The 203708-nt window shown below is 65.6% G+C and carries 189 protein-coding genes and 3 tRNA genes (1 of these 192 cut by a window edge); 94 read left to right on the top strand and 98 right to left on the bottom strand.

The window, feature by feature from the left end:
* The 3 genes in view from AQZ52_RS08820 to AQZ52_RS08830 are tightly spaced (at most 24 nt apart) and all read left to right on the top strand, a layout consistent with a single transcriptional unit that may run on beyond the window.
* Window positions 1–328 carry the 3' portion of a geranylgeranyl diphosphate reductase gene (locus AQZ52_RS08820; protein WP_205626424.1) on the top strand. Its footprint begins 869 nt before the window's first position, so the window shows 328 of its 1197 coding nt (coding positions 870–1197); its start codon lies off the left edge, out of view; it ends in the stop codon at window positions 326–328.
* Between the two features lie 24 nt (window positions 329–352).
* Entirely contained in the window at window positions 353–841 is a 489-nt protein-coding gene (locus AQZ52_RS08825; protein WP_067908610.1) for a TspO/MBR family protein, read from the top strand.
* Window position 842: 1 nt separating this feature from the next.
* Complete coding sequence (locus AQZ52_RS08830) at window positions 843–1103, top strand: hypothetical protein (protein WP_205626425.1); 261 nt, start codon at window positions 843–845, stop codon at window positions 1101–1103.
* Between the two features lie 304 nt (window positions 1104–1407).
* Here the strand turns inward: AQZ52_RS08830 and AQZ52_RS08840 are convergent, their stop codons facing one another.
* The 12 genes from AQZ52_RS08840 to AQZ52_RS08890 all read right to left on the bottom strand — a co-directional run bounded on the left by AQZ52_RS08840 (window position 1408) and on the right by AQZ52_RS08890 (window position 11927).
* On the bottom strand, window positions 1408–1662 hold the full coding sequence (locus tag AQZ52_RS08840; RefSeq protein WP_067908618.1) for a hypothetical protein: 255 nt from the start codon (window positions 1660–1662) through the stop codon (window positions 1408–1410).
* Between the two features lie 179 nt (window positions 1663–1841).
* Entirely contained in the window at window positions 1842–2933 is a 1092-nt protein-coding gene (pufC, locus tag AQZ52_RS08845) for a photosynthetic reaction center cytochrome PufC (protein ID WP_156424828.1), read from the bottom strand.
* 2 nt (window positions 2934–2935) lie between these two features.
* Complete coding sequence (gene pufM, locus AQZ52_RS08850; protein ID WP_067908619.1) at window positions 2936–3901, bottom strand: photosynthetic reaction center subunit M; 966 nt, start codon at window positions 3899–3901, stop codon at window positions 2936–2938.
* A gap of 14 nt (window positions 3902–3915) precedes the next feature.
* On the bottom strand, window positions 3916–4740 hold the full coding sequence (pufL, locus tag AQZ52_RS08855; RefSeq protein ID WP_067908621.1) for a photosynthetic reaction center subunit L: 825 nt from the start codon (window positions 4738–4740) through the stop codon (window positions 3916–3918).
* A 126-nt stretch (window positions 4741–4866) separates the two neighbouring features.
* Complete coding sequence (gene pufA / locus AQZ52_RS08860) at window positions 4867–5046, bottom strand: light-harvesting antenna LH1, alpha subunit (protein WP_067908623.1); 180 nt, start codon at window positions 5044–5046, stop codon at window positions 4867–4869.
* Window positions 5047–5153: 107 nt separating this feature from the next.
* Complete coding sequence (gene pufB, locus AQZ52_RS18140; RefSeq protein ID WP_072383985.1) at window positions 5154–5306, bottom strand: light-harvesting antenna LH1, beta subunit; 153 nt, start codon at window positions 5304–5306, stop codon at window positions 5154–5156.
* Between the two features lie 124 nt (window positions 5307–5430).
* Window positions 5431–6876 (bottom strand): chlorophyllide a reductase subunit Z, encoded by a 1446-nt coding sequence (bchZ, locus tag AQZ52_RS08865; protein WP_067908626.1) that lies wholly within the window; start codon window positions 6874–6876, stop codon window positions 5431–5433.
* Window positions 6873–7076: a hypothetical protein gene (locus AQZ52_RS08870; protein ID WP_067908629.1), complete on the bottom strand. Its 204-nt coding sequence runs from the start codon at window positions 7074–7076 to the stop codon at window positions 6873–6875. Before AQZ52_RS08870 ends, bchZ begins: the two co-directional genes overlap by 4 nt.
* The gene (bchY, locus tag AQZ52_RS08875; RefSeq protein WP_082697641.1) at window positions 7073–8626 is read right to left on the bottom strand and encodes a chlorophyllide a reductase subunit Y; all 1554 of its coding nucleotides are present in this window, start codon (window positions 8624–8626) and stop codon (window positions 7073–7075) included. Before bchY ends, AQZ52_RS08870 begins: the two co-directional genes overlap by 4 nt.
* On the bottom strand, window positions 8616–9626 hold the full coding sequence (locus tag AQZ52_RS08880) for a chlorophyllide a reductase iron protein subunit X (RefSeq protein ID WP_067908634.1): 1011 nt from the start codon (window positions 9624–9626) through the stop codon (window positions 8616–8618). Before AQZ52_RS08880 ends, bchY begins: the two co-directional genes overlap by 11 nt.
* Window positions 9623–10558: a chlorophyll synthesis pathway protein BchC gene (bchC, locus tag AQZ52_RS08885; protein ID WP_067908638.1), complete on the bottom strand. Its 936-nt coding sequence runs from the start codon at window positions 10556–10558 to the stop codon at window positions 9623–9625. Before bchC ends, AQZ52_RS08880 begins: the two co-directional genes overlap by 4 nt.
* 196 nt (window positions 10559–10754) lie before the next feature.
* Window positions 10755–11927, bottom strand: a complete 1173-nt coding sequence (locus AQZ52_RS08890) for a methyltransferase (RefSeq protein WP_067909753.1) — start codon at window positions 11925–11927, stop codon at window positions 10755–10757.
* An 88-nt stretch (window positions 11928–12015) separates the two neighbouring features.
* Here AQZ52_RS08890 and AQZ52_RS19085 point away from each other — a divergent pair, with 88 nt between their 5' ends.
* On the top strand, window positions 12016–13152 hold the full coding sequence (locus tag AQZ52_RS19085) for a hypothetical protein (RefSeq protein WP_240481490.1): 1137 nt from the start codon (window positions 12016–12018) through the stop codon (window positions 13150–13152).
* A 4-nt stretch (window positions 13153–13156) separates the two neighbouring features.
* Here AQZ52_RS19085 and AQZ52_RS18475 read toward each other — a convergent pair whose 3' ends face one another.
* Genes AQZ52_RS18475 through bchI form a run of 4 tightly spaced genes read right to left on the bottom strand, consistent with a single transcriptional unit; the run spans window position 13157 to window position 16871 of the window.
* Complete coding sequence (locus tag AQZ52_RS18475; protein WP_156424829.1) at window positions 13157–13294, bottom strand: hypothetical protein; 138 nt, start codon at window positions 13292–13294, stop codon at window positions 13157–13159.
* A 15-nt stretch (window positions 13295–13309) separates the two neighbouring features.
* Window positions 13310–14185: an alpha/beta fold hydrolase BchO gene (bchO, locus tag AQZ52_RS08900; protein ID WP_067908641.1), complete on the bottom strand. Its 876-nt coding sequence runs from the start codon at window positions 14183–14185 to the stop codon at window positions 13310–13312.
* Complete coding sequence (locus AQZ52_RS08905; protein ID WP_067908643.1) at window positions 14182–15873, bottom strand: magnesium chelatase subunit D; 1692 nt, start codon at window positions 15871–15873, stop codon at window positions 14182–14184. The genes bchO and AQZ52_RS08905 overlap by 4 nt, the downstream gene beginning before the upstream one ends.
* Window positions 15870–16871 carry a magnesium chelatase ATPase subunit I gene (gene bchI, locus AQZ52_RS08910; protein WP_067908646.1) on the bottom strand — a complete coding sequence of 334 codons (1002 nt, stop codon included), beginning with the start codon at window positions 16869–16871 and terminating at the stop codon, window positions 15870–15872. Before bchI ends, AQZ52_RS08905 begins: the two co-directional genes overlap by 4 nt.
* A gap of 101 nt (window positions 16872–16972) precedes the next feature.
* Here bchI and AQZ52_RS08915 point away from each other — a divergent pair, with 101 nt between their 5' ends.
* The 3 genes from AQZ52_RS08915 to AQZ52_RS08925 all read left to right on the top strand — a co-directional run bounded on the left by AQZ52_RS08915 (window position 16973) and on the right by AQZ52_RS08925 (window position 19973).
* Window positions 16973–18193: a DUF3422 domain-containing protein gene (locus AQZ52_RS08915; protein ID WP_067908647.1), complete on the top strand. Its 1221-nt coding sequence runs from the start codon at window positions 16973–16975 to the stop codon at window positions 18191–18193.
* An 86-nt stretch (window positions 18194–18279) separates the two neighbouring features.
* The gene (locus AQZ52_RS08920) at window positions 18280–19437 is read left to right on the top strand and encodes an acyl-CoA dehydrogenase family protein (RefSeq protein WP_067908649.1); all 1158 of its coding nucleotides are present in this window, start codon (window positions 18280–18282) and stop codon (window positions 19435–19437) included.
* Window positions 19438–19547: 110 nt separating this feature from the next.
* Window positions 19548–19973, top strand: coding sequence for a CHRD domain-containing protein (locus tag AQZ52_RS08925; protein ID WP_067908651.1), 426 nt, complete (start codon window positions 19548–19550; stop codon window positions 19971–19973).
* A gap of 1371 nt (window positions 19974–21344) precedes the next feature.
* Here AQZ52_RS08925 and AQZ52_RS08930 read toward each other — a convergent pair.
* From AQZ52_RS08930 to AQZ52_RS08945, 4 genes are all read right to left on the bottom strand, one after another.
* On the bottom strand, window positions 21345–22574 hold the full coding sequence (locus AQZ52_RS08930; RefSeq protein ID WP_067908657.1) for an argininosuccinate synthase: 1230 nt from the start codon (window positions 22572–22574) through the stop codon (window positions 21345–21347).
* Window positions 22575–22672: 98 nt separating this feature from the next.
* A complete protein-coding gene (locus tag AQZ52_RS08935) occupies window positions 22673–23542 on the bottom strand; it encodes a calcium-binding protein (RefSeq protein WP_067908661.1) in 870 nt (289 codons plus the stop codon).
* A 193-nt stretch (window positions 23543–23735) separates the two neighbouring features.
* A complete protein-coding gene (locus AQZ52_RS08940) occupies window positions 23736–24980 on the bottom strand; it encodes an SAM-dependent methyltransferase (RefSeq protein ID WP_067909759.1) in 1245 nt (414 codons plus the stop codon).
* A gap of 99 nt (window positions 24981–25079) precedes the next feature.
* The gene (locus tag AQZ52_RS08945; RefSeq protein ID WP_067909762.1) at window positions 25080–25451 is read right to left on the bottom strand and encodes a glycine zipper 2TM domain-containing protein; all 372 of its coding nucleotides are present in this window, start codon (window positions 25449–25451) and stop codon (window positions 25080–25082) included.
* A gap of 296 nt (window positions 25452–25747) precedes the next feature.
* On the opposite strand from AQZ52_RS08945, the gene AQZ52_RS08950 reads away from it, so the two are divergent.
* Window positions 25748–27013 (top strand): hypothetical protein, encoded by a 1266-nt coding sequence (locus AQZ52_RS08950; protein WP_156424830.1) that lies wholly within the window; start codon window positions 25748–25750, stop codon window positions 27011–27013.
* Between the two features lie 615 nt (window positions 27014–27628).
* Here AQZ52_RS08950 and rlmN read toward each other — a convergent pair.
* From rlmN to AQZ52_RS08980, 5 genes are read right to left on the bottom strand one after another with little or no spacing between them, the layout of a single operon-like run.
* On the bottom strand, window positions 27629–28918 hold the full coding sequence (rlmN, locus tag AQZ52_RS08960; protein ID WP_156424831.1) for a 23S rRNA (adenine(2503)-C(2))-methyltransferase RlmN: 1290 nt from the start codon (window positions 28916–28918) through the stop codon (window positions 27629–27631).
* A gap of 33 nt (window positions 28919–28951) precedes the next feature.
* The gene (locus AQZ52_RS08965; protein WP_067908670.1) at window positions 28952–29440 is read right to left on the bottom strand and encodes an invasion associated locus B family protein; all 489 of its coding nucleotides are present in this window, start codon (window positions 29438–29440) and stop codon (window positions 28952–28954) included.
* Window positions 29437–29640 (bottom strand): hypothetical protein, encoded by a 204-nt coding sequence (locus AQZ52_RS08970; RefSeq protein WP_067908673.1) that lies wholly within the window; start codon window positions 29638–29640, stop codon window positions 29437–29439. Before AQZ52_RS08970 ends, AQZ52_RS08965 begins: the two co-directional genes overlap by 4 nt.
* A complete protein-coding gene (locus AQZ52_RS08975) occupies window positions 29640–29822 on the bottom strand; it encodes a DUF4169 family protein (RefSeq protein ID WP_067908675.1) in 183 nt (60 codons plus the stop codon). Before AQZ52_RS08975 ends, AQZ52_RS08970 begins: the two co-directional genes overlap by 1 nt.
* Entirely contained in the window at window positions 29822–30451 is a 630-nt protein-coding gene (locus tag AQZ52_RS08980) for a phosphoglycerate mutase family protein (RefSeq protein WP_067908677.1), read from the bottom strand. The genes AQZ52_RS08975 and AQZ52_RS08980 overlap by 1 nt, the downstream gene beginning before the upstream one ends.
* 518 nt (window positions 30452–30969) lie before the next feature.
* On the opposite strand from AQZ52_RS08980, the gene AQZ52_RS08985 reads away from it, so the two are divergent.
* Together AQZ52_RS08985 and AQZ52_RS08990 are read left to right on the top strand one after the other, a co-directional pair.
* Entirely contained in the window at window positions 30970–31848 is an 879-nt protein-coding gene (locus tag AQZ52_RS08985; RefSeq protein ID WP_067908679.1) for a 2OG-Fe(II) oxygenase, read from the top strand.
* 97 nt (window positions 31849–31945) lie between these two features.
* Window positions 31946–32410 (top strand): TspO/MBR family protein, encoded by a 465-nt coding sequence (locus AQZ52_RS08990; protein ID WP_067909768.1) that lies wholly within the window; start codon window positions 31946–31948, stop codon window positions 32408–32410.
* A 69-nt stretch (window positions 32411–32479) separates the two neighbouring features.
* Here AQZ52_RS08990 and AQZ52_RS08995 read toward each other — a convergent pair whose 3' ends face one another.
* Entirely contained in the window at window positions 32480–32965 is a 486-nt protein-coding gene (locus tag AQZ52_RS08995) for a GreA/GreB family elongation factor (RefSeq protein WP_067908681.1), read from the bottom strand.
* A 94-nt stretch (window positions 32966–33059) separates the two neighbouring features.
* On the opposite strand from AQZ52_RS08995, the gene AQZ52_RS09000 reads away from it, so the two are divergent.
* Window positions 33060–33263, top strand: coding sequence for a hypothetical protein (locus tag AQZ52_RS09000; RefSeq protein ID WP_067908683.1), 204 nt, complete (start codon window positions 33060–33062; stop codon window positions 33261–33263).
* A gap of 3 nt (window positions 33264–33266) precedes the next feature.
* On the opposite strand, the gene AQZ52_RS09005 is transcribed toward AQZ52_RS09000, so the two are convergent.
* Window positions 33267–35273, bottom strand: coding sequence for a lytic transglycosylase domain-containing protein (locus AQZ52_RS09005; protein ID WP_240481491.1), 2007 nt, complete (start codon window positions 35271–35273; stop codon window positions 33267–33269).
* Window positions 35274–35381: 108 nt separating this feature from the next.
* Here AQZ52_RS09005 and dapA point away from each other — a divergent pair, with 108 nt between their 5' ends.
* Both dapA and AQZ52_RS09015 read left to right on the top strand, forming a co-directional pair.
* Complete coding sequence (gene dapA / locus AQZ52_RS09010; RefSeq protein WP_067908686.1) at window positions 35382–36263, top strand: 4-hydroxy-tetrahydrodipicolinate synthase; 882 nt, start codon at window positions 35382–35384, stop codon at window positions 36261–36263.
* A 335-nt stretch (window positions 36264–36598) separates the two neighbouring features.
* A complete protein-coding gene (locus tag AQZ52_RS09015; protein ID WP_156424832.1) occupies window positions 36599–37021 on the top strand; it encodes a hypothetical protein in 423 nt (140 codons plus the stop codon).
* Between the two features lie 10 nt (window positions 37022–37031).
* On the opposite strand, the gene AQZ52_RS09020 is transcribed toward AQZ52_RS09015, so the two are convergent.
* From AQZ52_RS09020 to AQZ52_RS09030, 3 genes are all read right to left on the bottom strand, one after another.
* The gene (locus AQZ52_RS09020) at window positions 37032–38363 is read right to left on the bottom strand and encodes an aldehyde dehydrogenase family protein (RefSeq protein WP_067908690.1); all 1332 of its coding nucleotides are present in this window, start codon (window positions 38361–38363) and stop codon (window positions 37032–37034) included.
* 136 nt (window positions 38364–38499) lie between these two features.
* On the bottom strand, window positions 38500–39282 hold the full coding sequence (locus tag AQZ52_RS09025; protein WP_067908692.1) for a 3-hydroxybutyrate dehydrogenase: 783 nt from the start codon (window positions 39280–39282) through the stop codon (window positions 38500–38502).
* Window positions 39283–39307: 25 nt separating this feature from the next.
* Window positions 39308–40447, bottom strand: coding sequence for a patatin-like phospholipase family protein (locus AQZ52_RS09030; protein WP_082697643.1), 1140 nt, complete (start codon window positions 40445–40447; stop codon window positions 39308–39310).
* Window positions 40448–40642: 195 nt separating this feature from the next.
* On the opposite strand from AQZ52_RS09030, the gene smpB reads away from it, so the two are divergent.
* Complete coding sequence (smpB, locus tag AQZ52_RS09035; RefSeq protein ID WP_067909775.1) at window positions 40643–41125, top strand: SsrA-binding protein SmpB; 483 nt, start codon at window positions 40643–40645, stop codon at window positions 41123–41125.
* An 18-nt stretch (window positions 41126–41143) separates the two neighbouring features.
* Complete coding sequence (locus AQZ52_RS09040; protein ID WP_082697644.1) at window positions 41144–43672, top strand: ATP-binding protein; 2529 nt, start codon at window positions 41144–41146, stop codon at window positions 43670–43672.
* A 7-nt stretch (window positions 43673–43679) separates the two neighbouring features.
* On the opposite strand, the gene AQZ52_RS09045 is transcribed toward AQZ52_RS09040, so the two are convergent.
* Window positions 43680–44669: an MBL fold metallo-hydrolase gene (locus AQZ52_RS09045; RefSeq protein ID WP_067908696.1), complete on the bottom strand. Its 990-nt coding sequence runs from the start codon at window positions 44667–44669 to the stop codon at window positions 43680–43682.
* A gap of 393 nt (window positions 44670–45062) precedes the next feature.
* On the opposite strand from AQZ52_RS09045, the gene recA reads away from it, so the two are divergent.
* From recA to AQZ52_RS09070, 5 genes are all read left to right on the top strand, one after another.
* Window positions 45063–46133 (top strand): recombinase RecA, encoded by a 1071-nt coding sequence (recA, locus tag AQZ52_RS09050; protein ID WP_067909781.1) that lies wholly within the window; start codon window positions 45063–45065, stop codon window positions 46131–46133.
* A gap of 282 nt (window positions 46134–46415) precedes the next feature.
* Complete coding sequence (locus tag AQZ52_RS09055; protein WP_067908698.1) at window positions 46416–47042, top strand: glutathione S-transferase family protein; 627 nt, start codon at window positions 46416–46418, stop codon at window positions 47040–47042.
* 57 nt (window positions 47043–47099) lie between these two features.
* Window positions 47100–47924, top strand: a complete 825-nt coding sequence (locus AQZ52_RS09060) for a class I SAM-dependent methyltransferase (RefSeq protein WP_067908700.1) — start codon at window positions 47100–47102, stop codon at window positions 47922–47924.
* Between the two features lie 95 nt (window positions 47925–48019).
* On the top strand, window positions 48020–50686 hold the full coding sequence (gene alaS, locus AQZ52_RS09065) for an alanine--tRNA ligase (protein WP_067908703.1): 2667 nt from the start codon (window positions 48020–48022) through the stop codon (window positions 50684–50686).
* Window positions 50686–51666, top strand: coding sequence for an energy transducer TonB (locus AQZ52_RS09070; RefSeq protein ID WP_067908706.1), 981 nt, complete (start codon window positions 50686–50688; stop codon window positions 51664–51666). Before alaS ends, AQZ52_RS09070 begins: the two co-directional genes overlap by 1 nt.
* Before the next feature lie 15 nt (window positions 51667–51681).
* Here AQZ52_RS09070 and AQZ52_RS09075 read toward each other — a convergent pair whose 3' ends face one another.
* Window positions 51682–53451 (bottom strand): cation:proton antiporter domain-containing protein, encoded by a 1770-nt coding sequence (locus AQZ52_RS09075; RefSeq protein ID WP_067908709.1) that lies wholly within the window; start codon window positions 53449–53451, stop codon window positions 51682–51684.
* Window positions 53452–53562: 111 nt separating this feature from the next.
* Here AQZ52_RS09075 and AQZ52_RS09080 point away from each other — a divergent pair, with 111 nt between their 5' ends.
* Entirely contained in the window at window positions 53563–55596 is a 2034-nt protein-coding gene (locus AQZ52_RS09080; protein ID WP_082697646.1) for a S9 family peptidase, read from the top strand.
* An 89-nt stretch (window positions 55597–55685) separates the two neighbouring features.
* On the opposite strand, the gene AQZ52_RS09085 is transcribed toward AQZ52_RS09080, so the two are convergent.
* Entirely contained in the window at window positions 55686–56426 is a 741-nt protein-coding gene (locus tag AQZ52_RS09085) for a hypothetical protein (protein WP_067908715.1), read from the bottom strand.
* A 185-nt stretch (window positions 56427–56611) separates the two neighbouring features.
* On the opposite strand from AQZ52_RS09085, the gene trxB reads away from it, so the two are divergent.
* Window positions 56612–57580 (top strand): thioredoxin-disulfide reductase, encoded by a 969-nt coding sequence (gene trxB, locus AQZ52_RS09090; RefSeq protein ID WP_067908718.1) that lies wholly within the window; start codon window positions 56612–56614, stop codon window positions 57578–57580.
* Between the two features lie 4 nt (window positions 57581–57584).
* On the opposite strand, the gene AQZ52_RS09095 is transcribed toward trxB, so the two are convergent.
* From AQZ52_RS09095 to AQZ52_RS09110, 4 genes are read right to left on the bottom strand one after another with little or no spacing between them, the layout of a single operon-like run.
* Window positions 57585–58361, bottom strand: a complete 777-nt coding sequence (locus AQZ52_RS09095; protein ID WP_156424833.1) for a hydrolase 1, exosortase A system-associated — start codon at window positions 58359–58361, stop codon at window positions 57585–57587.
* The gene (locus AQZ52_RS09100) at window positions 58361–58996 is read right to left on the bottom strand and encodes an alpha/beta hydrolase family protein (RefSeq protein WP_240481495.1); all 636 of its coding nucleotides are present in this window, start codon (window positions 58994–58996) and stop codon (window positions 58361–58363) included. Before AQZ52_RS09100 ends, AQZ52_RS09095 begins: the two co-directional genes overlap by 1 nt.
* A 44-nt stretch (window positions 58997–59040) precedes the next feature.
* Window positions 59041–59310 carry a phosphopantetheine-binding protein gene (locus AQZ52_RS09105; protein WP_067908737.1) on the bottom strand — a complete coding sequence of 90 codons (270 nt, stop codon included), beginning with the start codon at window positions 59308–59310 and terminating at the stop codon, window positions 59041–59043.
* Window positions 59311–59346: 36 nt separating this feature from the next.
* Window positions 59347–60402 (bottom strand): GNAT family N-acetyltransferase, encoded by a 1056-nt coding sequence (locus AQZ52_RS09110; protein WP_240481496.1) that lies wholly within the window; start codon window positions 60400–60402, stop codon window positions 59347–59349.
* Between the two features lie 35 nt (window positions 60403–60437).
* On the opposite strand from AQZ52_RS09110, the gene AQZ52_RS09115 reads away from it, so the two are divergent.
* From AQZ52_RS09115 to AQZ52_RS18480, 13 genes are all read left to right on the top strand, one after another.
* Window positions 60438–61985, top strand: coding sequence for an acyl-CoA ligase (AMP-forming), exosortase A system-associated (locus AQZ52_RS09115; protein WP_067908740.1), 1548 nt, complete (start codon window positions 60438–60440; stop codon window positions 61983–61985).
* A gap of 3 nt (window positions 61986–61988) precedes the next feature.
* Window positions 61989–63227 carry a pyridoxal-dependent decarboxylase, exosortase A system-associated gene (locus AQZ52_RS09120; RefSeq protein WP_067908743.1) on the top strand — a complete coding sequence of 413 codons (1239 nt, stop codon included), beginning with the start codon at window positions 61989–61991 and terminating at the stop codon, window positions 63225–63227.
* 202 nt (window positions 63228–63429) lie between these two features.
* Window positions 63430–64086 carry an XrtA/PEP-CTERM system exopolysaccharide export protein gene (locus AQZ52_RS09125; protein WP_082697647.1) on the top strand — a complete coding sequence of 219 codons (657 nt, stop codon included), beginning with the start codon at window positions 63430–63432 and terminating at the stop codon, window positions 64084–64086.
* 13 nt (window positions 64087–64099) lie between these two features.
* On the top strand, window positions 64100–65617 hold the full coding sequence (locus tag AQZ52_RS09130) for an XrtA system polysaccharide chain length determinant (protein WP_067908746.1): 1518 nt from the start codon (window positions 64100–64102) through the stop codon (window positions 65615–65617).
* 18 nt (window positions 65618–65635) lie between these two features.
* Complete coding sequence (locus AQZ52_RS09135; protein WP_067908749.1) at window positions 65636–66628, top strand: P-loop NTPase family protein; 993 nt, start codon at window positions 65636–65638, stop codon at window positions 66626–66628.
* 2 nt (window positions 66629–66630) lie between these two features.
* A complete protein-coding gene (locus AQZ52_RS09140) occupies window positions 66631–68382 on the top strand; it encodes a hypothetical protein (protein WP_067908752.1) in 1752 nt (583 codons plus the stop codon).
* Between the two features lie 21 nt (window positions 68383–68403).
* Window positions 68404–69615 (top strand): XrtA/PEP-CTERM system-associated ATPase, encoded by a 1212-nt coding sequence (locus AQZ52_RS09145; RefSeq protein WP_067908755.1) that lies wholly within the window; start codon window positions 68404–68406, stop codon window positions 69613–69615.
* A 30-nt stretch (window positions 69616–69645) separates the two neighbouring features.
* On the top strand, window positions 69646–70563 hold the full coding sequence (locus AQZ52_RS09150; RefSeq protein WP_205626426.1) for an XrtA system polysaccharide deacetylase: 918 nt from the start codon (window positions 69646–69648) through the stop codon (window positions 70561–70563).
* Window positions 70560–71621, top strand: a complete 1062-nt coding sequence (locus AQZ52_RS09155; RefSeq protein ID WP_067908758.1) for a FemAB family XrtA/PEP-CTERM system-associated protein — start codon at window positions 70560–70562, stop codon at window positions 71619–71621. Before AQZ52_RS09150 ends, AQZ52_RS09155 begins: the two co-directional genes overlap by 4 nt.
* A complete protein-coding gene (locus AQZ52_RS09160) occupies window positions 71618–72835 on the top strand; it encodes a TIGR03087 family PEP-CTERM/XrtA system glycosyltransferase (RefSeq protein WP_067908761.1) in 1218 nt (405 codons plus the stop codon). Before AQZ52_RS09155 ends, AQZ52_RS09160 begins: the two co-directional genes overlap by 4 nt.
* Complete coding sequence (gene xrtA / locus AQZ52_RS09165; RefSeq protein ID WP_082697648.1) at window positions 72825–74399, top strand: exosortase A; 1575 nt, start codon at window positions 72825–72827, stop codon at window positions 74397–74399. The genes AQZ52_RS09160 and xrtA overlap by 11 nt, the downstream gene beginning before the upstream one ends.
* A gap of 10 nt (window positions 74400–74409) precedes the next feature.
* A complete protein-coding gene (locus AQZ52_RS09170; RefSeq protein WP_067908764.1) occupies window positions 74410–76299 on the top strand; it encodes an XrtA/PEP-CTERM system amidotransferase in 1890 nt (629 codons plus the stop codon).
* A 92-nt stretch (window positions 76300–76391) separates the two neighbouring features.
* A complete protein-coding gene (locus AQZ52_RS18480; RefSeq protein ID WP_156424834.1) occupies window positions 76392–78647 on the top strand; it encodes an EAL domain-containing protein in 2256 nt (751 codons plus the stop codon).
* A gap of 388 nt (window positions 78648–79035) precedes the next feature.
* On the opposite strand, the gene zapE is transcribed toward AQZ52_RS18480, so the two are convergent.
* From zapE to AQZ52_RS09195, 4 genes are all read right to left on the bottom strand, one after another.
* Window positions 79036–80154, bottom strand: a complete 1119-nt coding sequence (gene zapE / locus AQZ52_RS09180) for a cell division protein ZapE (RefSeq protein WP_067908767.1) — start codon at window positions 80152–80154, stop codon at window positions 79036–79038.
* Window positions 80151–80621 (bottom strand): PaaI family thioesterase, encoded by a 471-nt coding sequence (locus AQZ52_RS09185; protein ID WP_067908769.1) that lies wholly within the window; start codon window positions 80619–80621, stop codon window positions 80151–80153. The genes zapE and AQZ52_RS09185 overlap by 4 nt, the downstream gene beginning before the upstream one ends.
* A 25-nt stretch (window positions 80622–80646) precedes the next feature.
* Entirely contained in the window at window positions 80647–81429 is a 783-nt protein-coding gene (locus tag AQZ52_RS09190; protein WP_067908772.1) for a succinate dehydrogenase iron-sulfur subunit, read from the bottom strand.
* A gap of 200 nt (window positions 81430–81629) precedes the next feature.
* Window positions 81630–81812: a Flp family type IVb pilin gene (locus AQZ52_RS09195; protein ID WP_054120896.1), complete on the bottom strand. Its 183-nt coding sequence runs from the start codon at window positions 81810–81812 to the stop codon at window positions 81630–81632.
* 305 nt (window positions 81813–82117) lie between these two features.
* Here AQZ52_RS09195 and AQZ52_RS09200 point away from each other — a divergent pair, with 305 nt between their 5' ends.
* Complete coding sequence (locus AQZ52_RS09200) at window positions 82118–82750, top strand: class I SAM-dependent methyltransferase (protein WP_067908775.1); 633 nt, start codon at window positions 82118–82120, stop codon at window positions 82748–82750.
* Between the two features lie 85 nt (window positions 82751–82835).
* Here the strand turns inward: AQZ52_RS09200 and AQZ52_RS09205 are convergent, their stop codons facing one another.
* Window positions 82836–85664, bottom strand: coding sequence for an Rne/Rng family ribonuclease (locus AQZ52_RS09205; protein WP_067908776.1), 2829 nt, complete (start codon window positions 85662–85664; stop codon window positions 82836–82838).
* A 647-nt stretch (window positions 85665–86311) separates the two neighbouring features.
* Between AQZ52_RS09205 and AQZ52_RS09210 the strand changes: the two genes are divergently transcribed.
* The 7 genes from AQZ52_RS09210 to AQZ52_RS09240 all read left to right on the top strand — a co-directional run bounded on the left by AQZ52_RS09210 (window position 86312) and on the right by AQZ52_RS09240 (window position 94582).
* On the top strand, window positions 86312–87196 hold the full coding sequence (locus tag AQZ52_RS09210; RefSeq protein WP_067908780.1) for an N-acetylmuramoyl-L-alanine amidase family protein: 885 nt from the start codon (window positions 86312–86314) through the stop codon (window positions 87194–87196).
* A gap of 107 nt (window positions 87197–87303) precedes the next feature.
* Complete coding sequence (locus AQZ52_RS09215) at window positions 87304–89835, top strand: penicillin-binding protein 1A (protein ID WP_067908782.1); 2532 nt, start codon at window positions 87304–87306, stop codon at window positions 89833–89835.
* A 66-nt stretch (window positions 89836–89901) separates the two neighbouring features.
* Complete coding sequence (locus AQZ52_RS09220) at window positions 89902–90441, top strand: peroxiredoxin (RefSeq protein WP_067908784.1); 540 nt, start codon at window positions 89902–89904, stop codon at window positions 90439–90441.
* 136 nt (window positions 90442–90577) lie between these two features.
* The gene (gene prfB / locus AQZ52_RS09225; protein WP_067908786.1) at window positions 90578–91705 is read left to right on the top strand and encodes a peptide chain release factor 2; all 1128 of its coding nucleotides are present in this window, start codon (window positions 90578–90580) and stop codon (window positions 91703–91705) included.
* Entirely contained in the window at window positions 91702–92451 is a 750-nt protein-coding gene (locus AQZ52_RS09230; RefSeq protein WP_067908791.1) for a class I SAM-dependent methyltransferase, read from the top strand. The genes prfB and AQZ52_RS09230 overlap by 4 nt, the downstream gene beginning before the upstream one ends.
* 9 nt (window positions 92452–92460) lie before the next feature.
* Window positions 92461–93870: an NAD(P)H-dependent flavin oxidoreductase gene (locus AQZ52_RS09235; RefSeq protein WP_067909798.1), complete on the top strand. Its 1410-nt coding sequence runs from the start codon at window positions 92461–92463 to the stop codon at window positions 93868–93870.
* Window positions 93863–94582 (top strand): esterase/lipase family protein, encoded by a 720-nt coding sequence (locus AQZ52_RS09240; protein ID WP_240481498.1) that lies wholly within the window; start codon window positions 93863–93865, stop codon window positions 94580–94582. Before AQZ52_RS09235 ends, AQZ52_RS09240 begins: the two co-directional genes overlap by 8 nt.
* A 217-nt stretch (window positions 94583–94799) precedes the next feature.
* On the opposite strand, the gene AQZ52_RS09245 is transcribed toward AQZ52_RS09240, so the two are convergent.
* Both AQZ52_RS09245 and AQZ52_RS09250 read right to left on the bottom strand, forming a co-directional pair.
* The gene (locus AQZ52_RS09245) at window positions 94800–96107 is read right to left on the bottom strand and encodes an ammonium transporter (RefSeq protein ID WP_067908799.1); all 1308 of its coding nucleotides are present in this window, start codon (window positions 96105–96107) and stop codon (window positions 94800–94802) included.
* A gap of 45 nt (window positions 96108–96152) precedes the next feature.
* Entirely contained in the window at window positions 96153–97181 is a 1029-nt protein-coding gene (locus tag AQZ52_RS09250; protein ID WP_067908800.1) for a 2-hydroxyacid dehydrogenase, read from the bottom strand.
* A gap of 61 nt (window positions 97182–97242) precedes the next feature.
* Between AQZ52_RS09250 and AQZ52_RS09255 the strand changes: the two genes are divergently transcribed.
* Window positions 97243–97758: an SH3 domain-containing protein gene (locus tag AQZ52_RS09255; protein ID WP_082697649.1), complete on the top strand. Its 516-nt coding sequence runs from the start codon at window positions 97243–97245 to the stop codon at window positions 97756–97758.
* Window positions 97759–97799: 41 nt separating this feature from the next.
* Here the strand turns inward: AQZ52_RS09255 and AQZ52_RS09260 are convergent, their stop codons facing one another.
* Window positions 97800–98996, bottom strand: a complete 1197-nt coding sequence (locus AQZ52_RS09260; RefSeq protein ID WP_067908804.1) for an acetyl-CoA C-acyltransferase — start codon at window positions 98994–98996, stop codon at window positions 97800–97802.
* 117 nt (window positions 98997–99113) lie between these two features.
* Here AQZ52_RS09260 and AQZ52_RS09265 point away from each other — a divergent pair, with 117 nt between their 5' ends.
* The 21 genes from AQZ52_RS09265 (at window position 99114) to AQZ52_RS09360 (ending at window position 118712) form a co-directional block, all read left to right on the top strand.
* Window positions 99114–99863, top strand: coding sequence for a prepilin peptidase (locus AQZ52_RS09265; protein WP_067908806.1), 750 nt, complete (start codon window positions 99114–99116; stop codon window positions 99861–99863).
* A 255-nt stretch (window positions 99864–100118) separates the two neighbouring features.
* The gene (locus AQZ52_RS09270; protein ID WP_067909801.1) at window positions 100119–100493 is read left to right on the top strand and encodes an NADH-quinone oxidoreductase subunit A; all 375 of its coding nucleotides are present in this window, start codon (window positions 100119–100121) and stop codon (window positions 100491–100493) included.
* Complete coding sequence (locus AQZ52_RS09275; RefSeq protein WP_067908808.1) at window positions 100490–101047, top strand: NuoB/complex I 20 kDa subunit family protein; 558 nt, start codon at window positions 100490–100492, stop codon at window positions 101045–101047. Before AQZ52_RS09270 ends, AQZ52_RS09275 begins: the two co-directional genes overlap by 4 nt.
* Window positions 101048–101060: 13 nt before the next feature.
* Window positions 101061–101939, top strand: coding sequence for an NADH-quinone oxidoreductase subunit C (locus AQZ52_RS09280; protein WP_067908810.1), 879 nt, complete (start codon window positions 101061–101063; stop codon window positions 101937–101939).
* On the top strand, window positions 101936–103147 hold the full coding sequence (locus AQZ52_RS09285) for an NADH-quinone oxidoreductase subunit D (protein WP_067908813.1): 1212 nt from the start codon (window positions 101936–101938) through the stop codon (window positions 103145–103147). The genes AQZ52_RS09280 and AQZ52_RS09285 overlap by 4 nt, the downstream gene beginning before the upstream one ends.
* Before the next feature lie 23 nt (window positions 103148–103170).
* Window positions 103171–103476 carry a nuclear transport factor 2 family protein gene (locus tag AQZ52_RS09290; protein ID WP_082697742.1) on the top strand — a complete coding sequence of 102 codons (306 nt, stop codon included), beginning with the start codon at window positions 103171–103173 and terminating at the stop codon, window positions 103474–103476.
* The gene (locus AQZ52_RS09295; RefSeq protein WP_067908817.1) at window positions 103476–104144 is read left to right on the top strand and encodes a complex I 24 kDa subunit family protein; all 669 of its coding nucleotides are present in this window, start codon (window positions 103476–103478) and stop codon (window positions 104142–104144) included. The genes AQZ52_RS09290 and AQZ52_RS09295 overlap by 1 nt, the downstream gene beginning before the upstream one ends.
* Window positions 104144–104320, top strand: a complete 177-nt coding sequence (locus AQZ52_RS18485) for a hypothetical protein (RefSeq protein ID WP_156424835.1) — start codon at window positions 104144–104146, stop codon at window positions 104318–104320. The genes AQZ52_RS09295 and AQZ52_RS18485 overlap by 1 nt, the downstream gene beginning before the upstream one ends.
* A complete protein-coding gene (gene nuoF / locus AQZ52_RS09300; RefSeq protein ID WP_067908819.1) occupies window positions 104310–105599 on the top strand; it encodes an NADH-quinone oxidoreductase subunit NuoF in 1290 nt (429 codons plus the stop codon). Before AQZ52_RS18485 ends, nuoF begins: the two co-directional genes overlap by 11 nt.
* Window positions 105599–107608 (top strand): NADH-quinone oxidoreductase subunit NuoG, encoded by a 2010-nt coding sequence (gene nuoG / locus AQZ52_RS09305; protein WP_067908822.1) that lies wholly within the window; start codon window positions 105599–105601, stop codon window positions 107606–107608. The genes nuoF and nuoG overlap by 1 nt, the downstream gene beginning before the upstream one ends.
* Window positions 107605–108648 (top strand): NADH-quinone oxidoreductase subunit NuoH, encoded by a 1044-nt coding sequence (gene nuoH, locus AQZ52_RS09310; RefSeq protein ID WP_067908825.1) that lies wholly within the window; start codon window positions 107605–107607, stop codon window positions 108646–108648. Before nuoG ends, nuoH begins: the two co-directional genes overlap by 4 nt.
* Complete coding sequence (nuoI, locus tag AQZ52_RS09315) at window positions 108645–109130, top strand: NADH-quinone oxidoreductase subunit NuoI (protein WP_067908828.1); 486 nt, start codon at window positions 108645–108647, stop codon at window positions 109128–109130. The genes nuoH and nuoI overlap by 4 nt, the downstream gene beginning before the upstream one ends.
* 12 nt (window positions 109131–109142) lie before the next feature.
* On the top strand, window positions 109143–109760 hold the full coding sequence (locus AQZ52_RS09320) for an NADH-quinone oxidoreductase subunit J (protein WP_067908831.1): 618 nt from the start codon (window positions 109143–109145) through the stop codon (window positions 109758–109760).
* Window positions 109757–110062: an NADH-quinone oxidoreductase subunit NuoK gene (nuoK, locus tag AQZ52_RS09325; protein ID WP_067908834.1), complete on the top strand. Its 306-nt coding sequence runs from the start codon at window positions 109757–109759 to the stop codon at window positions 110060–110062. The genes AQZ52_RS09320 and nuoK overlap by 4 nt, the downstream gene beginning before the upstream one ends.
* 7 nt (window positions 110063–110069) lie before the next feature.
* Window positions 110070–112124: an NADH-quinone oxidoreductase subunit L gene (gene nuoL, locus AQZ52_RS09330; RefSeq protein WP_067908837.1), complete on the top strand. Its 2055-nt coding sequence runs from the start codon at window positions 110070–110072 to the stop codon at window positions 112122–112124.
* Window positions 112121–113704: an NADH-quinone oxidoreductase subunit M gene (locus AQZ52_RS09335; RefSeq protein WP_067908839.1), complete on the top strand. Its 1584-nt coding sequence runs from the start codon at window positions 112121–112123 to the stop codon at window positions 113702–113704. Before nuoL ends, AQZ52_RS09335 begins: the two co-directional genes overlap by 4 nt.
* Entirely contained in the window at window positions 113704–115167 is a 1464-nt protein-coding gene (gene nuoN / locus AQZ52_RS09340) for an NADH-quinone oxidoreductase subunit NuoN (RefSeq protein ID WP_067908842.1), read from the top strand. The genes AQZ52_RS09335 and nuoN overlap by 1 nt, the downstream gene beginning before the upstream one ends.
* 15 nt (window positions 115168–115182) lie before the next feature.
* The gene (locus AQZ52_RS09345; protein WP_240481502.1) at window positions 115183–115956 is read left to right on the top strand and encodes a biotin--[acetyl-CoA-carboxylase] ligase; all 774 of its coding nucleotides are present in this window, start codon (window positions 115183–115185) and stop codon (window positions 115954–115956) included.
* A complete protein-coding gene (locus AQZ52_RS09350) occupies window positions 115940–116725 on the top strand; it encodes a type III pantothenate kinase (protein ID WP_067908845.1) in 786 nt (261 codons plus the stop codon). Before AQZ52_RS09345 ends, AQZ52_RS09350 begins: the two co-directional genes overlap by 17 nt.
* A 56-nt stretch (window positions 116726–116781) precedes the next feature.
* Window positions 116782–118434 (top strand): ribonuclease J, encoded by a 1653-nt coding sequence (locus AQZ52_RS09355; protein ID WP_067908847.1) that lies wholly within the window; start codon window positions 116782–116784, stop codon window positions 118432–118434.
* A 5-nt stretch (window positions 118435–118439) separates the two neighbouring features.
* Complete coding sequence (locus AQZ52_RS09360) at window positions 118440–118712, top strand: DUF1467 family protein (protein ID WP_067908849.1); 273 nt, start codon at window positions 118440–118442, stop codon at window positions 118710–118712.
* Here AQZ52_RS09360 and phoB read toward each other — a convergent pair.
* The 11 genes from phoB to recJ all read right to left on the bottom strand — a co-directional run bounded on the left by phoB (window position 118709) and on the right by recJ (window position 128568).
* A complete protein-coding gene (gene phoB / locus AQZ52_RS09365) occupies window positions 118709–119398 on the bottom strand; it encodes a phosphate regulon transcriptional regulator PhoB (protein ID WP_067908852.1) in 690 nt (229 codons plus the stop codon). The two genes, AQZ52_RS09360 and phoB, sit on opposite strands and share 4 nt — an antisense overlap.
* A gap of 83 nt (window positions 119399–119481) precedes the next feature.
* Window positions 119482–120168 (bottom strand): phosphate signaling complex protein PhoU, encoded by a 687-nt coding sequence (phoU, locus tag AQZ52_RS09370; RefSeq protein ID WP_067908853.1) that lies wholly within the window; start codon window positions 120166–120168, stop codon window positions 119482–119484.
* Between the two features lie 13 nt (window positions 120169–120181).
* Window positions 120182–121009 carry a phosphate ABC transporter ATP-binding protein PstB gene (gene pstB, locus AQZ52_RS09375; protein WP_067908855.1) on the bottom strand — a complete coding sequence of 276 codons (828 nt, stop codon included), beginning with the start codon at window positions 121007–121009 and terminating at the stop codon, window positions 120182–120184.
* 1 nt (window position 121010) lies between these two features.
* On the bottom strand, window positions 121011–122285 hold the full coding sequence (gene pstA / locus AQZ52_RS09380; RefSeq protein WP_067908857.1) for a phosphate ABC transporter permease PstA: 1275 nt from the start codon (window positions 122283–122285) through the stop codon (window positions 121011–121013).
* Window positions 122286–122291: 6 nt separating this feature from the next.
* Entirely contained in the window at window positions 122292–123674 is a 1383-nt protein-coding gene (gene pstC, locus AQZ52_RS09385; protein ID WP_067908859.1) for a phosphate ABC transporter permease subunit PstC, read from the bottom strand.
* A 16-nt stretch (window positions 123675–123690) separates the two neighbouring features.
* Entirely contained in the window at window positions 123691–124737 is a 1047-nt protein-coding gene (locus tag AQZ52_RS09390) for a substrate-binding domain-containing protein (protein WP_067908860.1), read from the bottom strand.
* Between the two features lie 56 nt (window positions 124738–124793).
* Window positions 124794–125978, bottom strand: coding sequence for a sensor histidine kinase (locus tag AQZ52_RS09395; protein WP_067908872.1), 1185 nt, complete (start codon window positions 125976–125978; stop codon window positions 124794–124796).
* 187 nt (window positions 125979–126165) lie between these two features.
* Window positions 126166–126390, bottom strand: coding sequence for a hypothetical protein (locus AQZ52_RS09400; RefSeq protein WP_067908875.1), 225 nt, complete (start codon window positions 126388–126390; stop codon window positions 126166–126168).
* A 77-nt stretch (window positions 126391–126467) separates the two neighbouring features.
* A tRNA-Glu gene (locus AQZ52_RS09405) sits at window positions 126468–126542 on the bottom strand.
* 74 nt (window positions 126543–126616) lie between these two features.
* Window positions 126617–126691 (bottom strand) — tRNA-Glu (locus AQZ52_RS09410).
* Between the two features lie 101 nt (window positions 126692–126792).
* Window positions 126793–128568 carry a single-stranded-DNA-specific exonuclease RecJ gene (gene recJ, locus AQZ52_RS09415; RefSeq protein ID WP_067908878.1) on the bottom strand — a complete coding sequence of 592 codons (1776 nt, stop codon included), beginning with the start codon at window positions 128566–128568 and terminating at the stop codon, window positions 126793–126795.
* Between the two features lie 207 nt (window positions 128569–128775).
* Here recJ and AQZ52_RS09420 point away from each other — a divergent pair, with 207 nt between their 5' ends.
* The 4 genes from AQZ52_RS09420 (at window position 128776) to AQZ52_RS09435 (ending at window position 132010) form a co-directional block, all read left to right on the top strand.
* On the top strand, window positions 128776–130065 hold the full coding sequence (locus AQZ52_RS09420; RefSeq protein WP_067908880.1) for a hypothetical protein: 1290 nt from the start codon (window positions 128776–128778) through the stop codon (window positions 130063–130065).
* Window positions 130066–130084: 19 nt separating this feature from the next.
* Complete coding sequence (locus AQZ52_RS09425; protein WP_067908883.1) at window positions 130085–130564, top strand: flavodoxin family protein; 480 nt, start codon at window positions 130085–130087, stop codon at window positions 130562–130564.
* 113 nt (window positions 130565–130677) lie between these two features.
* Window positions 130678–131412 carry a hypothetical protein gene (locus AQZ52_RS09430; RefSeq protein ID WP_156424836.1) on the top strand — a complete coding sequence of 245 codons (735 nt, stop codon included), beginning with the start codon at window positions 130678–130680 and terminating at the stop codon, window positions 131410–131412.
* A gap of 64 nt (window positions 131413–131476) precedes the next feature.
* Window positions 131477–132010, top strand: coding sequence for an AHH domain-containing protein (locus tag AQZ52_RS09435; protein ID WP_082697744.1), 534 nt, complete (start codon window positions 131477–131479; stop codon window positions 132008–132010).
* Here the strand turns inward: AQZ52_RS09435 and AQZ52_RS09440 are convergent.
* From AQZ52_RS09440 to leuA, 3 genes are all read right to left on the bottom strand, one after another.
* Window positions 132007–132984 carry an NAD(P)H-dependent flavin oxidoreductase gene (locus AQZ52_RS09440; protein ID WP_067908889.1) on the bottom strand — a complete coding sequence of 326 codons (978 nt, stop codon included), beginning with the start codon at window positions 132982–132984 and terminating at the stop codon, window positions 132007–132009. The two genes, AQZ52_RS09435 and AQZ52_RS09440, sit on opposite strands and share 4 nt — an antisense overlap.
* Before the next feature lie 87 nt (window positions 132985–133071).
* Window positions 133072–134130, bottom strand: a complete 1059-nt coding sequence (locus tag AQZ52_RS09445) for an amidohydrolase family protein (protein ID WP_067908893.1) — start codon at window positions 134128–134130, stop codon at window positions 133072–133074.
* 512 nt (window positions 134131–134642) lie between these two features.
* Window positions 134643–136313, bottom strand: a complete 1671-nt coding sequence (gene leuA / locus AQZ52_RS09450; protein ID WP_067908895.1) for a 2-isopropylmalate synthase — start codon at window positions 136311–136313, stop codon at window positions 134643–134645.
* A gap of 196 nt (window positions 136314–136509) precedes the next feature.
* Between leuA and AQZ52_RS09455 the strand changes: the two genes are divergently transcribed.
* The gene (locus AQZ52_RS09455; protein WP_067908897.1) at window positions 136510–137649 is read left to right on the top strand and encodes an epoxide hydrolase family protein; all 1140 of its coding nucleotides are present in this window, start codon (window positions 136510–136512) and stop codon (window positions 137647–137649) included.
* A 45-nt stretch (window positions 137650–137694) separates the two neighbouring features.
* Here the strand turns inward: AQZ52_RS09455 and AQZ52_RS09460 are convergent, their stop codons facing one another.
* From AQZ52_RS09460 to miaA, 6 genes are all read right to left on the bottom strand, one after another.
* Window positions 137695–138348, bottom strand: a complete 654-nt coding sequence (locus AQZ52_RS09460) for a YceI family protein (RefSeq protein WP_067908898.1) — start codon at window positions 138346–138348, stop codon at window positions 137695–137697.
* 71 nt (window positions 138349–138419) lie between these two features.
* Entirely contained in the window at window positions 138420–138698 is a 279-nt protein-coding gene (locus AQZ52_RS09465; RefSeq protein WP_067908901.1) for an I78 family peptidase inhibitor, read from the bottom strand.
* A 133-nt stretch (window positions 138699–138831) separates the two neighbouring features.
* A complete protein-coding gene (ilvC, locus tag AQZ52_RS09470; protein WP_067908904.1) occupies window positions 138832–139851 on the bottom strand; it encodes a ketol-acid reductoisomerase in 1020 nt (339 codons plus the stop codon).
* A gap of 41 nt (window positions 139852–139892) precedes the next feature.
* Complete coding sequence (ilvN, locus tag AQZ52_RS09475) at window positions 139893–140420, bottom strand: acetolactate synthase small subunit (RefSeq protein ID WP_067908907.1); 528 nt, start codon at window positions 140418–140420, stop codon at window positions 139893–139895.
* A 175-nt stretch (window positions 140421–140595) separates the two neighbouring features.
* A complete protein-coding gene (ilvB, locus tag AQZ52_RS09485) occupies window positions 140596–142344 on the bottom strand; it encodes a biosynthetic-type acetolactate synthase large subunit (RefSeq protein ID WP_067908913.1) in 1749 nt (582 codons plus the stop codon).
* Between the two features lie 256 nt (window positions 142345–142600).
* Window positions 142601–143551, bottom strand: a complete 951-nt coding sequence (gene miaA, locus AQZ52_RS09490) for a tRNA (adenosine(37)-N6)-dimethylallyltransferase MiaA (protein WP_067909810.1) — start codon at window positions 143549–143551, stop codon at window positions 142601–142603.
* On the opposite strand from miaA, the gene serB reads away from it, so the two are divergent.
* Together serB and AQZ52_RS09500 are read left to right on the top strand one after the other, a co-directional pair.
* On the top strand, window positions 143544–144440 hold the full coding sequence (gene serB, locus AQZ52_RS09495; protein WP_067908915.1) for a phosphoserine phosphatase SerB: 897 nt from the start codon (window positions 143544–143546) through the stop codon (window positions 144438–144440). The two genes, miaA and serB, sit on opposite strands and share 8 nt — an antisense overlap.
* 58 nt (window positions 144441–144498) lie before the next feature.
* Window positions 144499–145323 (top strand): Coq4 family protein, encoded by an 825-nt coding sequence (locus AQZ52_RS09500; RefSeq protein WP_082697651.1) that lies wholly within the window; start codon window positions 144499–144501, stop codon window positions 145321–145323.
* Between the two features lie 93 nt (window positions 145324–145416).
* On the opposite strand, the gene purL is transcribed toward AQZ52_RS09500, so the two are convergent.
* The 3 genes from purL to AQZ52_RS09515 are packed head-to-tail and all read right to left on the bottom strand — an operon-like array spanning window position 145417 to window position 148731.
* Entirely contained in the window at window positions 145417–147615 is a 2199-nt protein-coding gene (gene purL / locus AQZ52_RS09505) for a phosphoribosylformylglycinamidine synthase subunit PurL (protein WP_067908918.1), read from the bottom strand.
* 39 nt (window positions 147616–147654) lie between these two features.
* On the bottom strand, window positions 147655–148329 hold the full coding sequence (locus tag AQZ52_RS09510; protein WP_205626427.1) for a hypothetical protein: 675 nt from the start codon (window positions 148327–148329) through the stop codon (window positions 147655–147657).
* Between the two features lie 3 nt (window positions 148330–148332).
* Window positions 148333–148731: a DUF2177 family protein gene (locus AQZ52_RS09515; protein WP_067908921.1), complete on the bottom strand. Its 399-nt coding sequence runs from the start codon at window positions 148729–148731 to the stop codon at window positions 148333–148335.
* Window positions 148732–148793: 62 nt separating this feature from the next.
* Between AQZ52_RS09515 and AQZ52_RS09520 the strand changes: the two genes are divergently transcribed.
* The 5 genes from AQZ52_RS09520 (at window position 148794) to queA (ending at window position 152432) form a co-directional block, all read left to right on the top strand.
* The gene (locus AQZ52_RS09520) at window positions 148794–149051 is read left to right on the top strand and encodes an exodeoxyribonuclease VII small subunit (RefSeq protein WP_067908923.1); all 258 of its coding nucleotides are present in this window, start codon (window positions 148794–148796) and stop codon (window positions 149049–149051) included.
* A complete protein-coding gene (locus tag AQZ52_RS09525) occupies window positions 149048–149965 on the top strand; it encodes a polyprenyl synthetase family protein (protein ID WP_067908926.1) in 918 nt (305 codons plus the stop codon). The genes AQZ52_RS09520 and AQZ52_RS09525 overlap by 4 nt, the downstream gene beginning before the upstream one ends.
* Before the next feature lies 1 nt (window position 149966).
* A complete protein-coding gene (coaD, locus tag AQZ52_RS09530) occupies window positions 149967–150488 on the top strand; it encodes a pantetheine-phosphate adenylyltransferase (protein ID WP_067908929.1) in 522 nt (173 codons plus the stop codon).
* Between the two features lie 96 nt (window positions 150489–150584).
* The gene (locus AQZ52_RS09535; protein WP_067908933.1) at window positions 150585–151307 is read left to right on the top strand and encodes a peptidylprolyl isomerase; all 723 of its coding nucleotides are present in this window, start codon (window positions 150585–150587) and stop codon (window positions 151305–151307) included.
* A 96-nt stretch (window positions 151308–151403) separates the two neighbouring features.
* The gene (gene queA, locus AQZ52_RS09540; RefSeq protein WP_067908936.1) at window positions 151404–152432 is read left to right on the top strand and encodes a tRNA preQ1(34) S-adenosylmethionine ribosyltransferase-isomerase QueA; all 1029 of its coding nucleotides are present in this window, start codon (window positions 151404–151406) and stop codon (window positions 152430–152432) included.
* Here the strand turns inward: queA and AQZ52_RS09545 are convergent.
* Together AQZ52_RS09545 and AQZ52_RS09550 are read right to left on the bottom strand one after the other, a co-directional pair.
* Window positions 152429–152665 (bottom strand): HP1242/YdcH family protein, encoded by a 237-nt coding sequence (locus AQZ52_RS09545; protein WP_067908939.1) that lies wholly within the window; start codon window positions 152663–152665, stop codon window positions 152429–152431. The genes queA and AQZ52_RS09545 overlap by 4 nt on opposite strands.
* A gap of 67 nt (window positions 152666–152732) precedes the next feature.
* The gene (locus AQZ52_RS09550; protein ID WP_067908942.1) at window positions 152733–153503 is read right to left on the bottom strand and encodes a TSUP family transporter; all 771 of its coding nucleotides are present in this window, start codon (window positions 153501–153503) and stop codon (window positions 152733–152735) included.
* Window positions 153504–153563: 60 nt separating this feature from the next.
* Between AQZ52_RS09550 and tgt the strand changes: the two genes are divergently transcribed.
* Window positions 153564–154691: a tRNA guanosine(34) transglycosylase Tgt gene (tgt, locus tag AQZ52_RS09555; RefSeq protein WP_067909816.1), complete on the top strand. Its 1128-nt coding sequence runs from the start codon at window positions 153564–153566 to the stop codon at window positions 154689–154691.
* Window positions 154692–154800: 109 nt separating this feature from the next.
* Here the strand turns inward: tgt and AQZ52_RS09560 are convergent, their stop codons facing one another.
* The 9 genes from AQZ52_RS09560 to AQZ52_RS09600 form a co-directional block, all read right to left on the bottom strand.
* Window positions 154801–157416, bottom strand: a complete 2616-nt coding sequence (locus AQZ52_RS09560; RefSeq protein ID WP_169793727.1) for a TonB-dependent receptor — start codon at window positions 157414–157416, stop codon at window positions 154801–154803.
* A gap of 450 nt (window positions 157417–157866) precedes the next feature.
* Window positions 157867–158478 carry a 30S ribosomal protein S4 gene (rpsD, locus tag AQZ52_RS09565; RefSeq protein WP_067908948.1) on the bottom strand — a complete coding sequence of 204 codons (612 nt, stop codon included), beginning with the start codon at window positions 158476–158478 and terminating at the stop codon, window positions 157867–157869.
* A gap of 213 nt (window positions 158479–158691) precedes the next feature.
* Window positions 158692–159423: an RNA methyltransferase gene (locus AQZ52_RS09570; protein WP_067908952.1), complete on the bottom strand. Its 732-nt coding sequence runs from the start codon at window positions 159421–159423 to the stop codon at window positions 158692–158694.
* Entirely contained in the window at window positions 159420–159896 is a 477-nt protein-coding gene (gene nrdR / locus AQZ52_RS09575) for a transcriptional regulator NrdR (protein ID WP_067908955.1), read from the bottom strand. Before nrdR ends, AQZ52_RS09570 begins: the two co-directional genes overlap by 4 nt.
* Before the next feature lie 12 nt (window positions 159897–159908).
* The gene (locus tag AQZ52_RS09580) at window positions 159909–160112 is read right to left on the bottom strand and encodes a hypothetical protein (protein ID WP_067908958.1); all 204 of its coding nucleotides are present in this window, start codon (window positions 160110–160112) and stop codon (window positions 159909–159911) included.
* Between the two features lie 3 nt (window positions 160113–160115).
* Window positions 160116–161426, bottom strand: a complete 1311-nt coding sequence (gene glyA, locus AQZ52_RS09585) for a serine hydroxymethyltransferase (protein ID WP_067908961.1) — start codon at window positions 161424–161426, stop codon at window positions 160116–160118.
* Window positions 161427–161440: 14 nt separating this feature from the next.
* Complete coding sequence (gene rpiB, locus AQZ52_RS09590; RefSeq protein WP_067908966.1) at window positions 161441–161878, bottom strand: ribose 5-phosphate isomerase B; 438 nt, start codon at window positions 161876–161878, stop codon at window positions 161441–161443.
* Between the two features lie 186 nt (window positions 161879–162064).
* On the bottom strand, window positions 162065–163042 hold the full coding sequence (locus AQZ52_RS09595; RefSeq protein ID WP_205626428.1) for a class I SAM-dependent methyltransferase: 978 nt from the start codon (window positions 163040–163042) through the stop codon (window positions 162065–162067).
* A 10-nt stretch (window positions 163043–163052) separates the two neighbouring features.
* A complete protein-coding gene (locus AQZ52_RS09600; RefSeq protein ID WP_156424837.1) occupies window positions 163053–164066 on the bottom strand; it encodes a fatty acid desaturase in 1014 nt (337 codons plus the stop codon).
* Window positions 164067–164172: 106 nt separating this feature from the next.
* Here AQZ52_RS09600 and AQZ52_RS09605 point away from each other — a divergent pair, with 106 nt between their 5' ends.
* The 3 genes from AQZ52_RS09605 to AQZ52_RS09615 all read left to right on the top strand — a co-directional run bounded on the left by AQZ52_RS09605 (window position 164173) and on the right by AQZ52_RS09615 (window position 167665).
* A complete protein-coding gene (locus tag AQZ52_RS09605) occupies window positions 164173–165864 on the top strand; it encodes a M20/M25/M40 family metallo-hydrolase (RefSeq protein ID WP_067909825.1) in 1692 nt (563 codons plus the stop codon).
* A gap of 65 nt (window positions 165865–165929) precedes the next feature.
* The gene (locus AQZ52_RS09610; protein WP_067908969.1) at window positions 165930–167213 is read left to right on the top strand and encodes a flavin-dependent oxidoreductase; all 1284 of its coding nucleotides are present in this window, start codon (window positions 165930–165932) and stop codon (window positions 167211–167213) included.
* Window positions 167210–167665, top strand: a complete 456-nt coding sequence (locus AQZ52_RS09615) for a DUF3237 domain-containing protein (protein WP_067908972.1) — start codon at window positions 167210–167212, stop codon at window positions 167663–167665. The genes AQZ52_RS09610 and AQZ52_RS09615 overlap by 4 nt, the downstream gene beginning before the upstream one ends.
* A 13-nt stretch (window positions 167666–167678) precedes the next feature.
* On the opposite strand, the gene AQZ52_RS09620 is transcribed toward AQZ52_RS09615, so the two are convergent.
* The 4 genes from AQZ52_RS09620 to AQZ52_RS09635 form a co-directional block, all read right to left on the bottom strand.
* Complete coding sequence (locus AQZ52_RS09620) at window positions 167679–168086, bottom strand: hypothetical protein (RefSeq protein WP_067908975.1); 408 nt, start codon at window positions 168084–168086, stop codon at window positions 167679–167681.
* Window positions 168087–168222: 136 nt separating this feature from the next.
* Window positions 168223–170235, bottom strand: a complete 2013-nt coding sequence (gene rpoD / locus AQZ52_RS09625) for an RNA polymerase sigma factor RpoD (RefSeq protein ID WP_067908978.1) — start codon at window positions 170233–170235, stop codon at window positions 168223–168225.
* Between the two features lie 46 nt (window positions 170236–170281).
* Window positions 170282–172156, bottom strand: a complete 1875-nt coding sequence (dnaG, locus tag AQZ52_RS09630; protein WP_067908981.1) for a DNA primase — start codon at window positions 172154–172156, stop codon at window positions 170282–170284.
* A gap of 7 nt (window positions 172157–172163) precedes the next feature.
* Window positions 172164–172616, bottom strand: coding sequence for a GatB/YqeY domain-containing protein (locus tag AQZ52_RS09635; RefSeq protein WP_067908984.1), 453 nt, complete (start codon window positions 172614–172616; stop codon window positions 172164–172166).
* A gap of 161 nt (window positions 172617–172777) precedes the next feature.
* Here AQZ52_RS09635 and carA point away from each other — a divergent pair, with 161 nt between their 5' ends.
* The 4 genes from carA to greA all read left to right on the top strand — a co-directional run bounded on the left by carA (window position 172778) and on the right by greA (window position 178254).
* The gene (gene carA, locus AQZ52_RS09640) at window positions 172778–173947 is read left to right on the top strand and encodes a glutamine-hydrolyzing carbamoyl-phosphate synthase small subunit (RefSeq protein ID WP_067908987.1); all 1170 of its coding nucleotides are present in this window, start codon (window positions 172778–172780) and stop codon (window positions 173945–173947) included.
* Window positions 173944–174306 (top strand): hypothetical protein, encoded by a 363-nt coding sequence (locus tag AQZ52_RS09645; protein WP_067908990.1) that lies wholly within the window; start codon window positions 173944–173946, stop codon window positions 174304–174306. Before carA ends, AQZ52_RS09645 begins: the two co-directional genes overlap by 4 nt.
* Window positions 174306–177665 (top strand): carbamoyl-phosphate synthase large subunit, encoded by a 3360-nt coding sequence (gene carB / locus AQZ52_RS09650; RefSeq protein ID WP_067908993.1) that lies wholly within the window; start codon window positions 174306–174308, stop codon window positions 177663–177665. The genes AQZ52_RS09645 and carB overlap by 1 nt, the downstream gene beginning before the upstream one ends.
* 112 nt (window positions 177666–177777) lie before the next feature.
* Window positions 177778–178254: a transcription elongation factor GreA gene (gene greA / locus AQZ52_RS09655; protein ID WP_067908996.1), complete on the top strand. Its 477-nt coding sequence runs from the start codon at window positions 177778–177780 to the stop codon at window positions 178252–178254.
* A gap of 74 nt (window positions 178255–178328) precedes the next feature.
* Here greA and AQZ52_RS09660 read toward each other — a convergent pair whose 3' ends face one another.
* The 5 genes from AQZ52_RS09660 to AQZ52_RS09680 all read right to left on the bottom strand — a co-directional run bounded on the left by AQZ52_RS09660 (window position 178329) and on the right by AQZ52_RS09680 (window position 180473).
* Window positions 178329–178553 (bottom strand): DUF4170 domain-containing protein, encoded by a 225-nt coding sequence (locus AQZ52_RS09660; protein WP_067909001.1) that lies wholly within the window; start codon window positions 178551–178553, stop codon window positions 178329–178331.
* A gap of 89 nt (window positions 178554–178642) precedes the next feature.
* A complete protein-coding gene (locus AQZ52_RS09665) occupies window positions 178643–179110 on the bottom strand; it encodes a hypothetical protein (RefSeq protein ID WP_067909004.1) in 468 nt (155 codons plus the stop codon).
* On the bottom strand, window positions 179107–179412 hold the full coding sequence (locus tag AQZ52_RS09670; RefSeq protein WP_067909007.1) for a hypothetical protein: 306 nt from the start codon (window positions 179410–179412) through the stop codon (window positions 179107–179109). Before AQZ52_RS09670 ends, AQZ52_RS09665 begins: the two co-directional genes overlap by 4 nt.
* Window positions 179409–179792, bottom strand: coding sequence for a phage holin family protein (locus AQZ52_RS09675; protein ID WP_067909009.1), 384 nt, complete (start codon window positions 179790–179792; stop codon window positions 179409–179411). Before AQZ52_RS09675 ends, AQZ52_RS09670 begins: the two co-directional genes overlap by 4 nt.
* A gap of 9 nt (window positions 179793–179801) precedes the next feature.
* Window positions 179802–180473, bottom strand: a complete 672-nt coding sequence (locus AQZ52_RS09680; RefSeq protein WP_067909012.1) for a hypothetical protein — start codon at window positions 180471–180473, stop codon at window positions 179802–179804.
* A gap of 224 nt (window positions 180474–180697) precedes the next feature.
* Between AQZ52_RS09680 and eno the strand changes: the two genes are divergently transcribed.
* Entirely contained in the window at window positions 180698–181981 is a 1284-nt protein-coding gene (eno, locus tag AQZ52_RS09685; RefSeq protein WP_067909015.1) for a phosphopyruvate hydratase, read from the top strand.
* 3 nt (window positions 181982–181984) lie between these two features.
* Here the strand turns inward: eno and AQZ52_RS09690 are convergent, their stop codons facing one another.
* Window positions 181985–182449 carry a GNAT family N-acetyltransferase gene (locus tag AQZ52_RS09690; protein WP_067909018.1) on the bottom strand — a complete coding sequence of 155 codons (465 nt, stop codon included), beginning with the start codon at window positions 182447–182449 and terminating at the stop codon, window positions 181985–181987.
* A gap of 118 nt (window positions 182450–182567) precedes the next feature.
* On the opposite strand from AQZ52_RS09690, the gene AQZ52_RS09695 reads away from it, so the two are divergent.
* Window positions 182568–183677, top strand: a complete 1110-nt coding sequence (locus tag AQZ52_RS09695; protein ID WP_067909019.1) for a phosphotransferase family protein — start codon at window positions 182568–182570, stop codon at window positions 183675–183677.
* Window positions 183671–184735 (top strand): Rv3169 family protein, encoded by a 1065-nt coding sequence (locus tag AQZ52_RS09700; RefSeq protein ID WP_067909022.1) that lies wholly within the window; start codon window positions 183671–183673, stop codon window positions 184733–184735. Before AQZ52_RS09695 ends, AQZ52_RS09700 begins: the two co-directional genes overlap by 7 nt.
* Window positions 184736–184774: 39 nt before the next feature.
* On the opposite strand, the gene AQZ52_RS09705 is transcribed toward AQZ52_RS09700, so the two are convergent.
* Window positions 184775–185794, bottom strand: coding sequence for a peptidylprolyl isomerase (locus tag AQZ52_RS09705; protein WP_067909828.1), 1020 nt, complete (start codon window positions 185792–185794; stop codon window positions 184775–184777).
* A 79-nt stretch (window positions 185795–185873) separates the two neighbouring features.
* Between AQZ52_RS09705 and AQZ52_RS09710 the strand changes: the two genes are divergently transcribed.
* The 5 genes from AQZ52_RS09710 to AQZ52_RS09730 all read left to right on the top strand — a co-directional run bounded on the left by AQZ52_RS09710 (window position 185874) and on the right by AQZ52_RS09730 (window position 190706).
* Window positions 185874–185964, top strand: a tRNA-Ser gene (locus AQZ52_RS09710).
* Between the two features lie 150 nt (window positions 185965–186114).
* Entirely contained in the window at window positions 186115–187308 is a 1194-nt protein-coding gene (locus AQZ52_RS09715) for a tyrosine-type recombinase/integrase (RefSeq protein ID WP_067909025.1), read from the top strand.
* 147 nt (window positions 187309–187455) lie between these two features.
* Entirely contained in the window at window positions 187456–187656 is a 201-nt protein-coding gene (locus AQZ52_RS09720) for a helix-turn-helix transcriptional regulator (protein WP_156424839.1), read from the top strand.
* A complete protein-coding gene (locus AQZ52_RS09725) occupies window positions 187653–190091 on the top strand; it encodes a hypothetical protein (protein WP_067909031.1) in 2439 nt (812 codons plus the stop codon). The genes AQZ52_RS09720 and AQZ52_RS09725 overlap by 4 nt, the downstream gene beginning before the upstream one ends.
* Before the next feature lie 432 nt (window positions 190092–190523).
* Window positions 190524–190706, top strand: coding sequence for a hypothetical protein (locus tag AQZ52_RS09730; RefSeq protein WP_067909033.1), 183 nt, complete (start codon window positions 190524–190526; stop codon window positions 190704–190706).
* A 34-nt stretch (window positions 190707–190740) separates the two neighbouring features.
* Here AQZ52_RS09730 and AQZ52_RS09735 read toward each other — a convergent pair whose 3' ends face one another.
* From AQZ52_RS09735 to AQZ52_RS09750, 4 genes are read right to left on the bottom strand one after another with little or no spacing between them, the layout of a single operon-like run.
* A complete protein-coding gene (locus AQZ52_RS09735) occupies window positions 190741–191925 on the bottom strand; it encodes a GIY-YIG nuclease family protein (protein ID WP_067909036.1) in 1185 nt (394 codons plus the stop codon).
* A complete protein-coding gene (locus AQZ52_RS09740) occupies window positions 191918–193990 on the bottom strand; it encodes a pseudomurein-binding repeat-containing protein (RefSeq protein WP_067909039.1) in 2073 nt (690 codons plus the stop codon). The genes AQZ52_RS09735 and AQZ52_RS09740 overlap by 8 nt, the downstream gene beginning before the upstream one ends.
* Window positions 193987–194184, bottom strand: coding sequence for a hypothetical protein (locus AQZ52_RS09745; protein ID WP_067909042.1), 198 nt, complete (start codon window positions 194182–194184; stop codon window positions 193987–193989). Before AQZ52_RS09745 ends, AQZ52_RS09740 begins: the two co-directional genes overlap by 4 nt.
* The gene (locus AQZ52_RS09750) at window positions 194181–196934 is read right to left on the bottom strand and encodes a class I SAM-dependent DNA methyltransferase (protein WP_067909045.1); all 2754 of its coding nucleotides are present in this window, start codon (window positions 196932–196934) and stop codon (window positions 194181–194183) included. Before AQZ52_RS09750 ends, AQZ52_RS09745 begins: the two co-directional genes overlap by 4 nt.
* A gap of 499 nt (window positions 196935–197433) precedes the next feature.
* Between AQZ52_RS09750 and AQZ52_RS18145 the strand changes: the two genes are divergently transcribed.
* Window positions 197434–200031: a cadherin domain-containing protein gene (locus tag AQZ52_RS18145; RefSeq protein WP_156424840.1), complete on the top strand. Its 2598-nt coding sequence runs from the start codon at window positions 197434–197436 to the stop codon at window positions 200029–200031.
* A 315-nt stretch (window positions 200032–200346) separates the two neighbouring features.
* Here AQZ52_RS18145 and AQZ52_RS09765 read toward each other — a convergent pair whose 3' ends face one another.
* The 4 genes from AQZ52_RS09765 to AQZ52_RS09780 all read right to left on the bottom strand — a co-directional run bounded on the left by AQZ52_RS09765 (window position 200347) and on the right by AQZ52_RS09780 (window position 203273).
* Window positions 200347–201072, bottom strand: coding sequence for a spermidine synthase (locus AQZ52_RS09765; RefSeq protein WP_240481504.1), 726 nt, complete (start codon window positions 201070–201072; stop codon window positions 200347–200349).
* Window positions 201073–201075: 3 nt separating this feature from the next.
* Window positions 201076–201384, bottom strand: a complete 309-nt coding sequence (locus tag AQZ52_RS09770) for a DUF6481 family protein (protein ID WP_067909055.1) — start codon at window positions 201382–201384, stop codon at window positions 201076–201078.
* Window positions 201385–201652: 268 nt separating this feature from the next.
* On the bottom strand, window positions 201653–202507 hold the full coding sequence (locus tag AQZ52_RS09775; protein ID WP_067909058.1) for an enoyl-CoA hydratase/isomerase family protein: 855 nt from the start codon (window positions 202505–202507) through the stop codon (window positions 201653–201655).
* 19 nt (window positions 202508–202526) lie between these two features.
* Window positions 202527–203273: an SDR family NAD(P)-dependent oxidoreductase gene (locus tag AQZ52_RS09780; RefSeq protein ID WP_205626429.1), complete on the bottom strand. Its 747-nt coding sequence runs from the start codon at window positions 203271–203273 to the stop codon at window positions 202527–202529.
* Window positions 203274–203708 lie beyond the last annotated feature (435 nt).

The raw sequence follows: 203708 nt of genomic DNA on the forward strand, positions 1-203708 counted from the left end.
TGCGATGGTCTGCGGGCGCCATGTGGCCAATGCCGCCCACCAGTTCCTCCTCAGCGGCAAGCCCGCCGCGCTCAGGGCCGCGCGCAGCTCGTTCCTCAAGGAACATGGCCGGGTGTTCTGGATCCTCGGCATCATGCAGTATTTCTGGTATTCCAGCGATAAGCGCCGCGAACGCTTTGTGGCGATGTGCGCGGATCCCGATGTGCAGCGGCTGACCTGGCAGGCCTATATGAACAAGAAGCTGGTCCGCGCCGATCCGATGGCGCACTTGCGCATCTTCCTCAAAGATACCGCGCATCTCCTCGGTCTCAGGGCCGCGCACTCTTGAAGGAAGCCGCGAGGGAACAGGCCGATGGGTAACCGGCCCTGGGGACTGCCGATTGCCATTGCCGCGATCGCGGCGATCGTGGTCGCCGGCGTCGGCGGCACGATGACCGATACGACCGGCTGGTACCAGACCTTGCGCCTGCCGAGCTGGAACCCGCCGCCGCCCGCGTTCGGCATGATCTGGACGGTCGTGTTCACCCTCATCGCCGCTTCGGGCGTCAACGCCTGGCGCGCCGCGCCCGACAGCCGCTCCGCCGATACGCTGATCGGCCTCTTCGCCCTCAACGGCGCGCTCAACGTGATGTGGACGGTGCTGTTCTTCCAGCTGCGCCGGCCGGACTGGGCCTTTGTCGAGCTGGCGATGCTGTGGTTCTCGATTCTGGTGCTGATCGTCGCCTGCGGACGCTTCTCGCGCAGCGCGGCGCTGCTCCTCCTGCCCTATCTCGCGTGGGTCTCGGTGGCCGGCGCGCTCAACTGGCAGGTGATCCAGCTCAACGGGCCGTTTGCGGGCTGACATGCCTGATCTCGCCGCCCTGTTCGCCAGCGGCCACGCCGCCGATCTCGTGCTCGCCGTGCTGGCGATCGAGGCGCTGATCCTGCTGCGCGCAGGCCGCCCGGCCATAGACGTCGCGCTCCTCCTGCTCCCCGGCGCCTGCATGATGCTTGCCCTGCGCGCCGCGCTGGTAGGCGCCAGCTGGCCATGGATCGCCATGCCGCTGGCGGCGTCGTTTCCGGTTCATCTGGCGGATCTGTTGAGGCGGGGGAAGAGGCACTAGGCAGCGTAAGCGGCTTCATTTCGCTTGGGGCGCATCTCAGCGTTCGACCTTCGGCCAGTGATTTGTGGATGCCCGCAACGCCTCATGGCGACCAGACGACGACCCTGTATGCGCCCCAATAGTCCTTGAATTCGGGCTGGTCTGAATAGTCACCACCAGGCTCAAATCGAACATCGATGCGTGTGCCATCTTTCCAGCTGGCCGAGAGGCGCGAAATCTTCTTTCGCTTCCGGATGCCTGTGTACTGGTCAACGAGGACGAGCTGCACCGCGATATGCTGGCTCTTCAGGCAGTCATGCACTTCTCAGGGGAATGCGTGGGTGAACTCGATGCCAACGGCTCCCAAGGCAGCAGAGCAAAAATCAGCCTGAGCCGCAGTCTTGTTGGTCTTTCCGCATGCAAACGTCATCTCTTCCATCTTCACCACGGCAACGCGCTGCGGGGTTCGGCTCGCGATTGCTTCGGCTCTCAGCCCTTCCAACCCTGCGCACAAGGCCGCGTCAGCCGCGTTTGCCGGTGAGGCAAGAGTTAGAGCCGCAATGACGATCAGACTGCGCATCGAAGGCCTATGAGCTGCCCGATCACCGTCTGCAACGACGGCGGATCCCGATATGCTGATCTGATCCTTGCGAGGCTGCAGTTGGCTCAAAAGAAAACCCCCGCGATCCGAGGGGATCGCAGGGGCGAGGTATTCCGCGCCGGTTGCGTGCGCGGGGGTGTTGGTTTGCCTGACCGGGGTCAGGGCATCTTGGTCGGCGCGGCGGCCGGGGCCGCTGCCGGAGCAGCGGCCGCGGTGACCATCGGAGCCGTCGGGCGCAGGGCCGGGTAGTCCTTGACCATCGAGACGCCGCCCAGGGGCTTGTTGATGCCGCGGTGGCAGGTCGTGCAGTTGACCTTCAGCGGATCACCCTGCGGGCCAAGGCGGTGCTTGGGGAACACGCTGGCGAGCGAGCCGATGTATTCGCCGTTGATGTCACGCACCATGCGATAGCCGTACCAGGCGTTCACACGCTTGGGGGTGCTCATGTTCCAGGCCTGGAACGATCCGGCGTTGTGGCAGAACGTGCAGTTCACGCCGAGCGCCGTCGAGGTGTGCATCATCAGGCTGTAGGTGCCCTCGGCGCCCATCGTGGTGACCTTGTTCTTGGTCGCCGGATACTGCGAAGGGTGGCTGTAAGTCGTCTGCACCCGGATCGGCGAGGAATTGCTGTCGAGCAGATACTTCGCAAACGCCGTGTTGGGCAGCGACGAATAGGCCGTGGCGATCATCGGCTTGTTCTGGCCGTGGAGGTTGCCGAGGATCGAATCCGGGTTGCCCTTGGCCGGCAGCGCCCAGTTCTCGGTCGGAACCGCCTGGCCGCGGTGGCAGGTGTAGCAGGTGACCCCGGTCTGGTGGACGTGGTTTGTCCAGCCCGTGTTGATCTTCCGGGTCATCTGCAGCATCCGGCGCGCCACCTTCTTGGTGTAGAGCTCGTCGGAGGCCATGTTGGCCGGGTTGTGGCAATAGTTGCAGCCCTGCTCCGGTGCGATCCACTGCGTGATCGCGGCCATCGTGTAGCTGAACTCGTCTTCCGAGATGTCGCCCAGAACCTGCACGTTCTGGTAGGCTTCCTTGGCGGGACGGCCACCCGGCTTGGGCGGGTCATAGGGCGGCGGCGGCACGACATTGATCGGATCGATCTTCTTGCTCGCCGCAGCGAGCGTGATCTGATCCATGCCGGTGCCGCGATAGCCGTATTGCTTGGCGGATTTGGTCCCGACCTGGCAGGCGCTGAGCAGCGCCGCGCCGATGAGGACCGCGCCGAGGCGCAGCATCAGGTTCGGTTTCATGGTCACTTGCTCCCCAATGCCGGGTCAACGACCCCCGTGGAGGGGTAAGCCGGCGCGTAGTGGTGCTGCTGAGCCCACAGGTACCAGTTGTCGACAACGGTGCCGGTGAGGAGGATGCCGATGCCGCCCGTCAGTGTGGTCAGCACGGCGAACCACCACGCCCAGCGGTGAATCGATTCCATCGTGGCGTTGAAGCCCATGGTCCAGCGCCAGAAGAGTGCCGCGCGCTCCGATGCGGTACCGCGATCGGTGATCTGCTCGATTTCACGCTCGCCGCCATAGCGACCGACAGCCAGGATGGTTGCGCCGTGCATCGCGAAGAGCAGGGTCGAGCCATAGAGGAAGGCGATCGAGAGGGCATGGAACGGGTTGTAGAACAGGTTGCCATAGCGGATCGAAAATGCGGCGGTCCAATCGAGATGCGGGAAGATGCCGAAGGGCACCGCTTCGGACCAGCTGCCCATGAAGGCGGGCCGGATGAAGCCGAGCACGAGGAACAGCCAGATCGCCGACATGAACGCCCAGAACACGTGGGTGCCCATGCCGAGTGCGCGGGCCCGGCGGTAGGTCCGGATCGCCCACAGCAGCACCGAGAGGGTCAGGAACATGCCGGCGAGGATCCACCAGCCGCCCTTGGCCAGCGGCACGATCGGCGAGAAGCCGTATTCCGGCCCCGGCGGCTCAAGGCTGAGCCAGGGCAGCAGGCGCACGAACTGGATCGGGTTCCAGTTGACGGAGGCCATCATGTTGAGACCGATGATCTCGAATGCCGTGAACCCGCACAGCAGCGAGAGCAGGCCTGTCCAGCCAAGGTAGACCGGGCCGATCTGGGCCTGGCCGAAGCGGCCGAAAAGATGGACGAGGGTGGCATTGGTGCCGCGCGGATCACTGCCGGGCTTCATCTCGATGCCCATTTCCGGGGCATGGGTGAGTTGAACCTGGGTGAAGATATTCTGGTAGGTAGCCATGGCTTAGTCCTCCTTCACGACCAGATCGGCAGGTTGAGCCACCAATTCCACCATTCAGGCCAGCCCTTGGTCCACAAGGGGCCGCTGATGATGATGCAGATCGCGCTCCAGAAGCCGGCGTTGAGCGCCAGCAGCAGGCCCAGGCGGTGGATGCCCAGGGTGCCGATCGAGTAACCGATCAGATCGCGGAAGAAGGTGTCTTCATATTCCGGGGTCTTCACGGTCTCGCCCTCTTTCGGGTTGACCGCGGACAGCACCAGCGCACCATGCAATGCGAGCGCAAGTGTGGTGGTGAAGAAGAAGCTCACCGCCAGCATGTGCGCCGGATTGTAGTGGAAGTGCAGATACTGGTAGCCGGTGTTCGACACCCAGTCGAGGTGGCTGAAAATGCCGTAGGGGAAGCCGAAGTGCCAGGCACCCAGCAACACCGGGCGGATCACCACCAGCGAAACGTAGGCGAAGATCGCGAAGCCGAAGGCGATGGGCACATGATAGCCCATGCCGAGTTTGCGGCAGATCTCGACCTCGCGCAGCGCCCACGATGTGAACGATACAATCGCGCAGACTGTGATGACCTGCCAGAAGCCGCCCTCACGCAAGGGCGCAAGGCCCAGGCCATATTTGAGGTCGGGCGGCGCGATCGAGATCAGCCAAGGGTTCCACGTGCCGCCTTGCGAGGCGCAGTAGAAGATGAGAGCCGTTCCGAGTGAGGCGAAAATCGCCGTGATCACTCCGAAAAAGCCAACGTAGAACGGGCCGACCCAAAAATCGAAAAGGTCCCCGCCGATCAACGTGCCTCCGCGCACGCGATACTTTCGCTCGAAACTGAGGAGCGCCATGGCTCTATCCTCCCCCGCCCAAGCCTGGCGGGCACATGTACATGGAAAATCAACCGGTTCCCCCCGGCAGTGCCGGAGGCGGCATGTCCACGCGTGGTGGGATGCCGCCTCTTGCCTTGCAGGTGGTCAGGGCGTCGCCGCGGCAGCGGCTGCGGCTGCCGGGGCCGCAGTGTGCGGGCCGTCGAGCCAGTTGAAGCGAGGCGTGCTGAGCAGGATGAAGTGAATCACGATTGCCAGCACAAACAGGAACGCGGCAAGTGCCACGAGGGCCCTGCGCGGATCGAAAATAAGCCAGACTCTCCACATGGTATCTGTCCTTGTGAATGCGCCTATTGGGCGCGGTCGTTCAGGTTCGGCCAAAAAAAGGCCGGGTGGCCGTTATGGCCAAACGCGTAGTTGTGACGTTGGATTTCTTACGAAATCCAGGGACGCCACGACCACACGAGCGCGTGGGCAACCACGGCCACGGCGGTGAAGCCGAGGAAGCTGCTCATGAACAGCTTGTGGAATTCCTTGGCTTCTTCGGGGGTCAGGTAGGTCCTGAGCCCAAGGCGATCATCGCTCATTTCTGCATCTCCAGTATTGACGTGCAAAGCGAGAGGCGGCGATCGCCCCCCGGCGATATTCCAACGGCCGAAACCGAGGGAATGGTGGTGCCCGCTGGGATGCGGGGCATTTCGTGCGCGCCGGTCATGGCGCGGCGCTGCCAAGCAGCGCGTCGGCCAGCCGGTCAGCGCTGACCAGGCTCTCGCCCTCGCGGCGCGCGGCGGCTTCGGCCGCGTCGCGAAGGCGCCTGGCAAATGAGATGCGGATCAGGACCGGCTGGGCCTCGACCAGTTCGTCGAGCCGGGCCTTGGCCTCGTCGCTCCACGGCAGTTCGCGGTGCGCGCGCGCCGGGGTGGCCGGCACGGCATCGAGCTGGGTTGCCAGCGGAAGAATGTGGAACAGCGCATCGAACAGCGCGTTGCACACTTCCTGGATGAGGTAGGTCGCGCCCGAATAGCCCATGAACGGCGTGCCGGTGTGGCGGCGGATTGCCGCACCCGGGAAGCTGGCCGGGATGTAGATGCTGCGCGCGCCGCATTCGGCGAGGTACATCCGCTCGTTGTAGCTGCCGAACACGACCATCGGTGCGCCGGCCTGGATGGCATCGCGCACGTCCTCGTTCTTCGGCTTCACGCCGGCGCTGCGCGAGAAGGCGAAGGCGCAGGGGAGGCCCATGTCCTCTTCAAGGAAGTGGCGGATCCCCCGGGTATAGGTCTCGTTCGCCACGATGCCGAAGCTCGCGGTGCCGAAGAAGTCCTGCGTCACCGAACGCCACAGGTCCCACAGCGGCTTGATCGTGGTGTGCTTCTCGCGCGTGATGAACGGCTCGGGATCAAGGCCGAGCGAAGCGCCGAGCGCCTCAAGGAAGCGGGTGGTGGAGGTGAGACCGACCGGTGCCTGGAAATAGGGCCGCTCGAGCACTTCGCACAGGTTCCGCCCGAACTCGCGGTAGAGGCAGACGTTGGCGTCGGCATCCGCCAGCCTGCGGATATCGGCGAGGTGGCACCCCAGCGGGAACACCATGTTCACCTCGGCGCCGATGCCTTCGATCAGGCGGCGCACTTCGGCAAGGTCCGAGGCCATGTTGAACATGCCGTAAGCCGGGCCGATGATGTTGACGCGGGGCTTTTCGCCGTCCTTGCGCGCCTTGGGGGCGGGCATCGCCTTGGGGCCGAATTCGGTCCACAGCCAGGTAAGGGCGCGGTCCGCCGATTGCCACTGATCCTCGTCGATCGTGCGCGGCAGGAAGCGCTTGATGTTGGTGCCGCCGGGGGTGACCCCGCCGCCGATCATCTCCGCGATCGAGCCCGTGACGACGACTGCCGGAAGCTCCGGATCGAGCGTCTTCCACGCGCGCCGCATGGCGGCTTCGGTGCCGGTCTTGCCGAGCTCCTCCTCGCCAAGGCCGGTGACGACGATCGGCAGCTCGTGCGGCGGCAGGCCGTCGGTGTAATGGAGCACCGAGGTGACGGGCAGGTTCTCGCAGCCCACCGGGCCGTCGATGATCACCTGCAGGCCCTTGACCGCCGTAAAGACGTAGACCGCGCCCCAATAGCCGCCGGCCCGATCATGATCGATGATCAGGGTCATGCGCGCGCTCCGAAGGTCTGGCTCAGGGCCTTGCCCAGACTATGGCCGAAGAGCAGCGCCGACAGTTGGTCGGGCGCCTGATCGGGCGCCTGATCGAGCGTCTGTTCGCGCTGGTGGCTTGCCGGCTGGCCGGACGGCCGGCGCGATGGCTGAACGGTGACCGCGAGGCGCTGGTTGCCGTAGGAGAGGAGCATGATCATGACCCCACTGCCTCGGCCGCTTTGCGGGCAGCCTCGTTGAGCGCGGCGTACTTCTTCTTGAAGTTCGGGCGGTCCTGCGGGGTATCTTCCCACACGCCGGTGGTGTGTCCGGTCCCGACCCCGTCGAAGAAGGCGGACATCCGGTCGAAGCGTGCCTTGCCGGCGATGGCGGTGTTGACCACCATGGCAAGGCTGCCGGCACCGGCCGGGCCCATCAGCGGGCGAGCCGAGATGAGGTTGGTGAAATAGAGCGCCGGGATTGCCATCTGCTTGGCGTGCTGCACCACCGGTGTCGTGCCGATGGCGAGATCCGGGCGGAATTCCTCGACGGCTGCGATGTCCTGCTCGAGGCTGGCGCGGTACTGCACTTTCACACCGCGGGCCTGGAGCCATTCGCGGTCGGGATCGGACCACACCGTGCGCGGGCAGGCGGTGCCGACATAGCGCACGTCCGCGCCGCTTTCGACGAGGAGGCGCGCGACGAGGAGTTCGGAGCCTTCGTAGCCCGAGACCGTGATGCGGCCCTTGATCGGGCGGGCGGCAAGCGCCCCGCTGATCGCGGGCAGGATGCGGTTCTGCGCGGCGGCGACGAGATCGGCCTTGATCCCGCAGGCATCGCCGATGGCAGCGAGCCAGGCGGCGGTGCCATCGCGGCCCACCGGTGCCGAGCCGACGACGGTGCGGCCGGCGGCTTCGAATTCGCGCACGCTTGCCGTGTAGAAGGGGTGAATCGCAGCGACCACGGCGCAATCGAGCGCGGCGTAAAGTTCGCGCCATTCGCGGGTCGGCACCACCGGCCCGGCGGCGAGGCCCATCGGCTCGAGCATTTGGGCTATGCCCATCGGATCGACCGGGAACATCTCGCCAAGCAGGGTGACGGTCGGCTTGTCGGGCCGCGTCTGGGGGGCGCTTACCGGGCCAGCTTCAGCCTCGCTGCGGGCATAGGCGAGCATGGCACCGGCAAGCACGTCCTTGGCTTCGGCATGGGTCGGAATGCCGAACCCGGGGACATCGATGCCGATGATCCGGACGCCGTTCACTTCCTTGCCCAGGAGCCGCAGCGGCACGCCGCTGGCCGTGGGCACGCACAGGTTGGTCACCACGATCGCGTCGTAATGCGCCGGGTCTGCCAGCTGCTCGACCGCTTCCTTGATGTCCTCGAACAGCTTGCCGGTGACGAGCGTTTCCGAGCTGAACGGCACGTAGCCGACACTGCGCCGCGCACCGTAGAAGTGCGAGGTGAAGGTGAGGCCATAGACGCAGCAGGCCGAACCCGAGAGCACGCTGGCGGTGCGCCGCATGCGCAGACCCACGCGCAGCGAGCCGAAGGCCGGGCACATCGATTGCGGCTGATCGTGGGGGCCGACCGGGTAGTCGGCGGCATAGCGATCGAGCACTTCGCTCTTGCCGGCGGCGCGGGCCGCCTCGCGCATCCGGTCGGTGCCGCCATGGCAGCCGCCCGCGTCGCCCGCCGGGACAAGCGCGTCCGGCGTAGGTCCACCCAGTTGGGCGTCGATGCGGTCTGGTGCAGGACGGGCGTCAGATGTCATCGTAGATGACCTCCAGCGATGCCTTGGCCTCGAAACTGCCGCCGCGCATGTCGGCCTGGGTGGCCGGCACCAGCGTCACGCTGCCGCCAGTGTCCTCGGGCGAGAACAGGCCGAGCAGGCCATCCTGGTCGAGCGGCTTGGGGCGGCGCGGCGGGGCCGTGGCGACATTGACCGCCAGCTCCTCGAACAGGCTGCCCCACTGCGTGTCGGGCCGGCCGATGATCTGGTAATTGGCGGACTTGCGGCGGATATCCTCGTCGGCCGGGATCGCGCAGAGTACGGGGATGTCGACCGCCTCGGCAAAGGCCTTGGCCTCGCCCGTGCCGTCGTCCTTGTTGACGATCATGCCGGCGACGCCGACATTGCCGCCCATCGAGCGGAAGTATTCGACCGCCTTGCAGACGTTGTTGGCGACATAGAGCGACTGGAGGTCGTTCGAGCCGACGACGATGACCTTCTGGCACATGTCGCGCGCGATCGGCAGGCCGAAGCCGCCGCAGACCACGTCGCCGAGGAAATCGAGCAGCACGTAGTCGAAGCCCCACTCGTGGAAGCCCAGCTTTTCCAGCAGTTCGAAGCCGTGAATAATGCCGCGTCCGCCGCAGCCGCGGCCGACTTCGGGCCCGCCGAGTTCCATCGCGAACACGCCATCGCGCTGGAAGCACACGTCCTCGATCCGCACGTCCTCGCCGGCCAGCTTCTTGGCCGAGGAGGTCTCGATGATCGTCGGGCAGCTCTTGCCGCCGAAGAGCAGCGAAGTGGTGTCGGACTTGGGATCGCAGCCGATCAGCAGCACGCGCTTGCCCTGCTGCGCCATCATGTAGCTGAGGTTGGAGAGCGCAAAGCTCTTGCCCGAGCCACCCTTGCCGTAGATCGCGATGATCTGCGTTTCCTTGGTCACTTCGGTGGGCACAATCACATCGGGTTCGATCGCGGCTTCGTCGCGCAGCGCCTGGACGCGCCCGGAGACTTTCTGAGCCGATGCTTCAAGAGTCGTCATGCGCAGTTGCTCCAATCGAGAACCATTTTCAGGCAGTTGCGGTCGGTAAAGGCCGCAGGATAGGCCTCCGCCGCCTCGCTCGCGGGCCGTACGTCGGTGACGAGGCCGCCAAGATCGAGTCGGCCATCGCGAATGAGATCGCGGGTCCGGTCAAGATCGCCGGGGCTCCATTCAGCCGCGACGCGGATGCGGGCTTCGGCGCGGAACGCGACCGGGAATGCGAAGTTCAGCCGGTCCGAATAGAACCCGGCGAGGTTGATCTCGCCGCCGCGGGCAAGGCGCGAGAGCAGCGTGTCGAGAATGTTCGAATCGCCGCTGGCATCGCAGATCGAATGGTAATCGCGGCGCGAATCCTCGTCCGGCGAGACGACCGTGTAGCCGACCGCACCGGCCCTGCGCAGCGGATCGGTTTCCCATACGGTCGGCGCCTGCGCGCCGAGCGCCACGGTCATGCGGGCGAGCAGGCGGCCGAGCACGCCGTGGCCCACAATCAGATCGGGCAGGGTGCCGCCATCCAGCGCGTGAAGCGCCGTCGCGGCGAGGGCAAACAGCACGCCGTCCGCCTGCAGCGACTCGTCGATAGTTAATGCGCGGATGGAGGGCAGGACGAGCCGGCGGGCCGACCCGCCGAACAGGCCGCGCGCATCGCGGAAGCAGCTGGCGCCGGGCACGAAGACCCAGTCACCGATTCGCGCCCAGGCATCGCGGCCGGCATCGATCACGCGTCCTACGGATTCGTAACCCGGGACCAGCGGATATCCCATGCCCGGAAACATGGGCATTTTGCCGGTCCAGAGGAGCTTTTCAGTGCCGGTGCTGATGCCGCTCCAGCGGACCTCGACGACCACATCGGAGCCGGTCGGCGCATCAAGCGCGAGGGGCCTGAGAGCCAATTGCTCCGGTGCCTCCATGATGAGCGCCAATGCTTCCACGACCTGTTTTCCCCTCAGCCCGGGCCGGACGGCGTGCCGTACGGTCTAGGGGGCTTTCCGAGTGTCAGCTTACATTGTCATTAGAAAGTGTCAACTCGGCACTACACTTTTGTGCAAAGTGCCCCTGCGACAAGCTGTGCAGCATCGCCGACAATCCGTTCTGGTGGGACAGGTGCCGGAGACCGGCGCGCCAGGCTCAGACGCGGGCGACAATCGCCCCGCAGACCAGCGGCAAGTGGGTGGGGATTTCTTTCCAGCTGGCAAAGCCGGCGCTGCGCAGCATTGCGCCCAGCTCTGCAGGTCGGCGCGGGCGGCCTGATCCCATCGCCCAAAGGTATAGCCCGAAATAGGCATCGCCCATGGCCGCCCCTCCGGCCGCGCCCGCCATCGGCTCGCCGATCAGCAGCGTCCCGCCCGGCGGCAGCGCCGCGCGCACGGCGCGCAGCAGGCGCAGCGCCGGCTCGTCGTCGTGATCGTGGAGAATGCGCACCAGCGTAACGAGGTCGAAGCCGGTGGGCAGCGCATCGTGCAGGAAACTGCCGTTGTGCAGCGAAAGGCGCGGCGCGATCAGGGCGTCGCGGCCCAGGGTGGTCTCCGCGCCCGCCACCACATCTGGCAGATCGAACAGGCCGAGTCGCAGCTCGGGCGCTGCCGTGCCGACGGCCCGGACGAACGCGCCTGTGCCTCCGCCCACGTCCAGCATCGCCTTGTGCCGATTGAATTTGTAGGCCGCGATCAGCTGTTCGCTGACCATCGCCTGCGAGGCCGCCATGAGCGCCGAATAGGCGGTCGCCGCCGGCGCATTGTCCGCATCGCCCCGCCGCCCCGGCGGCACCATGCCGGTCGCGCTGGCACGGGCATAGGTCCAGAAATCCGAAAGCGCGGTGGGTTCCTTGCGGTCAGCGCGCAGCAGAGCGAGGGGATCGGCGAGATCGGCATAGAGCAGCGCGTGGTGCCGGATCATCGCCCGCGCCCCCGGATTGCACTGCAGCGCCGCGCCGTCCATCCCCAGGGTCCAGCGCTCGCCGGGCAGCGTCTCGGCAATGCCCAGCGATGCGGCGGCGCGCAGCAGCCGTTCGGTCGCGGCCAGTCCAAGCCCCGCGCGGTTCGCGGCTGCTGCGGTATCGCACGGACCTTCCGCCAGCAGGTCGAGCAGCCCGCCCTCGACACAGGCCGCCAGCACCTGAGCATAGGCGAACCCGGCCACGAGATCGAACGCCCGGCGCGCCCGCGCCCGCACGATCGGCCGCGTCAGCGGGAATGCCGCGCTCCACTGCTGGAACCGCGGGCTCATCAACAGGCGGTTGCGCCAGCCGATCCAGCGTTCCTTGAGCCCGGCCCTTTGGGGCAAATCCAGACGGTTGGACATATTCATATGTCAATTACATTGGACATTTAGGAGCAATGCGTCAATCATCCCTCGCAAGCCCCGCCAATGGGGCAAGGGAGATTGAACCATGTGGCGAGGCGAGACCCCCGCAGATGGTGCGCTGCGGTTCAAGGAAGGCGGCCCCGAAACGGCTGAGCAATGGCCTGCGCTGTGGAAGGGGATCGCGCGCATGCACGGCGCTCTGCCGCCGGCACCGGCCGCGCCCGATCCCTGGGCGCTCCTGCGCAAGGGCGAGGATGATCGCCTCGTCCGCGCGCCGGGCAGCCGCGATAGCGATGCCCATCCGCGCTTCGATACCCCGGTTCCTGCTGGTGGCTACAGCTGGTGGTATGTCGACGCGCTGAGCGACGACGGCCGCCACGGCCTCACCGTTATCGCCTTCATCGGCAGCGTCTTCTCGCCCTATTTCAAGCGGTCCGGGCGCGGCAATCCGCTCGATCACTGCGCGCTCAATGTCGCGCTCTATGGCCCGAACGGCCGCTGGACGATGACCGAACGGCCAAGCCACGCCGTGCATGCCGAGGCGGACCAGTTCGCCATCGGGCCGAGCAGCGTGCGCTGGGCCGGTGATTGCCTCGTCATCGATATCGAGGAACTCGACAAGCGGATCCTCAACCCATTCCGCCGCCGTGTTGCCGGGCGTATCCGGGTCTGGCCCGAAATGCTCAACACCGAAGCCTTCGCGCTCGATCCTGCGGGCAAGCACGTGTGGCACTGCCTGGCCCCGCGCGCGCGGATTGCGGTGGAGATGGAATCGCCCGGGCTCAGCTGGCAGGGCAGCGCCTACATCGATTCCAATCGCGGTTCGGAATCGCTCGAGGAAGGCTTTCGCGTGTGGCACTGGTCGCGCGCGCACCTCGGCAAGGACGTGGCGGTGTTCTACGAAGGCAAGCGCCGTGATGGCTCGACCTTCGCCAGCGCCTTGCGGTTCGATTCAGCGGGCGTGCCGCACGAGGCGGAGCTGCCTCCCATCGCACCGCTGCCGAACACCGGGTGGCAGATGGAACGCGTGACCCGTGCCGACCGCGGTCTCGCCCGCGTGCGCCGGACCTGGGAGGATTCGCCCTTCTACACCCGCTCCACGCTCCATGCGCGGCTCTATGGCGAACCTGTGGTCGCGATGCAGGAAACGCTCTCGCTCGACCGGTTCTGCAATCCGGTCGTGCAGCAATTGATCCCGCACCGGATGCCCCGCGCGCGCTGAGCATTCACTCCTTCGGAGCAGCGTCCTTCTTCGCCTTGTCCTTTGCGATCTCGCGGTTGACCGAGACGAGCTGCCACACGCCCAGCGAGAGCGCGATTCCGCCGAAGACGACCATTTCGATCCATCCGAAGTTCTGAGCCACGCGCTTTCCTCCCTCTCAGGCCTGCACCGCCGCATCGGCCAGCACGGCCTCGGCGGTACGATCCGCGTCCTCTTCGTGCGCCAGGTGGCCCAGTCCTGCAAGCACGCTGAGCCGGGCCCCGGGGATCAGCTTCACCGCCTGCTCGATCGAACTCGTCGGCACCGCGGCATCCCTGGCGCCGTGGATCAGACGCACCCGCGCGGCGACCTTGGGCAGATCGCGCTGCAATCCGGCCAGATCCCATCCCGCCATCATCTCCAGCGCCCCTCGGCAATGCAGCGCATTGCCCAGCAGCAGGGCATAGCAGCGTACGCCCTCGGCATCGATGTGCGAACCGGTTGATCGGACCAGCAGCCGCCCGGTATCGCCCGAAGTGCGCGCGCTTGCGGCAAACAGGCGCGGCACGAGCGGATTGAGTACCAGCGCGCGCGCCAGCCCCTGAAACAGCGGCGCGAAGAAGCCCGGAAACGGCGTGAGCGCAGCATTGAGGCCGATGACTTCGGGCACGTCCAGCCCATCGCGGACCATGCGCAGCGCAATCGCCGCCCCGGCAGAATGGCCGATCAGCCGCACGGGCCGCACGTCCATGGCCGCGAGCAGCGCGGTGACGGCGGCGGCCATGCCCGGCAGGGTCAGCCCGCCCGCCGGCCGGCCCCGGGTGAAGCCGTGGCCGGGCAGATCCATCGTGATCACGCGGGCATCTTTCGCCAGCAGAGGCATCAGGTGCCGCCAGCTGTGCGTGGCCGCGCCCGTGCCATGGAGCAGGACCACGGCGGGGCCTTCGCCCATCTCCTGCACGTGCCATGCCAGCGGTCCGGCCTGTACGAACCGGCTGACCGCGCGATGGGGCCAGTCGCGCCCGTCCGTTTCCCACGCGAGCGGCTTGCTCATGCAAGGGCTCCGATGACTTTGCTCAAGACCGTCGCATTGGCCTGCGGCAGCGGCACATAGCGCGCGCGCATGGCCGCCGCGACGGCCGCCGCTTCGGGGCGGGGGCGGGGGGAAATGTCGATCACCACCCCGGCAAGCCCGGCCGCCGCAATCGCGCGTCCGGCCTTCAGCGCATCCTCTGTCGCCGCCGCGCGATTGGTGCTGCCGTCCAGCGCGATATTGCCGCGCCCGTCGGTCAATAGAACCAGAAGCGGCGTATAGCCCCGCCGCGCAAGGCCCGTGCCGAGCGTGCAGACCATCGAAAGCCCTGCCGCCAGCGGGGTTCCACCGCCGCCCGGCAGTTCGGTCAACGCGCGCCGGGCGCGGGTGAGCGAGCGCGTCGGCGGGAGCAGAAGTTGCGCGTCCTGCCCCCGGAACGCGACGAGTGCGACTTCGGTGCGCTTCACATAGGCTTGCGCCAGAAGCAGCTCGACCGCGCCCTTGGCTTCGGCAAGGCGAGTGAACGCCGCCGAGCCCGAGGCATCGACGGCAAAGATCGTGACCGATGCACTGCGCGCCTCGAACCGGCGCACGCGCACATCGTCCTTCATGATCCTGAGGCCGCTGTGCGTTTCGCCTTCCGTGCGCCGCAGCGCCTGCCACGGCACCGCAGCCCGCAGCGTATCGATCAGCGCCAGCCGCGCGCCACCACGCGGCAAGCCCTGCCGCGCCGCCAGTGGGCGGCCCCGCAGCGGCGAAAGGTGCCGCGCGCCGCCGCCGCTGCCCGCGCCGCGCCGCGTGCGGCCGTCCGCCAGGGCTTCGAGCAGGCCCGGCGGGATCGCAGCGGCTGCCGCTTCGATCAGTTGATCGGGATCGGGTGTGCCATTGTCCTCCTGCTCCTCGTCGCCGGGGGTATCGGCATCGCTTTCGGGTGGTGGTGGGGGAGGTGGCGGGGGCTCGGCGTCCGCGTCGTCTTGCGGCGGCGGGGGCAGGCGGGTGGCGCGCGGGGCGAGCACCAGCCGGGCCGCCGCCGCAAGATCGCTTTCCTGCACGAAATCGCGCCCATCGAGCCGCGCGCTGGCGCCTGCGGTGAGTGCGGCAAAGCGCAAGGCCCGCCCGGAATCAACGCCCAGCGCCAGGGAAACCGCCGCCAGCGCTTCCAGCCCCGCCGCGCTGCACGCCGGTATCTCGGCGGGAGAGGCGAGGGGGGCGGGAAGCGCGGTGCTCGCCAGATCGCCGGGCGCGGCGCTACCCAGATCGCAGGCGAAGGCCACCCGCTCGGTCAGGCTCAGCGGCGGCATTTCGTCGCGCTCCGCCCCGTCATCCAGCAGCACCAGGCCGAAGCGCTCCGCCGGCTCGGCATGGTCCAGCGCCTGCGCCACGCTGCCTGCCAGCGCCGGCGTGATCCGCTCGGCCAGCGGGGCGATCACCACGCCGCCGCGTGCTTCCTCGAGGAACCCGGAGCGCGAAACGCTGCGTCCTGCCGCAAGGCTCGCGGCCAGATCGATCCCGCCATGCAGCCGCTCGCCGTCGATATGCGCGGGCATGCGCCTGAGCCGCACCGCGCTCCCCAGCCGCTCGACCAGCGCATCGCGCGCCGGGCCGGGGCCGCGCAGCCAGAGCCCGCCGAAGCCCGCCGGCCAGAGCGCAAAGGCGCGCAGCGCCAGCGCCGCATCCGCTGCGGCGGGCGGCGCATCAGGCGATGTCATCCAAACACCTCGGCCACCGCGCGTTCGATGCGGGTGGTCGAGCCGGTCTCGTCCAGCACATCGCGGCGCAGGCGGTGGCGCAGCGCCATGGGGGCGACCGCGATCACATGCTTGCGCTTGACCGTATCGGCGCCTTCCAGCGCCGCTTGCGCCCGCGCCGCGCGCATCAGGGTCAGCTCGCCGCGCAAGCCGTCCGCCCGGCAGGCCATGCACAGGCGCGAGGCATCGTAGAGCACTTCGTCCGGCGTCTCGACCGAGGGCAGGCGCGTGCGGCCCTTTGCGATCTTGCGCACGATCTTCGCGTCCGCCGGCGCCCATTCCGCACAGAACGCCGCCGGATCGCGCTCGTGCGCGGCGCAGCGGCGCATGATCTCTACGCGCGCGTCCAGCGTCTGCGGCGTGCGCACTTCCACCGAAAGCCCGAACCGGTCGAGCAGCTGCGGCCTCAGTTCGCCTTCCTCCGGATTGCCGCTGCCGATCAGCACGAACTTCGCCTTGTGCCGCACCGAAAGCCCCTCGCGCTCGACGAGGTTCTCGCCCGAGGCCGCGACATCGAGCAGCAGATCGACGAGGTGATCCTCCAGCAGGTTGATCTCGTCGATATAGAGAAAGCCCCGGTGCGCCTTGGCCAGCAGCCCCGGCTCGAAGCGCTTTTCGCCCGAACGCAGCGCCCGCTCCAGATCGAGTGCGCCGATCACGCGGTCCTCGGTCGCGCCCAGCGGCAGGTCTACAAACGGGACCGCGCGCTTCGCCGTCTTCTTCGATGTACAGGGATCTGGACAGGTGCCCGCATCGGGCGGTGCGCAGCCGAAGCGGCAGCCTTCCACCGCGGTGATCGGCGGCAGGATCGCGGCAAGTGCCCGCGCTGCCGTCGATTTTCCGGTCCCGCGATCGCCGAAGACCATCACGCCCCCGATTGCGGGATCGACAGCGGCCAGCAGCAGGGCCTGCTTCATTTCGTCTTGCGCGACGATGGCGGAGAAGGGGAAGCGGTTCATAGTGTCAACCAATCTGGACTATACGGGTTGTAACGGCAAGTGTGCTGTGAAAGACTATGGCCGAGGCGCGAAGCAGCGCCGGACGGGGAGTGCCTGAGGCCATGCTGAACGAACACCGGCTTCGGCGCGAGATTGTCGGCGAGATGCATCTGCGGCGCTGGCCGCCCATCACGCCGCCGATGACGATCGTCCAGATCCTGCGAATCGGTCCGTCCGAAGGTCTGCCCCCCTTTCGCGGAGGTCCCGCCTTCGCCGCCGAACCGGGCCAGCGCCATATGCAGGGCATCCTTGCCGAGGGTCTTCTCTTCACATGGGAACGCCACAGCGAGGCCACCACGCTCACCGTCTTCGCGCGGCCCGACGCGCCCTTGCTCGATGAAGCCCGCGCCTGGGCCGAAAGCGCCCCGGGCGAAGTGCTGCGCGCCACGCTCATCGATATCGAGGCCGATGCCGCCGCAGCCGCCGCCCGCATGGCTGCGTTCGAGATCGATCCCGCCGAACTGGTCTGCTGCGATTTTGGCGGCGGCGCCCGGCTCTCGTCCGATTTCCGCATCAAGGAAGAAGGCTACGGCCGCCTCGTCGTCGCCGCCGGCCAATTGGGCCCGGTTGATCTCGCCCGCGCCGTCCAGTCGCTGCAGGAACTCGGCAACTACCGCAACATGGCGCTCCTTGGCCTCCCCGTCGCCCGCGCCGTCTGGGGCAAGCTCGATGCCGCCGAGGAGGAACTGCGCGCCTTCGGCCGCCGCCTTGAATCCGATGCCATCTCCGACAACGAGCTGCTCGATTCGCTCTGCGCCATGAGCCTTGAGCTTGGCACCATCGCCAGCGACACGCGCTACCGCCTCAGCGCCACCGCAGCCTATGCCCGGCTGGTGGACGAACGCCTGGCCACACTGGCTCCTGTCGCCATCCCCGGTTTTGCCAGCCTCGCCGATTTCACCCAGCGGCGCTTCCATCCCGCGATCCGCACCTGCGAGACCGTGGTGCGCCGCCAGCAGGAACTCGCCGAACGCTCGGCCCAGCTCACCTCGCTGCTGCGCACCCGGATCGAGACGCGGATCGAGGACCAGAACGGCCAGCTCCTCAAATCCCTGGAAAGCGCGACCCGCACGCAGCTGCGCCTCCAGCACCTCGTCGAAGGGTTCTCCACAGTCGCCATCACCTACTATGCCGTTTCGCTCCTCGCCTATCTCAGCGGCGGCCTCGCGCTCTTCGGCGTCCACGTGGAGCACGATATCTTCGCCGCGCTGGTGATCATTCCCGTCTTCATCATGCTCTACGTCTATCTGCGCCGCGAACGCCACCGCCTCGCCGCAGACTAGCAAATTTGCACCACAAGCCCCGCTTTACGGCGGCGAAAAGGCAGGCAATAGCCTTCCGCAACAATCGTTTCGGGGAGAGCGGAACCATGGCCGAAGAAGAAACCTTTGCAGACCTGCGCGAAGGCGTACGCAAGCTCTGTGCGCGCTTCCCCGGCAGCTACTGGCAGGCGCTCGACCGCGACCGGAAATATCCCACCGAATTCGTGACCACCCTTGCGCAAGAAGGCTGGCTCTCGGTGCTCATCCCCGAAGCCTACGGCGGCTCCGGCCTCGGCCTCGCGGCGGCGACGGCCGTGCTCGAGGAAGTCCACCGTTCGGGGTGCAACGGCGGCGCCGCCCACGCGCAGATGTACACGATGGGCACGCTCCTGCGCCACGGCTCCGAGGAACAGAAGGACCGCTACCTCCCCGCAATCGCGCGCGGAGACCTGCGGCTCCAGGCCTTCGGCGTCACCGAACCCACCAGCGGCACCGATACCACGCGCCTTACCACGTTTGCCCGCAGGGATGGCGACCGCTACGTCGTCAACGGCCAGAAGATCTGGATCAGCCGCGCCGAGCATTCCGATCTCATGGTCCTCCTCGTGCGCACCACTGCGCGCGATGACTGCGCCAAGTCTACCGATGGCATGAGCGTCCTTCTCGTCGACATGCGCGAGGCGGTCGGCAACGGCCTCACTATCCGCCCGATCCGCACCATGCTCAACCACGCAACGACCGAGCTGTTCTTCGACGATCTCTCGGTTCCGGCCGAAAACCTCATCGGCAAGGAAGGCGATGGATTCCGCTACATCCTCTCCGGCATGAATGCCGAACGCATCCTCATTGCGTCGGAATGCATCGGCGATGCGCGCTTCTTCATCGACCGCGCCAGCGCCTACGCCCGGGAGCGCTCCGTGTTCGGGCGGCCCATCGGCCAGAACCAGGGCGTGCAGTTCCCCATCGCCCGCGCCTATATCCAGACCACCGCCGCCGCGCAGATGGTGGCCGATGCCGCCGCGAAGTTCGATGCGGGCGAGGGTGCCGGCACCGAAGCCAACATGGCCAAGCTGCTCGCGTCCGAAGCCTCGTGGTTCGCGGCGGACATGTGCGTGCAGACCCATGGCGGCTTCGGCTTTGCCGAGGAATACGACATCGAGCGCAAGTTCCGCGAAACCCGCCTCTATCAGGTTGCACCGATCTCCTCGAACCTCATCCTCAGCCATGTGGCGACGCACGTCCTGGGCCTGCCGAAGAGCTTCTAGGTACAAGCCTTTTGCGCACAGGGACGGGGAGGCGTAGGATCAGCGCGCAAGCGCAGGCCCGGCGCCGAGTCCCATGGCGCGCAGAGCGGGCCACCGCAGGAGACGATGCAATGAAACGGTTCCTCATCCTCGCTGGCACCGCTGCCGCATTCGCGCTGGCCCCTGTCGCCGCCGCCGCGGAAACGGTGGTGCTCACGGCCAACCTCTCCGGTGCAAACGAAGTGGGCGGCGGCGCGCCTGACGGCAACGGTGCCTTCCGCGCCGAGATCAACACTGAAACCGGCGACTTCTGCTACACGCTCTACGGCGAGAAGATCTCGGCCCCCACGATGGCTCACGTCCACACCGGCGCGGCGGGCGTCAACGGCGGCCCCGTCATCACGATGGACGTCACCGGCAAGGGCAGCGACATGTGTATCGCGGTCGAGCCCGACAAGTTGAAGCCTATCGTTGCCAACCCGTCGGGCTTCTATGTCAACATCCACACGGCGGGCTTCCCCGCCGGCGCCGTGCGCGGACAACTGACCAAGGGCTAAGCTCTCAGCCCCACCTCTTCTGAGGAGGGAGGCGGCGGGTGGCGGCCCCAGCCATGCTCGGCCTACAGGACAAAAAATCGGGACGGCCCCAAAGAAGCCGTCCCGATCAGTAAAAGGCGCTGCGCAAGCAAATCGCCTTCGGGTCGCAAGCCCCGATTAGCCGGTTTGCATGGCAGTCCTGTGGCACGGATCACAGGCGCGCGAGAAAATGGCGGAAAAAATGATGTCTCCGGCAGGTAAGGGCCACCACCTCGGCAGTCCGATTGTCGTCTCGGGCTTCATGAACAGCAGACACGCCCGGCATTGATAAAGCGCTGTCCTACACGGATCGCTCTGCAGCATGATGCCCACATGCTCTATGAAACCCTCTCGAACCGCCAATTTGCGCGCTGCGCGGGCACGGCCGCTTGGATTGCTGCGGAGGCTGACAGTTTCCGCTCAGGACTGTGTCAACCGTGTCAACCTGATCCCGATCCGGGACACGGGGCCGGTCTTCTGAAGGCTGGCGACCGCAGCCGAAGCCTGCGACTCGAATGCCTGAACAGCAAATGCCCGAAGAGCAAATGGGGGCCGGCATCGCTGCCGGCCCCCACTGTCGCTGCTGCTGGCACTCTGGCTTTCCAGCGCCTGAGCTCACCGCGTCCATCCGCCGTTCCCTGCCCTTCGGTTCCCGTCCTTTCGAACGGCCCGCTCCTTCGAGCAGCACACCTCCGGTCCGCTTCACCGTCCGGTCGTTCCCGCGTGGCGGGCTCTTCCCGTTCGGCGCTGCCTTCAGTCCTGCGGCGTCCGCAGTTCCTGACCGCATGGGCCTGGCAGTCGCTGGCGCCCGTGCCGCATTCGCCGCGTTACCGCGCCTCCTGCCGCTGCAAGCGTGTTTCCTTCGCTCTTCCTCGGGCGACGCTCCCGCCGGTCCGGCCTGGCGGCCTCGCCATTGGACGATACCCCCCGTGGGGAGAGAAGGGCCCGTCTGCACAGTCTGGCGTGCTGCCCCTCGCGTTGCATCTGCTGGGTGCTGCCCCCGGCCTTTCGACCATCGGCCCTGCCGCATCTGCCTTGCTTCGGGACGCCATTCCGGCTTCCGGAGCCGGTCTTTCCGGTCTGCGCCTCCACCGCTTCCAGCCGCGCCTCAGCACGTTGGAACTGGTTTCAACGCATACTTTCCGGACCTGCCCGATCAGGAAATTTTCACCTTCTGATCAGTGCCTTGCGGCTCTTTTCAGGAGGCTGACTTCCCTCTCGACACGACAGATGCTGCGCTCCGGATCTGAGTCGCACAAGCAGCAAAAAGCAAAGTTATCCACAGGCAGCCCAAAGGCTGGTGGACAACTTCGCAAGCTGCGGAAACGTCTCAGGTTTTGATTCGGGCGGGTCTCAGTGGCCGCGCTGGGCCAGCAGACGAAGCCGCAGCGCGTTGAGCTTGATGAAGCCCGCTGCGTCCTTCTGGTCGTAGGCACCGGCATCGTCTTCGAACGTCACGTGGCGTTCCGAATAGAGGCTGTCCGGAGACCTGCGGCCAACGACCGAGGCATTGCCCTTGTAGAGCTTGAGGCGGACAGTGCCGTTCACCCGCGCCTGGCTGTGATCGATCGCGGCTTGCAGCATCTCGCGCTCCGGGCTGAACCAGAAGCCGTTGTAGATGAGCTCGGCGTACTTTGGCATCAGCTCGTCCTTGAGGTGCGCGGCGCCCCGGTCGAGCGTGATGCTCTCGATGCCGCGGTGCGCGCGGGCATAGATCTCGCCGCCCGGGGTCTCGTACATGCCGCGGCTCTTCATGCCGACGAAGCGGTTCTCGACGAGATCGAGGCGGCCGATGCCGTGCTTGCGGCCAAGCTCATTGAGCGCAGCAAGCAGAGTGGCTGGCGACATCACCTCGCCGTTGAGAGCAACGCCGTCGCCCTTGGCAAAATCGATGGTGATGTATTCAGGCGTGTCCGGCGCGTCCTCGGGGTTCACGGTGCGGCTGTAGACGTAGTCCGGCGTCTCCTGCCACGGATCTTCCAGCACCTTGCCTTCCGAGGAGGTGTGCAGGAGGTTCGCGTCGGTCGAGAACGGGCTTTCCCCGCGCTTGTCCTTGGGCACCGGGATCTGATGCGCCTCGGCCCAGGCGATCAGCGCGGTGCGGCTGGTGAGATCCCATTCGCGCCACGGAGCAATGACCTTGATGCCCGGCTCCAGCGCATAGGCAGACAGTTCAAAGCGCACCTGATCGTTGCCCTTGCCGGTGGCACCGTGTGCGACCGCGTCGGCGCCAGTTTCCCGCGCGATCTCGATCAGGCGCTTGGAAATGAGCGGGCGGGCGATCGAGGTGCCGAGCAGGTAATCACCTTCATAGCGGGCATTGGCGCGCATCATCGGGAAGACGAAATCGCGCACGAATTCCTCGCGCAGGTCGTCGATGTAGATGTGCTCGGCCTTGACGCCCATCAGTTCGGCCTTGGCGCGGGCCGGGGCGAGTTCCTCGCCCTGGCCGAGATCGGCGGTGAACGTCACCACCTCGCAGCCGTACGTCACCTGCAGCCACTTGAGGATGACGCTGGTATCGAGACCGCCCGAATAGGCGAGGACGACGCGCTTGATATCGGAGCGCTTTGGTTCAGACATGGCAGCCAGCTTCCCGTGGACAGGTAGTGAATGGCGCGGCGGCTAGCAGGGCCGCCGCGCGCGTGCAACCACCGTGCTGTCTGCGCATGGCCTGCAGGTCAGAGGATCAGGTTCTCGAGGCCGATGATGGTGGGGAGGCGGATTTCCAGATCGGCCGCGCCGTCGCCGTTCACATCACCCCTGATCCAGCTGAACTGGTAGCCGTCCTCACCCGCGCCGATTGCGCCGCGCAGCAGCCAGAGCTCGCCCGCATGGCCTGTGGGAGCATCGACGAGCGTGAAGTGCTGGTTGCCGGCCTGCGTCGTATCGGCATCGACTGCGGACAGATCGATCAGGTCGTGTCCGCGCGGATTGGCCGAATTGAAGGCGCGGAAGTTGTTGAAGATATCGACCGCTCCCGGCGTCGAATCCGTGGCCGAGGTGTAGATGAAGCGCCAGCCGCCGGCAGTTCCGTTCTGGAAATGATCGATGCCGCTGCCGCCAGTGACGTGCGCGGGCCCGTCCGAGGAGAAATCATCGTTGCCAGCGCCTCCGATCAGACGATTGCGCCCTGCGCCACCGGCCAGCACATCGTTGCCGTCGCCGCCGCTCAGAACGTCGTTGCCGCCTCCGCCGACGAGCACGTCGTTGCCTTCGCCGCCGGCAAGGCGGTCCGCCGCGTCGCCGCCGACGAGGGTGTCGTTGCCTCGGCCGCCGAGCAGGGTATCCCGTCCGCCGCCGCCGACAATCGTGTCATTGCCGGCAAGGCCGCGGATCGTCTCGTCTGCGAGGCTGCCGGTGATCGTGTTGTCGAGCGTGTTGCCGGTGAGCACGGCGCGGCGACCGCCAGCATCCCCGGCCGTCACGACCAGATCGGTAGCGTCGCGGTCAAGCCGGTAGTCGACGCCCGGCGCGACTTCGACGGGCCTCGCCGGGCTTGGGGCGGCGGGAATACCGTGCGGGAACGAGGCGGACGACAAACGGCGCATCGGACAGGACCTTCGTTACGTTGCAATGCGCCAGAACGTTGGCGTTCGCGGGGCCAATTGCAACAGTCGCGGTGCGCAAGCCGCGCTGCTCCTGTCTCACCTTGCGACAGGGGTAACCATGTGCGGCAATGTGCGGTCCGCAGGTGTCCCACGCGGGGACACTGGCGGCTGTGGAGCTTGAGCGCAGGCCTGCTCAGGCCGGACGGTGGCGATCGCCGCGGTAGGCCAGCTCGGCGTCGCGGATATAATTGCGCGTGAGCGGCAAGGCATCGCGGTTGCGCACGATCTGGAGCTGGAAATTGACCAGATCGGCGTGCTCGAAGCCCGTAGCCGCACCAGCGAGGTAAAACTGCCACATGCGGAAGAAGCGCCCGTCGTAGATGCGGGTGATCGTTTCTTCCTGCTCGGCGCAGCGCCTGTACCACTCGCGCAATGTCAGCGCGTAGTGGCGGCGCAGGATCTCGCAATCGGTGAGCATGAGCTTGCACGGCTCGATCGCCTTCACCGTCTCGCTCAGCGACGGGATGTAGCCGCCGGGGAAGATGTACTTGCGCGTGAAATCGTCGGTGATGTTGGGCGGTCCGGACCGGCCGATGGTGTGCAGCAGCATGACACCATCGACCGCGAGCAGATCGTGGGACTTGCGGAAGAAGGTCTCGTAATTGGGCACGCCGACATGCTCGAACATGCCGACCGAGACGATGCGGTCGAACGGCCCCTGCTGGTCGCGGTAGTCGGTGAGGCTGAAGGTCACCTTGTCCGCCACGCCTTCGCGCTCCGCCCAGGCCTTGGCATAGCCGATCTGTTCGACGCTGAGGGAGATGCCGTGTATCGAGGCACCGGAGATCTTGTGGAGATGCAGCGCCAGCCCGCCCCAGCCGCAGCCGATATCGAGCACGCGCATGCCGGGCTGCAGGTTCAGTTTGGCCGCAATGTGGTCCATCTTGGCTATCTGGGCTTCCTCGAGCGTGGTGACGCCTTCGTCCCAATAGGCGCAGGAATACTGGCGTGCGGGATCAAGGAACAGGTCGTAGAGGCGGTCGTCGAGATCGTAATGATGCGCGACGTTGCGCTTTGAGGAGCGGCGCTGGTTGATCTGGTCGAGACGGCCGGTGATGGCCACACGCGCCTTGTCGAACAGGTTCAGGTTGTCGAGATCGCCGCCCTTGTCCCACGGATTGTTGCGGCGGATGAAGCCGACGAAATCCATGATGTCGCCGTTCTCGATGGTGACGCGCCCGTCCATGAAGCATTCCGCCATGCCGAGGCTTGGATTGCGGGCAATCGCAGCGGGCACGCGCGCATCGTGGAGCCTGAGGCCAAGGTCCGGCCAGCCTGTCGTCGCCTTGCCATAAAGGCGCTGGCGCCCGGAAGCCTCTGTCAGCGTCAGCGTGCCGCTTTTTACCAATCGGCGCAGCGCGGCATCGAGCAAAATCATGGACATGGGGCGCGACCTCGTTGACCGGTTAACCGGTGCACATGGCTATGACGCGCAAACGCCGCGCGGGCAAGCGGCGCGGCGGAAATGTGCTATGCATCAGCGGCATCGCGAGCCGCTGCGGTCGATCTCGCGGCCCAGCAAAGCGCCGCCTGCTGCGCCGAGGAGCGTGCCGAGCGTGCGGTCTCCGCGCGTGTCGATCGTGCGGCCCACGAGTGCGCCGCCGACTGCGCCGATCACCAGGCCGGTCGTACCATTGCTGCGCTTGCAGTAGTAGCGCCCATCGCGTCCGCGCCAGACCTGGTCATGGCTGGAGAGGGGACGCGGCTCAGCATAACGGCCATAGCGATCGTATTCGCTGTGGTGGGCACGGCGACCATGGGCGGGTGCCCAGTAAGGCGGGTCAGCGAGTGCGGGGACTGCGCCTAACCCGGCGCCAGCGAGCGTGGCAGCGATGATGAACCTGTTCATGGTGCGCATCCTTTCGGTGTTGCTGCGGGTGTGACGGATCATGTCCCGGAACCGTGGAACTGCGATGCCCAACCGCCGATGAACGCCCGCGCAAAGGCGACGAACTGGGTGCAAGGCACGCTGAAATACTCTTTTGGATCAAAAAACTTTCCTACAAAAACCATATAGGTTAGTTTTGGCGCGCTTCCCCCGCTCTCCGGAGAGATTTCATGCCCAACCCACCCGTTACCTTTCCCGCTCTGTTCACACCCGCCAACGCAGTCGCTTTCACGAATGTTGATGGAACGGCCCAGAATGTGAGTGCAGCTGCGCCGCTGCCGGTCGCAATCTCCGGGAGCGTGGGGACGCAGCCGGTGAGTGCCGTCAGCCTGCCGCTGCCTGCGGGTGCGGCGACAGCGGCAAACCAGACGGCAACAAACCTCTCGCTGGCTGGGATTTCGGGGCAGCTTCCCGCGACACTGGGCCAGAAGACGATGGCGCAGAGCTTGCCGGTCGCGCTTGCAAGCGATACCGCAACGCTTGGTGTCACAGTGGGCAACTTCCCGGCAACACAGGCGGTCAGCGCTTCAAGCCTGCCACTGCCTGCGGGCGCGGCGACGGCTGCGAACCAGACGGCGACCAATACATCGCTGACGGCCATTTCGGGGCAGCTCCCGGCGAGCCTGGGGGCGAAGACAGCGGCAGCAAGCCTCTCGATCGGAATGGCCAGCGATCTTGCCAATCTTGAACCTGCCGCTGCGGCCATCACCGGCACGACCATGCCGACGGGCGGCACCGGCCTGACCGGTTGGCTTTCGGCGATCTACCGCTCGTGCAGCGAAGGTGCGACCGTCTCGGGCAGCGTGACGTCAGCCACCACCGTCGTTGCCGCCAGCAACAACCTTTACATGGGTGGCTCGTTCCATGTCACGAATGCGGGCACGACCTGCACGATTACCTATGAGCAATCGAACGACAACACCAACTGGGTCACGCTTCCGGTCATTTCGGCGGCGGCGCCGACGGCAGCGCCTGCCACGACCTCGACGGCTGCGGGGGTCTTTACATACGTTTCTTCGGCGGCCTTCGTGCGGGCCCGTGTCTCGACCTATACCAGCGGCACCGTCGCGGTGGTGCTCAGCCAGAAGCAGCAGGTGGCACCGTCCAGCGGAGTTTCGCTCGCGGCGGGCACATCGGGCATCGGCAGCGTTTCGGTGACCGGCACGGCGACCATTTCCGGCACCGTCAATGCCGGCACGGGTTTCACCGACAGCACTGCTGCGCTTGCCGCCTCGGCCACGTTCACCGGCACGGGCCGGGCCAACAGCGCAGGCCAGCTGGCCTTCTTCAACGCCACCGCCTTTGCCGATCAGGCGGGAACGCTGTTCATCGACCAGTCGCTCGATACCGGTGCGACCTATCAGGCCATCGCCAGCCAGGCCGTGGCCGCGGGTGGCGCAAGCAACCTCTCCGTGCGCCTCTGCGGGGCGGTGGGCACGGCGACGCTGTACCGGGTCCGCTACGTCAACGGTGCGACGCTGCAGACGACCTTCAGGCTTTCGAGCAGTTTCTCGGCAAGTTGACGGGATATTCCACCCGATTCTGCCCCGCCGGCACTTCGCTTGGACCAGCGCTGGTCGGGATTTAAATGGCCCTGCCACTCCTCGGGGAGCGGCGGGGCTGTTCTCGATGATAACACGAGCACGCGGCGCGTTCCGTTCCCCGTTGTGGCTATAGACAAAGCGCTCGCACAGCCTGAGCCCGAACACCGTCGTTTCGCGGATAAGCGTGAGTTCCTGCGCGCTCCAGGTGCCTCATTGGGATGCTGCGGATATCCTGTTCGGGTGTGTCGCAGCGTACTTCAAGGACAAACGTACCGGCTGCGATGCTTGGCGGCGGCGGCTTACATCTGCGGCCGGCCAACTTGACGATGAACTTTTCGAAGCGATCCCTGTCCGCGAGGTTCAGATACTCCACGCGGCTCGCCTGCCAGCCCTTCGGGTCAGTGACGACCTCGCTGTAGATGCCCTGCCGGGGAAATGGCAGTGCCTGTTCTGCCTGTGGTATCGGCTGGGCCTTGCAGCTGCAGGCGCAGCAGGCTGCCAGGACCAGGTTTCTGCGCACCATTGTTCTCCCTTGCCGGCAAGGTGCCCTCGGGCGCTGTCGGCGGAGACTATGCTGACCAGGAAAAAGTGCGGTTATCCCAGCGCGGCCTGTTTCTCTTCCAGGAGCCGATCGAGCTCGGCGCGTGTCTTGCGCTCGGCTGCGGTCTTGAGCTGTCCGCAGGCAGCATCGATATCGCGCCCGCGCGGCGTGCGCACGGGAGCTGAGATGCCGGCGTTGAACACGATCTCGGCAAACCGCCTGATGCGCTCGGGCGCCGAGCATTCATAGGGGGCGCCCGGCCAGGGGTTGAAGGGAATGAGGTTCACCTTGGCAGGCAGGCCGTACTGCTTGATCAGGCGGACAAGCTCGTGCGCATCGCTATCGCGGTCGTTCTTGTCCTTGAGCATCACATATTCGAACGTGATGCGGCGTGCGTTGGAAGCGCCGGGATAGTCGGCGCAGGCCTGCAGCAATTCCTCGATGCCGTATTTGCGGTTGATCGGAACAATCTCGTCGCGCACCTCCTTGGTCACCGCATGGAGCGAGACTGCAAGGTTGACGCCGATTTCCTCGCCCGCGCGGGCCATCATCGGCACGACCCCACTGGTCGAGAGCGTGATGCGGCGCTTGGAGAGGGCGAGCCCGTCGCCGTCCATCACCACCTTCAGGGCATCGCGGACATGGTCGAAATTGTAGAGCGGTTCGCCCATGCCCATCATCACGATGTTGGTCAGGAGGCGGCCGTCCGGCGTGTAGTCGGTCGCTGCTTCGTCGTCGCCATCGTCGAAATCGTCATCGCTGTCCGGCACGGCCATCGAGCCGCGCGGCCATTCGCCCAGCACGTCGCGGGCGAGCATGACCTGGCCAACGATCTCGCCCGGCGTGAGATTGCGCACGAGCCGCATCGTGCCGGTGTGGCAGAAGCGGCAATTGAGCGTGCAGCCGACCTGGCTCGAGACGCAGAGCGTGCCGCGCGTGGCATCGGGGATGAACACCATCTCGAAATCGTGGTTATCGGCCGTGCGCAGCAGCCACTTGCGCGTGCCATCGTTCGACACCTGTGCTTCGACCACATCGGGCCGGCCGATCACGAAGCGCGCTGCCAGCCAGGGGCGCATCGCCTTGGCAATGTCCGTCATCGCCTCGAAGTCGGTCACGCCGCGATGATAAAGCCAATGGAACACCTGCTTCGCGCGCAGTTTGGCGGCCTTGGCATCGAGCCCGGCTTCGCCCAACAGCGCCGCAATCTGCGGCCGGCTCAGGCCGATCAGGTCGACCCGGCCATCTTCACGCGGGGTCACCTCGCGGGGAACGGGAACGGGATCGATATGTCCCGGGATCGGCATGGTCAGGCTTTGTGGGGCAATCTGCATCGCGCGCATATAGGGGCAAGCGGGCGCAGGCGCAAACGGGCGTCAGTTCTGTGCGCAGCCCAGCATCGCGGCGTCCATCGCCGAGGCGGCCCCTGCCAAGGTGTAGCTATCGGTGAAGACCTTGCCGCCAGCGCTGCGGGCAGTGACGCTCAAAGTCGCGGCGGAGCGCATCGCGGCGACAATGGCCGCATCCATGCGCCGGTCTGCCGACCAAGCATCCGCCACGCCGGCGACGAGGGCGAAACGCTGGCCGCCGACAGCAAGCGTGACCGTGCTGGAAGGCCCGATCTTGCGCGAGAGCCGCACGTGAATTTCGCCGCGCACCCCGCGTCGGGGCCAGGTGCCGACCGTGAAGTAGGGCTGCAACTCATTGCTGCGCCCCGCGACGGTATCGGCCATGGCAATGGCGTAGCAGCGAGGCACCCCCGCATCGGAAAAGGCACCCCAGCTGTTCCAGATGCCGAGGCTGTCACGCGCCATCGCGGGCGCGGCGGCGAGCAGCGATACGGCGGCCAGCGCCCATCGTTTCATGGGTCGATCAGATCGAGATAGGCGACGACGTCGTTGTCGGTCGCGATGAAGAGGTCGGCCTGGATCTCCTCCGGCTGCTGCGCGGCAAGGTGCAAGGCTTCGGCGAGGGTGCCGTAGAGCAGCGTCTGCGCCGCGCCGCCTTCGGGGCCGTCGGCGAGGTGGTAGAGGCGCACGCTGGTGCTGTCGCTGGTCGAGCGCATCAGTCGCTACCTTCCCGCTTCACCCCATCGAGCAGCCGCGCGGCGCGATCCGCTTCGGCGCGGCTCGCGGTCCGTTCGGCGCGGGTGCGGCCGTGGGCGGCGCGGTTGGCCTGCGCTTCGGCTTCCTTCGTGCGGCGTGCTGCCGCCTTGCGGGCGAGGCGCAAGTTGACGACTTCGCCCATCAGGCGTGCTCGCTGCCCCGCTGCGAGCCGAACAGCACGCGCTCGCGGCCATCCTGAACCAGCGAGATCGAGCCCTGGACAAGCGAGGGCGCGATGGGAGCGCCGAGATCGGGGTGGACGGGATAGCCCGCCATCATCCCGCGCAGAACGCGGCTGGAAATTCCGTGCATGACCACGATGTGGTCCCCGTCGATCCCGGCGGTCTCTTCGAGCCAGTTCGCCAGCCGCGCGGCAATCATCGTATAGTCCTCGCCATCAGGTGCGGGGCGCAGGAGGTGATCGGCGATGACGATGGGGCCGACCTCGGCCTCGACATCGTCGTAAAGGCGGCCGCACCATGAGCCCATGTCGATCTCCTTGAGATCATGGGTGCGCCGTGCGGCGAACCAGTCCAGCTCCAGTTCGTGCGCGATCATCGCTGCGGTCTGCAGCGCGCGGCCGGTTTCGGAGACGTGGAGCGTGACGGCGGGCGAGGGCCCGAGCACCTCGCGCAGCGCCGCGCCCATGGCGTGGGCCTGCTGCACACCAAGCGCGGTGAGCGGGGTGTGGATGTGGTTCGCCTGAAGGCGGCGGGCGGCGTTGTAGACGGTTTCGCCGTGGCGCATGATGAAGAAGCGGGAGCTGGGCATGACGCCTCTGATAGCGGGAAGGACGGCGGAAGGCGAGGGGCAGGGGGCGGTTTAGGGCCGGGAGGTTGACACGGTTGACACAGTCCAGAGCGAAATAGAGAGCTCCGGGAGTCCGGCTCTCAAGCGCATGAAAAACAAGAATAATAGCGCAAATCTCCGCCAACCCGCCCCAGGGCTGGCTGACACGCGTGTTGGAAACGGCCCACCGGACAAATGCAGCCATCCGCCAACCCCCGTGTGGGCAGGACGAGCGGGCCGCTTGCAGCTTGCACGACCATGACGGTTCAAAGAGCGACCCGCACCATGCCACTGGCGGGGGTGTGTAGGAAACCGATTTGCGTGATCTCCACTTTGGTTCGCCGCGCTTTGCGGACGGCCCTTTGCGGACGGCCCTTTGCGGACGGCCCTGTGCGGACAATCGCAGCACGGACGCTCCACCCTGCGCAACGATCCCTAGTTGGCGCCCTAGTTGGCAAGGGCGGGCGCGGGGCGCATCTTCGTTACGCGACGGACGCGAGGTGCACACCATCAATCTGCAGGGTTCCTGGACGCGGCGCGAAGCGGCCGAGCTTCCCGATCTGGGGGACGCGGGGCTGCGTGCGCGGTTCCGGGCCGCGTTTGCCGGGGCGCAGCCGTTTCCGCATCTGGTGGTGGGCGGGTTGTTCGATCCCGCATTCCTGCTGCGGGTGGCGGGGGAGTTCGACGGCGGCCTGACGGGCGGGCGCGCGATTGCCAATGCGCGCGAGCGGACGCATCGTTCGGGCCGGCCATCGGCTTTCGGGCCGGCCACGCAGCGCTATTTCGATCTGATGCACCGGCATGCGATGGTGGATTTCCTGCAGGACATAACAGGCCTCGCCCCGCTGATCGTCGACCCCATGCTGATGAACGGCGGGCTCCACGAGAGCCGCGATGGCGGGCGCTTTGCGATCCACCGCGATTTCAACCGGCACCGGCAGACCATGCTCGACAATGCCCTCGTCGTGATCACCTATCTCAATGCCGATTGGCAGCCGGAATGGGGCGGCCAGCTGGAACTGTGGTGCGCGCGGCGCAAGCGGGTGGTGCGCTCCATCGCGCCGGAACTGGGGCGGACGGTGATCATGGCGCACGGGGCGCACAGCTGGCATGGCCACACCGTGCCAATCGACACGGGCGGAACCACGCCGCGCCGTTCGGTCGCGACGTATTACTACACCCGCCGGATCGGCCTGCGCGAGCGGCTGGGCTATCACAGCACGGTGTTTGCACTCGACGGCAAGGGCCGGTTTGCCCCTTCGGATGTGGTGCCCGCCGGCGCGGGTGCGAGCCTGCGCCAGCGCGCGGGCGAAGCGGCGCGGCAGGTGGTGCCTCCGGTGTTTTGGAACCTGGGACGGCATCTGGCCGGCAAGCTCTGAGCGCTTGCCTCTTGAAACCGCTGTCGCTGCGCGGTGGAGTGTGGCAAGCGCTGGTCTCTCATCGGCTAACCTGATCGGCTTTTTGCTTGTGCTGTCCATGCCTGTTGTTGTTGCCGCTGGTGGTGCGATCCTGCTCGGTGTCGTCGGCGGGCTGATGACGCCGATCGGCTCCTGGTACGCGAACCTGAGAAAGCCGCGGCTGCAGCCGCCGAACTGGCTGTTCGGCCCGGCTTGGACGGTGATCCTGGGCCTTGCGGCGTGGTCCGCGGCGGCGGCGTGGGAGGCCGCCACCAGCGATGCCGCGCGCATGAGCGTGGTGATCCTGTTTGCCACCAATGCGCTTTTCCATCTCCTGTGGAGCCCGCTGTTCTTCAAGCTGCGGCGGCCGGACTGGGCGCTGATCGAGGTCGTGTTCCTGTGGGCCTCGCTGGTGGCGCTGGTGGTGGGGCTGTGGCCGATCTCGCCCTTCGCGGCCAAGCTGATCCTGCCCTATCTGGCGTGGGTGAGCTTTGCGGCGTGGCTCAACTGGGCGATCGTGCGGCTTAACGCGCCGTTTCGCTGAGAAAGACCCCTCCGACCCGCCTGCGGCCGGCCACCTCTCCATTTGTGCTGCGCAAAAATGGAGAGGAGCTCAGGCGGCGGGATAGGTGATCGCGATCACTTCCCATTCCTTTTCGCCGCCGGGAAGCCTGACCTTGCGCAGATCGCCCACCCGCGCGCCGCGCAGGGCGCGGGCAATCGGGGCGCTCCAGCCGATGCGGCGGGCGGTGGCATCCTGCTCGTCATCGCCGACAAGGGTGAGGACCAGCCTCGCATCGTCCTCGTCGGCGATCTCGACCGTGGCGCCGAAGAGGACGCGGGTCTGGTCCGGCTGGCCGGCGGGATCGATCACGCGGGCGGCCTTCATCCGCTTGGCGAGAAAGTTCAGCTCGCGGTCGATCTCGCGCATGCGCTTGCGGCCATAGAGATAATCGCCGTTTTCGGAGCGGTCGCCGTTGCCCGCCGCCCAGCTCACGATCTCGACAATCGCGGGGCGCTCGGTGCCGAGCAGATGATCATAGCGGGCGCGCAGCGCGGCCATGCCGGCGGGGGTGATCGGGTTGCCATCAGGTTGCATTGTTTGCGGTGTAGCCGGGGATGGCCCTGCTTGAAAGGTTGCCCCGGTCGAGGCTCGGCCCTAGGGCGGGGGCATTGCTTTCGACGAGGATATCATGGCCAAGACCATCGCGCTGACGCTGACCGAAGACGAACTCGAGATCCTGGTGGACGCGCTCGAGGCGGACCTCGAAGGCTATGCCGAAGCGGCCGAGGAAGCCAAGGCCGACAACAACAAGGAAGACGTCGAGACGTTCAAGCTGGCGGCGCTGAACATCCAGAAGCTGCTGGCCCGGCTGCAGGACATGCTGCCCGACTGAGCCTTATCCCGGTTGCGGCTTGCCGAGGAAATGGCTGAGCGGATTGGGGCCGGTGTAGCTGGCCTTGTCCGGATACATCGCTTCGTAGACGACGGCGTTTTCCATCACGCGCTGGACGTAGTTGCGCGTCTCTGACAGCGGGATGCGCTCGATCCAGTCTATCCAGTCGGGATTGCCGCTGCGCGGATCGCCATTGGCGCGCAGCCACTTGTTCACATTGCCCGCGCCCGCGTTGTAGGCCGCGACGGCGAGGGGATAGCTGCCGTTGAAATAGGTGAGCAGGCGCTGGAAATAGGCGCCGCCGACCTGGAGGTTGAAGCCGGCATCATCGATCAGCGCCGACGCCGAGAACGAGAGGCCAAGTTTGCCGGCCTGCTCGCCCGCCGTGGCGGGCATGAGCTGCATGAGGCCGCGCGCGCCGGCATGGCTCACGGCGTTCTGGGCAAACTGGCTTTCCTGCCGGGCGATGGCGTGGATCATCGTCCAGGCGTGCTCGTAGCCCTGCGGCACCGGGATCACCGGGAAAGCGACATGCTGGAAATCGAGGTAGCCTCGTGCGGCAGCGGCCTGGCCCACGATCACGCCAAGATCGCGGCGGCCGATTTCGCGCGCGAGCTGGGCGACGAGGACGTGCTGGCCCTTGGTCTGCTGCTGGTCGCTGATCTCGCGGAAGAAGCGGACGGTGGTGCGCCAGTCCGCGTCGCGGGCGGTTTCGCGCACGGCCTCGGTGAGGAGCGAGGCGTTGAAGCGGGCGCGCTCCTCGGGCGTAGGCTGGACATCGGCATCGGCCGCAAAGCGCGGGACCTGGCGGCCGAGGCGCTCAAGCGCGAGGAGGCCGTAGAACTGGTCGGCATACGTGGCGGCCATTTCGAAATAGCGCAGCGACACGGCTTGCTGCCCGCCCTGCGCGGCGGCAAGGCCGGCCCAGTAGAAGCCCTTGGCCCGCGTGCCCGGTGTGCGCGCGGCCGCGCCATAGCGCCAGAACAGCGGCGCGGCATCGGCGCCGCTTCCCAGCTGGCGCAGTGCCTGCTGGCCGCCGAGCCACATCAGCGAGGTGTAGTCGTCGCGCAGATCATAGGGCATCTGGCTGACATCTTCGCTCCGCGCGAAGGCATCGTCGATCCCGGCGGCGATGCGCCAGGCGGTGCGCGCATCGCCCGCCGCCGCCGCCCCGCGCGCATTGGCGAGGAGTTCATCCACCCACTTGTCGCGGCTCAGCGGAGGCCGGGCGAGCAGCGGGCGGTTGGCCAGCAGGGCTTGCGCTGCGGGTCCATTCCCCTGGCGGCGCAGCTGCCGCGCGCGCGACCAGATGAAGCCGGGATCGGCATTGAGCACCTCGCCGCTGAGGCCATCGGCTGCGGCATAGGGATCGAGACCGATGAGCGTGGCCAGCCGCGCTGCAAACAGGCCGCGCCGGGCCTGGCTGACGCGCGCGGTCTGGCGCGCGGCGGGGGAGGGGTTTCCGGCCCAGAGCAGCGCGTCCATCCGCGCGTCTTCGTCATCGGGCGTGAAAGTGCCGCCCCACCCGGCGAGGATCGCGGCTTCCGATGCCTCGCTCATCGAACCGCCGCGCCAGGCCGCGCGCGCCACGCTGTCCGCTTCGGGGCGGCCGAGCGCCTTGAGCGCAAGGGCATATTGCGCGCGAGCGGGGTTTGTCAGCGGGGGCACGCGGTCGAAGAAGGCCGTGACGGCGGCCGGATCGGCACCTTGCCGTTCGAGCGCGACTTCGGCGGCGCGGCGCAGCTTCTCCTCCTCGGGAAAGCCGCGATAGCTGAGGATGAAGCCCGAATAGTCCGAAAAGGCATAGGCATTCGAGGCGGTGAGCATCTGCCAGCGGCTGATTGCCTGGGCCATCGGGCCCTGACCCTGCGCGACGAGCCTGGCGCGCGCGGCATCCCACGCCGTGGCGCCGGCATCGACATCGCTGGCGTGGCACGCCGCCGAGGCGGCCAGCACGGGGAGCAATGCGCCGCCCAGCAGCAGCTTTCGCAAGCTCGCACTCATCTCCATGCTGGACATTCCGGCTTTCGTCTTCCTATCAGGCGCCTATCACGGCGGCGTTTGGGCTGCGAACGCCGCGGCAGAAGGCCATTTGGCGCAAATCGAAGGGCAAAGTCCATGTTTTCCGGCTCCATTCCGGCTTTGGTGACACCTTTTCGCGGTGGGGTGTTCGACGAGAAGGCGTTCCGCCGGCTGGTCGACTGGCAGATCGAGAATGGTTCATCGGCGCTGGTGCCCTGCGGCACGACGGGCGAGGCGAGTACGCTTTCGAACGCCGAACACCACCGGGTGATCGAGGTCTGCGTGGAGCAGGCCGCGGGCCGCGTGCCGGTCATCGCGGGCTGCGGTAGCAACGACACGATGAACGCGCACCTCCACATGACCTTCTCGCGCAAGAGCGGCGCGAAGGCCGCGCTGTGCGTCGCGCCCTATTACAACCGCCCGAGCCAGGCGGGCTTGCTCGCGCATTTCGGCTACCTCGCCGAAAACAGCGACCTGCCGATCATTCTCTACAACGTGCCGGGGCGCACGGTGACCGACATCCTGCCCGAGACGGTGTGTGAGCTTGCGCGCCGCTATCCGGACAAGATCGTCGGCATCAAGGACGCGAGCGGCGATCTTTCGCGGGTGACCGACCACCGCATGGGCATCGGCAAGCATTTCTGCCAGCTATCGGGCGATGATGAACTTGCGCTCCCGGCCAATGCTGCGGGCGCGGTGGGCTGTATCTCGGTGACGGCGAATGTCGCCCCGCGTCTCTGCGCCGATTTCCAGGCGGCCTGCGCGGCGGGCGATTTCGAGAAGGCGCGCGAGATCAACGACCTGCTTTATCCGCTGCATTACGCGATGTTCGAGGACGCCTCGCCGGGTCCGGTGAAGTATGCCCTCAGCCGCGTGCACGACGACATCACCGAAGAACTGCGCCTGCCGCTGGTTCCGTGCAGCGATGCGGCGCGCGCCGCTGTCGATGCGGCGTTGGCGCATGCGGGGCTGGTTTAGGTTTCCTCGGCGGTATGCCGTAATTCCAGCTGACACACGCTGTTTGGCCTGAATGCAGAAACTCTGTTAGCATCCCGATCTGGATCCGCCGAAAGGGATCCGGACGGATGAGGATGCGGGCCATGAAAGGATTTGCGCCAGTCTTTGCCATGCTTGCGGCGGCCTGTGCGGTCGGTTGCGGGGAGTCATCCTATGGCGCGGGGCATCGGAACCCGATCATCGGCGCATGGCACCTGAACAGCGGTCCGCCGGGAACCTGCGGCACAGACGTCAGCTTCACCGCCACATCCCAGACCGATGTCAACCCGGATCCCGGCTATAGCGGGACCCACAAGGTGACCTACAACGTCAGCCCGAAAGTGGTTTATGTCATTGGCAACAATGCCAATCCGACGCGATATGAAATGCTTGGCCCCAATGCGATGCAATGGCGAGGCGAGCGCAGCACCTGTGTGTTCCAGCGGACCGGAACGACCGGGCGGCCAGCGCCGACAACGGCTCCCGCAGGAAATCCGTTGTTCGGCCAATGGACCCTGCAGCAACCCGCGCCAAAGGGCTGCTATGTGAAGTTCACGGTCAGTGCCGACAAAATCGTCGGCACTGACTATGCCAATGAAGAATGGCCGATGGAGGTCACATCTTACGCGATTGCAGGTTCCGCCGTCACGGCCAACGGCAGTTCGGGGGCCATCGTCTACAGGGTCGCAGGCGGTGCGATGGAAACCGGGAACCCTGCTTGCCGCTATACGCGCGGCTGACGGCCGCCCCTCACATATGCCGGTAGATCGCGCGTTCGTGGCTGAAGGCCTTGAACCCGAAATAGCCGTGATAGCTGCCCGAGCCGCTGGCGTTGACGCCGCCGAAGGGCAGGTGGTTTTCAAGATAGTGCGAGAACACGCCGTTGATCGTCATGCCGCCCGATGAGGTGCGGCTGATCACCTTCTCGATATTCGCCTCGTCGTCCGAGTAGACATAGAGCGCCAGCGGCTTGTCGCGCGCTGCGATGTAGTCGATCGCCTGATCGATGGTCTCGTAATTCATCACCGGCAGGACGGGGGCGAAGATTTCCTCCTGCAGGATCTTCATCTGCGGGGTGACGCCCGTCAGCAGCGTGGGGTGGATGGTGAGATCGCTCTCGTCCATCGTGCCGCCCACGGCGACGGTCGCGCCTTGGGCCACGGCATCGTCGAACAGCGCCTTCACGCGGTTGAAGTTCGCCTGGTTGACGATCTGGGCGATGCTTTCCTTCTTGATCGCCCCGGTCTCGTCATAGAGGTTCTTCGCGACATTGGTCTTGAAGCCTTCGACCAGCTGGGCCTGCTGTTCCTCGCGCACGAAGACATAATCCGGGCTGATGCAGGCCTGTCCGCCGTTGAACTGCTTGGCACCCGCAAGCTGCGCCGCGACCTTGTCGATATCTGCGCCCGAATCGAGGATGACGGGCGACTTGCCGCCGAGTTCGAGCGTGACGCTGGCGAGGTGCCTGGCGGCGGCGGCCATGACGATCTTGCCGACGCGGGTGCTGCCGGTGAAGAAGATGTGGTTGAACGGCAGTTCGAGCAGCGCGGTGGCGACGCTGACATCGCCCTCGACGAGCGCGACTTCGCTTTCATCGAAGGCTTCGGCGATGATCTTGGCGGCGACCTTGGCGGTGGCGGGGCAGAGGTCTGTGAGCTTGACCACGGCGGTGTTGCCCGCCGCGACGGCCGCAGCCAGCGGCCCGAGCGCGAGGCCCAATGGGAAGTTCCACGGCCCGAGGATCAGGCAGACCCCGCGCGCTTCATAGCGGATCTGCGCGCGGTCAGCGGGGTTCAGGGAGGTGGCGACTTCGGTGGGGGCCATCCACGCATCGAGATTGTCGATATTGCGCTGGATATTGGCGGTAACGTTCAGCACCTCGGTGACGCGGATCTCGCCCTCGGGCTTGCGCGTGTCTTCGAGCACGGCAGCGACGATGGCATCGGCATGGGCCTCGACCGCGGCCTTGAGGCCAGCGAGCTTGGCCTTGCGCACGTCGGCGCTGGAGGCCTTCACATTCCACTGGTTCGCCTGCTGGAGTTCGAAGATGCGGTGGAGTTCGGCTGCGGTCGGGTTGGTCATGGTTTTGCCTGCACTTGCTGGGGGCCGGAGCGGCCCGGGTCTGGAGTCCCGGATGCTTTAGCCCAAGCGCAAGGTCAATGTAAGGCGACCTAACGGATCGCTGGGTGCAACGCAGACGGATGCGCGGGTGCCCGACCTACCCCATCGACCACCCATGGCTCGCCACCAGCGACTGGCCCGTCAGCGCGTTGCTGGGGAAGGCGGCGAAGAACAGCGCGAGTTCGGCGATGTCGTCCACCGTGGTGAACTCGCCGTCGACTGTCTGGCCGAGCATGACCTTCTTGACGACCTCGTCCTCGCTGATCCCGAGTTCCTTGGCCTGTTCGGGGATCTGCTTGTCCACCAGCGGCGTGCGCACGAAGCCGGGGCAGATCACGTTGGTGCGCACGCCCTTGGGGCCGGCTTCCTTGGCGACCGTGCGGCACAGGCCAAGGAGGCCGTGCTTGGCGGTGACATAGGCGCTCTTGAGGGGGCTGGCTTCCTTGGAGTGGACCGAGCCCATGTAGAGGATCGCGCCGGAGCCCTGCTTGTACATATGCGGGATCACCGCCTTGGTGGTGAGGAACGCGCCGTCGAGGTGGATGGCGAGCATCTTCTTCCAATCGGCAAAGGCGAAGGATTCGATGGGGTTCACGATCTGGATGCCGGCGTTGGAAACCAGAACGTCGACCGTGCCCCAGGCCGCGACGACGGCAGCGACGCCGGCGTTCACCTGATCCTCGTCGGTCACGTCCATGGCGACGGCCATCGCCGCGCCCGCATGCTCTGCGTTGATCGCATCGGCGGCGGCCTGTGCGGCTTCCAGCTTCAGATCGGCAATGGCGACCTTGGCCCCGGCGGCCGCATAGCGGTGCGCGATGGCGAGGCCGATGCCGCTGGCCGCGCCAGTGACCAGGGTGATCTTGTTTTCAAGGTTCATGGGGGGAGGCTCCATCTGGAATGGGTCAGGCAAGATCGAGGGTAACGATGCCGCAATCGGGTCGGTTCCGGTTTTTCCAGCGCGGGCTGGCAAGCGAGCGTTCGACATCGCTGCGCCCGGCGGTCCAGTGGCCCTCGATCGTCATGCGCGAGAACTCATAGTCCTTGCCCTGCGATTCGAAATCCTCGCCGCGATTGATGAGGTGGAGGATCGTGACCGGATCATCGACCGCCTGTCCGATCAGCGCGGCCAGATCGGGGTCGTCCTTCAGGGCGTCCGGCAGGCGCGCGGCGAGGCGCGAGGCGGCGGCGGCCATGGCTTCGAACCGCACTTGCAGATCGGTGCCGAGGCGGGTGCGGCTGGAAAAGCGGATGTCCTTCTCGCGCTGCATGGCCTCGGGCAGCGTGCGCGGCATCATCCCGCGCGCGCTGAACAGATCGACCTGGAAGACCAGCAGCGGCGAGGCGCCGCCGCGCGTATCGAGCACATATTGCAGCGGCGTGTTCGAGACGATTCCGCCGTCCCAGTAAGGCTCGCCATCGATCATCACGGCGGAAAAGCCGGGGGGCAGGGCGCCGCTTGCCATGATGTGTTCGGGCCCGATCAGGCGCTCGCGGTTGTCGAAATAGGTGAAGTTGCCCGAGAGCACGTTCACCGCGCCGACGCTGAAGCGCATCGGGCCGTTGTTGAGCAGATCGAAATCGACGAGTTCGAGCAAGGTCTCGCGCAAAGGGGCGGTGTCGTAGAGGCTGGTGGCTTCGGGCGAGCCGGGCAGGGCCAGCCACGGCGGCGTGAGGCGCGGGGTGAAGAAGCCGGGAATGCCGCTCATCGCGACGACGCCGGCTGCTGCTTCGTTGAACAGGCGGCGGCCCCAGCCATCGGCAAACGGCGAGGGGAAGGGCACCCGCGAGGAGGCGTGGTCCCAGAAGGCACGCAAGGCCGCGAGGCGGCGTTCGGGCGGGTTGCCGGCGATCAGCGCGGCGTTGACCGCCCCGATCGAGATGCCCGCAACCCACGAGGGTTCATGCCCCGCAGCGGCCAGCGCCTCGAACACGCCGGCCTGATAGGCACCCAGCGCGCCGCCGCCCTGGAGTACGAGCACGTTGGATTCGGGTGGGGCTTCGGGTGGGGCTTCAGGTGGAAGGGGTTTCGCTGTGCCGGCCATGTCGCGTGATCCTTGTCGCGCCGATGTTGCGCCCTGATTGCGTCGTGCCTGCCCCCGCCGCCTTTTGTGCGCTGCAGCGCGGGCTTGGCAAGCTCCGATTGCACCCGCGTTCGCGCTGCAATGGCAAAAGGTTGGGGCGTGGCGGGGGATGCCTCCCTTTTCTTTCAGGCATGAGGGGCCTACATGGCCATGACCATGGTCCGTCCCACCCCGCCCGCCTTCGACAAGAAGAAGATCGTCGCCGAAAACCGCCGCGCGCGCTTCGAGTATTTCATCGAGGACGTCTACGAGGCGGGGATCGCGCTGACCGGCACCGAAGTGAAGTCGCTGCGCTTTGGCGAGGGCTCGATCGCCGAAAGCTACGCCGAGGTGAAGGACGGCGAGGTCTGGCTGGTCAATTCGAACGTCCCCGAATTCAGCCACGGCAACCGCTACAATCACGAACCCAAGCGGCCGCGCAAGCTGCTGCTGAAGGAGCGCGAGATCGCCCGCTTTACCGGTGCGGTGGAGCGCAAGGGCATGACGCTGGTGCCGCTCTCGGTCTATTTCAACGGGCGGGGCCGGGCCAAGGTCGAACTTGCGCTCGCCAAGGGGAAGAACAACGCCGACAAGCGTGCAACGATCAAGGACCGCGACTGGCAGCGTGACAAGGCCAGAATCATGCGCGAACATGGGTGAGCGCATCAAAGGCGCATCATGCGCGATAATGGCTGGTCTGCCGGGGATGACAGCAGCGTGAGCGTCAATACTCTGACCGCGGATGCCGCCGCGCCCGGGGCTCCACGCTGGCGCGAGCGGCTCCTCGTGGCGCTGGCCGTGCTGACGAGCGCCCTGCTGCTGTGGCTTGCGACCGGCCAGCCGGTCATGGCGCTGGCCTATGCCGGCGGCGTGGGCTGCCTTGCTATCGCGCTGGACCTGGCTTTGCGCCAGCGCGAGCCGGTGGAAACGGCTGATTTCGCGCCGCCGGACTGGTCCGTGACTCACGCCGCGATCGAGCGGGGCGAGGACGCGACCGCGATCATCGACCGCGCCGGCCGCCTGACCTGCGCCAATGCGCACTTTGCCGAATGCTTCGGGATCGGCGCTGCACCGCCACGGCTGGCCCTCGATTCCGCGCAGAACGAAGCGCTGGAAGATGCCGCACGCGCGGCCTGGCGCGACGGGCAGGCGGTGATCGAACAGATCCATGCCGGAAGCCGCGAATGGCGGCTTGAGATAAGCCGGGCAGGGCGCGGACAGGACTTCCTGATCTGGCGCTTTGCCCCTGTTATGCGGCGCGATGCGCTGGACGAGGTTGTCGCGCATGTGTGCGGCAAGGTCGGCAAGGCGCTGGGCCGTGAAGGCATTCAGGTTGTCGCCGTGGCGCCGGACGGCCGGATCCATGCGGCCAATGCCCTGTTCGCGGCGCGTGCACTCGGCGATGCCGACGCCGATGTCGCAGGCAGCGATTTCGTCGGCTATTTCAGCGCCGACGAGCAGGAGCGCATTTTCTATGCGCGTGAGGGCAACCGGGGCGCCTCGGTGCGCATGCTTCATGTGCCGATCGCCGATCCGGACGCCGTGGCGACGGGAACAGCGGCGGCGGACCCTGCACAGACGGCTTCGCTCTTCCTGCTGATCGACAACGAGGGCGGGGTGGGTGACACCCGCACCGGCATTCCGCAGATCGAGGCGCTGCTCTCGCGCCTGCCGCTCGGCCTTGCCATGACCGACCGCGACGGGCGGTTCCTGTTTGCCAACAAGGCCTTCCTGCGCGCGGCGGGGCACGACGAGAGCGGCCCGCCGCCGTACCCGTCCGATCTCGTGATTCGCGAGGACAAGGGCGCGCTGGCCGATGCGGTGCGCCGCTTTGCCCAGGGGTCCGGCGGCGCGGGCGATGTGGCGGTGCGGCTGCGGGCGGCGCCCGAGGATCCGGTGTCGCTCAGCCTTGCCGGCGTGCGCGGCCTCGGCGAAGGGGCAGTGATCCTCAGCCTCAAGGATTCGTCCGAGGAAACGCGCCTGAAGCGCGAGATCGCACAGGCGACCAAGATGCAGGCGGTGGGCCAGCTGGCCGGCGGCGTCGCGCACGATTTCAACAACGTGCTGACGGCGATCATCGGCTACTGCGACCTCATGCTGATGCGCCACACGCCGGGCGACAGCGACTATGACGATATCCAGCAGATCCGCGCGAATTCCAACCGTGCGGCCAGCCTGACACGCCAGCTGCTCGCCTTCTCGCGCCAGCAGACGCTGCGACCCGAGGTGCTGCAGCTGCCCGATGTGGTCGCGGAAATCTCCACTCTGCTCAAGCGCCTGCTGGGCGAGAAGATCCAGCTGGACGTGACGCATGACCGCGGCCTCGGCCTCGTCCGCGCAGACCCGGTGCAGCTTGAGCAGGTTCTCCTCAACCTGGCGGTCAATGCGCGCGATGCGATGACAGGGACCGGAAACGGCGCCTCGGGCGGCATCCCCGCGACCAAGGGTGGCGGCGTGCTGCGTCTCAAGACGAAAAAGGTCACCGCAGCCGACGTCCGCGCGATGAAGAGTGAGATCCTGCCGATCGGCGATTATACGGCGCTGATCGTGGAGGACACCGGGCACGGCATCCCTCCGGCGCAGATCGGCAAGATCTTCGAGCCGTTTTTCACCACCAAGGAAAAGGGCAAGGGCACCGGGCTCGGGCTCTCGACCGTGTATGGCATCGTCAAGCAATCGGGCGGGTTCATCTTTGCCGAAAGCGAAGTGGGCAAGGGAACGCGTTTCTCGATCTATTTCCCGGTGCACGTGCCCGATGCTGCCGACGTGGCGGAAGCCGCAGCGGCCGCCTCCGCTGCGAAGCTGCCGGCGCGGCGCAAGCAATGGTCGGGCGGGGGGCGTTTGCTGCTGGTGGAGGACGAGGACACCGTGCGCGCCGTGGCTGAGCGGGCGCTGGTGCGGCAGGGCTATGAAGTGACCACCGCCAGTGATGGCGAGGACGGCCTTGAAGCGCTTGGCCGCGCCATCTCGGCTGGCGAGGAATTCGATCTCGTGGTTTCGGATGTCGTCATGCCCAGCATGGACGGCCCCGCCATGGCGCGCGAAATCCGCAACCTGAGGCCCGACCTTCCGGTGCTGTTCATGTCGGGTTATGCCGAAGAACAGCTGCGGCGCGAGATCGACATTCCGGGCATGTATTTCCTCGCCAAGCCGTTCAGCGTGACGCAGATCTGCACGGCCGTGGAGGACGTGCTGAAGGCGCGGTGACGCCGTTTCAGGGGGCGCTGTCGAACGCCGGAACCGGCTTGTCCTTCCAGGCCTTGGCAACAACCGCGAGATTGTTGGCATGGGCATCGCGATAGGGCCACCACAGGCTGACATCGCCGCGCTTCACCGCGTCGCCGACGAAGCCGGCAAGCGGTTGCTTCTGGAAATCGGCGTCGTGCGAGTGCTCGACCAGCGCGCGGATGTAGGCGCGCGTCGCATCGATCAGGCCAAGGCCGTAGCCCCCGGAGGCGATGACGGCGGGGTTGCCGTGGTTGGGCAGGATCCGCGTGAAGCCCCAGCCGCGCATGCGGCCGAGCGCGGCATATTGCTGCGGGATCGATTCCGGCTCGGCCACGAATGTCGCGGTGTCCTCGAGCGTGTCGCCTGCCAGCAGGAGCTTGTCGTCCGGCAGTTCGATGACGAGGCCGTCGGCCGAATGGATGGCGACGGGGTGGAGCTTCGCGGTGACAGTGCCGATCGTCAGCGTGACCACGCTGTCCGGCGCGATGCCGACGTTGGGCAGGAGAAGCGGGCGGATTGCCGGCGGGCCCTCCTCGGTGCCGCCCTCGATGGCGGCGCGCTTGCCCGCGAGCTTGATCCGGGTCGCCTCGGTCGCGAAGCGCAGGGAATCGGCGTAGACCGCGTTGCCGCCGATATGATCCAGATGCCAGTGGCTGGTCACGAGGATGAAGCGGCGCACGCCGGCCTTGGTCAGCCAGTCGCGCACCCACTGCGCGGAAGCGGTGTCGGTAAAGGTGTCGTAGACGAGCGCGGTGTCGCCATCGTGGATCGCATAGGTTGCGACGCCGACGAAGATCGCGCCAAGATCGGGCCACTGGCGCGGGCCGGGCGGCACCGAGGCCTCGTCCGGGCGGCCCTGATAGAAGGCAACGAGATGATCGTTGATCGGCATGGCGCGCACCGCGTGGGCGGTGTCTTGCGCGGCGGCGGGAGCGCTGACTGCAAAGATTGATGCGGCAAGCGCGAAGGATACCATGGATCTCATTGCATTTACCCCGCCAGGCGGACATCTGCCGCGAATTGTGCGATGCGGCAGAGCTTAGGACAGGGAAGCCTGCTGTCAATCTTGCGGCAGGCAGGGCGCCGGTGATCCGGAAACGAGGGCTTGCCGTGCGGCGTAGGGCGGGAATCGGAGCGGGATCACGCCCGAATCGGTCATCCCCGGAAAAAATTTGCTCCGTTTAGGCAGGATTTGCTCCGGCCAATCGGATTGCACTGTGGAAATTCCTCAGGAATATCCGCATTGTGTCGTGGGATTTCGCCAATTCTCCACGAAAGAACGTTCCCCTCTTGTTCTGCAGGAACAAACTGGGTACAAGGCTGGTGTTGACGGTTCATGTCGGCCATCACTAGCAAGGGGAAGCAAGCCATGGCGGCGCAGTTGAAGCTTATCCAGGAAGGCAAAGACAAGGACATGGATCGTCAGAAAGCGCTCGATGCAGCGCTCGCGCAGATCGACAAGGCCTTCGGCAAGGGTTCGGCCATGCGGCTGGGCTCGAAGGAAACGATGCAGGTCGAGGCGATTTCGACCGGCTCGCTCGGTCTCGACATCGCGCTGGGTGTCGGCGGCTTGCCGCGCGGCCGCGTGATCGAAGTCTACGGGCCGGAAAGCTCGGGGAAGACGACCCTCGCGCTCCACGTGATCGCCGAGGCGCAGAAGGGTGGCGGCACCGCGGCCTTCGTGGATGCCGAGCACGCGCTCGATCCGGTCTATGCCAAGAAGCTCGGCGTCAATATCGACGAACTGATCGTCTCGCAGCCCGATACCGGCGAGCAGGCGCTGGAGATCGTCGACACGCTGGTGCGTTCGAACGCGATCGACGTGCTGGTGGTCGATTCGGTCGCCGCGCTGGTTCCCCGCGCTGAAATCGAGGGCGAGATGGGCGACAGCCACGTCGGCCTTCAGGCGCGCCTTATGTCGCAGTCGCTGCGCAAGCTGACCGGTTCGATCAGCCGCTCGCGCTGCATGGTGATCTTCATCAACCAGCTGCGCATGAAGATCGGCGTGATGTACGGCAATCCGGAGACGACGACGGGCGGCAACGCGCTCAAGTTCTACGCCTCGGTTCGGCTTGACATCCGCCGCACCGGCCAGATCAAGGACCGCGACGATATCGTCGGCAACGCGACCCGCGTGAAGGTCGTGAAGAACAAGGTGGCGCCGCCGTTCAAGCAGGTCGAGTTCGACATCATGTACGGCGAGGGCATCTCGAAGATCGGCGAGATCCTCGACCTTGGCGTCAAGGCCGGGCTGGTCGAGAAGTCGGGCGCCTGGTTCAGCTACGATTCCATCCGCATCGGGCAGGGCCGCGAGAACGCCAAGAACTACCTACGCGAGAATCGTGAACTTTGCGACAAGTTGGAAGCCGCGATCCGCGGCCAGACCGACAAGGTCGCCGAAGGTCTGATGGTGGGTCCGGACGCGGACGACGACATCTGATCCTTCAGGCGGCGGGGGCATCCCCATCCCCCCGCTCCCCGCCGCCAGTCCAAAGGCCGGCGCGTTCCCCGGAAGGAACGCGCCGGTTCTTTTATGGGGTTTGGGCGTTCCCCGGAAGGAACGCGCCGGTTCTTTTATGGGGTCGTGGACGTTCCCGGCAGGGCGTCAGGGGGCGGATGTGTCTTCCGCAAAAAGACGGGGCCGCACTCGCACGGGAATGCTTTCCCGCTCGTTCGAATGCTTATAGCCTGCCACCCAGCGCAAGTCCCGGGAAGAAGCCTCATGTCGATCGTTCTGCACCACCTCAACAACAGTCGCTCGCAGCGCATTCTCTGGTTGCTCGAGGAACTCGGCGTTCCCTACGAACTCAAGATCTACCAGCGTGATGCGGTGACCAACCTCGCGCCGCCGGAGCTCAAGGCCGTGCATCCGCTCGGCAAGTCGCCGCTGCTCGAGGTCGACGGCCGCGTGATCGAGGAATCCGGAGCAATCGTCCAGTACTTGTGCGATGTCCATGGCGGCGGCAGGTGGCAGCCGGCGGCGGGGACCGACGAAGCCCTACGCCACACCGAACTGATGCATTTCGCCGAGGGCTCGGCGATGACGCCCATCCTGCTCAACCTCTACGTCTCGCGACTGGGGGAGGCGGGGGCGCCGCTGCGGGAGCGGATCGACGAGCAGCTTGCCGCGCACTTTGCCTACCTTGAGCAGATTCTGCGTCCTTCCGGTCATTTCATCGGCGATGACTGGACGGGTGCCGACGTGATGCTGAGCTTCCCGGCCGAAGTAGCGGTCATGCAGGGCATGGGGGCTGCCTACCCCAGGCTCGCCGCATTTGTCGCAGCGGTCCATGCCCGGCCCGCATGGCAGGCGGCGCGTGCCAAGGGCGGCCCCTATTTCACGACCTGACGATCCTTCCCGCATTTGCGCTTGCCGGGTGGGGCGGGGCCGCATAGCCTTCCCCACATGACAGGTGCGCAAGAATGGCAAGGCCGGGTCGGCCAGAACTGGGCGGCGGAGTGGGAGCGCACGGACCGCAGTTTTGCGACCCTCACGCCGCTTCTGCTCGACGCGATCGCGGCGGAGCCCGGTACGCGGGTTGTCGATATCGGCTGCGGTGCCGGAGAGCTCTCGATCGCGGTTGCCATGGCCCGGCCGGACGCGCGGGTGACGGGTGTCGATATCTCGCAGGATCTGCTCGGGGCTGCCCGCGTGCGGGCGGGGGATATCACCAACCTGGCCTTCACGGCTGCCGATGCTTCCGAATGGGTGGCCGACGGGGCATCGCCCGATCTTTATGTCTCGCGCCACGGGGTGATGTTCTTCACGGATCCGCCAGCGGCGTTCGCGCACCTTTCAGCCGTTGCGGCACCAGGGGCGCGCCTGGTGTTCACGTGCTTCCGGGCGGCGTCCGAAAACAACTGGGCGGCCGAAATCGCGCACCTGCTGCCGCCTTCGCGGCCCGCTCCCGCGGCCGAGTTTCCGCCGGGGCCCTTTGCCTTTGCCGATCCGGATCATGTGCGGCGGTGCCTCAAGGGCTGGCGCGACGTGTCCTTCCGGCCGCTCGATTTTGCCTATGTGGCGGGTTCTGGCAGCAATCCGGTGGCCGACGCGCTCTCGTTCTTCAGCCGTATCGGGCCTGCGGCCGCGGCGATCCGCACCCTGCCCGATCAGGCTCGCGCAGCCTTCGAGCGGGGCCTGCTCGAACTTGTCCAGTCGCGCAGCGTCGGCGGGCGGGTGTGCTTCCCGGCGGCGGCGTGGCTGGTGACGGCGACTGCCGACAACGGCTGAACAGCCCCGCCTGACCCCTTCATGATGGGGACAAGCGCGCGGCAAGCGGCGAAACGTGCTTGTTCCGCGCCGAGCCCTCGCCTAATCGGCATGGCATGACTTCGACCAACGAAATCCGCCGGTCCTTCCTCGACTACTTCGGCGCCGCCGGGCACGAGATCGTGCCCTCCGCGCCGCTGGTGCCGTTCAACGACCCGACGCTCATGTTCACCAACGCGGGCATGGTCCCGTTCAAGAACGTGTTCACCGGACTCGAGACGCGGGCCACCAAGCGGGCGACGTCCTCGCAGAAGTGCGTGCGCGCCGGCGGCAAGCACAACGACCTCGACAACGTGGGCTACACCGCGCGCCACCACACGTTCTTCGAGATGCTCGGCAATTTCTCGTTCGGGGATTACTTCAAGGAACAGGCGATCACCCACGCCTGGACCCTGCTGACGCGCGAGTGGGGCCTGCCCAAGGACAAGCTGCTCGTCACAGTCTATCACACCGACGACGAGGCGTTCGGCCTGTGGCAGAAGATCGCAGGCCTTTCGGATGACCGCATCATCCGCATTCCGACCTCGGACAATTTCTGGTCGATGGGCGATACCGGTCCCTGCGGGCCGTGCTCCGAAATCTTCTACGACCACGGCGACCACATCTTCGGCGGCCCCCCGGGATCGCCGGACGAGGATGGTGACCGGTTCATCGAGATCTGGAACCTGGTGTTCATGCAGTTCGAGCAGGCGGCCGATGGCACCCGCACGAACCTGCCGAGCCCGAGCATCGATACCGGCATGGGCATCGAGCGCGTGGCGGCGGTGCTGCAGGGCCAGCACGACAACTATGACACCGACACGTTCCGCGCGCTGATCGCGGCCTCGGAAAGCCTGACCGGCACCAAGGCCGAAGGCGAGAGCCGGGCAAGCCATCGCGTGATCGCCGACCATCTGCGCTCGTCCAGCTTCCTGCTGGCGGACGGCGTGCTGCCGAGCAACGAGGGCCGCGGCTATGTGCTGCGCCGGATCATGCGCCGCGCGATGCGCCATGCGCACCTGCTCGGCGCGAAGGAGCCGCTGATGCACCGGCTGGTGGGCTCGCTCGTGACCGAGATGGGCCAGGCGTTTCCCGAACTGGGCCGCGCCCAGCCGCTCGTGGAAGAGACGCTGCTGCGCGAGGAAGTGCAGTTCCGCCGCACGCTCGCGAACGGTCTCAAGCTGCTCGACGAGGAAGCCGGCCATCTGGGCGAAGGCGACAGCCTGCCCGGTGCGACGGCGTTCCGGCTCTATGACACCTTCGGCTTCCCCTATGACCTTACCGAAGACGCGCTGCGTGCGCGCGGGGTGAGTGTGGACCGCGCAGGGTTTGAAGCGGCGATGGCGCAGCAGAAGGCGGCGGCGCGCGCGGCGTGGAAGGGCAGCGGCCAGACCGCCGACAGCGAAGTGTGGTTCGACATTGCCGAGCGCGAGGGCGCGACCGAGTTCACCGGCTATACCGCCAACATCGGCGAGGGCGTGGTGGTCGCGCTGGTGAAGGACGGCAAGGAAGTGGCCGAGGCGAGGGCCGGTGAAACGGTCACCGTGATCACCAACCAGACCCCGTTCTATGCCGAAAGCGGCGGCCAGATGGGCGATGCCGGCACGATCAGCACGACCGAGGGCCTGCGCATCGCCGTGACCGACACGGCCAAGCCGCTTGGCCGGCTGCATGCGCATCAGAGCACGATCGAGGCGGGTTCGGTCAAGGTGGGCGACGCTGTGCAGCTTGCGATCGACGTCGCCCGGCGGGATGCGACGCGCGCGAACCATTCGGCGACGCACCTGCTGCACGAGGCCCTGCGCCGCCGGCTTGGCGCGCATGTGACGCAGAAGGGCTCGATGGTTTCGGCCGAGCGGCTGCGCTTCGACTTCTCGCACCCGGCGGCGCTCACCGCCGAGGATATCGCGGCAGTCGAGGATGAAGTGAACGCCGAGATCCTCGCCAACGCGCCGGTGACGACGCGTCTGATGAGCCCCGAAGATGCCATTGCCGCCGGGGCCATGGCGCTGTTCGGCGAGAAATACGGCGATGAGGTGCGCGTGCTGAGCATGGGCCGCCCTGATTCCGTGGGGGGCGCGCAGCCCTATTCGGTCGAACTGTGCGGCGGCACGCATGTGCGTGCGCTGGGCGATATCGGCCTGCTGCGGGTGGTGAGCGAGAGCGCGGTGTCTTCCGGCGTGCGGCGCATCGAGGCGCTGACCGGGGCAGGTGCGCGCAGCTATCTCGTGGGCCGCGAGGAATCGCTGCGCCGCACGGCGGGGCTGCTGCGCGCTTCGCCCGACGAAGTGGAGGCACGCGTGGCGGCATTGGTCGACGAGCGTCGCAAGCTGGAGCGCGAACTGGCCGAGGCGAAGAAGGCGCTGGCGCTGGCCGGCGCATCGGGCGGCGGCGCGGCGGCGGCTCCGGCGGACGAGACGGTAGGGGACGTGACCTTCTCCGGCCAGGTGCTGGAGGGCATGGACCCCAAGGAATTGCGCGGGCTGCTTGATCAGGCCAAGGCCCGCATGGGTTCGGGCGTGGCGGTGATCGTCGCGGTGAACGAGGGCAAGGCGAGCATTGCCGCGGCGGTGACCGAGGACCTCGTCGGCAAGGTCAGCGCGGTCGATCTGGTGCGCGCAGGCGTAGAGGCACTGGGCGGCAAGGGCGGCGGCGGGCGGCCCGACATGGCGCAGGGCGGTGGACCCGACGGAGCCAGGGCAGCCGAGGCGATTGCCGCTGCCAAGGCAGTGCTGGCGGGGTGATGGCGCGCCGCATCCTGGCGGCGACCGCACTTCTGGCGCTCCCATGGGCGAGCGCATCGGCCCAGACCAGTCCCGTGCCAAACCCGCCACCCTTGCCGTGGGGCCTGGATGGTGCTGGCAAGATCACCGTTGCCGATGAGGGGCCGCTCTTGCCCTCGTTCGGGTTTGCACTCGAGCGCTACGCGCCCAAAGTTGATCTGATCATCGCTGATGCGGGCCGCATTGACCAATGCGGGGCCGCCGATCAGCTGGTGCCTGGTGCCGTTGTCGAGCAGCTGTGCGAGGTCTTGAAACGGGCTGGCCGGGTTGAATTTCCCGCAGGTGTCGAGCTTCCGGCCAATGGCCGCCTCAGGATCCAGGCATCAGCGAGGCCGCTTTACACGCCTAAACAGCCGATCAGAGTTGTTGCGAATGCATCGGACAAGCATGCCGTCCAAGCCGAAATCCGCGAGGGGCCCGACGGGTCTTGCGGCCTGCTTTCGCGCAATCTGGCAGACGGATTCGAGGACGCAATCTGCAAGGCCTGGATTGCCAAGGGCAGGCCCGGGCGGCCCAATCCTGCCGGAACGGGCGGCAGCGCGATTGGCGTGGTTGTCGATGATCAGGCGCCGCCGGTGTTCACGCGGTCGTTCGAGTGGGTGTTCTCCGAGGGCGGGCCAACGGCCAGCAGTCTGGGCGACCCTGAAGCACGCGTGACCCTGGCGGCGGCCGATGGCCGGCTGGTGATCACCATGACGGACTACCCGTCACGCGCGCTGCGTGCGCGCATGGAGGCAAGGGTCAAGGTGTGGATCGGGTTCGATCGGACCGGCAAGGCGCTTTCTTGCCGCCCGGTGGAATCGAGCAATGGGGCCTATCTTGCCAACGTCACGTGCCTCGCGATGCTGCGGCGCGCCCGCTTTGAATTTGCGGCGGACGCAGCGTCGTTCAGCGGCATCCGCTATGTCTCCAAGGCGGTGAGGTGGGCCGTGCCGGAATAGGCGGCCCGCTCGCGGTCAGGTGCGATCGCGCAGGCCCGCTGCCTTGAGCCTCGACTTCTGTTCCAGCCCGCCGCCCCGCATGATCGCCTCGCGCAGTTCGTCGCGCATTTCATGGATGGAGGCGATCACCGGGCCCATGGGAACGCCCATGTCGACCAGCACGGCCTCGGAGAGCTGGAGCGAGCTTTCGAGCGTTTCCGGCACGGCGTCGCTGGCGCCGGCGCGGTAGAGTTCGGCGGCATGATCGGCATCGCGGGCACGCACGATGATCGCAAGATCGGGATGTGCGGCGCGGATGCGGCGGACGGTGCGGCTGACGAGCACGGGTTCGTCCATCGTCACGATGACCGAGCGGGCGGATTCCAGGTGGAGCTTTTCGAGCAAGGCGGCATTGGCGACATTGCCGTAGATGACCGGATCGCCGGCGGCACGGGCCTGGGCGACGAGCGCGGGATCGGCATCGAGCGCGAGCCAGGGGATTTCATGCCGCGCCAGCATCGCACCGACGAGGCGGCCGACGCGGCCATAACCGAACACGAGCGCCTGCCCGCTGGCATCGCGGGGAGCGCCGGCGCTGCGGGTCTCGTCTGGGCTGTCCACGGCGCTGGCGAGGCGGCGGCCGATCATGGCGAGCAGCGGCGTGAGCGTAAGGCCAAGCGCGGTGACGATCTGCCAGAACTGCGCATTCTCTGGGCTGACGAGCCCTGCTGCGGCGGCGGCGGTGAGCACGATCAAGGTGGTTTCGGACGGGGAGGCGAGGAGCAGGCCGACCTCGGCGGCGACGCCCCGGCTTGCCCCGCCCAAGCGGAGGAGCAGCGCGGTGACGATGGCCTTGGCGGCGAGCACGGCGGCGACGCCGAGCGCGATCTGGCCGAGCTGGCGCCAGATCTCGCCCACATCGATGCTCATGCCGACGGTGATCAGGAACACGCCGAGTGCGAGGCCCTTGAACGGAGCCGTCAGCGCCTCGACTTCGCGCGAATAGTCGGTCTCGGCAATGAGGAGCCCGGCAAGGAGCGCGCCCATGATGGGCGAGAGGCCGGCACCGGCGGTGGCGAGCGCGGCGGCGATGACCACGAGGAGGCTGAAGGCGAGGAACAGCTCCGGGCTCTTGGTGCGCGCGGCACTTGCGAAGAGGCGCGGCAGCTGGAACCGGCCCAGCGTGAGCATCACCAGCACGATGACGCCGCCGCGCCAGAGCGTCGCGAACAGCGCGGCACCGCTTGTCCCGCCCGGCCCGAACGCGCCGAGCACGAAGATGATCGGGACAAGCGCGATATCCTCGAGCAGCAGCATGGCGAGCGCGCGGCGTCCCACCGGGCTCTGCGTGCCGGCAATGGGCAGGACCAGCGCCGTGGAGGAAAGCGCGAGCGCGATGCCGAGACCGGCGGCCGCCGGCACATCGTGGTGCATGGTGACCAGCACGAGCGTGAGCAGGGCGGCAGAGACCAGCAGCTTGGCTGCGCCCAGGCCGAAGACCTGCGCACGCATGTCCCACAACCGGCCGAAGGAAAGCTCGAGGCCGATCTCGAACAGCAGGAGAATCACGCCCAGTTCGGCAAACGGCGCAATCGCTTCGGGGCGGGTGATCGTGACATAATAGAGCGCGGGGAACTGTCCGACGAGCCGTCCAAGGCCGAACGGGCCGACCAGAACGCCGACAAGGATGAAACCGATGACCGGCGTGATGCGCGCGCGGGCGAAGGCCGGAATGACGATCCCCGCCGCACCGAGCACGACGAGCACATCGCTCATCGAGGTGTTGAATTCGAGATGGCCTGCCATCGCGTCATCCTAGCCGGATTGCCCGTAATGTCATGGGAATAGGGCGCTGATTGCCTATGGCGCGAGGGTGTGGTTATCCTTGACGCCTGTTTGGTTTTCCGGGGGGTATCGATGGCGAAAACGATGTGGCGCAAGGGGCTTGGCTGGAGCATCGCGACCTGCGTATTGGCTGCGGCGCTGCCTGCGATGGGCGAAACGCCGGCGGCACCGGTCCGTCATCCGGTTACCATCGATGATATTCTGGCGCTGCGCTCGCTCTCGGGGCTCGATTGCGCGCACGACGGCAAGCAGGCGGTCTATGTGGTGGGTGAGGCCGATCTCAAGGCCGACAAGCGGCGCAGCGCGCTGTGGCTGGTGGATCTGGCCTCGGGGGCTCCGCTGCAACTGACAAGCGGTGAGGAAAAGGCCGGTGCGCCGTCCTTCAGCCCGGACGGCAAGTCCATCGCGTTTCTGTCGAAGCGGGGCAAGGACAAGCTGGCGCAAATCTGGCTGCTCGACCGGCGGGGCGGCGAGGCGCGCAAGCTGACCGATGTGAAAGGCGATATCGCCGGCTTCCGCTGGTCACCCGATTCAAAGACGCTGCTGCTGATGATCAGCGATCCCGCACCCGAACCGCCGAAGGACGATCCGGAACGGCCGCTGCCGGTGGTGGTCGACGACGTGAAGATCAAGCAAGACGGCGTGGGCTTCCTTACGGCGGACACGCATACGCATCTTGCCCTGTTTGATGTGTCAACGCGGACGGAGACGCGCCTCACTGCTTCGGATTCGTTTGACGTGACGACGGCCGAGTGGGCACCGGATGGCAAGTCCATCGCCTATATTGCTGATCATGCAACGGATTTGTCTGACCTTGGCGGACACTGGCTGACCGTGGTCGAAGCCCGCACCGGTGCGGTGCCCAAGGTTGTGGCAAAGCTGCATGGCGCGCCGGGGCAGACCTTGCTGTGGTCGGCGGACGGCACGAAGATCACGCACCTGGTGGGGCCGGGCGGCAAGGTGGACCAGTATGGCCAGCCGCACCTCGCCGAAACCGTGCTGGCGACCGGCGCGACGCGAATCCTGCCCGCAACGGCCGGACTGTTCGTCAGCGCGCCGGTGGACATCGGCGCCGGGCAGATCGGTGTAGTGTTGGCGCAGGACCGGCACGAGGTGCCTGCAGTGGTCGATGCCAAGGGCGCGCTGCGGCGGCTGAATGACGGGACGCTCTCGGTCCTCGCTCAGTGCGGCGCGGCGGTGCCTGGCGCGGTGCGCGCCGTGGTCGCGAGCGGGGACGGCAAGCCGGCGGAACTCTATGCCCTCGATGCCAAGGGCGGGCTCAAGGTGCTGACAACGCACAACAAGGCTGTCGCGGACGGCGTCGCGTGGGGCAAGGTGGAGGACTATGCGGCAAGGGCCAAGGATGGCAATGAAGTCCACGGCCTGTTGCTGCGCCCGGCCGGTGTCGCTGCGGGGACCAAGGTGCCGACCTTGCTGTGGATCCACGGCGGGCCCAATGCGCAGGATATCCATGCGGTCGATGGCTACAGCATGATCGCCGATCTGCTGGCGGCGCAGGGCTATGCGGTGCTGATGCCCAACTATCGCGGCTCCTCGGGCCGGGGCGATGCCTATTCGGCGGCGATTGCGGCGGACTGGGGCCAGAAGGACGTGGCCGATCTGCACGCCTCGCTCGATTGGGCGGTGGCGCAGGGCTTTGCCGATCCGGCGCGGCTCGGCGCGGGCGGGTGGAGCTATGGCGGCATCCTCACCGACTTCCTCATCGTGCGCGACAACCGCCTCAAGGCGGCGTTCAGCGGGGCGGGCGAGGGCAATATCTTCGCGCTGTTCGGGGTGGACCAGTATGTCCAGCAGTACACGCAGGAACTGGGCACGCCGTGGAAGGAGCCCGAACTGTGGACGCGCCTGTCCGAGCCGCTGCTTCATGCCGACCGCATCAAGACGCCGACCTTGTTCATGGGCGGGATGGCCGATGACAACGTGCCGTTGATCGGCGGGCAGCAGCTTTATCAGGCGCTCAAGATCACCGGTGTGCCGACGCGGCTGGTGGGCTATCCGGACGAGAACCACGGTATCGCGCGGCCAAGCTTCCAGCGTGACCGCCTTGAGCGCATCGTCGACTGGTTCAAGCGGCATCTCAACTGACACCAGCAAGGTACTGGCGTACGTCGCCGATCTTTGAGGGTGCGCGCGGGATGACTGAGCGATGGCTTGTGCCAGCGCGAACGGGAAGTCTAGAATTCGACGCTGACGATCAGGCGGAACTGGCCGCGCATGTTGTCGCGCGCCTGGGCGAGGGCGAAGAGATACCCGGCCTCGATTTCCAGTTCAGGGCCAAAGGCTTCGACTTCACCTTTGAGGACTGGTCCAAGGAAATGCTCGGCGCGCGGGGCAAAGCGATGGACGGTGCCGAGATCGCCGAAGGCGGCGGCGCCGGCGCGCAGATCGCCGGCGATGGCAACATCGGCAGAGGCGGCGTAGGACAGTTCGGTGCGTTCGCCATGGGCCAGCGGACGCTCGGCGACGAGATTGAGCCGTGCATCGAAGGGGCCTGCGCGCTTCTCGAGGATAAGTTTGGCTTCGAGTGCATCGGGTTCGCCGCGAAAGCCCTTGGCATATTCTCCGTAGACCGCGACATCGATGCCGGCAGCCTGCCCCAGCGTGTAGACCGCCTCGACCGAGGCCTGGGTGACATGGCGGCCCCCGCCGGGCTCTCGCTCTACCTCCATCTGGGCGGCAACGCGCAGGTTTTTGAGCGGGACATGGGCGGCTTCGAGCTTCAGCGCGTCCTCGCCGCGGGTTCGGCCGCCGTTGACCGCGCCGTAGCGGGCCTCGAACTCGGACGTGCCTTTCCGGTAGGTCGCGCCGTAGACTTCATCGCCGAGACCGGGTGCGGCGAAGGCCGGGCCGGCCCACGCGAACAGGGGCCCTGCAAGCAGGAGCGCGCGGAGCGGGGCGGGAAAGGGCCGTGACATGGATTGAAGCTCCGTTCGCGGCTGTCGCTAATGAGAGCGCGTTGCAATAGCAAGCGGCAATCTTTTGCAACAGTGATAGGGGCGCGAACTTTCAGCGCCCATCAAAACCGGGGAATAGCCCGCCCTGCCACTCGTTTTCCGGTAAGGGGCATCCTATTTAGCTGGCGCAACGGAGATACAGGCGCATGACCATCCACAAGACCCGCATGCTGATCATCGGTTCCGGCCCGGCCGGGCTGTCTGCCGCCATCTATGGCGCCCGTGCGGGGATGGAGCCGATCGTGGTGCAAGGGCTTCAGCCTGGCGGGCAGCTGACGATCACCACCGATGTCGAGAACTACCCGGGCTTTCGCGATGTGATCCAGGGGCCCTGGCTGATGCAGGAAATGCAGGCGCAGGCCGAGCACGTTGGCACGCGGATGCTGTGGGACACCATCACCGAGGTCAACCTCGATGGCCCTCCGTTCCGGGCGCAGGGTGACAGCGGCGATGTCTATGAAGGCGATGTGCTGGTGATCGCGACCGGCGCCCAGGCGCGCTGGCTGGGCGTGCCGGGCGAGCAGGAATTCGGCGGCAAGGGCGTTTCGGCCTGCGCGACCTGTGACGGGTTCTTCTATCGCGGCAAGAAGGTGGTGGTGATCGGCGGCGGCAATACGGCCGTCGAAGAGGCGCTCTATCTCACCAACCATTCGCCGGAGGTCACGCTGATCCACCGGCGCGACAGCCTGCGCGCCGAAAAGATCCTGCAGGACCGCCTGATGACCAACCCGCGCATCAAGGTGCTGTGGAACAAGGCGGTGACGCGCTTTGCCGGTGCGGCGGGCGGCGTGCTCGAAGCGGTCGAGCTGGTCGATACGGTGACGGGCGAAGCCTCGTCGCTGGCAACCGACGGGGCGTTCGTGGCGATCGGCCATGCCCCGGCAACCGAGCTGTTCAAGGGCAAGCTGGAGCTCGACGAGAGCGGCTATATCGTGGTGCAGCCAGGCACGCCCAAGACCGCGATTCCCGGCGTGTTTGCTTGCGGCGACGTGATGGACCACACCTATCGTCAGGCCGTGACGGCGGCAGGGACCGGCTGCATGGCAGCGCTTGATGCCGAGCGGTTCCTTGCCGAACATGCCTTTGCCGCAGCGCAGGCGGTGGCGGCGGAGTAGGCGCCTAGCGCGCTGCTTCGACAAGCCGCTCGAACAGCCATCCTTGCGCGTCCTTGCCGGCGAAGCTGTGGCCGCTGCTGGCGTGGCGCTGGATGCGCGGATCGTCTGCGGGCCAGACGGCTTCGAACATCTGGGCGGTACGGTCGCCGGTCGCGAGAAGGATCGTGACCGGACCCGCGAAGTGCGCGAGGCCTGCGGCCATGCTCTCGACCAGCGTTGACCGGACCGGCGCTGCCGCCGCCTGGCGCAGTCCGCGCGCCAGCTTGGCGAGGTTTACGCCGCCGGTGAGCAGGCGCAGCACCTCGCGGGGGTTTGCCAGCTTGGCAAGGTAGCGCCGGCGCAGCGCAGCGGGCGGCGCCGCATCGGCCTCGTCGGTTTCAAGGGTCCACGGATTGGCGAGGACGAGGCCGTCAAGGCCGATCGCGCCGGCGTGTAGCATCAGCGCTGCGGCAGCATCGCAGTTGCCGAAGGCGATCACGCGGCGCAGCGTGGGCATGGCCGTGCGGAAGGCAGCAAGAGCGGCGGCGATGTCGTCGCGCGTGTGCTGAAAGCCGGGATCGGTGCCTTCGCTTTCGCCGACGCCGCGGCGGTCGTAGCGGAAAACGGGGATGCCGGCGGCGGCAAGGCGGGCGGCGATCTGCGCCTGTCCGCCCCAGCTGCCGGCGCGCACCTCGCGTCCGCCCGAGACGAGCAGCATACCCGTGGGGCCGGTGGCGGCGTCCCGGTCAAGCGTGCCGACCAGCGTATCAGGGCCGCAGGCAAAGGTCAGGTGGCGGCGCATCAGACGCTTGCCTCGGCAGCGACGAGGCGGGCCAGAGCAGCCGACTGGGCCGCGTCCTCGCCGGGTTCGCTGCGCAGCCAGAGCGGGCTGCCGCCAAGGTCGGACTGGCGGATCACGCGCTGGCCTTCGTCCTGCGGAATGGCCGCATCGAGCCCGGCGACAAGCGCCGCAGACAGGCGATAGCCGGCCAGTTCAAGGCCATGGTTGCGGCCTTCCTCGAGCAGATCGGCGCTGCTTTCCGCAGCACCGGCCTCCTTCGCGGCGAGCACCCGTGCGCGCAGCAACTGGCGCAGGATCGCGGCGCCCTTGACGGGTTCGAGCACCCAGCCGGGAAGGCTGGTCGGGAACACCAGCACACCGCCGCGCACGGCCAGAACGTGGGTCGCGGCAAAGTGGCTGGCGGCCGCAGCCATCGCATCGCGCCAACTGCGAAGGCTCTGCGCCGAGAAGGCCTGCAGGCTCTCGTTGCAGCCGGGAAGGTCTGGCAGCATCGAATCGATGCCGAGCCCATCAAGCACGCGCTGGGTTTCGACGAGGAAGCGCCGCGTGCGGTTCATTTCCTCGAACAGCGGCGGCACGACGAGCAGGCGGACCTGCCGGCCCCGGTCGAACACAACCGCGTGTTCGTCCGCCATGCCGGCAGGTCCGGGGCAGGGCCAGGTTGCCGGCATGCGGGGGATCAGGCCTCGCCGCGCTTGGCGCGGATGAAGGCGAGGAGACCGCCGAAGGTGTCGAGCATGTCTCCGTCGACTTCGTCGTCGTCTATCACCACGTCGAACCGGTCCTCGATTTCGGTGAGGAGGCTGGCGACGGCCATCGAATCGAGCTCGGGCAGCGCACCGAACAGGCCGCTGTCCGCCGTCAGCGCTTCGGCACGCGCGGCGCCGAGGCCGAGCACATCGTTCAGCAGGCTGCGCAGGGCGGTATCGAAATCGGCGGTCTGTGTCACGGATAAGGCCTTGTGATGAAAGGGGTGGCGCGCGGTTTAACCAGCGGATTGCGGTGAAACAAGCGCGTCACCGGCGCGCGGGCGCAGGATGCGGCGCTTGACGTCTCTGGTCGCGAGGCGGGCCAGTGCAGGCCAGTGGCGGACGGCGGCAGGACGATAGAACCGGAGCGTGTAGCGCGGGCGCTGCGCCTCCATCCAGTCGCGCTTGTAGGCATCGTTGCCGGTGCCGAAATCGACAGTGTGGACGTGGTCCCGGTCAATCACATGCTCGAACAGCGCCGCTGTCAGCAAGGTGCCGGGGGAATGCGCGCGGTGCGCTTCGTCATGGGCCAGCTTGTGGATCCACGCGGTGCCGCCTTCGACCGTCCAGAACTGCGCGGCGACGGGCTCGCCGCCGATCTCGGCGATCCCCAGGCGCAGGGCACCGGCCTCGGCCTCTGCCCGGGCGAAGGCGCGCAGAAAGGCGGGGCTGCCCTCGCCGGGCTTCCAGCTTTTTGCGTAGATCGCTTCGTAGGCGGCCCAGTCGGCCTCATCGAAGGTGGTTTCGATACGCAGGGCGACCTTGCCGCGCGCCGTCTTGCGCCGGACCGTTTCACGCAAAGCCCCGGGCCGCGCGCCCCAGTACTGCGCGAAAGTGCGGCCCTCGAGCGCAAGGAAATGGTTCGTGTCGCCGGGCTCGGCGACGCCGACCCAGCCGGCGGCGCGAAACGCGGCGGCCAGCGCCAGTGCTTCGGCTTCGGGCATGGGGGCAAGGTGCGCGGTGCCGGCCGGGGCAAGACTGCGGGCAATCGCGGCGAGCAGATCGCCCGCACGCTCCGGCGCGTTCGTCAGCGGGCGGACGAAGAAGCTGTACCAGGTGCCGAGCGCCGCCGCGCCTTCCCGCGTGCGGCAAAACGCCAGCGCGGCGAGGGCATCGCCGTCGCGCGCGATGGCGATGCGGCATTCTGCGGCCGGCAGGCAATGGTCGGCCAGCAGGGTGAGCCAATCAAGCCGGTCGAACGGCGCGCTGAAGGACGAGCGGCCGAGGAGCGCCAAGAGCGCCGGGTCGGCCCTCGCTTCCCGCAAATCCGCGTGATAGACCGTCAGCCCCACGTCCTCGTTCCTGCCTTCGTACCCGAGAGAGCCGCTTGTCCGCAGCGCCCGACCCGACAGTCCTACCGCTCGACCACCTCGCGCTGAGGGGGGCTGGCGATGCACCGGCACTGGTCTTCAAGGACCGCACCCTTAGCTACGAGGCGTTAAATCACCGTTTAGGACAATTGGCGGCGTGGCTGGCGCGCGTGGTGCCAGAGGCGGGTGCAAGACCCGGGGCACGTGTGGCGACCTGGCTGCCCAAAAGCGAGCTGGCGTGCCTGATGCCCCTGGCGGCGGTGCGCGCGGGGCTCGTCCATGTGCCGGTGAACCCGCTGCTGAAGCGCGCGCAGGTGGCCCATATTCTGAGCGACAGCGGGGCGCGGCTGCTGATCTCGAACGCGGCGCGCCTGGCCACGCTGGAAACCGGCGATCTGGCGGCGGCAGAAGTGCGGGAGGAAAGCGCGGTCTGGGCCGAGGCGGAGGGGCTGGAACCGCTAGGGCCTTCGGCAGCCGAGCCGGATGCGCTGGCGGCGATCCTCTACACCAGCGGATCGACCGGGCGGCCCAAGGGCGTGATGCTGAGCCATGCGAATTTGTGGCTGGGGGCCGTGAGCGTGGCGCACTATCTGGGCGTGGGGCAGGCGGACCGCGTGCTGGCGGTGCTGCCGCTGGCGTTCGATTACGGGCAGAACCAGCTGCTTTCGACGTGGTTTGCGGGCGGAGCGGTGGTGCCGCTGGATTATCTGATGGCGCGCGATGTGGCAAAGGCGGTGGAGCGCCATGACGTCACCACGCTGGCCGCCGTGCCGCCCCTGTGGGTACAGCTTGTGGAGCTGGACTGGCCCGCAAGCGCAGCTGGCAAGCTCCGCCGGCTGACCAACAGCGGGGGCGCTCTGACCGAGCCGCTGGTCCGCGCGCTGCGGGCGCGCTTCCCGGCAGCGCGATTGTTCCCGATGTATGGGCTGACCGAGGCCTTTCGCTCGACCTATCTCGATCCCGCGCTGGTCGACGCGCATCCGACCTCCATGGGCAAGGCGATCCCCTTTGCCGAAGTGATGGTGGTAGCGGACGACGGGCGCGAGGCCGCGGCGGGCGAGGAAGGCGAACTGGTCCATGCAGGGCCGCTCGTGGCGCAAGGCTACTGGCAGGATCCGGTGCGGACGGCGGAGCGGTTCAAGCCGGCGCCGGCGTTTTCGCGGATGGGCGGAATGGCGGTGTGGTCGGGCGACCGGGTGCGGCGTGACGCCGCGGGCCTGCTCCATTTTGCCGGGCGGCGCGATGCCATGATCAAGACCAGCGGCAACCGGGTCAGCCCGCAAGAGGTTGAGGATGCCGCGATCGCGACGGGGCTGGTGGCCGAAGCGGTGGCGCTCGGGCTGCCCGATCCGGCGCTGGGGCAGGCGATCCATCTGGTGGTCCGTGCAAAAGGCGATCCCGAGGCGGGCAGCGCCGCGTTCCAGGCGGCGCTGGCGCGCGACTTGCCCGGCTTCATGGTGCCACGCGTGATCCACTGGCGCTCGCAAATGCCGCTCGGCCCCAACGGCAAGATCGACCGTGCGGGTCTTTACCAGGAATTATCGGCCGCTGTGCAACAGGCCTGAATCATGAAGCCGCTTGGCCCCATTCCTGCCGGATTCCGTGCGATCGATGGCGAGCTTGCCATCGGCGGGCGCAAGGCGTCCGATCTGGTAGCCGAGGCCGGCGGCACACCGCTGTTCGTCTATGACGGTGCCCTGATGGCGGCGCGTGTCGCCAGCCTGCGGTCGGCGCTGCCGGCGCGGCTGGGGCTCCACTATGCGATGAAGGCGAACCCTTTCGCGCCGGTGCTGCGGCACATGGCCCGGCTGGTCGACGGGTTCGACATTGCTTCGGGCGGGGAATTGCTGCTGGCCGAGGCAGCCGGGGTGGAGCCGGCCCGGATCAGCTTTGCCGGGCCGGGCAAGCGCGACGCGGACCTTGCGGCGGCCATCGGCCGGGGCGTGACACTGAACCTTGAATCCGCACGGGAGGCGGAGCGCGCGCTGGCGATCGGCGAGCGGCTGGGGCAGGCCCCGCGCCTGGCCATCCGGGTCAATCCCGATTTCGATCTCAAGGGATCGGGCATGAAGATGGGCGGCGGTGCCAAGCCCTTCGGTGTCGATGCGGCGTCTGTGCCCGCGCTGGCCAAGCGCATCATCGCCGCGGGCGCCGAGTGGCGGGGCTTTCACATCTACGCCGGCAGCCAGACCCTCGATGCCGCCGCGATTGCCGCGATGCAGGCCGCGACGATTGCACTGGCGGCGCGCCTTGCGGAGGAAAGCGGTGCGGTGCTGCCCGCCTGCAATCTCGGCGGCGGCTTTGGCATTCCCTATTTCCCCGGCGATCTTCCGCTTGATCTGGACATCGTCGGAGCGGCACTGGGGGAGCAGCTCGCGGCGCTTCCCGGCGTGCTGGAAAACACCGCTTTCTGCATCGAGCTCGGGCGCTATCTCGTTGGCGAGGCAGGCGTTTATCTCACGCGGATCATCGATCGCAAGGAAAGCCACGGCGAGGTGTTCCTCGTCACGGACGGGGGGCTGCACCATCAGCTGGCGGCCAGCGGCAATTTCGGCACCGTGGTGCGGCGCAATTATCCGAGCGCGATTGCCACGAAGTTTGGTGCGGAGCCGGAAGAAGTGGTCAGCGTGGTCGGCTGCCTGTGCACGCCGCTGGACCGGCTGGCCGACAAGGGCGGCTTTCCGCGGGCCGAGGAAGGCGATCTCGTCGCGGTGTTCTGTGCCGGCGCCTATGGTGCCAGCGCCAGCCCGGTGAACTTCCTCGGCCACGGACCGGCGGCTGAATGGATGGTTAACGCAAGCGCCTGATTTCTAGGTATTAACTTCTAGCCGTTGAGCCGTCCCGTTACGAGACTTTGGCGGAAATCCGCTTGTCGACGCGCCCCCAAGCGGATCAGGGCTAACGGTATCTTCACCCTTTTTGGCGATAGCCGACACGTCATGGGAGGTCCCCGTGGTCCCTCTGCGGGACGCATGGGACAGCCATCCCTGAGCGCGCAAAGGACGGTCAATGCCCAAGAATACGCGTAGTTCCCGCCCTCTGGCCAGCCTGCTGGCCTCTGCGGCCACGCTGAGCCTGCTGCTCGGCGGCTGCGCGGGTGGGGGCGGCGCGCAATTGCCGCCCGCCTCGTTCGTGGCGCTGCAGGAAGGGCCGGGCGAGGAATACGTGATCGGCCCGCTCGACGATCTGACCATTTTCGTGTGGCGCAATCCCGAACTCGGCGCATCGGTGCAGGTGCGTCCCGACGGGCGCATCACCACGCCGCTGATCACCGACATGCCGGCCGTGGGCAAGACCCCCTCGATGCTGGCCGAGGACATCAAGCTCCAGCTTTCGCAGTACATTCAAGAACCGATCGTCTCGGTGATCGTGAACAAGTTCTCCGGCACGTTCAGCCAGCAGGTGCGCATCGTCGGCGCGACGAGCAAGCCGGCTTCGATCCCCTACCGCGCCAACATGACTCTGCTCGATGCGATGATCGCGGTGGGCGGACTTTCGGAATATGCGGCGGGCAACAAGGCGCGGCTGGTGCGCTTCGACAAGCAGACCGGCAAGCAGAAGGAATACGGCGTGCGTATCGCCGATCTGCTGCGCAAGGGCGATACGCGCGCCAATGTCATGCTGATGCCGGGGGATGTGATCATCATCCCCGAAAGCACGTTCTGAGGGCGCGCCGGGCATGACAAGCATCTACGAGGAAGTGCGCATCGCGCTCTACGGCATCTGGAACCGGCGCTGGCTGGCGCTGGGCGCGGCATGGCTGGTCTGCCTGCTGGGCTGGCTGGTGGTGGCGACGGTGCCGAACACCTACGAATCGAAGGCGCGCATCTTCGTTCAGATCGACGACGTGCTTTCGGACCAGATCGGCATCGGCGGCGACCGCAAGCGCGATATCGAACGCGTGCGCCAGACGCTGACGAGTTCAGTCAACCTCTCGAAGGTCGTCCGCGCCACGCGGCTGGGCGACAAGGTGACATCCGACAAGCAGATGGAAGCGGCGGTCGCGGCGCTTGCCAAGAATATCAAGGTGGTGAGCCAGCAGGACAACCTGTTCGAGATCACCGCCTATTCGGGCAGCAAGGCCTTCTCCGACGTCCAGAACGCCAAGCTGGCGCAGGACATCGTGCAGAAGATGATCGACATCTTCCGCGAGGAGAACCTCGCCGGCGGGCGCGGCGAGATGAGCGACACGCTGGCCTTCATGGACCAGCAGCTCGCCGACCGGCAGAAGGACCTCGAGGCGGCGGAACAGAAGCGCCAGGCATTCGAGGCCAAGAACGCCGAGATGATGCCGGGCAATGGCTCGCTCACCAGCAAGATCGAGGGCGCGCGCGCCGAAATGCGCGGTGTGGAATCGGATCTGCTGGCCGCACAAAGCGCGCTGGCTTCGATCCGGGGCCAGCTTTCGGGCACGCCGCCGACAATCATGATGCCGGGCGTGAGCGGCGGTGCGAAGGGCGCGCTGGCCCAGGCGCAGGCCGATCTCGGCTCACTGCGCGCGCGCGGCCTGACCGACAGCCACCCCGACGTGATCGCCCTGAAGGCGCAGGTTGCCTCGCTGCAGCGCGCGGCTTCGGGTGAGGCCGGCCCCGGCGGGATGCCGAACCCCGCCTATTCCTCGCTCCAGTCGATCAAGGCCGACCGCGAGGCGAGCATCGTCGCGCTGCAATCGCGCCGCGCTTCGCTTTCGCAGGAAATCGCCCAGCTGACCGGCCGTCAGTACAGCGAGCCCGGCCTTGCCGCCGAGGCGGCGCGGATCAACCGCGACTATGACGTGCTCAAGGAGCAGTACGACAAGCTGCTGCGCGACCGCGAACAGCTGCGCCTGCGCGGACAGGTCGAGACCGAGCGCAATGCTGTGAAGTTCGAAGTGATCGATCCGCCGACGACGCCGCGCGCGCCGTCCGCGCCGGACCGGCCGATGCTGCTGTTCCTCGTGCTGATCGTCGGCGTGGCGGCCGGCTGCGGCAGCGCCTTCGCAGTGGGCCAGCTGCGTTCGACCTATGCGACCACGGGCCAGCTTGAACGGGCCACCGGGATGCAGGTCGTCGGGTCCGTCACGCTGACGCTGACGCGCCGCGCACGGGCCCAATATTGGCGGCATCTCAAATACTTCGCTGGCGGTGTTGCCACCCTCGGTTTCGTCCTGGTGGTGTTGCTCGCGGTGGAATTCATGAAGCGCGGCATGGTTGCCTGAGGGAAGCGGAAGCAGATCATGACCGAACAGAGCAAGATCCCCATTCCCAAGGATACGCCGGGCACGCGATCGCTCATCGAGCGCGCGGCGGGCACATTCGACTTGCGCGCGTTCCAGGCACCGGCAGCGCCAAGGCTGCCCGAGCCGCGCGAACCGGCGCCGTTCACGTCCGAAGCTCTGGAACCGGCCGAGCCGGTGCAGCGGGTGGCTCTGCCCACAGGCGGGGCGCAAGTGCCGCCCGCATTCGACGGCATCGCGGCGCGGCAGGCGTTCCGCGGCGCGTTCCATCCGGTCGACCGCAAGCACCTGCGCGAACAGTGCCTGATCGAGCCCGAGGGTCCGGTCACGGGGCTGCTCGAGGAGTTCCGCATCGTGAAGCGCCAGCTTCTGATGACCGCGGCGGATTCGCGCGCGGGCCGCGGCGCGCCGCATGCCGAGCGCATCCTTGTGTGTTCGGCGCACCCGGGCGAGGGCAAGACCTTCTGCGCCGTGAACCTCGCGCTTTCGATGGCGGCGGAGAAGGACACCGAAGTCCTGCTCGTCGATGCCGATTTCGCCAAGCCCAGCGTGCTCTCCACGCTTGGCCTGCCGGGCGGGCGCGGGCTGATGGACGCGCTGGCCGACCCCGAGCTGGCGGTCGAGGATTGCATCATCGGCACCGACATCGCCGGATTGTTCGTGCTGCCGGCGGGCAATTCGACCGGACATGACACCGAACATCTCGCCTCGGCCTATACGTCGCAGGTGCTGGATCGCCTGACCTGGCAGGCCCCGAACCGCATCGTGATCTTCGACAGTCCGCCGGTGCTGGCAGCATCGCCGGCATCGGAGCTGGCGCACCATGTCGGCCAGACGCTGATGGTCGTGCGCGCCGATCAGACCGGCGAGGCCGCGCTGCGCGATGCGGTGAGCATCCTGGCGGGCTGCGAGGACATCAAGCTGCTGCTCAACTGCACCCGTTTCTCGCCCACCGGGCGCCGCTTCGGCTCCTACTACGGCTACAAGGAATGACCATGGCGCGCATCTCGACCCATGTGTTCATCGCCACCGTGCTTGCGGCCGGCCTGCTGGCCGGCGAGGCGCGGGCGCAGACGCTACCTTATGGCGATCCCGGTGACAGCGAAGGCGTTTCCGGCGGCAGCAGCGCCGCGCCCGGCATTTCCGACGCGCGAGGCGAGCGAAGCAGCGGCAGTGCCAGCGGCACCGGGCGGGTCAAGATCCAGCCCTACATCGAGCTTAGCCAGAGCGTGCTCGCACGGCTCGAGCCGGTGCATGAGGTGCTGACGTATTCGAGCATCGCGGCAGGGGTCGACATGTCGCTTGCCGGGCGCCGCACCGAGGGTGCGGTCTCTGTCCGCTACGAGCGGCGCTTTGCCGAAAGTGGCAACATCCGCAGCAACGACACGATTTCGGGCCTCGCCCGCGTGCGCCACGACCTGATTCCCCGCCGGCTGACGATCGAGGCGGGCGGGCTTGCCACGCGGACCCGGTTCGATGCGAACGGAGCAGCCAACATCGGCTCCTCGGTGGAAACCGGCGACCAGGTGGCGCAGGTCTACTCGGTCTATGCCGGGCCTGCCTTCTCGACCCAGACGGGCGATGTCGCGGTCAAGGGCTCGTACCTTGTCGGCTATACCAAGGTGAACACGCCGCGCCTCGCTGTGACGGGCTTGCCGGCGGGCCAGCCCCAAAGCCAGCCGCAACCGCAGGGTGATATCTTCAACCATTCGGTGGCGCAGGCCGCGCAGCTTTCCGCCGGGATCGCGCCGGGCACCGTGCTGCCGATCGGGCTGACCGCGAGCGCAGGCTTCAATCAGGAAGACATCCAGAACCTCGACCAGCGCGTGCGCGAATTGCGCGCGGGCGTGCAGGCGACGCTGCCGCTCAATTCCGAGCTGGCGCTGATCGGTGATGTGGGCTGGCAGGACGTCAAGGTTTCCTCGCGCGATGCCGTGCGCGGGCCGGGCGGCGTGCCGGTGGTGGGCAGCGACGGCCGCTATGTGACCGACAAGTCGAAGCCGCGCCAGATTGCCTATGACGTGACCGGAATGACCTGGGATGTCGGCGTGATGTGGCGGCCGAGCCGGCGCACCTCTCTCAGCGCCTTTGTGGGTCGCCGCTACGACAGCATGACCTACTATGGCTCGCTCTCCTACACGCCCAATGCCCGCAACGCCCTGAAGGTCGACGTGTTCGATGCGGTCAGCGGGTTCGGTTCGACCGTGGGCAACGCCGTTCGCGGATTGCCGACCGACTTCAGCACCGATCGCAATCCGTTCAGCGGCGATATCTCGGGCTGCGCGGCAGGGGCGCAGGGCGGCGGCTGTGTCAACGGGGCGCTCGGCTCGATCGCTTCGGCGGCCTTCCGCACCCGGGGCGTTTCGGCATCGTGGAGCCACGTGGCCGGCCGCATCACCATGGGGCTGGGGGCGGGCTATCTGCGCCGCAAGTTCATCGGCGCGCGGGGCACCGTGCTGGCCGCCGCCAATGGCCGGACCGACGAGACGATCTACGTGAACGGCCAGATCTCGGGCCCGATCGACCGGCTCACGGCCTTCACCATCGGCGTCTACGACAGCTGGTACAAGTCGGGCGTCTCGGACCTTGGCGATGTCAATGCGGCCGGCGTCAACGCGGGGCTCTCGCGCCAGATCACGCGCCGCCTGGTCGGCAGCGCGGCGGTCGGGCTCGATGCCCTCAACCGCAAGGTCCTTGCCGACGAGCTGGTCGCAACCGGGCAGGTCGCCCTGCGCTACAATTTCTGAACAGAAGGGCTTACCCCCACAATGTACGATACCTTCTACAAGCTGACCGGGCGGCCCTTCCAGCTTACCCCCGATCCGGAGTTCTATTTCGAGAGCGGAACGCACCGCAAAGCCTTGTCGTATCTGGGTTATGGCCTCGCGCAGGGCGAAGGCTTCATCGTCATCACCGGCGCGGTCGGCGCGGGCAAGTCGACCCTCGCCGCGCATCTCCTCGCCACCATCGACCGTCAGCGGCTGACCGCGGCGCAGATCGTCACCAGCCGGCTGGACGGCGGGGAAATGGTCCACATGGCGGCGCGCGCCTTCGGGCTGGCCGCCGCGGGGCATGACAAGGCCAGCGCGCTCGCCCTGATCGAGGCTTTCCTCCACGAGGAAGCCCGTGCCGGGCGCCGCTGCCTGCTGGTGGTGGACGAGACGCAGAACCTCTCGATCGAGGCGCTGGAAGAACTGCGGATGCTCTCCAACTTCCAGCTGGGTGCGCACCCGCTGCTGCAGATCCTGCTGCTGGGCCAGCCCGAATTCCGCGACCTTCTGCAGAACTCGCCGCGGCTGGAGCAGCTGCGCCAGCGCGTGATCGCGACGCATCATCTCGATGCGATGCAGCCTGAAGAAGTCGGCCCCTATGTGCTGCACCGCCTGGCCTGTGTCGGCTGGAACGGAAACCCGGCGTTCGATGCCCGGGTCTTTGCCGACCTGGCCAAGGCCACCGGCTGCCTGCCGCGCCGGATCAACCAGGTTGTCGGCCGCCTCATGCTGATGGGTGCGGTCGAGCAGAAGTCGCGCATCGAGCCCGCCATGCTGGCCGAGGTGATCGCCGATCTGGAGCGCGACGGCACGCTGGCCGATCCCGACGCTCCGGCACCGGCCCCTGCGCCCTTGATCGCAGCGGAAGCGCCCGCCGCTCCCGCCCCGTCGTCTGCAGCGCCGCAGGCGTCTCCTTCTGCTGCGGCCATCGCGGACCTTGCGGGGCTCCAGAAGGCCCTTGCCGCCCATGCCGACCAGATCGTCGAGCTGCAGCGCGCGGTGCTCGAGCTGGCCGACATGCCCGCACCGCCCGCAGGGGCATCGGAGACCGAGTCCCGGTTCGAAGCGCTCGAAGCGGCGCAGGGCGCCCTGCAGCAGCGCATCGTCATGCTCGAGGCGCGCGGTGCCGAGCAGGAGCAGGCGATCCGCCACGTGCTCACGATGCTGATCGAATGGCTTGAGAACGAAACGCCCCGGCGGGCGGCTTGATCCGCCCGGACTGAAAGGACCGCTGCCGCCATGTCCGGCCCTGATCTTGCTCGTCCGCCGGCTTCCGGTGCCTCGGCTGGTGCCGTGCTCAACGGCATGTCGGTCGATGTCGAAGACTGGTTCCAGGTCGGCGCCTTCGAACAGGTGATCGCACGCGGCGCGTGGGACGGGCTTGACCGGCGGGTCGAGGCAAACTGCGACCGCGTGCTGGCCCTGTTTGACGAAGCGGGTGTGAAGGCGACATTCTTCACGCTGGGCTGGGTGGCCGAGCGGCACCCGGCAATGATGCGCAGGATCGCCGCTGAGGGCCACGAGATCGCCAGCCACGGCTGGGATCACAAACGCGTGTTTACCCTGGGCGAGGCGGCGTTTGCCGAAGACATCGCGCGGGCGCGCGCCGTGCTTGAAGACAGCAGCGGCAGCGCGGTGACGGGGTACCGCGCGCCGAGCTTCTCGATCGATGCGCGCACGCCCTGGGCGCACGAAGTGCTGGCGCAGCATGGCTATGCCTACTCATCCAGCGTCGCGCCGATCGTTCACGATCACTACGGCTGGCGCGAGGCACCGCGCTTTGCGTTTCGCCCGGTCGCCGGATCATCGCTGGTCGAAGTGCCGGTGACGACGGTGGAATGGGCTGGGCGCCGGATGGCAGCGGGCGGGGGCGGGTTCTTCCGTCTGCTGCCCTATGCCGTCTCCCGCTGGGCGATACAGCGTGTGAACCGCCGCGACGGCCGACCTGCCGCATTCTATTTCCATCCGTGGGAAATCGATCCTGGCCAGCCGCGCCGCAGCGATGCGCCGCTGCGCTCGCGTTTGCGGCACTACACCAATCTGGGCACCATGGCGGGCAAGTTGCAGCGCCTGCTCGGGGCCTTCCAGTGGGGCCGCATGGATGCGGTGGTCGCCGCCGAGGCGGCCCGCCTCGATGCCGAGCAGGTGGCGGCATGAACGCGCCGTTCCGGCCCGCGCTGATCAGGGTTCGCCTTGCCGATCCGGGTGATCGCGGGGCGGTTGCGCGCTTTGTCGGGGAAGCGGACGGGACCACGCCGTTCCATCGGCCGGAGTGGCTGGAGGCGGTGACACGCGCGGCGCGGCACCCGGCGCATGTCCTGCTGGCCGAACGTGAAGGTACGATTGCCGCGCTGCTGCCGCTCCATGCCGTCCATTCGCCGCTGTTCGGTCGTGCGCTGGTTTCAACGGGATTTGCCGTGGGCGGCGGTATCGTCGGCGATGCGGCGGCTGCGGGCGAACTCTTTGCTGCCGCCACCGAACTGGCGCGGCGCCTGACATGCCCGACGCTCGAAGTGCGCGGCGGGCCGATGCCGGAGGACCCCGCCTGGCATATCAAGCGCGACAGCCACGCCGGCTTCGTCGCGCCGCTGGCTGCCGATGACGAGGCGCAGCTCACCTGGATCCCGCGCAAGCAGCGCGCCGAAGTGCGCAAGGGGCTGGCGAACACCCTCGATGTGCGCGTGGGCCGCGACCGGCAGGACCGCGACTGGCACTACGGGGTCTACGCCGAGTCCGTCCGCAATCTGGGCACACCGGTCTTCCCGCGCGCGCTGTTCGAGGCGGTGATGGATGCGTTCGGCGAGGATGCCGATATCCTGACCGTGCTGCAGGACGGCCGCGCGGTCGCCTCGGTGCTCAGTCTCTACCACCGCGGCGCGGTGATGCCGTATTGGGGCGGCGGTGTGCACGCGGCCCGCGCGCTGCGGGCCAACGACGTGATGTACTATGCGCTGATGTGCTATGCGCGCAGCCGCGGCTGCGACAGGTTCGACTTCGGCCGGTCCAAGACTGACACCGGCGCCTATCATTTCAAGCGCAACTGGGGTTTCGAGCCGCAGCCGCTGAGCTATGCGGTGTGGAGCGCCGATGGCGCGGCGCCGCGCGACGTCAACCCGCTCAGCCCGCGTTACAAGGCCAAGATCGCGCTGTGGCAGAAGCTGCCGCTGGGCATCGCCAACCGGCTTGGCCCGATCATCGCACAGGGTCTGGCGTGAGCGAGATCCTCTTCCTCGCGCACCGCGTGCCGTTCCCGCCCGACCGGGGGGACAAGATCCGCTCCAACCACCTGCTGCGGCGCATCGCCGAGCTTGCGCCGGTGCACGTGGGCGCGCTGGCCGACGATGATGCGGACCTCGCGCAGGAAGGGGCGGTTGCAGCCGTGGCGGCGAGCCATTGCGTGGTGCGCCGCAGTGCTCCGCTGCCGCTGGCCGCGCTTGCGGCGCTGGGGCAGGGGCTGCCGGTAAGCCTTGCCGCGTTCTCCTCGGCCAGGCTGCGGCGCTGGGTGGCAGAGGTGCTGGAAAGCCGCCCGATCTCGGCGATATTCGTATTCTCCGGGCAGATGGCGCAATATGTCCCGCCCGAGTTCCGCGGCCGGGTGGTGATGGACTTCGTCGACGTCGATTCGGCAAAGTTCGAGGCCTATGCCCGGACCGGCGCCCTGCCGCGCCGCCTGCTCTATGCCCGCGAGGCGCGGCTTTTGCGCCGCTTCGAGGAAAGGGTGGCGCGCCGCGCGACGACCAGCCTGTTCATTACGGCGCAGGAGCGGGCGCTGTTCGAAAGCCGGCTGTCATTCGGGGTGCGGCCCGATGTGCGCACGCTGGGCAACGGGATCGATACGGCCCTGTTCGACCCGGCCGCGGTCAGCCCCGCGCCGGAGCTCTCCGATGCGGGGCCGACCATCGTGTTCACCGGGCAGATGGATTATCCGCCCAATGTCACCGCCGTGGAGCTGTTTGCCCATGAGGTGATGCCGCGCATCCGCTCGGTGCATGGCGACGCACGCTTTGCCGTGGTCGGCCGCGCGCCGACGGCTTCGGTGCGGGCGCTGGAGGGGGTGAACGGCACTGTCGTGGCCGGAGCGGTACCCGATGTGCGGCCGTGGCTGGCAGGCGCGGATATCGTGACCGCGCCGCTGCTGATCGCCCGCGGCGTGCAGAACAAGGTGCTCGAGGCGATGGCCATGGCGCGCCCGGTGTTGCTGACCCCGGCAGCGGCCACCGGTATCGACGGGCGCGACGGTGAGCATTTCGCATTGGCCGAAGCCCCTGCTGCCATGGCCGAACGGGCGCTGGCGCTGCTGGCGGATCGCGCCGAGGCGGCGGTAATGGGCGCAGCGGCGCGATGCTTCGTGGTGGCGGAATGCGGCTGGGATCGGGTTCTGGCCCCGCTGCGCATGCTGATTTCCGGACTTGAGGCCGATGCTGCCTGACCTTGCGCTGCCGCCCCGGCCACTTGGCCCGCTGGCCCGCGTGCCGGCGCATTGGCGCATGCCGCTGATCCAGCTGGCGGCGGCATGGCTGGTCCTGATCGTGCTGTTCCTGGGCGATTGGCGCGACATGGCATGGCAGTGGTGGGACAGCTCGACCTACAACCATATCCTGCTCATCCCGCCGATTCTGGTCTGGCTCGCGCTGCAACGCGCGAACGAGACCGCGCAGCTGGTGCCCCGCGCCTGGTGGCCAGGGCTGCTGGTGACCGGCGGCGCGGTGTTCCTGTGGGTGCTGGGGGAGTTCTCCGGGCTCAACCTGGCCCGCCAGCTTGCCGTGGTGGTGATGCTGCAGGGCGCGGCGCTGGCGCTTCTTGGCCCGCGCGTGGCGGCGGCGCAGCTCTTTCCGCTGGGCTACATGCTTACGCTCGTGCCGTTTGGCGATGAACTCATTCCGTTCCTGCAGACGATCACGGCAAAGCTGACGATGGTGCTGCTGGCCCTGAGCCAGATCCCCGCGACGGTCGACGGGGTCTTCATCACCACACGCTTCGGGTATTTCGAAGTGGCGGAGGCCTGTTCCGGGGTGAAGTTCCTCATCGCCATGATCGCCTATGGCGCACTGGTTTCCAACGTGTGTTTTGCAAGCTGGGGCAGGCGAGCCGGATTCATGGCGCTTTCACTGGTGGTGCCGGTGCTGGCGAACGGCGTGCGGGCCTGGGGGACGATTTTCATCGCGCGATCACGCGGTATCGCGTTTGCCGCCAGTTTCGACCACATCTTCTACGGCTGGGTGTTCTTCGCGGTGGTCATGGGCCTCGTCATGGCCGCCGGCTGGCGCTTCTTCGACCGCGAGGTTGACGCGCCGCTGGTCGATGGCGCGGCGATCGAAGCCTCGCCCCTGCTCGCCCGGCTGGAGCGCATGGCGCTGCCGGTGCCGATGGTGCTGGGCGGACTGGCGGCGCTCGCGCTCGCCGGCCTTGCCTGGAGCGCCGCGGCAAGCCGCATTGCGGCACCGATGCCGGACTACATCGCCCTGCCGGATGTGCCGGGCTGGCACCTCGATGACAGCGCCGCCAAGGCCGAATGGCACCCGCTGCACAGCGGTGCCGATCACCGGCTGGTCGCGCGCTATGCCGATGGCAAGGGCCACACGGTGGACCTGTCCTTCGCGCTTTATGCCGCGCAGGGGGATGGCAAGGAAGCGGGCGGGTTCGGCGAAGGCGCGCTGCCGCTGGGCAGCCGCTGGGCGTGGGAAGAGCCGGGGCCGGCGTTCGCCGATGCGAAGAGCGATGTGATCCAGGCCCCGGGGCCCGTGCACCGCCTTGCCGTGACGTGGCTGCGCACGGGTGATCTCCTGACCGGGAGCAACACGCGGCTCAAGCTGGCCAACATGGAAGACCGTCTGCTGCTGCGTCCGCGCGCGACGATGGCGCTGATCCTCTCGGCTGAAGCTGGCACCGGGACGGGCGAGGGCGCGCCGCCGCCCGAGGCGGCGATCCGCAGTTTTCTTGCCGCCACCGGCCCCATCGTGCCGTGGATGGACCGCATGGCGCGCGTCCGGTAAGCGCTGGCCCATGTGCGGCATCACCGGAATTTTCCACACCGAGGGCTTGAAGCCGGTCGACCCCGACCGGGTGTCGCGCATGTGTGCGGTGGCCGCCCATCGCGGACCGGACGGGCAGGGGGTGTGGACTGCGCCGGGCGTAGGGCTCGGACACTTGCGCCTCGCCATCATCGATCTGGCCGGTTCGCCGCAGCCGATGGCCTCGGCCGATGGTGCCGCGATGCTGGTGTTCAACGGCGAGATCTACAACTTCCGCGAACTGCGCCGCGAATTGCAGGCCGAAGGCGCGACCTTCCGCACCGATGGCGACAGCGAGGTGATCCTTGCCGCGTGGCAGCGCTGGGGCGTGGATTGTCTGCAGCGCCTCAACGGGATGTTCGCCTTCGCGCTCTATGACCTTAGGCAGCGGACGCTGCTGCTGGCGCGCGACCGGCTCGGCGTGAAGCCGCTGCACATGGCAACCCTGTCTGACGGCAGCGTGATCTTCGGCTCGGAACTCAAGCAGCTTCTCGCGCATCCCTCGCTGCGGCGTGAGATCGATCCGCTGGCGGTAGAGGATTACCTCGCCTGGGGGTTCGTGCCCGATACCCGCTCGATCCTGAAGGGCGTGGAAAAACTGCCGGCCGGCCATTACCGCCTGCTGCGCCATGATGCCCCGCCGCCGCCGTCGGTGCAGTGGTGGGACGTCTCGTTCGAACGGCGCGAGCGCGGGAGCGAGGCCGATCTCGGTGCGCATCTGCTGCACCATCTGCGCGAGGCGGTGACATCGCGCATGGTGGCGGACGTGCCGCTCGGCGCCTTCCTTTCGGGCGGGGTGGACAGCTCCAGCGTGGTGGCCCTGATGGCCGAAGCGAGCCCTGAGCCGGTCAAGACCTGCACCATCGGTTTCGATGTCAGGACGCTTGACGAGACCGAGTATGCGGGGCGGATCGCGGCGCAGTATGGCACCGAGCACCACCAGCGGATCGTAGGCGCAGACGATTTCGCGCTGGTCGATACGCTGGCCGCGATGTTCGACGAGCCCTTTGCCGACGCTTCGGCGCTGCCGACATACCGTGTCTCGCAACTGGCGCGCGAACACGTGACCGTCGCGCTTTCCGGTGACGGCGCGGACGAAGCCTTTGCCGGCTATCGCCGCCAGACCTTCCAGCACCGCGAGGAGCAGGTGCGCGGCCTGTTCCCGGCTGCGCTGCGCCGGCCGCTGCTTGGCACCCTTGGTGCGGTCTATCCCAAGCTCGACTGGGCGCCGCGGCCGCTCCGCGCCAAGACGACCCTGCTGAGCCTCGCGGCGAGCGGAGAGGAAGGCTACGCGCGGGCGCTTGCGGTGACCGGGCCGGAATTGCGCGCCTCGCTTTATTCGGACGAGTTCCGGCGGCTGCGCGGCGCGTACCGCGCCGAACAGCCGTTTGTCGCGCTGATGCAGGGCGCCCCGGCGCAGAGCGGGCTCGACAAGGCGCAATATGCCGATCTCAAGTTCTACCTGCCGGGCGACATCCTGACCAAGGTCGACCGGACCAGCATGGCTGTGAGCCTCGAGGCGCGTGAGCCGCTCCTCGATCACCGCCTCATCGAATTCGGTGCTGCGCTGCCGGAGCGGATGCGGGTGCGCGGAGCGACAGGCAAATGGCTGATGAAGCAGGCCATGCGGCGCTATCTGCCCGAGGATATCCTGTTCCGCCCGAAAATGGGTTTTGTCACCCCGATTGCCGCATGGCTGCGCGGACCGTTGGCGGGCGAGGCGCGCCGCGTGGTCTCCGGTGGCACGCTGGCGCGGACGGGCTGGTTCGACACCGCGCACCTTGCCGCGCTGACCGAGGCACATATCGCGGGAACCAGCGATCACAGCCGCCTCATCTGGCAACTGCTGATGCTCGAGCGGAGCCTTGCGCTGCTCGGCTGACTTGCCCTTTTCGGTCAGTATATATTAACCAGAGTAAGGGGATCGAAAGGATTGGCCGTTAGGCATCGATCACCACAGCTGGGCGGTGACGCATGCGCATGTTCTTCCGATCGACGATCGGAATCCTGTTTCTGGTTGCACTGGCGTCGTGGCCGACGGGCTTCGTCGAGCCCATTGATCATATCTATTGGAACAACCTCTACAAGTTCGTCAGCCATCCGGCTCGACAGGACATCGTGATCGTTTCGCTCGACGCCGAAAAGGGCGTCGGCAGCGCTGAAGAAGCAAAAGTCATCGAACACCTGCGCGCGATGATGCCGCGGGAGCTCTTTTTTGACGCCAAGGTCCAGACCGGTGCCGACCCGCTCGGCGATGCGGCACTCGCAAAGGCCATCGCCTCCTTCAATCACGACCTGAGTTTCGTTGTTCGCCAGCAGAATCTGGACAGTTTCTCCGAGGCGGCCTTTCTCTTTCCGCCACATAGCATCGTCGGTGATGCACCGATTGTGGTCTCGGCCTGGAACAGCAATTTCATATACAACATCGTTTCCGGGCCTGTTTCGGTTGTCTTGAACGGAAAGACCTATCCGACGCTCAGTGTCCGGCTCGCACATCTGCAGAACGTGCAGGCAACGACGTACTATCCCGACTACGCGCTGGAGCCTGCGACAATTCCGAAGGTCTCGGCCCAGGACTTGCTGGAGGGAAAGGTTGCAGCTGCTGCGATAACCGGGCGCACGGTCATTGTCACTTCGCCGGGCCAAGCGCCTCTGGCCGGCTATTTCGGCCACGAAATGGTGCCGACGCTGGTGCACGACATTGCCGGCGCCTCGGCGCTGCGCAAGCCGTTCTCTCTCGATCTGACCCCGTTGCCGCTCCTCGCCCTGACGATCCTCGGTCTGCTGATGGCGAATCGCATCGCGCGCTACCGGTTCCGAATTCCGGCTTATGCCATCCTTGTCGCAGCGATTATCGTATTGCCGGCGATGGCTCGCACAGCGGGAATCGTGCTGGGTCCGGCACCGGCGATCTTCGCGCTGATGTGCTACGGGGCGCTGCGCATCTGGCAGAAGCGGACGCGCCGCATCCAGCAGACCAACGCGTCAGGTCTCCCCAACCTTCTTGCGCTCTCGAACAATGAGCTTGAGGTCGGCCGTGATGTCGTTGTCGCCGTCATCGCCCGCTTCGAGGAGATCCTCGCCACATTGCCTGCCTCGCTTCACGGCGAATATGCGCGGCAGATTGCACGGCGCATCTCGATCGGCGCGGGTGCCGAGACAATCTATCAGGGTGACGGGGGGCATTTCGCCTGGACCGAGGAAGCGCGGCCGCTGGAAATGCAGATTGGCCATCTCGAGGGCCTGCGGGCGCTTTTCTCCGCGCCTCTGCAGATTGGTCATCACACGTTTGACACCACTATTCATTTCGGGCTGGACCGCAACGAAGGCCTCGACACGCTCACGCGTGTCAATTCGGCACTGGCCAGTGCCAATGAAGCGCTTGGCAATGGCCGGGCGATTGAACTCTTCGAGGCGAATCGCCTTGCCGAAGCGCCTTGGGAGCTGTCGCTTCACGCGCGCATCGACGAAGGCCTGCGCAATGGGGATATCTGGCTGGCATTCCAGCCTCAATGGAGCCTGGCCGATCAGAGGATCTATGGTGCCGAGGCCCTGATTCGCTGGAACCATCCAACCCGCGGTGCCATAAGTCCGGATGCGTTCATCCTGCAGGCCGAGCGTGCCGGCCGGATCGATGCCCTGACGTACTGGGTGCTCGAGGAGGCGATCACGGCAGCGCTCAAGCTGAATGCCTATGGCCACCGCTTCCTCATGAGCATCAACCTTTCGGCCCAGATGGTCGACAAGCCTGATCTTGTGCCGAATATTGCGGAGATCGTCGCTCGTCGCGGCATCGACCCGTCGCTCCTGACGGTGGAGATCACGGAAACGTCGGGTGTCCGAAATCGACCGGCGGCTTGCCACAACCTCAGCCAGCTGCGCAGTATGGGCTTCCGGCTTTCCATTGACGATTTTGGAACGGGCGAGGCGAGCCTTGCCTATCTGGCGGACTTGCCGAGCGATGAACTCAAGCTCGACAGGCGCTTCGTTTCGCGCGTCACCACGAGCCCGCGGGACCATGCAATTGTGAGCAGCACAATTGCGCTAGCCCATGCCCTCAACCAGCAGGTCGTCGCCGAGGGCGTGGAAGATCAGGCGACGCTGCTGGCACTGCGCGATCTCGGCTGTGACTTCGCGCAGGGCTTCCACCTTGGCCGTCCCCAGGCTTTTCCGGCATTTTGCGCGATGTTTGAGCAATCGCAGAAGAGCAACCAAACTCGCAGCATTTAGAACTTGTTAACCATGAATGGGAATGGTAAACGAATCTCCAGAAACGTTCTGGGGAGCCATCCAATGTGGTACATTCTTTTCCGCCGCTTCCTGTAATCACTGGAAGTGTCCAGCTTTAAAAAGGGCTTGAAACCTTTGTTTCAGGCCCTTTTTTGCGTCTGGATGCGGGGGTGAGCGAGATGGCAAGACGCGGAACCATGCGGTCCTCCACACCGGCAAGCGCAGCCATGGCGGGCGTCGATCATTAAGGTTTGACGGTGTCTGGCAGGCACCCCGAGATAGTGTTTCAGCCAAGAGCACTCGAGAGGGCGGCTACTCTGGCGACGGCTCGAAACCTGGTATCAGTTTCTCTCACCTCGGTCCGCAGCGTTCCGGCAGTCGCGCCAGATCAAGTCTCGCCATGCCCCAGCGCGAGATAGTCCAGGCTCTGCATCTCGATCAGTCTGCTGACCGTGCGCTCGAACTCGAAGCGGCCGTCGCCGGCCGGATAGAGGTCCGCCGGCTCCGCATCGGCTGTCGCGATCAGGTTCACCTTGTGCTCGTATAGCGCATCGATGAGCGTGACGAAGCGCGCGGCCTCGTTGCGTTGGTCCGGGCCGAGGCGCGGAATGCCGACAAGGATCACGGTGTGATAGTTCCGCGCAATGGCGAGGTAGTCCGCCGCGCCGCGCGCCTCGCCGCACAGGCGCTTGAAGCTGAATACGGCGACGCCCTTGAGGCTCTTGGGCACGTGCAAGGTCCGCCCGCCGCCGAGATCGAGCGAGCCGGTCGGCACGTGGACACTGTCCTCTGGCGGGTAGTCCGTCATGCGGAAGAAGGCTTCGCGCACGGCCGCGGTCGCCGCGGGACCATTGGGGACGTGCCAGGTGTTCACGCCCTGCATACGCACCATGCGATAGTCGGTCGGGCCGTTGAGCGCGACGACGTCCAGCCGGTTTTCGATCAAGGCGATGAAGGGGAGGAAGTGCTCGCGGTTGAGCCCGTCCTTGTAGAGTTCCTGCGGCGCGCGGTTCGAGGTGGTGACGACGGTAACGCCCAGATCGGCAATCAGCGCGGTGAACAGGCGGCCCATGATCATCGCATCGGCGCTGTTGTTCACGACCATCTCGTCAAAGGCGAGCACCTGCGCTTCGGCGGCTATGGCCGCAGCGACGGGGGGAATGGGGTCGCCGCGTTCCTTCTGCCGCTCCACGCGCAGGCGGGCATGGACGTCGAGCATGAACTCGTGGAAGTGCGCGCGGCGCTTGGGACCTGCCTCCAGCGTATCGTGGAACAGGTCCATGAGCATCGACTTCCCGCGCCCGACGCCGCCCCACATATAGAGCCCGCGGGGGCTGGCGGGCGGCTTGCTGCCGAGCAGGCGGCCGACAAGGCCGGGCTTGGGGGCAGGGCGCTCCAGTTCGTGTTGCAGGGCTTCCAGTCGGGCGGCGGCGGCGGCCTGTTCGGGATCGGGCTTCAGTTCGCCAGCCGCGACCAGTGCGGCGTAGCGGTCCGCCAGACCGCTCATCGTGACGAGGGCTTGCGCACGGTTCCGTTGAAGGCCGCGACGAGGTGGTCTTCCTGCACCACCGTGCCGCGCAGGAACAGCAGGCGGCGGGTTTCGCGCAGGACCTCCACCACGGCATCGAGCGGCTGGCCGACGATGCCAGCGCCGATGAACTGGGTGGAGAGATCGAGCGTGACCGAGCCGGCGGCATCGCCATCGATCGCGTGGCGCATGCAGGCGAACAACGATACGTCGATCAGCGAGAGCGTGATCCCGCCGTGAACGGCATCGAGCAGGTTGCTGTGGCGGCGCTCAGGGAACATGCGCAGGCGCACCGCAGGGCCGCCGCCCGGGAGGTCTTCCCGCCGGACCAGCAATTTGCCCATGACAAAGGCATTGAACCGGTCCTGATCCTTCAGGTCCCAGGTATACCAGCCGGGATGGTCCGCCGAGGGACCATAGGTGAAGGCGGCGTTGTCGACGGACATGGCAGGTGGCGGCTGAGCACCCGCCTCAGAGCGAGCGCTCGACCTGCATCTTCTTGATTTCAGCGATCGCACGCGCCGGCGAAAGGCCCTTCGGGCAGACGTTGGCGCAGTTCATGATCGTGTGGCAGCGATAGAGACGGAAGGGATCTTCCAACTCGTCGAGGCGTTCGCCGGTCATCTCGTCGCGGCTGTCGGCCAGCCAGCGATAGGCCTGGAGCAGAATGGCGGGGCCGAGGAACTTGTCGGAATTCCACCAGTAGCTGGGGCACGAGGTGCTGCAGCAGGCGCACAGGATGCACTCGTACAGGCCATCGAGCTTTTCGCGCTGCTCCGGGCTCTGCAGGCGTTCCTTGCCCGAAGGCGTGGGCGAGACTGTCTGCAGCCAGGGGCGAATCGAGGCGTACTGCGCATAGAAGTGGGTGAAATCGGGAACGAGATCCTTGATCACTTCCATGTGGGGCAGCGGCGTGATCTTGATCTCGCCCTTGAGGTCCGCGATCGCGGTGGTGCAGGCAAGGCCGTTGCGACCGTTGAGATTCATCGCGCACGAGCCGCAGATGCCTTCGCGGCACGACCGGCGGAAGGTCAGCGTCGGATCCTGCTCGCCCTTCATCTTGATGAGCGCATCCAGCACCATCGGGCCGCACTGGTCGAGATCGATCTCGAAGGTATCGTAGCGGGGATTCTCCCCGCTATCGGGATCGTAGCGATAGACCTTGAACTTCTGGATCCGGCCCTGGGTGGCGGCAGGGAAATGCCGTGACTTGCCATTGACCTTGGAATTCTTCGGAAGCGTGAAGGTCGCCATCGCGCCGTCTCTCTCTGATCTGGTTCGAAAAATCGGTTCGACAGTCCTTAGCGAAACCGTGGCGGCGGGCAAGAGGGGAGGGTGGCAAACCGGCCTACCCAAGGTGACAGGTCGGGGTGAAAGCCAATCTTCCATTCCCAAACGAAAGGGGCGGGGAACCGAAGTTCCCCGCCCCCGAACGTTGCGCTTGCGCGAAGCTCTTAGAGCTTGCCGTCCGAAGCGTTGTTCATCTGGGTCGAAACCAGGTTGAACGTGTTCGACAGCGAGTTGCCGAGCGCGCCCATGGCGGTGATGGCGGCAACAGCGATCAGAGCGGCGATCAGACCGTATTCGATGGCGGTCGCGCCTTCTTCGTTAGCGAGCAGGTTCTTGAAAAGCGTCATGTTCGATCTCCTGAGTTGGCGCCCCACGCGCCACTCACCCCTCGTGTCTTCCGTGGTGAGCAAGGACTTATCTACGCACAACCTGCTAAAAAACCCCTAACGCGCTGTACCCTTCCGAAACGGGTTTCGTGAAAAAATCTGTCTATTAAACAGATATATAGAAGGCTTGCTAACGGCCAATTTGGCCTGCAACGATCTGCCGCGGCAAAATATTCGTTTCCAGAAATCCCTGTTTTCCTGTGCTTGTCGGCCTGCGTCGGGGCGTGCAAGATCAGCGCCGAACGGGCGAGGAAAGGGCATCGGCAATGGGCTTCAAAGCGTTCTGGGATCGGCACATGGTCCCGCGCCTGATCCGCACCTGCTGCGGTGCCGAGGCGATTATGGAACTGCGCGGGCAGGTGGTGCCCCAGGCGCGCGGCGCGGTGTTCGAGATCGGCTGCGGCGGCGGCTATAACCAGCAGTTCTACGACACGCAGGCGGTGAGCAGTTTCGCCGGCATCGATCCATCCGACAAGCTGCTCGATTTTGCACGGGCCGAAGCGGCGAAAAAGGGCTGGGCGGCAGACATCCGCCATGGCGTGGGCGAGGCGATTCCCTTCGCCAGCGAGAGCTTCGATACGGTGGTGTGCACCTACACGCTGTGTTCGGTGGAAGACCCGCAGCGCGTGCTTTCGGAGCTGCGCCGAATCCTGAAGCCGGGCGGGCAACTCCTGTTCCTCGAACACGGCAGCGCGCCCGATCTGGACGTGCAGCGCTGGCAGCAGCGGATCGAGCCCTTCTGGAAGCCGATTGCCGGCGGTTGCCACCTGACCCGGCCTGTCACCGCCGCTGTGCGCCATGCCGGGTTCGACGTGGCGCCGATCGGGAAGGGCTATCTGCCCGGCAATCCGCGCTGGGCCGCGTGGATGGAATGGGGCTCCGCAACGCGTCTCGCCTGAAACGACGCAGCGCCCCAAACGAAAGGCCCTCCCCGGCGTGGATGCCGGGGAGGGCCTTTCTGTTACCGGCTCTGAACGTTCCCGATCAGGCGCCGAAGGTGCGCTGCCACCAACCGCGACGCGGCTCGCCCGGCTTGTCGCTGGCCGGAGCATCGGCGGCTGCCGGGGCTGCGGCAGGGGCTTCCGGTGCGGCTTCCGGCGCGGCCTCTGCGACAGGGGCGTCCTCTGCGGTTTCGGGTGCAGGTGCCGCAGGTGCTTCCGGCTCGGATGCGTCGCTCTTCTTGCGGCGCACGCGCTTTGGCTTGGCGGGAGCTTCCGCTGCCGCTTCTTCCGCGGGGGCAGGCACAGGTGCCTGCGCTGCAGCCTCGACTGCCGGCGCTTCCGCTTCGGTGGCATCGGCTTTCTTGCGGCGCGTGCGCTTGGGTTTGGCGGGGGCTTCAGCCTCGGCTTCGACCACAACTGCTTCCTGCTCCGGCGCTGCTTCGGCCGCAGGCGCTTCAGCCTCGGCTTCTACCGGCTCGGCATCCGCCTTGCGGCGGCGCGAACGACGCGGCTTGGCGGGGGCTTCCTCGGCAGCTTCAACGGGTGCCGGTGCTTCGACAGCCTCGGCAGCGCTGTCTGCAGGGCCATCGCTGCTGTCTGCGTCGTCGCTTTGGCCGTCATCACCCTGGGCATCGCCGCTCTGGGCTTCGCCGTCACCGCGGCCACCGCGCCGACGACGACCACGACGGCGGCGCTTGCGCGGCCCTCGTTCGTCGTTGCGATCTTCGTTGCGGTCGTCCGCGCGCTCGCCGCTTTCGCCGCGTTCGCCGTCATCGTCGCCTTCGTCGTCACCATCGGCTTCGGCGGTCTCGCCTTCATGCCCGGCTGACTGGGCGATCTCGTTGCCATCGCGGTCGCGGCCACGGCCCCGGCGACGCTTGCGGCGCTTGCGGCGGCCGCCTTCGCCGTCACCGTCCTCGCGCTCGCGGCGCTCACCACGCGGCTCGTCCTGCTCTTCGGCTTCTTCCTCGTCGGCGTAATCGTCTTCGACGTCGGTGTCGTCTTCAGGCTCGATGATCGGCTCGAAGCGTGGCACGAACGAGGGCTTGGGCCCGCGCGAGGCGACGCGCATCTTGGCGCCCTCGTTCTCGCCTTCGGGAATGACTTCTACAGTCACGCCATAGCGATGCTCGATCTCGGCCAGATCGGCACGCTTGGCATTCAGCACGTAGATCGCCGCTTCCTGGCTGGCATAGAGCGTGATGATCGTGCCCTTGCCCTTGGCGGCTTCGTCCTCGATCATGCGCAGCGCCGAAAGGCCGGCCGACGAAGCCGTGCGCACCAGGCCCGAACCATCGCAGTGCGGGCAGGCGCGGGTGGTGGCTTCGAGCACGCCGGTGCGCAGGCGCTGGCGGCTCATTTCCATCAGGCCGAAGCCCGAGATGCGGCCGACCTGGATGCGGGCACGGTCGTTCTTGAGCGCGTCCTTCATGGCCTTTTCGACCTTGCGGACGTTCGAGCCGTATTCCATGTCGATGAAGTCGATCACGACAAGGCCGGCCATGTCGCGCAGGCGCAGCTGGCGGGCGATTTCGCGCGCGGCTTCAAGGTTGGTGGCAACCGCGGTCTGCTCGATGCCATGCTCCTTGGTGGAGCGGCCCGAGTTGATATCGATCGAGACAAGCGCTTCGGTCGGGTTGATCACGAGGTAGCCGCCGCTCTTCAGCTGAACGACCGGATCGTACATCGCGGTGAGTTGATCCTCTGCCCCATAGCGCTGGAACAGCGGCACCGGATCGACATACTGCCGCACGCGCTTGGCGTGGCTGGGCATCAGGAGCTTCATGAAGTCCTTGGCGGCACGGTAGCCGTGCTCGCCCTCGACCACCACTTCCTCGATGTCGCGGTTGTAGATGTCGCGGATCGCCCGCTTGATGAGGTCGCTGTCCGAATGGATCAGCGCCGGTGCGGAGGACTTGAGCGTCCGTTCGCGGATCTCGTCCCACAGGCGGGCGAGATAGTCGAAGTCGCGCTTGATCTCGGGCTTGGTGCGCTGGAGGCCGGCGGTGCGCACGATGCAGCTCATCGTGCGGGGGAGTTCGAGCTCCGCCATGATCGACTTGAGGCGCTTGCGGTCGGCTGCCGAGCTGATCTTGCGGCTGATGCCGCCGCCGTGGCTCGAATTGGGCATGAGCACGCAGTAGCGGCCGGCAAGGCTGAGGTAGGTGGTGAGGGCAGCGCCCTTGTTGCCGCGCTCTTCCTTGACGACCTGAACGAGCAGCACCTGGCGGCGCTGGATCACGTCCTGGATCTTGTAGCGGCGGCGCAGCGCCATGCGGCGGGCGCGCAGATCATCGGCCTCGCGCGCCTGGGCGCGAGGGGCACGCTGGCGGCGCGGACGGCGCGAGCGGCCATCATCTTCGCCCTGCTCTTCACCCGCTTGCTCGCCGCTTTCGTCAGAGCCCTCGTCCTCGAAGCTGCTTTCGACGACGCCACCTTCGATCGTGGCGACATCATCCTTCTCGGAGGTATCGACTTCGGTGACGCCTTCGTAGTCGTACCGGTCGTCGCCGCCGTCCTCATCGTCGAGATCGTCGCCGTGCTCGGCTTCGTCGGCCGCACGCAGGGCGGCTTCTTCCTCGGCGTGGGCGGCTTCCTCGGCAAGGAGCGCCTCGCGGTCTTCCTTGGGAATCTGGTAATAGTCGGGATGGATTTCGCTGAAGGCGAGGAACCCGTGGCGATTGCCGCCGAAATCGACGAAGGCCGCCTGCAGCGACGGTTCGACCCGGGTTACCTTGGCAAGATAGATGTTGCCCTTGATCTGCTTGTGATCAGCAGATTCAAAATCGAACTCTTCAATCCGGTTGCCATTGAGCACCGCCACCCGGGTTTCTTCCTGGTGGCGCGCATCGATCAGCATGCGCGTTGTCATTATAAAGTCTCCAGCCGCGCGGCCACGGGGGTGAACCCGGGAACTGGGCGCGGTTCAATGTGAAAGCGCGATAGCCTTGCCCGCCGGTGCCGGCAGATGCCGGAGCCGGTGCGGGGCATTTCGCGAATGCGGATGTGCCGGTTTGCAGCGCTGGAAGGGCCGCTGTTGCGTGCCCGGTGCGCTCGCCGCCCGGCGGCGGTTGGTGCGTGTCTGCCCAGATGATGGTCCGTGGCGACTGGCACGGACCGATGCACGCCAAGCCCGCACGGGCCCCCATGGGGCTCCTCGGCTCGAACAGTGCACGGATTTGCATCAAGACATCAACCTCTGGTGCGAGTGAGACCGGAAAACATCCGGAATGCCCACTCGCCTCTTCATCTGGTCGGAGCCCAAAAACCGTTCCAGGGCAACGCCTTGTCCCGATTGACTGCGATGCGCTCTAAGGCCTTGCAGCAACTTGACGGGGGCGGGGCCGAGGCTTTTCCGGGCTCGTTCCAAGATGACACTGCTAGCACCGGATTTGCGAACCAGCAATTAAAACCATGACAGTGAGGCTGCGGGTACGTTGCAGGCGCGGGGCAAGCTGCCACGATCCGGCGCAATTCGCTCTGGACCGGCTGGCGGTCGGCATTGCATAGCCGCAGCCGATGACAAGAAGGGTCCTGATCGCGGTGGTGCTGGCGGCGCCCTTGGCCGTTGCGACGGCGCTCGCGATTCTGTTTGCCGTTGCTCTGTCCGTCCCCGTCCGTGTTCCCGACTATGTCGTGCGGATCAAGCTGCCCACGGGCGAGGCGCAGATTGGCCTGCCCAAGGTGGAGGGACCTGCCGATGCGAGCCGGGCACTGGTGGTGATCGATGCCGGGCATGGCGGCCACGATCCCGGTGCAAGCGGACAGGGCGGTGAGAGGGAGAAGATGGTCACCCTGTCGCTCGCGCTGGCGCTGCGCGATGCCTTGCTGGCCGATGGCCGCGTGCGCGTGGCGTTGACCCGCGATGGGGACCGTTTCCTCGCGCTGGAGGAACGGTCGGGCATTGCGCGGCGGTTGAAGGCGGATCTCTTTGTCTCGATCCATGCCGACGCCTCGGAATCGCCCGAGGCGACGGGGGCGACGGTCTACACCCTTTCAGACCGGGGTTCGGACGCCGTGGCCGATGCCGTGGCGCGGCGGGAAAACAAGGCCGACACGGTCAATGGCGTGGATCTCGGCGGCAAATCGGATGCGGTGACCGCGATCCTCGTCAGCCTGTCGCAGCGCGAGATGCGCGAGCGGTCCAAGGCCTTCGGCGGCCTGGTGCGGCGCGAGGGCGAGGGCAGGATACGGTTCCACACCGATCCGGAGCGCGAAGCGGCTTTCGTTGTGCTGAAATCGCTGGATCTGCCCTCGGCCCTGATCGAGGCGGGCTACATCAGCAGCCCGGACGATGCGCGCGCGCTGGCGAATGCGGGTTGGCGCAAGGGGTTTGCCGCGTCGGTAGCCTCGGCGATCGAGATCTACCTTGCGCGGACCACGGTGGCGACGGCGCTTCCCTGATCGAGGGCACTCGACGGAAACCCTCGGAAAGGCCGGGCTGCGGGAGAAAGCCGATTTATCCTAGCCACTGGCATTTCCGCGAAGGGCCATGCTAAGGCGCCGCGCAGATGGTGAACGATCCTGGCCTTCCCGGTTCCGATGGCACGTCGGTAAAATGGCGCATCCAGCGCGGTGCAGTGGGCCTTTTCGGCCGGGCGCGCGAACTGTGGCGCGATCAGGTCTGGGTGCGGCGCGCGGGCTATGTTCTGGGCGTGCTGGCCGTGCTCTACCTGCTGGTGTGGGTCACCGTGATCCGCACGCTGCCATCGGCCGACAAGCTGCTGACTTATCAGCCGCCGCTGCCGACCATGGTGCGCGGAAATGACGGCGAGATCGTCTCCAGCTATGCGCGCGAGCGCCGCGTCCAGCTGCGCTACGTCGATTTTCCCGAGCCGATGATCCACGCGTTTCTCTCCGCGGAGGACAAGTCGTTCTTCAGCCATGGCGGTGTCGATATCACCGGCCTGATCGGCGCGATGATCGACTACACGGTGAAGTTCGGATCGGGCGAGCGCGCCCGCGGCGGCTCCACGATCACCCAGCAGGTCGCCAAAAACATCCTGATCGGGAACGAATATTCCGTCACGCGCAAGCTCAAGGAAATGATCCTCGCGCGGCGCATCGAGAGCGTGCTCAACAAGCAGCAGATCCTCGAGCTCTATCTCAACGAAATCCCGCTGGGCCGGCAGAGCTTCGGCGTGCAGGCAGCCTCGCGCGCCTATTTCGACAAGGATGTCGGCGAACTCAAGCTGCACGAAGCCGCGTTCCTCGCGATCCTGCCCAAGGCGCCGGAAACCTATGGCCGTGCCAAGTTTGCGGACAAGGCGATGGCGCGGCGCAACTGGGTTCTCGACCAGATGGTCAAGAACGGCTGGACGAGCCCGGCCGAAGCCGCCGAGGCCAAGGCACAGCCGCTGGGCCTCGTGCAGCGCCGGGCGGAGAACTATACCGCCGATGCAGGATACTTCCTCGAGGAAGTGCGCCGCCAGCTGATCGACAAGTTTGGCGAGAATGCCGACAACGGCCCCAACAGCGTCTATGCGGGCGGCCTGTGGGTGCGCACCTCGCTCGATACCGAATTGCAGACGGCAGCCCAGACCGCGCTCAGGGCAGGGCTGCTGCGCTATGGCGGCGGGCGGGCGTGGAGCGGGCCGATCGCGCGGCTTGACGTTTCTGGTAACTGGCAGACCGAACTGATCACCAGCAATCTCTCGATCAATTATCAGGACTGGCGCATCGGCGTGGTGCTGGAGCGGCGCGGGACGAACGGGAAGATCGGGTTTGCTGATGGCAGCTCGGGGCCGCTCTGGGGCATGCCGCAGGCGATGAAGGCCGGCGACGTGATCGCGGCCGCGCCATCCGGCGGTGGCTGGGCGGTCCGCGTGGTGCCCGAAGTTTCGGGCGGCATGGTGGTCGAGGACCCGCAGAGCGGCCGGGTTCTGGCCATGCAGGGCGGGTTCGACGCGCGCCTCGGCTCTTTCAACCGGGCGACGCAGGCGGCGCGCCAGCCGGGCTCGACGATCAAGCCGTTCGTCTATGCGACCGCGCTCGACAACGGGATGACGCCGGCCTCGATGGTGCTCGACGGGACGTTCTGCGTCTACCAGGGCGCGGCGCTGGGGCAGAAGTGCTTCCGCAACTTCGGCGGCGAAGGCGGCTCGGGCTTGCACACCATGCGCTGGGGGCTTGAGCAATCGCGCAACCTGATGACCGTGCGCATTGCCAATGATACGGGCATGGACAAGGTCGTCCGCACGATCAAGGGCGTGGGGATCGGCGATTATCAGCCCTATCTCTCGATGGCGCTGGGTGCTGGCGATACGACCGTGGCAAAGATGACCAATGCCTATGCCGCTCTGGCGAACCACGGGCGTCAGCACGAGCAGACGCTTGTCGATTACGTGCAGAACCGCGACGGCAAGGTGATCTGGAAGGCCGACAAGCGTGATTGCGGCGGCTGCAACATGGCGCAGTGGGATGGCCGGCCGATGCCGCGCTTCAACCTTACCGGCAAGCAGGTGATGGACCCGCGCACCGCCTATCAGGTGGTCCACATGCTGGAAGGCGTAGTGGTGCGCGGCACGGCGCTGACACTGGCCGATCTCAAGCTGCCGCTGTTCGGCAAGACCGGCACCACTTCCGGCCCGACCAATGTGTGGTTTGCCGGCGGTTCGCCCGATATCGTGGGCGCGCTCTACCTCGGTTATGACCAGCCGCGCAGCCTTGGCGGCTATGCGCAGGGCGGCGTGATCGCGGCGCCGATCTTCAAGCAGTTCGTGCAACTTACCCGCAAGCGCTGGAGCGACACCCCCTTCACGGTGCCCGAGGGCATCCGCATGGTGAAGATCGACCGCGTGACCGGGCGGCAGGTGTTCGGTGGCTCGACGCAGGATACCGAGCGGCGCGCCTCGGTCATCTGGGAAGCGTTCAAGCCCAACAGCGAGCCGACGCGCACTTTCCGGCCGGAGGACCAGACGCTGAAGGATGCCGTGCTCGAGGCCATCCGCAAGGCGCGCGCAGCCAAGAGCGGTGATGCGGCCGGCGAGGACGTGCCGGTCGAGGAAGGCGATTTCGTCGAGGACAAGGGCGGGATCTACTGACGGGCCGCTGACCCATGCACCATTTGCCGGTTCCTGCTCGGCAAACTTGCTGATAGACTGCATGGCATGATCAAGCATGTTCTGGCCGCTGGTGCGGCGCTCGCCCTTCTCCTCCCCGCCGCTGCCAACGCGGAACTCGCGCAAGGGGCCGTTGCGCCCGACTTCACCACGATGGGGGCGCTGGCCGGCAAGCCGATGCAGGTAAACCTCAAGGCCCTGTTGAAGAAGGGGCCAGTCGTGCTGTATTTCTATCCCAAGGCCTTCACGCAAGGCTGCACGCTGGAAGCGCATGCGTTCGCCGAAGCGACGCCGGATTTCGCCAAGGCAGGCGCGACCGTGATCGGCATGTCCAACGACGACCTGCCGACGCTGCAGAAATTCTCGACCGCCGAATGCCGCGACAAGTTCACGGTGGCGGCGGCATCGAAGGATGTGGTCAAGGCCTACGACGTCGCGCTGAAGGTGGCGGGCGTGCCCAGTGGCCTGACCAAGCGCACGAGCTATGTCATCGCGAAGGACGGGAAGATCGTTCTGGTGCACTCCGACATGGATTACCGCGATCACGTGAAGCTGACGCTGGAAGCGGTCCAGAAGCTGAAGGGCTGAGCGCCAGCGCCCGCAGACTGGGGCACGGAGCCCTTACGCCCTTTACAAGGCGCGCCGCTTCGTTAAGCGGCACGGTTCATAAGCCGTGCCGCTATGCTCAGCGGCCCGGCTCCCGCAATCTGGAGTGAAAAGCGTCATGCGTGCCGAAGGGCAGGCCCATATCGACCGCATCGAGGCTGCGCTGCGGCTGGTGCGCAAGTTCCTCGACTGGGACCGTGCGGTGCGCCGGTTCGACGAACTCAATGCGCGGGTCGAGGATCCCAAGCTGTGGGATGATCCCAAGCAGGCCGAGGCGGTGATGCGCGAGCGGAGGCGGCTCGAAGCCTCGATCGGTGCGGTGAACGAAATCGGCCGTGAGATGGCCGATGCGATCGAATTCATCGAGCTGGGCGAGATGGAAGGCGACGAGGCGACCGTGGCCGAAGGACTTGCGACGCTGGCCGCCCTTGCCGAACGCGCCGATGCGGACAAGGTGCAGGCGCTGCTGGCGGGCGAGGCGGACGGCTACAACGCATTCCTCGAAGTCCACGCAGGGGCAGGCGGCACGGAAAGCCAGGACTGGGCCGAAATGCTGCAGCGCATGTACACGCGCTGGGCGGAGCGGCACGGGTTCAAGGTCGATCTGCTCGACTATCACGCGGGCGAAGCGGCCGGCATCAAGAGCGCGACCCTGCTGATCAAGGGCGAGAACGCCTACGGCTATGCCAAGACCGAGAGCGGGGTCCATCGCCTTGTTCGCATAAGCCCCTATGACAGCTCGGCGCGGCGGCACACCTCGTTCAGCTCGGTCTGGGTCTATCCCGAAATCGACGACAACATCGAGATCGAGATCAATCCGGCCGACCTCAAGATCGATACCTATCGCGCATCGGGCGCGGGCGGGCAGCACGTGAACACAACCGATTCGGCGGTCCGCATCACGCACGTGCCTTCGGGTATCATCGTGGCGAGCCAGATCGACCGCAGCCAGCACAAGAACCGCGCCACCGCGATGGGGATGCTGAAGGCGCGGCTCTACGAAGCGGAACTCGCCAAGCGCGAGGCCGCCGCAAGTGGCGAATATGCGGCCAAGACCGAAATCGGCTGGGGGCACCAGATCCGCTCCTACGTGCTGCAGCCCTATCAGCAGGTGAAGGACCTGCGCACGGGCGTGGTCAGCACCAACCCGACCGATGTGCTCGACGGTGCGCTCGATCCCTTCATGGCCGCCGCCCTGGCGCAGCGGGTGACGGGCGAGAAGGTGACTGTGGAAGACGACGATTGAAGCCGAAGGCCGCCTTGCTGGCGGGCATCCTCGCACTCTCGGCCTGCCACGCCGAAGCCGTAGACAGTGACCGCGCACCGCAGGACCGCGCTTTCCCGCGTGCTGACCGGCCTGTCGCCAAGGTTGTCTCGACCCAATGGGCGCCCGAGGAAGTGCGCGATTCCAACGGCGAGGCGCAGAGCGTCATGGACGAGGCCGCCGTCGCGCCCGGCATGACGGTGGCCGATATCGGTGCGGGCGAGGGATACTATACGGTCCGGCTGGCCGCGCGGGTCGGCGAAAAGGGGCGCGTGCTGGCGCAGGACATCGATGCTGGCGCCCTCGGTCGGCTCGGCGGGCGGATCGAGCGCGAGCAGCTTTCAAACGTGTCGATCAAGCAGGGCGCACCCGATGATCCGCGTTTGCCACCGAAAAGTTTTGACCGTGTGTTCATGATCCACATGTATCACGAGATTGCCGAACCCTATCCGTTCCTGTGGCGGCTTTGGCCGGCGCTGAAGGCGGGCGGGTCGGTGATCGTGGTCGATGCGGACCGTCCGACGGACAAGCATGGAACGCCATCCACATTGCTTTTTTGCGAATTCGAGACGGCGGGCTTTCGCTTGGTCGCATTTCGCCGTAAGCCGGACGTATCAGGCTATTATGCTCAGTTCGTACCCGCTGGCAGCGGGCCACCGGAGCCGAGCCAGATGCGATCGTGCCATGTTGGCGGCAATGCCGATGGTGGCAAGGTTGGGGGTCTCTAAGGGAAGATGATGTCTGCGTTCAAGGGTTTGAAGCCGATCCTCTATGGCGGCCGCGAAGTGTGGCCACTCATCGAGGGCGGCAAGGGTGTCGCTGCGACGAACCATGCGAGTTCGGGCGCATGGGCTGCGGCGGGCGGCATCGGCACCGTCAGCGCGGTGAATGCCGACAGCTATGACGCGACCGGCAAGATCATCCCGCAGATCTATGAGCAGCTGACCCGCAAGGAACGCCATGAGCAACTGATCCGCTACGCCATCGATGGCGCGGTGGAGCAGGTGCGCCGCGCCTATGATCTGGCCAGCGGCAAGGGCGCGATCAACATTAACGTGCTGTGGGAAATGGGCGGAGCGCAGCCCATCCTCGAGGCCGTGCTGGAGAAGACCCGGGGCCTTGTCGCCGGGGTCACCTGCGGAGCCGGCATGCCCTACAAGCTCTCCGAGATCGCCGCGCGCTACGGCGTGAACTATCTCCCTATCGTGTCTTCGGGCCGCGCGTTTCGCGCGCTGTGGAAGCGTGCCTATCACAAGGTGCCCGAGTTGCTGGGCGCGGTGGTCTATGAAGATCCGTGGCTTGCGGGCGGACATAATGGCCTGTCCAATGCCGAGGACCCGAAGAAGCCTGAAGACCCCTATCCGCGCGTGAAGGGCCTGCGCGATGTGATGCGCGCCGAGGGCGTTGCCGACACCGTGCCCATCGTGATGGCGGGCGGGGTATGGTATCTGCGCGAATGGGAAAACTGGATCGACAACCCCGAGCTGGGCTCGATCGCGTTCCAGTTCGGCACGCGGCCGCTGCTGACCGAGGAAAGCCCGATCCCGCAGGCGTGGAAGGACCACTTGCGCACGCTGGACCCGGGCGACGTGCTGCTCCACCGCTTCTCGCCGACCGGCTTCTACTCCTCGGCAGTGCGCAATCCGTTCCTGCGCTCGCTTGAGGAGCGCAGCGAGCGTCAGATTCCCTACTCCAAGGTCATGGCGGGCGAGCACACGGTGCAGCTCGACGTGGGCGTGAAGGGCAAGAACTTCTGGGTGACGCCCGCGGACCGCGACCGCGCGCGCACGTGGTTCGGCGCGGGTTTCACCCATGCTCTCCGCACGCCCGATGATACCGTGGTCTTCGTGACGACGGCCGAGCGCGAGGAAATCCAGCAGGACCAGAAAGACTGCATGGGCTGCCTTTCGCACTGCGGGTTCTCTTCGTGGAAGGACCACGACGACTACACCACCGGGCGCCTCGCCGATCCGCGCAGCTTCTGCATCCAGAAAACCCTGCAGGACATCGCGCATGGCGGGCCGATCGACGAGAACCTGATGTTTGCGGGGCATTCCGCCTATCGCTTCAAGCAGGACCCGTTCTATTCGAACAACTTCACGCCCACCGTGAAGCAGTTGGTGGACCGCATCCTCACAGGTGACTGAGCCGGTGGCGGCCGATCCGGGTAAGACCGGTTCCGGGGCGCCGCCGCGCTGGCGCTGGGCGCTGGAATTCCTTGCCCTGCCGAAGATCCATGTCGCACCTTTGCGGGCGCCGGTAAGAGTGCCGGCGTTCGGGCGTGGGCGTCCGGTGATCGTGATCCCCGGCATGATGTCGTCCGACCGCGCGACGGCGCTGCTGCGCCATTCGCTGACAGCGGCCGGCTTCGACGTTCACGGCTGGGGGCAGGGGATGAACACCGGCGCGCGGACGGCACAGATTGCGCGGCTGGAGGAGCGGCTGATGGCCCTGGCCTCGCGTTCGGGCGAGCCGGTCGTGCTGATCGGATGGAGCCTTGGCGGCCTGTTTGCGCGGGTGCTGGCGCAGCGGCATCCTGCGGCCTGCGCCCTTGTGGTGACGCTGGGATCACCGTTCTCGGGCGACCGGCGGGCCAACAATGCCTGGCGGCTCTACGAGGCGCTCAACGATCACAAAGTGGACGCACCGCCCTATGCCGAAGACCCGGGGGTGAAGCCGCCGGTGCGCACGATCGCCGTGTGGTCCCCGCGCGACGGGATCGTGGCACCGCACTGCGCGGCGGGCGAGGCAGCGCAATCAGATCGGGTGATCGAGGTGCCCTACAAGCACTTCGAGCTTGCCGCTGCGCGCGGGGCGGTGGTGGCGGTGCTTGACATCCTGCGCGAGGAATTGGGGTAGACCGCGCCGGCCCATGGCACGGACGGCGTAACTGCATCCGGTGCGTTTGGCCGGAACAGCTCTGCGGTGTCCGGTGCAAGAACCGGTGGCCCCAGGGGCGCGTCCGCGCGCGTTTTATTCTCGGTGATCTCCGCGCTCTCGATTTCGCCTCTGAGCCTCTCCCCGGTTCCACACAGCCTCGATGAAGCCGGCGAGGCGGGCCTTGCGGCTGGTCACGTCATTCGAACTCCCATGCGCGTTCGCCGTGGCTGGTGAGGTCGAGGCCTTCGCGTTCCTCGTCCTCGGTCACGCGCATCGGGATCACCATGGCGACGGCGAGGGCACAGATCACGGTGCCGATCGCGCTCCACCCCGCGACGATACCGACACCGGCCCCCTGCGCGATGAGCTGGCGGACGAGCCCCATGCCCTCGTTGTAGCCGACACCGCCGAGCGAGGGTTCGAGGAACACGGCAAGGAGCAGCGAGCCGACAATCCCGCCCATCCCGTGGACCGCGAAGACATCGAGCGAATCGTCGATTTCGAGGCGGCGCTTGACGAGGAGGATCATCGGATAGCAGACGAGCGCGGCAGCAATACCGAACAGGATCGCGGCACCGGGGGCGATGAAGCCGGCGGCGGGGGTCACCGTTGCCAGGCCCGCGATCGCCCCGGTGGCAAAGCCCACCGAGGTCGGCTTGCCAATGCTGAACTTCTCGATTGCCAGCCAGGCGAGGGCAGCGGCGCAGGCCGCGGCGTGGGTGTTGATGATGGCGGAAGCCGCATCATCGGTCGCGGCGAGCGACGAACCGCCGTTGAAGCCGAACCAGCCGACCCACAGCATGGCGGCGCCTGCCAAGGTCAGCGCGGGCGAGTGCGGCAGCATCTGCGTGCGCGGGAAACCCGTGCGCTTGCCCAGCAGCAGCGCGGCAACGAGGGCCGAGACCCCCGCCGTGGTGTGGACGACAATGCCGCCGGCGAAATCCATGGTGCCGAGGCGCGAGGCCAGCCAGCCGCCGCCCCAGATCCAGTGCGCGACGGGGGCGTAGACGATCACGCTCCACAGCGCGCAGAAGCCGACAACCCAGCCGAAGCGGGCGCGATCGACCCAGGCACCGACCATGAGGCCGGGGGTGATCAGCGCGAACATCATCTGGAACAGGGCGAAGGCGCTTTCGGGCACGAGCGTGCCTTCGCGCACATTGCCGAGTTGCAGCAGCATCCATGCCGAGCCACCGCCCAGCCAGCCGTTCGAGACCGGACCGAAGGCCAGCGTATAGCCTACCGCGATCCACAGGAGTGAGGTGACCGAGGCAATCGCCCCCAGCTGGATCGCAACGGCAAGGAAGCCCTTGGCGCGCACGAGGCCGCCGTAGAAGAGCGAGAGGCCCGGGAGCGCCATCAGGAGGACGAGCGCCGAAGAGACGAGCAGCCATGCGGTGTCGCCGCTGTCAGCCGCGTCAAGCGCTTCGAGGGGCTGCGCATGGCCCAGCGCAGGCAGCGCAAGGGCGCTGGCCGCAAGGGCCATCGCGATGAATTTTCTCATTATCTTGTCTCCCCCGCTCACGACCGGCGCGACCCGTTCTTCTTCTTACGCCCAACCTTCCAGTACCTGATCGGGCGGACGGTGCCCATCAGCCCAAAAGCGGATATTGGCAATGATCTTGTCGCCCGAGGCAAGGCGGCCTTCGAAGGTTGCGCTGCCCATGTGCGGCAGGAGCGATACATTGCCGAGCGCGAGAAGCCGTGGATCGATCCTGGGTTCGTGCGCGAAGACATCGAGACCGGCACCGCCGATGCGGTTTTCCTGCAGCGCCTCGATCAGCGCGTTCTCGTCGACCACGTCGCCGCGCGCGGTGTTCACCAGATAGGCCTCGGGCTTCATCAGCGCGATGCGGCGCGCATCCATCAGGAAATGCGTTTCGGGCGTGGACGGGCAGTGCAGCGTGACGATGTCCGCCTCTCGCACGAGCGTGTCGACATCCGCCTCGTAGCGTGCGCCGACCATGCGTTCGAAGGCTTCGGGCAAGCGATGGCGGTTGTGGTAGACAATATCGAGCCCGAACGCGCGGGCGCGGTGCGCGACGGCCTGTCCGATGCGGCCCATGCCGATGATGCCGAGCCGCTTGCCGCTGATGCGGTGTCCGAGGAGAGTTGACGGCGCCCAGCCTGCCCAGTCGCCCGAACGGATGACGCGGCCGCCTTCGGCCAGGCGGCGCGAGACGGCGATGATCAGCGACATCGTCATGTCCGCCGTATCATCGGTGAAGACGCCCGGCGTATTGGTGACGATGATCTTGCGCGCGCGCGCGGCAGCAAGGTCGATGTGGTCGGTCCCCGCGCCGAAGCTGGCGATCAGGCCCAGCTGCGGGCCGGCCGCCGCCAGCAGATCGGCATCGATCCGGTCGGTTACGGTGGGGACAAGCACGTGGGCTTCGCTGACCGCTGCCTTGAGTTCCTCGGCGCTGAGCGGCTGGTCGTCCGTGCTCAGCGTGACGTCGAACAGTTCGGTCATCCGCGCCTCGGTCTCGGGCAGGAGACGGCGGGTCACGACGACGCGCGGGCGGCCTTCGATCCGGCGGGTGGTCCGATAATCTGTGCTGGGTTGAGCGGCCGACATGACTTTACCGCTATGCCGCCTCGCTACCTGTGGTCAAGCACCCGGTTGCCGTGCGCGGCGAATGCTGTATCGCAACACGTATCGCGATGATGGAGGACAGGACTTCGTGCGGACTGGCAAACTCCGATTGGCAATCCTTGCGACGCTGTGCCTGGCCCTTGCCGGCGAGGCACGTGCGGCCGAGGACGATACCTTGCCGTATTGGGCATCGTTGAAAGGCCAGCCGGCAAACCTGAGGGTTGGGCCGGGGCGTGAGTATCGGATCAGCTGGGTCTATGTGCGCGCGCCGTTGCCGGTGAAAGTTTTGCGCATGATTGGCGGGTGGCGCCTGATCGAAGACATCGACGGGACGCGCGGATGGATGCTTGCGCAATTCCTGACGCGAGGACGGGCCGCAACGGTGAAGGGCGGCATTGCCGAAATCCGCGAAAACGCTGACGGCACCGGCCGCATCCTGTGGCGGGCCGAGCCGGGCGTGACGGGCAAGCTGGGCGATTGCGGCCCCGCCTGGTGCAAGTTCGACGTCGAGGGTCGGCGCGGCTTTGTGGCCAAGGCCGCGGTGTGGGGCGCGGACTGAGGGGGCCTGCCGCGCAGACCCCCTCGCTTACGGATTCAGACCTAGACGAGCTCGATCGCGACGGCGGTCGCCTCACCACCGCCGATGCACAGGCTGGCGACGCCGCGCTTCTTGCCGTGGCGCTGCAGCGCACCGATCAGCGTGGTGACGATGCGCGCGCCCGAGGCGCCGATGGGGTGGCCGAGCGCAGTGGCGCCGCCGTGGACGTTGATCTTCTCATGCGGGATGCCGAGATCGTGCATCGCGAACATGGCGACGCAGGCGAAGGCTTCGTTGACTTCGAACAGATCGACATCGGCAATCGACCAGCCGGCCTTGCCGAGCAGCTTGGTGATCGCGCCGACCGGGGCCGTGGTGAAGTCCTTGGGCGCCTGCGCATGCGCGGCCAATGCAACAACGCGCGCGACGGGTTTCAGACCATCGGCAGCGGCGACGCTCTCGCGCGTGAGCACCATGGCGGCGGCACCGTCCGAGATCGAGGACGAGGTTGCAGCGGTGATCGTGCCGTCCTTGGCGAAGGCGGGCTTGAGCGCAGGGATCTTGTCCGGCTTGCCCTTGCCGGGGGCCTCGTCGGTATCGACAATGGTCTCGCCAGCACGGCTGGCGACTGTCACAGGCGTGATCTCCGCCGCGAAGGCACCTTCGGCAATCGCGGTCTGCGCGCGGCGCAGGGATTCGATGGCATAGGCATCCTGCTGCTCGCGCGTGAGCTGATAGGCGTTCGCGGTATCCTGCGCGAACGTGCCCATGGCGCGGCCGGGCTCGTAGGCGTCCTCGAGGCCATCGAGGAACATGTGATCGTAGGCGGTATCGTGGCCGATGCGCGCGCCCGAGCGGTGCTTTTTGAGGAGGTAGGGCGCGTTGGTCATGCTTTCCATGCCGCCTGCCACGACCATGTCGATGCTGCCGGAGGCGAGCGCTTCGGCGCCCATGATCATCGCCTGCATGCCCGAACCGCAAACCTTGCCCACCGTCGTCGCCTCGACCGAGGCGGGAAGGCCAGCGTAAATCGCCGCCTGCCGTGCCGGGGCCTGGCCGAGACCGGCCGGGAGCACGCAGCCCATGTAGATGCGCTCGACCTTTTCGCCGGCGATGCCGGCGCGCTCGACCGCGGCCTTCACCGCCGTTGCGCCGAGCTGGGTGGCGGACACATCGGCGAGGGAACCCTGCATGGCGCCCATCGGCGTGCGGGCGAACGAGAGAATGACAACCGGATCGGCTGCGGAGAACTGGGCCATGGGAGTGGTTCCTGTGCTAGGGGCGCGTTAAGGCCGCTTCGGCTATGGCAGATGTAGCCGCCGGGTCGGGCAATTTCAATTCACAGGGGGACGCAGAGCTATGCGGGAAGGGGCAGCATGACGATTGTGCTGGTCCTTGGCGCGATGGTGCTTGGCGCGGTCGTCGGCAGTTTCATGGGGCTGGTGCTGGTGCGCCTGCCCGATGGACGTCCGCTCGTGATGGACCGGTCTGCCTGCGATACCTGCGACAAGGAGCTGGAGCCGGTCGAACTGATCCCTGTCGTGTCGTGGGTGATCCAGGGCGGGAAATGCCGCGAGTGCGGCTCTGCTATCGACCGCTGGCAGCTGGCGGCGGAAGTGGGCGGGGCTCTGATCGGCGCGATCGCCGTGCTGCTCAGCTATTTCCCGGTCTGGGCGATGCTGCTGGGCTGGCAGCTGCTGCTGCTTGCCATGCTGGACCTCAGGCATATGTGGCTGCCGCGCCAGCTTTCGGCGCTGCTGGGCGCCAGCGGCGCGCTGTTTGCGCTCGTGATGGGCTATTGGGCCGAGGACGTGATGATCCTCGTCCAGTCGATCGTGGGCGGGGTGTTCGGGTTCGCGGTGCTGTGGCTGCTGGGGCAGGGCTATCTCGCATGGCGCGGGCAGGAAGGCATGGGCGGGGGTGACCCGCCGCTGATGGGGGCGATCGGGCTGTGGCTCGGGCCGCTGGGCGTGATCCACACACTGCTGTTGGCAAGCCTGGGCGGACTGGCGGTTGCGGCGGTGCTGTGGCGCGCCGGCCGCGACGTCAGACCCGATACCATGCTGCCGCTGGGTACCCTGCTGGCGGTGGCAGCCTGGCCGGTGTTCCTGTGGCAGGGCTTCTAGCCTGCGGTATCGCGCTGCCACCTGCAAACGACCGTCTGATTTGATAGTGAAAATCGTTATCACATTTTGGGCAATCCCATGCACTGCCGCTGGGCGTGGAAAACTGCCGGATTGACCGTCTTCCACAGACAAAAGCGAGTTATTTGAGCCGCATCGTGCCATGCCGCACTTGCGCAGGAGCCCTGCCGGGACTAGGGCGCGGGCGACATAGAAACAGGCGAGTCAGGCCCCGTGACGCAATCACTGCCCCAATCACTGCCCTATCTCGCGCAATATCTGCCGATCCTCATCTTCCTCGGCATCGCGCTCGCGCTTTCGTGCGTGTTCGTGTTCCTGCCGATGGGTGTGGCGCGGCTGACCGGCGCGCACAATCCGAACGCCGAGAAGCTCAGCGAGTACGAGTGCGGCTTCCCGGCGTTCGAGGACCCGCGCAGCCAGTTCGACGTACGCTTCTATCTGGTCGCGATCCTGTTCATCATCTTCGACCTTGAAGCGGCGTTCCTGTTTCCCTGGGCGGTGAGCCTGAAGGAAAGCGGCTGGGCCGGCTGGGGCACGATGATGGTGTTCCTGTTCGAGCTGATCATCGGCTTCATCTACGCCTGGAAGAAAGGCGCGCTGGATTGGGAATGAGCAATATGACGTCCTCATCGATCATCCCGGCGACGGCGGCTGACATGCCGTCCGCGCCCGACGCCGCCTTTTTCGACAGCCTGAATGCCGAGGTTTCGGACAAGGGCTTCCTCGTCACCTCGACGGAAGAACTGTTTCAGTGGGCCCGCACCGGCTCGCTGTGGTGGATGACCTTTGGCCTTGCCTGCTGCGCGGTCGAGATGATCCACGTCAACATGCCGCGCTATGACATGGAGCGCTTCGGCGTCGCCCCGCGCGCCTCGCCGCGCCAGTCTGACGTGATGATCGTGGCCGGCACGCTGTGCAACAAGATGGCCCCGGCGCTGCGCAAGGTCTACGACCAGATGTCGGACCCCAAGTACGTCATCTCGATGGGCAGCTGCGCGAATGGCGGCGGCTACTACCACTACAGCTATTCGGTGGTGCGCGGCTGCGATCGCATCGTGCCGGTCGATATCTATGTCCCGGGCTGCCCGCCGACTGCGGAGGCCCTGCTTTACGGCGTGATGCAGCTGCAGCGTAAGATCCGCCGCGCGGGCACGCTGGAGCGTTGAGGGGTTTGCTGAGATGACCGTGCTTCATTCCGCCCCCCGCTACGCACCGTTCGATGGTGTGCTGGAAACGCTGAGCGGCGCGCTGGGCGCTGATGTGATCTCCGCGCGCGAGCAGCATGGCGAGATCGTCATCCATGTCGTACGCGAGCGGATCGTCGAGGTGCTGCGCGCGCTTCGCGATACCCACGAGTACCAGCAGCTGATGGACATCGCGGGTGCCGACTACCCTTCGCGGCCCGAGCGGTTCGAGGTGGTCTACTGCCTGCTCTCGCTCACCAGGAACCACCGCCTGATCGTCAAGGTCGCGACCGACGAGGCGACTCCGGTGCCGACGGCGACGGTGCTCTGGCCCAATGCCGGCTGGTACGAGCGCGAGGTCTACGACATGTACGGCGTGCTGTTCGCCGGACACCCGGATCTGCGCCGCATCCTGACCGACTATGGCTTCCAGGGCCATCCGTTCCGCAAGGACTTCCCGCTGACCGGCTATGTCGAGCTGCGCTATTCGGAAGAGGACAAGCGCGTCGTCTACGAGAAGGTGGAACTCGCCCAGGATCTGCGCCAGTTCGACTTCATGAGCCCGTGGGAAGGCGCAGATTACGTGCTGCCGGGTGACGAGAAGGCGGCAACGCCACCTCCGCCTCCGCCGCCACCTCCCCCTCCGGCGCCACCTCCCCCTCCGCCGCCACCTCCCCCTCCGCCGCCACCTCCCCCTCCGCCGCCACCTCCTCCGCCTCCGCCGCCCGCACCCGAGCCGGTGAAGGACGAGGCGCCGGCGCCGGCGCCGGCAAAGAAGCCGCGCGCCAAGAAGGCCGCGCCTGCCGAAGGTGAGGCTGCTGCCGAGAAGCCCAAGCGCACGCGCAAAAAGAAGACCGAAGGAGAAGGCGCATGAGCCTCAGCCTTGAACAGTCGCCCACCACCGGCGACGAGGTCATTTCGAACTACACGATCAACTTCGGCCCCCAGCACCCGGCAGCGCACGGCGTGCTGCGCATGGTGATGGAGCTCGACGGTGAGATCATCGAGCGCATCGATCCGCATGTCGGCCTGCTCCACCGCGGCACCGAGAAGCTGATCGAGCACAAGACCTATCTGCAGGCGCTCCCCTATTTCGACCGGCTGGACTATTGCTCGCCGCTTGCGATGGAGCACTCCTATGTGCTGGCGGTCGAGAAGCTGCTCAACATCGAGGTGCCGTTGCGTGCCCAGTATTTGCGCGTGCTGTTTGCCGAGCTGACGCGCATCTGCAATCACATGCTGAACCTGGGCTCGCATGTCATGGACGTCGGCGCGATGACGCCGAACCTGTGGCTGTTCGAGATCCGCGAGGATTGCCTCAACTTCTTCGAACGCGCTTCGGGCGCGCGCATGCATGCGGCGTGGTTCCGCCCCGGCGGCGTGCATCAGGACGTGCCGCTGAAGCTCCTGACGGACATTGCGGACTGGCTCGACACGCGCCTGCCGGAGTTGTTCGAGGACGCGATGAGCCTCGTCGTCGACAACCGCATCTTCAAGCAGCGCAATGTCGATATCGCGATTGTCAGCCGCGAGGACGCGATTGCCTGGGGCTTTTCGGGCCCGATGATCCGCGCGGCGGGCATTCCGTGGGACTTGCGTAAGAGCCAGCCCTACGACGTCTATGACCGCATGGACTTCGAGATCCCGGTCGGCACGCGCTCGGATTGCTATGACCGGTTCATGGTCCGTGTGGAAGAAGTGCGCCAGTCCGCCCGCATCATGAAGCAGTGCCTTGCCGAAATGCCGGAAGGCCCGATTTCGAGCAGCGACCGCAAGGTGGTGCCGCCCAAGCGCGGCGAGATGAAGCAATCGATGGAAGCGCTGATCCATCACTTCAAGCTCTACACCGAAGGCTTCCATGTGCCGGCGGGCGAAGTCTACGTCGCGACCGAAAGCCCCAAGGGCGAGTTTGGCGTCTATCTGGTCTCGGACGGCTCGAACAAACCGTACCGCTGCAAGATCCGCCCGACCGCGTTTAGCCACCTGCAGGCGATGGACTTCATGTCGAAGGGCCACATGCTGCCCGACGCGACCGCCATTCTGGGCGCGATCGACGTGGTGTTCGGGGAGTGCGACCGGTGAGCAAGCTCGCCACCGCCACGGCCATGATCGAGGCCTATAACGCGCAGGATGCGGACCTTTACGTATCCTACATGACCGACGATGCCTGCGAGGCGGGCTATCGCGGCACGGTTGTGCGCGAAGGCAAGGAAGGCACGCGCGAGGGTCTCAAGAAGATGTTCGCCGAGTTCCCCGAGAACCGCGCCGAGATCGTCAAGGCTTACGAGCTGGGCGAATACGTCGTGCTGCACGAACTGGTGCGGCGTTCGGCGGCGGCGGAGCCGTTCGAGGTGCTCACGATCTACAGTTTCGAGGGCGACAAGTGCGCCCGCGTGGAGTTCATTCGCTGATGGCTGACCGTCATATCGAACCCGATACCCCCGAGCTCAGGGCGCGTTGGGGCAGCTTTGCCTGGACGGCGGAAAACGCTGAAAAGGCGAAGGAAATCATCGCGCGCTATCCGGCAGGGCGGCAGCGCTCGGCGGTGATGCCGCTGCTCGATCTGGCGCAGCGTCAGGTCGGCGCGGAAGAGAACACACAAGGCTGGCTGCCGATTCCGGTGATGGAGTACGTGGCGGAGCAGCTCGACATGCCGATCATCCGCGTGGTCGAGGTCGCGACGTTCTACACGATGTACAACATCGCACCGATTGGCCGCTTCCACGTGCAGGTCTGCGGGACGACGCCGTGCATGTTGCGCGGATCTGACGATATCATGGCCGCGTGCAAGGCAAAGGGTCTCCACAAGGGCCACACCACCGAGGACGGCGTGTTCACGCTGACCGAAGTGGAATGCATGGGCAACTGCGCCTCCGCGCCGATGGTCCAGATCAATGACGACAACTACGAGGATCTGACCGCGGCGGACATGACGCGCATCCTCGACGAGCTGGCGGCGGGCAAGCAGCCCAAGGCAGGCACACAGGCGCCGGGTCGCCACACCGTCGAGCCGCTGGGCGGGCCGACGAGCCTGACCGCGATGGTTTCCGCCAATCACGATTACCGGGGGGAATGGTGATGACCCGCGCGAAAGGGATTTTGGCAGTTGGCATCGCGTTCTTTGTGATCGGCATGGCCGATCTGGCCCGCGATGGTTCGATCGGCTCGACCTTCATCGCGCTCGGCGCGGTGTTCATTGCGCTGAGCACGCGCGGCGATGCGCCGAAGAACAACGGAGCGAACGATGCTCGCTGACAAAGACCGGATTTTCACCAACCTCTACGGCTATCAGCCGTGGAACCTGAAAGCGGCGCAGGCGCGCGGGGATTGGGACAATACCAAGGCCCTTTTGGCGCGCGGGCAGGACGCGATCATTCAGGAAATCAAGGATTCCGGCCTGCGCGGGCGCGGTGGGGCGGGCTTCCCGACCGGCATGAAGTGGTCGTTCATGCCCAAGGAGAGCAAGGACGGCCGTCCGAGCTTCCTCGTGATCAATGCCGACGAATCCGAACCGGGTTCGTGCAAGGACCGCGAGATCATCCGCCACGATCCGCACAAGCTGATCGAAGGCGCGCTGGTCGCGGGCTATGCGATGCGCGCGCGGGCGGCCTATATCTACATTCGCGGCGAATATATCCGCGAGGCCGAGACGCTGTTTGCCGCCGTGGCCGAAGCCTATGAGGCGGGGCTGCTGGGCAAGAACGCCTGCGGTTCGGGCTATGATTTCGATGTCTTCGTGCACCGCGGCGCGGGCGCCTACATCTGCGGCGAAGAGACTGCGATGATCGAGAGTCTCGAGGGCAAGAAGGGCCAGCCGCGCCTCAAGCCGCCGTTCCCGGCTGGCGCGGGCCTCTATGGCTGCCCGACGACGGTGAACAATGTCGAGAGCATCGCGGTTGCGCCGACGATCCTGCGGCGCGGCGCGGCGTGGTTTTCGAGCTTCGGGCGCGACAACAACAAGGGCACCAAGCTGTTCCAGATCAGCGGGCATGTCGAAAAGCCCTGCGTGGTCGAGGAAGCGATGTCGATCCCGTTCAGCGAGCTGATCGAGAAGCACTGCGGCGGCATTCGCGGCGGGCGCGACAATCTGCTCGCGGTGATCCCCGGCGGTTCCTCGGTGCCGCTGGTGCCGGCGGCGGAAATCTGGGACGCGCCGATGGACTTCGACGGCCTGCGCGCGGTCGGCTCCGGTCTCGGCACGGCGGCAGTGATCGTGATGGACAAGTCGACCGATATCGTCCGCGCGATCAGCCGCCTGTCCTACTTCTACAAGCACGAGAGCTGCGGCCAGTGCACCCCGTGCCGCGAAGGCACCGGCTGGATGTGGCGCGTGATGGAGCGCCTGCGCACCGGCGACGCGGCGGTCGAGGAAATCGACATGCTCCAGCAAGTGACCAAGCAGGTCGAAGGCCACACGATCTGCGCGCTCGGCGATGCGGCGGCCTGGCCGATCCAGGGCCTGATCCGGCATTTCCGGCCGGAGATCGAGCGCCGGATTGCGGAAAACAGCGCGATGAAAGAGGCGGCGGAATAATGCCCAAGCTCAAAGTCGACGGCGTAGAGCTCGATGTCCCGGCAGGCGCGACGGTCCTGCAGGCGTGCGAGCTGGCCGGCAAGGAAATCCCCCGCTTCTGCTATCACGAGCGGCTCAGCATTGCGGGCAATTGCCGCATGTGTCTGGTGGAGGTGAAGCCCGGGCCGCCCAAGCCGCAGGCATCGTGCGCGCTCCCGGCTGCCGAGGGGCAGGAAATCCGCACCGACAGCGAGATGGTCAAGAAGGCGCGCGAAGGGGTGATGGAGTTTCTCCTCATCAACCACCCGCTCGATTGCCCGATCTGCGATCAGGGCGGCGAATGCGATCTGCAGGACCAGTCGGTCGCCTATGGCCGAGGCGCCTCGCGCTATGACGAGAACAAGCGCGCGGTGACCGACAAGTACATGGGCCCGCTGATCAAGACGACGATGACGCGGTGCATCCACTGCACCCGGTGCGTCCGCTTCTCGGAAGAGATCGCGGGCGTGGACGAGATCGGCGCGCTCTATCGCGGCGAGGGGATGCAGATTTCGACGTACCTTGAGGGCGCGGCGAAGCATGAACTCTCCGCGAACGTGATCGACCTGTGCCCGGTCGGTGCGCTGACCTCGAAGCCCTATGCGTTCGAGGCGCGGCCGTGGGAGCTCAAGAAGACGCTGGGCATCGATGTGTCCGACGCGGTCGGCTCCAACATCCGCATCGACAGCCGGGGCCGCGAAGTTCTGCGCATCCTTCCGCGCGTGAACGATGATGTGAACGAGGAATGGCTGTCTGACCGCGCGCGCTATGTCGTGGACGGACTGACGCGCCGCCGCTTGGACAAGCCCTGGCTGCGCCGGGATGGCAAGCTCGTCGCGGCGAGCTGGGCCGAGGCGTTTGACGCTGTCGCCAAGATCAATCCGGGTTCGTCGGTCGCGGTGATCGCGGGCGATCAGGTCGATTGCGAGACGCTGTTTGCGGCCAAGGCGCTGGCCCGTGCGCTTGGCTCCAGCCTGCTCGAAGGGCGGCAGACGGGGCTTGCCTATACCGCGAGCAACATGGCGGCCGTGGCCTTCAACTCGACGCTGAACGGCATCGAAGAGGCCGACGCGGTGCTGATCGTGGGCAGCCACGTGCGCGACGAAGCGCCGCTGGTGAACACGCGGCTGCGCAAGGCCGCCAAGAAGGGCGCAAAGGTCTTCGCGATCGGCGCGACTTGGGAGCCGACTTATCCGGCAACGTTCCTTGGCGAAGATGCGGCCATTCTCAATGATGTGCCGGCCGAAGTTGTCGCTGCGTTCGAAGGTGCGAAGAAGCCGGCGATCGTGATCGGCGGGGCAGGGCTGGCCAAGGGCGCGCTGGAGGCCGGGCTGGCCTTTGCCGAGCGCTTCAACCTCGTTCGTGATGGCTGGAACGGCTTCAACGTGCTGCACATGGCGGCGAGCCGCATGGGCGGGCTGATGCTGGGCTATGCGCAGCCGGGCGGGCTCGCTGATCTGGTGGCCGCCAAGCCGAAGATGGTGATTTCGCTGGGTGCGGACGAGGTGGATTACACGAAGTTTGCCGGCTCGATGATCGTGCATATCGGCCATCATGGCGACAAGGCGGCGCATGCGGCGGACGTGATCCTGCCGGCGGCGGCCTTCACCGAGAAGGACGGCACTTACGTCAACACCGAAGGCCGCGTGCAGTATTCGGAACGTGCGGTCTATGCACCGGGCGATGCCCGCGAGGACTGGACGATCCTGCGCGCGATGGCCGATGCCTTAAGCGTTTCGGTCGGGTTCGACAGCTTCGAGCAGCTACGCGCCGCGATGATCGCCGAAGTGCCGGCGCTGGGCGTGGAAGGGCTGGCCGATTATGGCGCGCTGCCGGCGGCTCCGAAGGGGGCCAAGGCGGAAGGGCTGATCGCTGGCTACCCGATCAAGGACCACTACCTGACGAATGCCATCGCGCGTTCGAGCCCGACGCTGCAGCGCTGCTCGGCAGAACTGCTGCATGGTGAGAGCTTTGCGGAGGCCGCGGAATGATCCCGTTCTTTGAAGCGCGCGGCCTCTCGTTCGAGACGGCGTGGACCGTCTCGACCATTGCCGAAATCCTGCTGATCGCGCTGCCGGTCATGCTGGCCGTGGCGCTGGTGATCTATGCCGACCGCAAGATCTGGGCCTCGATGGCGCTGCGGCGCGGACCGAATGTGGTGGGGCCGTTCGGCATCCTCCAGTCGTTTGCGGACGGCCTCAAGGTCTTCCTGCAGGAAACCATCATCCCTTCGGCGGCGAACAAAGGCCTGTTCCTGATCGCGCCGATCATCACTTTTACCGTGGCGCTGATGGCCTGGGCGGTGATTCCGTTCAATTCGGGCGCGGTCTTGGCGGATATCAATGTCGGCTTGCTCTACGTCCTCGCGATCTCGTCGCTGGGCGTTTACGGGGTGGTGATCGCGGGTTGGTCGTCGAACTCGAAATACCCGTTTTTCAGCGCGATGCGCGCGTCCGCTCAGATGATTTCTTACGAAGTCTCGATCGGCTTTATCCTCATCTGCGTGGTGCTCTGGGCGGGTTCGTTCAACCTCAACGACATCGTCAAGGCGCAGAAGGATCACGTCTGGATCATCAACGGCTTCGTCGCGAACCCGCTGCTGTTCCCGGTCTGGGTGATGTTCCTGATCTCCGGTATGGCCGAAACCGCGCGCGCGCCGTTCGATCTGACCGAGGCGGAAAGCGAGCTCGTGGCGGGCTATCAGACCGAATATTCCTCGATGGCCTTCGCGCTCTACTGGCTGGGCGAATATGCCAACGTGCTCTTGATGTGCGCGCTCAATGCCACGCTGTTCTGGGGCGGCTGGCTGCCGCCGCTCGACATTCCGGTGCTTTACTATGTACCGGGGCTGGTGTGGCTGATCATCAAGATCTGCGGTTTCTTCTTCATCTTCAGCTGGGTCAAGGCAACGGTGCCGCGCTACCGCTATGACCAGCTGATGCGGCTGGGCTGGAAGATCTTCCTGCCGCTCTCGCTGTTCTTCGTGTTCGCGATCAGCGGATACCTCATGGCCACCGGACATTTCGCATGACCGTCTCGCAGATCATCAAGAGCTTCACGTTGTGGGAGTTCGTCAAGGCACATTGGCTGACCTTGAAGTACCTCTTCAAGCCCAAGGCGACGATCAACTACCCGTTCGAGAAGAACCCGCTCTCTCCGCGCTTTCGCGGCGAGCATGCGCTGCGCCGCTATCCCAATGGCGAAGAGCGCTGCATCGCGTGCAAGCTGTGCGAGGCGGTGTGCCCGGCGCAGGCGATCACCATCGAGGCGGAACCGCGCGAGGACGGCAGCCGCCGCACCACGCGCTATGATATCGACATGACCAAGTGCATCTTCTGTGGCTTCTGCCAGGAAGCCTGCCCGGTCGATGCCATCGTCGAGGGGCCGAACTTCGAATACGCGACCGAAACGCGCGAGGAACTGCTCTACGACAAGACCAAGCTGCTCGCGAACGGGGACAAGTGGGAGCGGGCGCTGGCCGCGAACCTTGAAGCCGATGCACCGTACCGTTAGGGGCCACGCCACATGATCCAGGCCTTTGCCTTCTATCTGTTCACGGCGATCATGCTGTTCAGCGCGGTTTCCGTGATCTTCGCCCGCAATCCGGTCCATTCGGTGCTTTGGCTCATTCTCGCGTTCTTCAACGCGGCGGGGCTGATGGTGCTGGTGGGCGCGGAATTCATCGCGATGCTGCTGGTGATCGTCTACGTCGGCGCGGTCGCGGTGCTGTTCCTGTTCGTCGTGATGATGCTCGACATCGACTTCTCGGAGATGCGCGCAGGCTTCATCAAGAATGCGCCGCTCGGGCTGCTGATTGCAGTGGTGCTGCTGGTCGAACTCGGCATGGGTCTTGGCGTATGGCACGCCGGCGCGCTGCAGCTTGGCGTGGCGAACGGCGCATCGGCGACGCCCGAGAGCCTGTCCAACACCGCCGCGATCGGCGCGCTGCTCTACACGCGCTACCTGTTCCTGTTCGAGGCGGCGGGGATCATCCTGCTCGTCGCCATGATCGGCGCCATCGTGCTCACGCACCGCCAGCGCAGCGACACGCGCGGCCAGAATGTGGGCCGGCAGGTTGCACGCCGGCCGGATGAGGCGACGGTCAACGTCAAGCCCGCCGTAGGCCAGGGGGTCACGCTGTGATTGGAATTGAACACTACGTCGCGGTGAGCGCGATCCTGTTCGTGCTCGGCGTGCTGGGGATCTTCCTCAACCGCAAGAACGTCATCGTCATCCTCATGGCGATCGAGCTGATCCTGCTGTCGGTGAACCTCAACTTCGTCGCGTTCAGCGCATTCCTGCATGACCTCGTCGGCCAGATCTTCGCGATGTTCGTGCTGACGGTGGCGGCGGGCGAGGCGGCCATCGGGCTTGCCATTCTTGTCATCTACTTCCGCGGCCGCGGCACGATTGCGGTCGATGACGTCAACCGGATGAAGGGGTAAACGAACCGTGCATCCTATCCAGTTGATCGTATTTCTGCCGCTTCTGGCAGCGTTGGTCGCAGGGCTTGGCGCCCGGCTGATCGGCAAGGTGCCGGCCAAGCTCGTGACAACGGGGGCGCTGTTCGCATCCTGCGCGCTGTCGTGGCCGATCTTCCTTTCGTTCCTTTCGGGCAGCGCCGAAGCCTCGGTCGTGCCGGTGCTGCAGTGGGTGCGCTCGGGCAATCTCGACTTCCAGTGGGCCCTCAGGGTCGATACGCTGACCGCGATCATGCTGGTGGTTATCACCAGCGTCTCGGCGCTCGTCCACCTGTACTCATGGGGCTACATGGACGAGGACCCGGATCAGCCGCGGTTCTTCGCCTATCTCTCGCTGTTCACCTTCGCGATGCTGATGCTGGTGACGGCGGACAACCTCGTTCAGATGTTCTTCGGCTGGGAAGGGGTGGGCCTTGCCTCGTACCTCCTGATCGGGTTCTGGTTCAGGAAGCCCAGCGCAAACGCTGCCGCGATGAAGGCCTTCGTGGTCAACCGCGTGGGTGACCTTGGCTTCATGCTGGGCATCTTCGGCACGTTCCTGGTGTTCGGCACGGTCTCGATCCCGGCGATCCTGGCGGCAGCGCCGGGCATGGCGGGCAGCACGATCGGGTTTCTGGGCCACCGCTTCGATACGATGACGGTGCTGTGCATCCTCCTGTTCATCGGCGCGATGGGCAAGTCGGCACAGCTTGGTCTGCACACCTGGCTTCCGGACGCGATGGAAGGCCCGACCCCGGTTTCGGCGCTGATCCACGCGGCGACCATGGTGACCGCGGGCGTGTTCATGGTCTGCCGTCTCTCGCCGGTGTTCCAGACCAGCGAAACCGCGATGACCGTGGTGACCTACGTGGGCGCCGCGACCTGCTTCTTTGCCGCGACCATCGGCACGACGCAGTGGGACATCAAGCGGGTGATCGCTTATTCGACCTGCTCGCAGCTCGGCTACATGTTCGTGGCGGCGGGCGTGGGCGCGCCGGGTGCGGCGATGTTCCACCTTTTCACACACGCTTTCTTCAAGGCCCTGCTGTTCCTCGGCGCAGGCTCGGTCATCCATGCGATGCACCACGAGCAGGACATGCGTTTCTACGGCGGCCTCCGGAAGCACATCCCGCTCACATTCTGGGCGATGATGATGGGGACGCTGGCGATCACCGGTGTCGGCATTGTCGACGTGTTCGGCTTTGCGGGCTTCTATTCGAAGGATTCGATCCTCGAAGCAGCTTATGCCAGCGGAACGAGCGCGGGGCACTTCGGCTTCTGGTGCGGGATCACGGCCGCGCTGATGACGAGCTTCTATTCGTGGCGCCTGATGTTCTTGACCTTCTGGGGCAAGCCGCGCTGGGACCAGTCCGAGCATATCCAGCACGCGGTGCATGATGCCCATGGGCATGATGACCACGCGCATGGGCATGACGATCATGGCCACGACCATGGGCATGGGCATGGGCACAGCCATGACGGCACGGCGGGCTATCACCCGCACGAGAGTCCGCTTCCGATGCTGCTGCCGCTGGCGCTGCTGTCGGTTGGCGCGGTGCTTGCGGGCTATGTGTTCCACCACGCCTTCATCAGCGAAGGCGGCGGCGAGTTCTGGAAGAGCAGCGTGGCCTTCAGCGAGCACCTGATCCACGCCATGCACGGCGTGCCGGAGTGGGTGAAGTGGGCGCCGTTCGGCGTGATGATCACCGGTCTGGCGGTCGCCTATATCGCCTATATCGCGAACCCGGGCCTGCCGGCGGTGTTCTCGGGTGCCATCGGGCCGCTCTACCGGTTCGTGCTGAACAAGTGGTACTTCGACGAGCTCTACAATGCGCTCTTCGTGAAGCCTGCGATGGCGCTCGGCCGCGTGTTCTGGAAACAGGGTGATATCGGTATCATCGATCGCTTCGGGCCCAATGGCGCGGCGGCGCTGGTCGCCCGCAGCAGCCGGATCGCGGTGCGGCTGCAGTCCGGTTATCTCAACAGCTATGCGCTGGTCATGCTCGTCGGCCTTGTCGGCGCGGTCAGCTGGGTGATTGCGAAATGAACGGGGTTCCCATTCTCTCCCTCATGCTGCTGGTGCCGCTGGTCGGCGCGGTGGCCTGCCTCATGGCCGGGCGCGAGCAGGCGCGGGTGATCGCGCTGGCCGCTACGCTGGTCGATCTCGTGCTCGGCGCTTTCCTCTGGTCACACTACCAGATCGGCGGGCCGCAGTGGCAGTTCCAGGAGCATGCCGCGATCTTCGCCGGCTTCGAGTGGAAACTCGGCATCGACGGCATTGCCCTGCTGCTCATCGCGCTCACCGTGTTCCTGATGCCGATCTGCATCGGCGCGAGCTGGAACGCGATCGAGAAGCGCGCAGGCGAGTATTACGCCAACTTCCTCATCATGGAGACGCTGATGATCGGCGTCTTCACCGCGCAGGACCTGTTCCTGTTCTACATCATGTTCGAGGCCGGCCTGATCCCGATGTACCTGATCATCGGCATCTGGGGCGGTGCGGATCGCATCTACGCCAGCTACAAGTTCTTCCTCTACACGCTGCTCGGATCGGTGTTGATGCTGATCGCGATGATGTGGATGGTGAACGAGGCGGGCACGAGCGATATCCCGACCCTGATGGCCTACAGCTTCCCGGTGAAGGCGCAGACCTGGCTTTGGCTGGCCTTCTTCGCGAGCTTTGCGGTGAAGATGCCGATGTGGCCGACGCACACCTGGCTGCCTGACGCGCACGTGCAGGCGCCAACGGCAGGGTCGGTGATCCTCGCGGGCGTGCTGCTCAAGATGGGTGGTTACGGCTTCATCCGCTTCTCGCTGCCGATGTTTCCCGAGGCCAGCGCGCAGTTCGCGCCGCTGATCTACGGCCTGTCGATGGCGGCGGTCGTCATCACCTCGCTGATCGCGCTGGTGCAGCACGACATGAAGAAGCTGATCGCCTACTCCTCGGTCGCGCATATGGCGATCGTGACGGTGGGGCTGTTTGCGTTCAACCGGCAGGGCCTTGAAGGCTCGATGATCGTGATGCTGAGCCACGGGATCGTCTCGGGCGCGCTGTTCCTTGCCGTCGGCGTGATCTACGACCGCCTGCACACGCGCGAGATCGACCGCTATGGCGGCCTTGCCATCAACATGCCGGCCTACGCGCTGTTCTTCATGCTGTTCACGATGGCTTCGGTCGGCCTGCCGGGCACGAGCGGCTTTGTGGGTGAGTTCCTCTCGCTCATGGGCATCTACGCGCAGTCTAGCTGGGTGGCGCTGGTGTGCACCACGGGCATCATCCTCGGCGCGGCCTACATGCTCTACCTCTATCGCCGCGTCGTGTTCGGCGTGCAGAAGAACGCGGATGCGGCGGCCATGCCCGATCTCGACGCCCGCGAATGGGCGATGATGATCCCGCTCGCGGTGGCGGTGCTATGGATGGGCGTCTATCCCGAAACCTTCCTCGCGCCGATGCGCAAGGATATCGCAGGCCTTGAAGCGCGGCTGGCGCAGGCACGGCCCAAGGGCGATGCCGATGTGCAGATCGCTGCCATTTCGCCGGCTGCGGCGACACATGAACATGGGGATGCAATGGAACACGGGGCGCAAGTCCACGGGCCCGAAGCCGCGCACGGGGAGGCACGCTGATGGAACTGCTGCGCTCTCTGGCGATCACCGGGACCGAGGAAGTCCTCAGCATCTCGGGCCTCATCCTGCTCCTCGCCGCCGGCTGGGGTGGTGACAAGGCGAGCCGCGCGATTTCGATCGCGGCGGTGGCCGTCCTCACTGTCTGCGCCGTGTTGACCGTGCCCGCGCTGTGCCACGCCGCAATGGGCCCGGGCGTCTCTGCCTGGAACGGACAGTTCAGCGGCGATGCCTTTGCCGCCTTCGGCAAGTTGCTGATCTATGCCAGCGCTGCTGTCACGCTGATTATTGCGCCCGCCTTCTTCGAGCGCGAGAACGCGATGCGCGCCGAGTTCCCGCTGCTTGTTCTGCTCGCGGCAATGGGCATGGGCATGATGGTCTCCGCGACCGACACGTTGGCGCTCTACATCGGGCTGGAGCTCAACAGTCTTGCTGCCTACGTCATGGCCTCGTTCCTGCGCAGTGACGAACGGTCGGCGGAAGCGGGTCTCAAGTACTTCGTGCTGGGCTCACTCGCTTCGGGCATCCTGCTCTATGGCATCAGCCTGATCTACGGCTTCACCGGATCCACGAGCTTTGCCGGGATCCACGGCGCGCTCGCCGGGCCGCTTTTCATGGGCGCGACGTTCGGGATCGTGTTCGTGCTGGCCGGGCTTGCCTTCAAGGTCAGCGCCGCGCCGTTCCACATGTGGACACCCGATGTCTATGAAGGCGCGCCGACCCCGGTGTCGACTTTCTTTGCAACCGCGCCCAAGGTTGCGGCGCTGGCGCTCCTCATGCGCGTCAGCCTGTTTGCCTTCGGCTCGCAGCCTGGAGCGTGGCAGCAGATCGTGATCTTCGTCGCGCTGCTCTCGATCGTGATCGGTGCGTTGGGCGCGATCGGGCAGGACAATATCAAGCGCCTGCTCGCCTATTCCTCGATCAACAACGTCGGCTTCATGCTGATCGGCCTTGCCTGTGCCAACCAGGCAGGCGCGGCGGCGATGCTGGTCTACCTTGCGATCTATGTCGCGATGTCGGTCGCCGGCTTTGTCGCGGTGCTGATGCTGCGCGATGCAGACGGGGCGCCGGTGGAATCGATCGCGGCGATGGCGGGGCTTTCGAAGACCCGTCCGGCGCTGGCTTGGGCCATCGGGGCCGTCATGTTCAGCCTCGCCGGCATCCCGCCGCTGTTCGGGTTCTGGGGCAAGTTCATGGTGTTTCAGGCCGCCGTGCAGGCTGGCCTGCTGACGCTCGCTGCCATCGGCATCGCGGCCTCGGTGATTGGTGCGTTCTACTACATCAAGGTCGTCAAGGTGATGTTCTTTGATGAGGCGGCGGATGTGGTGACCGGCCAGAGCGACCTCGCGCAGCGGGTGCTGCTGTTCGTCTCGGTCGTCGCCATCTCGCCGCTCGGCTGGCTCATCAACAAGCCGCTGGGCGAGCTGGCGGGCCGGGCTGCCGCTGCGCTGTTCCACATCGCGTGATGCGCTGAACGGCCAGTGGCGGACCCGCTGATCAGGGTCGTTGCGGAGATCGCCTCGACCAATTCGGCGCTGCTGGCGCGCCTTGCCGAAGGCGAGGCGCCAGCCGAAGGGCACTGGCTGGTAGCAGACCGGCAGACCGCCGGGCGCGGGCGGGCCGGACGCATCTGGACCGGTGGCCTCGGCAATTTCATGGGATCGACGGCGGTTGCGCTTCGCGAAGGCGAGGCACTGCCGCAGACGCTGGCGCTGGTGGCGGGCGTGAGCGTCCACCGTGCGCTGATGACGGTTGTGCCCGATATCGCGGGACTTGCGCTCAAATGGCCTAACGATCTGCTGGTGGAGGAAGCCAAGCTCGGCGGCATCCTGCTGGAGCGCCAGCGGGATGCCGTGATTGTGGGGATCGGCGTCAACCTCGCCGAGGCGCCCCAAGTGCCGGGCCGCAAGACCGTGTCGCTGAACGCCTTGGGCCATGCCGTCGTCCGCGACGACTTTGCGGCTGCCCTGGCGACGGCCTGGGCCGAGGATCTCACCGCATGGCACGCCGGGGCCTGGCCGATGCTGCGCGGCGAGTGGCTTTCGCGGGCGTTGCCGAAAGGCACGCTGCTTGGTGTGAACCTTGCCGAGGAGGGCCACGTGATTGGCGGATTTGCCGGGCTGGAGCCTGATGGCGCCGTCCTTCTGCGCTTGGCGGATGGTGCCGTCCGTGCCATCCACGCCGGAGACGTCGAGCTGATCGGCCAAGGCACAGCGGCGGCGGGAGTAGGAGAGAGCGATGCTTCTGGCGGTTGACGTTGGCAATACCAACGTCGTCTTCGCACTGTTCGATGGGCGGGAGATCCGTTCGCGCTGGCGGGTTGCCACTGATCCACGGCGTACGGCGGATGAATATGCGGTGTGGCTGTTGCAGTTGATGAAACTGCAGGGCTTCGATCCGGAGCGGGTTCGCCAGATCCTGATTTCCACCGTGGTGCCGCGCGCGCTCCACAACTTGCAGGTGCTGGGGCAGAAGTATTTCGGCATCGATCCCCTGGTGGCCGGGCAGCCGCCGGTGGATTGGGGCTTCGTCGCCGATGTGGAGCAGCCGCGTTCACTGGGGGCGGACCGCGCGGTGAACACGGTCGCGGCGCATGCGAAGTACGAGGGCGACCTGATCGTGGTCGATTTCGGCACGGCGACGACATTCGACGTGGTGGATGCCAGCGGCGCCTACAAGGGCGGAATCATCGCGCCGGGCATCAACCTCTCGCTCGATGCGCTGGTGACGGCGGCTGCCAAGCTGCCACGCATCGCCATCGCGCCGCCACAGGGCAACAACCGCAGCGTCATCGGCCGTAACACCGAAGATCAGATGCAGATCGGGGTGTTTTGGGGCTATGTCGCGATGATGGAAGGCCTGATATCACGTCTGCGGGAGGAGATCGGACGACCGGTCAAGGTGGTGGCCACCGGTGGTCTGGCCGTGCTGTTCGACGAGCACACGTCGATCTTCGACCATGTCGATACGGACCTGACGCTGGACGGCATTGCCATTCTGGCGGAACGCGTGGCCGCGCGCTGATCAACGCTCGTGCGGCAAACCCTTGGCCTGCTGGCCACTAGTGAACTGGAAATAGTGTGAAACCCGGTAAGGAATTGCTGTTTCTCGCGCTCGGAGGATCGGGCGAGATCGGCATGAACGTCAATCTTTACGGCTGTGACGGCAAGTGGCTGATGGTCGATCTTGGCATGACCTTTGCCGACCCGCACTACCCGGGTGTCGATCTCGTGTTTGCGGACCTCGCGTTCATCGAGGAACGGCTCGACGACCTCGTCGGAATCGTGCTGACTCATGCTCACGAGGACCATATCGGCGCTGTGCCCTACTTCGCGCTCGATCTTGGCGTGCCGCTCTATGCGACGCCGTTCACCGCGCGGCTCGTCGCAGAGAAGCTCGCGGAGGCAGGCATCTCGAAGCAGGTGACGCTGAACACCGTGCCCAACGAAGCCTCGCTCAGCCTCGGGCCGTTCGACATCCGCTATGTGCCGCTGGCGCATTCGATTGCCGAGGGCAATGCGCTGGTGATCGAGACCCCGTACGGCCGCGTGTTCCACACCGGTGACTGGAAGCTAGATGACGAGCCGCTGATCGGCGTGCCGGCAACCGAGGGCGACCTCACCGCGCTGGGCGACGAGGGCGTGCTTGCGCTCGTGTGCGATTCGACCAACGTGTTCAATCCCAAGCCCTCCGGCTCCGAAGGCGCAGTGCGCGACGGGTTGATGGAGATGGTCGGCGGCCTCAAGGGCAAGCGCGTAGTGGTGACGACATTCGCCTCCAATGTCGCGCGGCTGCAGACCCTGGGTGAAGTTGCCCAAGCGACCGGTCGGCAACTTTGTGTCGCGGGGCGGTCGCTCGACCGGATCATCAGCGTGGCGCAGGCGAGCGGGTATCTGCAGAACTTTCCCGAAACGGTTCGCATGGAAGACGCGATGGATGTGCCGCGCGGGCAGCTCCTCGTTCTGGCGACTGGCGGGCAGGGCGAGCCGCGCGCGGCCCTGGCACGTATTGCATCGGACACGCATCCGGTGCGGCTTGAAAAGGGCGACGCCGTGCTCTTCTCGAGCCGCCAGATCCCCGGCAACGAGCTTGCGATCGGGCGGGTGCAGAACCAGCTCGCGGAAAAGGGGGTCGAGCTCCTGACCGACCGCCAGGGCATGATTCACGTCTCGGGCCATCCCGGACGGCCCGAGCTGGAGGCGGTCTACAAGTGGTTGCGCCCGGAAATCCTCGTTCCGGTGCACGGCGAGATGCGGCACATGGCCGAGCAGGCGCGGCTGGGGAAGGCCTGCGGGATTGCGCGCACGATCGTGCAGAAGAACGGTGATGTCGTGCGCCTGGCACCGAACGGGCCGGCGAAGCTCGCCGCGGTGCGGGCCGGACGACTGGTGCTCGATGGCGACATCATCGCCCCGGCTGATGGCGGGGCGATGGCGCAGCGGCGCAAGCTGGCTGAAAGCGGCGTCGTGGTGACCACGCTGGCCGTCTCGCCGCTGGGCAAGCTGAAGTCGGCGGTGGATATTGCCGCCATCGGCCTGCCGCTCGAGGAAGACATGGAAGAGTTCATTACCGAAGCGCAGGGTGATGTGAAAAAGGCGATAACCGCGCTGAAGGGCGACAAACAGCGTGACCGGGCAGCCATTTCGGAAACGGTGCGGCTGACAGTGCGGCGCGCGGCGCAGCGCTGGTCGGGCAAGAAGCCGGTCGTGCAAGTTTTGCTGCGCGAGGACTGAGGCAGATGAAGTGGACATCGATCATCGCCATCTATGCGCTCTTCTGGGTGCTGGCGGCGTTCCTCGTCATGCCCTTCGGCGTGCGCACGGCAGATGAACTGGGGGTGGAGAAGGTACCCGGCCAGGCCCCGAGCGCGCCGGCGAATTTCAACCCGCGCCGCATCATGGTGCGCGCGACGGTCCTTTCAGTGGTGCTGTTCGGCCTATACTACGCGAACTACGTGAACCACTGGATCACGATCGAGGACCTCGATATCGCGCCGCTACTGGGGGTTTAAACCCCTTCGAGCGCATATCCGGCCGACCGCACGGTGCGCACCGGATCCGCTGCACCGGGGATCGCGATGGCCTGACGCAGGCGGCGGATATGGACGTCGACTGTGCGCAGTTCGATGTCGCTGCCGCTGCCCCAGACTGCATCGAGCAATTGCCCGCGCGAGAACACGCGGCCCGGATGCTCCATGAAGTGGCGCAGAAGGCGGAATTCGGTGGGGCCGATCTTGATTGCCTGGCCGCGGCGCGTGACGCGGTGCGCGGTGGGATCGAGCGCGAGATCGCCAACGCTGATCGTCTCGCCGGCAAGGGCGGGGCGCACGCGACGTAGCACCGCACCGACCCTGGCAATCAGCTCGCGCGGGGAGAAGGGCTTGGTGACATAGTCATCAGCGCCGGTTTCGAGGCCGCGCACGCGGTCGTCCTCGTCGCTGCGGGCGGTGAGGATGATGATGGGGACATGCGCGGTCGCCTTGCTGCGGCGCAGGCGGCGGCACACTTCGATGCCGCTGGTGCCGCCGATCATCCAGTCGAGCAGGACGAGATCGGGTGTGTCCTCTGCGGCAAGGAGAAGGGCCTCGTCGCCATCGTCGGTGGTGCGAACGTCGTAGCCTTCGCCGCGGAACCGATATTCCACCAGCTCGGCAAGCGCGGTGTCATCCTCTACCAGCAGCAGCTTCGGCGCGGACATCGATTACCCCCGGTTACGACAGTCTTGACGGTATCTTTGCGCAGACACGACATTTGTTACGTCGTCGTGACTTGCCGCCGTGTTCAGGCGGGGGGTACGACGTCGTCGCGCTCGGGCAGATTGTTACCCGTCGCGGCGTAGTAGACCATTTCGGCGATGTTGGTGGCATGATCGCCGATCCGCTCGATATTGCGCGCCACGAACATGAGCTGCGCGACCGAGCTGATCGTCGCCGGGTTCTCGACCATGTAGGATACGAAGTTGCGGAACACGCTGTCATAGAACGCGTCGACCTTGGCATCGCGCTTCACAATCTCGGCCGCAGCAACAGGATCTCGTGCGGCATAGGCGGTGAGCACATCATGCACCATGTCACCCGCCAGTTCGTTCATCACCGGGAGCAGGGTGAGCGGCTCGAATCGCTTTCGGCCCTCGATATGGCCGACCCGCTTGGCGATGTTCTTGGCATAGTCGCCGATGCGTTCGATCACGCCGGCGATCTTGAGCGCGGCGATGACTTCGCGCAGGTCATCCGCCATGGGCGCGCGCAAGGCAAGGACGCGGATCGCAAGCCGGTCGACTTCGCCTTCGAGATGGTCGATCCGCTTGTCGCGCGCGATCACGCCCATGGCGAGGTCCTGGTTGCCGCTGACCAGAGCATCCATCGCCTCCGCGACGGAGAGTTCCGCAAGGCCGCCCATTTCCGCCACCAGACCACGCAGGCGGGTGATGTCCTCGTCGAACGCCTTGACGGTGTGCTCGGTCATCATCGCTCCTCAGCCTCTATCCGTAACGGCCGGTGATATAGTCCTTGGTCTTCTCTTCCTTCGGGTTCGTGAATATATCGGAAGTAGTGCCATACTCCACTATCTTTCCGAGGTGGAAGAACGCCGTTCGCTGCGAAACGCGGGCCGCCTGCTGCATGGAATGGGTCACGATCACAATCGCGTAGCGGCCGCGCAGTTCGTCGATCAGTTCCTCGACGCGGGCTGTCGCGATCGGATCGAGCGCCGAACAGGGCTCGTCCATCAGAATCACTTCGGGATCAACCGCAATGGCGCGCGCAATGCAAAGGCGCTGCTGCTGGCCGCCCGAAAGCGCGGTGCCGCTGTCGCTGAGCCGATCCTTCACTTCGTCCCACAGGCCGGCGCGCTGGAGCGATTGCTCGACGATCCCGTCAAGCTCGCCTTTGCTGGCGGTGATCCCGTGAATGCGTGGGCCGTAGGCGATATTTTCGTAGATCGATTTGGGGAACGGGTTGGGTTTCTGGAACACCATGCCGACGCGGGCACGCAATTGCACCACGTCCATCCCCGAGCGATAGATGTCTACGCCGTCGAGCAGGATCTCGCCGTCCACGCGTGCGCCCGAAATGGTGTCGTTCATGCGGTTCAGGCTGCGCAGGAAGGTCGACTTCCCGCAGCCCGACGGGCCGATGAACGCGGTGACGTAGTTCTGCGGTATTTCGATCGAGACATCGTCGATTGCGCGCTTCTGGCCATAAAAGACAGACACGCCGCGCGCGCTGATCTTGGATGCGCCGACGGGATCCGGAAACACCGTAGCCGCAGACTGGTTTGCCGCTTCAGCAGCCGGGACAGGAGCGTTCATTTTACCACCGTTTCTCGAAGCGGTTGCGCAGATAGATCGCGATGCCGTTCATCACGAGCAGGAAGATCAGAAGTACGACGATCGCGGCGCTGGTGCGCTCGACGAAGCCGCGGTCGATTTCGTCGGACCACAGGAAGATCTGCACCGGCAGCACTGTGGCTGGCGAGGTGAAATCGCTCGGTGGGCTGGCAACGAAGGCGCGCATGCCGATCATCAGCAGCGGCGCGGTTTCGCCCAGCGCGCGGGCCATGCCGATGATCGTTCCGGTCAGAATGCCAGGCAGCGCAAGCGGCAGCACGTGGTGAAAGACGACCTGCACCGGGCTCGCTCCCATCGCCAACGCGGCATCGCGGATCGACGGCGGCACGGCCTTGATCGCGTTGCGGCCCGAGATGACGATCACGGGCATCGTCATGAGCGCGAGGGTCATGCCGCCGATCAGTGGTGCCGAGCGGTAGTTGGGGAATGCGGCGAGGAAAACGGCCAGGCCAAGCAGGCCGAAAATGATCGACGGGACGGCCGCAAGGTTGTTGATCGAGATCTCGATGATGTCGGTCCAGCGATTGCGCGTGGCGTATTCCTCAAGATAGAGCGCGGACAGCACGCCGACGGGGAAGGCCAGCAGCAGCGTGACCAGCATGGTCATCATCGAGCCCTTGAGCGCCCCCCAGATGCCGACGCTTTGCGGGTTGGTGGCATCGGAACGGACGAGGAAGCCCGTGTCGAAGGCGCGCACCAGCTTGCCCTCGCGCGCCAGATTGGCAGCTTGCTGGCGCAGCGCGGCATCGCCGCCACCGCGCTGGGCATTCGCCAGATCGTCGCTGGCGGGGACAGAGACCTCGATCACGTTGCGCGTGAGCAGCGACGGATCGGTGACCAACTTCTCGCCCACCTCACGCCAGGCCGCATCGGAGATCAGCGCGTCGGCTTCCGGCCCGAAAGCCTGCGATGCGGCGGATTTGACCAGCGCAGGGAGGCCTGCCACTTCCAGCCCGCCGAGCGGATCAGGCTGCGCAAGGCGCGCGGGATCGATCTGGAGGCGCCCGCGAATCGGTACGGACATGCGCAGTTCGCTGCGATGGAAACCGGCCCATCCGCTCGAGGCCATCGAGACGAGCAGCAGCAGCAGGACAAGCGCCGAGAAGCTGACCGCGCCAAGGCCGGCCCAGCGGAACAGCGCGTCCGAACGGTAGCGGCTGGCGAGTCCGGCCTGCATCCGGGCCTGGCGTGATGCGCGCGCTGCTTCGAGCGTGGCAGGATCCTGGAACGTGTTCATGCCGGTTTACTCATACGCTTCGCGGTAACGCTTGACCACGCGCAGGGCGATGAAATTGAGCGTGAGCGTCACGAGGAACAGCACCATGCCCAGCGCGAAGGCGGAGAGCGTGGCTGGGTGGTCGAAGCTGCCTTCGCCGGTCAGCATCGCGACGATCTGGAAGGTAACGGTCGTCATCGATTCGAACGGGTTGGCCGTCAGGTTGGCCGCTGCACCGGCCGCCATGACGACGATCATCGTCTCTCCGATGGCGCGGCTGATCGCAAGCATGATCCCGGCGACGATGCCGGGCAGCGCGGCAGGGATCAGCACCTTGCGGATCGTTTCCGCGCGCGTGGCGCCCATTGCCAGGCTGCCATCGCGCATGGCCTGGGGAACAGCGGCAATGCTGTCGTCGGCCATGGAGGACACGAAAGGAATGATCATCACGCCCATGACGAGGCCTGCGGCCATGGCGCTCTCGGTCGAGGCATTCGATATGCCGATGGCCTGCGCCGCATCGCGCACCGCCGGCGCCACGGTGAGCGCGGCAAAGTAGCCGTAGACCACGGTGGGCACGCCAGCGAGGATCTCCAGCAGCGGCTTGATGATCTTGCGGACGGAATTGTCGGCGTATTGCGTGAGGTAGACCGCGCTCATCAGCCCCAGCGGGATCGCCACGGCCATCGCGATGATCGCGCCGATATAGATCGTGCCCCAGAACAGCGGGATTGCGCCGAACGCGCTGCCGTCGGGCGTGCCGGTGCTCATCGGGTCCGGGGCCCAGTGTGTGCCGAACAGGAAATCGACCGGCGACACCATTCCGAAAAAGCGCACGGTTTCGAACACAAGGCTGGCAACGATGCCGATCGTGGTCAGGATCGCGACCAGCGAGGCTATGAACAGCATGCCCATGACCGCCCGCTCAACCCTTGTACGTGCGGTGAAATCAGGGCGCAGGCGCAGGAACGAGAAGGCACCGCCGGCAAAGGCAATCACCAGCGTGACGACGAGGCCAATGGTGTTATAGCGCGCAAGCGCGGCTCGGTAGGGTTCGACAAGGCCTTCCGCCTCGCTGTTGAACACCGCGCGGGCTGCACCGGTGGCCACCGCACGGGCCTCGCCCATCATCGCCTCGCGCTCGAACCCGAAAGCGGGGAGTGCCGCAGCCGCCGGATCCGACAGCACCGACTGGAGCACGAGGCCCGGGCTGATCGCATCCCACAGCAGCGCGAACAACAGGGTCGGCACGGCGATCCACAGACCGACGTACCAGGCGTGGAAATCGGGCAGCGAGTGGATCCGCCCGCCCGGTGCCGTCTTGCGGAAGGCCCAGGCCCGCGAGCGTCCCGCCAGCCAGCCAACAAGACCCAGCCCGAAGGCCAGAAAGAACAGAATGCCTGGCGACATGGCCCTGTGCCGGTCCTTACTTGAGCTGCGTGCCGTCGAGCACGGGCAGTTCGCTGGCTGCCTTCGAGCTGGCGGCGAGCACATCGTCAGGCGCGACGACCATGCCGGCCTTGGCCAGCACGCCGCCCTTGCTCCACAGTTTGGCCCACTCGTTCACGTAGGCCTGCAGGCCCGGGATCGCCTTGAGGTGGGCCTTCTTCACATAGATGTAGAGCGGCCGGGCACCGGGATAGCTGAAGTCGCTGATCGTCTCGTAGGTCGGGGAGACGCCGGCCATGGTGAGGCCCTTGAGCTTGTCCTTGTTTTCCTCAAGATACGAATAGCCGAACACGCCGATCGCCTTGGGGTTGGCTTCGATCTTCTGCACGATCAGGTTGTCATTCTCACCCGCATCGACATAGGCACCGTCTTCGCGCACTTCGCCGCACACGGCATCATGCTGCTTCTTGTCGCTGTCCTTGAGCGCCTTCATCGCGGGATCGCTTTCGCAGCCACGGACGAGGATGAGTTCCTTGAGCGCATCGCGCGTGCCCGAGGTGGACGGCGGGCCGTAGACGAGGATCGGCTCGTCCGGCAACGCGGGGTTCACGTCCTTCCACGTCTTGGCCGTCTGGGGCTTGCCGAACGGGCTCTTGGCCAGCGCCTTGTAAACGTCCTCGGGCGTCAGCGCGATGCCGGGGCCATTGCTGCCCTCGGCGAAGGCAACGCCATCGAGACCCACCTGGATCTCGACGATCTCCTTCACACCGTTCTTAACGCATTCATCGAATTCGGACTTCTTCATCCGGCGCGAAGCGTCCTCGATGTCGGGGTGCTGCGGGCCGATGCCGGCGCAGAACAGCTTCATGCCGGCACCGGTGCCGGTGGATTCGATAATCGGGGCCTTGATCGTGGCGTCAGACCTTGCGAGCGATTCCGCGACCGCCTTGGCAAAGGGATAGACCGTTGACGAACCAACCGCGCGGACCTGATCGCGCGTTGCGCTCTGCTGGCCGCCGCAGCCGGAAAGGCCAAGCGTGGCAAGTACCAGTACTGATCCGGCAATAAGACGATTCGAACGCATCGCTGATTTCCCCTACACCCCTGTACCCGGGGCAATGAGACCACGGAATGACAGGCCTATGACAGTTCTTTCGTCGGTGTCACCGCGAGAGCCAGACGCACCGTCACAGTGGTTCCCTCGCCAAGCCTGCTGGCGATGTCGAGCTTGCCGCGATGCCTTTCGACGATGTGCTTGACAATGGCAAGGCCGAGCCCGGTGCCACCCACACCGCGGCTCCGGCCAGGATCGGTGCGATAGAATCTGCGGGTGAGGTAGGGCAGGTGGTCGGCGTGGATGCCTTCGCCGCGGTCGATCACCGAAAGGACCGCCTCGGTTCCGTCGCATTCTACCGCGACGCGCACGGGCTGGGCCGGATCGCCATATTTGAGCGCATTGTCGATGAGATTGCGGATCACCTGATCGAGTTGCTGGCGATCTCCGATCACGTTCGCGTCGGTCACGTTTACCAGCACGCGGTCCTCGCCGACCGTGGCGGCCACTTCCGACCCGATGCTGGCGGCGAGCAGGCCGAGATCTATCCTTTCGCGCGGGAGGTCGTGCTTCTCTGCCTCGATGCGCGAAAGCGACATGAGATCCTCGACCAGACTTTGCAGCCGGCGCGCTTCGCGCAGCACGGTGTTGTGGAAGCGCGCGGCCGTTGCGGTATCGACCTTGGCGTCGGGATCGGCGAGCGTTTCGATATACCCGATGATCGAGGCGAGCGGCGTGCGCAGTTCGTGGCTGGCATTCGCGACGAAATCGGTGTGCGAGCGGCTGATATCTGCTTCCGCGGTGCGGTTGACCAGTTCGATCAGGGAGAAGCGCTGGTCGATGCTGACGCGGCGCACTTGCCAGATGCTGCGGGCACCGGTCAGGCCGCGCACCATCGCGGTGCCCTGCGGCTTGTTGAGCAGGGTGATCGCTTCTGGATGACGCAGCGCGACACGGGCGTCCTGTCCCACGATATGCGGGCCGAGCGCCTCGCGCGCGGCAGCATTGGCTGCAGCGATTCGCTGACCGTCGAGCATGAGCACTGGCACGCTGAAGGGTTCGACCAGTTCGACCATGGCCTGACGCGAGACCGAGCCTTCATCGGCAACGCGCACCTCGACCACCGGCTCGGGCCGCGACAGCCAGAGTGTGCCGATCCAGAGAATCAGCACGGAAAGGGCTAGCCCCGGCGTGCTGCCCACGATGATCATGGCAAGGCACGTGCCGATCGCGACGATCATGCTCGGCCAGGGGAGCAAGGGTCCGTTCATGGGCTAGGATGCAGGCCGGCAGGACATGGGATCAGCTTCAAACCTCTTGGTGCGACCGCGCGCGCAGGCGGCCCCCCGTCTTTCCGTCCTTACGGCAAAAGACTGCGATTTTGTGTCGGAATCTGAAACAATCGGGCAAGGGGCGCCGCGGCGTTCACATTGTACTGTAACCTTGCCGGTCTCCGTCTCAGACGGCAGGCAAGAACCACGCCTTCGCGGCAGTCGCAAAAAGAATGATCGCCATCATCATAAAGAGCGCTGAGAGAAATCCCCAGGGCACCGTACTCACCCGATCGAGATTGCGGCGACGGCGCTCGCGGCGCTCGCCGAGGCCGGCCAGCAGGCCCAGTAGCAGTGCGAAGCCGCCGCACGCGGCAAATACGGTGGTATAGCTGAGCGAATCGAAATCCATCTCGCCTCCGGGCCCAATTCCCGTTCGATCCGGTTTTGCGATCCGGTGTTGCACAGGGAAGAACGGTTCTGTCCGGCTGGTGACCCCTACGGGAATCGAACCCGTGTTTCAGCCGTGAGAGGGCCGCGTCCTGACCGCTAGACGAAGGGGCCTTGCCTGCAACCGGGTCGGCGGTCCCGCCCCGGCAATTTTGCTTCTGCCGGGCGCAAACACCTGGCAACTTAGCTGGTGACCCCTACGGGAATCGAACCCGTGTTTCAGCCGTGAAAGGGCCGCGTCCTAACCGCTAGACGAAGGGGCCATAGGCTGAGGCCGCATGGCAGGCCGCGCGTCTAGGGCCCTGTGCCGGATTGGTCAACCCCTCACTTCGGCACTTTGTGCGCATGACCAAAAGGGGTGGGGTCAGTCGGCGAAGGCGGCGTCTTCGACATGGAGTTCCGCTGCCGGCCGGCTGCCCCAGTCGTCGATCTTCGCGCGGCCTGCGAGCCAGAACGCGCGGCCGCGCGCGCCGTGGAGCAGGGCCTGGCCCATCTCGGTCTCGGCCGCGCGGAAAGCCATCGCCTTGAACGAGCGGCCATCGGCTCCGCCCGCGATCATCCGCACGTGGTCTGCGCCGACCACATCGCATTTGATCAGGCGCACCGGGCCTACGGCGACGCGGGGCCCCGGCCAGCCCATGCCGAAGGGACCTGCCGCCTCCAGCGTCTCGACAAGATCGGGGGTGAGCCCGCCGGGGGCCAGCGACAGGTCAAGCAGCAGCGACTGGCTCTGCCGCGCGAGGGCGACATCGCGGGCGAGGCGTTCGTCGAGCCAATCGGCAAGCCGCTCCGTGCCGCCGGGTGCAACAGTGAGGCCGCAGGCCATGGCATGGCCGCCGCCCGCGAGGAGGAGGCCTGCAGCCTTGGCGGCAATGATCGCGGCGCCAAGATCGACACCCGGGATCGAGCGGCCCGAGCCCTTGCCGTTGCCTTGGGTGTCGCCGTCCTCGGCAATCACGAGCGTGGGCCGCCCGGTCTTTTCCTTGATCCGCCCGGCCACGATGCCGATGACGCCGGGGTGCCAGCCGGGCCCGTGGACCACGACGACGCTGCGGTTGTGCTGCGCCAGGACTTGCGCTTCGGCGGCTTCCTGCACGGCCTGTTCGATCGCGCGGCGCTCGTCGTTGAGTTCGGATAGGCGCGCGGCAATGCTGCGGGCCTCTTCCTGGTCCGATGTGGTGAGGAGGCGTACGCCCAGCCCGGAATCGCCGATGCGCCCCGCCGCATTGATGCGCGGGCCCAGCGCGAAGCCGAGATCGCTGCAGGTGGGCGCGCGGGTGAGGCGGCTGGCATCGATCAGGGCGGCGAGGCCCACATTCGCGCGGCGTGCCATGATCTTCAGGCCCTGCGCGACGAAGGCGCGGTTGACCCCGCGGATCTGCGCGACGTCGGCAACGGTACCGAGCGCCACGAGATCGAGCAGGCCCATCAGATCGGGCGCGGCGGATGCACCCGCAAATCCGCGCGCGCGCAAGGTCCGCAAGGTGGCGACAGCGAGCAGGAAAGCCACGCCGACTGCGGCCATGTGGCCGTGGGTAGCCGCCTCGTCGGCCTCGTCAAGCCGGTTGGGATTGACGAGGGCGGTGGCCGGAGGCAGCTCTGCATTGCACTTGTGGTGGTCGACCACGATAACATCGACGCCCTCGTCCCGGGCGGCACCCAGCGCTTCGTAAGCCATCGCGCCGCAATCGACGGTGACGATGAGCTGCGCGCCCTCGCGCGCGAGCTTGACGAGCCCTTCGGCGGACGGGCCGTAGCCTTCGAGCAGGCGGTCCGGGATATAAGGCCGCGCCGGCACGCCGAGGCTGGCGAGAAAGCGGATGAGCAGCGCGGCGCTGGTCGCGCCGTCAACGTCGTAGTCGCCATAGACCGCGATCGCTTCTCCGCCGGTGATCGCATCGGCAAGGCGCGCGGCAGCCTTGTCCATGTCGTTGAACAGCGAGGGATCGGGCAGGAAATCGCGCAAGGTGGGGCGGCGGTGGCGCTCAAGATCGTGCCGTTCCACGCCGCGCGCCAGCAGCAACTGGTCAACCAGGCCATCGAGCTGGCCAAAGCCGCCGCCGGAAAGGTCCATGTTGCCGCCGCGCCAGCGCCAGGCAAGGCCGGACAGCGAACAGGTGATGGCGGTGACAGGGATCATGCCTGCGGCGCTAACCGATCACGGCGGTGCGGGGAAGGGCAGCGCGGCTACTGCCCACATTCTGCTGCAAACTGTGCGCTTTATCATCGCAGTGACGCAGTTCGATTGACAGCATGGCACCCAGTATGGTCGCATCAGAAACAAAAGAAAACCGGTCGCGCCAGCAGAACGAGGTCGAGTCCCGACCTGACAGAGGGGTTTGAGCTGATGACCAATAGCACCTTGCGCCTGCTTGCCGTGGCAGGCGCCGCAACCGTGGTTGTAGCCGGTTTTTCGATTGCGCAGACCGCGGCGCCTGTCGCGCGTTACGAAATGCGCGCCGGGACCACGTCCGGACTGATGGGCGGCATGGCCGGCATGAAGGGCGGCGGCATGGGGGCTATGATGGGGATGGCCTTCGGAGGCGGCAACCGCAACGCGCCTCAGCACGAGCTGTGGCTGGAACTGGGATCGAGCCGGATCCCGGCCGGCGGTCCGCCCAAGGCGGATCATTTCATGCCGGCCGGCGCCAAGCTCGGGCTTTCGGTGCCGCTCAAAACGCCGGTCAAGGTGCCTGCTGGGCCGGAAGAACCCCCGGAAAAGCGCGATTTCAAGCGGCCCAAGGGGCGGATCCTAATTTTCTGGGGCTGCGGCGAGCATGCCCCGGCCGGTCAGCCGGTGATCATCGATTTCGCCAAGATCGCCGCTGGGCAGATGCCTCCGGGGCTGTGGACCAGCAACGTACCGATGGAGCGCCGCGTTTCCTACGCCAGCAGCAAGACCTATGGTTCATGGCCTAACGATGAGGGCAAGACATCGGTCCGGACCGACAGTTCGCTGATCGGCGCGCACAAGGTGGCGGGCAATTACACGCCCGAGATGAACTTCACCCTGACGAAGGACTTCATGGGCGCACTGCGGACCTCGACCTATCCGCAGCCCAGCGGCGCAACCCTGTTGCGCTGGAATCCGCTGCCTGATGCCACCGGCTACCACGTCTCGCTGATCGGCGGGAAGATGGAGAAGGGCGGCGAGATGGGCGACATGGTCTGGTGGTCATCCAGCATGACGCGGGAATTCGGCGGCGGATTGTCTGACTGGCTTTCGCCCGCAACCGTGGCGAGGCTGGTAGCGGCAAGGACAGTGCTCGCGCCTGCGACGACGACCTGCATGGTACCAGCCGAGGTCAAGGCGGCTGCGCCGCAGTTCCAGATGGCGACCCTTTACGCCTATGGTCCGGAGGAGAGCTTCGCCTATCCCCCGCGTCCGGCCAATCCGAAAACGCCGTGGAAGCCGGAATGGACCGCCGACATCCGGCACCGGTCGATGACCGGCTTTCTGATGGGAATGCCGGGAATGGACGAGGCGGCTGCGGGCAATGACCGCAAGGAAAGCGACCAGAAGGCGCAGTGCCAGCCCAAGCCCAGGAAGCGCGGACTTGGCGGGTTTGGCGGCATGATCGGCGGCGCGCTGGGAGGCGTGGTGGGCGCGGTGGGCGGCTCCGGAGATGGCTGCTGAGTTTGGACAACCCCGCCACATGTTGCTGATTGTCTGGCACAGCCGCACGGGTGCTGCCCGTGCTATGGCCGAGGCGGCGCTGCGAGGAGCAGAGGCCGAGGGCGCAGTGTGCCTGCTGGCGGCTGCCGAGGCGACGCCGGCGGATCTGCTGGCCGCAGCGGGCTATCTGTTTGTGTGCCCGGAAAACCTTGGCACGATGAGCGGGGCGATGAAGGAGTTCTTCGACCGCACCTACTACCCGCTGCTCGGGGAGATCGAAGGCCGCGCCTTTGCCACGGCTATTGCAGCAGGATCGGATGGATCGGGCGCTGAGCGGCAGATCGAGCGCATCGTGACCGGATGGCGCCTGCGGCGAATCGCGGAAGGGCTCACCGTCAATCTTGGCGCACAGACGCCCGAGGCGATCCTTGCGGCCAAGACCGTCCCAGACGATGCGCTCAAAAAGTGCCACGATTTGGGACAGTCTTTTGCGGCCGGTCTCGCGATGGGTGCATTCTAGCATGGTGACCGGTGGGGATGGTCCGATTCCGTGCCGGTTTTGCCGCACGGGACTCGACGATGGCCTTACATTCGTGTCTCAGACGGACCGGATGTGAGGGAGCATAGCTGGTGGTGATCGAGCGTGCTGGAGGGCGACAGCCCCTTGCCGCGCTGCTGTTTGGCCGGAATGACCGGCCGACCGTGGATGCGCTTGCGGCCCTCGCCGCTGGACCCGAAGGGTTTGCCCTGCTCAACACCGGGCTCGCCCCGCAAGGCACGGCGGAGCTGCTGCGCGATGGGCTCACTTTCGATCTTGCAGGTCTTGCTCCGGCTCTGCCACTCGACGTGCCCGCGGTGGCTCACCGTGTGGCTTTACCCGGCGATTTCAACCTTTCCGAGCTCGAAGCCATATGGTTCCAGGTCGGGCCCCATCTGGCCGGCGCAGAGAACCTGCTCCCCGTGCTGCGCGTCGCAGCGGCGATCCTTAAGCACCTGACCCGGATGGACCAACTTGCGGCCATCGTCTGGCGGCCGGCGCGGGTCGTCATGTCGCCGGCCTGGTTTGCCGAGGCCATCGGTGTCTGGCTGGCTGGTGGTCCGTTCCCGGCGCTTGCACTTACCGCGCTCGCCCGCAGCGAGAAAGGCCTCGCGAGCGAGGGCCTTGATTTCCTGATCGGGCAGGAATTCGTGCTTCACGCGCGCACCGGCGCACCGAGCCGGGAGGACAGCCGGATCGCAGTGCGACTGACCGACTGGCTCGTCGCGCATGGCCGTGTAGACAGCGCGCGCGAAGTGGTGCTGTCCGGCGTTGGCGCGGTTTGGCTGGAGCCGGACGGACACAACAGGCTTAACGCAGTAACCAGATAGGCATACGATACTTGCGAGCAACGAGTTAAGGCGCGTCGGTCAGCATGGTGGCATGGTGCCTGCCATGCCCCTGGTTCGGGGACAGATCCCCTTCCGCTCGGTCAACTCACCGGGAAAGCCGGGCTATACACCCGGCTTGCAGCGGCACCATCTCCTGCCGCGGGCGTTGCTGAACCGGCGCGCATTCACCCGCATGATCGGCTCGCTGACCCCGGACCGGATCGGGTTCCACGATTTCCGGGCCAATGGAATGCTGCTGCCCGCGACCGAAAGCGGGGCGCTGCGCATCGGGTTGCCGCTGCACCGCGGGCCGCACGGCACCTATTCGGAAATGGTGACCGAGCGGGTGGGGCAGATCGAGGGCGGCTGGAGCCGGACGCGCCGCTATGATCCGGAACTCGCGAGCATGGAGGCGCTGATGCGGCTCGATCTGCTGCAGCGCGCACTGCGGCGGCGCCTGCTCACCCCGCCAAAGGGCGAGGAGATCGTGCTCAATCAACGCGATCCGGCGCTCGTTCAGGCCGACCAGTCGCTTGATTACAGCCATCTCGACCGCATGGCCGAGATGCTGTGGGAAGCGACGCAGAGCCGGCTCTAGAGGAAAGGCGCGCTATCTGCGGAGAGGCCGGCGGCGGCTTCGCGGTACTGCGCAGTAAGCGTCGCGACGCGCTCGGCTACGGACTCGACCTTGTCGACTGCACCGATGCCCTGGCCCGAACCCCAGATGTCCTTCCATGCCTTGGCCTCGGTGTTGCCGCCCGAGCCGAAATTCATCTTGGAGGGATCGCTGACCGGCAGGTTGTCCGGATCGAGCCCGGCCTTGACGATGGAGCCGCGCAGGTAGTTGCCGTGCACCCCGGTGAAGAGGTTCGAATAGACGATATCCTGCGCGCGGCTTTCCACGATTTCCTGCTTGTAGCCTTCAGCGGCGCGAGCCTCTGCCGTCGCGATCCACGCGGAGCCGATATAGGCGAAATCAGCGCCCAGCGCCTGAGCTGCAAGGATCGAGCGGCCATGCGCGATAGCGCCCGAAAGCGCGACGAGGCCATCGAACCACTGGCGGATTTCCTGCATCAGCGCGAAAGGCGAAAGCGCGCCGGCATGGCCGCCCGCGCCGGCAGCGACGGGGATCAACCCGTCTGCGCCCTTTTCGATCGCCTTGCGGGCGAAGCGGTCGTTGATCACGTCATGCAGCACGATGCCGCCCCAGCGGTGCGCGGCCTGATTGATATCCTCGCGCGCGCCGAGCGAGGTGATCAGCATGGGGACCTGCCACTTTTCGCAGAGCGCCATGTCCTCATCGAGGCGGTTGTTGGTCTTGTGGACGATCTGGTTGACCGCGAAGGGCGCCGCCGGGCTATCCGGATGATCGCGGTTGTGCGCGGCGAGCGTCTCGGTAATTTCGTGCAGCCATTCGTCGAGCTGGCTGATCGGGCGCGCGTTGAGCGAGGGGAAGCTGCCGACGATGCCCGCCTTGCACTGCGCGATGACGAGTTCGGGGCCGGAAATGATGAACAGCGGCGAACCGATGACAGGCAGGCGCAGGTTCTTGAACAGCGGGGGAAGCGGCATCCTGAAAGCTCCATTTTAAGCGAGCGGTTAAACGGGCTTTAGCAGGAGAAGCGGCGCTGTCAAACAACAGCGCCGCTCCCTTTGAGGTCAGGCCGCGAGAACGTGCTCGATGCCGTAGAACCGCGCCGCGTTGCCGGCGAAGAGGGCGTGCTTTTCCTCGGCCGAAGCGCCGTGGGCGAGGCGCTTGAAGGTGTTCCACAGCACCGGATAGGTCGCGCCCCAGCGGTCGACCGGATAGTTGCTCTCGAACATGCCGCGCTCCGGCCCGAAGGCATCGATGCAGGTCTCGATATAGGGGCGCCACATCGCCGCGAGAGTTTCCGAGCCGATGCCTGCCGCCGGGCCCTGCTCGGGCATGGCGCAGAAGGCCATGGCGAGGCCGCCGAGCTTGACCGAGACATTCGGGCACTTCGCCAGTTCGCGGATATTCTCGCGCCACACATCGAAGCGTTCGTGGAGCTTGCCCTTGTAGCTCGCGGTGCCGAGCGGGGTGCCGCAGTGATCGAGCACGATGGGTTGATCCGGGAAGGCGCGGGCGAGGCTGATGACATCGGGGAGCTGCGGTTCGAGCAGCCAGGCATCGAAGGTGAGCCCCATCTTGGCGAGGTGCCTGAACCCGGCACGGAAAGCGTCGCTGGTGTAGAGACCGGCTGGCGCATGGAACGGAGGCCCGAGCACTTCGGGATCGGCATCCCACGCGGCCTGGTGGCGGATGCCCTTGAAGCGGCCGTTTCCGGCGGCGATGAGGGCTTCGAGGACAGGCTCCGCGCCGTCGCCCAGGGTCATGTCGGCGTGGCCGATGATGGCGGCGCAGGGGCGGTAGTTGCCGTAGAGCCCGCTCGCGCCTTGTGCGGCGACGCCGTTCACGAACTCGACCTCACCGACCGGCTTCAGGGCCTGTTCGGCACCAGTCTGGTAGAACGCGCCGCATTCCATAAACACAGTGCCGACCACATTGTGCCCGCTGTGCGTATCGGCGTGGAGCGCATCGAAGGTGTAATAGGCGGCCGGAGCCAGCGTTTCGACGAACGGATGCAGCGGCTGAGGAAACGAGGCGACCAGCGGGCGCAGATCCCACAGATGGTGGTGCGGGTCGATTATGGGCAGATCGGGTTCGATGATGGCTTCGATGTGGGCTTCTGGCATGGCTCTCTCTCAGGCTCGGCCTCTTGCGGGCACGCAGCAAGAGTATGCAGCTTGGGGCGGGAAAGGGAAGGGGGGCAACCCGCCGCCCTTGTCATTCGTTCCTGCCCTCTCGTCATTCCCGCGAAGGTGGGGGCTAGCGGAGAGGTTGACACGGTTGACACTGTCCAGAGGGAAATGTGCCATTCTCGGAAGATTGGTCTCTATTGTGCTGATTTCAAGTAATAATTTGCGGAAATGCGTCCTGCATCTCGCGTGGAGCGACTAGCGCGCGTTTCATGAATTGGTTCGCCGCGCGCGGCTGGCCTGCCGGCCCGGACGCGATGGGCCGACCGGATGCGGCCTTGATCGGAACAACGGTTCAAAGAACGTTGCCGAGAATGCCCGAACCGGCGGTCTGTAGGAAAGGCGTTTGTGGGGAGAGGGCGTACCCCTCCGTCAGCGTTTCGCGCTGCCACCTCCCCATTTGTGCCCTTCGACAAGCTCAGGCCAAAAATGGGGAGGAACCTGGCGGGTCAGCCCGCCGCGTTCGCCGCGCTGAGGATCGCCCGCACGCTTGCCGTGGCGACGTCTTCGTCGATGCCGACGCCCCAGATCACCTTGCCATCGGGGCCGGTGCATTCGACGTAGGCGGCGGCGCGGGCGTCGCTGCCGGCCTGGAGGGCGTGTTCGGCGTAGTCGCGTACGTCGATGGCGATGCCGAAGCCGTCCTTGAGGGTGGCGACGACCGAGGAAATGAGGCCGTTACCGCGGCCCGAAACCGAGCGGACTTCACCATCGACAGCGATCTTGCCCGCGAAGACGCGGGTGCCGTCCGGCGCGCGCGCTTCCTCGTAGTCGACCAGCTGCAAGCGCTGCTCTTCGCCGAGGTGGTAGGTCTTCTGGAAGACGGTCCAGATGTCCGCCGCCTGCAGTTCGCGGCCCAGTTCGTCGGCGAGCTCCTGCACGTGGCGTGAGAAATGCGCCTGCATCTTCTTGGGGAGCTTGAGGCCCTGGTCCTGTTCGAGCACCCACGCGAAGCCGCCCTTGCCGGACTGCGAGTTGACGCGGATGACCGCCTCGTAACTGCGGCCGAGATCGGCGGGATCGATGGGGAGGTAGGGGACGGCCCAGAGTTCATCATTCTGGGTCTCGCGCGCGGCAAAGCCCTTCTTGATCGCGTCCTGATGGCTGCCGGAGAAGGCGGTGAAGACCAGTTCGCCGCCATAGGGATGGCGGGGGTGAACGGGGAGCTGGTTGCAGTATTCGACGGTCTGGATGACCTTGTCGATATCCGAGAAATCGAGGCCCGGATCGACCCCTTGCGTGTACATGTTGAGCGCGACAGTGACGAGGCAGCAATTGCCGGTGCGCTCGCCGTTGCCGAACAGGCAGCCCTCGACGCGGTCCGCACCCGCCATCAGGCCGAGTTCGGCGGCAGCGACGCCGGTGCCGCGGTCGTTGTGAGTGTGCAGCGAAATGATCGCGCGGTCGCGGTTCGGCAGGTTGCGGCAGAAATACTCGATCTGGTCGGCGTAGATATTGGGCGTCGCCGCCTCGATCGTCGCGGGCAGATTGAGGATGATGGGCTTGTCGGTGGTCGGCTGGAGGATTTCCATCACCGCTTCACAGCATTCGATGCTGAAATCGAGCTCGGCGGTGGAGAAGGTCTCCGGGCTGTACTCGAAGTGCCAGTCCGTCTGGGGGAAACGCGCGGCCTGATCGCGCAGGAACGTGGCACCGGTGCGGGCGATTTCCTTGATCTCGGCCGGTTCCATGCCGAACACGACCTTGCGCCACAGCGGCGAGACGGCGTTGTAGACGTGGACGATGGCCTGCTTCGCCCCGGCAAGGCTCTCGAACGACGTCTTGATCAGGTCTTCGCGCGATTGCGTCAGCACTTGCACGAAGACGTCATCCGGAATGCGGCCCTGATCGACGAGGCCGCGAATGAAATCGTACTCCGTCGCGCCTGCGCTGGGGAAGCCGACCTCGATTTCCTTGAGGCCGAGGCTGACGAGCAGATCGAAGAAGCGGGCCTTCTTGTCCGCATCCATCGGATCGATCAGCGACTGATTGCCATCGCGCATATCGGTGGAGAGCCAGCGCGGCGCATGGGTGATCGTGCGGCTGGGCCACTGGCGGTTTTCCAGCGGAACCTGCGGGAAGGGACGGTACTTGACCGAGGGATTTTTCAGCATGGACATGGGATGGCTTTCGGATCTGGCAATTGCGACTTCATGACGGAGAGACCCTTGGGCGCTAAAGGCGCGCCGGATGGCCGCCTCTCTTCACGCCCAAGGGCGGGTAAGTCGCAGGGTAAGGTCCGACGTGGCGATCATGCTTTTAGCCTATGGTGAAAGGCGCCGCGCTTGTCCAGAATGAATGCAAAGGGAGAGAACCATGTCCGAAGCTGTCGAGCCGTTTCCGTATCATGTTCCGCAGGCGGTGCTGGATGATTTGCACGCGCGGATCGACATGGTGCGCTGGCCCGAGAAGGAGGCGGTGGACGATTGGACGCAAGGGGTGCCGCTGGCGGCCTTGCAGGATTTCGTGGCCTATTGGCGGCACGACTATGATTGGCGGCGGTGCGAGGATTGGCTCAATGGCCTGGGGCTGTGGACCACGACCATCGACGGGGTGGCGATCCGCTTCCTGCATCTGAAGTCGAAGCATGCGCATGCCGTGCCGCTCATCATGACGCATGGGTGGCCGGGCTCGATCCTCGAGTTTCGCGGGGTGATCGATGCGCTCACCGATCCGGAGGCGCATGGAGGCAGCGCGGCGGATGCCTTTCATCTGGTGATCCCCTGCCTGCCGGGCTTCGGCCTCTCGGGCAAGCCGGACAAGCACGGCTGGGGCGTCGAGAAGATCGCAAGAAGCTGGGGCGTGCTGATGGCACGGTTGGGCTATGATCGGTGGTTCGCGCAAGGGGGCGACTGGGGCTCGATCGTGACGACGCAGATCGGCATCCAGGCGATTGCAGGCTGCGCGGGGATCCACCTCAACATGCCGATCGCGCGGCCGCTGCCGGAGGATATGGCGAACCCATCCTCGGCGGAACTGAAGGCGCTGGGCGCGCTCAAATACTATCAGGACTGGGATTCAGGCTATTCCAAGGAGCAATCCACCCGGCCGCAGACGATCGGCTACTCGCTGGTCGATTCGCCGGTGGGGCTGGCAGGGTGGATCTACGAGAAGATGTGGGCCTGGACCGACAACGAGGGCATGCCGGAAAGCGCGCTGAGCCGCGATGCCATGCTCGACAATATCATGCTGTACTGGCTGCCGGCGGCAGGGGCGAGCTCGGCGCGGCTCTATTGGGAGAGCTTCGGCAGCGCCGGCGGCGGGGACATCGCGATGCCGGTGGCGGTGAGCGCGTTTCCCAAGGAAGTGCTGCCAACCCCGCGCAAGTGGATGGAGCGGCACTGCGCGCAGATCGTCCACTGGGGCGAGATGGCGAAGGGCGGGCATTTTGCCGCGTGGGAGCAGCCCGAGGCGTTTGTCGGCGAGCTGAGGACGGCGTTTGCGCTGATGCGGTAACAACAGCGGTGAGGGGCGGCGGCGCGGTCGCCGCCCCTTGCGCGCTTACTTCTTTTCGAAGGCGATGGTGATGTCGAGCTTCACCTCGTCGCCCACGAGCGGGGCGAAGAAGCCGAGGCCGAAGTCGGTGCGCTTGATCTTCGATTGGCCGTGGAAGCCGATGGTGTTGGCCTTGTTGAAGAAATTGACGCCCGCGCCGGAGAACTGCGCGGTGAATGTGGCGGGCTTGGTGATGCCGTTCAGGGTCAGGTTGCCCTCGACAGTGGCGCTCGCGCCGTCCGCACCGGGGATGACCTTGGTCGAAACGAACACCGCGTCGGCCGCATTGGGCCCGAAGAAATCGGGCTTGGCGCCATCAGCGCCCGGCTTGAGCAAGTGCCCGGTCAGCGCCTGATCGACCGTGACGACCTTCGAGACCGGGATCGTCGCGGTGAGCTTCGTGGCGGCGAGGTTGGCCGGATCGAGCGTCATCGAGCCGCCGAGCTGGCCGAACAGGCCGAAATAGTCGTTGAAACCGAGGTGGTTGACGCGCCAGGCGATCATCGAATGGGTGGCATCGACGCTGTAGGTGCCGGCGGTGACGCGCGACTTGTCGAGCGCGCCGGGGGGCGTGCTGGGCAGCTGCGAGAACGAGGGCACAGCCAGCGCGACGAGAGCGAGGGGAAGGGCGAGCTTGGCGGCGCGGGGGAAGGCTTTCACAGGCGGTCTCCGATCAGGCGATTGACCGGATGGCTGCCACAGCTGCGTGCCGGATGGCAAGCGAGTCGCGTTCAGCCGCACCGAATGGCGGCGATGCGCCCGTTTTCGTCGAGAATCACGTTGAGGCGCTGCGGGTTTGCATCGAGCGTGATGGCTTGCCCGAGGGCGATCCAGCGGACGGGATGATCGCGGGCTATCTGCTGCACCGTGCGGCGGACCTGATCGACCGCCATCGCACCAATGAAGCGTGCCGTAAGGGAAAGCTGGCAAGTGTCGGGGGCAGGGGCTTCCGCGCGCACGCCGCCGAGCGGCAGAAGCGCAAGCGCTGCCGCGCCAAGGCAAAATCTCATGCTGGTATTTTCCCCGATACTTCGAAAATGGAGGTATCGGGTTTGCGACTGCCTCGCAACTGCCAATGGGCGGGCGGGGTATGTCGTTCGTCGAAAGGGCGAGCCTGACAAGGCCCGCCCTTCCGGAGACAGATCAGTTCTTCGACTTGTCGACCAGCTTGTTGGCGCCGATCCACGGCATCATCGCGCGCAGCTGGGCACCGGTCTTCTCGATCGGATGGGCTGCGGCGGCCTTGCGGCTGGCCTTGAGTTCGGGCTGGCCGGCGCGGTTGTCGAGCACGAAGTCCTTCACGAAGCGGCCCGACTGGATGTCGGCCAGAACGCGCTTCATTTCCTTCTTGGTCTCGTCGGTGATGATGCGCGGACCGGTCTTGATGTCGCCGTATTCGGCGGTGTTCGAGATCGAGTAGCGCATGTTGGCGATGCCGCCTTCATAGAGCAGGTCGACGATCAGCTTGGTTTCGTGCAGGCACTCGAAATAGGCCATTTCCGGCGCGTAGCCGGCTTCGACCAGCGTTTCGAACCCGGCCTGGATGAGGTGGGTGATGCCGCCGCACAGCACGGCCTGCTCGCCGAACAGATCGGTCTCGCACTCTTCCTTGAAGTTCGTCTCGATGATGCCCGAACGGCCACCACCGACGCCGCTCGCGTAGGCGAGGCCAACGTCATGCGCGTTGCCGGTCGCGTCCTGATGGACGGCGATGAGGCAGGGAACGCCGCCGCCGCGCACGTATTCCGAGCGGACGGTGTGGCCCGGGCCCTTGGGCGCGATCATGATCACGTCGATATCGGCGCGCGGTTCGATCAGGCCGAAGTGGACGTTGAGGCCATGCGCGAAGGCGAGCGCGGCGCCGGGCTTGAGGTTGGCGTGGATATCCTCGGCGTAGATCGCGGCCTGGTGCTCATCGGGCGCGAGGATCATGAGGATATCGGCCCACGAGGCGGCTTCGGCGTTCGAGAGGACCTTGAATCCGGCGCTTTCCGCCTTCTTCGCGGTGGCCGAGCCGGCGCGCAGCGCGATGGCGACGTCCTTGACGCCGCTGTCACGCAGGTTCTGCGCATGGGCGTGGCCTTGCGAGCCATAGCCGAGCACGGCGATCTTCTTGTCCTTGATCAGGTTCAGATCGCAATCGGCGTCGTAATAGACCTTCATTCTTCGTTCCGTTCTCTATGTCGTTGAAAAGGAATAGGGTGTTAGGCGGCCTCCGCGCCCCGGATCATGCCGACGATACCGGTGCGGCCGACCTCGACGAGGCCGAGTTCCTTCATCAGGCTGACGAAGCTGTCGATCTTCTCTGGCGCGCCGGTCAGTTCGAAGACGAAGCTGCCGGTGGTGGTATCGACGACCTTGGCGCGGAACACATCGGCAAGGCGCAGCGCCTCGACGCGGTTCTCGCCCTTGCCGGCGACCTTGATCAGCGCCAGTTCGCGCTCGACGTATGGGCCGACTTCGGTGAGATCGACGACCTTGTGGACGGGCACGAGGCGTTCGAGCTGGGCGCGGATCTGGTCGATCACTTCGGGCGGGCCGTGGGTGACGATGGTGATGCGGCTGACATCGTGGCCATCGGTGATATCGGCCACCGTCAGGCTGTCGATGTTGTAGCCGCGCGCGGTGAACAGGCCGGCGATCTTAGCGAGAATGCCCGCCTCGTTGTCGACGGTGATGGTGAGAACGTGGCGCTCTGCAGCGGCGGTCTCAGGATTCTGGCTTGTCGTCATTTGGGGCTCGGCAGTTCGACGGTGACCGAATGCGTTGGCATCGGTGCCGTGATAATGATCAGAAAGGACGTGGCCGCTGCGGCGGACCACGCAAAGTCCCTGCGCCGGAAATCCCGGATGCAAAACGCGAGGCAGATCGCCGCCGCGCCCAAGAGCAGGAACGGTTGGTACGCCATCACACCAGCGCCTTGGCGGCATCGTCCATCGTGCCGGAGACCTGATCGCCGTAGAGGATCATGTCGGTGTGCGCCGCGCCGCTCGGGATCATCGGGTAGCAGTTCACTTCCTTGGCAACGAGGCAATCGACGAAGACCGGACCCGGGTGGTCGATCATCGCCTGGATGCCGGCATCGAGCTCGCTTTCATCGGTGATGCGGATGCCCTTCCAGCCATAGGCTTCGGCGAGCTTCACGAAATCGGGCAAGCTGTCCGAATACGAGTTCGAATAGCGGCTCTCGTAGGTCAGTTCCTGCCACTGGCGGACCATGCCCATCCATTCGTTGTTGAGCACGAAGACCTTGACCGGCAGGCGGTACTGCGTGGCGGTGCCGAGCTCCTGGATGTTCATCTGGATCGAGGCATCGCCCGCGATGTCGATCACGAGGGCATCGGGGAAGCCGACTTGCGCACCGATGGCGGCAGGCAGGCCATAGCCCATCGTGCCGAGGCCGCCCGAGGTGAGCCACTTGTTGGGGCCGGAGAAGTGGAAGTACTGCGCGGCCCACATCTGGTGCTGGCCGACTTCGGTCGTGATGATCGGATCGTGCTTCCGGGTCAGCTCGTAAAGCCGCTCGACCGCATATTGCGGCATGATGGCTTCCTTGCGGTGCGGGTAGGCAAGCGATTTGCGCGCGCGCCAGCCATCGATGCGGGCAAACCATTCGGTGAGGTCGTTCGCCTCGCACTTGGTCTCGTTCCAGCCCGCGATCAGCTGCTGCAGGACTTTCGCGCAATCGCCGACGATGGGGAGATCGGCACGGACGGTCTTGTTGATCGAGGCGCGATCGATATCGATGTGGATGCGCTTCGAATTCGGCGAGAAGGCATCGAGCCGGCCGGTCACACGGTCGTCAAAGCGGGCGCCGATGGCGACGATAAGATCGGCGCGGTTCATCGCCATGTTGGCTTCATACGTGCCGTGCATGCCGAGCATGCCGAGCCAAGCTGGATTGTCCGCCGGGAAGGCGCCGAGGCCCATGAGCGTGGAGGTGACGGGCGCGCCGGTGAGCGCCTGCAACTCGCGCAGCAGGGCGGCCGCTTCGGGCCCGGAATTGATCACGCCGCCGCCGGTGTAGAAGATCGGTGCCTGCGCGGCGGCGATCATCTGCACGGCCTGTGCGATATCCTCGCGCGCGCCTTCTACCTGCGGCTTGTAGCGCGTGCGTGTATGCGCAGGCTTGCCGGTCCATGGCGCGAGGCCGATCTGGACGTCCTTGGGAATGTCGATAACCACCGGGCCGGGGCGGCCTTCGGTGGCGATGCGGAAGGCTTCCTCGACAACTTCGCCGAGCAGGCCCGCCTCCTTCACGAGGTAGTTGTGCTTGGTGCAGTGGCGGGTGATGCCGACCGTATCGCATTCCTGGAACGCGTCCGAGCCGATCAGGCCGGTGGGTACCTGACCGGTGATGACGACCAGCGGGATCGAATCCATAAAGGCATCGGCAATGCCGGTGACGGCATTGGTCGCGCCCGGGCCCGAGGTGACGAGCACGACGCCAGGCTTGCCGGTGGCGCGCGCATAGCCTTCGGCGGCGTGGGCCGCGCCGGCTTCGTGGCGGACGAGGATGTGGCGGATACGCTCATCACCGAACAGGGCATCGTAGATCGGCAGCACCGCGCCACCGGGATAGCCGAACACGCATTCGACTCCCTGTGCGACAAGGCTTTCGACCAAGATTTCCGCGCCGCTGCGCTCGCTCTTCACGTGTCGTTCCCTTTCCGGCCCGGCGCGCCCTGCTGGGCCTTTTCCGGATGCCGCTGCGAAGCGGGCGCGTTAGCCGCGCTGCCGCGCTGTTCAAACCAAAATCTGCCCGTCAGCGGGCCTGAACCCGCCAAAACCCGCAAAAAATGCGGCCCGGGGCAGAGGCAGACTGCACCGGGCCAAGCATTCCGGAGGAGGGACTGGAATCCTTATCCGCCGGTGATTGGGCGGTAGGCGACATAAAATGCTGTGTCAACCGCTAATCGCGTAATAATGCTTCAATCAGTGTGTCTGATGAGGAATTATCCAATACAATCCGGGGCCAAGCGGCCGGCGGCTGGTGCCGGAGCCACGTATATTGCCGTTTGGCATAGCGGCGAGTGGCTTGGCTGCCCGCGGCTATGGCTTCGGCCTCGGTCATGGTGCCGGCGAGGAAGGCGGCCAGTTCCGGCACGCCGATAGCGCGCATGACGGGAAGCGCTGGGTCGAGATTGCGGGCGAGGAGGGCCTCCACTTCGGCAACCGCGCCGTGCTGCCACATCCGGGCGAAGCGCCGGTCGCAGCGTTCGTAGAGCCACGCGCGATCAGGCATGAGGATGAGCGGGCGCAAGGACACCGCGTGGCCGATACCGCCGGTGAGATCGGCCTGCCAGGCGGCGAGCGGACGGCCGGTGGAGCGCACGACTTCGAGCGAACGGGCGATGCGCGCAGTGTCTGCCGGGGCAAGCGCGGCGGCGCGTTCGGGGTCTTCGCGGCTGAGCGCGGCATAGGCCTCGGCCACCGGGAGGGCGCGGACTTCGGCGCGCACCTCGGGGTCGATCGCGGGCACGGGCGCGATGCCATCGAGCAGGGTGCGGATATAGAGGCCAGTGCCGCCTACGAGGATGGGGAGCGCACCCTGTTCGTGCGCGGCGGCGATTTCCGCGCGGGCGGCGGCGGCCCAATCGGCGGCGGAGCAGCCTTGCGCGCCGTCCCACGCGCCGAACAGGCGGTGGGGCACGCCTTGCATCTCGGCTTCGGTGGGGCGGGCGCTCAGGATGGCGAGGTCGGCGTAGACTTGCGCGCTGTCGGCATTGATGATGATGGCCTGGCCGCTGGTCGCCAAGGCGGCCCGCACGGCGAGATCGCTCTTGCCGCTCGCCGTCGGCCCTGCAATGAGCGCGAGCGGTGGCAGCTGCGCTGCCTTGTTAGGGGAATGATCGGTGCTCATCGCACGCCTGATAGCAGAGCCCGAGACGCTTGGTGACAATCTTGCGCTCGCCATGGAGCAAATCGAGGACGCGGGCTGGGAAGTGGCCGGCGCAGGGATGCTTGCGGACGTCGACGATGTGCTCGAGATGGAGCTGATCGAGGAGGCGAAAGCGCCCGATGTCGGCGCTGTGCGGCGCATTCTGGACCAGTGCTTCCCAGCCAGCGATCTGCTGCTTTCGCGCGAGGCGATCCAGGTGCCGCGGCTGTTCGTGTCCGACATGGATTCGACGATGATCGGGCAGGAATGCATTGACGAGCTTGCGGACTTCGCCGGCCTCAAGGAGCGGATCGCGGCGATCACCGAGCGGGCGATGCGGGGCGAGCTCGATTTCGAGGCGGCGCTGCGCGAGCGCGTGGGGCTGCTGAAGGACCTCTCGGAAGGCGCGATTGCTGAGTGCCTTGAAGAGCGCATCCGGCCGATGGACGGTGCGCGGACACTGGTGGCGACCTTGAAGGCGCAAGGCGCGCGGACCGTGCTGGTGACGGGCGGTTTCCATGCCTTCGCCGATCCGGTGGCGCAGCAGCTCGGTTTCGAGCATGTCGTGGCGAACCGGCTGGGCGTCCACGGCGGCGTGCTGACGGGCGATGTGGTCGGCGGGATTGTCGACAGTGCGGTCAAGCGCGAGGTGCTGCTCGATGAGACGGCGCGGCTGGGCCATGGGGCCGGTTCGCTGGCGACCGGCGACGGGGCGAACGACATTCCGATGCTCGAAGCTGCCACGCACGGGATTGCCTACCGCGCCAAGCCCAAGGCGCGCGCGGCAGCGGACGGGTGGATCGAGCGGGGCGATCTGACGGCGATCCTTTCGCTTTACGGCATTGCGCGGGAGCACTGGGTGGCGGCTTGACGCGATATTAACACGGGTGTTAGTACGGCCGCAGAACCTGATTCTGCGGAGTCCTCTCGTGAACGCTCTGACTGCCCGTATTGAAGCCGATACGTCTCGCGATTTCCTGCAGCTTCCGCTGTTCGACCAGCGCCGCCCGCAGCTCAAGTTGCGCCCGGCCAAGGCGCTGCACCATTTCCGCGAGCTGTTGAAAGACAAGGAGAATACCGAGGAGGTGTTCTACATCTTCGAGGCGCTGCCCTGGCGCGATCTGCGCAAGGCGGGCGAGCGGTTCCTGACGTCCGAGCGCGGCATGGATCTGCGCGTGAAGGAACCGAACCTGCCGACGATCCTGGACGATCATGCCGCCCTGCGCCGCATGCCCGAAGGTTCGCTGGCCCATGCCTACTGCGACTTCATGGAGCGGGAAGGGCTGACCGCGCAGGGGCTCGTCGAGGAGTTCGAGCGCTTCGCCAAGGACAAGCCGAAGTTCCACGACCAGTTCCAGTGGTACATGAACCGCATGCGCGATGTGCATGACATGCTTCATGTTCTGACCGGCTATGGCCGCGACGCGCTGGGCGAGGCCTGCGTGCTGGCGTTCACCTACAGCCAGCAGCCGGCACTGGCGCATCTGTTCATCGGCTATATGGCCGGGCTCAACATCGGCAAGCAGGTCAAGAGCAGCGCGCCCGTCCTGCGCGCGATCCGCGAGGCGCAGGGGCTGGGCAAGGCCTGCCCGCGCGTGGCCGAGCTTTCGATTACGGAACTGCTGCCGATGCAGCTGGACGCGGTGCGCGCCAGGCTGAACATCACGCCGGCGATGCACTACCGCGCGGCGCATGCGGTGTGGCAATCGATGGGCGTCGATCCCTACGATCTGCTGGGCAAGAAGGCGGCCTGATTTCCCCCTCCGTCAGCGCTTCGCCGCTGCCACCTCCCCATTTGTGCTGTGCAAAAATGGGGGGGGCAGCGGGAGATGCTGAGAGTTTGGCGCTTACCCTTCCATCCAATCCCGGAAGAAGGCCTCGTTGGCCTCGCGCAGTGCGGCGATTTCGACAGCGAAGCCCGGGCCGGTGACGGCCGTTCCGCCGGTGGCGCCGATGCGCGTCATCGGGATGCCGGCGGCCTGGATCGTTTCGGCGACAGCGCTCGTGACGACATAGCGGCCCTGATCTTCGCCGAACGCGGTGAAGTGATCGCCGATTTCCTCGATCTGGCAGCCGATGCCGCTCGCTAGCGCCATTTCGGCCAAGGCAACGAGGAGGCCGCCATCGGACACGTCGTGGACGGCGCTGACCTTGCCTTCGGCGATCAACTTGCGGACGAACTCGCCGTGCGCGCGTTCGGCGGCGAGATCGACGGGCGGGGGGGCACCCTCCTCGCGGCCGTGGATTTCGCGCAGCCACAGGGACTGGCCGAGGTGGCCGTTTGACTGGCCGATCACGAAGATCGCTTCGCCTTCGGCCTTGAAGGCGATCTTGACCATCGTTTCATGGTTTTCCATGAGCCCGACACCGCCGATGGCTGGCGTGGGGAGGATGGCTGAGCCGCCGCCGGTCGCCTTGCTTTCGTTGTAGAGCGAGACGTTGCCCGAAACGATGGGATAGTCGAGCGCGCGGCAGGCCTCGCCCATGCCGCGCAGGGCCTCGACGATCTGCGCCATGATTTCGGGGCGCTGGGGGTTGGCGAAGTTGAGGCAGTTGGTGATCGCGAGCGGGGTCGCGCCGACGGCCGAGATGTTGCGATACGTTTCGGCCACGGCCTGCTTGCCGCCTTCGTAGGGGTCGGCATAGCAGTAGCGCGGCGTGCAGTCGGTGCTCATCGCGAGCGCCTTCTGCGTGCCGTGGAGGCGCACGACAGCGGCGTCTCCACCCGACTTCTGCAGCGTGTCTGCGCCGACCTGCGAATCGTATTGCTCGTAGATCCAGCGGCGGCTGGCGAGATCGGGGCAGCCCATGAGCTTCAGAAGGTCTGCGCCGATATCGGTGCTGGCGGGCACATCGCCCAGGGGCTTCACGCCGGCCCAGGCCTTGTAGTCTGCAAGATTGAGCGCCGGGCGGTCATAGAGCGGGGCGTCTTCGGCCAGCGGGCCGAGCGGGATGTTGCACACCGTCTCGCCCTGGAAGGTGAGGACCATGTGGCCGGTATCGGTGACTTCGCCGATCACCGCGAAATCGAGTTCCCACTTCCGGAAGATCGCCTCGGCCATCGCCTCCTTGCCGGGCTTCAGCACCATGAGCATACGCTCCTGGCTTTCCGAGAGCATCATTTCGTAGGGCGTCATGCCCTCTTCGCGACAGGGCACCTTGTCCATGTCGAGCAGGATGCCGGCCTTGCCGTTGGTCGCCATTTCGACCGACGAGGAGGTGAGGCCCGCCGCGCCCATGTCCTGGATCGCGACTATGGCGTCGGTTGCCATCAGTTCGAGGCAGGCTTCGATGAGGAGCTTTTCGGTGAAGGGATCGCCGACCTGTACGGTGGGGCGCTTTTCCTCGCTCTTCTCGTCGAAGTCGGCGCTCGCCATGGTCGCGCCGTGGATGCCGTCGCGCCCGGTCTTGGAGCCGACGTAGACGATCGGGTTGCCCACGCCGGTGGCGGCTGAATAGAAGATCTTGTCCTGATCGGCGACGCCGACGGTCATCGCGTTGACGAGGATGTTGCCGTCATAGGCCTTGTGGAAATTGGTCTCGCCGCCCACGGTCGGCACGCCGACGCAGTTGCCATAGCCGCCGATGCCCGCAACGACGCCCTGCACGAGGTGCTTCATCTTGGGGTGATCAGGGCGGCCGAAACGCAGCGCGTTCATGTTGGCGACGGGGCGCGCGCCCATCGTGAAGACGTCGCGCAGGATGCCGCCCACGCCCGTCGCCGCGCCCTGATAAGGCTCGATGTACGAGGGGTGGTTGTGGCTTTCCATCTTGAAGATGGCGGCGAGCTTGGTGCCGTTCGGGCCATCGCCGATATCGATGACGCCGGCGTTCTCGCCGGGGCCGCAGATCACCCAGGGGGCTTCGGTGGGCAGCTTCTTCAGGTGGATGCGGCTCGACTTGTAGGAGCAGTGCTCCGACCACATGACCGAGAAGATGCCGAGCTCGACAAGGTTCGGCTCGCGCCCCAGCGCGTGGAGCACGCGGGCGTATTCTTCTTGCGATAGCCCGTGGGCGGCGACGGTTTCTGCAGTGATCTCGGCCATGAATGCGCCCTTAGCGACGTGCGCCGGGCAAGGCGAGTCTCAAGCGAAGCGCTGTGCCCCGGAAACCTTCGAGCGCGTGGCCTGCACCAGCAGAGCCAGACCCGAGAGCATGGTGAAGGCGAAGAGTGCGAGCAGGGGTTGCGCGGGGCTCATTTCGGTGGTGCGCGGGCTGAACCAGTCGATCACCTGAAACAGCGCAAGGACGGCGGCGAGGAGGCCGAGAAACAGGCCTGAGCGCGGGCCTGCGGCACGGGTGCGGCGAGCGTAGGCCGCCAGCGTTCCGAAGGCGAGGAGGACTTCGAGCGCGTGTTCGGCGAGCGGATGATCCCACAGGCCGAGGCCGAGCCTGGGCGGCGAGCCGGCGAGCGTGAGATCGGGCGCGTGGACGATGTAGTCTGCCAGCCAGTGCGAGAGGACGCAGGCAAACGCGATTCCGGCGGCGGCGCGGCTGCGGGTAAGCGCAAGGACGAGGCCGCTGAAGAGCCCACCCAGCACAGCCGCACCGAGCAGGCTGTGGCTATAGGGCATGTCATAGAGATCGAGCCAGTTGCTGGCGGTGAAGTTCGGGGTCAGCCGGTAATGCTCTATTCCAAGCAGCGCGAAGCTGAAGAAGGCAAAATCGAGGACTTGCACCGCGACGACGAGAACCGCGAGCGGCGGGGCCTTGCGCGTCGTCGCGGCGAGGAAGGCGGGAGCGTAGTGACCGATGAACATGGCTTATCCGGCGAAGGCGCGTGCGGCCCAGGTGGCTGCGAGTGTGGCGGTCATCGTGGCGAAGGCGCCCCAGCACACATCGATCGCGGTGACATAGCCGGGCCATCGGGCGAGGGTGGCCTGGTTGGTGAAATCGTAGGTGGCATAGCACAAGGCGCCCAGCAGCGCGCCGTTGAGGGCAGCAGCGGGCAGGCCCGCCGCGATGCCGGGGCGGATCGCGAACCACACCATGCCGGCGAGGTAGGCAAGATAGAAGATGCCCGCCGGGGCGAGGCGGAAGGTGGGGGCGAGGAGGTCTCCCAGTGCCGGGCGATAGAGATTGGGGCCGGCCCAGCCGAGCCACAGCGCGTCGAGTCCGCCAAACACCACGGCCGCGACGACATAGGCAATTGCAAGCTGCATCCACGCTCTCCCCTGCCTCTGAGCTTGACCGGCTGCGGCTCGCCCGTCAATGCTGACACGCGATGGCACATGACACCGACATCGGCTCGCTGAGTTTCGAGGAAGCCCTGAAGGCGCTGGAGGACATTGTCCGCCGGTTGGAAAGCGGCGAGGCGCCGCTCGACGAATCAATCGATCTCTATGCGCGGGGCGATGCCCTGCGCGCGCATTGTCAGAAGCGGCTCGATGCCGCGCAGGCGCGGATCGAGGCGATCGTGACCGATGGCCAGGGGCGTGCGGCAGGCACGAAATCTTTTGACGACGGAGCAGCCGGGGCATGACCGCAATGGAACGGACGGGGCCCTGGCAGGATTTGCTGCGCCCGGCGCTGGCGCGCATTGCCGAGGATATCGACAGCAGCTTCGATGCGCTGCTGCCGCTGGCGAACGACCCGCGCGATCGGCTGATCGAGGCGATGCGCTATGCCGCGATCGGCGGCGGCAAGCGGCTGCGGCCGCTTCTGGTGCTGGCCACCGCGAGCCTGTTTGGCGCGGACCGGGCCATGGCGATCCGCGTGGGGACCGCGATCGAGGCGATCCATGTCTATTCGCTGATCCACGACGATCTGCCCTGCATGGATGACGACGCCCTGCGCCACGGCAAGCCGACGCTGCATATGGCCTTTGACGAGGCGACGGCGGTGCTCGCCGGCGATGCGCTGCATGATTTTGCCTTCGAGGTGCTCTCCGATCCCAACCTGTCTGGCGATCCTTTCGTGCGGATCGAGCTGGTTCGCACGCTGGCGCTGGCGAGCGGGATGAACGGCATGGCGGGCGGGCAGATGATGGACATCGCCGCCGAGACCGCCTCGTTCGATCTGCCGACCGTGACCCGGCTGCAGCAATTGAAGACCGGCGCGCTGCTGAGTGCGGCGGTGGAGATGGGCGCGATCATCGGGCGCATTCCGGCCGAAGGGCGCGCGCACCTGCGCGGCTATGCGCGCGATATCGGCCTTGCCTTCCAGATCGCCGACGACCTCCTCGATGCCGAGGGGGACGAGGAAGCGGCGGGCAAGGCACTGCGCAAGGACGAGAAGGCAGGCAAGGAGACCTTCCTCTCGCTGCTGGGTCCGGAGCGGGCGCGCGAACAGGCGCAGATGCTCGTCGAGCAGGCGGTGCAGTTCCTTGCCTCCTATGGCGAGGAAGCGGATCTGCTGCGCGCTGTGGCGTGGTTCATTGTCGAAAGGGATCGGTAAAATGGGAGAGGCGGGGAAAAGGATCGGGGTATACCCCGGCACGTTCGATCCGATCACGCTCGGGCATCTCGACATCATTCGCCGGGGGGCCAAGCTGGTCGACCAGCTGATCATCGGCGTGACGACCAATCCTTCGAAGAATCCGATGTTCACGCCCGAAGAGCGCATGGCCATGGTCACACGCGAAGTGGCGGCGCAGGGGATCGAGAACGTCTCGGTGATGGGCTTCAACGCGCTGCTGATGAAATTTGCCGAAAAGCAGGGCGCCAGCGTGATCGTGCGCGGCCTGCGCGCAGTGGCCGACTTCGAATACGAATATCAGATGGCGGGCATGAACCAGCAGCTCAACCAGGGCATCGAGACGGTGTTCCTCATGGCCGATGTGAGCCTGCAGCCCATCGCGTCCAAGCTGGTCAAGGAAATCGCGCTGTTCGGCGGCGATATCACGAAGTTCGTCACCCCGCGGGTGCGCGACGAGGTGGTGGAGCGCGTGGTCCGGCAGGGCCAGCTCGGCGACTATTGAACCCTGAGGCGCCTCAGGGACATTTGTTCATTGCGGCGTCATCCCCGGGGGCCTATCCGGCGCACGGGCTTTTGATGTGATCGGGAATTTCGTTTGATGGCTTCGCGTGTGTTCAACAAGGTCATGCTCGCCCTCGCGCTAGGCGCGGCGTTCGTCGCACCGGTTTCGCCGGCCCAGGCACAGCGGCCGCCGGAAAAGGAAGCGGTCAAGCCGATCAAGGTCGATCCGATCCAGCATGCGCAGACGATGACCTACGCGGTCGATGCCGATATCGCGCACGATCCCGACAATGTGCTGCTGCTCGATCTTTCGAACGGCGGGCGCGTGGCGATCCGGCTAATGCCGGAATGGGCCCCGCACCATGTCGAGCGGATCAAGACGCTGACCAAGCAGGGCTTCTATAACGGGGTGATCTTCCACCGCGTGATCGAAGGCTTCATGGCGCAGACGGGCGATCCCACGGGCACCGGGCAGGGCGGCTCGACGCTGCCCAACCTCGATGCCGAGTTCAATGATATCCCGCATTTGCGCGGCACCGTCTCGATGGCGCGTACCGATGAGCCGAATACGGCGAACAGCCAGTTCTTCATCGTGTTCTATCCGCGCTTCGCGCTCGACCACAAGTATACCAACTTCGGCCGGGTGATCGCAGGGATGGACACCGTCGATGCCATTGTGCGTGGCGAGCCGCCGAAGAACCCGACGAAGATCGTGCAGGCAAGCCTCGCCTCGGAAGGCAAGGCCCCGCCGCCGCCACCCGCACCTGCCGCACCCGCGACGTTCACCGCGGATATGCTGAGCAATTCGAAGTCCAACTGAGGTTTGGGCCCGGACTGAGCGGTTGGGACGAATACACCAAAGTCCCACCCGTGCCGAGCTTGTCGAAGCCCCTCGGCAGCGCTAGCGGCAGGCCCCATGCGAGTAGACCTGTTCGATTTCGAGTTGCCGCCCGAACGCATTGCGCTGCGTCCGGCTTCTCCGCGCGATTCGGCGAAGCTCCTTGGCGTTGGGGCTGAGGGTCCCTTGATCGATGCCGTGGTGCGCGATCTCCCTGCGCTGCTGCGCGCCGGCGATGTGCTGGTGTTCAACGACACGCGGGTGATCCCGGCGCAGCTGGAAGGCGAAGTCGGCAACGCGCGGATCGGCGCGACCTTGCACAAGCGGATCGACCTGAGGCGCTGGCAGGCCTTTGTGCGCAACGGTCGGCGGCTGAAGCCTGGCGTCGTGGTGACCTTCGGTGCGGGCGTGACGGCAGTCGCCGAGGAGCGCCATGCCGATGGCAGCTGGACGCTGGCGTTCGGCGGCGAGGAGCCGGTCGAGGTGCTGCTGGAGCGCGCAGGGCGAATGCCGCTGCCGCCCTATATCGCCGGCAAGCGCGCGGTCGATGAACGCGACCGCGCGGATTACCAGACGATGTTTGCCGCCAGAGACGGCGCGGTCGCGGCCCCCACGGCCGCGCTGCACTTCACGCCGGAGCTGATGGCGGCGCTGGCCGAGGCGGGGATCGGCCAGGAAACGCTGACGCTGCATGTGGGGGCGGGCACCTTCCTGCCGGTCAAGGCGGAGGATACCGACGACCACGCGATGCACGCCGAATGGGGCCGCATCGAGCCCGAGACGGCGGCGCGGCTCAATGCGGTGCGCGCTGCCGGCGGGCGGATCATCGCGGTGGGCACCACCAGCCTGCGCCTGCTGGAAAGCGCGGCAGACTCGTCCTGCGTGATCCACCCGTTCGCAGGCGACACCAGCATCTTCATCACGCCCGGCTACCGCTTCCGCGCGATCGACGGGCTGATGACCAACTTCCACCTGCCCAAATCGACGCTGATGATGCTGGTCAGCGCGCTCATGGGCCTGGAGCGGATGCAGGAAGCCTACGCCTACGCCATCGCGAACGGGTACCGATTCTACAGCTACGGCGATTCGAGCCTGCTGATCCCCTAAGCCGCCACCATTTCGGCGACGGCATCGAGCACGGTGAGGCGCTGCTTCTTGAGGTCTTCGAGGTGCTGGTCGGAGGTCGGCTCGATCCCGGTTTCCGCGCGGTGGATGGCCTTGTCGAGCTCGTAGTAGGCATCGCTGAGCTTGCGGAAATGCGCATCGGAGAGTTTGAGCGCGTGGAGCCGCGCGGCGGCTTCTGGGAAGGCGGCGGCGAGATCGTGGGCGGAATGGCTCATGAAGGGTCTCCTCGTCTGGGTCTGGGAGGAGCCTAGCAGGGTGTAGCCCCGCGCGAATTGCGACCGATCAATTCGCGAACCAGCCCCAGATCAGGCGGCCGGTGAGGGCAAGGCTGGCCGTGACCAGCAGCGGACGGATCAGCGCGGCGCCATAGCGAGTGGCGAGGCGGGTGCCGATCATTGCGCCCACCATCGAGCCTGCGCCCATGCACATGCCGAGCAGCCAGATCACCTGTCCGCCAAACGCGAAGACGACGAGGCTGGCGGCATTGCTGGCAAGGTTGAGCAGCTTGGTGAGGCCGGTTGCGCGGGTGAGGCCAAGTCCGCGCAAGGCGACCAGCGTCGCGGCGAAGAACTGGCCGGTGCCGGGGCCAAAGAACCCGTCGTAGAAGCCGATCCCGCCCGCGAAGGGGAGGTAGCCGCGCTTCGAGAGGCGCGGCGGGCGCGGCGTATCGTCCATGCGGGGCGAGAGCAGCGTGTAGAGCGCGGCGCCCATCAGCAGCAGCGGGACGACAAGGCGCAGGACCTGCGCGTCGAAGTGCTGGATGACGAGCGCACCGGCCCCGGCACCGAGGAAGGATGCGATGGTTGCGGGCAGGTTTGGCCGCAGCGCGAAGAGGCCGGCGCGGTGATAGCGCGTGGTGGCAACTGTGGCTCCCATCGCCGATTGCAGCTTGTTGGTGCCGAGCATCAGATGCGGCGGCAGCCCGGCATAGAGCAGCGCGGGGATCGTCAGAAGCCCGCCGCCGCCGGCAATCGCGTCGATGCAGCCGGTGAGAACCGCAAGGCCGGTAAGCGCTGGGTAGAGCCAGGGGGCGAGGACAAAGGCTTCGTGCATTTGCGCCCCATGCGCTTTGGGACTAAGCCGCACAACCTTTCCGGCACCGAGACCCCTGCGATGACCCGCTTTTCCTTCACCGTAAATGCCACCGATGGCCGCGCCCGCACCGGAGCGATCACGATGCAGCGCGGCACGATCCGCACACCCGCGTTCATGCCTGTGGGAACGGCAGGCACGGTCAAGGCGATGAAGGTGGAGGATGTCGCGGCAACGGGGGCGGACATCATCCTCGGCAACACCTACCACCTCATGCTGCGGCCTGGCGCGGAGCGGATGGCGCGGCTGGGCGGGCTGCACACCTTCATGCGCTGGGACAAACCGATCCTGACCGACAGCGGCGGCTATCAGGTGATGAGCCTTTCCGACCTGCGCAAGATCACCGAGGACGGCGTGACCTTCGCGAGCCATATCGATGGATCGCGGCACAACCTGACGCCCGAGCGCAGCATGGAAATCCAGCGCCTGCTCGGCAGCGATATCGTGATGGCCTTCGACGAGTGCCCCAAGATCGACCAGCCGCGCGAGGTGATCGCGCGGAGCATGCAGATGTCGATGCGCTGGGCCAGGCGCAGCCGTGACGGCTTCGATGCCGGCGGTGAGCACGCGGAGCGCGCGGCGCTGTTCGGAATCCAGCAGGGCGGGCTGGACGAGGCGCTGCGCGGTGAAAGCGCTGGGCTGCTGCAGGACATCGGCTTCGACGGCTATGCCATCGGCGGGCTCGCGGTGGGCGAGGGGCAGGAAGCGATGTTCGCCACGCTCGATTTCGCGCCGGGCCAGCTTCCGGCCGATCGTCCGCGCTATCTGATGGGCGTGGGCAAGCCCGATGATCTCGTCGGTGCGGTGGAGCGCGGGGTAGACATGTTCGACTGCGTTCTGCCGACGCGTTCGGGCCGCAACGGGCAGGGTTTCACCTGGGACGGGCCGATCAACATGCGCAATGCGCGCCACGCCGAGGATATGGGGCCGCTCGATGCGGACTGCACCTGCTCCGTCTGCGCCAAATACAGCCGCGCCTATCTGCACCACCTCCACAAGGCGGGCGAGATGCTGGGAGCCATGCTGCTGACCGAGCACAACCTTGCGTTCTACCAGCAGCTGATGGCCGCGATGCGCGCCGCGATTGCCGAGGGTCGGTTTGCGCGCTTCGCCGCCGGCTTCCGGGCGCGGTATCTGGCGAGGCGGTAGGGTCTGGCGATCCGGCAGCCACCAAGGCCGCCGGATCGCCATCTCTATCGGGATTGAATGAGAAAAAAGCTGGAAGGCGGGACGTTGGGCATCCCGCCTTCTGGCCGTGTCAGAACTTGTAGTTCGCGCTCAGGAAGGCTGCGCGCGGCTGCGTGCCGAGGATCGGGTAAAGACCCTTGGGATCGTAGGCGCCCTTGGCGAGGCCCTGGCGGTCGATGCTGGCCAGCAGGCTGTCCGACCGAGACCACGACATCACGCCGAGAGTGTTGGTGACGTTGACCATGTTGAACTGCAGCTTGAACCGGTCGGTCACGTCCCACGAAGCACCGAGGTCCAGCGTGGTGTAGGCCGGCAGGTAGAACGCATTGGCCTGATTGGCCGCGCGCTTGCCGAGGTGGTTGACCTCGCCGAACAGCGTGATGCCCTTGATCGGGGTCCAGTCCAGGCCACCGCGCAGGATGATCTTGGGGTTGTTGTCAGCATCGCCCGGCGCGATCAGGGTGATCGTATCGTCCGTGCCATCACGCTTCGGCCCCTGCGTCCACGAACCGAAATTTCGCGACTTGGGGTTTTGCACGGTGAGGTTGATGCGGCTCGACAGGGTCGGGGTGATGCGGGCCGCGAGCGCCATTTCGACGCCGTAGGTCTCGATCTCACCCGCCACCGGCGGCGGCGAGTAGAACTGGCCGGCCTGCGCGCCCGCCGTGTAGGTGAAGGTCTGCGGCGTGGTGACGTTCGAGAGCTTCGAATAGAAGGGGAAGACCTGCAGGTTGATCCCGCCCTGCGCGTATTTCAGGCCCAGTTCGATCTGCTGGATCTTCTGCGGCTTGGGGAACACCGTGGCGATCTGAGCGGGCGTGTTGATGGCGACGATCCCACCGAAATCAGGCGCCTTCTTGCCGTTGGTGTAGCGGATATAGGCATTGAAATTGCTGGAGAACTCGTAAGCCGCCGAGACCGAGAAGTTGAACATCCGGTAGCTGCGCTTCGTGTTGTAGACCGGGCCGACCGAGGGGACGTTGTTGTCATACAGGGTCAGCGCATCGCCGTCGGCGCCCGTCGGGCTGAAGCCTGCGGCGAAGGTCTGGTTGGACACGTCGTAGTTGATGCTTTCCCAGCGACCGCCGGCATCGAGCGTCAGCTGCGGCGTTACCGTCCAGGTGTCGCCGAAGAAGACCGAGTACTGCTTCTGCGTGCCGTGGTAATCGTTGCCGCCCACGGTGCCCAGCGCCTGGAAGCCCGACGGATCGGTGAGCTGGAAGACCTTTCCGGCGGTGTCGGTGAAGGTTGCGGTCAGCATTTCGGGGTTAGGCGTGAGCGTCGAGAAGCCGATCCCGCCACCGCCCTGGTGGAGGCGCAGCTTCGAGAGCGCGACATAGCCGCCAAGGGCAAGGTGGTGGCCGCCCCAGTCCTTGGTCAACGTCGCCTGATCGACGAAGTTTTCCGACTTGTAGTGCTGGACGAAGGCGACCTGCGTGAAGATGCCGTTAGCCAGCAGGTTCTGGTTGGGCAGATTGTTCTGCGTGACCGCCTGGACGCTGAAGCCGAACGGGGTGGGGATCACCTGGTTGGTGGTGGCGAGCTTGCCGCTGTTCTTGAAGTAGTAATTGATGGTGCCTGCCGGCAGGAAGGCATTGGTGTTGATGAACGAGGTCACCACGTCGGTCATCGGGCTAGCCGAGATCAGCGCGCCGGTGTTCCAGTCGGTCTTCGAGCTGGTGTAGCGGCCGTTGTTCTCGAACTTCCAGCCATCGCCCAGATCATGGTTCCACTTGAGGCCGAAGGCCGCGCTGCGCGCATGGACGAGCTTGGTGGGATCCCAGCATTCCTTGCTGCCGTCGGCGCCCGGGAAGCAGTGCGCGGCATTCGCCGGCGGCAGATTGGAAGAGGTCTTGGTAAAGCCGGGCGCAATCTGCGTGGCGCCGATGGCAGGCGTGAACTCGTTCCACGCATTGTGATCATCGAGATACTTGGCGGTGAACAGCAGCGAACCGCCGGCATAATCATAGAGAATGTTGCCGTGGATCTGGCCACCCTTGTTCATGGCGTAGCCCGGATCGCGCGCACCGCGGTCCCAGCGGTAGAATCCGCCGATCGAGTAGTAGAGCCCGTTCTCATTGAGCTTGCCGCCGAGGTAGACGTCGCCGCGATAATAGGGATTGGCGAGATCGCCCTGGAGCCCGCCCTTGAGCTGGACTTCCGCGCCCGGATTGCTCCGGCCGGTCCGCGAGATGTAGTTGAAGATGCCGCCCGGCGCATTGGGCCCGGTGATCGCCGCCGTGCCGCCGCGCAGGCCTTCCACGCGGGCAAGGTTGAGATCCGGGCGCAGGAAATAGTCGGGGCCGAAGTTGTTCGCGGTGGCGAGTTCGACCGGCAGGCCGTCTTCCTGCAGCGAGACATAGTAGTAGCCGCTCGCGCCATCGAGCGAGTTGGCCGAGATGCCGCGCGAGAAGACGACGTTGCGGATTTCGCCGAGCGACGAGTTCACGAAAACGCCGGGAACGTTCTTGAGCAGGTCCGCAGCGGAAACCGCTGCATGCTGGGCCAATTGCTGGCTCGAGACCACGTTGATCGAGATCGGGGCGTTTTCGACCGCGCGCGAACCGAACACGCCGGTGACGATGATCTCGCGCTGGTCCTGATTGGTATCTGCTTCATCGCCCTTCTGCGCATCAGCGGCGGCAGCCGCATTTGCCAGCGCTGTCGTGCTGGTCCCTGCGAGCATCAGTGCGGCCATTGCCAGACAAGCGTGCGCGTAACCTACCCTCATAGCTTCCTCCAAACATCCCAAAGGCTCGGGTGAATCCCCCGATCTGATTGTTAGTATAACAAACAGTCAGATATGATCAATATGGATCGCAACCAATCGTTCATGCTGATAAATGATTGGAAATGATGCTTTTGCCGGGGTGTGCGGTGCCTTGCGAGAATGGCGAACCGCGAATCGTGCCTGCGCAAAGCATTGGCCGGATTGAGAGTTTTGCTCCGATCGGCCTGATGGCAGCGGGCCGGTGCCAGTGTCAGTGTCAGTGCCAGTGTCCGTGTCCGTGTCCGTGTCAGTGCGAGTGCGAGTGCCTGCGCCAGCGGAAGACGGTGCGGAGCGTGGCCGTGGAGGCAACAAAAAAAGGCGGGACTCGCGTCCCGCCTTTTTTGTCTGGTTGGAAAAACCGGTTGATCAGCGCGAGTAGAACTCGACGACCAGGTTCGGTTCCATCTTCACCGGGTAGGGCACTTCGTCGAGCGTGGGGACGCGCACGAAGGTGGCCTTGTCTGCCTCGGCGGCGACGTAGTCGGGAATGTCACGCTCGGCCAGCGACTGCGCTTCGGCGATCAGCGCCATTTCCTTGGCCTTGGGGCCCAGGGTCAGCACGTCGCCCGGGCGCACGCGGCGGCTGGCGATGTTGCACTTCACGCCGTTGACGCGGATGTGGCCGTGGCTGACGATCTGGCGGGCCGAGAAGATCGTCGGCGCGAACTTGGCGCGATACACGATCATGTCGAGGCGCTGCTCGAGCAGACCGATGAGGTTCTGGCCGGTATCGCCCTTCATGGACGCGGCTTCCTGATAGGTGCGCTTGAACTGCTTTTCGGTGACGTCGCCGTAGTAGCCCTTGAGCTTCTGCTTGGCGCGCAGCTGGATGCCGAAGTCCGACACCTTGCTCTTGCGGCGCTGGCCGTGCTGGCCAGGGCCATAGGCGCGGCGGTTGACCGAGCTCTTCGGGCGGCCCCAGATGTTTTCGCCAAGACGGCGGTCAATCTTGTGCTTTGATGCCTTGCGCTTCGACATGGCAAGTCCTTTCAATTTGCTTTGGCAGCCAGCTTGAGGCCGGCCTATGGAACCAGCCTTGAGGCCGGCGTTTCGTAGACCCGGAACCGCACCATGTCCCCGTAAGGGGCATGCGGCCACTGCTTCACCGGGCGTGCAGGGCCAATTGCGAAGGCGCGCCTAGACCAGCGAATGCGGGGAATGTCAAGGCGAGAGTGGGGATTCGCGCCCCGGTCATCGCGGCGTGCGCATCAGGGCGGTGATCACGCCGCGCATGGTCCGCACTTCGAGGTGGTTCCACGCGGGCTTGGTCAGCATATTGCGCAAGGTGAGACGGGTGGCGTGCGCGCGGCCTGCCGGTTTGAAGTAGTCACGCGGTTCGAGGTGCTCGGTGATCTGGGCGATCAGGCCTTCGAGCTCTTCCTGCGGGGCGGGGGGCAGGATCTCTTCGGCGGGAGGCTGGGCAAGGCCGGCTGCCTGCGCATGCTTGGACCATTCGTAGGCACACAGGATCACCGCTTGAGCGAGATTGAGCGAGCCGAATTCGGGGTTGATCGGCACGGTGATGATCTTGCGCGCGAGCGCGACGTCGTCGGTTTCGAGGCCGGAGCGTTCGGGGCCGAAGACAAAGGCGGTGCCGCCGACGGCGGTGGCGGTTTCCTTCGCGGCTTCTTCCGGCGTGAGAACCGGTTTGGTGACACCGCGCTTGCGCACCGTGGTGGCGTAGACATGCGCGCAGTCTGCCACAGCGTCGGCGAGGGTTTCGTAAACTTCGGCGTTCGCGAGCACCACGTCGGCACCTGCGGCGGCGGGGCCGGCGCTCGGGTTCGGCCAGCCATCGCGCGGGGCGACGAGGCGCATCCGGGTGAGGCCGAAGTTCAGCATGGCGCGGGCGGCCTTGCCGATGTTTTCGCCGAGCTGGGGACGGACGAGGACGATGACCGGCCCGGATTCGGTGGTTGTCACTGGCCGCCGACCTCGCGCACGGTGCTGGCGAATTCCTCGAAATCGCGTGCTTCGGTGAAATCGCGGTAGACGCTGGCAAAGCGGATATAGGCGACGCTGTCGAGCTGGCGGAGGCCTTCCATCACCATCTCGCCGATCTGGCGGCTTTCGACTTCGGCATCGCCCAGCGTTTCAAGCTGGCGCTGGATGCCCGAGACGAGCCGCTCGATGCGTTCCGGGCTGACCGGGCGCTTGCGGCAGGCGAGCGCGACGGACTGTTCGATCTTGGCGCGGTCGAAGGGTTCGCGGCGGGGATCGCTGCCGCCCGCCCCGCTCTTGACGACCATGACCTCGCGCAGCTGCACCCGCTCGAATGTGGTGAAGCGCGCGCCGCAGCCTTCGCACTGCCGGCGCCGGCGGATCGAGGTGTTGTCCTCGCTCGGCCGGCTGTCCTTTACCTGGCTTTCTTCATGGGCGCAGAAGGGGCAACGCATCCGGCAGGCGGCTTACTTGATCCGCTGATAGAGCGCGATACCCGCGCCCGCGACAAGGCCGAGCGGCAGCGACACGAAGGGCAGGAGCGCGCCCGCCACCGCGCCGATGCCCGCGCCGATCAGCACGGGCTTGGTCGAGGGGTGATCCATACCCTGCTTCGCCATGCCGCTGATTTCCTCGGTGGCGCGGCCCAGAAGGTCGTCGTTGTCGGCCATGGCTCAGAGCTCCGGGTAGATCGGGAAGCGTGCGCACAGGGCCTCGACCTTGCTGCGCACGGCCTCTTCGACCTGGCCATCGCCTTCATCGCCGTTGCGCGAGAGGCCGTCGACCACTTCGGCGATCAGCGCGCCGATCTGCCGGAACTCCTCCTCGCGGAAGCCGCGGGTGGTGCCGGCAGGGGTGCCGAGGCGGATGCCCGAGGTGACGAAGGGCGAGCGCGTATCAAACGGAATGCCGTTCTTGTTGCAGGTGAGCCAGGCACGGTCGAGGCCCTTTTCGGCGGCCTTGCCCGTCACGTCCTTGGGGGTGAGGTCCACCAGCATCGAGTGGTTGTCCGTCCCGCCCGAGACGATGCCGAGGCCGGCTTCCTGGAGGCTGGCGGCCAGCGCACGGGCGTTCGCGACGACCTGGTGCGCATAGGCCGCAAATTCAGGCTTCAGCGCTTCGGCGAAGGCGACCGCCTTGGCGGCGATGATGTGGACGAGCGGACCGCCCTGCATGCCGGGGAACACCGCCATGTTGATCTTCTTGGCGAGCGCCTCGTCATTGGTGAGGATCACGCCCGAGCGCGGGCCGCGGAGCGACTTGTGCGTCGTGGTGGTGACGACATGCGCATGCGGGATCGGCGAGGGGTGCGCGCCGCCCGCGACGAGGCCCGAGATGTGCGACATGTCGACAAGGAGGTAGGCGCCGATCTCGTCCGCGATGGTGCGGAAGGCTTCCCAGTCCCACACGCGCGAATAGGCGGTGCCACCGGCAATGATGAGCTTGGGCTTGTGCTCATGCGCGGTGGCGCGGACCGCGTCCATGTCGATCTGATGATCCTCGCGGCGCACGCCGTAGGCGACCGGCTTGAACCACTTGCCGCTCATGTTGACGGGCGAGCCGTGGGTGAGGTGGCCGCCCGAGTTGAGATCGAGGCCCATGAACGTGTCACCCGGCTGGAGCAGCGCGAGGAACACGGCCTGATTCATCTGGCTGCCCGAATTGGGCTGCACATTGGCGAACTCGCAGCCGAACAGCTTCTTCGCACGTTCGATGGCGAGCGTTTCCACGACGTCGGCATATTCGCAGCCGCCGTAGTAGCGCTTGCCGGGATAGCCTTCGGCATACTTGTTGGTGAAGACCGAACCCGCCGCCTCGAGGCAGGCGAGGCTGGTGATGTTCTCGCTCGCGATCAGCTCGATCTTGGTCTGCTGGCGGTGCAGCTCACCCTGGATGGCGGCATAGACTTCGGGATCAGCGGCTGCGAGATGCTCGGTAAAGAAGCCGGCCTTGCGGATTTCATGTGCGGGGGCTGCAACGTTCATCGGCGGGGCTCCTTTCAGAAAGCGGGGGAGGACAGTTTTGCGACGCGGCCTTCGTGGCGGCCGCCGAGAAATTCGCCCGCGAGGAAAGCCTCGAGGCAGGCCTTGGCCATTTCGGGGCCGACAAGGCGGGCGCCCATGGCGATGGCATTGGCGTTGTTGTGCGAGCGGCTGAGCGCGGCCGAGAGCGGTTCGCTCACCAGCGCGCAGCGCAGTGCAGGGTGGCGATTCACCGCGATCGAGATGCCGATGCCCGAACCGCAAAGGGCAACGCCGCGATCGGCTGCACCCGAGGCGACGGCTTCGGCGAGCTTGTACCCGTAATCGGGGTAATCGACGCTGGCGATGCTGTCGGGTCCGAGATCAAGCACCTCGTGGCCGAGCGTGGCCAGATGGGCGGCAAGTTCGGCCTTGAGATCGAAGGCGGCGTGGTCAGAGGCGATGGCGATGCGCATGGGCGGGCGGTTGGTCCTGCAGCGGGGGATTCGCGTATCCCCAGCGCTTTAGGAGGGTTGGCCCGGCTTTGCCAGTGCGAGCGATTGCCTTAAGTGCAGTATAAGTGAGAATTATGGGAATGGCGGAGAACCGCTCCGGCCTGGCTTCCTTCGGCAAGCTCGGGATAAGCGGGCCTGTCGGACGGCCTATTCAGCCGGCTTCAGCACCAGTTCCATCTGACTGAGCGGCGCGAAGGGGCGGCGCAGGAAATCGAAGGCGGCGCTGGCGGCTTGCAGGGCCGGGATCAGCGGATGCGTGACGGCGGGGCGCTCCGCCGTGATCCTGACGAGGCCCAGCCTGCGCAGTTCCTCCAGCAGCGAGACCGACCAGAACGGCGCGCCCTGCGTGTAGCTGAAGCTGACAGGTTCGAGCCCGCATTCGCGTGCCAGCGTCTCGAGGCTGCGGCGCTGGAACAGCACGAAATGGCGCGGGGTGTGGAAGCCCGCCCATGACCGGTGGCGGAACAGACGCGCATCGAGCGAGGCGTAGTTCGGTGTCTTGATGAAGAGCTGGCCGCCGGGCTTCAGCAGGCGGCGCACCTTGGCGAGCATGGCGCGCGGATCGGCAACATGCTCGATGAGGTTGAGCATCAGGATGAAGTCGAACGTGCCGTCGAGCGCGGCATCCTCGATGCGGCCCTGCACGAAGGTATGGCCCTTGGCGCGGGCCAGCCCGGCCGCGCCGGCGTCGAGATCGACCACGGTGGTCTGCGTCACCCGCGGGTCTGCATCCCTGACCATGTCGAGCAGCCAGCCGCTGCCGCCGCCGATATCGAGCACGGAAAGCTGGTTGCCGCGGACGGTGGAGAGCAGGCTCTTGAACCGGCGGCGATCGAGCGCTTCCTTGATCTTCTGGACCGTGGAGGCCTTGCCCCCCGCTTCACCAGCGCCATAGGAATAGTAGTTGGCGGGGTAGATCGTGCCGAGGCGGTCGACCGGCATCGGATCGATGAACAGGACGCCGCAGGGATCGCAGGCGTGCCAGATCCAGCTTTCATCGCTGGTGCAATATTCGATGTCGTGCGCTTCGGCGTGGAAGCGGGTTTCGTGCCGGCCGCACAGCGGGCAGGCGGGGCGGTATCCGGTCATTTCGGCAAGCTCGGGGAAATGCGCAGGGGCGTTCATGGGCGGCCTCTCACTTGCGGTTGTAGAGCGCTCGGAAGGCGGCGCCATATGTGGTGCGGCGGGCGTCCATGGCGGGGCCCATGCCGACGCGTTCGAACACGTCTTCCAGCTCGTCGAAGCAGGTATACGACACGCTCGGCTCCCAGTGGTGGAGCAAGTGGCGATTGAACCCTGCAGCCCCGAACAGACGGGCAAAAGGGCCTTTGCCGAACATGCGGGTATAGGCACCGTGATCGACCTCGCGGTAGTCGACCCGTCCGCGCGCCTCGAGCGAGCGATGTTCGAGGAGCTGGCGTAGCGCGCCGAGGAAGGGAAACACCACTCCGACGCCGACCACCCAGGCGAGCGTGGCAGCCGGGCCGCCGACAGGGCCGCCGGCCAGGAACAACGCGGCAAGTATGGCGAGATGCGCGGCAATGCCGCCAACGAGGACGAGCCTGTCGCGCGACACGCCTTCGCTGGCGGTCTTCGCCTTGGGTGCGGTCAGGCGGCTGCGCGCGGCAAGCACTTCGACCACGCGCCAGCCAGTGAGGGCCTTGACGATGAAGGCAAGGTCGAGCGGACGGAAATAGGTGTTCTCGGCATCCTGCGTTGTGCCGAAGGCGCGGTGATGCTCGAAGTGCACCTTGCGGTACTTGCGCACGCTGGTGCCGATCATCCAGCCGACGAAGAGGTCGCAGACAAGGTCGCTGGTCTTGCGGTCTTTCGCGAGATTGGCGTGCGCGCCCTCGTGGATGAAGAGCTGCACATAGGCGATCCAGAAGCCGATGCTGGCCGCGCCGAAGATGACACCCGCGGCCATGCCGAGGAGCCCCTGATGGACGAACCAGACCGTGCTCGCGCAGGACCACAGCAGTCCGAGATAGCCGAGCGCGATATCCCGCCGGACCGCGCCGAAATCGGGCTTCAGATCCTTGAGCAGTGCCGTGAACGAGGTGCCCTCGGCATCGCGCAGTTCGCCGCGGATCGCCGCGAAGGTGGCGGAATGATCCTCGTGCGGGGTGAACTCGTGGGAAATGAACAAGGTGCCGCTCCGGCGCTACTGGGTCTTGCGGATATTTCGTAATCAGGCTTGGTTAACAAAGTCTCATCGCCGGGATCGGACAAGGGTGCGAGAGATGGAGGGGAAGATGAGCAGGCGGCTGTTTCTGGTGGCGGTGCTGGTGCTGGGGACGGTGCTGGGGATCCGGGCGACGACGCCGCCCGCGCCGATGGGGGCCGATGCGCCGCCGCAAGTCTTTGCGGCAGGGCGAGCCATGGCCGACGTGCGCACGATTGCCGCGCGGCCACACCTCGCCGCATCGCCGGAAAACGCAGCCGTACGCGCGCACATCGCGCGTCGGATGGCAGCCATGGGTATGGAGGTGCACGAAACGCCGTTCACCGCACCGCCGGCAAGCGCGGCACGGCTGGTTTGGTGGAGCGGGAAAAAGGACTTTGCGCCCACGCTGACCAACGTGATCGGCGTGCTGCCGGGCACGGACCGCAGCCTGCCAGCGGTCCTGCTGATGGCGCACCACGATACGGTTGGCGGATCGCCCGGCGCGGCGGACGATACCGCGGGCGTTGCGGCCCTGCTGGAAACGGTGCGGGCGTTAAAGGCCGGGGGGGCGCCGGCGCGTGATCTCATCGTGCTGATCACCGATGGCGAGGAACTGGGGCTCGACGGGGCGCATCACTTTTTCACGGCGGATCCTTTGCGCGCGCATGTCGGCGCGGTGATCAACGTCGAGGCGCGCGGGGGCGGGGGGCGGACGACGCTGTTCGAGACTTCGGCGGACAACGGCGCGGCCATTGCGCGGGCAGCGGGGGCTATCCAGCGGCCCGCGGGCTCAAGCCTCGCGGTCTATATCTACAAGGTGCTGCCCAACGACACCGATCTGACCGAGGCGCGCGACGGACCTTACACCGGCTACAACTTCGCCTTCATCGGACGCCCGTGGCTCTACCACTCGCCCAAGGCAACACCCGAAGCGCTCGATCAGGGCGCGCTGCAGGATATGGGCGCGCAAGTGCTCGATCTGACGCGCGCGCTGCTGCGGGCGGAGCCGCTGCCGGGCAAGGCGGCGGATGTGGTGTTCTTCGACGTGTTCGGCCTCGGCCTGCTGGTCTATCCGGTGTGGGTTGGGTGGCTGATGATCGCCTATGCGGCAGTGAGGCTCGTGCAGAGTGCGCGTCACGGCAGCGACGTGAAGACCTTGGCTGTTGGGGCAGGGCGGATGCTGGCGCTGATCGTGCTGGCCGGTCTGGTGCTCTGGGCCGTGAACCGGATCAGTCTCACACCGGACCAGGCCAACTATTACGACCGATTGGCGGCCATTCCGCGGCTGGAAGTGATGGCGCTGTGCGGCGGGCTGGCGGCCTTCCTGCTCACCGTGGGTACGCGCAAACCGATGCCTGCGGAAATGGCAGGCGCGGCGCTGCCCCTTTTCGTGCTGGGGCTGGTCCTTCAGGTGTTCGCACCGACGGCAGGATACATTGTCGTACTGCCCATGATGTTTACGGCAGAGGCGATTGCGGCGGTGCGCAAGGATGATGCGAAATCGCGGGTTGGGGCCATGATTTCGGGCGCGGTGATCCTGGGCTACATGCTTTCGCTCGGCCATCAGGTGATGCAGGGCGTTGGGCCGGGGTTGCCGGTGGCTGCCGTTTTGCCGCTGGCGATGGGAAGTCTTGCCGTGTTGCCGCTGTGGGAGGGGCTTCGCCCAAGGACAGCGCGGACTGCGGCGGCGGTGCTGCTGGTGATCGCAATCGGGACCGCGCTGACAGTACGGCTCGATCCGCTGGCCGATACGGTGCCGGTCTATAGCGCAGACAAGTGAGCGGCGTTGCAACGCGACCGCCGCGCCTGTAGCGGCGCTATGGAACATAACATTCGGAAAGTGCGATGGCCCAGAACGAGGTCTTGATTGCCGGCGGCGGGATCGGCGGGCTGGTGCTGGCGCTGACGTTGCACCAGATCGGCGTGCCCTGCACGGTGCTGGAAAGCGTGCGCGAGCTCAAACCGCTGGGGGTGGGGATCAACCTCCAGCCCAATGCGGTGCGCGAGCTGGAGGACCTTGGCATCGGCGAGGCGGAACTGGACGCTGTCGGCATTCCGGCGCGCGAGTGGGCGCTGGTGGGGCTGAACGGCAAGGACATCTATGCCGAGCCGCGCGGGAAGCTCGCCGGATATCGGTGGCACCAGTATGCGGTGCACCGGGGGCAGTTCCATATGCTGCTCTACCGGACGGTGCTGGAGCGGCTGGGGCCGGATGCGGTGCGGCTGGGATGCCGGGTTTCGGGCTATCGCAAGGACGCGGATGGCGGCGTGACGGCGCTGGTCGAGCGTGCGGACGGCGGGCGCGAAGAGCTTGTCGCCAAGCTTCTGATTGGCGCTGATGGCATCCATTCGGCGATCCGCGCGCAGATGCACCCCGCTCAGCCGCCGATTCATTGGGGCGGGACGATCATGTGGCGCGGCACGGCAAGGGCGCGTCCGATCCGCAGCGGGTCCTCGTTCGTGGGTCTGGGCACGAGCCGTCACCGCGTGGTGCTCTATCCGATCTCGCACCCGGATGCGGACGGCCTTGCCGATATCAACTGGATTGCCGAGCAGACCTTCGATGCGGACCACGACTGGTCGAAATCGGGCTGGTTCCGACCGGTGGCGCTGCCCGAATTTGCGCATGAGTTTGCGGGGTTCGTCTACGACTGGCTCGATCTGCCGGCGCTGCTGGCGGGATCGGACGTGGCCTACGAAAACCCGATGATCGACCGCGATCCGCTGCCGACATGGGCGGATGGGCCGGTGCTGCTGATCGGCGATGCGGCGCATCCGATGTATCCGACAGGCTCCAACGGCGCTTCGCAAGCGATCATCGATGCGCGGGTGCTGGGGCGGATCATGACGCGGCAGGGGGTGACCGCAGGGGCGCTCGCGGCATTCGATGCCGAATTGTGCGCCCCGATCAGCGCGGTGGCGATGCGCAACCGGGGGGCGGGTCCGTTCGGCCTGCTCAACATGGTCGACGAGCGCTGCGGCGGGCAGTTCGACGATATCGACGCGGTGATCTCGGCGGAGGAGCGCGCGGCCTTCATGCTGGCCTACCAGAAGGCGGCGGGCTTCGCGAAAGAGCAGCTCAACGCTGCGCCGCCGACGATCCCGGCTGGGGCGAGGGTGCTGGCATGAGCATCGCGCTGGAACACATCTGCGATCTGGTGGTCGAGCTTTCGCCGCCGCACGAAATGGGCGAAGCGCTTGCGGGCACGCGGCGGATCATTCCGATTGTCGGCGGCACGGCGACGGGCGCGCGGATCAACGGCCGCATCCTGAACGTCGGCGCGGATTGGCAGACGGTGCAGGCGGGCGGCGTGGCGCAACTGGACGCGCGCTATGCCATTGAAACGGACGACGGCGCGGTGATCGAAGTGGTGAGCCAGGGCATCCGCCATGCTTCCCCGGAAGTGGCCGCGCGGATCGTGGCAGGGGAAGTGGTGCCGCCTTCGGAATACTACATGCGCACCGCGATCCGGCTGGACAGCGGGCATCCCGACTACGCGTGGGTGGCGCGCTCGATCTATGTCGCCGATGGCGGCAAGGTGGGGAATACGGTGCGGCTGGCGGTTTATCGGGTGGGGTGAGGGGGGCGTAAAGTCACACAAGCTCAACTGCGGGGCCGTTAGGCTTCTGACCAGAGAGCTTGGCATATCGCCAATTGGTTTGAAGTGCCAAACTTTCCACACAAAGCTGATAATCGAGAAAATGCAGACTAGCGGCTGAATGCTCCCTCCCGTAGTAATACCACTCCCATCGGACCCTGGTGGCGAACCAAATCGAAAAAACACCCTCTGAAAATCTGCCCTGCTCGGGGGAATAGACTGTGAGCGTTTCACCCTCATTGAACATGAGAATGAGCCTGTCTACGTCAGCCTCCGCCCCGACAATAAAGTGAATATTGTCGTGGGGCCGTCCAAACCATTCGCCCCAAATCCGCAAAGTGCCGCTCTTCATAAGAGGCAACTGGCTGGAAATAAGCTGGGCATAATCTTGTGAGATGGTCATCTCGTCGTTCTGTTTGATTGCGCAGTGAGTTTCAACCGGCGTCTGCGCTATTCGCTCAGCAGGTTTAACGGATGACTCCAAACGAAAAGGGCCCCGCCGCAGCGGAGCCCTTGTTGTTCCGGCTTGATGGCCAGCCTTACTGATCCAGGAACGAGCGCATTTTCCGTGACCGGCTCGGGTGCTTCAGCTTCCTCAGCGCCTTGGCTTCGATCTGGCGGATGCGTTCGCGGGTGACCGAGAACTGCTGGCCGACTTCTTCCAGCGTATGATCGGTGTTCATGCCGATGCCGAAGCGCATGCGCAGCACGCGTTCCTCGCGCGGGGTGAGGCTGGCGAGGACGCGGGTGACGGTTTCCTTGAGGTTGGCCTGAATGGCCGCGTCCACCGGGATCACCGCGTTCTTGTCCTCGATGAAATCGCCGAGGTGGCTGTCTTCCTCGTCGCCGATCGGCGTTTCGAGGGAGATCGGCTCCTTGGCGATCTTCATCACCTTGCGGACCTTTTCGAGCGGCATCGAAAGGCGCTCGGCCATTTCCTCCGGCGTCGGCTCGCGGCCCTGCTCGTGCAGGAACTGGCGGCTGGTGCGCACCAGCTTGTTGATCGTCTCGATCATGTGGACCGGGATGCGGATCGTGCGCGCCTGATCGGCGATCGAGCGGGTGATCGCCTGCCGGATCCACCACGTGGCGTAGGTGCTGAACTTGTAGCCGCGGCGGTACTCGAACTTGTCGACCGCCTTCATCAGGCCGATGTTGCCCTCCTGAATGAGATCCAGGAACTGCAGGCCGCGGTTGGTGTACTTCTTGGCGATCGAGATCACGAGGCGCAGGTTGGCCTCGACCATTTCCTTCTTGGCGATGCGCGCCTCGCGCTCGCCCTTCTGGACCATGTTCACGATGCGGCGGAACTCGCCCAGCGACATGCCGGTGGCGGCCGCGATATCGGCGATCTCGGCGCGGATGCGCTCGACCGGTTCGGCCTCGTTGGTGGCGAAGGCGGCCCACTTCTTGTCGCGGTTCGCGAGCGTCTGCAGCCAGCCTTCATCGAGCTCGCGCCCGACGTAGTGATCGAGGAAGTCCTTGCGCGGCACCTTGTGGCGCTCGGCCAGGCGCAGCATCTGGCCGCCCAGCGTCGTCAGGCGGCGGTTGAAGGCGTAGAGGTTGTCGACCAGATATTCGATCTTGGTCGCGTGGAACTGCACGCTTTCGACCTGCGCGGTGAGATCCTCGCGCAGCTGCTGGTACTGCTGTTCCTTGGCGGCGGGGAAATCGTTGCCGGCGCCGAGCGCGTTCAGACGCTCGGCCTGCACCTTTTCAAAGGTGCGGAACAGGCTGGTGATGTGGGCGAACTTCTCGAGCGCTTCCGGCTTGAGCTGCGCTTCCATCTGCGCGAGGCTGAGGGTGTTGTCCTCTTCCTCTTCCTCGGCCGGGCGCTTGGCGCGGCGTTCGGTGAGCTCGTCGTCCTCGTCCTCGGCGGCCTCTTCTTCCTCGACGTCCTCTTCTTCCTTGAAGGACGGGCCAGCGGTAGCCTCGCTGATTTCACCGTCACCGGCTTCCTCGCCGTCTTCGGAGAGGTTTTCCGGCTGCGGTTCCTTCGAGAGCATCGCGTCGAGATCGAGGATCTCGCGCAGCTGCATCTCGCCGGCGTTGAGTGCCTCGGACCACTGGATGATGGCGTGGAAGGTGATCGGGCTCTCGCAAAGGCCCAGGATCATGGTGTCGCGGCCGGCCTCGATGCGCTTGGCGATGGCGATTTCGCCCTCGCGGCTGAGCAGTTCGACCGCGCCCATTTCGCGCAAGTACATGCGCACCGGATCATCGGTGCGTTCGACCGTTTCCTTCCGCTTGGAAACAAGGTCAGGGCGTTCGTCGACCGGATCCTGATCCTCGACTTCCTCGTCACTGCTCTTGTCCTCGGGATCGACGGCGTCCTCGTCGCTCTCGACGATGTTGACGCCCATCTCCGAGATCGCGGCCATGATGTCCTCGATCTGGTCGGCGGACATCTGGTCCTGCGGCAGCGCCTCGTTGAGTTCGTCCACCGTGATGATGCCACGCCGCTTGGCGCGGGCAATCAGCTTGCGGATGGAAGCATCGTTGAGATCGATCAGCGGTGCATCGCCGGTGTCAGTCGTGTCGGTGGAAGCCATCTATTCCCGGTACCATCTCTCTGCGCCAAGGGTAACCCAGACAAGGCTAGCCCAATCCCGCGCGGGTGCGGCCCATTTGCCCCAACCGGGCCAGCAGCGCCAGCCTTCGTTGCAGCAAACGTTGCTGTTCAGCGAATGTTTGGTCGGAAAACTCCGCCTCATGCCGGCGCGTGGCCTCGGCCAGCGCAGCTTCGACGGCCGGCAGCCCGGTAAGCAGGTCCACCGCTTCGGCGAGTTCCTCCGCCGCATCGGGTGCCTTGCCATCCAGAAAACCGAATCGCATTCCGGCGTAGTCGTCCGCCGTCGGTGCCCTGAGGCCCCGCTTTGCCAATATGGGAAGAACGTCGGTGCTTTCAAGCGGCTGCGTGGCAGGGCCGGCACCGCTCTGGACCATATCGATGAGGGCATCGAGCAGGGCGGCAAGGGCGGGATCGGACACTTCGAGCCGGGCGAGCGTTTCGGCATGGCGCGCGATCTGCTGCGGCTGCCGGATGAGGCCGGCGAGGACGGCGGCGAGGAGCGGCCGGCCTTCGCCCACGGCCTGCATCCGCGCGGTAACGGCGGCAGAAAGCGGAGGCGGGGCGGGCTGCCATGGGCCCTTGCGGCCGGGGGCTGACCCGCGCGGTGCAGGCTGGAACGCTGGGCGCTCACGCTGCGGGTAGGCGAGTTCGCCGAACCGGTCGAGCAGTTCACGGCGATAGAGGCCCTTTATGTCGCCATCGCCGATCGTCTCGACATGGGCCATGAGGCGGGCCTTGAGACCGGCCTTGTCCTCGGGGGTCGCCACGGGGGCTGCGGCGCGCTCGATATCCCACAGCACATCGACCATCGGGCGCGCGGCCGACAGCACGGCTTCCATTGCAGCGGTGCCTTGCTGCTTGATGAGGTCGTCGGGATCGAGCCCGGCGGGAAGCACGGCGATGCGCAGCGAATGGCCGGGGCGCAGCAGTGGCAGCGCGCGGACAATGGCGCGCGTGGCGGCGCGCTGGCCGGCGGCGTCGCCATCGAAGCACAGCACCGGTGTCTCCACCATGCGCCAGAGCCGCTCGATCTGGTCTTCGGTAAGCGCGGTGCCGAGCGGTGCCACCGCCTCGCCAATCCCGGCGGCGGCGAGGGCGACGACGTCCATATAGCCTTCGACCACGACGACCCGGCCCGACTGGCGCGAGGCGGGGGAGGCGCGGTGGAGGTTGTAGACCGTGCGGCCCTTGTCAAACAGCGGGGTATCGGGCGAGTTCAGATACTTGGGCGCGTCCGTCTTGGTCTTGTCGAGGATGCGCCCGCCGAACGCGATGACCCGTCCGCGCGGATCGCAGATGGGGAGCATGAGGCGTCCGCGGAACCGGTCGTAGGGATCGCGGCCTTCGACGACGATGCGCAGGCCTGCCTCGATCAGCATGGCATCGGGGAACTGGGCGAGCGCCTCCTTCAGCGCGGTGCGGCTGTCCGGCGCGTAGCCGAAGCCGAATTCCTTGACGACATGGGCCGGAAATCCGCGCGAGGCGAGGTAGGCGCGGGCCTGCGCGCCCTGATCCTCGGCGAGGCTTTTCACGAAGAACGCCTGCGCTGCCGCCATGACGTCATGCAGGGACTTGGCTTCCTCGGCGCGCCTTGCTGCCCGCGGATCGGGCGCGGGGACTTCCATCCCCGCGCTGGCGGCGAGTTCCTTCACCGCATCGAGGAACGGGAGGCCCTGATGGTCGGTCATCCAGCGGATGGCATCGCCATGCGCGCCGCAGCCGAAGCAGTGGTAGAAGCCCTTCTCGTCGTTGATCGTGAAGCTGGGTGTCTTCTCGTTGTGGAACGGGCAGCAGGCCTTGAACTCGCGCCCCGCCTTCTGGACGCGCACGCTGCGCCCGATCAGCGCCGAGAGCGAAACGCGGGCGCGCAGTTCATCGAGCCATTGGGGGGTGAGGCTCACCGGGGTTTCAGCTGAGCGCCGCCTTCACCAGGCCACTCGCCTTGCTCATGTCGAGCTGGCTGCCGTGGCGGGCCTTGAGTGCGGCGACCACCTTGCCCATGTCCTTCATCGAGGTGGCGCCGAGTTCGGACTTGATCGCCTCGATCGCGGCCTTCACTTCGTCTTCGCCGAGCTGCTGCGGGAGGAACTCCTCGATCACGACGAGTTCGGCCTGCTCGATATCGGCGAGCTCCTGGCGGCCGCCTTCCAGATAGAGCGTGATCGATTCGCGGCGCTGTTTGGCCATTTTCTGCAGGACATCTACCACCAGAACATCATCATCTGGTACGGCCGAAGCGGTGCGCAGCTCGATGTCCTTGTCCTTGAGCTTGGCAAGGATGAGGCGGACGGCGGCGAGGCGGGCCTTGTCGCCGGATTTCATGGCGCTGATCTGGGCGGCCTTGATCGTATCGCGGATCATGGGATTCGTATTCCTGTGGATGGAGCGCCCGCATGCGGGGCGAAAGGCTGTCACTTAGGCGAAACTTTCTGCCTTCGCTAGGTTGACGGCAAGGGGCGAGGGGCCTAGCGACCGAGCCTTAGCGACATCGCCAGACCCTTGCCAACGGAGCGCCCCAAATCATGGCCGACCCCGCCCACACCCATGCGCCAAAACCGGCCGGCGCGACCGGCGTTCTCGTTTTTGCGGACGGCTCCGTGGCATGGGGACGCGGTTTCGGCGCGGCGGGCAAGGCGGTGGGCGAGGTGTGCTTCAACACCGCGATGACGGGCTATCAGGAAGTGCTGACTGACCCCTCCTATGCCGGTCAGGTCGTAACCTTCACGTTCCCGCATATCGGCAACGTGGGCACGAACCCCGAGGACATGGAAAGCCACGACGTGCCCGGCGCCATCGGCCTTGTCGTGCGCGAGGATGTGACCGACCCGGCAAATTTCCGCAGCACCGAGCCGCTGCAGGCCTGGCTCGCAGCGCGCGGCAAGATCGGCCTTTCCGGCATCGATACCCGCGCGTTGACGCGGCGGATCCGCGTCTCCGGCGCGCCCAATGCGGTGATCGCGCACGATCCCGATGGCAATTTCGACATTCCGGCGCTGCTGGCCGAGGCGCAGGCCTGGCCCGGCCTTGAAGGCATGGACCTCGCCCGCGTGGTGAGCCGCGACGAGCAGGGCGAGTGGGAAGGCGGCGTCTGGCGGCTGGGGCAGGGCTATGCCCGCTCGCCGCACGATCCGCGCCCGCATGTGGTGGCGATCGACTATGGCGCGAAGGACAACATCTTCCGCAATCTGGTACGCGCCGGGGCGCAAGTGACGGTGGTTCCCGCCGAGACTTCGCTGGAGACGGTGCTGGCGCTCAAGCCCGCGGGCGTGTTCCTCTCGAACGGGCCGGGCGATCCCGCGGCGACGGGCGTCTATGCCGTGCCGGTGATCCAGGGCCTGCTGGAGCGCGACATTCCGGTCTTCGGCATCTGCCTCGGCCACCAGATGCTAGGCCTCGCGGCGGGCGCGAAGACGATCAAGATGCACCAGGGCCATCGCGGCGCGAACCATCCGGTGAAGCGCCATGCCGACGGCGTGGTCGAGATCACTTCGATGAACCACGGCTTTGCGGTGGACAACTCGGCGCTGCCCGAGGGCGTGGAGGAGACGCATGTCTCGCTGTTCGATGGCTCGAACTGCGGGATTTCGGTTGTCGGCAAGAAGGCCTTCGGGGTGCAGTATCACCCTGAGGCCAGCCCGGGGCCGCAGGACAGTTTCTATCTGTTCGAGAAGTTTGTGGGGATGCTGGGGTGAGTACAGCGCATTTCCTGATGGCCTTGGCCGGTCTGTTGGTTGCGCCAGAGTTTGCTTTCGCAAAGCCGGGGGTCGCCATTCAAACTCAGTCCGGCGATGCGATGCGACTGCTTGGCTATATAACCTTCGGGACGGCAGATGATATTGCCGCACTTGAAGCAAACCTCGGACCATTGTCATCGCTTGGTGTAAAAGCGGCGCGGCCCAAAACGCCGGACGGTCGTATCGAATTAATGATCCTCTTCACTGAGGGGACTGGACCCATAACCGCAGCGTTGGTTCGTCAGAAAATCACTGATGGGAAGCTGGGGCATTTTGAGTTCGAATCTATTCTCGCTCCTGAATCGGCGGTAAAGTAATGCCCAAACGCACTGACATCTCCTCGATCCTGATCATCGGCGCCGGGCCGATCATCATCGGCCAGGCTTGCGAGTTCGATTATTCGGGCACGCAGGCGGTGAAGGCGCTCAAGGAAGAGGGTTACCGGATCATCCTGGTCAACTCGAACCCCGCGACGATCATGACCGATCCGGACATGGCGCACGCGACCTATGTCGAGCCGATCACGCCCGAGGTCGTCGCCAGGATCATCGAGAAGGAGCGCCCCGATGCGGTGCTGCCGACGATGGGCGGGCAGACCGCGCTGAACACGGCGCTCGCGCTCGCGCGCGATGGGACGCTGGAGAAGTACGGCTGCGTGATGATCGGCGCGGACGCCGAGGCTATCGACAAGGCCGAGGATCGCATGAAGTTCCGCGATGCGATGGACAAGATCGGGCTGGAATCCGCCCGTTCCGGCATCGCACATACGGTGGAGGAAGCGCTCGCGGTGCTCGAGCGCACCGGGCTGCCCTCGATCATCCGGCCGAGCTTCACCATGGGCGGCACCGGCGGCGGGATCGCCTACAACAAGGATGAGTTCGTCAAGATCGTGCGCGGCGGGCTGGAAGCCTCGCCGACCACCGAAGTGCTGATCGAGGAATCGCTGCTCGGCTGGAAAGAGTACGAGATGGAAGTCGTGCGCGACAAGCACGACAACGCCATCATCATCTGCTCGATCGAGAACGTCGATCCGATGGGCGTCCACACCGGCGATTCCATTACCGTCGCCCCGGCGCTGACGCTGACCGACAAGGAATACCAGATCATGCGCAACGCATCGATCGCGGTCTTGCGGGAAATCGGCGTTGAAACAGGCGGTTCCAACGTGCAGTTCGCGGTCAATCCGAAGGACGGGCGGCTGATCGTGATCGAGATGAACCCGCGCGTCTCGCGTTCCTCGGCGCTGGCATCGAAGGCCACCGGCTTCCCGATCGCCAAGGTCGCGGCGAAGCTCGCCGTGGGCTACACGCTCGACGAGATCATGAACGACATCACGGGGGCGACCCCGGCGGCGTTCGAGCCGACGCTGGATTATGTGGTCACCAAGATCCCGCGCTTTGCCTTCGAGAAGTTCAAGGGCGCGGAGCCGCTGCTCGGAACCGCCATGAAGTCCGTCGGCGAAGTCATGGCGATCGGTCGCAATTTTCAGGAATCGATGCAGAAGGCGCTGCGCGGACTGGAAACGGGTCTCGATGGCTTCAACCGCGTGGTCGAGCTGGAAGGCGCGACGCGTGATCAGATCGTCGCCGCGCTGAGCCGGGCGACGCCGGAGCGGCTGCTGGTGATCGGGCAGGCCTTCCGCGAGGGCCTGAGCATCGAGGACGTGCAGGCGGTCACCAAGTACGAGCCGTGGTTCCTGCGCCAGATCGCGGCGATCATCGCCGAAGAAACGAAGATCACGGCGGAAGGCCTGCCCATCGATGCGGCGGGGCTGCGGCGTTTGAAGTCCATGGGCTTTTCGGACAAGCGGCTGGCGACGCTGGCGGTGCGTTCGGTCGGCGTGGCGGGTGGCATGGGCGAGACGCAGGCGCGCCGCTCCGGCCTGATCCACGACGTGCTGAACGCCATGGCGGGGGCGACGAGCGAGGAAGAAGTGCGCGCGCTGCGCCACAAGCTTGGCGTGCGCCCGGTGTTCAAGCGCATCGACAGCTGCGCGGCCGAGTTCGAGGCGGTGACGCCCTACATGTACTCGACCTATGAAAGCGGCCTGTTCGGCGAGCCCGAGAGCGAGGCCGCGCCGACCGACCGCAAGAAGATCGTGATCCTGGGCGGCGGGCCCAACCGCATCGGGCAGGGCATCGAGTTCGACTACTGCTGCTGCCATGCCTGCTTCGCGCTGGGTGAGACGGACCCCGCGAGCGGCGAGGCCGGTGCCGGGTTCGAGACGATCATGATCAACTGCAACCCCGAGACCGTCTCGACCGACTACGACACGTCGGACCGGCTCTATTTCGAGCCGCTGACCGCCGAGGACGTGCTGGAAGTGCTGGAGGCCGAGAAGGCCAACGGCACGCTGGTGGGTGTGATCGTGCAGTTCGGCGGGCAGACGCCGCTCAAGCTGGCGCAGGCGCTGGAGGATGCGGGCATTCCCATCCTCGGCACGTCGCCCGATGCGATCGATCTCGCTGAGGACCGCGAGCGGTTCAACCGTCTGGTCGAGAAGCTGGGCCTGCGCCAGCCGCTCGGCGGCATGGCGCGCAGCCGCGACGAAGCGGTCGCGGTGGCGGACCGCATCGGCTATCCGGTGCTGATCCGGCCGAGCTACGTGCTGGGCGGACGCGCGATGGAAATCGTCGACAGCCAGGCGCAGCTCGACGACTATATCGCAACCGCGGTGAAGGTCTCGGGCGACAGCCCGGTCCTGATCGACCAGTACTTGCGCGATGCGATCGAGTGCGACGTCGATGCGCTGGCCGATGGCGACGACGTCGTCGTGGCGGGCGTGATGCAGCATATTGAGGAAGCGGGCATCCATTCGGGCGACAGCGCCTGCACCTTGCCACCCTACAGTCTGCCGGCCGAGATCATTGCCGAGATGGAGCGGCAGGCGGTGCTGCTTGCCAAGGCACTGGGCGTGCGCGGCCTCATGAACATCCAGTTCGCGGTGAAGGACGGCGAGGTCTACCTCATCGAGGTGAACCCGCGCGCCAGCCGCACGGTGCCTTTCGTGGCGAAGGCCATCGGCCAGCCGATTGCCAAGTACGCCGCGCGGATCATGGCGGGCGAGAAGCTGCAGAATCTGCCTCCGATCAAGCGCGATGTGCCTTACATGGCGGTCAAGGAAGCGGTGTTCCCGTTCGCGCGCTTCCCCGGCGTCGATCCGGTGCTGTCGCCCGAGATGAAATCGACCGGCGAGGTCATGGGCATCGACAGCGGCTTCGCGATGGCCTTTGCCAAGGCGCAGCTGGGCGCAGGCATGGTGCTGCCGCAGACGGGTACGGTGTTTGTATCGGTCAAGGATGGCGACAAGCCTGTGATCCTGCCGGCGGTGCAGAAGCTCGTGGGGCAAGGCTTCCGCATCGTGGCGACGGGCGGGACGGCGACGTTCCTGACCGCGGCCGGCGTGAAGGTGGAACGGGTGAACAAGGTGGCGGAAGGGCGGCCGCACATCGTCGACCGGATCATCGACGGCGAGATCGCGCTGATCTTCAACACCACCGAAGGCTGGCAGAGCCACAAGGACTCGCAATCGATCCGCGGCTCGGCGCTCTATGGCAAGGTGCCCTACTTCACCACGGCGGCGGCTTCGGTCGCCGCTGCGGGGGCCATCGAGGCACTGCGCAGCGCCGAACTTGCGGTACGCTCGTTGCAGGATTACTATCAGCCTTCCACGTGATCCCCGTCATCGCGGCACTTTGAGCCCGGATCAGCCGCGAAGCTGACCGGGGAGGAACGGTTTTCCCCTGGCCCGGTTTGGCCAAGGGATTGAAAGACAAGAAGGACTAGGGATGGCAAGTGTTGAAAAGCTGCCGATGCTGGCCGAAGGCTACGAGAAGCTGATGGCCGAGCTGAAGGCGCTGCGCGAGGAACGCCCCCTGATCGTGGATGCGATCGAGGAAGCCCGCGCGCACGGCGATCTTTCCGAAAATGCCGAATATCATGCCGCCAAGGAGCGGCAGGGGCAGGTCGAGGCCACGATCAGCGACCTCGAGGACAAGCTCAGCCGCGCGCAGATCATCGATCCGACGACGCTTTCGGGCGACCGTATCGTGTTCGGCGCGACCGTCACGCTGCTCGACGATGCCGACAAGCCGGTGCGCTATCAGATCGTCGGCCAGGCCGAGGCGGACGCGAAGCGCGGGCGGATCAGCTACAACTCGCCGCTGGGCCGGGCGCTGATCGGCCGCCGCGTGGACGACGAGATCGAAGTGACGGTGCCTTCGGGCGACCGGTTCTACGTCGTCGAAAAGATCGAGTTCATCTGAGGCGGTTGCCCTTCAGGCAGGCCTGAGAGGAAAAAAGGCCGGGGTGTGATCCCCGGCCTTTTTCGTTGCGCGCCTCAGGCCGGTTTTTGCAGCTCCGGCTCGAGCAGGCGGTGGAGGTGGACCACAACGTAGCGCATTTCGGCATCGTCCACGGTGCGCTGGGCGCAGCTGCGCCAGGCTTCTTCGGCGCTGGCATAGTCGGGGTAGACGCCGACGAGATCGATCGCGTTGAGGTCGGTAAACTCGAGGTGCTGCGGGTCCTTGACCCGGCCGCCCATGACGAGGTGCAGTTTCTGCATGGCTGGCTTGTCCGTTTCCTTGGGGAGGAGCCAAGCCACTGGCAAAATGAACAGGGCGGCGCAAGCCCCGGCCACTACGGAAAGCGCTGTTAATCCGCCTTTTTGCCCGGCAGGTGGCGGGTTATGACGGGAGCAAGCGTGCGCAGCGCCTTGCCGGCCAGCGCCGGAAGGCGCGACGTGTCCGTCTTGGCAGGTGCTTCGGCCTTCGCTTCGGTTTCGGCTTCGGCTTCGGCTTCACCGGCAGGGGTGGCGGCCTTCTCGCCCGCGGCGCCCGCGGCATAAGCGGCGGCAAGTTCGAGGCCCATGGCCGCGAGATCGGCCGCGCGGCGGGGCAGGGACAGGCGGGCCAGCGTTCCCTTGCGGGTCGCCCGATCACCGGTAACGCCGCCGGAGACGCTTTTGCTGCTGCGGGACATCGCGCCGGCCACCAGCGCACCCAGCAGGATGCCGCCGGCAACCATGGCGACGGGATGTTCCTCCACGAACCCTTTCACCTTGCCCAGCGGATCGGTGGGGGCTTCGGGGGATTCGGGCGGCGGCGTTTCGCTATCGGTCATGCTGCGTCCTCGTCCGCTTCGGCTGCGGGGGCGAAGCGGTGTTTGATCAGGGTGATCAGGGGGCGGCGGAAGAACCATGCGGCGAGGAGTGCCAGCGTGCCGCCGATGACAGGAAGATTGTCCTTCGCGACCGCCTTGGCTTCGTCCACGGCGTCTATCACATGGTCCATTGCCGCGTTCTTGATACGCGTCGGGATGGGTTGTTCGGCAAGACCTTCCCGCAGCGCCTGCTTGCGGCCATTGAAGCGCGCCCAGGCCTCGGCGCGCCGGGTGCGGGCTTCCTGCAGCGCCTCCTCGCTCATGTCGCGTCACTCCGTCCCTTGAGCGCGCGGGTGACGGCGCGGACGCGGCCGAGGACGCCGAGCAGGCACAGGCCGGTGAGCGCGAGGAGGCCCAGGACAACAATCGCGAGCGCGCCCCACGGTCCGACCAGCGGTGCGAGCGCGAGCAGCAGGCCCATGACGAGCGCCATGAGCGCGAAGAACAGCAGCGCCAGCGCGAGCGCGGCAAGCGCGAGGATGCTCTTGGCGCGGCCCAGCACAAAGCCGGCGCGCGCTTTCTGGAATTCGAGTTCGGCCGTCAGCAGCGACTGGCCATCCTCGAGCAGCGCACGCGCGCCGCCGAGAAGGGTATCCTCCTCGGCCTCCGGGCCTTCTTCGGTCTGGACCTTGTTCTCGATCACGCGCTGGGGTCAGGCTTCCGTGGTGTCAGCGCTTTGTGCAGGCGCGGGCTTGCGGCGCAGGAAGCGCGAGAGGACGAACCCGGTGACGGCCGCGATCCCGAGCGCCTTGACCGGGCTCGTCTTCACGAAGGTCACGATGTCCTCGCCGATCTCGGGAATGTCCTTGGCCTCGAGGCTGGCAGCCGTCGACTGGAGGGTGTGCGCCGCGCCCCGGGCATAGTCGCCGTATTGGACGCCGAGTTTTTCGTCGATCACGCCGGCGTTGCTCTCGATCGTCTCGCCGATGGTGGAGAGCGCAGCGGTGGCCTTGCCTTTGCCCTGGCGAGCGAGATCAAGCGCGACGACCTTGGCCTGCTCGGCATATTCACTGGCCTTTTCGGTCACTTCGCTGGCGGTTGCGGTGACGGTTTCGGTCAGCGCGGCGGTGCGTTCGCGCGCTTCGCCGGTGAGGCTGGCGGCGCTGGCCTTGGCATCCTCGATGGCCTTGCCGAAACGGCTGGTGACGGCAACGGCGGCATCGGCCGCGGTTTCCTCGATCTGGGCGATTTCGGCCGGCACGGCCTCGGCGACCGCTTCGGCAGCCGTCTCGACGACCTTGAGGGCCGCTTTCTTGCGGGTCTTGGGCTTGCCCGTGGTCTCGGGGGCGGCTTCGGGAGCCGCGTTGTCGGGGGTATCGGCCATGGTGCGGGTCCTTTCGCGGAGGCGATTCTGACGTTGCATGCAGTTCTAGCCCAAATGCCGCAGGTGCGAAAGGCGCGCGGGGGGCTTTTGCCGCATCCAGGAGGCCACCGAGCCGGCCACCAGACCGATCACGCATAGCTAGGCGCACTTGTATCGCGGGCCCTGCGCCGATAGGGCCCGCTTGGAAGCCATCAAACGATAGACCACCAGACGAGGAAGCGATCATGACCGCGATCATCGACATTCACGCCCGCGAGATCCTCGACAGCCGGGGCAACCCGACCGTCGAAGTCGATGTGCTGCTGGAGGATGGCTCGTTCGGTCGCGCAGCGGTGCCCTCGGGCGCATCGACCGGCGCGCATGAGGCGGTCGAATTGCGCGACGGCGACAAGGGGCGTTTCCTCGGCAAGGGCGTGCTGCAGGCCGTCGGCGCGGTGAACGGCGAGATTGCAGGCGTTCTGGTCGACATGGACGCCGAGGATCAGCGCGACATCGATCAGGCGATGATCGCGCTCGACGGCACCGAGAACAAGGGCCGCCTCGGCGCCAACGCCATACTCGGCACCAGCCTTGCCGTGGCGAAGGCGGCGGCGGATGCGCGGGGCCTGCCGCTCTACAGCTATGTCGGCGGGGTTTCGGCGCACCTGCTGCCGGTGCCGATGATGAACATCATCAACGGCGGCGAACATGCCGACAACCCGATCGACTTCCAGGAATTCATGATCATGCCCGTCGGCGCGCCGACGCTCGCCGAAGCGGTGCGGTGGGGTGCGGAAGTGTTCCACACGCTGAAGAAGGCGCTGCACCAGAAGGGCCTCGCGACCGGCGTGGGCGATGAGGGCGGTTTTGCGCCGAACATTGCCAGCACGCGCGATGCGCTCGATTTCGTGATGGCCTCGATCGAGCAGGCCGGGTTCAAGCCGGGCACCGACATCGTGCTCGCGCTCGATTGCGCGGCGACCGAGTTTTTCAAGAATGGCAAGTACGAGATCAGCGGCGAGGGGCTCTCGCTTTCGCCGGAAGCCATGGCCGACTACCTTGCCGCGCTGACCGACGCCTATCCGATCCGCTCGATCGAGGACGGCATGAGCGAGGATGATTTCGAGGGCTGGGCGGCGCTGACGGGCAAGATCGGCAAAAAGGTGCAGCTGGTGGGCGACGATCTCTTCGTCACCAACCCCAAGCGCCTGACCATGGGCATCGCCAAGGGCCTTGCCAACTCGCTGCTGGTGAAAGTCAACCAGATCGGCACCCTGACCGAGACGCTGGAAGCGGTGAGCATCGCGCAGCGGAGTGGCTACACAGCGGTCATGTCGCACCGTTCGGGCGAGACCGAGGACGCGACGATTGCCGACCTCGCGGTTGCCACCAACTGCGGCCAGATCAAGACCGGCAGCCTCGCCCGTTCGGACCGGCTCGCCAAATACAACCAGCTCATCCGCATTGAGGAAGAGCTGGGCCAGTCGGCGCGCTATGCCGGTGTGGCGGCGTTCGGCCGTCTCGCCTGAAGCCTAGACGGGCTTCGCCATGATGATCTGTGTGCGTGCGAGGACGTTCATCCCCGGCGGCGCAGGCGCATCGGCGAAGCCCATGCGTTCGTAGAGCCCGAGGGCAACATCGAGCGCCCTGAAAGATTGCAGGTAGAGGGCCGGGCCGCCATGCGCGGCCGCGAATTCGAGGCAGGTCTGCACGAGCGCCCGCCCGGCACCATGTCCGCGCGCGGCCTCGGTCACCACCAGCTTGCAGAACTCGAAGCCGCTTGCACCAAGACCTTTGACGGCAACGGCGCCGACGGTTTCCTCACCGATCCTCGCAAGGAATGCCTCGCCACCGCTGGCACGATAGTAGTTCGCGGGATCGGCCATGATCGCGGCATCCTCAGCCTCGACCACCCGGCCCATGCCTTCAAGCCACGGAATCCAGATCGCCGCGAATTCGTGGGTCTGTTGGGCGGTCATCGGGGCGATTGTCAGCATGGGTAGCAGATTTAGCAGGCGGCGGGCGTATGGCTAGTCGATTTCTCCTTAATCGCCCGCTTAAAACTGCTTCCCATCTGCCTGCCTCTCTGCCAGTCTCGCCGACGGAGAGTGATGCATGGACGAATTTCCAAGCACGGCCGCGGCGGTAACGCCAGGCTGGATCGAAGCGCAATTGGCCCGGGCAGGGCTGCTCGGTGAGGCCCGGATTACGGGGCTGTCGTGGCAGTCCATCGGAACCGGGCAGGTGGGCGATACCGCGCGTTTCACGCTGGCCTATGACCGGCCCACGGCTGCCCCCGCCACGCTTGCGGGCAAGTTTGCCTCAGCCGATCCGACCAGCCGGGGCACGGCGGCGGCGATGATGCTCTATGTAAAGGAGGTGGGTTTCTACCGCGAGCTGGCGGGGCTGCTCGCGGTGCGCACGCCAAAGGTCTACGCGGCCGGGATCAATGCCGATGGCACCGATTTCGTGCTGCTGTTCGAGGACCTTGCCCCCGAGCGGGGCGGCAACCAGCTCGAGGGTTGCGACCTTGCCGACGCCGAAGCGGCGATCCGGCAGGCGGCGGCGCTGCACGCGGCCACGGCCGGCCATCCCAGTGTGCTCGGCGCAGAATGGCTCCATGGCCGCGAGGGGCTGCTGGCCGAGATCGGGCGGCTCTACCACCAGGCCCATGTGATTTTCCGGGAGCGCTATGACGGCCAGCTGGCAGCTGATGCTCTGGCGCTGTGCGACGAACTGGACCGGCGGGTGGAGCACTGGCTGAACCGCCAGCCCGAGGAGCCCTGCCTGATCCACGGCGATTTCCGGCTCGACAACATGCTGTTCGGCGTTGGTGGCAAAAATGGATCGGGGGGCGCCGAGCCTATCGCCATTGTCGACTGGCAGACCTGCGCCATCGGCTGCGGGATGACCGATGTGGGCTATTTCATGGGCTGCGGGATCGGCAGCGACCTACGCCGGCCCAACGAGGCGGCCCTGCTGGCGCTCTATGCCGAGGAAATGGCGCGGTATGGGGCTCCGATTGCGCAGGATGTCATGCTGCGGCGCTACCGGATCGGGGCGCTGCACGGCCTGTTCACCGCCGTGTTCAGCGCGGCCTTCGTGGTGCGCACCGAACGGGGCGATGCCAATTTCCTTTCGATGGCGCGGGGTGCTGCCGAACTCGCGCTCGATCACGACAGCATCGGCGCGCTGGATGCCATGATGGAGAATGCACAATGCTGACCAAGGGCGACGATTTTCCGCTGCACCAGACGCCCGAGCCGATTGCCTATTCCGGCACCGACCGCAATTTCTACGACCGCTATTTCTTCAACGGCTACGCGCCGGACGGATCGGACTTCTTCGCGGCGGCTTTCGGCATCTATCCGCACCTCAACGTGGCGGATGCGCATTTCTGCTTCATCAGAGACGGGGTGCAGCATTCGCTCCATGCCTCGCGCGAGCTCAACATGGAGCGGCTGGACCTGACCTGCGGGCCCATCGCGATTCGCGTGGAAGAGCCGCTCAAGCAGCTTTCCATCAGCGTGGAAGGGGAGGGCATCCGCGCCGAGATCGTCTTCACCGGGCGCGCTTTCCCCATCGAGGAGCCCCGCTTCATCCACCGCATCGGGCCGCGCACCTTCATGGACTACACGCGCCTGACGCAGAACGGCCACTACACCGGTTGGGTCGAGATCGATGGGGTGCGTACGGTGCTGAAGCCCGGCACGGCTGGCACGCGCGACAGGAGCTGGGGTGTGCGCCCGGTGGGGACGAGCGACACGCAGCCGCATGGCCACGGCGTGGTGCCGCAGTTCTTCTGGCAGTGGACGCCGATCAACCTGCCCAGCCGCAGCGTTTTCTTCCATATCAACGCCGATGCGCATGGCGCGCCGTGGAACACCCGCGCGGTGATCGCGCCCGATAGCGCGGGGCATGACGGGTTCTTCGAGACGCCGTCTGCCAAGCTCGATGCGCCGCTGCAGCCGGGGACGCTGTGGCCAGCCGGCGGGGAGCTGGTGATCGGCGGGGACGAGCCGCTGACGCTGACCTTCGAGCCCTTGCAGCGCTTCCAGATGCGCGGCCTCGGCTATACCTCGCCCAAGTGGGGACATGGCCTGTATCACGGCGTGCTCGAGGTGGAGCGCGAGGACATTGTGCTGGCGGACATCGACCCCAAACGGATGGACAACTTCCACGTCCAGATCGTTAGCCGCGTGACGACGAGCGCGGGCGAGGTGGGCACGGGCGTGTTCGAACAGCTGATCTTCGGCGCGTACAAGCCGCTGGGGCTGGGGTAGGGCAGGCAAGCCCCTCCCCTTGAGGGGAGGGGCGCTAGATCACCCCGGCACCCGCCGCACCGGCACCGGAACGTTGCAGATATCCACCCCGCCAGCCGGGCGTATGTAGAACGAATCGCGCCGGTTGGCCCGCGCATCGGCATAGCGGGCGAAGCTGGCGCTTTCGGTGGAAAGATACTGGTAGCGCGGCAGGCCCGGCACCTCGCTGCCGATGCGAATGGACAGGATCGGCGTGCGCTCCTCCGCCGTCTTGTAGAAGCCGATATCGCCGGTGCCACGCGGCAGGCTGGAGAGATGCTCCATCCCCTCGATCACGCGGCCGACCACGGCGATGTTGCGATCAAGCTGGCGCGGGGCCTGGCCGATGACGGCGTAAAGCTCTGCGCCCGAGCCGGTATCGGGCGGATAGTCACGGCCCACGCCGACGGTGCCGTAGCAGTGCATTGCCCACATCGATTGGCTTTTGCGGTTGTCTCCCATGCCGACAGGAAAGCCGGCAAGAAATACTTGGGCCTGCCCAGGGGCATCATGGAATACGGGTGGTGATCCGAACTCACCACTGGATTGCTGTTGTTCAAAGGATTTCATTACCTTCAGTTCGACTCTGGGGGCTAGCGGTTGCTCATACTCCTCCTGCGGCACGACCTTCAGCCCCGGCGGCAGCGGCTTGGCCTTCGCCTTGTCTTCGCCATCCGGATCGCCCCATTGCACGACATAGCCGTCCTGCACGCGGTTCACAGCTGTGCCGTCCCACCACTTCGCGCCCGCAAGCGCGCGGATATTGCCGATCCACCCTTGCGAAAACGGCGCTGGCAGCAACTGGATCACCACCTGCCGCGCTGCGCCCTTGGCATCCGGTGCAAGGTCCATCACCAAGAGATCGGATGGGGCGATGGCCGCCCAATCTGACGCCGGGGCTGCAGCGACGATCTCTGTCGGCGCGAGCGCAGAATTTTTGGCAGGCGCAGCGGAGGGCGAAGCCGCAGGCGTAGGAGCAGGCGCTGGCGCGGCGTTGCAACTGGCCAGCAGGGCGACAGAAAGCAGAAGCGGGTGTTTCATCACAATCGCGTTCATGCCAGCCTTCCCGGCCTTGCGGAAGTGGTTGCTTGCCGTTAGGGCCGCGCCTTCCAGTGCATGCGGAGCGGTGGCCGAGTGGTCGAAGGCGCTCGCCTGGAAAGTGAGTATACGCCAAAAGCGTATCGAGGGTTCGAATCCCTCCCGCTCCGCCAAGTCCTCATCCACGGACGTTTGCTGGCGTCTGCTGGTGCTCTGGTAAAACGCTATAATTCCACGGTATTTTTCCGCCACTGATCGTCAACATCTGTCACCGGGTCGGAACAATGGGCCGCTCGGTGGTGGGATAAGTGGTGGGAAGCTCTATGCCTCTGAAGAATACCCAGATCGTCTCCGCAGGCCCCGGCATGCATGCCGATGGTAATGGCCTTTATCTCAATGTGACCCCCAAGGGGGCCAAGAGCTGGATTTTCCGATACCAGCTTAACGGCAAGCGCTGCGAAATGGGCCTAGGCTCGCTTGTTGGCCTCCCTGCGCCCGAAGCGCGCGCACTGGCGGCTAGGCTCAGGGCCAATGTGGCGAACGGGGTTGACCCGCTCGCCCAGCGGCACGCCGAACGCGAGGCCGAGCAGGCAGCCAAGCGCGCGGCGGACCTCGAGTTGCGGCGGCGGCAGCTTACGTTCCGGGCTGCCGCAGAAAGCCACGTTGCGAACCAAAAGACTGGGTGGAGCAATGGCAAGCACATCCAGCAGTGGAGCAACACGCTCAAGACCTATGTCTACCCCAAGATCGGCGACAAGCCGGTGGATGAGATCACGACTGCAGATGTTGCCGCGATCCTCAAGCCGATCTGGAGCGTGAAGCCAGAGACTGCCAGCCGGGTGCGCATGCGCGTTGAGGCTGTGCTGAACAGCGCCAAGGCGCTCGGTTGGCGCAGCGGTGAAAATCCGGCGGTCTGGAAGGGCGGTCTTGATGCGGTTCTGCCTCGGACCAGCAAGGTCAGGACCGTGCGTCACCATCCGGCTTTGCCATGGGAGGACGCACCTGCCTTCGTGATGAACCTCCGCTTGCGCGAAGGCGTTGGTGCAAGGGCGTTGGAGTTTGCGATCCTGACGTCAGCCCGGTCGGGCGAAGTGCGCGGAGCACGCTGGGAGGAGATCGACCTCGACAAGGCGCTCTGGACCATTCCGGCTGGGCGCATGAAGGCCAAGCGCGAACACCGGGTGCCGTTGTCCGATGCCTGCCTTGCGCTGCTAGCCGAACTTCCTCGGCTCGATGGTTGCCCGCTGGTTTTTCCCGGCCTTTACCGTCAGCCGCTGTCGGATATGAGCCTCTCGGCGGTCCTGAAGCGGATGAAGTACGACACCATTACCGTTCACGGGTTCCGTTCAACGTTTCGTGACTGGGCCGCTGAGAAGGGCTTTGCCTTCGATGCGATTGAGGCTGCCTTGGCTCACCAGATCGGCAACAAGGTCGTTGTCGCCTATCTGAGGACGGATCACCTCGAAGCGCGCAAGGCCATGATGCAGACTTGGGCCAGCTTCCTCGCCAAGCGCTAACGCCTGTCTGGATGCCCATCCTCTCGCTTCACATGGCGTGAGGATGGGTTATTCCCCACCACCTGAGATTTTTGGTCTAGTTCCTCTAGACAGACTGAAAGTGCGAGTAGAAATGAAGTGTCCACCAGCAACTGTGTGGATACGAAAATGCACAAGCTTACTGTCTCTATCCCCGAAGCCGCCAATATCCTCTCGCTGAGCCGGTCGACCATCTACGAGCTCATGGACACGGGCGAATTGACCAAGGTGAAGTTCGGTCGGCGCACCTGCATTACGGTTCAGAGCCTGAAGAACGCAGTGGCGAACCGGATCGGGCATGACCTCGGCGAGGAGGTCTTTGCAGCATGACGAACGCCGCAACGATTGCGAAGGCGCTTGACGCGCAGAAGTTCCGCTCCTCGGGTGACGGCTTCGTCTGCCGTTGCCCGACGCATGATGACGACCAGCCGTCGCTGAAGATCAGCAACGGCAAGGACGGCAAGATCCTCATCCACTGCCACGCCGGGTGCGAACCGAGGGTCGTGATCGACGAGATCAAGCGCCGGGGTCTCTGGCCCGAGCAGCAGCGCGAGCAGACCCAGCGTAAGCCCCGCAAGGCCGCCAACGACGACAAGCGCAGGATCGTCGCAAAGTACGAGTACTTTGACCCCGAGACGGGTGAGCTGAAGATGCAGGTGCTGCGCTGGGAGCCGAAGACCTTCTCCCAGCGCCGCCCAGACCCAAATCGCCCCGGCGAGTGGGCCAATCAGGTCAGCGCAGAACACCGCACCCTCTACAACGCACCGCGCGCTTTCCGCCACGACAAGGTCATCTTCGTCGTTGAGGGTGAGAAGGACGTCGACAACCTCGCCGAGATCGGCGTCGTCGCCACCTGCAACCCCGGCGGCGCGGGCAAGTGGCAGGATAGCTACTCCGAGATCCTGCGCGGCAAGGACGTCGTGCTGGTGCCCGACAATGACGACGCTGGGCGTAAGCACACCGAGGTCGTCGGCAAGGCGCTGCAGGGCATCGCCAAGCGCGTCCGCGTCCTCACCCTGCCTGACCTCCCCGAGAAGGGCGATGTCAGCGATTGGCTGGCCGCAGGGGGCACCCGCGCGCAGCTCGTCGATCTGGTGAAGAACGCACCAGAGTGGGCACCGCCGGTCGCGCAGGCCGCGCCGCCGATCCCCGCCGCGAACGACAACGCGGACGACAAGCCGTTCCAGTGCCTCGGCTACAACAAGGGCACCTACTACTACCTGCCACGCGGACAGCAGCAGGTGGTCGAGCTGTCGGCCTCGGGCCACACCAAGGCGAACATGCTCGGCCTTGCCGACTACAACTGGTGGATGCTCGAGTTCCCCGGCAGCGAGAAGTCGCCGATCAACGTCGACATGGCCGCCAACTGGATGGTTCGGACCTGCGAGCGGCGCGGTGTCTGGGATCCGTCCGACACGCGCGGTCGCGGCGCATGGTTCGACGACGGGCGCATCGTCGTCCACTGCGGCGATATGCTCTACGTCGACCGGACGCCGACCGCGCCGAGCGCGATCCGCAGCCGCTACGTCTACGAGCTGGGCCAGCCCATGCGCGCGGCCATCGACAACCCGCTCTCGGCTGGCGAGGCCAGCCTGTACCTCGAACACATGCGACGCATGCCGTTCGCCCGTGTTCTGGACGCCACCATGATGGCTGGCTGGACCGTATGCGCCCACATCGGCGGGGTGCTGAACTGGCGGCCCCACATCTGGCTGGTGGGCGCTAAGGGCACCGGCAAGAGCTACGTGATGGACAGTGTGGTCAAGCGGCTCTTCGGTCCCCAGCGGTGCCTCTCCGTCGCCTCCAGCACCACCGAGGCCGGTCTGCGCCAGACGCTGGGGTCAGACGCCATCCCCGTGCTGTTCGACGAGGCCGAGGGTCAGGACCATGCCGCCATCATGCGGATGCAGCGGATCCTCGAAACGGTGCGGCAGTCGTCCTCGGAGACCGGCGCGAAGATCGCCAAGGGCACCACTAGCGGATCGGCCATGTCCTTCCAGATCCGCTCGTGCTTCATGTTCGCCTCGATCAACGCCAGCATCGTCCAGCAGAGCGATCGGTCGCGCATCACGGTCGTCGAGTTGAAGGCCGAGCGCCGCCGGTATGGGCTGGCCGAGCTGAACAAGGCCGGTGAATTCCTGATCGGGGACGAGTACGCCCAGCGGTATCAGGCGCGGGCCATCCAGCTCGCCCCGGTGATCCGGCACAACGCCGAGGTGTTCGCCGTAGCCGCCGCAGCATTGCTAGGCGAGCAGCGCGCAGGCGACCAGTACGGCGCGCTTTTCGCTGGGGCCTACTCGCTGACCAGCGATGAGCGCGTGACGCTTGAGCAGGCCGAGGCGTGGCTGGCTCAATTCGACCTGTCCGAAGACAAGGCCGAGGTGGACACGATGTCGGACGAGCAGGCCTGCCTGCAGTACCTGCTGCAGCAGGTGGTCAGGGGGGTCGACATGCCGGTCGGCAAGCGTGACCTGACGGTCGGTGAGCTGGTTGAGTACGCCAAGCAGATCAAGTGGGATGGTGGCAACGGGGACAACGCACAAATGGCCGAGCATGCCCTTGGGCGGATCGGGATCAAGCATTCAAGTGAAGGCGGGGTCTTGATCAGTAACACCGCTGACGGTGTCCGCAGGCTGCTCAATGGCACTCCATGGAGCCTCAACTGGGCGAAGGTGCTGCGCCGCCTACAGGGTGCGCGAGCGGCTGGGGTGAAGTACTTTGGGTTCCCCGGAAGCGAGACGAGGGCGACGTTCGTCCCGCTGTAAGTAGGCGTGGTCGATGTTCAGTAGCGTTAGAAACGGCCTCAGAGCGAAAGTTCTGGGGCCATTTTTTAGCTACCGAAAGTTATAAGTTATTGAAAAAACAAAGAGCTTACATTTCTTTCACTTACGACGCCAAAAAAGATAGCCCCAGATATAGAGACATACTCAGAGACGCACCCCTCATATATATTATATTTATAAGTGTAAGTGTAAGTGTAAGAAAGGTCGAATTTCTGCGGGTTTGGGCCTCTTACGGTCACTTACGCTTTTGGTCAGGCCGTAAGCTCGAACAGGTTCGAGAGGTGTTCCGGTTTGGGACTATCGATCGGCTGCAACCCCAAGGCAGAAGGTCACGGATGGCCACCACCGAAGAACAGATCCTCGGCACCATAGGACTGCACGCCCTCATAGGGGGAGGGGGGGCTACAGGTCGAAATGAAGGCCGAGGGCAGAGGAACTGCCATTGAGGTATCTCTCAACTCTCAGCGGGCTTCTCTGAGTCTCCAGCTCGATAGTGGCACTGAGTTTATCAACGACGCTGACGGCGACACCGATCTTTACATCGGCCTGCTGGAGGTCGCCCAGAACGTCTGCGAGGCGATCTGGCGCGGCGAGTAAGACTCCAAAGCCACGCCCCATCAGTGCGCGCCCGTCATCGACCCATTTGCTCGAGCTGACCGGACTGGGGATCATACCGATAATCCAAAATCGACCTGTCCCGAATCCGCTCCACAGCCTCATTGACCACAGCCAAGGGCACTAGGAACCATTCGCGCGGCTTAACCATATGGCCAAACCTGTCGGGGATCGAGAGGTTGAGCTGTGCAGCGGCGAAGACCTTGTGGATCAGAGCCTCCAGCTTCTGGCAGTTCACGCCGTAGACCTTGTAGGTTGCGACCACGTCCACGCCCGCGAGCAAGTAGGTCGAGCTTTTCTCGGCCCCTGAGATACGGCTCTCAACCGCGCCGCTGGTCACGCCGATCTTGTGCATGATCTCCCTGTGCTCGGCGACCACTGGATGATCGGACCTGCTGCGCAGGACATAGATGGTGCCAGTCTCGGTTTCACCGTCCTCGGCCCTGTCTGCGAAGAGAGGCCCCGCGACAGGCTCGGTAATCCTCCGGCCTGCGTCGTCCTCGTTGAGCTGGCGCTGCAACGACCGCATGAGCATGCCGCTCTCGGTCCCATTGTCGAAGATCACGCGTAGGCGGGCATCTGTGCGGCCTTGCGGGTTGGTGAAGATCTCCGCCATCTCGGCCACATAAGCGATCTGGCCGCCGACGATGAAAAACGCGCCCGGCCTGATCTCCGCCTTCAGCTCGAAGGGACGAGTGACGCGCGTGTTGTCGGCCAGCTCGTCCTTCACCTTCTTGAACAGCGGCTGGAACGTGTCGAAGTCGGCGCACTTCTCGCGCCGGGCGATATCCTCCGCAGCTCGCTTGTCTTCAGCCGATCGGACGTGGCGCAACTGGGTGATGTCGTCGCCGTCCTCACCAAGCCCCGCAAGTTCCGCCATCAGGTCGTCGGCATCGAGTTCGACTTCCTCTGACTGGATCTCGACGCGGCCCAGCAGGCCATGCTTGTCGAACGAGGCCAGCAGAGTGCGGCAGTCCTCCAGCGCACGCAGACGATCCAGCCGCACGGCATAGAGCCGTTCAAAGATGTCGCGCGCCTCGCCGTGCTGCGGGAGGTGGCCATGCTCCTCGAAGAAGCGCTCGATGTCCTCGAACCCGGCGATGATGCGTTCCTCGCGCGGGGTGTAGGTTGCGTGCTTCTTCGCTGCCGGTGCGAACTCGGCCAGCTCTCCGGCGAGTTCGTCGAGGTCGAGGTCAGACATACCGGCCTTCCTCCTTGAACCGCATGAAGGCCGCAGCACCCTCGGCAAGGCGCTGCTCCCATGCATCTGCCGACGTGATCGATGGAAGCCTGCCTCGCTCCCTCTTGAACTTCACGGCACGGCCAGCGAGGTCCTTGGCGTCTTCAGGCGTGATCTTGGTGCGCTTGGCTGAAATCACGGCCTGTACCTGCTTCAACGTGGCCTCGCTCATCGACTTGGCGAGCACGGCATAGGCGGCCTGAAACGGGTTGATGCTGTCGATCAGGTCGATGTCGAGTTCGCGCACGTCCATGGCGATCTGGCGCACACCGTCGATCAGCGCGGTGTTGGCGCGGATCTCGCTCTCTCCGGTATCGACGGAACCCAATGCGATCGCCTTGGCCTTCTGGGTCAGGTTCAGCGCGGCAATCGCATGCTGGCGCACGGCCTCCTGATCGTCGGCGCTGAGTTCAGGGTACCGATCGCGCACGATCTTGCCCATGGCGACCTGTGTCAGCTCCTGCGGGGGCGTTTCCTCGTCGAACAGCCCGCGCTCGACGGTGGCCTTGGTCTGCACAAATGCTGCGATCACCTCGTTGATGTCCTCCTGGCATATCCTTGTCGCTTCAGGACTCTTGGGTTCCACCAAGCCAGCTATCTCGAAGTGATATTGCCCGCGCTCCTCGTTCACGCCGATGTTGGTCTTGCCCGGCTGGTAGCCTGCCTCGCCGTAGTCGAAGTCAGGCAGCGGCCCTTTGTTCTTTGGCGTGAAGGTGAAGCGAGGCGCGAGCACCTGCTCCATCAGCAGACTGGCGGCGATTGCCTTCAGCGTGTCGTTGATCGCCTCCGCCACAGCAGCCTCGCTGGCATCGGGTTCGGCGATGAGGTTGGTGAAGGTGGCAACCTCCTTGCCCGGCGCATCGCGCGTGGCGCGCCCGATGATCTGGATGATCTCGGTGAGGCTGGAGCGGTAGCCGACAGTCAGTGCATGCTCGCACCAGATCCAGTCGAACCCTTCCTTGGCCATCCCCAGCGCAATGATCACGTCCACATGATCACGGTCGTTCTTGTGGGCGGGGTCCTTCAGCGCGACGAGCACCTTGGAGCGGCGCGCCGGGTCGCTGTCGTCTACCAGATCGGCGATCTTGAGCACCCGGCCATCAGGCAGCGCGACCAGCTCGAAGCCGGTCACCGGGTCGGCCCCGGTCCACTTGCCAAGATAATGCAGGATCTCGTTGACCTCGGTCACCTTGTCCTTGGTGCTCTCACGCGCATTGACGGAGGGGATGTGGACGATCGTCTTGCGGCTAGGATCAAGGCAATGTTCGATCGCCTCCAGATAGCGGCCCGTGTAGAAGAAATAGCCGATGTTGAGCGCCTTGAGGTGCTCATAGCCGTTGAGCTGCTCGTAGTAGGTGTAGGTGACCGTCTGGAACCTTGCCTCGTCCTCAGGGGTCAGCACGGGCGCTGCGTCGCCCCTGAAGTAGCTGCCGGTCATGGCGACGATGTGGGCCTTGTCACGCGCGATGAACGCGGCGAGCTGCGCACCCAGCCGGTTATCGGGATGCGCGGAAACGTGGTGGAACTCGTCCACTGCGATCAGCCGGTCGTCGAAGGCCTCAACGCCCAGCGCATCCACGGCAAAGCGGAACGTGGCATGGGTGCAGACGAGCACCGGATCGCTGCTTGTGAGGAACTGGCCCACAGCCTTGACCTTGGAGGGGTCAACGCGCTCCTCGTCAGGCCCCGGCGCGTTGCACAGGTTCCATTGCGGCTTCACCGTCCAGTCGGCCCAGAAGCCATAGGAGGCCAGCGGCTCATCAGCGAAGCTGCCGCCGATCGACTTCTCCGGCACGACGATGATCGCCTGCTTCAGTCCCTGATTGTGCAGCTTGTCGAGCGCGATGAACATTAGCGCACGGCTCTTGCCAGAGGCAGGCGGCGACTTGATCAGCAGGTATTGCTCGCCGCGCTTGTTGTAGGCGCGCTCCTGCATCGGGCGCATGCCAAGCGCGTTGGCCTTGCCTGAGACGCCCGTGCGGGCCGTCTGGAAGCTCACGGCGGGGATTGGCGTGGCAGTGGTCATTGGCCTGCCTTATGCTTCTCTACGAACGCTGCGATGCTGCCGTATTGCTCCTTCACGCGGGTCTGCACCTTGCGCATCATGTCCTGCCCTCGCTCTGGCCAGCCGTGCTGCTCGAACATCTTGTTGAAATTGCCGTACTGACGGGCGGCTATTTCGCCGATGGCCTTGGCATCCCAGCCGGGTTCCTTGCTCATGCGGCTTTCCCCTTTGCAGTCATCTTGGTGTAGAGTTCGAAGAGCTTCTCCAGCCGCTCGGTGTCATTGCGGAAGCGGCGACCGATGTAGATGCGTTCCAGCACCTCATCGTTGCGATCGTGCGCGGCGCGCAGGTCATCGGGCATGGCTTCGGGATCATAGAGGTCGGCGATCGTTGCCGGGAAATGCGCCTCGCGGGCGAGAAGGATGTCCTCCGCACAGAGGGTGAGGTCGGCCTTGTTCAGGTCGGTTAGGGTCGGGATCGGGAAGGTGTTCCAGCCGAGGGTGTTGGAATAGGAGAAGTCGGTTCGCATGCGGACACAAACGGTGCCGATCCAAACCCAGTGCAGGCGCGAGGCGATTAAAGCCATGTTCCAGAGTGGGGCGTCGTATAGTGCGAAGTTTCTATCGCCGATGATCGCACTCGAATCCATTACACCAACCGGAAGGTATGGCCGGTTCTCTGAACTTACTCGCGGAGTCACGATAACTCGCGCCGTGGCAGCGCGAGGGCTTTTGAATTGATGCGGGCGCGCCGCAAGGCTTCGCGCATAAGCATCTTTGCTCATCAACCGAGCGCGCCTAACCTGCTCAACTTGCTGCTTTACAGGTTCACAACCCTCCAGAGCCGGCAAGTCATCGTTATTTATCCAAATGCAGTAGCGAACCTCGCCATTTATAAACTCTTTTGAGCCAAAAAACCGTTTTACAAAGCGCTCGCGGTCTCGCCGCGTGAGATGCATTTCGTCCAATTGTGCTGATGTGATTGTAAGATGGCCACCATCATCCGCCTTGTTGCCAAAATCCATCGGCGAGACTTCTGTTAGGGGATACATGGCTTTGGCGACGACGACCTGCGGCGCGGCAATGAGGTAGGCGTTTATATTCTCGACTGCTTTGGCGGCGACGCTCCGATCGTCAGCTTCTGAATAGAGCATGCGAACGCGCCCAACATGGTTTGATAGTCCAACAATGCTAACCGTGACGCCCGCATTGTGGCTGGCTAGATTGGACCACTTGAAGCTAGGAAACGCAAACGCGATCTCGTGACCTGTCGCGAATATCATAGGCCAAAGAAATGGAACCTGCTGGCCCTGACAAATGGAGTTCGTTGCCACGAACGCGGCAGAGGAATTTGTGCGAGTACCGTAGTCAGCAGCCTTCATAAACCAGCCTGCGACGTAATCGAGGGCTTTCCACGTGCTGGTTCGATGCGAGAAAATCGCTTCAAGGTCGGCTTTCTGCGCGGCTGTTTGCCACGTAGAGCCGAGATACGGCGGGTTGCCGCAGATGTACGTCTCGCCGCCCTCGTTCTCGAAGTCGATCTCGGCCTGCGCCAATGGTGTTCCAAACAGGTCGTCCGCCTGAACCTTCACCCCGGTTCCAGTAGGGCCGCAAAGGCTCAGCCAGTCCAGCCGGAGGGCATTGCCGCAGGTGATCCAGTTCTGGCTGTCGAGCGGCAGGAACTCGGCCAACGCTTCCTTCTGGCCGCGATAGGTCACGTCGCACTGATATTCTGCAATGATCAGCGCTAGCCGAGCGATCTCTGCGGGGAAGTCCCGCAGCTCGATGCCACGAAAGTTGGTGAGCGGAATGTCGCTGCGTCGATCAGGTTCGCCGCGCCGCCGGTTAATCTCGGCCTCCAGCTCTCGCATCTGCTTGTAGGCGATCACGAGGAAGTTGCCCGAACCGCAAGCCGGATCGAACACTCGTATCTTTGCCATGCGTTGGCGCAGGTTCAGCAGCTTGCGCGCGTTGTCCCCCGCCTCCTCCAGCTTGGCCCGCAGGTCATCGAGGAACAGCGGGTTCAACACCTTCAGGATATTGGGAACCGAGGTGTAGTGCATCCCCAGCGCGCCACGCTCCTCGTCGTCCGCCACAGCCTGAATCATCGAGCCGAAGATGTCCGGGTTTATCTTCCGCCAGTCGAGGCTGCCGATGTGGAGGAGGTAGGAGCGGGCAATCCGGCTGAAGTGTGGGCAATCGGTGCTCCCGGAGAAGAGCTGCCCGTTCACATAGGGGAACTGGTTGGCATAGCGTTTGATGCCAGCCGCCTCGCGATCGGCCAGCTTGGTGTCCATTGCGCGGAACACTTCGGCGATCACGAGGTGTGTGTCCGATGCATCGCGCGCGGTCATCTGCTCGACCGTCTTGCTGAACAGGTCATCGCCATGGAAGATGTCCGTATCCTCGGCAAAGAAGCAGAAGATCAGCCGGGCCATGAAGTGGTTCATGTCGTGCCGCCGATCGGCCATTGCCCAATCCGGGTTGTCCTTCAGCAGCTCGATGTAGAGCTTGTTAAGCCGCCCAGTCGCCTTGATATCGAACGCACTCTCGCGAATCTGCTCGACCGTGGTGATGCCCGCCAGCGGCAGGAAGAAGCCGAAGTGATCGGAGAACTGGGCATAGGCGCAGGCCACCGTGCCGCCGCCGTTCATGTCTTCGGCCTGAAACTCGATGCCATCGGTGGCAAGGATGAACTTGGCCTTCTGCGATGCCGTCTTGGCGCTGGCGCGCAGGGCGGAGAGCGTGGCGTCCACCTCGCCCGGTTCACAGGTTGCAATATGGATGTTCCCGCGCTGTAGCACCCCTCCAGCGACGTCTGACTGGTTGGTGGCCCCCGTGCGCAAACGCTGGATGGCCGTTCCCTTGCTGCCGAACGCGGTCAGGAACTGATAGGCGAACTCGCCCCGGTCAAAGGGTTCAAGCGCGAGGGCGGATACGGCTTCATCGATCTCGACTGGGTTCATGGGTGCAACGATACGGCGGCTGCGGTCGATCGCCAAGGTCGGTCGCGATCAAAAGCGCGGGTCCCTCTAAGGTGGTGCCCTGTCGCGGGGTACGCACCACCGCGACGTCGCGCTACTGACAAGAATGTAAGTTGCTTCCTTGCCCTCACGCAGAACCGCCCAACAAGACTAGCTATTGCCATTTTGTGCGTCGGCGACGTTCGCACACGTAAACGCAGCACGACGCGCGCAAGGCTGATTGCAAGGATGGCGACGAAGGAGGCCTTCCTCTATCGGGTCGAGCAGCGTTGCAACTGGGATCTTGCCCTCGGGCGGCGATTTTCTTTACGAAGGGCGTCAAAGCCGTGACCTGCTAGGCTGCTGGCCGTGGCTAGCTCAAACAATTTTTTCATTCTAGAGCCTCGCTACGCTCAAGGCACCTTACACTGCTACCGCTCTCGGGGCAGGCGATAGGATGGGATAGGATAGAGCTTCGGGTTCATCCGGGAATTTGGTGATCATGCTTGTAATTGACAAAGTCGGCGCTGAGTTTCTGGTCAACACGGAGACGGCCGGCAATCAAATTTACTCCCCCATAACAGGCCTTAGCAACGGCGGGTTCGTGGTCGCTTGGGCAAATGACATTGGCTTTATAAAGGCACAGTTGTTCGGGGACGATGGCGCCAAGGTCGGTGGCGAGTTTCTGGTCAACACTCATGTGGCCTATCCATCACAGCCGTCAATCACCAGCCTTGTCAATGGCGGGTTCGTGGTCACATGGCAGGCAGAGGACTACACGCTGGGCGACAGCAGTCACTCTTGTATCGCCGCGCAGGTTTTCGGCGCCGATGGCGCAAAGGTTGGCAGTGCGTTTCTGGTTAACACGCAGACGGCGAACTATCAGGAAGAGCCGACGATCACCTCCCTTGCAAATGGAGGCTTCGTGGTCGCTTGGACCGATTTTAGCGGCACACAGGGTGATGGTTCGGGGGGTGTAGTCAAGGCGCAGGTATTCACGGCCGACGGTACAAAGTTCGGCAGGGAGCTTGGGGTCAGTAGCGAGGCGCCTAGTAGTCAGAGCAGACCGGCCATCGCCAGCTTAAACAATGGCGGCTTCGTTGTAACATGGCAATGCGGTGACGGACCTGTCGATTTTCATAACGGCTACAGAATCATGGCCCAAATATTTGGGTCAGACGGCACTAAAATTGGTGGCACGTTATTGGTGAGTCCAGAAACAAAAAATTCTCAATTGGATCCTTCAATTGCGAGCCTATATAATGGAGGGTTTGTTATTGTTTGGGATGGTATTAGGGATTTTCAAGGGTCAGATGTAAAGGCGCAGCTATACGATTCAAAAGGATTCAAAATTGATAAAGATTTTATTTTAACATCCGATTATACAGGGTTCTCTCCCCAAGTAAGTGGACTAAAAAACGGCGGATTTGTGGTTGTAATGCAAGGCCCTTACCGGAATAGCGACGACATATTGTCGCAGGTTTTTGGTGAAGACGGCGCCAAAATTGGACGCGAATTTTTGGTTAATTCGCAGACATACAGTCTTCAAAACTCGCCACGTGTAACTACCCTATCTAATGGCGGCTTTGCGGTGAGTTGGAACGACTACAGTGGCACGCTTGGTGATATTAGTGGTGGAAGTATCAAGGCGCAGATCTTCGGAGTCAACACGGCCCCCGTGATCGTCTCGAACGGCGGCGCGGCTGCTGCTGCGGTGTCCATCGCCGAGAACACCACGACCGTCACGACAGTCACCGCGACCGATCCTGATGCGGGCACGACGCTCACGTACTCGATCTCGGGCGGCGCTCATGCTTCGCTGTTCTCGATCGATGCGAGCACGGGTGCACTTGCGTTCAAGGCAGCGCCCAACTTCGAGACCCCTGCCGACGCTGGCGGCAACAACGTTTATGATGTCATCGTGCAGGTCTCGGATGGATCACTGACTGACACGCAGGCGATCTCGGTCGCGGTGACCAACGTCAATGAATTCCCTCCGTTGATCACAAGCAATGGTGGCGGGGCATCGGCCTTTTTGACGATCTCAGAGAACAATACTGCTGTGACAGCGGTCGCAGCCAGCGATGCTGATGCTGGCGCCCGGATCCACTACGGCATTGTCGGTGGCGCAGACGCAAGCCTCTTCAAGATCAGCCGATCGACCGGCGTGCTCACATTCAAGTCCGCGCCAGACTTCGAAACCCCAACGGACGCTGGCCACGACAATGTCTATGACGTGGTCCTGCAGGCCTCGGATGGCTCGCGCACCGATCAACAGGCCATCTCCGTGTCGGTTAGCGATGTGGTCAATGAGCTGCTTGTGGGCACCTCCCACGCAGACAATCTGACCGGCGCAGGCGGGAGCGATACGCTGAAAGGCTGCGCTGGTGACGACACGCTTATCGGGGGGGGCGGCAATGATCTACTCGATGGAGGGAAGGGCGCTGACCACATGGATGGTGGCGCAGGCAACGACACCTACATCGTAGACAATGCCGGTGATGTCGTTGTTGAAAAGGCCGGCAACGGTATCGATACGATCAAGGCGATCGTTAGTTTGGCGCTTTGGGGCAATGTCGAAAACCTTACGTTCACCGGCACCGCTGATCTAAGCGCGCGCGGCAACGATCTTGCCAACACCATCGTTGGGAATAGCGGTTCAAATGCATTGTTTGGAGGTAGCGGGGCTGATGCACTCAAGGGTGGCGCTGGAAACGACACGCTTTCTGGGGGCGAGGGCAAGGACGCCCTTACGGGCGGCGCTGGTCAAGACTTCTTCGTGTTTGACACAACACCGGGCGCGGCAAACGTGGACAAGATTACCGATTTCAGTTTCGGAGATGGCGACAAAATCCAGATCAGCCAGAGTGTCTTTGCAGGCTTCACTCATCTCGGCGCGCTGGCGGCTGGCGAGTTCTATTCCGCTGCTGGTGCAACGAGTGCACACGATGCCTCGGACCGCGTGATCTACGACACGACCACGGGGAAGCTCTACTACGACGCCGATGGTCAGGGCGGCGCAGCTGCCGTCCAGATCGCCGTGCTCGGATCGTCGACACACCCAATCCTGATCTACAGCGACCTGCAAATCATCGCGTGATGCGGTGACGGACAAGCATTCAGATATCGTTCTCCTCTTGGCAAATTGCCAAAGGCGAAGTCAGAGCGTATTGGTAAAGCAGTGGTGGGAAGGTTGGTGGGAGTGATCTCACCAACCGTCGATACCGATGGAATTCTGCGCTTTTTGGGCGGACTCCCGCTCCGCCAGCTATCCCGATTTTTCTAGATAACCCGGAAAAATCGGCGTCTTCCCATGGCAAGGCCCACGATAACTGTGTGATCGCCGGCGTCGGATTGCGAACCAGCGCGGATGGCATTCAGGTTCCGACGCTGCTCCCGATTTCGAAGGCAGCGTCTACTCGCGCTTCACGGCCATTATGATCACATGCGGCTCGTTCGGCCCGGTGGGGCAGGGCGCCTCGCCCCGATCGGATTCGATCACCGTGACTGCGAAGCCGCTGCGAGCGAGGGCTCCGGCAAATCTGTCGTCATGCGTTGCAGACCAGATGCCGAGGATGCCGCCCTCCTTCAAGGCAGAGCGGGCGGCCGCTACCCCTTCCCGCGAATAAAGCCAGTCGTTTGCGCGCCGCGTGAGGCCTTCCGGTCCGTTGTCGACATCGAGCAGGATGCAATCGTACCCCTGCTCTGCGGATGCAATCAACAAGGCCACGTCCTGCTGCACCAATTGCACGCGCGGATCATCGAGGCATCCGTCGGTAATCCGCGCCATAGGGCCTTTCGCCCACGCGACGATCTTCGGCACGATTTCGGCGACTGTCACTTCTGCAGTGCTTCCGAGCACCCGAAGGGCCGATCTCAGCGTGTAACCCATGCCATAGCCGCCGATGAGCATATGAACCGGGTCGCGACTGCCGAGTTCAGCGCACACCGCGCTGGCAAGCACACCTTCCGAGGCCGAAAGGTCTGTGCTCATCAATTCGTTGTCGTCGAGAAGGATCGCGAAATCGGTACCGTTGCGGATGAGGCGGAGCCTTCGCCCATCCGGAACCAGGGCGGTGTCAACGAGGTGCTCGCCGACATTCAAAGCGGAGATGCCGTTGGCGTGGGCTGTCTGCTTCAAGCGCTACTTCTTGCGTGCCTTCCGGGCCGCATACTTTGCGTCCCGGGCCGCCTTGCGCTCCGCTTCGGTCAGCGCAGGCGCTACCTTGGCAGCGCGTTCGGCCTTCTCGGCCAGTTCCTGCGCTTTTTTCGCGTTGAGCAACGCGCGCTTTTCGGCCTGCATTCTTTCACGCGCCTCAGCGGCGGCCATGCGTTCGGCTTGCACGGCGGGGTCCAGCGGAGCGCGTGCCTTGAGTTTTGCGAGTGCCTTTTCCCGCGCAGACGCTGCCGCCGCGCGCCGGGCACCGAGCCCGGGTTCCTTGTAACCTGCCATAAACGGGGTTGTCTCCGATTTGGGGGGGATCGCAATCCGCCAGGATGCATCCGGTGGTGAACAACGCCCACACCGGAGATCTCAACCGGCGCGGCGGCGTAGCTGCACCGGCTTCGCGGCCCCCTACGCTCTGTGGCGGCCGATGTCACGGATTGTTGTTGGGCGAGGTCGAGGCGATGTGCACGAAGCAGGCTGGCCGCCTCGCGCGGGCAGGGCTTCGCATGAACTCTGCACGTTCGCGCACGTCGGGGCGACGGGTGGGGTATGCCTAGTCCACGCTATCCGGGATCGACGTGCGGTAATCTCCGAAGACCCCATCGCGGGCATCGAGCGCGCCGCGCACGTCACCGGCGCGAAAGCCGGCGAAGGTTTGCCGCGAGGCCTCTGTGGTCATTGCCAATGCCTGCATTTCCGTGCCCGCGCGGAGTGCAGTCCGCAGCCCCATTGCTTCCATCGCGCGGTGCACCGAGCGCTTGTTGATCTGCTGGACCTCGGGCGGGATCTTCGCGACCCGTTCCGCGATCTTGAGCACTTCGGCTTCAAGCACCTCAAGGGGGTACGCCCGGTTGGCGAAGCCGACGCGCACCGCTTCGTGGGCTGACAGCGCATCTCCGGTCAGCATCTGTTCCATCGCCGAGCGGAAGCCGCACAGCCACGGGTGGAACTGGGTATCGGGCGGGCTCATTCCGCGCACCGGCGGGTAGCCGATCTGTGCATCATCGCTCAGGTAGATGAGGTCGCAGGCCGTCGCGAGTTCCGTGGCTCCCGCAAGGCACCATCCGTGCACCTGTGCAATGACGGGCGTCGCCAGATCCCAGATCCGGAACACCCCTTCGACGACATGCCGAGGCCAGAAGCCGGCGCCGCCGGCGGTATGATAGGGCGGTGCCTGCCTGCTGGACTCGGGCGAAAGGTCATACCCGGCGGAAAAACAGGATCCGGCCCCCCGAAGGATGATCACCCGCACGTCTGCGTCCTTGTCCGCCGCTTCGAGCGCCGCGAACAGCTCCGCCCTGAGGGCATTCGAAAGCGCGTTGCGTTTTTCCGGACGGTTCAGCGTGAGCCGCCGCACACCGGCTTGCGGTGTGTCGATCAGCACCAGCGAAGAGGGCGCATCTTCCATTTGGGCAGCTCCAGCCTGATCAGAATATCGTGTAGCCCGCGTCGATCACGATGCTGTCTCCGGTATGGTGACGCGATGCATCGGAGGCGAGATACACCGCGATCCCGCCGAAATCCCTGGGCTCCATCCATTTCCTGAAGGGGACGCGGGAAATCACCTGCCGGTTGAACTTCTCATTTGCTTGCGCGGCCTGCGTCATTTCGCTGACCGTCCAGCCCGGAAGGACCGCGTTGGCGCGCACGCCGTAGCGGGCAAATTCGACAGCCGTCGCGCGGATCAGCGAGCACAGGGCTCCTTTGGCCGTGCCATACGCCTGGTTGCGCGCCGCGCCGTGGATAGCCGATGTCGACGAGATCGCTATCAGCGATCCGCCGGGATCCCCCGCTTCGGCACGGACCTTCATGTGCTTGCAAGCCTCGCGCAGCGTGAAGAACACGCCGTCCAGATTGACTGCCATGACCTTGCGCCATTGCTCGGTCGGCAGCGCCTCGAAAGGCCCGCCGCCGCCGACTCCGGCATTGGCCACGACCGTGTCGATACGGCCGAATTCGGCGACTGCCTTCTCCATCGCCGCGATCACCGCGCGTTCATCCGACACATCGACGATCTCGCTCGCAATGCAGGCTCCGGTTTCCTCCAGGCTGCTCATTGCTGCAGCATTCTTGGCCGGATTCGTGCCCCAGATGATGACAGAAGCCCCAGCCTGGGCGAGCGCCTCCGCCATTCCGAGCCCGATGCCGCCGTTCCCCCCGGTCACGAGCGCCACTTTCCCGCCAAGGTCAAAGGGCTGGTAAGGCATTGCGATGCTTCCTCATGCGGTATTCGGTGGGGTCGGACCACGTGAGGGTCCACCACAAACCCGAGCGCGTCCACTTCTGCAAAATGCTAGCGCAAGCGCTGTCGCTGTCGAAGGGGCGGCGGGCGGATCCGGTTTTGGGAGGCGTATTTGCTGGTCGGTCGAGACCGCCTTGAAGCCAGCAGGCTCGTTTCGTCATGGTCACACTGCGCGAAACGCGAGTTCTTCAAGAGCGGGCGCGTTGGCGGCCTGGCCCGGTTGACCGTTCGCTGTGACCTGCACCGCATGGGGAAGGGGGCGCAGGGCGTTCGCGACGGCGGGCTTGCCGTGGGCTGACAGCGACTTTCAAAAAGAATGCAAAAACCGTTTGACGACTCAGGAAGCCGTCCATATAGGGCGCTCTCC

It is taken from the genome of Novosphingobium fuchskuhlense (assembly GCF_001519075.1).
Lineage (GTDB): Bacteria > Pseudomonadota > Alphaproteobacteria > Sphingomonadales > Sphingomonadaceae > Novosphingobium > Novosphingobium fuchskuhlense.

Excerpts from the sequence above, each read along its gene's own strand:
- AQZ52_RS08825 (WP_067908610.1), top strand. The coding sequence starts at position 353 with ATGGGTAACCGGCCCTGGGGACTGCCGATTGCCATTGCCGCGATCGCG.
- AQZ52_RS08830 (WP_205626425.1), top strand. The coding sequence starts at position 843 with ATGCCTGATCTCGCCGCCCTGTTCGCCAGCGGCCACGCCGCCGATCTC.
- AQZ52_RS08840 (WP_067908618.1), bottom strand. The coding sequence starts at position 1,662 with ATGCGCAGTCTGATCGTCATTGCGGCTCTAACTCTTGCCTCACCGGCA.
- pufC (WP_156424828.1), bottom strand. The coding sequence starts at position 2,933 with ATGAAACCGAACCTGATGCTGCGCCTCGGCGCGGTCCTCATCGGCGCG.
- pufM (WP_067908619.1), bottom strand. The coding sequence starts at position 3,901 with ATGGCTACCTACCAGAATATCTTCACCCAGGTTCAACTCACCCATGCC.
- pufL (WP_067908621.1), bottom strand. The coding sequence starts at position 4,740 with ATGGCGCTCCTCAGTTTCGAGCGAAAGTATCGCGTGCGCGGAGGCACG.
- pufA (WP_067908623.1), bottom strand. The coding sequence starts at position 5,046 with ATGTGGAGAGTCTGGCTTATTTTCGATCCGCGCAGGGCCCTCGTGGCA.
- pufB (WP_072383985.1), bottom strand. The coding sequence starts at position 5,306 with ATGAGCGATGATCGCCTTGGGCTCAGGACCTACCTGACCCCCGAAGAA.
- bchZ (WP_067908626.1), bottom strand. The coding sequence starts at position 6,876 with ATGACCCTGATCATCGATCATGATCGGGCCGGCGGCTATTGGGGCGCG.
- AQZ52_RS08870 (WP_067908629.1), bottom strand. The coding sequence starts at position 7,076 with ATGATCATGCTCCTCTCCTACGGCAACCAGCGCCTCGCGGTCACCGTT.
- bchY (WP_082697641.1), bottom strand. The coding sequence starts at position 8,626 with ATGACATCTGACGCCCGTCCTGCACCAGACCGCATCGACGCCCAACTG.
- AQZ52_RS08880 (WP_067908634.1), bottom strand. The coding sequence starts at position 9,626 with ATGACGACTCTTGAAGCATCGGCTCAGAAAGTCTCCGGGCGCGTCCAG.
- AQZ52_RS08890 (WP_067909753.1), bottom strand. The coding sequence starts at position 11,927 with ATGTCCAACCGTCTGGATTTGCCCCAAAGGGCCGGGCTCAAGGAACGC.
- AQZ52_RS19085 (WP_240481490.1), top strand. The coding sequence starts at position 12,016 with ATGTGGCGAGGCGAGACCCCCGCAGATGGTGCGCTGCGGTTCAAGGAA.
- bchO (WP_067908641.1), bottom strand. The coding sequence starts at position 14,185 with ATGAGCAAGCCGCTCGCGTGGGAAACGGACGGGCGCGACTGGCCCCAT.
- AQZ52_RS08905 (WP_067908643.1), bottom strand. The coding sequence starts at position 15,873 with ATGACATCGCCTGATGCGCCGCCCGCCGCAGCGGATGCGGCGCTGGCG.
- bchI (WP_067908646.1), bottom strand. The coding sequence starts at position 16,871 with ATGAACCGCTTCCCCTTCTCCGCCATCGTCGCGCAAGACGAAATGAAG.
- AQZ52_RS08915 (WP_067908647.1), top strand. The coding sequence starts at position 16,973 with ATGCTGAACGAACACCGGCTTCGGCGCGAGATTGTCGGCGAGATGCAT.
- AQZ52_RS08920 (WP_067908649.1), top strand. The coding sequence starts at position 18,280 with ATGGCCGAAGAAGAAACCTTTGCAGACCTGCGCGAAGGCGTACGCAAG.
- AQZ52_RS08925 (WP_067908651.1), top strand. The coding sequence starts at position 19,548 with ATGAAACGGTTCCTCATCCTCGCTGGCACCGCTGCCGCATTCGCGCTG.
- AQZ52_RS08930 (WP_067908657.1), bottom strand. The coding sequence starts at position 22,574 with ATGTCTGAACCAAAGCGCTCCGATATCAAGCGCGTCGTCCTCGCCTAT.
- AQZ52_RS08935 (WP_067908661.1), bottom strand. The coding sequence starts at position 23,542 with ATGCGCCGTTTGTCGTCCGCCTCGTTCCCGCACGGTATTCCCGCCGCC.
- AQZ52_RS08940 (WP_067909759.1), bottom strand. The coding sequence starts at position 24,980 with ATGATTTTGCTCGATGCCGCGCTGCGCCGATTGGTAAAAAGCGGCACG.
- AQZ52_RS08945 (WP_067909762.1), bottom strand. The coding sequence starts at position 25,451 with ATGAACAGGTTCATCATCGCTGCCACGCTCGCTGGCGCCGGGTTAGGC.
- rlmN (WP_156424831.1), bottom strand. The coding sequence starts at position 28,918 with ATGCGCGCGATGCAGATTGCCCCACAAAGCCTGACCATGCCGATCCCG.
- AQZ52_RS08965 (WP_067908670.1), bottom strand. The coding sequence starts at position 29,440 with ATGAAACGATGGGCGCTGGCCGCCGTATCGCTGCTCGCCGCCGCGCCC.
- AQZ52_RS08970 (WP_067908673.1), bottom strand. The coding sequence starts at position 29,640 with ATGCGCTCGACCAGCGACAGCACCAGCGTGCGCCTCTACCACCTCGCC.
- AQZ52_RS08975 (WP_067908675.1), bottom strand. The coding sequence starts at position 29,822 with ATGGGCGAAGTCGTCAACTTGCGCCTCGCCCGCAAGGCGGCAGCACGC.
- AQZ52_RS08980 (WP_067908677.1), bottom strand. The coding sequence starts at position 30,451 with ATGCCCAGCTCCCGCTTCTTCATCATGCGCCACGGCGAAACCGTCTAC.
- AQZ52_RS08990 (WP_067909768.1), top strand. The coding sequence starts at position 31,946 with ATGCCTGTTGTTGTTGCCGCTGGTGGTGCGATCCTGCTCGGTGTCGTC.
- AQZ52_RS08995 (WP_067908681.1), bottom strand. The coding sequence starts at position 32,965 with ATGCAACCTGATGGCAACCCGATCACCCCCGCCGGCATGGCCGCGCTG.
- AQZ52_RS09000 (WP_067908683.1), top strand. The coding sequence starts at position 33,060 with ATGGCCAAGACCATCGCGCTGACGCTGACCGAAGACGAACTCGAGATC.
- AQZ52_RS09005 (WP_240481491.1), bottom strand. The coding sequence starts at position 35,273 with ATGGAGATGAGTGCGAGCTTGCGAAAGCTGCTGCTGGGCGGCGCATTG.
- dapA (WP_067908686.1), top strand. The coding sequence starts at position 35,382 with ATGTTTTCCGGCTCCATTCCGGCTTTGGTGACACCTTTTCGCGGTGGG.
- AQZ52_RS09020 (WP_067908690.1), bottom strand. The coding sequence starts at position 38,363 with ATGACCAACCCGACCGCAGCCGAACTCCACCGCATCTTCGAACTCCAG.
- AQZ52_RS09025 (WP_067908692.1), bottom strand. The coding sequence starts at position 39,282 with ATGAACCTTGAAAACAAGATCACCCTGGTCACTGGCGCGGCCAGCGGC.
- AQZ52_RS09030 (WP_082697643.1), bottom strand. The coding sequence starts at position 40,447 with ATGGCCGGCACAGCGAAACCCCTTCCACCTGAAGCCCCACCCGAAGCC.
- smpB (WP_067909775.1), top strand. The coding sequence starts at position 40,643 with ATGGTCCGTCCCACCCCGCCCGCCTTCGACAAGAAGAAGATCGTCGCC.
- AQZ52_RS09040 (WP_082697644.1), top strand. The coding sequence starts at position 41,144 with ATGCGCGATAATGGCTGGTCTGCCGGGGATGACAGCAGCGTGAGCGTC.
- AQZ52_RS09045 (WP_067908696.1), bottom strand. The coding sequence starts at position 44,669 with ATGGTATCCTTCGCGCTTGCCGCATCAATCTTTGCAGTCAGCGCTCCC.
- recA (WP_067909781.1), top strand. The coding sequence starts at position 45,063 with ATGGCGGCGCAGTTGAAGCTTATCCAGGAAGGCAAAGACAAGGACATG.
- AQZ52_RS09055 (WP_067908698.1), top strand. The coding sequence starts at position 46,416 with ATGTCGATCGTTCTGCACCACCTCAACAACAGTCGCTCGCAGCGCATT.
- AQZ52_RS09060 (WP_067908700.1), top strand. The coding sequence starts at position 47,100 with ATGACAGGTGCGCAAGAATGGCAAGGCCGGGTCGGCCAGAACTGGGCG.
- alaS (WP_067908703.1), top strand. The coding sequence starts at position 48,020 with ATGACTTCGACCAACGAAATCCGCCGGTCCTTCCTCGACTACTTCGGC.
- AQZ52_RS09070 (WP_067908706.1), top strand. The coding sequence starts at position 50,686 with ATGGCGCGCCGCATCCTGGCGGCGACCGCACTTCTGGCGCTCCCATGG.
- AQZ52_RS09075 (WP_067908709.1), bottom strand. The coding sequence starts at position 53,451 with ATGGCAGGCCATCTCGAATTCAACACCTCGATGAGCGATGTGCTCGTC.
- AQZ52_RS09080 (WP_082697646.1), top strand. The coding sequence starts at position 53,563 with ATGGCGAAAACGATGTGGCGCAAGGGGCTTGGCTGGAGCATCGCGACC.
- AQZ52_RS09085 (WP_067908715.1), bottom strand. The coding sequence starts at position 56,426 with ATGTCACGGCCCTTTCCCGCCCCGCTCCGCGCGCTCCTGCTTGCAGGG.
- trxB (WP_067908718.1), top strand. The coding sequence starts at position 56,612 with ATGACCATCCACAAGACCCGCATGCTGATCATCGGTTCCGGCCCGGCC.
- AQZ52_RS09095 (WP_156424833.1), bottom strand. The coding sequence starts at position 58,361 with ATGCGCCGCCACCTGACCTTTGCCTGCGGCCCTGATACGCTGGTCGGC.
- AQZ52_RS09100 (WP_240481495.1), bottom strand. The coding sequence starts at position 58,996 with ATGGCGGACGAACACGCGGTTGTGTTCGACCGGGGCCGGCAGGTCCGC.
- AQZ52_RS09120 (WP_067908743.1), top strand. The coding sequence starts at position 61,989 with ATGAAGCCGCTTGGCCCCATTCCTGCCGGATTCCGTGCGATCGATGGC.
- AQZ52_RS09125 (WP_082697647.1), top strand. The coding sequence starts at position 63,430 with ATGCCCAAGAATACGCGTAGTTCCCGCCCTCTGGCCAGCCTGCTGGCC.
- AQZ52_RS09130 (WP_067908746.1), top strand. The coding sequence starts at position 64,100 with ATGACAAGCATCTACGAGGAAGTGCGCATCGCGCTCTACGGCATCTGG.
- AQZ52_RS09135 (WP_067908749.1), top strand. The coding sequence starts at position 65,636 with ATGACCGAACAGAGCAAGATCCCCATTCCCAAGGATACGCCGGGCACG.
- AQZ52_RS09140 (WP_067908752.1), top strand. The coding sequence starts at position 66,631 with ATGGCGCGCATCTCGACCCATGTGTTCATCGCCACCGTGCTTGCGGCC.
- AQZ52_RS09145 (WP_067908755.1), top strand. The coding sequence starts at position 68,404 with ATGTACGATACCTTCTACAAGCTGACCGGGCGGCCCTTCCAGCTTACC.
- AQZ52_RS09150 (WP_205626426.1), top strand. The coding sequence starts at position 69,646 with ATGTCCGGCCCTGATCTTGCTCGTCCGCCGGCTTCCGGTGCCTCGGCT.
- AQZ52_RS09155 (WP_067908758.1), top strand. The coding sequence starts at position 70,560 with ATGAACGCGCCGTTCCGGCCCGCGCTGATCAGGGTTCGCCTTGCCGAT.
- xrtA (WP_082697648.1), top strand. The coding sequence starts at position 72,825 with ATGCTGCCTGACCTTGCGCTGCCGCCCCGGCCACTTGGCCCGCTGGCC.
- AQZ52_RS09170 (WP_067908764.1), top strand. The coding sequence starts at position 74,410 with ATGTGCGGCATCACCGGAATTTTCCACACCGAGGGCTTGAAGCCGGTC.
- AQZ52_RS18480 (WP_156424834.1), top strand. The coding sequence starts at position 76,392 with ATGCGCATGTTCTTCCGATCGACGATCGGAATCCTGTTTCTGGTTGCA.
- zapE (WP_067908767.1), bottom strand. The coding sequence starts at position 80,154 with ATGAGCGGTCTGGCGGACCGCTACGCCGCACTGGTCGCGGCTGGCGAA.
- AQZ52_RS09185 (WP_067908769.1), bottom strand. The coding sequence starts at position 80,621 with ATGTCCGTCGACAACGCCGCCTTCACCTATGGTCCCTCGGCGGACCAT.
- AQZ52_RS09190 (WP_067908772.1), bottom strand. The coding sequence starts at position 81,429 with ATGGCGACCTTCACGCTTCCGAAGAATTCCAAGGTCAATGGCAAGTCA.
- AQZ52_RS09195 (WP_054120896.1), bottom strand. The coding sequence starts at position 81,812 with ATGACGCTTTTCAAGAACCTGCTCGCTAACGAAGAAGGCGCGACCGCC.
- AQZ52_RS09200 (WP_067908775.1), top strand. The coding sequence starts at position 82,118 with ATGGGCTTCAAAGCGTTCTGGGATCGGCACATGGTCCCGCGCCTGATC.
- AQZ52_RS09205 (WP_067908776.1), bottom strand. The coding sequence starts at position 85,664 with ATGACAACGCGCATGCTGATCGATGCGCGCCACCAGGAAGAAACCCGG.
- AQZ52_RS09210 (WP_067908780.1), top strand. The coding sequence starts at position 86,312 with ATGACAAGAAGGGTCCTGATCGCGGTGGTGCTGGCGGCGCCCTTGGCC.
- AQZ52_RS09215 (WP_067908782.1), top strand. The coding sequence starts at position 87,304 with ATGGTGAACGATCCTGGCCTTCCCGGTTCCGATGGCACGTCGGTAAAA.
- AQZ52_RS09220 (WP_067908784.1), top strand. The coding sequence starts at position 89,902 with ATGATCAAGCATGTTCTGGCCGCTGGTGCGGCGCTCGCCCTTCTCCTC.
- prfB (WP_067908786.1), top strand. The coding sequence starts at position 90,578 with ATGCGTGCCGAAGGGCAGGCCCATATCGACCGCATCGAGGCTGCGCTG.
- AQZ52_RS09235 (WP_067909798.1), top strand. The coding sequence starts at position 92,461 with ATGTCTGCGTTCAAGGGTTTGAAGCCGATCCTCTATGGCGGCCGCGAA.
- AQZ52_RS09245 (WP_067908799.1), bottom strand. The coding sequence starts at position 96,107 with ATGAGAAAATTCATCGCGATGGCCCTTGCGGCCAGCGCCCTTGCGCTG.
- AQZ52_RS09250 (WP_067908800.1), bottom strand. The coding sequence starts at position 97,181 with ATGTCGGCCGCTCAACCCAGCACAGATTATCGGACCACCCGCCGGATC.
- AQZ52_RS09255 (WP_082697649.1), top strand. The coding sequence starts at position 97,243 with ATGCTGTATCGCAACACGTATCGCGATGATGGAGGACAGGACTTCGTG.
- AQZ52_RS09260 (WP_067908804.1), bottom strand. The coding sequence starts at position 98,996 with ATGGCCCAGTTCTCCGCAGCCGATCCGGTTGTCATTCTCTCGTTCGCC.
- AQZ52_RS09265 (WP_067908806.1), top strand. The coding sequence starts at position 99,114 with ATGACGATTGTGCTGGTCCTTGGCGCGATGGTGCTTGGCGCGGTCGTC.
- AQZ52_RS09275 (WP_067908808.1), top strand. The coding sequence starts at position 100,490 with ATGAGCAATATGACGTCCTCATCGATCATCCCGGCGACGGCGGCTGAC.
- AQZ52_RS09280 (WP_067908810.1), top strand. The coding sequence starts at position 101,061 with ATGACCGTGCTTCATTCCGCCCCCCGCTACGCACCGTTCGATGGTGTG.
- AQZ52_RS09285 (WP_067908813.1), top strand. The coding sequence starts at position 101,936 with ATGAGCCTCAGCCTTGAACAGTCGCCCACCACCGGCGACGAGGTCATT.
- AQZ52_RS09290 (WP_082697742.1), top strand. The coding sequence starts at position 103,171 with ATGATCGAGGCCTATAACGCGCAGGATGCGGACCTTTACGTATCCTAC.
- AQZ52_RS09295 (WP_067908817.1), top strand. The coding sequence starts at position 103,476 with ATGGCTGACCGTCATATCGAACCCGATACCCCCGAGCTCAGGGCGCGT.
- AQZ52_RS18485 (WP_156424835.1), top strand. The coding sequence starts at position 104,144 with ATGACCCGCGCGAAAGGGATTTTGGCAGTTGGCATCGCGTTCTTTGTG.
- nuoF (WP_067908819.1), top strand. The coding sequence starts at position 104,310 with ATGCTCGCTGACAAAGACCGGATTTTCACCAACCTCTACGGCTATCAG.
- nuoG (WP_067908822.1), top strand. The coding sequence starts at position 105,599 with ATGCCCAAGCTCAAAGTCGACGGCGTAGAGCTCGATGTCCCGGCAGGC.
- nuoH (WP_067908825.1), top strand. The coding sequence starts at position 107,605 with ATGATCCCGTTCTTTGAAGCGCGCGGCCTCTCGTTCGAGACGGCGTGG.
- nuoI (WP_067908828.1), top strand. The coding sequence starts at position 108,645 with ATGACCGTCTCGCAGATCATCAAGAGCTTCACGTTGTGGGAGTTCGTC.
- AQZ52_RS09320 (WP_067908831.1), top strand. The coding sequence starts at position 109,143 with ATGATCCAGGCCTTTGCCTTCTATCTGTTCACGGCGATCATGCTGTTC.
- AQZ52_RS09335 (WP_067908839.1), top strand. The coding sequence starts at position 112,121 with ATGAACGGGGTTCCCATTCTCTCCCTCATGCTGCTGGTGCCGCTGGTC.
- nuoN (WP_067908842.1), top strand. The coding sequence starts at position 113,704 with ATGGAACTGCTGCGCTCTCTGGCGATCACCGGGACCGAGGAAGTCCTC.
- AQZ52_RS09350 (WP_067908845.1), top strand. The coding sequence starts at position 115,940 with ATGCTTCTGGCGGTTGACGTTGGCAATACCAACGTCGTCTTCGCACTG.
- AQZ52_RS09360 (WP_067908849.1), top strand. The coding sequence starts at position 118,440 with ATGAAGTGGACATCGATCATCGCCATCTATGCGCTCTTCTGGGTGCTG.
- phoB (WP_067908852.1), bottom strand. The coding sequence starts at position 119,398 with ATGTCCGCGCCGAAGCTGCTGCTGGTAGAGGATGACACCGCGCTTGCC.
- phoU (WP_067908853.1), bottom strand. The coding sequence starts at position 120,168 with ATGATGACCGAGCACACCGTCAAGGCGTTCGACGAGGACATCACCCGC.
- pstB (WP_067908855.1), bottom strand. The coding sequence starts at position 121,009 with ATGAACGCTCCTGTCCCGGCTGCTGAAGCGGCAAACCAGTCTGCGGCT.
- pstA (WP_067908857.1), bottom strand. The coding sequence starts at position 122,285 with ATGAACACGTTCCAGGATCCTGCCACGCTCGAAGCAGCGCGCGCATCA.
- pstC (WP_067908859.1), bottom strand. The coding sequence starts at position 123,674 with ATGTCGCCAGGCATTCTGTTCTTTCTGGCCTTCGGGCTGGGTCTTGTT.
- AQZ52_RS09390 (WP_067908860.1), bottom strand. The coding sequence starts at position 124,737 with ATGCGTTCGAATCGTCTTATTGCCGGATCAGTACTGGTACTTGCCACG.
- AQZ52_RS09395 (WP_067908872.1), bottom strand. The coding sequence starts at position 125,978 with ATGAACGGACCCTTGCTCCCCTGGCCGAGCATGATCGTCGCGATCGGC.
- AQZ52_RS09400 (WP_067908875.1), bottom strand. The coding sequence starts at position 126,390 with ATGGATTTCGATTCGCTCAGCTATACCACCGTATTTGCCGCGTGCGGC.
- recJ (WP_067908878.1), bottom strand. The coding sequence starts at position 128,568 with ATGATCCCTGTCACCGCCATCACCTGTTCGCTGTCCGGCCTTGCCTGG.
- AQZ52_RS09420 (WP_067908880.1), top strand. The coding sequence starts at position 128,776 with ATGACCAATAGCACCTTGCGCCTGCTTGCCGTGGCAGGCGCCGCAACC.
- AQZ52_RS09425 (WP_067908883.1), top strand. The coding sequence starts at position 130,085 with ATGTTGCTGATTGTCTGGCACAGCCGCACGGGTGCTGCCCGTGCTATG.
- AQZ52_RS09435 (WP_082697744.1), top strand. The coding sequence starts at position 131,477 with ATGCCCCTGGTTCGGGGACAGATCCCCTTCCGCTCGGTCAACTCACCG.
- AQZ52_RS09440 (WP_067908889.1), bottom strand. The coding sequence starts at position 132,984 with ATGCCGCTTCCCCCGCTGTTCAAGAACCTGCGCCTGCCTGTCATCGGT.
- AQZ52_RS09445 (WP_067908893.1), bottom strand. The coding sequence starts at position 134,130 with ATGCCAGAAGCCCACATCGAAGCCATCATCGAACCCGATCTGCCCATA.
- leuA (WP_067908895.1), bottom strand. The coding sequence starts at position 136,313 with ATGTCCATGCTGAAAAATCCCTCGGTCAAGTACCGTCCCTTCCCGCAG.
- AQZ52_RS09455 (WP_067908897.1), top strand. The coding sequence starts at position 136,510 with ATGTCCGAAGCTGTCGAGCCGTTTCCGTATCATGTTCCGCAGGCGGTG.
- AQZ52_RS09465 (WP_067908901.1), bottom strand. The coding sequence starts at position 138,698 with ATGAGATTTTGCCTTGGCGCGGCAGCGCTTGCGCTTCTGCCGCTCGGC.
- ilvC (WP_067908904.1), bottom strand. The coding sequence starts at position 139,851 with ATGAAGGTCTATTACGACGCCGATTGCGATCTGAACCTGATCAAGGAC.
- ilvN (WP_067908907.1), bottom strand. The coding sequence starts at position 140,420 with ATGACGACAAGCCAGAATCCTGAGACCGCCGCTGCAGAGCGCCACGTT.
- miaA (WP_067909810.1), bottom strand. The coding sequence starts at position 143,551 with ATGAGCACCGATCATTCCCCTAACAAGGCAGCGCAGCTGCCACCGCTC.
- purL (WP_067908918.1), bottom strand. The coding sequence starts at position 147,615 with ATGGCCGAGATCACTGCAGAAACCGTCGCCGCCCACGGGCTATCGCAA.
- AQZ52_RS09510 (WP_205626427.1), bottom strand. The coding sequence starts at position 148,329 with ATGTTCATCGGTCACTACGCTCCCGCCTTCCTCGCCGCGACGACGCGC.
- AQZ52_RS09515 (WP_067908921.1), bottom strand. The coding sequence starts at position 148,731 with ATGCAGCTTGCAATTGCCTATGTCGTCGCGGCCGTGGTGTTTGGCGGA.
- AQZ52_RS09520 (WP_067908923.1), top strand. The coding sequence starts at position 148,794 with ATGGCACATGACACCGACATCGGCTCGCTGAGTTTCGAGGAAGCCCTG.
- AQZ52_RS09525 (WP_067908926.1), top strand. The coding sequence starts at position 149,048 with ATGACCGCAATGGAACGGACGGGGCCCTGGCAGGATTTGCTGCGCCCG.
- coaD (WP_067908929.1), top strand. The coding sequence starts at position 149,967 with ATGGGAGAGGCGGGGAAAAGGATCGGGGTATACCCCGGCACGTTCGAT.
- AQZ52_RS09535 (WP_067908933.1), top strand. The coding sequence starts at position 150,585 with ATGGCTTCGCGTGTGTTCAACAAGGTCATGCTCGCCCTCGCGCTAGGC.
- queA (WP_067908936.1), top strand. The coding sequence starts at position 151,404 with ATGCGAGTAGACCTGTTCGATTTCGAGTTGCCGCCCGAACGCATTGCG.
- AQZ52_RS09545 (WP_067908939.1), bottom strand. The coding sequence starts at position 152,665 with ATGAGCCATTCCGCCCACGATCTCGCCGCCGCCTTCCCAGAAGCCGCC.
- AQZ52_RS09550 (WP_067908942.1), bottom strand. The coding sequence starts at position 153,503 with ATGCACGAAGCCTTTGTCCTCGCCCCCTGGCTCTACCCAGCGCTTACC.
- tgt (WP_067909816.1), top strand. The coding sequence starts at position 153,564 with ATGACCCGCTTTTCCTTCACCGTAAATGCCACCGATGGCCGCGCCCGC.
- AQZ52_RS09560 (WP_169793727.1), bottom strand. The coding sequence starts at position 157,416 with ATGCTCGCAGGGACCAGCACGACAGCGCTGGCAAATGCGGCTGCCGCC.
- rpsD (WP_067908948.1), bottom strand. The coding sequence starts at position 158,478 with ATGTCGAAGCGCAAGGCATCAAAGCACAAGATTGACCGCCGTCTTGGC.
- nrdR (WP_067908955.1), bottom strand. The coding sequence starts at position 159,896 with ATGCGTTGCCCCTTCTGCGCCCATGAAGAAAGCCAGGTAAAGGACAGC.
- AQZ52_RS09580 (WP_067908958.1), bottom strand. The coding sequence starts at position 160,112 with ATGGCCGACAACGACGACCTTCTGGGCCGCGCCACCGAGGAAATCAGC.
- glyA (WP_067908961.1), bottom strand. The coding sequence starts at position 161,426 with ATGAACGTTGCAGCCCCCGCACATGAAATCCGCAAGGCCGGCTTCTTT.
- rpiB (WP_067908966.1), bottom strand. The coding sequence starts at position 161,878 with ATGCGCATCGCCATCGCCTCTGACCACGCCGCCTTCGATCTCAAGGCC.
- AQZ52_RS09595 (WP_205626428.1), bottom strand. The coding sequence starts at position 163,042 with ATGAACGCCCCTGCGCATTTCCCCGAGCTTGCCGAAATGACCGGATAC.
- AQZ52_RS09605 (WP_067909825.1), top strand. The coding sequence starts at position 164,173 with ATGAGCAGGCGGCTGTTTCTGGTGGCGGTGCTGGTGCTGGGGACGGTG.
- AQZ52_RS09610 (WP_067908969.1), top strand. The coding sequence starts at position 165,930 with ATGGCCCAGAACGAGGTCTTGATTGCCGGCGGCGGGATCGGCGGGCTG.
- AQZ52_RS09615 (WP_067908972.1), top strand. The coding sequence starts at position 167,210 with ATGAGCATCGCGCTGGAACACATCTGCGATCTGGTGGTCGAGCTTTCG.
- AQZ52_RS09620 (WP_067908975.1), bottom strand. The coding sequence starts at position 168,086 with ATGACCATCTCACAAGATTATGCCCAGCTTATTTCCAGCCAGTTGCCT.
- rpoD (WP_067908978.1), bottom strand. The coding sequence starts at position 170,235 with ATGGCTTCCACCGACACGACTGACACCGGCGATGCACCGCTGATCGAT.
- AQZ52_RS09635 (WP_067908984.1), bottom strand. The coding sequence starts at position 172,616 with ATGATCCGCGATACGATCAAGGCCGCCCAGATCAGCGCCATGAAATCC.
- carA (WP_067908987.1), top strand. The coding sequence starts at position 172,778 with ATGGCCGACCCCGCCCACACCCATGCGCCAAAACCGGCCGGCGCGACC.
- carB (WP_067908993.1), top strand. The coding sequence starts at position 174,306 with ATGCCCAAACGCACTGACATCTCCTCGATCCTGATCATCGGCGCCGGG.
- greA (WP_067908996.1), top strand. The coding sequence starts at position 177,778 with ATGGCAAGTGTTGAAAAGCTGCCGATGCTGGCCGAAGGCTACGAGAAG.
- AQZ52_RS09660 (WP_067909001.1), bottom strand. The coding sequence starts at position 178,553 with ATGCAGAAACTGCACCTCGTCATGGGCGGCCGGGTCAAGGACCCGCAG.
- AQZ52_RS09665 (WP_067909004.1), bottom strand. The coding sequence starts at position 179,110 with ATGACCGATAGCGAAACGCCGCCGCCCGAATCCCCCGAAGCCCCCACC.
- AQZ52_RS09670 (WP_067909007.1), bottom strand. The coding sequence starts at position 179,412 with ATGAGCGAGGAGGCGCTGCAGGAAGCCCGCACCCGGCGCGCCGAGGCC.
- AQZ52_RS09680 (WP_067909012.1), bottom strand. The coding sequence starts at position 180,473 with ATGGCCGATACCCCCGACAACGCGGCTCCCGAAGCCGCCCCCGAGACC.
- eno (WP_067909015.1), top strand. The coding sequence starts at position 180,698 with ATGACCGCGATCATCGACATTCACGCCCGCGAGATCCTCGACAGCCGG.
- AQZ52_RS09690 (WP_067909018.1), bottom strand. The coding sequence starts at position 182,449 with ATGCTGACAATCGCCCCGATGACCGCCCAACAGACCCACGAATTCGCG.
- AQZ52_RS09695 (WP_067909019.1), top strand. The coding sequence starts at position 182,568 with ATGGACGAATTTCCAAGCACGGCCGCGGCGGTAACGCCAGGCTGGATC.
- AQZ52_RS09700 (WP_067909022.1), top strand. The coding sequence starts at position 183,671 with ATGCTGACCAAGGGCGACGATTTTCCGCTGCACCAGACGCCCGAGCCG.
- AQZ52_RS09705 (WP_067909828.1), bottom strand. The coding sequence starts at position 185,794 with ATGAAACACCCGCTTCTGCTTTCTGTCGCCCTGCTGGCCAGTTGCAAC.
- AQZ52_RS09715 (WP_067909025.1), top strand. The coding sequence starts at position 186,115 with ATGCCTCTGAAGAATACCCAGATCGTCTCCGCAGGCCCCGGCATGCAT.
- AQZ52_RS09720 (WP_156424839.1), top strand. The coding sequence starts at position 187,456 with ATGCACAAGCTTACTGTCTCTATCCCCGAAGCCGCCAATATCCTCTCG.
- AQZ52_RS09725 (WP_067909031.1), top strand. The coding sequence starts at position 187,653 with ATGACGAACGCCGCAACGATTGCGAAGGCGCTTGACGCGCAGAAGTTC.
- AQZ52_RS09730 (WP_067909033.1), top strand. The coding sequence starts at position 190,524 with ATGAAGGCCGAGGGCAGAGGAACTGCCATTGAGGTATCTCTCAACTCT.
- AQZ52_RS09735 (WP_067909036.1), bottom strand. The coding sequence starts at position 191,925 with ATGTCTGACCTCGACCTCGACGAACTCGCCGGAGAGCTGGCCGAGTTC.
- AQZ52_RS09740 (WP_067909039.1), bottom strand. The coding sequence starts at position 193,990 with ATGACCACTGCCACGCCAATCCCCGCCGTGAGCTTCCAGACGGCCCGC.
- AQZ52_RS09745 (WP_067909042.1), bottom strand. The coding sequence starts at position 194,184 with ATGAGCAAGGAACCCGGCTGGGATGCCAAGGCCATCGGCGAAATAGCC.
- AQZ52_RS09750 (WP_067909045.1), bottom strand. The coding sequence starts at position 196,934 with ATGAACCCAGTCGAGATCGATGAAGCCGTATCCGCCCTCGCGCTTGAA.
- AQZ52_RS18145 (WP_156424840.1), top strand. The coding sequence starts at position 197,434 with ATGCTTGTAATTGACAAAGTCGGCGCTGAGTTTCTGGTCAACACGGAG.
- AQZ52_RS09770 (WP_067909055.1), bottom strand. The coding sequence starts at position 201,384 with ATGGCAGGTTACAAGGAACCCGGGCTCGGTGCCCGGCGCGCGGCGGCA.
- AQZ52_RS09775 (WP_067909058.1), bottom strand. The coding sequence starts at position 202,507 with ATGGAAGATGCGCCCTCTTCGCTGGTGCTGATCGACACACCGCAAGCC.